Here is a 224,074-nt window from a genome sequence, read left to right as displayed (position 1 = left end):
ATCCTGCTCCAGGAATGACTGGGCTTGGTCAAAGGTGCCGCCCTGCCCTATTGCTTCAACGACCAAAAAGCAGACATCTAATCGGCCCCTCCTGGCGCCCAGCTTCGTCCGTTCATCCACACACCTGAACTAAGCGCAAAAAGCTTGCTCGACAGCAGGAAGCCACCTCTCAGATTGCGGCGATCGCGCACGCGCGTGCGGAGCGGAACATGAAAAGCCTTATAATGGTTTAGTTCACGCAAGGGAGTTCGGCTGTCAGCGCGTCTCCATGGAGGCGTGATGAACCAGCGGGACGATTGGCATCTGACGGAGGCGATCGACTACGAGCATGGGCGAGCAGACCCGTTCGCCGCTGCGGTGCGGGCAACGCGTATGCCGATGGTCATCACCGACCCTTCGGAGCCCGACAATCCCATCGTGTTCTGCAACGAAGCCTTTCAAAAGCTTACGGGCTACAAACGCAATGAAATTATAGGTCGCAACTGCCGCTTTCTGCAGGGACCGGAGACGAACTGTGCCGAGGTCGCCAAGGTTCGAACCGCGATTGAGGCCCATACCGATATCGCCGTTGACCTGCTGAACTATCGCAAGGATGGCTCGACCTTCTGGAACGCCCTCTACCTCAGTCCTGTGCGCAACGATGCGGGGGATGTGGTGTTCTTCTTTGCGTCACAGCTCGACGTTACCGAACGGGTGCAGGCGCAATCCATGATTGCCGAGCAGAAATTAGCCATGGAGCGCGAGGTCGAAGCGCGAACGGCTGACCTGAAGGCGGCGCTGGAAGCCAAGACATTGCTGCTTCACGAGGTGGACCATCGGGTCAAAAATAACCTCACGATGATTGGTTCGTTACTCCGCCTCCAAGCGCGCGGCATTGCCGATCCCGTGATCACCGCGAAGCTCGAGACCATGCTCGAACGCGTGGATGCCTTGGCGACGGTTCATCGTCGCCTATACCAATCCGATGATATTACCAGGTTCGACGTCGGCGCTTTCGCTGAGAACCTTGTCGCCGACGTCGTCGGCGCAAGTGGCCGCACGGACATTCTCATCAAAACTGACATCACGCCGATTGAAGTTCCGTCGAGCAAGGCCGCGGCACTGGGCCTGATCCTCAATGAAATAACGACCAATGCGATTAAACATGCCTTCACCGATGGCAGAGCGGGCATGATCACTATCCGCGCCGGTATAGACAAGAGTGATGCGGTCATTGAAATCAGCGACGACGGCCATGGTTTGCCAATGCAACAAGCAAAGCCAGACGGGATGGGCAAGACGCTGATCACCCGCCTGGCTCGACAGGTGAATGCGGATGTCCGCTGGTCGGATACCGCACCTGGCGCGCGCGTGACCGTATCCTTTCCGGTAAACGAACAATGACGAACCGTCCCCATGCCCCGCTCAGCGTTCTGATTGTCGAGGACGAGGCATTGCTTGCCATGGATATCGAGGCGATGGTGGAAGATGCCGGGCATCAGGTGATCGGCGAGGTGGCGTCGCTTGGTGAGGTGCAGGACTTGCCTGGATCACTGCGCCCCGATCTGGCCTTCGTCGATATTCAGCTTGCCAAAGGCTCCAGCGGATTGGACGTTTGCGCGATCATTCGGAAACGCTGGGTGGACGCAATCGTCGTGTTCGTCACGGCGAACCCGCTCAAGATTCCTGCGGACTTCGCCGGAGGACATGGCGTGATCCCGAAGCCGTTTTCCCGCACCGGGCTTATCTCCGCAATGCGATACATCGAGGAAGGGGTATGCGATCCCCCGCCCCTGTCGCCACAGCCCGCCAGCTTTATCGCCGCGCCGGCCTTCGCTGCGCTATGGTCGTGACGAAGACGCATGGCATAGAAGAGCGTCTGCCATCCCCACGGGCGACGCGCGCGCAGCCATGGCATATGCTATGCAAGATTCCTCGATCAGCGCCTTACCGCTAGTCCGTTCCTATTTTGGATCGCAAGCCGCTTCCTTTCGCGCCAAGCAAACCGTTCGATGCCCCACTTGCGGTGCGCCGGGCATTGAAAGCGTTCGCGCGCCGGGTAGATGGCAGTGATCCGTTCGTTGCGGCGTTCGATCATTGCATTACACCAATGGTCGTCAGTGACCCCACCTTACCTGACAACCCGCTGGTCTACGTCAACCAGGCGTTCGAGCAGCTGACCGGCTTTTCGGCGGCAGAGGTGGTGGGCCGGAACTGCCGTTTCATGCAGGGCCCGCTGACTGACCTAACCGACGTGGATAGCTTGCGTCTTGCGATTGCCCGCCGCGAACGCATCGACATCGATTTGCTCAATCACCGTCGTGACGGTACGCCATTCTGGAACCGGCTGATGGTCGCCCCGGTATTCGATACCGGCGGCATCCTGCGCTATTTCGTTGCGTCGCAGCTCGACGTCACGCTGGAAAGACACCAGTTGCAGCAACTGGAACGCGACCGCGATAACCTGAGTGCCGAAGTCGTCCGACGTGAAGTGGCGCTTGCGGAACGAGAAGCGCGGCTAGCACTCGCCTTGGACGCCGGCGGTCTCGGCACCTGGACGATCGACTTACCGGAGTGGCGGCTCAGCTATTCGACAAGTTGCCTTGCTAACTTCGGGCGGCCCGCCAGCGACGTCCTGTCGATCAACGACGTGCTGGCCTGTGTGCACCCGGACGACCGCGACCTGATGAAGTCATCGCTGAACGCCGCAATTGAACAAGACATTCGATACGATATTGAATACCGCATTCTGACGCCCGAGGGCGAGCAGCGCTGGATCCATTCGCAAGGATCACTGCAGCGGCGGGCCGATGGATCGCCGCTGGCGATATCGGGCTTCTCCAGCAATATCTCGGCACGCAAGTTCGCGGAGGAACAGCGCAGCGTCCTGGCACAGGAGTTGACCCACCGGGTGAAGAACACGCTGGCGACGGTTAGCGCGGTGGTCGGTCAAACACTTCGCGATGCTGAGTCTCTCGAAGGGGCACGCGATGCAGTGTCTGGCAGAATAGCGAGTTTGGCGTCAGCCCACGAGTTGCTGCTAAAGGACGAGATCGAAGGGGCCGTGATCGGTGATATCGTGGGTCGCGTGTTGAGCCCGTTCATGGATCGCGGTGGCAAACGCTTTTCGGCTGACGGTCCTACGATCCGGCTGACGCCCGAGGTGACACTGGCGCTTTCCATGGCACTGCATGAACTGGCGACCAATGCGATCAAATATGGCGCCTTGTCGGTGCCCGATGGCCACGTCGAGATACGTTGGGCAATCAATGGTAGCGCGGCGGAACGTCGGTTCGGCTTCACTTGGGTTGAGGTGGACGGTCCGCCGGTCATACAACCTACCCGAGTAGGATTCGGTACGCGGATGATCGAACGGGTGCTTTCACGGCATGTGAAGGGCAAAGCTGAGATTAGATATCTGTCGGAAGGGGTACGCTTTGAAATTGAAGCTCCGATTTAATCTATCCCCGCTTGCGCAGAATAATGGTAGCCAACGGACACATCGGTTGATCCCACTGGTTGAATAGTAAATTATCCGGGATCACCATCATGTGCCATGTGCTCGTCATCGAGGACGATTTCCTCATCGCCGACCACATCATCCAGTTGATCGGAACGGCGGGCGCGACGTCTTTCGCGCAAGCGGGTTCGCAGAATGAGGCGATCGCCAAGGCACGTTTGCGTCCCCCCGCCTTCATCATGTCAGACGTCATTCTGACCGCCGGCACCGGCCCGGACGCCGTGCGCATGATCATCGCCGAACATGGCGTGACACCGGTCATCTTCGTGACGGGAACGCCGGCAGCGTGTCACCCTTGCCCCGCGCCGATGGTGATCCTGGAGAAGCCGATCAACGAACGTATCCTGAAGGACACGTTCCGTCGCCTCGCACCACATTGAGCTTCACCCGCTACCGACGGTTACCGCATCATCGAGTGCCTCGGTCATGCTCGTCATCCCAGGCACTTCCGCAAGCTGTCGTAGATCGCTGAACCCGCCGCGCTCTTCCCGATAGCGCACGATCTCGAACCCATGACCCTTGAGAGCGGGCACGGCGTTCAGCTCGTCGGCACTGGCGGTATTGATGTCGACACGGCGTTGGTCAGTCACAGGTTTGCCTGCTCCTCAAGAGGAAGGTCCGCATCGGGGCCATAGTAGAGCGTGGCGCATTCCTCGGCCAGGCAACCGCCCTCGATCACGATGTCGTCGCGATAGGCGTCGGCGATGAACGACACTGTGTCGACGTGCTTCGCCTCGAAGTACATCGGATGCACGTCGCCGCGGCCAGCGCCGTAAACCACCCGGCCGACCTTGGACCAGATCGATGCCATCGTGCACATGCCGCATGGCTGCAACGTCGAGTAGAGCGTGGCGCCGCGAAGCTCGAGTTGGCCGATCCCTTCGCAGGCCCGCCGGATCGCCATCATTTCAGCATGCGCGGTCGCATCAGGCAGTTCGTGCGTCTGATTCCGTTCGGCCGCTACCACCTTGCCATCGAGTACGATCACGCACCCGAGCGGAGAAGTAGAAGGATCCGACCCCTTCGACCGCGCGACTGCGATCGCCTTGCGCATCCATGCCTCGTCCTCTTCGCTCGCCATCGATCTCTCCGCTACGCCAGCCCAACGCGGGATACGGGCGGAAAGACGCGTGCAGATCGTGAAGATCGACGCGCGACAAGGTCGACGCCCGACGCTTCTTTGTTCCGGCCAACCGGCGCGCAATCACAGCAATGCAGATCGATCATAAATATTAAGCGGTTGTAATCGCGGACCATGAACAAGCCGCCTGAATGGACGTTCATCCGGTATAACCCAAGATAAGGCTTGCCGGTATGCTCGACACGATCTCCGTCGTCGCTGAACCATCGTGTTCGCCCGCCGCCTTGGGCCATGTGCTGCCGCGATATGGCGGAGTCGCCGCGCTCGTCGATCCTGGCCGCCCCTGGGGTCACGAGCATGATCGGTCATCGCGCGATCGGCTGCTCGAACGGATCGCCGCCTATCTCGACACGGACCATCTTCCCGCCAGCGAGGGCGACGCATCGGCATATGGGGTGCTGCTTGTGCCGGGCGACACGCTCGACCAGTCGCAGAGCCGCTACACCACAGAGGGTGTCGAGATATTGGGTGGCGTCGTCCCAGCCATGTTCATCGGCACCAAGGCGATCACGCATCCACTGGTCGACGACGAGGCGGATCGCCCCGCCGCCTGGTCGAGCGTCATGGCCGACATGATGGGCGACGCCGCGCTGACCGGTTTCACCGCGTTCAGCTTCCGTGACGCCGCACGGGCCGGCCGCCTGCTTCTCGCCGACGGCCCCGTCAGGCTGAAGGACGTCTGCGGCAAGGCGGGCCTCGGCCAGACGGTCGTGAATGACGTAACGTCGCTCGATGAAATGCTGATGCAGGAAGATGCCGCGGCATTGGCGCAGTGCGGAATCGTCCTGGAAGCCAATTTGACCGATGTGATCACCTACAGCGTCGGATTGGTGCAGCTGGGCGAGGACAGCATCAGTTATTGGGGCAGCCAGACCCTCACCGTCGATCATCAGGGTCGCGAGGTCTATGGCGGCTCCGACCTGTGCGCAGTCCGCGGCAGCTTCGACGCGCTTGCCGCGCTTGACCTGCCCGCCTCGGTTGTCCGCGCGATCGAATGCGCCGCCACGTTCGATCGTTCCGCGCACCTCGCTTATCCTGACATCCGACTGACGCGGCGCAATTACGACGTCATCGAGGGCACCGATCACGCAGGACTACGCCGTATCGGGGTCCTGGAACAATCCTGGCGCGTCGGCGGCGCGAGCGGTGCGGAGATCGCGGCGTTCGAGGCACTGCGGGACGAACCCGATACGACGTCGGTTCGATGCTCGACCGTCGAGGTCTATGACCTCGTCACTCCACCGGTGGGTGCGATCCTATATTATCAGGGCGACGACCCCGCCGTCGGCCCGATGACCAAATATGCGGTGAGGCTGGCGTGAGCGATCCGGCCAAGATAGATGAAGGCAAGGTATCGTTGCAGGTCGGCGGTCAAACGGTCGCGGGAACGCTGCTGAGCCCGGAGGCTCCGGTACCGGGTTTCCTGTTCATCCACGGCTGGGGTGGCGATCAGGCAGAAGACCTGGGCCATGCCGAAGAACTGGCGCGGCTCGGATGCATTTGCTTCACCTTCGACCTGCGCGGTCATGCCGAAAGCGGCGCAGACAAGGAGCGGATCACGCGGCAGGACAGCCTCGACGACGTGCTCGCCGCCTACGACTATCTGGCCGCCCAACCGCTGATCGATGGTGCTTCGATCGGCGTCGTCGGCACCAGCTACGGCGGTTATCTGGCGATGCTCTTAACGGCACTGCGTCCCGTGCGGTGGCTCGCGATGCGCGTTCCCGCGCTGTATCCCGACGAACATTGGGACACGCCGAAGGCAAAGCTCGATAAGCAGATCGTCCGGACGTATCGGCAGCAGCCGCATGGCGCGGGCGGTGACCGCGCGCTGACCGCCTGCGCCGAGTTCCGCGGTGACGTGCTCATCGTGGAGTCGGAAAGGGACGAACAAATCCCGCGTGAGGCGCTGCTGTCGATGCAGGCGGCGTTTCGGCAGGCGAACTCGCTCAGCCATCGGATCATACAGGGCGCGACGCACGCCATGCGCGATGTCCAGCATCAGCGGGTCTATTCCACGCTGCTGACCGGATGGATCGGAGAGATGGTCCGTGCGAGCCGGCTGACCTACCGTTGATCCATCGAAGCCGCGGCCTGCCAGGGATGGCGCACGCAAGCGTCCCTTCGTCCGCCGGACGACCGCCGCATCCGCAAGGCCTCATGCCAGTCCTGCCCACTTTCCTCGGAGAACGATATTGAACGAGCGCAATTGCGATGTGGCGATCATCGGGGCGGGCACTGCCGGACTGAAAGCCTATAAGGCCGCAGTCGCACGTGGCGGTGATGTGGTGATCGTGGAGCGTGGCGCCGGCGGCTCGACCTGTACCCGGGTCGGCTGCATGCCGTCCAAGTTGCTGCTCGCGGCGGGCCGGGTCGCGCATCAGGCCCGGAATGCTGCCGAATTCGGCATCATCACCGGCCCCGTCGTCGTGGACGCCGGAAAGCTATGGGAACGCGTCCGCCGCCAGCGCGATCGGTTCGTCGCCTCCGTGCTGGAGGAATATCACGCCATCCCCGCAGACTGCGTGGTTCACGGCAGCGCGCGGTTCGACGGCCCCGAAGCGATCGTCGCGGGCGAGATACGCATCACCGCTGCCAAGGGCATCATCGTCGCTACCGGCGGACATCCGATCATACCCGAGCCGCTCGGCCCCGTGGGCCACCTCGTCCACACGCACGAGACCATCTTCGAGCTGGACGGCTTGCCAAAGGCGATGGCGGTCCTAGGAGCTGGCCCGCTTGGGCTGGAACTCGCGCAGGCCTTCGCCCGCCTTGGCGTCGACATGACCGTCATCGATGACAGCGACTTGATCGGCGGACTGCACGATCCCACGACGAACAAAGCGGCGATCGAGGCCCTGTCGAAGGACATGACGCTTGTGCTTGGCGTCGAAGCTTCGGCGACGCTCGATGAGGATGGCAGGGCTCATCTCGGCTGGCCGGGGGGCTCGGTGACCGTAGATTGCATCCTTGCCGCAACCGGCCGCCCGCCCGCGCTGGAAGGCCTGGATCTCGAAAGCACCGGCCTGACGCTCGACGATCATGGCACGCCGCTGTTCGACCAAGCCACCAGACGATGCGGCGACAGCAATATCTTCCTTGCAGGAGATGCCACCGCTTGGCGCCCGGTCCTGCACGAAGCGGCACGAGGCGGACGCGTCGCGGGCGAGGTGGCCATGGGCGGCGGGGCGGCCAAGCCGCTTCCCGCCTTCGCCGTCGCCTTTACCGAGCCAAATCTGGTGGAGGTTGGCGCGCCTTTCGACGCACTCCCGGAGGACGCACAGCTTGGCGAAGCCGCAGTTGCCGACAACGGCAGGGCCGCAGCCGATGGCGACCACTTCGGAATCGTTCGCCTTTATGCCGATGTCGACGGCATGCTGCTCGGCGCATCGATCGTCTCGCCCGACGGCGAACACCTTGGCCATCTGGTCGCCTTGGCGATCGAACAGGGGATGGATGTGACAGCGTTCGAAGATCAGGCTTGGTATCATCCCACCTTGGAGGAACTCCTGCAAACTGCCGCACGGGACATGCTTCGGTCAAAAAGATGAGTTGACCTAGATGCGGTTATTCCAGCCCCCCTGCCCGCTTCCCCACTTCAGACATGCGTTCATGACGTCCTCGGGGCGGCATGAGTTGGCTTGAGGATCGGGATGCTGCAGATGATTTGAAGCGAGTTCTCCTCTTTTGGGACAAAGGGTGCCATATAATATTGAAGGCCCCGATCAGTATGGACAGACCGGGGCTTTTCATTGTCAGGCGACGCCAGCACCACCAGTGACGCCATACACCTCGCCACTAATGTAGCTGCCTTCCTGGCTCGCCAGCAGCACATAGACAGGCGCGATCTCGACAGGCTGACCCGGGCGGCCATACTGGCTTTCCGAACCGAACTTCATCACCGCTTCAGGCGGCTGACCACCAGATGCCTGGAGCGGCGTCCAGAACGGGCCAGGAGCCACGACATTGGCGCGGATGCCCTTCTCCAGGAGCTGCTTGGCGAGCGCCTTGGTGTAGGCGACGATCCCAGCCTTGGTCGTGGCGTAGTCGAGCAGGATCGTTGACGGCTCATAGGCCTGCACCGAGGCGGTGGTGATGACCGAGCCGCCTGCCGGCAGGTGCGGCACGGCCGCCTGTGCGATCCAGTGCATCGCGTAGAGGTTTGTCTTCATGGTCTTGTCGAAATCCTCCGACGTGACCTTCGAGATGTCCTCACGGTTCTGCTGCCGTCCGGCGTTGATGACGAGGATGTCGAGCCCGCCAAGCTTTTCGACAGCCTGCGCTACGAGTGTCTTGCACCACTCCTCGTCGGTGATGTCACCGGGCAGGTCGACGGCGGTGCGCCCCTCTGCCTCGATCAGCTGGATGACCTCGTCCGCGTCGTTCTTCTCGGACTCGAGATACGACAGGGCAACGTCGGCGCCCTCACGTGCGAACGCGATAGCAGCCGCACGACCGATGCCGCTGTCCGCGCCTGTGATGAGCGCCCTGCGCCCGGCAAGCTTGCCTGAACCCTTATAGCTCGTTTCGCCATGGTCGGGCACGGGATCCATCTTCGACGCTTCGCCGGGGACGGGCTGCGGCTGTCGCGGGAAAGGCGGCTGCGGGTACTGCGAGCGAGGATCCTGCATAGTCAGACGGTCGGTCATGCTTATCTCCATTGCGATAGAATCAGAGTCAGTTGCAGGCCGCTGCCTCGTCCAGGACGGACAGCGCCATGATGTGCGCTAGGTGGCTGAGACCCTGAGGAAGGTTGCCGAGGAACGCGCCACTCGCCGGATCGATCATCTCGGCAAGGATGCCGTGTCCGTGAGACAATGCTTTGTTCAACCTATCGAACCGCTGGCGCGCTTCAGGCCGTTGACCAAGTTCCGCCCGGGCCTCTACCATCCAGAAGGAACAGGCGAGGAAGCACCCTTCTTCCTTTTCCATGCCGGTATAGCGGTAGTGAAAAGCACCGCTACCGAGCTCAAGATCGATCGCATCCAACGTCGCCAGCAGGCGATCATGACCATCAAAGCCGAAGCGGACAGCAAGCGCCAGCGAGGCATCGAGCTTGTCGGTACCCGGGTACATGACGAAGGCCTGCTTCTTCTCCGACCAGCATTCGCCTTCGATCCAGTCCTTAATGCGGTCGCGTTCGCGCGACCAGCGTTCCCGGCACGTGGTCGGCAGCTGACCTTGGTCCGCCAATTCCACGGCGCGGGCCAGAGCCTGCCAGCAGCTGACTTTGGACATCGTGTAATGCTGCGCCTCCTCCAGTTCCCACATGCCTGCATCGGGCAGACGCCAACGATCAGCACATTCGTCGGCAAGGTGCGAAAGCAGTTCCGCACTCGCGGGGTCGAGTATGTTGCCGCAGCCAACGAAGCAGGCGGCCGTTTCGAAGATGTCGCCGTAGACGCCGTGCTGACTTTGGTCGGTAGCCTGATTGCCGGTACGGACTGGGGTTGATCCGCGATACCCTGGCATGGCCCATTCGGACACGCCGGGCACGACCTTGCCATCAAGCGTATAAACCACGCGTGTGCCGACGCTGCGAAGCTGATCAAGCAGCCAGCTGAACGCAGCCTTCGCCTCGGCTTCAAGGCCTGCCGTCAGGAACGCCTTGATCGTGTAGCCGGCATCCCTGATCCAGGCGTAGCGATAGTCATAATTCTTGGCACCGCCGATACCTTCCGGAATCGACGTTGTGGCTGCGGCCGCGATGGCGCCAGACGGCGAGTAGAGTAGCAGCTTCAGCGCCAGTGCACTGCGTAGAAATGCCTCGCGGTCTTCACCGGAGTAGGAGACATGCTCGCTCCAGTCTCGCCATTCTTGGTCCGATATGTCGATGCGTGCATCGATCTGCTCAATCGTTGGGGCCACCAGCGGCTCGTCACGTCCAGCCACGACCGCGACGGTCTGACGTTCGCCAGCAGCCACCGTTACTTCGCCCGTGATGCCTTCGTCGGCCCAGTCACAATGTACCGTGTCGCTGTGAACGAAGAGACCAAGGACGCGCTCGACATGGAAAACCGTATGGCCACCGATCTTCGAGTGGTACGGACTGACCATATCGCCTCGCCGACCGGGCTTCATAGTCAGGTTAAAGCGGACGGTTCCGTCCAGCCCATCGACCCGCCGCGCCAGCTCGGCCCATGGCAGACGCCCCGCCGTGCCACTGTTGAGAGACTCCGTCAGTTTGGCTCGCCCACTCGGCGTCGTAAAGATCGTCTCAAGTACGTTACTACCTGGGCGATACTGGCGCTCGACGGTGAAGGGGCGATCGGGCTGTAGCGTAAAGCACCCACCATTCTCGCCATCGAGTAATCGGTCGAACAATGGAGGCGAGTCCATGTTCGGCACGCACCACCAGTCGATCGATCCATCGGCACCGGAAAGTGCGACGGATCGGCCATCCCCAAGCGCGCCATATTGCTCAAGCGGCAGATAGCCGTCCTTGCGAACGCCGAGTTCGATACGCTCATGATGCTGCGGCAGCAGCCGCGCTAGCACCCCGGTCAACGAAGAAGACGCGGCAGCGCGCGTGACGCACCAACGCCCATTAAAGCCCCCGCACCCAGCAGACCACCCACTACGCCTACCTTCAGCATATCGCGCTGACGGCTCGTAAAGAACTCGCGGCGGCTGCCCTTCGCCCGGTTGGTACTATTTCCGTCGATCTGCGCCGGTCCCAGAACCGCCTCGTCAAGATTGCCAGCGCGATCGGGCATCGGATCGCCCTGCTGCTTGTCGAGCATTCCAGCTGCCTCACGATCGGAGAAGCCTGGTGCGACCGACTGCCCGAGCGCCATCATCAGTGTCGAACGCCCAACCCAGAACTCACGTTGAGGATCGTGCGCTGCGGTCCAAATCGCTTCGGCGCAAAGGCGCGGGTCGAAGAGTGGATCGGGAATGATTTGCTCACGGCCAGTGTGAGTGCGTGCCCAGCTCGTCTGCGGCGTATTAACACCGGGCAGATACACAACGCTGAGCGTAATCTTTGATTTGTCCGAGATCAGCTCCGAGCGCAGCGAGTCCGTAAAGCCGCCCACCGCAGCCTTCGCGCCACAATACGCGGCCTGCAAGGGGGCGGCCCGGATCGCAAGCCCGGACGACACCTGGATGATCGTACCCTGATCCCGCGCACGCATGTGACGCAGCGCGGCGAGCGTTCCGTAGACCTGCGACAGGTAGGTTGTGCCGGTGACGCGGGCATATTCGTCTGACGTTATGTCGTGCGCGCGAGCAACCACCGTCGACATGGCGTTGTTGACCCATGCGTCGATCGCGCCAAATTCGGCGACCACCTTATAGGCGGCCTCGTCGACGGCTTTCGCATCGGCAACGTCGACTGAGATCGCCAGCACTTTACCGCCATGCTGCTCAAGCATCGTCTTGGCTTCGCCGAGACGTGCCAGATCCCTTGCGATGATCGCCACCTGCCATCCGCTACGCGCGAAACGATCTGCAGTCGCGAGGCCGATGCCGGCGCTCGCGCCTGTTACCACAACCGTCTTCATAAGGTTTGTCTCATTCTTAATTAGAAGCTTGCTTGATCGCTAAACGCGTAATTGGCAAACTGGTCGCACCTTTTGCTTTGCTATCCAGTCAAAAAATGCGCTGACGTCGTTATTTTCGATCAATTGACCGAAAATGGCGCGTAACCGTCAAGTAATGGGACCGATGTGATTAGCGACTAGGTTAAGCTGCGAGTCAATAGGAACTCGGACGGTTGCCGCGACCCTCGTTCGGCCATTCCTGCGCTTCCTCGTTGCTCACACTCTGGATATCTGCTCGTCTCTAATCTCCCTTGTATGGGACGTGGCGCACACGGAGATTACGTGTGCGCCACCCGCTAAGGCTTATGCGTTGGGACGCACCAGCTCGGTTGCCGCAAGATGTTCCGCCAAGAACCAGACTTGCGGCTCGCCGGTGCGAATGATGTTGCTGACCAGCAGATCGTTCGTGCCGTCGTCGCCGGACTCGTCCGCGGCTTCCGCGCCTTCATGTGCCTGACGCAGGATGATTTCGTGCGCTTCAAGTAGACGCGCGAGCTGTGACGGAACATCTTCGCGTCCCTTGGGAGGGCGAGGAATGCGGGTCATCTCGGCCACGTCAGGCGCCATGGCGATGCTGATGCCGCCCAACGCCATGATCCGCTCCGCAATCATGTCGACCAGATCGGACTGCTCCTCGAAATGCTTATCAAGCAGTAGATGCAGTTGGTAGAAGGTCGCGCCGGACATTTGCCAATGGTGCTTCTTGTACAAGTCGCGCAGGGTGATCGTATCGACCAGAATCTGGTTCAGGATCTCCACGCTCTGGGCACGCGCATTATCTTCAAGCGCGATCGGCAGGTCTTTCAACGTACCGTACGGCTGGATTTCACGATAATCAACGGCGTAACGCGGCTGCGCTTCGTCCGTGGACGCGTTACTCGCTTTGGACGGCTTTTTGGCCATGAGGTTCAGCTCCGATATTGCATGAGGATCGTGCGTCCCCACAACAAGGGACCGGCCCGAAGGGTCCCGATGAGGGGAGCTGTGATCCTTTAAGGCTGGTCGCCGGAGGGCGGGGCCGGCGAGCGCATTGGAACGGTTTCCACCGTTCTTTCGGCAAAGGGTGCATGCCTTCGGAACTGACCTTCCTTTGCAACGTCGGGCATGCAGTTGACTTTGCGAGGCCTGATGACCGGACCAACGTTGGTGTTTCTTCACGCACTTGGCGCAAGCGCGAAAGAGTGGAAACCTGTTCTCCACTATCTACCAGGGCGTGATTGCGTCGCGCTCGACCTGCCAGGCTTTGGGGCGGCCGCACCATGCGGCTATCTGAACGTTGCTGCGGTGGCGGATTGGCTAGCGGACGAGATACGGTCTCGCGCCCTGTCTTCGTGCGTGCTCGTCGGCCATAGCATGGGAGGCAAGATCGCAACGCTTGTCGCTGCACGAGCCGCGCGGGGGGAGATCGGATTGTCCGCAATCCTCGGCGTCGTTCTGGTTGCCGCATCGCCCCCCTCGCCCGAACCTATGGACGAGAATCGTCGCGCCGAGATGATCGGCTGGTTCGCCAAAGAGCAGGCGTCACACGCCGAAGCCGCAACGTTCGTCGACGCCAACACCGCGGCACGATTGCCGCCCCCCTTGCGCGACGCGGCGATCGACGACGTACGGCGTTCGAGCCGCGAGGCGTGGCTCGGATGGCTGGAGCGCGGAAGTCGGGAGGATTGGAGCGCCGAGGCGGGTATTATCTCAATACCTGCCCTGATCCTCGCCGGCGCGGACGATGGCGATCTGGGTGAGGATGCCCAGCGTCGGCTTAACCTGCCGCATTACGTGACGGCCGATGTTCAGGTCGTGCAGGGGGCGGCACATCTTATCCCCTACGAACAGCCGCAGGCGCTCGCCGCATTGATCGAAGGCCATGTCGCGAACGTCACCCAAGCCGAATTGCCCGCCGATTTCGCGACGCTGCTCGGTTCCGATCGCGTCAGCCGCAGGACCCGCGCTGCCCTGCTGGACCGCCTGCGTCCTCCTGCCCCCGCTGCGATCTGGACGGCGGAAAACCGCACCACGGCAACGGCTCTGGTCGCGCAGATCCTACCCGATGCTGACGGCGCGGCCATTCTGGCGGATCGCATCCTGAGCGGCATCGCGGACGGAACCGGGGATGGCTGGCGCTTCGCGATACTGCCGCCCGACCGTGAAGCATGGCAGCGCGGGTTTGCGACGATGGCGGCCTATGGTTTCGCCTCCCTCGACCTCGGCGCGCAGACCCGCTTGCTCGAACGTGTGGCCGCCGGCGAGGTCGGCAACCGTGAGGATGAGGCACAGCTCTCTCCCGAACAGATGGCGTTGTGGTTCGAGGACGTGCGCGCCGAAACGGTGCGCATCTGGATGTCGCTGCCGGCGACGATGGCAGCGATCGGCTATGACGGCTTCGCGGTCGGTGGCGATGGTCGCCGCAAGCAGGGATACACGCGCACCGGCGCCGACGACTTGGAAGCCTGGCAACTGACGGTGGAGCGCGCCTCGTGACGTCGAAATATTACGGCGCGCATGAGGTCGTCGATGCCGTGGTGATCGGCACGGGCGCAGGTGGCGCACCGCTTATCTCCCGGCTTGCGCAGGCAGGCCTGTCGGTGGTGGCGCTGGAGGCGGGCCGACCGTTCCGCCCCGACGACCACGTCGCCGATGAGGTCGCCGCCGACATCTACTGGATGGAGGAGCGGCTGAGCGGCGGGGCGACCCCGACGGCGTTCGGCTCAAACAATTCGGGAATGGGCGTCGGCGGGTCGACCCTACACTGGGGCGCTTTCTGCCCCCGCCCCGATCCGCGCGACCTGCAACTGAAGACGATGACCGGCGAGGGTGCCGACTGGCCCATCGATCACGCCGAATTGATTCGCTACATCGCGGAGGTGGAGCAGTGTACCGGCGTATCCGGACCGGACGACTACCCATGGGACGCAACCCGTCGCTATGCCTATCCGCCGGTCGCGCGCAACGCCGCGGCTGACGCAATGGCCCGCGGCTGTGCGGCGGTCGGCATGACCGCCACCGATGCGCCTGCCGCCTTGGTTTCACGCGATCGGGACCAGCCGCACTGGGGGCAGCGTCAAGCCTGCGTCAACTGCGGCACCTGCCACCAGGGCTGTCGGACCGCGGCGAAGACCAGCATGGATACGACCTACCTGCCGCTTGCCGTCGCGCATGGGACCGAGATCCGCGCCGGGGCGCGCGTGGTGTCGTTCGAGTTCGACGGCAGCGGACGGATCAGCGCAGTCGTGTATCGACAGGACGGCGAGGAGCACCGCCAGCGTTGTTCGACGGTCTTCCTGTGCGCCGGCGGGGTCGAGACACCGCGGCTGTTGCTCAATCTCGGCATCGCCAATTCAAGCGGTCAGGTCGGCCGCAACTTCATGGCGCACGTCGCGACACAGATCTGGGGCCGGTTCGACGCCGACATGCGGATGAACCGCGGCTATCCTTCATCGCTGATCAGCGAGGACATGATGCGGCCCGGCGATGCGGGCTGCGCGGGCGGCTATCTCATCCAGAGCCTCGGCGTGCTGCCCGTCAACCTCGCCACCGGCCTTGCGCGTGGGGCCGGCATGTGGGGCGAGCGGCTTCAGGCCCTTCTTCGCGGGTACAATCAGATGGCGGGGATCGGGATCAACGGCGAGTGCCTGCCCCATGCCGACAACCGTCTGATGCTCGCCGACGAGGTCGACGCCTACGGCCACCGCAAGGCGCGGATCGACTTCAGCTATCACGCCAACGAGCAAGCGATCGACCGTCATGCGCGGCGCACGCTTACCCGGATCTGGGAGGCGGCCGGTGCGAGGGACATCGTCGCGGTCGACCGCTCCGCCCATACGATCGGCACATGTCGCATGGGGACGGATAGCGACGCCGCTGTGGTCGACCCCCACGGTCGCAGCTTCGATGTGCCAAATCTGCTGATCTGCGACAATTCCGTCTTTCCCAGCGCGCTGGCCGCCAATCCCGCACTGACCATCATGGCGTTGTCGCTGCGTACCGCCGACCGTTTTCTCGCATCCAAGCGTTGAGGAGTTCATCATGGATTTGGGTATCAAGAACCGCATCGCGCTTATCAGTGGCGCGGATTCCGGCATGGGACGGGAAACGGCACGCCTGCTGCTCGAGGCGGGGGTCCGCGTTGCGATCACCGATCGGCCCGATGGTACGCTGGACGAGGCGATCGCGGACCTTGACTCACTCGGCGAGGTCATCGCCGTCACGGGCGACGTGACCAATGCCGACGACGTGCGGTCGATCTGGGCGCAGGTGCGCGACAGGCTCGGCAACCCGGACATCTACGTCAACGCCGCAGGCGTGACGGGAGCGACGGGCGACTTCCTCGATGTCGACGATGCAGGCTGGCAGGATACGCTCGACATCAATTTGATGGGCGCGGTTCGGATGTGCCGGGAAGCCATTCCGGCAATGCGCGAGAATGGCTGGGGCCGGATCGTCTTGTTCGCCTCCGAAGATGCGGTCCAGCCCTACATCGACGAATTGGCCTATTGCGCATCCAAGGCAGGTATTCTCGCCCTCGCGAAGGGGCTGTCCAAGGCCTATGGCGGCGACAACGTACTGGTCAACACCGTTTCGCCCGCGTTCATCGCGACACCAATGACGGACACGATGATGCGCAAACGGGCGGAGGAACGCGGCGAGAGCTTCGATGAGGCGATCGCGAGTTTTCTCGAAGAGGAGCGGCCGGGCATGGTACTTAAGCGACGTGGGCGGGCCGAAGAGGTGGCCGCAGCGGTCGCTTTCCTGTGCTCCGAGCAGGCGAGTTTCATCAATGGCGCCGGCATCAGAGTCGATTCCGGTTCGGTCTCTACCATCGCCGGATAACGGTTAGCCGCGGTATCGTTCATACCGCGGCATTCATCGGCCGCTGTCGCAGTTGCCCGATCAGATAGCGGAGGCACTACCCGACGGTAGCGTCTGGCGTAGGCTTTTTGGCATTCGCGGACGTCGTGCTGTTTCACAACCGCACGGTGGTGACCCAACGCTGACAGCCAACGGCTCGCCACCTCGACCCACTTAACGACATTCGGAGGCGCTTTGCTTACTGCCACAAGCGGACGTTCGTTCACGTGGCTAGCTGACCGATGCACGATGCCGCTGAGAACCCGCCGACCGTCCACCCGAGGCCTGCCGTCGCTTTTGGGAAGACCGGACGCAGCCGCTCCATCTGCTCGTCGCTTAACTAAAACAGGTCGCTTATCTCGGTCTCGCCGAGCCTGAGTCAGATCACCACGCTCACATCAATGGCTGCTGACCCTGATAAATCGATCCCGGAATAGAATTGGATGACACGATCCACGATTAGTCGACCCGATCGACGTACAGCTTATATTCGCGCGCGTCGAAAGACGCCTGCTTAACCTCGATCGGTGCCTGACGCTGATCAATCAAGGCCCTGAGTTGAGCCACAAATTGCGGCTTCGCTGCAGCGCCAAGTATAATGGATGTGAGCGTTGAAGGCTCAAAGGAGACCAGGCCAGCGCCGACGCGAAAGTATCGCCACTCGTTCTCATATTGCCAGAATCTTGCCTTACACAGCAGAACGCGTTCGATCAGATCGCTGCGATCGGCCATCATTGGCCTGAATACAGGACGCGCTTCATCGTATCTAACCTTGGCCGCGGTTAGGAACGGTTTGACATCCGTCGCGAACTCGAGGCACACCCCGGTATGGTTCTCAGCGTAATGGCTCCACATCAGGATATCCGTCGGATCGGTGGTCAGTGCGATAATACCGAACTGGGAGATCGACTCGCGGAAGGTCGCTTCCGGACTCTCTTCCATTAGGCTGATGAAACCGTCACGCTCGATTTGCTTTGCAAGCGCGTGCTGGTTTTCTTCGGATATGGTTTGTCCAGTACGGGCGATCCGTAAGGCCATCCAGGCTCGCGCTTCGTCGTACGTGCCGGTCAGATCGATGTGTGGGTAGCAGTCGAACGGATCGTTGAACGTCGTCGGATCTGCTGCCCACATCTGATTAAGCAGCAGAATGTCTACCATCCGGCCTATGTCGGGCGTTCGGTACTTGTAAAGCCGAGAGGGGATTTGGGTGGCCATCTTTTACCTATAACACCGCCTCCTGCCAGAGGCAGGACCCAATTGCAGACATTCGGCGCGACATTGACGCGTCCTGATTTCTGCCATTCGTTCACTTTGGGAAAGGTGCCTCTTCCTCCGCAAAATTGAATGACCGAACGTCCGCCTTTTGTGGAGAGCTGAACAACCGCTTAGGGGAACGCCGGTGGCGGTAGCCGACATAGCGCGGCACCGTTTGTCTTGAAAACGATCGAATAACGGGAATGGCGGGGTCGGGAGCGCTTGAGACAGTCGGCAATGATTATGGTGTCTTTTCGAGCGGCATCCGACGATCCCATGCCGTGCGCTGATGTTCCTGCGCGGCTAAAGTTGGAACATTACTGGCCTTGCGAATTGCATCGGACAGTAGGCCGCGTTGATACGGCTCCTGTGTAAAATCTGTAGCTGGCCGGGTAAACTGCGTGCCGTATATTTGCGGGCGACCGCTGTACTGAAGATAGCGATCGAGGGTTGCCGCTCCAATCCACGTCGCGTCTGGGCGTCCGCGTGCAATAGCGATCATCGCCAGCGCGTGTGCCCTCATAAAGTCATCGGGCTTATCACCATGCTGAAAAACAAACGCTGCATGATAAAAGTCATCGCCACTCGACAATGACCCGCTATCTAGCAGTGCTTGCGTCTGTTCTCTCCGGGCACGATCGAAAAGGGAGACAACTTTCCAGTTGATGTGCGCCGGATCGAGGCGGTCGGCTTGATCAGCATCGAAAATGGCCGTCATAGCGGGGCTGGTCGATCGGACCATGTCAGGGACATACCCTCGATCAACCTGCCACGGACCTAACCCGGTCCGGGACGCCATCCGCGTCAATTTATATCGTGTCGAATTGAACGCTGCCCACTGCATGCTGGCGTGACCCGCCTCACTTACATGAATGATGATATGATCCGGCGCTCCCCCACGCCAAGGATTATCGAAGACAAGCTCGACGCCATCTTCGATGTTATGCGCCTCGCGAGAGCGTCGAACGGTAGTGTCAGCTTTGATATCGTTGAAGTACTCGCCATTAGTGTCGTACGCGCTTGGCTGCGTCCACGATCCGGCCCAACCATCGTGGCTCCGCGACACTTCGAAAAGCATTAGCGTAGAGCCTTGCGCCCGGAGCGCCCATATACCGGCAACCTCCGCTGCACATGCGGGTGTGACAGCGCCGATCAACATAGAAACGGCAATACAGAACCAGACGATCATTCTCATAGTGTAAATCTCGGGCGAGATATCATGGCCGTCAATATCAATGCATCGCTGCTATCTCGCTCGGTAAGACTGCTAATCACCGCTCTCGGCATCCTTCCATAAGCTGGTTCGGCCGGAAACGCCCGAGAGCGACTGAACGGCATTGCCGATTAGGAACGGTCTGCGAGACGGCCGGGCGTTCCCACGGGGATCGGGAAAAGAGAATGTGTCGGCCTTCTCGTAACCGCGAAACAACAGGTTTTGGGACAGCAGACTGATCGGGTCAGCGCACCTTGCAGACAGATGAGCCGATCGCTTCGTTTGCTGCCACTCGAACCGCCGACACCGGATCAGGAACCTTCGACAGTTCTGGTGCCTCAACCCTAAGGTGTTCGACACCGCTACCCCATTGTTGACGCCACCATTTGCTACCGGCGCGTGAGTCTACCCGAGGAAGCATGCTGCGGGCATAGCGAAGCAGGTCGTCGGGCGAGATCAAGGCTCGACCATCGGCAATTGCGTGCGACAAGTGCTTCGCCAGATCGACGTTCGCGACCTTCGGCATGTCTGCTGTACGACGGCTCAGATCAGCCATGAGGTCGCGCTTGGCGGCGTCCCACTCCTCCGCCGTAAAACCCGACGTAGCGAGGTCACATGTGACCTGTCGCAAACTCGTCACCGCCAGTTCCCAGCGGCCATCCGAGAAATTGTCCCAGAGCATGATCTGGCGCTGACCATGCTCACCATTGTCGATGAACATGCCCACTTTTCCGTGCGGGCTGTTTGCCTGAAGCGCGGAGAGGCGCAGGTTGATCGCGCGTGTAACCAGAAGGTCCATGAGATCATCGCGCGCCTGGTGGTTTTGTGATGATGGCGGGGTCAGCGCTGGCATCACGACCGTCATCAACGCCGTTCGACGCCCCTGCGGCAGCGTGGAGAAACTGATCGGCCGAATGCGACTGCGATCGAATAACGGAACGGGTACGGGGCGTGTTGCTGGATCCGCAGGCTGCCAGTCTCCGAAACGCTTTTCGATGATTGCCCTCATGACGTCGGGTTTCACGTTGCCGACGATGACGATCATCATGTTTTTGGGACGGTAGAGACGTTGATAAAGGGCGCGGATGGTGTCGACGCTCGCGACCGGCACATCGTCCGAGTTCTGCGCGTCGATCACGTCGTTCGGCGAGCCGGGTGCGATGGCGGCGATGTAGCTGGCGTAGATGTCGTTCCCGGCCTTTTTATCGGCCATTTCCCGCATGACTTCGCCGCGCGAGGCGTCGACTGCATCCGCGCGAAGGGTCATCCCCGTGGCGGCATCCCTGAACAGGGTCAGCAACACATCGATGTCATTTGGAGCCGTTGTCTTGGTCGAGAGATAGTAATTGGTCTCGCGCCATGACGTGGAGCCTGCATTCGGTGCCGGCAACGTCAGCTGGATGCCGATGCGCTTCAAATGATCCAAGTCGTCCGGGGCGGCGACCGTCGGACTATGAAACGCGATATGTTCGATCAGATGCGCCAGTCCTCGTTCGCCGGGCCGACGTTCGACGATGAAGCCGCCCTCGTTGCGCATAAGCAGCGCGACGCCAGGCTCCCGGCCTTGCCGTGGCAAGATCGCAAACCTCACGCCATTCGCAAGACGTCCGATCGAGGGAGTTCCCCAATCGGAAGCCGGTACGTCCTTGGGTTCTGCGCTGCCCCTACCAAGAGGGGATGCCCTATCTTGGGTGAGTCCGGGGGAAGAGAATGCGAGCACAGGAGCGAGGATCGAAAGTAGCACCGATTTGCCGTTGTTTCGCATGTACGCCTCTCGACTTGGCTGACCGTCTGCTTGGTGCCACCACCAGCACGCAGGATCATGAGTGTGCGTTCTTTGAGGCAGAATGGTGACTGGTACTTCGCGCACGCGACGCTGATCGACTTTCCCGTTTGGGAAGGTTTAGAGGGACAGCATCGGCGAGCTCGGGCTCCAGATGCCTCCCGATCCAGCCGTTTTCCCAAAACCTTTTCCCGATTGTATTTTCCCGAAACGGCCCGTCGGAGATGGAAAAACGGGACCGCCGCAAGAAGTTGAAACGGCTTGCTCCGGGATGCCGCGCCGATATGCTAACAGGGCAAACGACGGATCGGTCTTGCTCGTCAGTTTGAGACGGCGACGACCCACAAGTCGCCGTCCAGGCGGCTGACTGCGCTGCCCGGAAGCAGACGCTTGTTCAGCGGTGCAATTGCATCGATGGTTCAATGCCTCTCCTCCCCACCGCCATCGTTGACGCCGCCCAAGCGAGAGGAATCGCCGTGACGATATTCAACAAGGACATGATTCAGCTGACCACCAAGAACGAGCTTGGCAAAAGGAAGTGTACCGCGACGCCAAGGTCCAAATCGTTCTGATGAGTATCCCCGCCGGCGAGGAGATCGGCATGGAGACTCATTCTGCCGACCAGACTACCTTCATCGTCGAGGGCGAAGCGCAGGTGACGATCGACGGCAGCCATACCAAGGCCGGTCCCAACCACCTCGTGGTTGTTCCTAAGGGCGCTGAGCACAACATCGTCAACAAGGGCTCGTCGGCGCTCAAGCTTTACTCGGTTTACGCCCCACCCGCAGAGCCAGAAGGCGCCGCGTTCCGGACCAAAGAGGAGGCCGAGGAGGCGGAGAAAGGTCTGCTGAGCAAGCTAGCGGAAAAGGCCAAGGACGCCGTGTCAGGCTGATCGCGAGAACGTCGGCGTGCCGCTGTCGCCGCGCAGCCAAACCTCAGCGCGGCAGCGATATCTCACCGCCGACACCAATGCCGCGCAGCGGCTTCGTGCTGTGGGCGTGAGCAGACATCAAATTAAGCTGAGTTAGCCGTTAGCCCGAATGAATGCGCTGGGCCTGTAAGTTGATCCGCAGGCCACCAGCATTGAACTATCGCTGAGTTACGCCCTATTCTTGCACCATCGTACCGGCCAGTACTTGCGCTTTCGCAGCCGCGTGCCGCGGCCAAAGCTGTGCGGATGGCCTTGCCCGAAACTCTACCTCTTGGCTGACGTACCAAGGTGGGATTCCCGACCCGATCCGTCATGGCATGCCCGTTGCTCGCCACTGCCGGCATGGTCATGGTCGAACAACGCTCTGCCCGGTTGCTCGTCACTCCCGCCGGCAGGGCGACCATTATCAGTCGCTAGCCGTTCTCGTCGGAAACACCGGGCCGCGCACCGTCATTTTGTCGGCCGGGTAAGGCTGCTGGAGCGCCACCACGTCGTCGTAGCTGCCGCGGAGCCATCGATCCCAATCCGCCTCGTGCAGGATGGCGATCATCGCCTTCGGATGGATCGGCGTGACAAGCTCGTTCGGGTTACAGGTGACCATCGTGAACCCCGCCCCCTTCACAGTCTGCTGCCAGAACCCCGCGACAGCGAATACCGGCTGATCCGGCACGTCGAACCACATCTCGCCTTTGATGGGCGGGCCATCACCAACCTTGTGCTTGTCGGGCGTCCACTCGCAGAACTCGGTCAGCGGCACGAGGCACCGATTGTGCGGTTCGGCAGCCAGTCGCCGCCACTGGGGCAGGCTCAGGTTGCGGACGTTGGTCATCGGCCAGGCCGCGCCACCGCCGAGCACGTCCCACAGCATGAGGTCGACAGCACGCCGACCGTTCTCATCCCGAACGATGAACGCCTTGCTCTTCGGGAACAGCTCGACCGGGTCCTTGTTTGGCCGGACCACGTCCTGAGCCCAGCTGGCGCCGAAGCGCTCGAACAGCGTCTCTGGTTCACTCGACAGGCGGGCACGGTTACACATCAGGCATCGATCTCGTCATCCTCATCTGCGGAGGATGTCAGTCCCCGTGCGGCCAAAGCGTCCTTCAGCTGACGTTGGATAGTCGAGCCATTCAGATGACCATGGACACCGTCGTGCCCTTCGGCAGTGAGTTGCGTGCGAATGTCCGCGACGGAATGGCACGCGCCGGACCGAGCGAGTTGGAATGCCCGCTCGATCGTGCCGATCTCGTTGTCCTTGCTCATGCCCGGCCTACCTTGTCGATCTCGGTCAACAGCCTTGTGCGCTCGGCGTTTGCTTGCGCCTCCGCCTGCCGCTCTGCCTCGGCACGGTCGGCATATCCGTCTGCCAAGTCCTCATGCGCGGTACGCGCCATGCAGGCGGCGTCTTCGGCGGCGGCTCGCTCATCCGCTTCTCGCTGGCGCAGATATTCAATGTTATCCGATTCTTGAGTCGGTTCGCCGTTCGTCATGGGGAGCTTATGCGGAGGCCCGGCGAAAACGTCGAGCGCCGACTACTCGCACCCGACCCCATCGCCATCCCGATCGAGCTTGCGAGAATAGCCAGGCTGCCCCGATCGCACCGGCGCAGCGCCGGCGGCCCGCGCCGCAGCGCAATTGGCATAGTAGGAGGCACCACCGCCCCCTCCGGCGTAGGCATAGCTCGCGCCCGACCGGATGCGACGGGCTTTTGTCGAACCATAGTTTCGGCTGTAGCCGCCTCCGCGGCCCCGGCGGGCGTCAGCTTCTTCAGCGATTGCCACCGTGACGAAAATCGCCGCGGTCGCGGCCACCATCAAGTTCAGCACAACCGCCCCCTGCGATCATCGATTCGTTTGGTGAGTATTCCTGACCTGCCTGTCAGAGTCGACCGGCCAAACAGCGTCTGGTGCTACCTGTTGCGGGCTGGGCTTTTGCGCGCATCGCGCATGTTGCGCATTTCGGCGCCGATCACCGTCAGGTTGGCAGCAATAAAACCGGACATAGCGACGTAGAATGCCATCGTGCTTCTCCCTTCGCCAACATGGCTGCTTGCGATGGGTGTATCGTTGGTCGAGGAGAGGTTGACGCCGTGTGAGCAACGGGCCGCCGATCTGTGATCCTGCGGCGATCTGTGCATTCCCTGAGGTCATTATCGACGCTGCTGCGGTAATCGAGGGCGCGTAGACCAAGGGTGGGCAGAGTTCAGCTCGATGCCTTCACCGTCGGCACCTCGGCAATGCTGGTCGTCCATGCCGGCGAGCGGTTCTCCGAGCGCAGCTTCCATTCGCGCCTGAATCCCTGCGATGCCGTCACAGCGGTCCACTTACCGAACCTGCCGTTGATCTCGTCCAGGGCGCTCATCAACCGATCGCGCTTGCCCGTGTCGTCCTCGAACAACGTTCGTGGTCGCATGTCCGCGGCGACAAGGTCGTCGAGCATAATGCCCGCCTTCGTGTACGCGTAACCGTCTCGCCACGCCCGTTCAGCGCCACGACGGGCGGCGGCGATCAGCTCAAGGCTGTCATTCGTCATCGGGTGCAGGGTCACCGTGCGCGATCCTGCGTATTGCGGCCGGTCGGGCTTGTGACGGTTGGTGTGGAAGAAGGCGGTTAGCCTGGCGGCGACGAGGCCATGCTCCCGCAACTTCTCGCCAGCGCGCAGGGCATATTGGCTGAGCGCGCCCATCAGCCCGTCGAACGTGGTCACCGGTGTCCCGAAGGACCGCGTCACGGCCATGCCCTTGCGCTGGGGCGCGACCATCTCGACGGCGGCCGACGGGACACCGCGCAGCTCGGCGACAAGACGTTCGAGCACAACTGTGCCAACCGCGCGCGCCTGCTTCATCGGCATGTCGCGGAGTGTCCCGGCAGTGGTGATGCCGAGGTCCGTCAGCTTGCGGGCCGTGGCACCGCCAACGCCCCAGACATCCCCGACCGGGAAGGCATGCATCACCTCATGCCGGACGCCGTCGTCGCGGAGATCAGCCACCCCGTTGAAGCCGGGGCTCGTCTTGGCAGCCGCGTTGGCCAATTTCGCCAGCGTCTTGGTGTTCGCTATGCCCACACACGTCGGAATCGTCGTCCATCGGCGAACCTGATCCCGCATCTCGTGGGCATGTGCGACAAGATCGCGATCCTCGAAGCCGGCGAGGTCGAGGAAGGTCTCGTCGATCGAATAGATCTCGAAGTCGCGGGCGAACGCCTCGCAGGCGGCGATCACCCGACGCTGCATGTCGCCATAGAGCGTGTAGTTCGACGACAGGACCCGGATATGGTGCGCCTTCACCTTGTCGCGCAGATGATGGATCGGATCACCCATCTTGATGCCCAGCGCCTTCGCCTCGGCCGATCGAGCTATGGCGCAGCCGTCGTTATTGGAAAGAACGATCACCGGCACACCGACAAGGCTGGCGTCGAACGCCCGCTCGCAGGAGACATAGTAGTTGTTGCAGTCGATCAGCGCGATCGGCGTAGTCATGCCATCTTGCGGGCGACACCCACCACGACGCCCCAGATCTCGACATGCTCATCGACCAGGATGTGCGAATAGCCCTCTGCCTCAGGAATCAGCCAGTGCCGACCGTCCATGTGGCGCAGGCGCTTCAGCGTGCGGTCGCCATGCACCAGCGCCACGACGATGGCACCAGATCGCGGCGTCTTCGCGCGGTTCACGACGATGAGGTCACCGTCGTTAATCCCGGCGCCCGCCATCGACTGACCATCCACCCGCATGATGTAGCTGGCGGCAGGATGTTCCACCAACCAGGCGCCGAGGTCGATCGGCTCTTCCATGTCGTCCTGGGCAGGCGACGGAAAGCCGGCAGGCGTGCGGCACAGGAAGAACGGCACCTCGCGCGGCACCAGTTCGTACGGAATTTCGTGCAGCCGCAACGTGTTCATCTCGATTCCCTCGGTCGCGCGCATTGTAACGCTCCCAAGAACGAAAGAGGAACACGGAATCTGACGCGGTTCGTCGCATGATCGAATTTGTAGCTGTGAATGCGCTGCCGCTCTCGCTGAAGCTAAAGGGCCTTTACCGGAACCGTGGTACACGTGCCCCCGCCATTGGGATGGCGGTGCAGCGGATAGATAACCGTCGCTTAACCACCTAGACGGTATCAGAATGGACCTGTCGGAAAGTTGGTCATGCCGCGTCGTATTCGCTCTTTGTTACAATCGCTGAGCAACGAAGTGACGGCTCATGCGACCAAAGCGGAAACGATTGCCGGACAGACAAACCTACTGGCGCTGAATGCGACGATCGAGGCGGCGCGCGCCGGCGATGCCGGCAGGGGCTTTTCTGTCGTGGCGCAGGAAGTAAAAAATCTTGCTGGGCTGGCGAAGACATCTGCTTCAAGTTTCCGTGATGAAGTGCTCGCTTACCTTCAACATGGAACCATCATTGCAGACGAGCTTGCCCGCGACATCGAAGGTGGCCGGCTCGCCGATCTCGCACAATCTATTGCTGATACCCTCGCCCGCACCTTATACGACCGCTCAATCGACATAAGGATGCTAGCCACAGACTATTGCGTGTCCGAGGCCTTGATGCTCAATCACGCGTCGGAACGAGCCGAGGCAAGAGCTTTGAGCCGATTGCGCGCGCTCCTGCAGTGTTCCCCATATTTCCTGAACGCCTTTGTCGTGGATGCCGAAGGTGACGTCGCGGTGTGCGCGCATGACAATGCTGCCGTCCGAGCCGTGAACTTCAAGGGCTATGTGCAGTATCAGCGGGTCATGGCTGCGCCACCGCAGGTCGACTGGATGACCGATGAAGTCTGGAAAAACCCCTGGTCGAACGACAGAAAGGTGCTGGTATATGTAGCGCCGGTCCGCATGGACGGAGCTACAATCGGGGCGTGTTATCTGGAGTACGACTTTGAGGGCCAAGTCGCCGGCATGATGAAAGTCGTGAACCGCGCGGCGGGCAACGCGGTCGCTTCAATTATCGACTCGATAGGTCGGGTGGTCGCGACGACTGGCAAATATCAATACCACGAGCGCTATCCACACAGGATCGACGGGACCGTGGCGTCCGAATCCATGGATGGCCTGAACATCGCACACGCTGCAATAAAGGCAGAGTACGGCATCAGCGGACTCGATCTGCAATGTGTCATTGAAGAGCACGTCGCTACGGAACAAGAGATAGCTCAGACGTTGCTCGGGAGAGCCCGCGCCAGTTGACGACGAGAGGTATTGGGACTGCAGCACCCCGCACGATGGTCAAAGAAACGGGCGGGGTGCCGGCCACCGGAATGGTGGCAGTCAGCGTTTGCCAATATTGCGCATCAGCCTCCAATTCTAAAATCCTATCGAACGCATCGAGGGGATCGATCAATACGAGCTCACCCGTTTCGGACATGACGTGATCGTCATTTGACGTGGTGCAGACGGAAACGCAGCATTGATCAGCCCGATCTCCGGGCGGGAGGATGTCGATGCGCAAACTTCTATTCGCCGCGGCCAGCGTGGGCCTGCTGGCGACCGCCACACCGTCGATTGCCGCACCGTGCAAGGACGCGAAAGGCAAGTTCATCAAATGCCCGCCCAAGGCGCCGATGAAAGCGACGCGGTGCAAGGCCGCCAATGGGAAGTTCGCCAAGTGCGGCACGCCCGGCGCCAAGCCGATCTGAATCCCAAGATACGGATGGTCCACGGTTCGCGCGGATCAGCCGTTCGCAGGAGATGAGCTGGACCTAGCTCTTGGCGGTGAGTGGCACCGAAGCACGAGCTGGGGGCCGCGACGCGCTCTGTTCGCCACGGTCGACCTGTGCAGCCTGCCGCGTGTCGTATAGCCGACGTAGGATCATTGCGAGATCGCGCTCAGTCAGCTGCGACGCCGGATCGATCACTGCGCCTTCAGGCAGCGGTTCGACGAACGCCGCTAACCGATTGCAGGCCGCACCAAGGTCGGGATCGAAGGTGTCATCGAAGGCAGCCATCGATTGAATTTATGCCTTATGCTAACGTTTGCAAGATCATAGATCGTTGGCATGCAGGAACTTACCCTTGCCGTCGTTGGGATCGACTTCCCGAACGCGGACGGCAGCAATCGCCGATCCGAAGCGATGATGACGCTGCCCGGCGAGCCGATCGAGTTGATCCCTGAGCCGAAAAACAAGCACGATAGCAACGCTATCGCGGTGATGAGCCCGCGTGGCGTGCAACTTGGCTACATCAAGGCCGAGAGGGCGCCGTACATCGGCGGGCGTATGTCCCGCGGTGAGGATGTCGAGGCGATCTTTCAGGCGCTCGATGGCGGGTCGGCATTCATCCGGGTTCGGTTTGGGGGTGGCGCGCCGACGTTGCCGCCGCCGTTGGACAAGCCGCCTTCACCCCCCGCGGCCACCACGGCCACAGCGGCGATCGGAGCCGTACGACCCGCATGCATTCTGTCCGGACGAGGACGGCCCGGAATGGGGGGCGTGATGATGCCGTCAGGCGTGAAGGGCGGGCGCCACGTTCACTCGGCGAGATCATTCTGTCGTCGCATTGCCAGTCTGCGCGGATGAACAAGAGGCGGTTGGCGAAGAGTCACCTCCTGGAATTGTCCAGTTTATGGGCTTACGCGCCCCCTTCCCGCTCGGGGTGAAGACCCAAATGCGGTCATTCGCGGCTTGTTCCCCGCCGCCCAACTTCGGTCGCTCGTTCAGGAGGGCAAAACATGCTCCACTCAGCGATGCCGGGCGGATCGGCCGATCTCTTTGCCTACTGGAGACCGACAACGCTGATCGCGCGGTGCAGCCAATCCGCGGCGTTGGGTGCCGCCCGTTCATCTGGATACACCTGTCGCATGCCTCCATCGAGGCAAAGTTCAGTACCGAAGATAAAGCTGCCTTCGTCGCTGAGGCGGAAGACGGCAGCGGCAGCAACCTCGTAGGCGCGTGCCATGCGCCCGAGCGGAATGGGCTCGATGAACATCTGCCGCATCTCCTCAGATACCGCAGCCGTCATGTCGGTATAGGTCGGTCCCGGCGCGACGACATTGACGCGGATGTCGCGGCGCGAGCTCGGCCGCCCGGCTGCGCGCATACCCGATCAACAATCTCGATACGATCGATCGTATGACTACTCGCTACGCCTGCCGCTGGTTTAATAATCTCGTCTGACATCACGGCCCCGCTTGAACAGCCGCCATCAACCGGTTGATCGCTCCGCCTACAAGGCGACCTTCGGACCACACGTACGCTCAGCTAAACTTAACGCAGCTTAAAGCCGACACTCTACGGCGCGATCCCAACTTCTTCACGCATAGGTGGCGACACGATGGCTCGGACTCTGAAGAGATGCGCGTCAACGTTTTCAAGCCTCGACGGCAGACTTGGCCGCCATTTGACCGCAAAGGCACTTGAAGTCATGCGTCTTCACTAGCTCGAAATCGTGGTCCCATACCTCGCCGGAGTGTTGTAGCTAGCGAGCTCGTGGTCTGCATCGACTTCGGCCTGCCGATCTCGCGATCGAGCTTCGTCCTCCGCAATTTCAATCGTAAGATTGAGAAGACTCTCAATGCCCGCGATGAACGCGAAGAACCGCAGGATCAGGAAGACGATCAGAAACGTCACGAGTGCGAGGTAGGCGGAGCTTAGATAAAACGCGATCCGCGGACCGTGTTGAATAGGCGGCACCGGAAATCTCCAGCCGGCGATCTTCCCCGCAATGAGCACTACACATGCCGAAAGGGCGTAGAAAAGCAATCCCCCGAACATCCTAATCTGTCGCCGGATGGCGCCCCCCAGGTCCTTTATCTTCTTGATCGAGAAGCTGCCCCCGCGGAGGGCCGTAGCGGCGAGCACCATCGCCGGGACAAAGGCCGCCATGAGGAAACCGAGGACCGTCACGATCTCAGAAACCGACGAACTGTAGAAGTCGGCGGGCATGGATGCGGCCGCGACTACGCCCACGCCTAGGGCGGTCCACGTCTCCCAGCCTGCTAGGGCCTTGCTCATTCGATCAGCCCGGCGTTTCGGTAGGACCGCGCCGCCTCCGAAAGGGCTCTCCACGCGGCCTTTCGGTCCAGTATGTTACCTCTACGCTCGACATCGACCTGTCCGCTCAGATGCTCGTAGACTCCCCGGTTGCGGCGCACGCCATCGCCGATGAGCACCAGGTCGTCCTCAGGCACGTTTCGCAGAAGCGAGATCGCATCATCCCCGGTGATCCTGAGCGTTGACCTGCCGGCCTTCAGCGAAACGGTTAAGTTCATCTCGAGTGAGCTGCCATTGTCGCGCAGGAGCCGCTCAAGCACCGCCGTATCGAAATGCGCGGCCTTGAGAATGCTCAGCACGTCTGTGGCCGGTTCACTATCAAGCGAGCCAGAGAAGCTAGCCGCGCTCCTGCCTAGATCGAGCTCGTCAGCTCTAACTGGGCCTGGCTTGAGCCGGATCATCCTCACGTTCGGCATTTGATCGAGCTCGTCGGTCAGAAAGACCCTAGGGATGAGCTGAATGCGGGCGTTGCTCTGGGAAAGCCCAGTCTGCGTGACGATCAGCCATCGGAGGTATCGCTCCATAATCGAGTTGGACAAATCCTGTTCGATGACGATGACGTGGTCGGCCCTGAGCAAGAAGAAGCTCATCCCCCGCAACACCTCGGCATCATTGGGCTTGACCAATTCCCTCACCTCAAGCTCGTCGCGCGACGCTGAACTTTGCATCAAGAGGGGTATGTTCGTCTCCGGGTCGAAGCGCACGAGCTCGCCGTAAACATCGCCGTTCGCGGCTCTAAACCGTCCATTCAGGATGACGCTTCCGAAGTCCGGATCAGTGTACGTTCGTAACTGGACATCAGCGTCCAGCTGAACGCCGTCTACCTCATGGCTCAGTGCCGCAGAGACGGCCTCCGCGAGCGAAGCAACAATGCAGGGAGCCGAGCCTCGATGGTAGTGGCGATAATGAACCCGTACTCGCTTCGAAGGCATTTCGATCGTCTCCCCCCGCTACAATGAGCGCAGCAGGGGCGCGTCGTCTAGCCGCTTGGTTCAGATGGTATCCCACAGAACCGTGGAGCGATCGGCATTGACGGGTAAACAGCTGTCACCCAACGTTCGGCGTCGCTGACCGGACCGCGAGCAAGATCAGTTCAGCTCGAGCGCGGCATCTGGTTGCCGCACGCTCGAAACTTGGGCCTGATGTCACGTGGCCGATTGCTGCATCGTCGCGGGTGCAGACTAACTGGAGGGACCGCGAACGTGGTTGGACGTATCAGCTGAACTTTAACGACCTAGGCAGGGTCACCTCATCAATCGCCACGGCGAAAAGAAGCCCAGGAACTGGTCACGCCATCGATTTGGCCCCGTGTTTGGTCATGTCGAGCGGTTCCGAGGAACAGTGAGCGGATAGACAAATGGTACCGCCGTCCGCCAGGATGTCGCCTATGAGCGAAGCGAACGAACAATCCTTGATGGGCACGGTGTTCCGAGTCGACGGCACTTGGTACATTCGCCTCCTCGGTGAGGGCGGTACGCTCCTGCCGTTGCAAGCCGATAGCGAGGTGCAAGCCCAGCTCCGAGTCGGTTCTTTGATTACGATTACCGACGGCTATGTGTCGCGCGACCAAAGCGGTCGCGCGCAGGCTTGCTTTGCGAAGGCGGCCACCATCACCGGCGAAGGCGAAACGCCCAATTCGCCCGACGATCGCGATGATGCGCCGTCATGGGTCAGGGAGGTCAGCGAGGAGCTCAAGAAGGACAACCCCGACTGGCGCCTGATCGAGGCAGCCAGCCGTGCCGCGGTCGATAACGATCCCGACGCTATTCGCTTCTCAGTCGATGCGGCGCATATCCAGCGGCTGGGCGAGCAACTTGTCAGCAAGCAGGAGACAGCGCTCTCCGAGCTCATTAAGAACGCCTATGATGCCGACGCCACTGAAGTGACGCTGAGCTTCACGCGCCATGCGCAGATTGGTGGCACGCTCAGAATCGCAGACAACGGCACTGGAATGACCGAGGCAATCATTCGCTCGTCCTGGATGCGCATCTCGACCAACCTCAAAGAGGACGAACCCCGCTCGCCTGTCTTCGGACGGACCCGCGCCGGTCGCAAGGGTATCGGGCGGTTCTCGGTGCAAAGGCTCGGGCAGCGTCTGGATTTCACATCCAAGCCTGCCGGCCAGCCGGTTGGCTACCGGGTCCGCTTCAATTGGGACGAGGCGTTTCGACCGGGCGTGTCCCTGTCCGATGTCTTCAGCCGCATTGAGCGCTTTGACAAGGATCCGGACGATCAAGGCACGACGCTCGAGATCGTCGACCTGCGTGACGCTTGGTCCCAAGCCGCGATTGAGCGGGTCTGGAAGGCAGTCGTGCTGCTGCAAACCCCTTTCCCGCTAGCCACAATCGCCCGTGCCGCGCCCGATCAGCTCGAGCATGCGATCTCCGATCCAGGATTTCACGTCGTCATTAACGACGTGACACAGGCGATGCAGACTGAATTGTTCTCGATCGAGCGCTCGTTTCTCGACAAGGCGACGGCAACGATCGAAGCGGGGGTCGATGCGAATGGCGTCGGGTTTGTCCGCGTCAGATCGGCGAAGCTGGATATCGATGAGCGTGAGGAGAGCTTAACGCACTACTTAGCAACGGGCGCGTTCAGCCTCGAAAGTCGCTACTTCATCTTTGAAACCTCACTGTTAGGTGGAATGTCGCAGGCGGCCGCTGCCGGAATGGGACGTGAGTTCGGCGGTGTCCGCATCTACCGTAATGGCTTTCGTGTGCAGCCCTACGGCGAGGCGAGCGACGACTGGCTGAGGCTTGCGTACGACACGAGCCGGCGCAACCTGCTTGTTCCCGCCAACAACCTCAACTTCTTCGGCCACGTCGCACTTTCCTCGGACGCGAACCCGCTGCTGGAAGAGACGAGTAGTCGCGAAGGCCTGATCGAGAACGAGGCGTTCGAGGAACTGCGCCACTTCACCCGTTGGGCGCTGGAATGGGCGGCATTGCGGGTGGCGGCAAATCGGCAGCGTAAACAGCGCGCGGGTGAGAAGGGTTTTACCTCCACACGGGTGCGTCCCTCAGTCTTGGTTGAGCAAATGCTCCGCCGGCACGGCGCGACCGATGACAGCACCGGCTTGGCTAATGAAGAGACGCGCGGCGAGGATCTGCACCAGTTGGCGCAGGCAGTGCGCGACTATGAGGCCGACGTGGAAGCTAAGATCGCTGCGTCGCTCGAATATGAGGAGATGCTCCGTATTCTTGCCTCGCTAGGCCTCTCGATCAGCGTGTTCGGTCATGAGGTGAAGGGCGCGGAGAGTGCGATCCAGGCTGATCTCCTGCTTCTCGACGATTTCATCAGTGAGTTGCCCGGCGATCGGCTCAAGCGCGATCTCCAGGCACAACATGCCGATCTGCAGCGAACTGCCGGTCGCCTGTTCGACATCGGTGGCTATATCGGCGCGCTGATGTCGCGTACCGAAAGTCGCGAGCTACGCGATCTGTCGGTGAAAGGCGCGATCGATCGGTTCACCCGTCAGTTCGCCAGCTACATGGCCAAGCAACGCGTTACCTTTGATGTCGATGTGCAACCGGTGGAGATGCGCACGGCGCCGATGCACGCGGCCGAACTCGACTCCGTGCTCCTCAACTTCCTGACCAATTCGATCAAGTCGATGAAGCGCGCCCGGGTCGACGAGCGCCGTGTTCGCATCGAGGCCCGTCGCCAGGGGCGGCATGTTGCGGTGGCTTTCGAGGACAATGGCACCGGCATTCCCGATGAGCTGCACGAGCGGATCTTCGACCCCTTCTTCACCACGACGATGGGCGAGGATGACGGCGTCGCCGGACCCGGCACGGGGCTCGGCCTCAAGATCGTGTCCGACATCGCGGAAAGCTACGGCGGCGATGTGTCAGTCGGTCTCGCAAGCGATGGATATACCTGCAGAATAGAGTTCAGCGTGAAGGCAGCCGAATGAACGACACCGCAATGGCTGAGAAGGGCATCTTCATCGATGATGAGGACAAGCAGTTCGCCATTCACCTTAGTACCCGCGGCGTCCTGGAGTTTGAGTACCATGCAGTGGTGCCAATCACCGATCAGGCGCTCGCGATCAGACAGTCGATGCCGACCGTCGTCGCGCTGGACTTTCGTCTTGATGAAGTGACCCCCAATATCGCTGCGGGTCACACGTTCAAGGGCAGTAGCCTCGCGCAGCTGCTGCGCGACGAAGCGTTAGCCGATCCGGCGCAGGATTTCGGAATAGTACTCGTCAGCAACGACTACAAGCTTGAGGCCTATTATGCGCCGGACCGGACCGCGCACGATCTTTTCGATCTCGTCTTCGCCAAGGAGACGGTGACCGCGGATCGACCGCGCATCCGCCAGGAGCTCTGCGCGCTTAGCAACGGCTACCTGCTCCTCCGCGGCCTCGCGAAGGCCTACGACCCCGTCATGCTGCTCAACGCATCCGAGGCGGAGCATGACCGCGTTAGGGTCCAGGATATCATGACCGTGCTTGGCAGTGCATCGGCACCACACATCGCGGCCAAGTTCGTGTTACATGCGATCATCAAGCGTCCCGGGCTTTTGGTCGACGATCATGACGCGGCCGCGCTACTTGGGCTTGATCGCACAAGTTTCGATGCCCTCGTTCCGATGCTGCTGGAGGCCGGGCTAGGCTATACCGGCGTGTTCGGCGATGGGTGGCGACGGTGGTGGGCGAGCCGCATCGAGGATTGGGGCGAAGGCATGTTGGGTAGCCCGCTGCTGGACCTGACGGCGAAGCAGCGCGCCGAGGCTTTGTCTGCCGGCGTCAATCCGACGCTTGCTCCCGCGCGCTCGCCTTGGAACGACTCACCGGACGAATTTGTGAGCTTCGCTTGCTGCTGCTGCCGACGTCCCACCGAGTTGCGCCATTCGCTGGCGATTTTCGAAGCGCGGGCACCTCGCTTTGCCACGCGGCGGCGCGTCTGCTGGGATTGTATTCAGACCGACCGATACCTGAACGATGGTCATCCTTGGCAGATCGACGAGAGTGACGTGTCGCTCGTGCCGGGTATCATTATGCGTGACCGGAAAGCCTGAACCCGCCATGGCCTATCTGAAGGCGGAAGAAGCGGGCCATGCGCTTCGGGTGATCGCCGAGAAGCTTCTTGAAGCGAACATCCTGACCGCCGAGGGTGCGGCAGCTCTTAGGGACGAGTCGTTTCGGCTGACCAAGCTCAAGAAAGGGACGAGCTGGACGACGCGGATTGCTCGCGAACGCGCGATCATCTTCGAGCGGGTCCAGGACAAGGATGGCGCAGACGTCACCATCACGCTGTCCGCTGAGTGCATCAGTGTCGACCAGGCGATTGCCAGCACTCCGCCGTTTGCCAGCCTCGACGTCGCGATCTTCATCACGGACGCTGAGGGCGCACCGGTATGCCGGTGGCATCTCGATCGCGCCAACACGGGTCAGCAAGGCCCGCTGTTTCACCTGCAGATGGGCGGGCATCTACCCGGTTACCGCGACCGCGAGCTGCCGATCGCCGAGCCGCGCTGGTGTCACCCTCCGCTCGAACTCGGGCTCCTGTGCGAAGTCATCTCGGCAAACTTCTTTGCGGCCAAATGGACGCGGTCAGTACGGGAGGATCCGGCCTGGTGCAGCGCCATCCGCAGCCTGCAGAAGCTCTGCTTCACCGACTATGCTGCCCGGCTCTCGCAATCACTCGGAGTTAGTGATTCGACAGCGCTGACCCGGATGTGGAACGGCCGTTGGGCGTGATCCGGCGGTCGGGGCGTCGACGCGCCCGCATCGCTTCCAGCGTTGCGCCGAGCAGGTCTCGCTGATCGCGCGTGAGGACGACGCCGGACCAGCGCCACAGCGCGACATCTGCGATGGCGCGCACGCCCTCGTTATCGCCTTCGCGTGAGCGAGCGTCCGCCTGACAGTAGACCCGTTCGAGATCAGTCGGATCGACATTGTCGGGCATCATCAGACGAATTCGGTCAGCGTCTCTGGGTTCGTGCTTGAGAACGCCTGAGCCGTAGCGGCGACCACATAGTTCCGCCGAAATCTGGCTAAAAGTCGTTAGCATCGACAAGGCAGCGAGGCGTTGCTGCCAGATTGGCACATCGTCTTTGAAGAAGACTCTGTGGATCGTGTTGGTACAGTTTATATCGGCGGTGTTCAGGACTAGGCGGGGACCGTCGTGATGCATGACTGGGAAGAAGGCGTGCGGTACTTTGCCGTCACTTATCGCGGACCAGACCGGGCGCTTGCGAAACGTACTGACCGCATTGCGGCGATCGGCAGGATATGTGTCAAGATAGGTCTGCATCGCGACGCTGGTCATTGCTCCGCTCGACTGAATGAGGAATGATCTCCCCCCCGTTCGATCGTGATAGTCCAGATCGTCGATCGTAAGGCTGATGCCCGCCGCAGCGCGAAATTTCGACAAGATGCGGGCGCAATCGTCATCGACGAGATTTGCGCTCGTAATGGCAGCACGATCGAGCACAAAAAAGGCGTTGTCGCCTGTCACCAGGCCAATCTGGACCTTGGCGATCGCGCCAAGGGTATCCGTACAGGGTTGGACGCAAAGGCCGTCGAACAACGTCTGCGCTTCGTCGGTCAGGCTGAGCATGGCGGGTACGACACCGCCGGTTCGACCAACCCAGCTATGGGCGGCCCACTGCGCGATCAGCGTCTCGAGTTCACCCAAGGTACCGGCTTCACCCACTTCTAATCCGTCACCGATGGGTGGCTGTCCGTGACCTTCGGCTAGGAGGATGACGGTCTCCTCGTCCGCCCCCTCGGTCAGGAACAAGCGCTCATGGATAACGAAGGCGACGGAGCGCGCGAACTCGCGTCCGAGGTAGGCACGGATCGGCGCGGCATAATCCGCCTGCAGGAAGGCACCGGGCAGCACCCATGCCATGCGGCCGCCCGGCCGCAACAGGTTGACCGCGTGTGACATGAAATAGGCCCAGAGGCTGGCGCGGCCCTTAACGCCGGCAACACCTTGGGTCCGCTTCCAAAGTTCGCGAACCCGGGCCTTTCCGATCCGGTGGTGGGGGATATAGGGGGGGTTTGCCAGCACCACTGAGAACTGCCGGGGCCAAGCGTCTATGGCATCGCAGTCGAGAAAGTCGCGTTCGACGAAACCGCCTGTGTCGGCTGTGGCCCCGAAGACGTCGGTCAAATACTCAAAAGCGACCGGATCGATGTCGCAGCCGTAAATCTGACGAACAGGATCGGCGCAACCGAGACGGGCAAGCGTGGTGCGTGCAGTTGCCAGGAAACCGCAACCACCGAAGCTCGGCTCCAGCACGGTGTCATCGGGAGCTCGGATGGCCCAATCGCTCAGCATTTGGCTGAGACGCTCGGGCGTGTAATAGGCGCCAAGAATTCGGCGCTCTGCCAGAGCGCGGCTCTCGGCGCGGCCTTGATCCTTCGCGAATCCCGCGACCGGCATCGATCCGCAAGATGCATTCACAGAACGGAAATCGGGCGCTGCATCAATAGTCCCTATCGGATCAGGCGGGTTGAGGAAATCGGAAGACGGTTCTGCCGGATCATGCATGTCCCAGCGCTTGCGCCGGTGGCGTGCGATGAGCGTTGTTGGATAGGCTTGCAATGCTATTGGACGGTATGGTCGACCACGCCGGCCTCGGTGCCTGCAGCGAGCGACCAAGTTCAAACCGCCAAATCGACGTTGTCCTCGCGACACAGGAGACTAGAGGGCCGCCCCGGCAAAGGCCGGCAGAGCCTTGATAGCCGCCACGAACTGCGCACGCGCGCCGCGTTTCTCTTCCTGAACGAGGTCGCGACCCAGCGCATCGCGTGAGCGTGCCAGCATAGGGCGATCTAGTTCGGGCGGCAAGCCTTGGCGTGTCTGCCAAAAATTGCGCAGGTCGTTTAGGTCGTCGGTCGTCAGAGCCGCCAGCATCTCGGCGATAACCGCTCCGATCGCATCGGCCGGCTGACCGGCGCCAGCTCCAGCCCCCGCTTCATCCGGCTTCGGCGGCTGGACCGGCCGGGCCGGAACCGCGCGAGCCGCTGCCATCGAGAGATATGTCGCCACAGCGGCACCGTCCCACGACGTATTTGTATCCGCTTCCTGTCGCAGCAGCGGCGACTGCGATCCACGTGCCGGATGCATGCCGAGCAAATGGATGCTGACGCCGTAGCTTTGCGCAATCTGTACCCCGATGCGTACGTCCTCGTCACCGGAGACGAGCAGCGCATCGGTAATCGAGCGGTTGCGGGCGAGCTCTATCAGGTCGGTGACGATCAGCGAGTCAACGCCCTTCTGCTCGCCGCGGCCATTCAGAACACCCAGCCGGAGCTTCAACCGATCGAGAGTGGCTAGACTGCTGTGTTGTGCGCTCATACCGGTGTGGAGCGGCGCATCGTACCAATAGATGCGCAGCAGTCGCGCACCTTCACTCTTCTCGTGAATTAGCGTCTGCAAGGCGGCGAAGACTGCTGCTTCGTTAAGCCGCAGCACAGAGCGCGATTGTTTGCTACCGGTTAGCGCCACCGAGCCTTGAGCGAACAGATACCCCGCATCAACGAATATCGCGCTGTAGCTCATGATAGCACCCGGCAGATGTAGTAAGGGGCCCCCGCAGGAGCCCCTCGTAGGTTGCAACTCGACTATAGGTAGGGTCAAGCTGCGAAACACCACGTAGGCGGCAGCGCACGGATTGTCAATCCGGACCGCGATCACGGCGCTACGATCGAGGTCGGATCGCAGCGGCCGCCTGTGCACGCCCGTAAGCGGTAGGTGGCGTACCACGCCGTGTGCAGCGCTGATCAGATAAGCAACGGGATCGATGGCTGTAAACTGTCGATATCGTCGTGCAGCGGCAGCAATATGCAACGCCGGAATGCCACCTTGGCTGCTTACCAAGGTTGTTGAATAAGGGCTTACTGGCTCAGCCCCGTCGATCTCCGATGTAACGCGCTCAACCCATGTCACCACCTTCTTCGGCGTGATCTCAGCTGACAGTCGGCGATGCGGGTAGCGCTTTCAATGGTGACATAGTTGTCGTAGTGACAGCGCGGCTGGACCGATCGCGCGACGGTATCGTCCTTTAAGCTAAATGAGCGGCCGAAGTCGCTGACCACCGCCCGAATGCGGCCAGTCCGCTCCCCCACCATCGACTGGCGTTAGCCACCTGCCCTCCGCCTGAACTAAGGTCCGCGGTCTCGCGGCAGTCACCCGAAAGCAGACTGGCCACTTTCCACCACCGACAGGCGTTTGAGGCCCGTGCCCGGCCACATGAACCAATGGCAGCTTTCGCTCGGGGCTTCTCGAAAGCGGCCAGTCCGCAATCCACCATTTTGTTATTTACGCTCATAATATTTATGGGATTTCACTTTATATCTTAGCTGTTGAACCCATCGCCAGCCTCGATAAGGCACTTGTTGACAACGAGGACGTAGGTAAGCGGCGCTCGAAAACTGATCGTGGCCATGACCACCATAAACAGCGGATGCCCGGGGTGAGTGGCTCTACCACGGTAAAAGACTAGGACAATGCAAGTAAGCTTACGGCAGAATGATGTTTTTCACCGGTGAGACAACACTTTCCTCCAGTCCACGACTGGCCGGCGTCGATTGCCCATCCAGGTGGATCTCCCACATGATCAGACCAGACTCGTCGGTTACCGTCACGCTCCATGGGCGGGAACCCCAGAACATCTCGGGCGCATCCTGCATCATCTGCCCGCAAGTCTTGATCGCGGCCTTCCTCGCTTCGGCGTAGGTTGGAAAGTCACTACCTTCGATGTCCGTGTGCCGCGCATCGGTCTGCGTGTGGAAAAAGAAGCGCACTGAATGCTCCGCCGGGTTGAGCTTATTGCTAGGTCGCGCTTCAACCCTGTTCCGACGATTATGATCCAGCTGAAGATGGCGCCTGGATCCTAAGGGTGAGAGTGGCCGCAAGAACCTCACGAGGCGTCATTGCATCGGGCGAGGGTGAACTGCTCCAATCCGCTTTTTACAGAAACGTGATCATCGTCTTCGGGTAGATCGGCGCAACTAGTCGTTTGGGTCGCAGGTGACCATGGCGAAACTCGATCCGTCAGGCATGACGCGCCGGAAGCCTGCGATGGCGAATCCCGGCTGCTGCGGCACCGCGAGCCACATTTCTCCTCTGACGAGTTTGCCCTCACCGCCCTGATATGTGTCCGGTGCCTATTCGCAGAATTTCGTGAGCGACACGAGACGCCGCTGCTCCGGCTCGGCGGCGAACGCGCGCCACGACGGCAGCTCAAGGTTATGGACATTCCCGGGTTGCGCCGGGTGGCAGTCGGCATCACCACCTCAGATTGACAGCACGCCGGCGTTCTCGTCCGTATGATGGACGCCTTGCTCTTCGGAAATCAGCCCGCCTATATCCTTGCCTGGCCGGACCACGGCCGTCGCCCAGCCGCAGAGATAACAACTCCTTGATTGCGGCAATCAAATTATGTCCGCATACGACTGAACATGTCATCTTCGTCAGCGATCAAGGCCGAGATCGGCCTGGCAAAACGCCTTTATGAACATCGGCGCGCGCGCGACAACCATTTTGCATATCTCAAGTTTAACGAGCCCAGCTGGGACATGTTGCTGTTTTTGTTCATCAACCAGTTTCGCCCGGTCACTGTGGGGGAGCTTTGCGATGCCGGCAATGTGCCTCGTACAACGAGTCTTCGGTACGCTGCACAGCTTAGCGAAAACGGACTGATATCCAAAGTGGCATCCGCTGACGACGCGCGCATTCAGTATGTCAGACTGTCAGACAGGGCAGTGACCGCCATGCGGTCCTATCTTAAAGAATCCGTGATGGGCGCCGACCCGGTCAACCGTTCGTGATGCCGGGAGTTCGTCCCATTCCTCTGGCAGGTTCGTTCACTGCGCCGCCAGCAACAATATGCGGCCTCGCTACCGCGAATGACGCCCTGACCTCAAACTGATTCAGTCTTTGCGCCCGTGGCCCGCACCCTCCAAAATGCGGTGCATGAGGAAAACAGGCATCGAGATTCTGGGGCCCCCGCTGTTTGCCGATATGCATGCAGGCACCAAGGTATTGCGACGGCTGCCCCAGGACGTGATCACGTATCTCGATCAGCTCCGTCACGCTCTGCCGGCAGCGTCAGCGGATGAGCTGAAACAGAACGTCCAAGCCCATTTCGCGGTCGAGCCGCTCGTGATCGGCGAGCTTCGCTCGATCAGGATCGAGGCTTTCCGACGTGATTTCCTCAACGATTACGATTGCTGGATGACAGGCCATTTGCATGAGGCGGAGGTTCCTTACAGCGGGAACGCCCTCTTTTGGCGACTACAATCCATTACGCCCAATGCATTCGACTATCGGGGCAAGATTGGTGCCGCTTCCGTACGACTGCGCACCTACATTGACTCGGAGGATTACTACGGGTTCCGCGACAATATCGGCAAGGCTCTGCGCTCCGCCCGTGCGATGCTCGCAATGACGTACAAAAGTCAGCTCTTGCTTGCTGAACAAGCGCACGATCTCGTGGAGGAAATCGTGGAGAATGCCCTGCCATCTTAGACGTCATTGACGTATATGCATCAGACGTCTAACTATGGCAGCGATGGATGACGCCACGTTCCTTGCGAGCTACGACCCTGCCGCCTTCCCGCCGCTGGCGGTGGCAGTCGACGTCGTTCCCCTCACTTTCACCGCTGGTGCGCTACACGTTCTGCTGAACAAACGCGCGGAGGCGCCTGCCCGCGGCCGGCTCGCTTTGCCGGGCACGTTCGTACGCGCGGACGAAGACATTGACGCTGCGGCACAACGCGGTTTGCGCGACAAGGCAAAGCTCGATGCTCCCGTGCGCCAGTTCCACGCCTTTGGTGCGGTCGACCGCGATCCGCGCATGCGCATCGTCAGCATCGGCTACATGGCGGTTGTCGATGCCGGCACTATGGCCAGCGTGGCTAACGGAGCCGGCCCATGCGAGCTGTTGCCCGTCACTGGCGGCATCGTGCGCAGCGCGAGCGGCCGCCGCACCGCGTTGCCGTTCGACCATGATGTCATCCTGGCCCGCGCGCTCGCGGACCTGCATCGCGATCTCGACCGGGATGACTGGGCGTTCGGGCTGCTGCCGGAAACCTTCTCGCTGCGCGAGTTGCAGGCATTGCATGAGGCCATTCGCGGCCAGGCGCTGAACAAGCCGGCGTTCCGCAAGCGGCTCACCGAGAGCGGCCGACTGGAGGCGACCGGTGAGATGGAGAGCGGCAAGGGTTTCCGCCCTGCCGAACTATACCGGGCAAGGAGGACACAGGATGCCGCTTGACAGGCAGGCCAGCCGCCACGGCGCAGGTGTTCGTACGAGCGTGACGCACCCCTTGCAGATCGCTGCGGTGTCCGCAGGCGCGGGTCTGGGCCGCGTCGGCATTACCTTCTGCCCTGGCAAGTGCCAGCCGCACAGTCTGACCGGCGCATGGGCTCGCGATCTTGGTCTTGATGTCGCGGCTATCGCCGATTGGGGCGCAGCCAGTGTCGTGACGCTGGTCGAGGATCACGAGCTCGTTGCGCTTGGCGTTGCGCATCTTGGTGCGGCAATACGGGCCGCGCATATGGAATGGCACCACCTTGCCATCCGCGATGTGTCCGTGCCGACCGCTGCGTTTGAGACGGCGTGGCAAACTGTCGGCCCTGCCCTGCGCGACCAGCTCAGGGCAGGCTTTGACGTGCTGGTCCATTGCAAGGGTGGCCTTGGCCGCGCCGGCATGGTTGCGGCGCTTCTGCTCGTCGAATGTGGCTGGCAGCCGCCAGAGGCCCTGGCAGCGGTCCGTGCGGCACGCCCCGGTGCGGTGGAGACATCGGCACAGGAGACCTATGTACGTGCGCGTGCCGCCATCTCGGGGCCTCCGCCGCAACGCTCACCTGCTGCCATCCGCGACCGCTGCCGCGGCGCGCTGCTCGGCCTGGCGGTCGGTGACGCGATCGGCACCACGCTGGAATTCGGCCGCCGCGACGGGGCCAAACGGATGACGGACATGGTCGGCGGCGGCCCGTTCGGTCTCCAGCCCGGTGAGTGGACCGACGACACCGCGATGGCGCTGGCGCTGGCCGATGCCCTCGCCACCGATGGTGCGCTCGATGCGCACGACCTGATGGGTCGCTTTGTCGCCTGGTGGCAGGATGGCACGTACAGCTGCACCGGCCGATGCTTCGATATCGGCATCACCACCCGTGAGGCGCTCGGCCGATTCATGCGCAGCGGGGAGCCGTACGCCGGCAGTACCGACCCGATGAGCGCCGGCAATGGTTCGCTGATGCGGCTGGCGCCGGTGGCGATCCGCCACTGGCAGAACCGCGGCCAGCTTGCCGACACGGCTGCACGCCAAAGCCGCACCACCCACGCCGCACCCGAAGCGGTGGCGGCCTGCATGGTGTACGCCGACATGCTCGCCGACGCCGTATCCGGCATGCCGCAACATGATGTCCTTGCCAACGCACGCCGCAGCGATGCCCCCGCCATCGATGCGATCGTACAAGGCAGCTGGCGTGGCAAACGTCGCCGCACGATCCACTCGTCAGGATATGTCGCGCACTCGCTCGAAGCTGCATTGTGGTGTGTTGGACGGACGAGCAGCTTTGCCGGTGCTGTCCTGCTCGCCGCCAACCTCGGCGATGATGCCGACACCACGGCGGCGATCACCGGGCAGCTGGCGGGCGCACTTCACGGCGTCAGCGGAATCCCGGAAATCTGGCTGGAACGGCTTGCCTGGCGCGACCGGCTGACCGCGGCAGCCGATGCGCTGGTCGAGACTGGGGAGGCAGTGTGACGTTCGCTACAAAGCGCGCAGGCGCTACCACAACGGGCAACATCGGCAGCGCCACAATCGTGAGCAGTGCAACACGTTGGCAAGAGCTGTTTGGCTGTCCTGCCCCGCAGCGGCTGCCCAGCCTTGTCGAACAGGCGATCGCCTGGCGCGAGCAGGTGCTGCTGCACGGCGATGTGTCGGGTGCAGTCACGCATGACCTGCAACTTGCGGTGGAGCACGCGCTGCAACGGCGCGGTATTGTAGGCGTTCTAAATACAGCAACGCCTGCTGACGATCCGGTCGCCCTTGCTGGCCTACGCGTGGGCGCAGGCGGCAGCGCTGCAAACGCCGACGGCGCAACTTTGAGCGTTGGATCGGGAGCACCCTCGCAGCCCGTCCGCGCTTGGTCCAGCAGCCGCACCCGCACTTTGCCCCCGGCAGCATCTCAGCTTCTGCCCGGTAGCCAGCTTATCAAGGCCTATGGCGGGCGTAACCACATCGTCGCGGTTGAGGCCGAAGGCTTTCGCTATGAAGGCGAAACGTTCAGTTCGCTGTCGGCCATCGCCAAGCATATCACCGGCACCCACTGGAACGGCCTGCTCTTCTTTGGCCTCAGAAAGCGGCGCAGCTATCCGCCAAAGCCCCGCCGGCATGGCTGAGCGCGCCCGGGTCCGCTGCGCGGTCTATACCCGCAAGTCGAGCGAGGAGGGTCTCGAACAATCGTTCAACTCGCTGCATGCGCAGCGCGAGGCATGCGAGGCCTACATCGCCAGCCAGAAGCATGAGGGCTGGCAGCTCATCCCCACAGCTTATGACGATGGCGGCTTTTCCGGCGGCAGCATGGAGCGCCCTGGCCTCAAGGCATTGCTCGCCGATGTCGAAGCCGGACTTGTAGATACCGTCGTCGTCTACAAGGTCGACCGGCTCACCCGCGCGCTGTCTGACTTTGCCCGCATGGTCGACCGCTTTGACGCGCGCTCCGTATCGTTCGTCAGCGTCACCCAGGCCTTCAACACCACCACCAGCATGGGCCGCCTTACCCTCAACGTCCTGCTGAGCTTTGCCCAGTTCGAACGCGAGGTGACCGGTGAGCGCATCCGTGACAAGATCGCTGCATCCAAGGCCAAGGGCATGTGGATGGGCGGCGCCGTGCCGCTGGGCTATGATGTCGTCGAGCGCATGCTCGTCATCAACGAGGCCGAGGCGGCTGAGGTACGCAAGCTCTTCCAGCTCTACCTCAAGCATCGCAGCGTCGATGATCTGGCGGCGGCTGCCGACAAGGCACAGATCCGGTCCAAACGGCGCATCGCCGCCAATGGCAACACGACAGGTGGCACCAGACTGGGTCGCGGCTCGCTCTACTCCATTCTTGCCAACCCGATCTACGCCGGCGAGATCGGCCACAAGGGCAAGCGCTATCCCGGCCAGCACACGCGTATCGTGCCTGCCGAATTATACGAGTCCGTGCAGCGCCTTCTTGAAACCAACCGGCGCAAGACGCGCGGCACGATGTCGGCGGGCGCCGGACTGATCCTCTCCGGCCTCGTCCAGGATGCCGATGGGCAGCGAATGACCGCGACCCATACCGGCAAGGCCAACCGGCGCTACTGCTATTATGCTTCGGCGGCGACGCGTGTACCGGCGGGTGATCTCGACAGCCTTGTCCTGACCGCGCTTGAACAGACGCTGGCCTCCCCTGCCCGGCTTGCAACAGCGCTCCCAGGCTTTGATCTCGTCTCTCCGGCCATCATTGCCGCCGGTGCCGCGCTGGCCCGGGAACTTGCCACTGGCGACAGCGAGACACGGCACGTTATTGTCCGGGATCTCATCAGCCAGGTCGCGGTCAACGATACCGGCGTCACCACCACATTGGCACTTACAGGCCTTGGCCTTCCTGGCGAGACCGGCACGATTGTCACCCCGGCAAGCCTCGGCCGAGCCAAGGCACGGCTGACCCTCGTCGTCCCCGGTCATGCCGCCGCCAATCCGGATGCCAGCCTCATCGCTGTCGTCGCGCAGGCACGCAGCTGGGTGGCGGACCTCACCAGCGGTCGGCATACGTCCATCCAGAGCATCGCCGATGCGTGCGGGGTGACCTCCGCTTATGTTCGTCAGTTGATCGGTGCCGGCTTCCTCGCGCCCGACCTTGTCACCCGCATTGTCGAAGGCCGCCAGCCAGTGTGGCTGACGCTTGCCCGGCTCACCGCCATGCTGCCGCTACCCACCGACTGGGCCGCGCAGCGCTGCCTGTTTGCTGCGCCAAACTGACGCTTTCGCGTCGTTTTTGCTTGCGTCTCACCTGACGTCGGACGATCAACACTCTGCTCCCGAGATACGCGGGAGCGGGGCTTAGTAACCTCTCCAAGGAGTCAGCCGGTCGCCATTAGGGGGCCGGGTGGCATGCGCGCATGTCCAGCCGGCAACGGTAAAGGCGCATGCGCCTGTTGGACTCCTGCAGGTTACTAACATCCGGCTTCGGCCGTCGCCCCGAGAGGAACATAGGGGCGGCTATCGGCGAAGCTGCACGAGGCGCCCCGCAACAGGGGAGTCTCACATGACGATATCAAGGAAGGTCGCAGCGCTTGCGCTGCCGCTGGTAGCAAGCGCCTGCAACCCGGCAACGTCGGTCGATGGCATGCAAAAGCGCGAGCCGGTGCTCGTTGCCGACAGTCTGCGCGATAGCAACGCGATCATCGCGTGTGTGTCGGCCGCCTGGCTGAAGCTTGGCGGCGCCACCCCCAAGTCCGTACCGCGCGAGAATGGCGCCATGCTCGTTCTGGGCGACAGCTTTCCCATGCTGCTGGTCGACGCGACACCCATCGCCACCGGCACCCACGTCATCATGCACCAGTTCAAGACCATGTGGGCCGGCAGTGACCGCAACCGGGTCGAGGAGGTGCGCGCATGTCTGTGAACTCCGACATGCGGCGTGGCCGACGCCTGCCGCGCGCGCGCCAATACTTCAATCCGCGTCGGTTCGCCGCCGTCTACGAGAACCCGATGACTGGCTGGCGCGAGGGCGTACCGCATCTCGCCTGGCTTTGGCTGCTCCTGTTTGGCGGCTTCTACTTGGCCGCACGCATGGTCTGGCGACCGCTCATCTTCATGATGGTCGTCATTGTGATCACCATGCTGATCTGGTGGCCGCTGATGATCATCGTGATGCTTGGCTTATGGATCCTCGCCGCAACCCAGGCACAGACCATCTTCCGCGAGCATTACATGCGTAAAGGCTGGGACGAGATCGACCCTTGGGAGCAGGATGACGAAATTGGTCTGCCCGTAATGTAAAAAGTTGCTGGCGTTGCGCTCGGTCGCAGGCCGGCGCGGCGCGACCCCGCCGCCGAGACGCTCGCGCTGATGAGCCGCCATTGCCAGGTGAAAGCCCTCGCGTACCCTTACGGTACGGGATACGGGTACGAACGATGACAAGATGATCATCGTGAGGTCCCCTCCCGGTTGCAGAGACCATTGCTGGCGTACGAGACATGACAAGCCAGTCTGATCGACGACATTTGGCGCATGGAATGCGCGCCCTAAATTCCGAAGGCAAAATCCACAGGGGGCGCTACCGCGCCGATTGCTTTCTTCTGCTATCCAGGTAGCGCCTCGCGTCCAATCGTAGCGTATTGTGGTACTTTTCAATCGCCCGCTTCTGCCGCGCGATGTGTTCGTGCAAGACCGCTTGTTGTTCATCCATCCGCACCCGCAACAGGGGTTGGTCAATTACCGATCCCTGGAAGGTGAATCGAACCAGCTGCGCTTCCTCATCGATCTGGCCAAAGCACGGTGGCAGCGGCTCGCCTGTCTCTGAGTGAACCCGAAACAATCGGGTGTCGCCAAAGAAGGGTATTTCGATAATCGTCCGAGACCTTGCCGAATCGGCCGCCTCTTCGACGAACTCGTCTACCTTACTCAGTACAAGTGCAGACATTCGCGCATCGCGTTCTATCATCTCCGCAAGATGCTCACGAAGCGGCTCCAGCAAAGTGGCAGGAGTGCTATTCACAATGTTATCGGCAACTGCTATGAAATGATAAGTAAGAAGGTCTATGAGACGCCCCGTGAATATTAGATCAATTAGACCTTTGGATGTCGACCGTGCCGACACCGTCTTTTTGACCGGGCCAGATACGTGATGAGTCACGACGTGTTCAAAGCGACTATCTGCACGAAGGGCGTACGGGCCCAACCGCTCGCTGTGTTCATCGAGTTGGGCAACAAGGCGATCATATGTCGCATTGTGCATCCCCTTCGGTCGTCCACCGCTTATCCTGGCTTCAAGCCGTTCAACCTTCTCGGTAAGCCTCACGTTGTCGCGGATCAGACTGCTGCGATTTACAAGCCCGTGGCACCTTGTGCATTTCCACATATGCTCCCTGGCGATGAGGTGCTTCACCGGCCTTCGGCATTCCGGACAAAGGCCATAGGCCTCACGGCGCAGCAGGCCCGCCTGCTTCAGGACAAGCCCGATTCCGATCTCGCCAGCATACGCTTCAACAGCGCCTGAAGCACGGTGTTCGAACGAAACGCGCATTACATTATCGAAGCGCGAGACGACCTGCCCGCTACCGATCACGCTCCCGGTAGCATCACGCCAGACAAGCGTGCCGTGGCCTGCGTCAAACGCCTGATAGAGCGCGGCCACGGGAAGCCGGCAATAAGCCTCGCAATACCGCAACTGGCCGCCTCCCGAAGCTGATCAGCTCCTTTTTTGCGTTCCGACAGTTTAATACCGTATGCGGTACAAATCACCTGTGAAATTGCGCAAAGCGCTGCGGAGAGACGCAACGGCCATTCCCCGCGATGCTGACGGTGAAGCAAGGCGTCTATAGACGCGGCAACAGGGGCCTAAGGGCCTGTATTTCCAGGGAAATTTTTCCGGAAGTAATGCCACCGATAGGACGAATTGGCGGAGCGGGAGGGATTCGAACCCTCGATACGCTTTTGGCGTATACTCACTTTCCAGGCGAGCGCCTTCGACCACTCGGCCACCGCTCCGCATGTCCTGGAAGTGGGGCGCCTAGCCTGTCCGCGGGCGCGCCGCAAGTGATTGCGCATGGCGGGCGGATCGGCCAGCCTTGCGGCGATATGCTGAAGCTGATTCTCCTCGCCGCCGCGCCGTTGGCGCAGACTGCCCCCGCGCTCGTGCAGAGCGACCCGATCGAGGCCGACTGGCGGGCGATCCCCGACGACGAACTGATGATCGTCACCCTCGCGACCGGTCGCCAGGTGGCGATCCGGCTCGCCGCGGCGATGGCGCCGCAGCATGTCGGCAATATCCGCACGCTCGCGCGCAGTCGCTGGTGGGACGATGCCAGCGTGTATCGGGTGCAGGAGAATTGGGTTGCCCAATGGGGCGACGCGACCGAGAAGAAGCCGCTGCCCGCCGGCGTCACCGATCGGCCGGCGGCGGAGTTCGAGATCGCCGCATTCCGGCCGGCGGTGCGGATGGGCAAGGCGGACAGCTATTCGACCGCGTCGGGGATCACCGCCGATGGCTGGCCGGTGGCGACGAACGGCACGCAGGCATGGCTGACGCATTGCTACGGCATGGTCGGCGTCGCGCGGGATGCCTTGCCGAGCACCGGGTCGGGTGCGGAGCTGTTCACGCCGATCGGCCAGTCGGCAAGGCGGCTGGACCGGAACTATACCGTCGTCGGCCGGATCGTGGAGGGGATGTCCTATCTGTCCGCCCTGCCCCGCAGCGAGGCAGCGATGGGCGTCTATGCGACGCCCGGCGAGCGGACCGGGATCGTATCGGTGCGGCTGGCGAGCGACCTGCCCGCGAGCGAACGGCCGCACTTCCAGTATCGCGCCGCGGACAACCCGCGCTTCGCCGCCGCGGTCACCAAACGCGAGCGTCCGGAGGCACCGACGATCGGCCTGGGCGGCGCCGCGGTGTGCGACGTGCTGCCCGCGGTCAGGCGGGCGCCGTAAGCGTCAGCGTGCCGCGACCCAGGTCGCGACCTCGCCCGCGACGCGATTGGCGGCTTGGCTGAGCGCCGTCCCGGCATTGGCGGCGTCGATCGCAGACACCGGCACGCGCGATTCGAAGCGGCGCTTTTCCACCGTCTCGCCCCCGGCGCGGGTCAGCGCGGCATCATAGGTCACCACCGCTTCCCGGCTGGTCGCGTCGAGGCCGAAGCGGCGCAATTCGCCCGAGAGCGTCGCACTGGGATCGCTGATCGACTGGACGGTCGAGAGCACCACCATGTTGCTGCGCGCCGACACCGTGTCCGACAGCAGCCTTGCGAACAGCCGGGCGGGCGGTTCGGTCCATTGCGCGTTCTCGACATAGGCGATCGTCGTCGGCGTCGCCTGCACCGGCACGCGCGCGCCGGCGATCGAGGTCGGCGTCGACGGCACCTGAATGGTGATGGAGCGTGCCTTGGCGGAATTCTGCTCGGCGCCGACCGCGGGGCCCGATGCCGTCTCCAGCGTCAGCAACGAGGGCGGCGGCTTGGCGCCGAAGCTGATGCAGGCGGCGAGCGGCAGGGCCGCGGCGACGATGAGGAGCCTGGTCTTCATGATCTCACTTGCCCTTGTAGTCGGGGAGCTTCTGCTGGCCGATCAGCGAGCTGGCACCGCCCTGATCGACCTTGTCGGCGATCGACGACAGCGCGGTCGCGGTGACGCGCAGGTCGCGGACCAGCCGGTTCGCCTCCGGGATGGTCTGCTTCGAGAAGGTCTGCAGGCCCGGCCGCGCATCCTGGATCGCCGCATTGAGCGTCTCGGTGCTCTGCTGCGCCGAGGTGATCGTCTTGTTGAGGCTCTGCAGCGTCGGCTTGACGTCCTCGGCGAGCACGCCGTTGGTCGTGTCGGCGAGCTTGCCGATCGACTGCGCCGCATCGCCCGCTTGCTGGATCGCGATGCGGGTCTGCGCCAGCGTCGCGGCGATTTCCGGCCCGCGATCGGCAAGCGCGTCGGTCAGGCGGTTGGTGTTGTCGAGAATGCCTGCGATCGAAGCCTGATTGCGATCGGTCAGCAATCCGGTCAGCCGCTCGGTGAGCGTCGACAGGCGTTCGAGCAACTGGGGTGCGCTGTTCAGGATCGCACCGATGCCGCCCTGTTTGGTGGCGATGACCGGCACACCATAGGGGCATTGCGTTGCATCGGGCTGTTCGGGACAGACGATCGGCGGCGCACCCTTGCGCGCGCCGTCGAGCGCGACGGTGCTGGTGCCGGTGAAGCTGCCGAGGATGGTAGCGGTCGTCCCCTGCAGGATCGGCGTTTCGTCGTTGACGGTGACGCGAACGCGGACGAACTGGGGATCGGGCTTCCACAGGGCGATAGTCTTCACCTGCCCGGTCGGGACGCCGGAGTAGGTGACCGTCGACCCCTTGGCGAGGCCGTCGACCGACTGTTTGAAGAAGATGTCATATTCGCGCTCGGTCGCGCCGCCGAGGCGGGCGATCCAGACGGTGAAGATCGCCAGCACGGCGAGCAGGATCAGCACGACGGCGCCGACGATCACATGGTTGGAACGGGTTTCCATCAGTCGCTACTCGCCTTTTCGGCCGGTTCGGTCGTCGCCGCGGCCGGACTTGCCGCGATCTGCTGTGTCTTCACTTCGGTCGGATGCGCGGCTGCATGCGCGTCCTTGGTGGCGACGGCGGCGCGGCCACGCGGACCCCGGAAATATTCCTGGATCCACGGATGATCGAGCGCCAGAAGCTCGTCGATCGTCCCCACCGCGATCACCTTCTTGTCCGCCAGCACCGCCACGCGGTCACAGATGGCGTAGAGCGTATCGAGATCATGGGTGATGAGGAAGACGGTGAGCCCCAGCGTCTTCTGCAGCGACTTCGTCAGGTCGTCGAATGCCGCGGCACCGATCGGGTCGAGCCCGGCGGTCGGTTCGTCGAGGAAGAGCAGTTCGGGATCGAGCGCCAGCGCCCGGGCCAGGCCGGCGCGCTTCTTCATGCCGCCCGACAGCTCGGCGGGAAACTTGGGGCCGGCATCGGGCGCGAGGCCGGTCATCACGACCTTGTATGCCGCGATCTCCGCCATCAGCGCCGGGTTCATGTCGCCGTAGAATTCGCGCAACGGCACCTCGACGTTCTCGGCGACGGTCAGCGTCGAGAACAGGGCGCCGCCCTGGAACAGCACGCCCCAGCGCTTGCGGATGTCGGTCGCCTCGGTTTCCTCGCGTCCGATCGTCGGCTCGCCGAAGACGGTGATCTCTCCCGCGACCGGGGTCTGGAGGCCGATGATCGAGCGCATCAGCACCGATTTGCCGGTGCCCGAGCCGCCGACCACGCCGAGGATCTCGCCCCGCCGCACGTCGAGGTCGAGATTGTCGTGGATGACCGCCTCGCCGAAGGCGTTCTTCAGGCCGCGGACCTGGATGATATGTTCGTCGGCGTCGTGAGCGGTGGCGGAAGCGGGCATCAGTTCCACCCCACCCAGGTAAAGAAGACGGCGAAGAAGGCGTCCAGCACGATCACGAGGAAGATCGCCTGCACCACCGCCGAGGTGGTGCGCAGGCCGACCTGCTCCGCGTCCGATTCGACCAGCATGCCCTGGAAGCAGCCGGCGATCGCGATGATCGCGCCAAACACCGGCGCCTTGATGAGGCCGATGTACAGATCGGTGATCGGCACGACCTCGCGGATGCGCTGGATGAAGGTGACCGGCGGGATATCGAGCGAGATCCAGCACAACAGGCCGCCGCCGATGATCGCGATCAGCGACGCATAGAAGCCGAGCAGGGGCATCAGCAGCACCGCAGCGATCGTCCGCGGCAACACCAGCGCCTCCATCGGCGACACGCCGATCGTGCGCATCGCGTCGATCTCCTCGGTCAGCTTCATCGTGCCGAGCTGCGCGGCGAAGGCGGAGCCGGACCGGCCGGCGACCATGATCGCGGTCATCAGCACGCCGAGTTCGCGCAGGGTGAGGCGACCGATGAGGTTAATCGTGAACACCTCCGCGCCGAACTGGCGGAGCTGCACCGCGCCCTGCTGGGCGATGACGATGCCGATCAGGAAGCTCATCAGCCCGACGATGGCGAGCGCCTGGACGCCGACCACCTCGAACCGGTGGACGGTCGCGTTGAAGCGGAAGCGGCTGGGATGGCGGACGATATTGACGAAGGCGATCGTCGTCGCGCCCATGAAGCCGAGCAGGCCGTACAGCGTGCGCAGGCTGATGACGACCGCATCGCCGATCTCGCCGAGCAGGCGGCTGAACGCGTTCGACGAACGATCGGGCAAGGCGACCGGCTGGTCGGCGGCAACGACCGAGTCGAGCAAGTAGCGCCCGTCCTCGTCCAGCCCGTCGATCGGTGCGTCATGCCGGCTGGCCAGCCGGTGGACGACCCAGGCGCCGACGGTGTCGATCCGGCCGACGCCGCTGAGGTCGATTCGCTCGACCGGGCCGGGCAGCGAATCGAGACGGTCCGGCAGCTTGCCGAGTGTCCGCAACAGCAGGTCACCGGAAAAGCGAAGGGTTCCGCCGCTGTCCTGCTCGAATTCGGCTGTGGCGCTCATCAGGGTCGCTTCTGCGGCAAGTCGGCGGAGACGGCAAGGCGTTTAACATACGCGACGGTCCGATTCTCCGCCGTCCGTCGCATCATAACAGGACGTCCACCGTATGGATGACGAGGCCGACGAGCCCGCCGACCAGCGTGCCGTTGATGCGGATATACTGCAGGTCGCGGCCGACGGCATTCTCCAGCCGCGAGGTGATGGTGCGCGCATCCCAACCGCGGACCGTCTCCGACACCAGCCGGACGATGCCGTCGCCATAGTCCGCCGCCACGCCGACGATCGCGCGGCGGACGAAGCGGTTGATCGTCCGTGCGAGGCGCGGGTCCTGCGTCAGCGTGCCGCCGAGCTGGCGCAGCATATCGCCCAATTGCCCGGCCATCGCGCCTTCGGGATCGCGCGCGATCGTGAGCAGTGCGGCGCGCGCCGATTCCCACAGGCCATCAAGCCAGCGCTGCATCGCCGGATTCGCGATCAGTTCGACCTTCATCGCCTCGACCCGCGCGCGGGTGGCGGAATCGAATTGCAGGTCCCAGGCGAGGCGATCGAGCCCCTCCTCCGCCTTCAGCCGCAGCGGGTGCTGCGGATCGTCGGCCATGTCGGCGATCAGCTTGTCGAGTCCGGCGATCAGCTTGTCCGCCACCGTCTCGTCGAGCCCGGTCCAGCGCAGGATCGACCCCGCGCGGTCGTGGACCATCTGGCGGATCAGATGTTCGTTGGCGGACAGCGCCTTGGCGCCCCAGCGGATCGCGCCGTCGAGCAGCGGTGCGTGGCGCTGCTCGGCGAGCGCGGCCTGCATCACCCGGCCGAGGATCGGCGAGACGTCCGTCTCGCGCAGCCGCGCGGCGATGCCCGCCTTGACCATGCCGCCGAGCCGCTGCGGATCGAGGCCGTCGAGCACCTGCGCGACCAGCTTCGAGGCGCCCTGACGGAAGCGCCCCCCTGCCCCCTCGGCCGGATCGGTCAGCCAGCGCGCGATCGCGCTGGCGACGTCGACGCGGCGCATGCGGCGGCTGATGACGGCGGGCTGGAGGAAGTTGGTACGCAGGAATTGCGCAAGCGTGTCGCCGATCCGGTCCTTGTTGCGCGGCACGATCGCGGTGTGCGGGATCGGCAGGCCAAGCGGATGGCGGAACAGCGCGGTCACCGCGAACCAGTCGGCGAGGCCGCCGACCATCGCCGCCTCGCTGAACGCCTGGACGAAGCCGACCCAGGGATAGAATGGCGCAAAATGGCGGCTGGCGAGAAACACCGCCGCCATCGCGAGCAACAGGCCGCCGGCGATCAGCCGCATCCGCACGAGGGCGGGCGGGGCCGCCTCGGTGGCGTTGCTGCGGGGAATGGGGGTCATCGGTGAAACAATCCCCGAACGGCGGGAATGTTCAAGTGGGGATCGGTGAGAGAACGCCTCACGTCGCGATCGTCATTCCGGCGCAGGCGGGAATCCAGAGACGCGCGCGTTGCGCCTATGGATACCCGCCTGCGGGGAGGACAATATTGGAGGGACCGGAATATCCCCGACACCCCGTCATTCCGCCGGCTGTTCGCCCTCGTGGCCGAGGCGGCCGGCGGGGACCGGGCCGATCGTCGGGGTGTGCGGGCCGGCGATGCCGACCACGGTGCTGCCGTCGTCCCCGGGGCGATAGGTGAGCAGGCGCCGGCCGAGCCGCGGCCCGACGTAGCGTTCGATCCCGACCGCGAGGCTGAACGCCGCGGGGACGATCACCAGCGTCAGCAGCGTCGACAGGATCAGGCCGCCGATCACGACAATGCCCATCGGCGCGCGCCACGACCCGTCGCCGCCGAGCGACAGCGCAGTCGGGATCATGCCGGCGACCATAGCGACGGTGGTCATCACGATCGGCTGCGCACGCTTGTGACCGGCATCGATGATCGCGGTGAGCGAATCGACGCCCTTGTTCATTTCCTCCAGCGCGAAGTCGATCAGCAGGATCGAATTCTTCGCGACGATACCGAGTAGCATCAGCAGGCCGATGAATACCGGCAACGACAGCGGATTGCCCGTCGCCCACAGCGCGATCAACCCGCCCAGCGGCGCGAGCAGCAGCGAGGCCATGTTGACGAACGGCGGCAGCGCGCGGCGGTAGAGCAGCACCAGCACCGCGAAGACGAGGAACGTGCCGGAGACGACCGCGACGACGAAATTGGTCAGCATCTCCTGCTGCCATTTCGCCTGCCCCAGCGTCAGCCGGTTCACGCCGAGCGGCAGGTTCTTCATGATCGGCAGATTGTCGATCTGCTTCTGCGCGATGCCGGAGACGATGCCGGGCGCCAGATCGGCGCCGACCGCGATGCGGCGCTGCTGATTGACGCGGTCGATCTGCGTCGGGCCGGAACCGAGGCTGATGTCGGCGATCAGCGACAGCGGCACCGAACCGCCGGACTGCGTCGCGACCGGCAGGTTCTGGATCGTCGACAATTCGGTCCGCGCGCCCTGGTCGAGCGCGACGCGGATCGGCACCTGACGGTCGGAGAGCGAGAAGCGCGCCGAATTCTGGTCGATGTCGCCCAGCGTCGCGATGCGGATCGCGCTGGACAGCGCCTGCGTCGTCACGCCGAGGTTGGCGGCGAGGTCGAAGCGCGGACGGATGACGATCTCGGGCCGCTGGAGGTTGCCCGAGATGCGCGGCTGGCTGAGCGTCGGCAGCGTCGCCATCTGGTCGACCAGCGTGCTCGCGGTCTTCTGCAACAGGTCGGGATCGTCGCCGCCGAGCACGATCGTCATGTCGCGACCCGACGAACCCCAGCCGAACTGCGACCGGAAGCCGACGCGGGCATCGGCGATCCGGGCAAGTTCGGGCGCGAGGTTGCGTTCGAACTCGGTGCTGGTGACCTTGCGGTCGTCGCGCAGCGTCGCGGTGACGCGACCGGTGTTGACGCCCTGCCCGCCGCCGGTGCGGGCATAGACCGACGACACCTCGGGTTGGCGACGCAGCAGGTCGGCGACGCGGGTGACGACCGCATCGGTCTGGGCCAGCGTGGTGCCGGGGACCATCTCGATCGTCGCGGTCGAATCGTCGTTGTTCTGCGGCGGCTGGAACTGCATCGGCACCGCGCCGAACATCAGGATGGTGGCGACGAAGGTCAGAACGCCAAGGCCCATGATCCAGACGCGGTGATCCCGCCAGCGGCTGGTGACGCGGTGATAACCGCCGCGCGCCGCGCTCGCCTTCTGCTTCGCGCTGTCCAGCGTCCAGCGCAGCACCGCCATATAGGCGTCCATCGCGCGGCCCTCGCCGTGGCTGGCGTGGCCGAAGCTCTTGAGGAAATAGGCCGCGATCATCGGCGTGATGAGCCGCGCTACGGCGAGGCTCATCAGCACCGACACGACGACGGTGAGACCGAAGTTCTGGAAATACTGGCCCGAGATGCCGGGCATCAGGCTGACCGGCATGAACACCGCGACGATCGACATGGTGGTGGCGAGCACGGCGAGGCCGATCTCATCCGCCGCGTCGATCGAGGCCTGATAGGCGGATTTGCCCATCCGCATGTGCCGGACGATATTCTCGATCTCGACGATCGCGTCGTCGACCAGCACGCCGGCGACGAGGCTGAGGCCGAGCAACGTCATCTGGTTGAGGTTGAAGCCGAGCAGTTCCATGAACCAGAAGGTCGGGATCGCGGACAGCGGGATCGCCAGCGCCGAGATCAGCGTCGCGCGCCAGTCGCGCAGGAACAGCAGCACGACGAGCACCGCGAGCACCGCACCCTCGATCATCGCGTGGATCGCCGATTCATACTGCGCCTCGGTGTATTTGACGCTGTTCGAGCGGAGCACGAAATGGACGCCCGGATTGCGCTTCTCCAGCGCCTCCAGCTTCTTGACCGCGTCGTTGAAGACGCTGACGTCGGAAGCGCCCTTGGCGCGCTGAAAGTCGAAGCTGATCGCCTGACGGCCGTCGACCGCGGCGCGGCTGCGCTGTTCGGCGTAGAGGTCGCGGACCGTGGCGATGTCGCCGAGCCGGACCGTGCGGCCGCCGCCGACGTTGATAAGCGTCTGGGCCAGCTGGTTGGCGTTCCGGGCGTTGCCGAGCACGCGCACCGACTGCTCGGAGCCGGCGATCTCGGCACGGCCACCCGCCGCATTGAGATTGATCTGGCGCAGCTGCTGGTTGACCTGACTCGCGGTCAGCCCTTGGCTTTGCAGCTTGAGCGGATCGAGGATGACGCGGATCTCGCGGCTGACGCCGCCGTTGCGGTTGACCGCGGCCATGCCGGAAACCGACAGCAATTCCTTGGCGACGGTATTGTCGATGTACCAGCTGAGCTGTTCGACGGTCATGTCGCTGGCGATCGCCGAATAGCTGGCGAGATCCTGATCGGTCGTGTCGGCGCGGAATATCTGCGGTTCGAGGATGCCTTCGGGCAGGTCGCTGCGGATCTGCGCGATCTTGTCGCGGGTGTCGTTGACGGCGCGGTCGATCGGCGTGCCGATGGCGAGCTGGACGACGGTGGTCGACGAGCCCTCGGTGACGGTCGAGGTGATCTCGTCGATGCCCTGCAGCGAGCGGACCGCGGATTCGACGCGGTTGGTGACCTGATTCTCCAGCTCGGTCGGCGCGGCGCCGGGCTGGCTGATGACGACGATGACGACCGGGAAATCGATGTCCGGATCGTTGTTGACGTCCATCCGCATGAAGCTGACTATGCCCGCCAGCGTCAGCGCGAAGAACAGGACGAGCGGCGGAACCGGGTTGCGGATCGCCCAGGCGGAGATGTTGCGAAAGCTCATGTCAGCTCGCCTTCTGTGCGATCGGCTTCACCTTCTGCCCCGGCGCGAGGAACCCGCCCGCCGAGCGGACGACGCGTTCGGTGCCGTCGAGGCCGGACAGCACGGTGACGCCTGCATCGGAAACCTGGCCGATCCGGATGTTGCGGCGCGCGACCTTGTCGTCCTTGTCGATGATATAGACGAAGCTGCCCTTTTCGTCGCTTTGCAACGCGCTGTCGGGGAGCAGCGGCGCGACCGCGGCACCGCCGACGATCGTCGCCGAGGCGAAGCCGCCGGGCCGCAGCGCGGGATCGTAGCGGAGCGCGACGCGGGCAATGCCCTGGCGCGTTTGCGGATCGATGATCGGCGACACCTGCCACACCTCGCCCGTGAAGGTGCGGTCGCTGCCGACCGGCGTCACCTGCGCGCGCGCGCCGGTGTGCAGCGAAGCGAGATCGGCCTCGGACAGCTGCGCGCGCATCTCGATCTGGCCGCCCTGCGCCATGCGGAACAGCACGCCCGAGCCCGAGCTGACGATCTGGCCCGGTTCGGCGCCGCGGGTGAGGACGAGGCCGGCGGCAGGCGCGCGGATGTCGAGCCGGCCGGTGCGGGCATTGGCCTCGCGCAGCGACGCGGCGGCGACCTGCACGCGCGCGGCGGCGGCATCGCGGGTCGCGGCCTTGCGCTGCAGGTCTGCCTTGGAGATGAAGCCGCGGTCGACCAGTTGCTGGGCGCGGTCGAGCTCGGCCTGCGCGATCGTCTGGTCGGAACGGGCGACGTTGACCTGTGCGGCGAGCGACTGCGCGGTCTGCGTCTGCACCGACCGGTCGACGGTGGCGAGCACCTGTCCCGCGTTCACCCACTGGCCGGGTTCGACCAGCACGCGGGTGATCATCCCGCCCTCGCCCGCGACGCCGACCGGCATCTCGCGCCGCGCCGCCAGCGTGCCGGTCGCCGACAGCGTGCGGTCGACGGTCTTGCGGCCGGGGACGACGACGGTGACGCTGGGCATCTGTTCGGTCTTGGCACCGGCGGCGGGATCGGCCTTCTTGCGGCCGAACATCGCCCAGGCGGCGACCGCCAGCAACGCGACGACGACCAGCGCGATGACGATCGTGCGGCCGCGGCCCGACGGCGCGGGTTCGCCCGGCAATGCCAGCCGTTCCTCGTGCCCGATCGAACCCTGATAGTCGTTCATGCCTGTCCCATCCCCGTCCGGCCACCCGCGGCCATCGCATATCGCAGCTGTGTTATCTGAATATATCACTGCGCTCAAGCCCCCGCTGGCGCAGCGGCTGCCGCCATGCCCGAAACCGGTATCGTCCGCAACGATTCCGGCCGTTCAGCAACGGTTGACCCGGGCGCTGTCATGACACGCGGATCGCAACGACGCGACGGGAGAATCTCGAGTGAAGTATCTGACAGCATTGGCAGCGGTAATGATTCCCGCCGGCGCCCTGGCGCAGGCGGTGCCGACCACGGTCGAGCCGCTGGTGCCGGCGCAGGGGACGGTGCTGGACGTCAGTGCCGAAGGGCGGACGACGCGCGTGCCGGACGTGGCGACGATCCGCGCCGGGGTGGTGTCGCAGGCGCCGACCGCCGCCGCCGCGCTTGCCGACAATGCACAGCGGATGACGCGGGTGATCGCGGCACTGAAGCGCGCCGGCGTCACCGCGCGCGACCTCGCCACGTCCAACGTCGGGCTGAGCCCGCAATATCGCTACACCGAGGGGCAGGCGCCGGCGATCACCGGCTATCAGGCGACCAACACGGTCAGCATCCGCTTCCGCGAGGTCGCGAAGGCCGGCGGCGTGCTCGACGCGCTGGTGACGCAGGGCGCGAACCAGATCGACGGCCCCAACCTGTCGATCGACAAGCCCGAGGCGGCGCTGGACGAGGCGCGCACCGATGCGGTGACGAAGGCGCGGGCGCGCGCCGACCTCTTTGCCGCGGCGGCAGGGCTGAAGGTGGCGCGGGTGATCTCGATCGCCGAAACCGGGCAGGACGCCGGTTCGCCGGGGCCGCAGCCGATGTTCATGGCGCGCGCGATGGCCTCGGATGCCAAGACCGAGATCGCACCGGGCGAGAAGGACGTGACCGTCACCCTCTCGGTCCGGTTCCTCCTGCAATAACGACGCACACGAAAAAGACCGCCCGGTTGCCCGGGCGGCCTTTCTGCGTTCGCGTGACGAAGCGAAAGCGCGTGCTTAGCGGACGCTGCCGCGACGCACGAGGTTGACGATCGCCAGCAGGATCACCGCACCGAGCAGCGATACCAGGAACGACGTCACGTTGAGCGGCGCGTTGTTGATCGAGCCGCCCGAGATCACCAGGCCACCGATGAACGCGCCAACGATGCCGACGACGATGTTCAGGAAGATGCCCTGCTGCGCATCGGTGCGCATGATGATGCTAGCCAGCCAGCCGATGACACCGCCGATGATAAGCCAAAGAATGATACCCATAAATCCCTCCGTTTACGCCCGGCGTGGGCTCTGGCGGAAAGACTCACGAGGCGGGATAAATGTTCCGCACGCGTTTCGTTTTGCGACGTACCGTGTTCGCGCCCCTCAATATTTCTGCTGGCGCTCGTAGAGCGACTTGTAATGCTGGATACGGGTAACCCGCAGCCCGGGCATGCCCGACCGGTCGATCGCGCGCTGCCAGCCGGCGAATTCCTCGACCGTCAGGCCGTAGCGCGCGCAGACCTCGTCCACCGTCAGCAGTCCGCCGTTGACCGCCGCCACGACCTCCGCCTTGCGGCGCACCACCCAGCGCGTCGTCGACGGCGGCGGCAGCGAATCCAGGGTCAGCGATTCGCCCAGGGGACCGATGACTTTGGCTGGGCGGATTTTCTGGTTCTCGATCATGTTACAACCTCGATCGGGGCGGGGGCCCCCTCTCAAAACGCGATACTGTTGCCTTAGTGGGCGGTCTTGAAGATCGCCTGAAACGCCACGGTAAACGACCTGTTCACTCTTGTGGCGCCGGGACTGGCGGGGGTGGATCGCCGGTCCGCCGGCCATCCACGCGCCAGTGCGCCAGCGATGCCGCCGTCGGGCCGTTGAAGGCACCGTCGAGCGGTTGCAGCAAGCGGGACGGATGGCCGATCCGGCCGAACCGTGCCTGGGCGACGGCGGTCGGAGACGCCGTCTGCCGTGCTGCGATCCCGACCATGAGCACCGCCAGGTCGCCCGGAAGCTGGGTGACTTCCGTATTCCTGTCGAAGCCGGGGAAGCTGAGATCCAACGCTGATACACTCGTGTTACTCGTTCGGGAGTAGCGGCTTACGGGACAGGCGATGAAGGCGGGGTAAAGCCCGTGAAAAGATTATGTGAACCTTCCTTACTTTGCGGTTCCCGGCGGGAGGGGGTATGGGGCCGCTATGGACGATACGGACTTCCAGCTGCCCGGCGATCCCGCCGCGAGGCGGATCGTGGTGGCGATGTCGGGCGGCGTCGACAGTTCGGTGGTGGCCGCGCTGGCGGCGCGGACCGGGGCCGAGACGATCGGCGTGACGCTGCAATTGTACGATCATGGCGAGGCGACCGGCCGCGCGGGCAGCTGCTGCGCAGGGCGCGACATCCGCGACGCGCGCGCGGTCTGCGACCGGCTAGGGATCGCGCATTACGTGTTCGATCACGAGACGCGGTTCCGGGAGATGGTGGTCGACACCTTCGCCGACGAATATCTCGCCGGACGCACGCCGATCCCCTGCGTCCAGTGCAACACCGGGCCGAAGTTCACCGACCTGCTCAGCCTGGCCCGCGACCTCGGCGCCGATTGTCTCGCGACCGGCCATTACGTGCAGCGGGTGATCGGACCGGCGGGCGCGGAACTGCATCGCGGTGCCGATCCGGCGCGCGACCAAAGTTATTTCCTGTTCGCGACGACGCAGGCGCAGGTGGACTATCTCCGCTTCCCGCTCGGCGGCCTGCCCAAGGCGCGGGTACGCGAGATCGCCGCGGAGATGGGCCTCGCCGTCGCGGGCAAGCCCGACAGCCAGGACATCTGCTTCGTCCCCGATGGCGATTATGCCGGGCTGGTGCGCAAGCTGCGCCCGGAGGCGGACACCGCGGGCGATATCGTCGACCTGTCCGGCGCCAAGCTCGGCACGCATCGCGGGATCATCCACTTCACCGTCGGCCAGCGCCGCGGGCTGGAGATCGGCGGCACGCCCGAGCCGTTGTACGTGGTGCGTGTCGACGCGGCGGCGCGGCAGGTCGTGGTCGGCCCGCGCGCGGCGCTGGCGGTGGGTACGGCGCGGATCACCGGGCTCAACTGGATCGGCGGCGACCATACCGGGCCGATCACCGCCAAGGTGCGCTCGATGGCGAAGCCAGTGCCGGCGCGACTGGACGGCGACCGCCTGCTGTTCGACGCGCCCGAATATGGCGTCGCGCCCGGCCAGGCGGCGGTGCTCTACGCCGGCAGCCGCGTGCTCGGCGGCGGCTGGATCGCGGAGACGGAGGCGGCGGCAATCGCCGAGGCGGCATGACCGTCTCGATCGAGGCACTGCGGCTGGAGATGGAAGCCGCCGCCGCGGCACTCGATTTCGAAACCGCTGGACGGCTGCGCGACCGCATCAGCCTGTTGCGCAGCGGCGGCGCGGACGTCGATCCGTCGGGGCTGGAACGACAGCGGCCGGGCGCGATGGGTCTGGGCACCAGCCAGTCGCGCGTGGTCCCGCCGGAGGGCTGGGTGAAACCGGCGAAGCCCGATCCAATGACCAAACGCCGCGGGCGTTAGGCGGCGGGCGGAATGCCCCGCGCCCAACCTTCATTCATCATTCCCGCGCAGGCGGGGGGCCAGACACGTTAGCCTCTGCGATCTCACCGCGACCATCACCGCTATGGATCCCCGCCCGCGCCGGGATGACGGCGGCGGGGCGAGGCGAGCGTCACCCCCCTTATGGCAGCAGGAACGTCCCCTCGATCACGGTCACGCACGCGCCGCCCAGAATGACGCGGTCGCCCTCCAGCGCGCAGGTCAGCAGGCCGCCGCGCTTGCTCGCCTGGAAGGCGGTGAAGCGGTCGGTGCCGAGCTTCTCCGCCCAATAGGGCACCATCACCGCATGCGCCGATCCGGTGACCGGGTCTTCGGGAATGTCGAAATAGGCGGTGAAGACGCGGCTGACGATATCGGTCTGCGCGCCCCGCGCCGCGACGATCGCCACGATCGGTCCTTCGGCGGCAAGCGCGCGGTCGTCCGGACGGGCGGCGCGTACCGCAGCCTCGTCGGCAACGACGACCAACACATAGCCCTTGTCGTGCCACAGCGTTTCGACCGGCTCGACCCCCAGCGCAGCGACGATCGCGTCGAGCGGCCTCGGCGACGGCCCCCAGGCGGGCAGCGCCATGCGATAGCGGTCGCCCTCGCGCGTCACCTCGAGCACGCCAGCCTGCCGCGTGCGGAAGCGCACCGTCGTGCGATCCTCGTCTGACGACAGCACGAAATGGCCACTCGCCAGCGTCGCATGGCCGCACAGCGCGACCTCGGCGGCGGGGGTGAACCAGCGCAGCTCGAAATCCGCGTCATCGGTGTCGGACGGCACGATGAAGGCGGTTTCGCTGAGGTTGTTCTCGGAGGCGATGTTCTGCAGCACCGCATCGTCGAGCCACCCCGACAGCGGCATCACCGCCGCCGGATTGCCGCCAAAGGCGCTTTCCGCGAACGCGTCGATCTGGGCGAAGGGAATTCTCACGACATCGTTCCTTACAATCGTTCCTTACAGGCGCTTTCCGAACCAATGGGGGGTGACGTCCGCCTCGACCAGCGGATTGTCGGTGTCGACATGCCCCTCGGGATCGAGGTGGATCAGAACCTCGACCTTGGGGAAGGTCTGGCGCAGGTTGCGCTCCACCCCCTCGACGATGTCGTGCGCCGCGCCGACCGTCAGGTTGCGATCGACCTCCATGTGGAATTGCGCGAAATCGTGGCTGCCCGAGCGGCGCGTGCGGAAATCGTGGATGCCCTTGAGGCCGGGCTGACGCGCGGCGACGTCGAGGAAGGCGGCCCGCTGGTCCTCCGGCCATTCCTTGTCCATCAGCTGGTCGATCGCGTTGGACGAGGCCTGGAACGCACCCCATGCCAGCCACAGCGCGATGACGATGCCGAGGATCGGGTCCGCCTTGTGCCAGCCGAGATACTGGTCGAGCACGAGCGCGACGATGACCGAACCGTTGAGGAGGACGTCGGACTGGTAATGTACGTTGTCCGCCATGATCGCGACCGATCCGGTCTGGCGGATGATCTGGCGCTGGTACCAGAGCAGCACGACGGTCGCGGCGATCGCGACGATCGACACGGTGATGCCGAATTCCGCATCCGCGGTCGGGCCGTTCTCGCCCAGTGCGGTGATCGCGCGCCACGCGATCGCGCCCGCCGACGCGGTGATGAGCGCGACCTGGAACAGCGCCGCCAGCGCCTCCGCCTTGCCGTGGCCGAAGCGGTGGTCGTGGTCGGCGGGCGTCGCGGCAAGGCGGACGCCGTACAGGGTGACGAGGCTGGCGAGCAGGTCGAGCGCGGTATCGGCGAGGCTGCCGAGCATCGCGACCGATCCGGTCTGCCACGCGGCGAACCCCTTCAGCGCGAGCAGGAAGCACGCCATCGCCACGCTGGCGAGCGCGGCGCGCGTCGCCAGCGGCAGGAAACGGCGCTGTTCGTCGCGGGTCATGGGAACAGCAGTCCCTCGCTCCAATCGTCGCCCGAGCGGGTGAAGACGCGGCGTTCGTGCAGGCGATGCGCGCGGTCCTGCCAGAATTCGATGACCCGCGGCGTGACGCGATAACCACCCCAATGCGGCGGGCGCGGCACGTCGCCATCGGCGAACCGGTCGGTCACTTCGGCGAAGCGCGCCTCGAACGTCGCGCGGTCTGCAAGCGGGCGCGACTGGTCGGATGCCCAGGCGCCCAGCTGCGAATCGCGTCCGCGGCTGGCGAAATAGGCGTCGGATTCGGCGTCGGTGGCGAGGCTGACCGGCCCCTCGATCCGGATCTGCCGGCGCAGCGATTTCCAGTGGAACAGCAGCGCCGCCTTCGGCACCGCGGCGAGGTCCGCCGCCTTGCGCCCCTCGCGATTGGTGTAGAAGACGAACCCGTCCCGACCATGGCCCTTCAGCAGCACCATGCGCACCGACGGCTGTCCCGCCGCATCGACGGTGGCGAGCGCCATGGCGTTGGGATCGTTCGGTTCGCTGTCACGCGCCTCGGCATACCAGCGGTCGAACAGTGCGAAGGGATCGTCGGCCATCCGCGCCCTTTAGCGCATGTTCGCGATCGGGGGAACGCACACCCGCGTCGACGCACCGGAACGAGTCTTTCCCCCATGAATTGAATCGCTTCCGCAACGGAAAGAACCACGCCCCATGCCCGCACGTGCCTATTGGCAAGGACAGATCCGGCTCGCCCTCGTGTCGATCCCGGTCGAAATCTATGCCGCGACCAAGAGCGGGGCGTCGGTGGCGTTCAAGCAGATCCACGAACCGACCGGCAAGCCGATCCATTACGAAAAGATCGTCACCGGCGTCGGCCCGGTCGATACCGACGAGATCATGAAGGGCTATGAGGTGTCGAAGGGCGAATTCGTGCTGCTCGAGCAGGACGAGATCGACGCGGTGAAGCTGGAATCGAAGAAGACGCTGGAGCTGACCCATTTCGTCGACGCGCATGAGATCGACGTGCTCTATTACGAAAAGCCCTATTTTGTCGTGCCGGCAGACGATCTGGCCGAAGAGGCGTTCATCGTGCTGCGCGAGGCGCTGCGCCGAACCAAGAAGGTCGGGCTGGGGCAATTGGCGATGCGGGGGCGCGAATATGTCGTCAGCCTGAAGCCGTGCGGGCGCGGCATGGTGCTGGAAACCCTGCGCTATGCCGACGAGGTCAACAAGGCCCAGGGCTATTTCCGGGAGATCCCCGACCAGAAGCCCGACGCTGACCTGCTCGACCTTGCCGAGGCGCTGATAGACAAGAAGACCGCGACCTTCGATCCGGACGAATTCCACGATCGCTACGTCGATGCGCTGAAAGACCTCGTCGAGCGCAAGCGCAAGGCGAAGGGCCGCAAGATCGTCGAGGACAAGGACGAGGGCGCTGCTAAATCCGGCGGCAACGTCGTCGACCTGATGGCGGCGCTGAAGAAGTCGATGGAGAAATCCGGCGCGGCGACGGAGAAGAAGCCGCCGGCGAAGAAGGCCGCGCCGAAAAAGGCACCGGCGAAAAAGCGTGCTTGATCCCCTTCCCGCTCCCCTCCCTTCCAAGGAGGGGAGGACATGACCGATCCGCTCGAACGCTATAACGCCAAGCGGGACTTCACGAGGACCGCGGAACCCGCCGGCACGCTGGAGCCCGGTCACGGCAACAGCTTCATGGTGCAGAAGCATGACGCGACGCGCCTGCACTGGGACCTGCGACTGGAGGTGGACGGCGTTCTGAAAAGCTGGGCGGTGACGCGCGGGCCGAGCCTCGACCCCGACCAGAAGCGCCTCGCGGTCCGCACCGAGGACCATCCCCTGTCCTATGCGACGTTCGAGGGGACGATCCCCGCCAGCGAATATGGCGGCGGCACCGTGATGCTGTGGGACCGCGGAACATGGTCGCCGATCGCAGGCAAATCGGCGAAGGACCTCGACAAGGGGCACCTGCACTTCACGCTGGATGGCGAGCGGATGAAGGGCGAATGGCTGCTCATCCGCCTGAAACCGCGCGCGAAGGAAAAGCGCGAGAACTGGCTGCTGCGCAAGATCGACGATGCCTTCACGGGCGGGACGGACGTGCTGGTCGAGGAGGCGCTGACCAGCGTATCCACCGGCCGGACGATGGCGGAGATCGCCGACGGGAAACCCGTGAAATCCTCCTCGCCACGGCGACGGGGACCGGCACGGCCGGTGGAGGGGGCGGGCCGCAAACCTACCGCCGCCAAGAACCGGGCTTCCCGTACCGCCAAAACGCTGCCCGCGTTTCGCGAACCGCAGCTCTGCACGCTGGTCGACAGCGTGCCCGCCGGCACCGGCTGGCTGCACGAGGTGAAGTATGACGGCTATCGCGCCATGATCGCGATCGGTGGCGGACGGGCGAAGGTCTATACCCGCAGCGGCCTCGACTGGACCGACAAATTCGCCGCGATCGCCGAGGCCGCCGCCGCTTTGCCGGTGACGTCGGCGCTGATTGATGGCGAGATCGTCGCCTTCCAGGACGGACGGCCCGATTTCTCGACGCTGAAGACCGCGATCGCCGATGGCGGCGCGATGACGCTATTTGCGTTCGACCTGCTCGAACAAGACGGCGAGGACCTGACCGGCCTTTCCACTGTCGAGCGCAAGGAGCGGCTACGCGCCATCGTCGCCAACGGCGAGCGCCTGCAGTTCGCCGAGCACGTCCTCGGCGCCGGCGAGGAATTGTTCGCGACCATGTGCCGCGAGGGGTTGGAGGGCGTCGTGTCCAAGCGCGCCGATGCGCCCTATGTCGGCGCCCGCAACCGGGCGTGGCTGAAGGCCAAATGCATCCAGCGGCAGGAATTCGTCATCGTCGGCTGGACGCCGTCGGACAAGAAGCGGGGCTTCAAATCGCTGCTGCTCGGGCTGCGCGAAGGCGACGGCTTCCGCTACGCCGGCAAGGTCGGCACCGGCTTCAACCAACAGCTGATGGACGATCTGTCGGCACAGATGGCGAAGCTATCGGTCGCGAAACCGTCGGTCGACGCGGCGAGCCTGAAAACCCACAAGGTCGCGTTGCGCGGCGCCCGCTGGATCAGGCCCGACCTCGTCGCCGAGATCGCCTTTGCCGAGGTGACGCCCGACCGGGTGCTGCGCCATGCGAGCTTCCTCGGCCTGCGCGCCGACAAGACGGCGGATCAGGTCGTGGCCGAGATCGCCGAGCCCGCCCCCGCCGCGCCGCAGGTCCATGTGACGGTCAGCAGCCGCGACCGGCTGGTGTTCCCGGACAGCGACGTCACCAAGGGCGAGCTTGCCGATTATTATGCGCAGCTGGCGCCGATCCTGCTGCCCTGGGCGGGGCGGCGGCCGATCAGCCTCGTGCGCTGCCCGCAGGGGCGTGCGAAGGCGTGCTTCTTCCAGAGGCATGACGCGGGCAGCTTCGGCGACCACGTCCACCATGTCGACGTGCGCGAGAAGGACGGGTCGGTCGAACCCTATCTCTACGTCGACGACGCCGACGGCCTCGTCGCCTGCGTCCAGATGGGGACAATCGAGTTCCACGGTTGGGGATCCACGATCGACGCGCTGGAACGGCCCGACCGGCTGGTCATCGATCTCGACCCCGACGAGGCGCTCGACTTCGCCGACACGAAGCGCGCGGCGGAGCATGTCAGCGCGCAGCTCGGCGAACTGGGGCTGGTGAGCTTTCCGCTGCTGTCTGGCGGCAAGGGCGTGCACGTCGTCGTGCCGCTTACCCCGCAGGCGGAATGGCCGGCGGTGAAGGATTTCGCCGACCGGTTCGCGCGGGCGCTCGCCGGGGCGGAACCCGACCGGTTCGTCGCGGTGATGACCAAGGCGAAGCGCAAGGGCCGGATCTTCATCGATTACCTCCGCAACCAGCGCGGCAGCACCGCGATCATGCCCTATTCGGCCCGCGCGCGGGCCGGCGCACCGGTGGCGGCGCCGGTGTCGTGGACGGAGCTGCGCGACATCGACACCGCCGCGCGCTGGGGCGTCCGCGATGCCGCGGAACTGCTGGACCGCGCGACCTCGCGTGCGCTCGCCGGCTGGGGCGTGGCGGACCAGGTGCTGCCGGACCTCTGACCCGGCGGGACGACGCCCCACCGTTCGCGTCACATATCTGTGTTTTATGTTGCCTCGCAGCAGGCAACCCGACACGGTGCGCGCGGACTTCATGGGGTGAACCGCTCAAGCGATGGCGACGCAGGCTGCGCCCTTATTCGACGCGAACACGCATGCCGCGCGCTGGATCGCGGATTATTGCGCGCGGACCACCGCAGGCGACGTGCTGTGCGGCAGCGACGATCCCGCCTGGGCGGCGATGTTCGAGGAACTGGCGACGGTCGCCTCCGACGACCTCGATCACGTCCGCGAACGCGTCCGTCGCCACGCCGCCGACATCGGCATGGGCTTTCGCATCATCGGCGAGGCGGACGAGCGGCCTTGGCCGGTCAGCCCCGTCCCGCTGCTGATCGACGCGCAGGAATGGGCGCAGATCAGCCGCGGCGTCGTCCAGCGCGCCGAGCTGATGGAAAGCGTGATCGCCGACCTCTACGGCCCCGGCCGGCTGGTCGAGCGCGGGCTGATCCCCGCCGCATTGGTCACCGGCAGCCCCTATTTCCTGCGGCCGATAATCGGGCTGGAGCCGCCCGGCGGCAAGCATCTGCACTTCATCGCGATCGACCTCGGCCGCGGGCCGACCGGCGAATGGCGCGTGCTCGCCGATCACCTGCGCGCGCCCGCCGGCGCCGGCTATGCGCTGGAGAACCGGCTGGCGGTCAGCCGCACCCTCGGCGGGCTGCAGGCGCGGATCAACGTCCAGCGCCACGCCCCCTTCTTCGCCGCCTTCCGCGCCGGGATCGCCGCGATGTGCCGCCGCACCGACCCGCGCATCGGCCTGCTGACGCCGGGACGGTTCAACCCCAGCTATCCCGAACAGGCGCATCTGGCGCGCTACCTCGGCCTGCTGCTGGTCGAGGGCGCCGACCTCGCCGCGCTGGAAAACCAGCTCTACGTCCGCACCATCGGCGGGCTGAAGCGCGTCGATGCGCTGTGGCGGCGCGTCGATCCGCGCATGCTCGACCCGCTGGCGTTCGATTCGCATTCGCAGATCGGCGTGCCGGGGCTGATCGATGCCTATGCCGCGGGCAACGTCGTGCTGTCGAACGCGCCGGGTGCGGGCGTGCTGGAGGCGCCGGCGTTCGGTGCCTTCCTGCCGCAGCTGGCGACGCGGCTGCTCGGCGAAAGCCTGCACCTGCCCAATATCGCGACCTGGTGGTGCGGCCAGCCGTCGGAGCTCGCGCATGTCGAGGAGGACCTCGACCGCATGCTGATCGGATCGGCGTTCGGCCCGGTCCCGCTCGGCCTGCCCGGCGGGCGGACGGTGCATGGCGGAGAACTCGACGCCGGCCAGCGTGCCGCGCTGCGCGCCGACATGATGCGCCGGCCGCAGGATTATGTCGGGCAGGAGATCGTGCGCCTGTCGACGATGCCGGTGGTGATCGAGGATGCCCTCGTCCCCCGCCCCTTCACGCTGCGCGTCTTCGCGGCACGCGATGCGAGCGGCGGCTGGACCGTGCTGCCCGGCGGCTTCGCGCGGATCGGCGAGGATACCGATCCGCGCGCGAGCGTGCTCGGCGAGGGCACCTGGTCGGCCGACGTCTGCATCCACGGCGCCGACACGGTCGAGCCGGTGTCGCTGCTGCCCGCCCCCGATTCGCACCACGTCCGCCGCAATCCCGGCACCTTGCCGAGCCGCGTCGCCGACAATTTCTACTGGCTCGGCCGCTATCTGGAGCGCGGCGAGGCGCTGCTCGCGGCGATCCGCGTCATGCTTGGCAATTCGATCGACGCGGACGGCGGCGCGGCGCTGTCGGCGGCGACGGTGGGGAAGCTGGTCGGCCTGATCGCCGGCGGCGGATCGGCGGCGCATCCGCTGTCGCTCAAGCGCGGCGACCTCACCGCCTTCGCGCGGCAGGCGATGGAGGACGAGGCGTGGCATTCGGTCGCCACGATCAACCGGCTGGCGCGCGGCATCGGCGAGGGTTCGCGCGACCGGCTGTCGGCGGACATGGTGCGGCTGCTCGAGGCGCCCTTCCCCACTCATCGCGGCATGCTCGACCGCGCCGGTTCGCTGCAGCGCCGCTATGTCGCGATCGCCGGCCTGTCGGCGGAGCATATGGGGCGGACCGCGGCGTGGCGGTTCCACGACCTAGGCCGCCGGATCGAACGCGCGATGGCGATGACGCGGGCGCTGCGCCTGTTCGGCATGCCGGGCGCGACCGCGGACGACCTGTCGACGCTGCTCGACCTCGCCGACAGCCAGATCAGCTATCGCCAGCGCTATCTGACGGGGATCGCGCGCGTGCCGGTGGTCGACCTCGTCGCGCTCGATCCGGGCAATCCGCGCAGCCTCGCCTATCAGGCGGAGCGAATCGGCGAGCGGCTGCGCGACCTGCCGGTGCTGAGCGACGACGGCATGCCCGAACCGCAGCAGGCCCACGGCCGCGCGCTGGTGGCGGCGCTGTCGATGACCACCGCGGCGACGCTCGACCCCGATACGCTCGGCGACCTCGAACGGCGGCTGGCGCAATTGTCGGAAGCCGTCGCGCGGCGATACTTCCTGCAGGGCGCCGAACCGCTGCGCGCCGGGGGGCTGACGTTAGCGTGATCGGCGAGATGCTCTACGATATCCGGCACATCACCCGGTTCGACTATGGCGGCAACGTCAAGTTCGCACGCTGCAACCTGCGGCTGAAGCCGATCGACTGGCCCGGGCAGGTGCTGGAGGATTATGCGCTGACCGTCGAACCGGTCGGCCGCACCAGCGCTGGCCGGGCCGAGGCAGGGCTCGCCAACGTCACCCGGCTGGTGATCGACACGCCGGTGCGCAGCCTGACGATCGAGAGCCGCTCGCGGATGCGCGTCGACCGGCTGGTGCCGGTGCCGGACGCCAGCGACCCGACGCTCGGCGAGGTCGCGGCGATGGCGCGCGCCAGCCGCGACCTGTCGGCGGCGAGTCCCGCCAATTACCTGTTCCCCTCGCCGCTGATCCCGCTGGATCACGGCATCGCCGCCTATTGCGCCGCCGACCTCGATCCGCAGCGCGGCGCGCTGGAGGCGGGAATCGCGCTGGCCCGCCGCATCCAGGACGATTTCACCTTCGACGCCACCGCCACCCTGGTCGACACGCCGCCGCACGAGGCGTTCCTGAAGCGCAAGGGCGTATGCCAGGACTTCGCGCAGATCATGATTACCGGCCTGCGCGCCGCCGGCCTGCCCGCCGCCTATGCGAGCGGCTATATCCGTACCATCCCGCCCGAGGGGCAGCCACGGCTTGTCGGTGCGGATGCGACGCACGCCTGGGTGCTGCTCTGGTGCGGGCCGGTGAAGGGCTGGGTCGGACTCGATCCGACCAACGGCATCTGGATGGCGGGCGACCATATCGTGATGGCGGTCGGCCGCGACTATGCGGAGATCGCCCCGGTCGACGGCGTCGTGCTGGGATCGCAGGCGCAGAACATGGCGGTAAGCGTCGATGTGGCGCCGCTGGTCGACGCATAAAGCAGCCGCCCTGCGCCTGCCCTCCCTCGACGGGAAGGGTGAGGACGAACGCTTATTTCGTCACGGCATTCCCGTTGCCGACCTCCTCGTCCGTATCGCCGTCACCCGGGCCGGAATATGCGACATGGCTCTGTCCGCCATGGCCCAGAAAGCCGCCGCCGACATCGTCCTGCTTGCCCTTGCCCGTGTGAGGATTGGGATAGGCGCCGCCGCTGCTTTCGCCGCCACCCTGCTTGGCCGGCGCGTCGCCGACGCCGTCCTTCGCGCCGTCGTGGTCCGTACTCATCGCCTGCATCGGTTGCTTGTCGGTCATGATCGCATCTCCTCGTGCCGGTCCAAACGATCCACGGCATGATTGCGTTGCGCGCCGCCCTCCCCCACATAGGCGCCTAATACACCAATGGGGAACCAATGGCCGATCCATATCAGACCTTGGGCGTTGCCCGCGGCGCGTCCGAGGCGGACATCAAGAAAGCGTATCGCAAGCTGGCCAAAGAGCTGCATCCCGATCGCAACAAGGACAATCCCAAGGCGTCGGAGCGCTTCAGCCAGGTCACCAACGCCTATGACCTGCTGACCGACAAGGACAAGCGCGCGCGCTTCGACCGCGGCGAGATCGACGGCGACGGCAACCCCGCCTCGCCGTTCGGCCATGGCGGCGGCGCCCGGCCGGGCAGCGGCGGTCGCGCCGGCGGGCCGGGCGGCGGGTTCAGCAGCGCCGGCTATGAATTCGGCGGTGGCGAAGCCGACATGAGCGACATCTTCGAAGGGCTGTTCGGCGGCCAAAGCCGCGGCGGCGGCTTCGCCAGCGGCTTCGGCCGGCGGGCGCAACCGAAGGGCGGCAATGTCACCTATCGCCTGCAGGTGCCGTTCGTCGATGCGGCGACCTTGAGCCCGCAGCGCGTGACGCTCGGCGACGGCAAGACGATCGACCTCAAGCTGCCCGCCGGGGTCGAGACCGGCACGCAGATGAAGCTCACCGGCAAGGGCGAACAGGGACCGGGCGGCGCGGGCGACGCGATCGTCTCGATCGAGGTGCAGGGCCACCGCTTCTTCACCCGCGACGGCGACGACGTGCGGCTCGATCTGCCGATCACGCTGGGCGAGGCGGTGGCGGGCGGCGCGGTGCGCGTGCCGACCGTCGACAAGGCGGTGATGCTGACCATCCCCAAGGGGACGACCTCGGGCAAGACGCTGCGCCTCAAGGGCAAGGGCTTTCACAAGAAGGACGGCAGCCGCGGCGACCAGCTGGTGACGCTGGTGATCGACGTGCCGGCCGACGATGCCGCGCTGCAACGGTTCGTGGTGGAGTGGAGCGACACGCGGAACCCACGGGCGGCGATGGGCGTCTGACCGCCTACGTGACCGATACGACAGCCCTTACGCCCGAAGACCGTGCCCACCAGCGCCACGGTGCCCGCCATCAGCTCGCCAAGCTCAAGCCGGGACCGGCCGCGCTGGAGGTGACGAAGCGCGCCGCGCTTGGCGTGTTCAACGACGGCTTCATTCATGCCGGCAACCTCGCCTATCTGGCGCTGATGACGGTGTTCCCGTTCTTCATCACCGCCGCGGCGGTGCTGTCGCTGCTGGGACAGAGCGAGGAGACGCAGCGCGCCGTCGCCTCGTTCCTCCACGTCCTGCCGCCCAACGTTGCCGATATTCTGCGCAAGCCGATCGCTGACGTGCTGGTCGCGCGGACGGGATCGCTGCTGTGGCTGGGCGGCCTCGTCGGCCTGTGGACGGTCGGCAGCTTCGTCGAGACGATCCGCGACATCTTCCACCGCGCCTATGGCGTGAAGGCGAGCGTGCCGTTCTGGCGCTCGCGGCTGTCGTCATCGGGCGTCATCATCCTGTCGGTCGTCATCGCGCTGATGAGCTTCCTCGTACAGGGTATCCTGACCGCGGCCGAACAGTTCATCTACCGGCTGGTGCCGTTCGCGGAAGGGATTGCGGGCTGGGTCGGGCTGTCGCGGATCATCCCGGGACTGGTGATGTTCGGCGCGCTCTACCTGCTGTTCTATTCGGTGACGCCTTCCAAATATCGCTACACCGATTGTCCGAAATGGCCGGGTGCGCTGTTCACCGCCGGCTGGTGGATCAGCATGACGGCACTGCTGCCCAAGGTGCTGGCGCAGCTCGGCGGCTACGACCTGACCTACGGCAGTCTGGCAGGTGTGGTGGTGATGCTCCTGTTCTTCTATCTGATCGGGCTGGGACTGGTGTTCGGCGCCCATCTCAACGCGGCACTGGCGGAACCGCCGGAACCGGCGCTACAGGGGAACACGACCAAGATGGAGGCGAAGACGGCGTGACGGGTTTGATGGCGGGCAAGCGCGGGCTTATCATGGGTCTGGCGAACGACAAGTCGCTGGCCTGGGGCATCGCCAAGCAATTGTCCGAACATGGCGCGGAGCTGGCGTTTTCCTATCAGGGCGCGGCGATGGAGAAGCGGGTGCGCCCGCTCGCCGAGCAATTGGGCGTGGCGCGGCTGTTCGATTGCGACGTATCCGACATGGCGGCGCTGGATGCGACCTTCGACGCGCTGGCGGCGGAATGGCCGCGAATCGACTTCGTCGTCCATGCGATCGGCTTTTCCGACAAGTCGCAGCTACGCGGGCGCTATTACGATACGACGCTCGACAATTTCCTGATGACGATGAACATCTCCGCCTATTCGCTGGTCGCGGTGGCGCAGCGTGCGCGACGGCTGATGCCGGAGGGCGGGTCGATCCTGACGCTGACCTATTATGGCGCGGAAAAGGTCATTCCGCATTACAACGTCATGGGAGTCGCCAAGGCGGCGCTGGAGACCAGCGTGAAGTATCTCGCGGTCGATCTCGGCCCCGACAACATCCGCATCAACGCCATCTCCGCCGGCCCGATCCAGACGCTGGCGGCGCGCGGCATCGGCGATTTCAACTATATCCTGAAGTGGAACGAGCTGAACGCGCCGCTGCGCCGCACGGTGACGATCGAGGACGTCGGCGGCGCGGGCCTCTACATGCTCAGCGACCTGTCCAGCGGCGTGACCGGCGAGATTCACCATGTCGACGCCGGATACAATGTCATCGGCATGAAGGCAGAAGACGCCCCGGACATCGCGCTGGCGTGACCGTTGCCGTTCGGCCGGCGCGCGGCGACGACGTCGCGGCCATCGACACGCTGCTGAGGGACTGTTTTCCGGCGCCCGACGAAGCCGTGCTGGTGCGCGATCTGTGCGTGGATGGCGATATGATCCTCGTCCTCGTCGCCGAGGATGAAAGGGACGGGACGCTCGCCGGACTGGTCGCGTTCAGCCGGATGGACGTGACGATCGGCGACAAGGCGGTACCGTCCGCCGCGCTGGCACCGATCGCCGTGGATCGTGCCTGGCGGCGTCAGGGCGTGGCCGAGGCGCTGATCGGGGCCGGTGTCGAACATCTGGAAGCGGCCGGTGTGGTATTGTGCTTCGCGCTCGGGGAGACGGACTTCTACGGCAAATTCGGGTTCGCCGTAGACCTCGCCCATGGGTTCGACTCGCCTTATGCCGGCGACTATTTCATGGCCCTGCCACTGCAGGGTGGCTTGATCCCCTGCGGCGTCCGCGGCAACGCGACGCACGCGGCGGCATTCGCCAGGCTGGGATCCCCATCGTGAGCATCAATTCCTTCGGTCATCTGTTCCGCTTCACCACCTGGGGCGAGAGCCATGGACCGGCGATCGGCGCCGTCGTCGACGGTTGTCCGCCCGGACTCGCGCTGACCGAAGCGGACATCCAGCCATGGCTCGACAAGCGCCGCCCCGGCACGTCGCGCTTCACGACGCAGCGGCGCGAGCCGGATCAGGTCCGCATCCTGTCCGGCGTGTTCGAGGGGCGGACGACGGGGACGCCGATCAGCCTGATGATCGAGAATGTCGACCAGCGATCGAAGGATTATTCCGAAGTCGCGCTCGCCTATCGTCCGGGTCATGCCGATTACGCCTATGACGCCAAATACGGCTTTCGCGACTATCGCGGTGGCGGGCGGTCGTCGGCGCGCGAGACGGCGTCGCGGGTCGCCGCCGGGGCGGTGGCGCGGCGGGTGATCCCGCAGGTGCGCATCCGTGGCTGGGTCGAGGCGATCGGCGGCGACGCCATCGATTATGCTTCATTCGACGATGCGGCGATCGACGACAATCCGTTCTTCTGCCCGGATCGCGCCGCGGCGGCGCGGTGGGAGGTGCTGGTCGACACCGCGCGCAAGGCCGGATCGTCGCTCGGCGCGGTCGTGGCGTGCGAGGCGGTCGGCGTGCCCGCCGGCTGGGGGGCGCCGCTCTACGCCAAGCTGGATGCCGAACTGGCGCATGCCTGTATGGGGATCAACGCGGTGAAGGGCGTCGAGATCGGCGACGGCTTCGCGGCCGCGGCGCTGACCGGCGAAGGCAATGCCGACGCGATGCGCCCCGGTGCCGACGGCCCCGATTTCCTCGCCAATCACGCGGGCGGGATCACCGGCGGCATCGCCACCGGCCAGCCGATCCGGGTACGCGTCGCGTTCAAGCCGACCAGTTCGATCCTGATCCCGGTCGAGACGATCGACCGCAGCGGCAACGCTGCCGACATCGCCACGAAAGGTCGCCACGACCCCTGCGTCGGCATCCGCGGCGTGCCCGTCGTGGAGGCGATGGTGGCGCTCGTTTTGGCCGATCAGGCGTTGCTGCATCGGGGCCAGACGGGGCGCTGATAGTTAATAATGGGAACCCTCTCCTGCCCTACCCGTTGGGGGCGAGCAAGAATTTGCAGGAGAGAACAATGCGTAAGGTCATTCCAATCATGGCGGCTGCCATGCTGATCCCGGCCGCAGCCTATGCCCAGACCACGACCGGAGGCACCGCCGGTTCGACGATGGGTACGACCTCCGGCACGATGGGCGGCCAGACGACTACGACGTCGCCGACCGATTCGACGATGTCGACGACGACCACCACCCAGAGCAAGTCGTCGAAGCGCGGACGCAATGCGCGCGCCGGCACCAGCGGCAGCACGACGGGCGTCGATAGTTCGACCACGACGACGACGGCCCCGGGATCGACCACCGATACGATGGGCGGCACGACCGGCACCGGCACCGGCACGACCACCGGGACGATGGGTGGCACCGGAACCACCGGCACGATGGGCGGCACGTCGACGACGGGCACCATGGGTGGAACGACGACCGGCACCACCACCGGTGGCACCACGCCGCCGCAATAAGCCTTCACCGATGTGAGGCTCGAACAGCCGGGTGGTTCAGGCCACCCGGCTTTTTCGTGTCCGGATCAATCCGCGAAGGGGTCGCGGACCAGGATCGTGTCCTCGCGCTCCGGGCTGGTCGATACCAGCGCGACCGGGCAACGGATCAGCTCCTCGACGCGGCGGATGTACTTGATCGTCTGCGCCGGCAGGTCCGCCCAGCTACGCGCGCCGGCCGTCGATTCCTGCCAGCCCTCCATCGTTTCGTAGACCGGCTCGACCGCGGCCTGGTCGGCGGCATGCGAGGGGAAGTAATCGAGTTCCTGACCGTGCAGTCGATAGCCGGTGCAGATCTTCACCGTCTCGAACCCGTCGAGCACGTCGATCTTGGTGAGCGCGATGCCGGTGATCCCGCCGACCGCCGCTGACTGACGCAGCAACACTGTGTCGATCCAGCCGCAGCGGCGCTTGCGCCCGGTGACGGTGCCGAATTCATGGCCGCGCACGCCGAGGCGCTCGCCGGTCTCGTCCTCCAGCTCGGTGGGGAACGGACCCGACCCGACGCGGGTCGTATAGGCCTTGGCGATGCCGAGCACGAAACCGACCGCCGCCGGTCCCAGTCCCGAACCGCCCGCCGCGGTGCCGGCGATCGTGTTGGACGAGGTGACGAACGGATAGGTGCCGTGATCGACGTCGAGCAGCACGCCCTGTGCGCCTTCGAACAGGATGCGCTTGCCCGCCGCCCGCGCCTCGTTGAGGTCGCGCCACACCGGCTTGGCGAAGGACAGGACGAAATCGGCGATCTCGCGCAGTTCGGCGATCAGCGCCGCGCGGTCGATCGCGGGCGAACCGAAGCCGGCGCGCAGCGCGTCGTGATGCGCGAGCAGCCGGTCGAGCTGCGGCCCCAGGTCGTCGAGATGCGCGAGGTCGCAGACGCGGATCGCACGGCGGCCGACCTTGTCCTCATAGGCCGGGCCGATGCCGCGCCGGGTCGTGCCGATCTTGCCCGCGCCGCTCGCATCCTCGCGCAGCGCGTCGAGGTCGCGGTGCAGCGGCAGGATCAGCGCGCAATTGTCGGCGATACGCAGCGTCTCGGGCGTCGCCGACACACCTTGGGCCGCCAGCCGCTCGATCTCCGCCTTCAGCGCCCAGGGGTCCAGCACGACACCGTTGCCGATGACGCTCGGGGTGCCGCGAACGATGCCCGACGGGAGCAGCGACAGTTTGTAGACGTTCTCGCCGACGACGAGGGTGTGGCCGGCGTTATGTCCGCCCTGGAAGCGGACGACCATGTCGGCGCGCTCGGCGAGCCAGTCGACGATCTTGCCCTTGCCCTCGTCGCCCCATTGCGCGCCGATCACTGCTACATTGGCCATGGATACGGAACTCCCCCTGCCACAGCGAACCCGCGCGCCCTTCGACAGGACTCGGCGCGACGGGTGGTTCCGAAATGTCGGGGCGGCGGTTACCCGGCGCCGCGAGCGGGGTCAACCGCATGCACGAGCACGGCATCGGCGGGATGCGGCGAATCATGCTCGACATATTCGACCAGCGCACCGTCGCGTTGCCGGACCAGCATGTTGCGCCCGGTCGGTACGTGCCGGATACCGTCGAGGATGGTGGCGCCGGTCGTCGGCAGATAGGCGGCGAAGGCGGCGATATCGTCGACCATGAAGGTCATCGCGGTCGCCCGGAACGGCGCCAGCGCCGCGTCGGACCCACCGATGAACAGGATCTGCCCGACCTGCACGAGGCGCAACTCCATCTCCGGATAATCGAACCGCAGCCGCGCCGGTTCGCCGAACAGGGCCTCATATTCCACGACCGCGGCGTCGATCGCCTCGAGCGGCAGCAACCGTCGGATCAGCACGTTACGGATTCGCACTTCGACCTCCCTTTGCCATATGGATCAGTCGGCGAGCAGCGCCCTTGCCTCACCCGCCGCCCACAGATGCGTGCACAATTGCGCTTCGGGCGTGTCGCCCGGTTCCAGCGCGGCGACGGTCACCCAGCCGTCGACGCGCATCCTCGCGCCGTCCGCGGCGGGGGTACCGAAAGGCAGGAACAGGCGGCGGCGATCGACCGGGCCGGTGGTGGCGACGATCGCATCGGCGTAGAGGGAAAAGCCTGTCGCGACCTCTTCCGCGCCATCGCCATGGACGATGCGATAGGTGCCGCCGCGGCCGACCTCACGCGCGACGCCGGCGGCAAAGAGCGAAAAGCCGAGCCATGTCTGATATTCGAAACCGTGCCGCTCGGTCGGATCCAGCGTCAGCCTGACGCTGTCGGGGATCGCCGCCGTGATCGCCGCCAGTCCGTCGAGCCGCGACGTCAGCACGCCATCCGTGTCGAACGCGCGCAACTGCGCCATCGCGGATGCGAACGGTCCCGCCGCGGCGATCAGCGGCAGATAGTCGGGAGCGATCTCCGCGACGCCGCCCGCATCCTTGGCATCCAGTCGTTCGCGCAGCCGGCCGAGGCGGTCGGCGGCGACCGGCAGCGGCCCGGCGGCGAGCGTATCGACCAGATCGGGCAAGGTGAAATCGATCGAAACACCCGCGACGCCGGCCGCGGTCAGCCCCTCGACCGCCACAGCGACGACCTCGCTGGCGGCGGGCCGCGAGTCAAGACCGATCAGTTCCACGCCGACCTGCCGCCGCTCGCGGCCGGGGGCGAGCGCGGAGGCGCGCAGCGCCAGGACCGAACCGGCATAGGACAGGCGGACGGGGCGCGGGTGGTGGCCCATGCGGGTCGCGGCGATCCGCGCCACCTGCGCGGTCAGATCGGGGCGGATCGCCATCGTCGTCTGGCTGACCGGGTCGACGAAGCGCACCGCGTTGCGCAGTCCGCCCGCCTTCAGCCGCGCGCCCAACCCTTCGGCGAATTCGGCGAGCGGCGGATCGACGCGTTCGTACCCGTGGCCGCGTGCCGCCTCCAGCACGCGCGCCTCGATGGCGGCGGCGGCATCGGCGAAGGGAGGCAGGCGATCGTGGAAGCCCTCGGGCAGCAGGCCGAATTTGGTCATGTCGCGCGGATAGCGACAGCGGCGGGGGAGCGCCATAGCCGCGATGCGGTTGCGCTAGCCGACGGGTGCGGGTGTGGGTGGTACATCGGGGGTCGGCGCGGGAGCCGGCGTGGCGGGGGCGACGGGCAGTTCGACGGTGGGTGCCGATCCCCGGCCACGCAACCGGATGGCACCGCTGGGCGCCTCGGTCATGCCGCCCGAATTCGCCTTGCCGCGGCCGTGCAGGCGGTCGATCTCCGCCTGCCGCCGTTGCAGATAGAAATCGCGGGCATTGCCGTACCGGTCGCCGGGGGCGGTATCGATCGCCTTGTAGGTTTCGTCGAACTCCGCGCGATGATCGAGCGCGCCGAGCGCACCGGCGGGGATCGCGAACTTGGGATCGGTCACCCCCTGCCCCAATGCGATCGGCATGACCAAACGGTCGATCGCACCGCCGAACAGGTCCCGAACCGTCGTCGGACCCACCAGCGGCAGGTACAGGAACGCGCCGTTGGGGACGCCGTAGAAGCCTAACGTGTTGGCGAACCCGTTGCTGCGGCGAGGAAGCCTGAATGGTTTGCGACGGGCGATGTCGAACAGGCCGATCGCGCCGATCGTCGTGTTGACCACGAACCGCCCGACCGTCTCTGCCGCCTTGCCGATCTTGTGCTGGAGCACATAATTCACGAACACCACCGGTTCGCGCAAATTGTAGAGGAAGTTGTGGATGCCGTCGCGGATCGGCCCCGGCACCTTCTTCTTGTACGCCATCGAGAGGGGACCGATCAGCGCGCGATCCACCGCCTGCGTCGCGTCGAACGCGGTCGCATTGATCCCGGCAAGCGGATCGGGCGCCTCCCAGTCACCGCGTGCGGTCACGACGATGTCCGCGCCCGGCGACGTGGCGTCAGCGGCGGCGAAGACCGGGAATGTGGCGAACGGGACATGAACCAGCGGCAATACCGGAACGACCGGTGTTCCGTCTGCGGCAGGTGGCGGCGGCAGGTCTTGCGACGGCCGATCCGGCATCCGGTCCACCGGCGCGGGCGCCGCGACGACCGATGGCTGCCCGACCGGCGCGATGTCGGGCAACGTCGGTGCCATCAGCGGACCCGACCCGAGCAGCAGGACCGCGATCACCGACAACGCCAATCTACCAATCCCCCGGCCCCGGCGCATATCGGCCGGGCCGTTGGATACTATGGATACGGCACAAGCGCCAGACTGGCGGCGTGCGTCAGGGATCGCCGCGATAAAACCCGGATGGCGCTATCGAACGGTCGCGGTGAACGCGGAGCGGCAACGCCTGCCGGAGGATGAGCGCGTCGCGGCCACCCTCCGGCGGCATCGTCAGAACGTCAGGCCCATCGCGGTCTTCACGCCACCCAACGCCTTCACCTTGGCCAGCAGGTCGCTGTCCACCGGCTCGTCGACCGACAGCAGCAGCACCGCTTCGCCACCCGCCTGACGGCGGCCGAGGTGGAAGGTGCCGATGTTGACGCCCGCCTCGCCCAGCGCCGTGCCGAGGCGCCCGATGAAGCCCGGCGCGTCCTCGTTGACGACGTACAGCATCGGCCCGACCAGATCGGCCTCGACCTTGATACCGAACAGCTCGACCAGACGCGGCGCCTGATCGCCGAACAGCGTGCCCGCCACCGAGCGTTCGCCGTCCGCGGTCTTCACCGAGACGCGTAGCAGCGTATGATAGTCGCCCTCGCGCTCGGTGCGCACCTCGCGCACCTCGACGCCGCGGTCGCGCGCCAGCAGCGGCGCGTTGACCATGTTGACCGTCGCGGTCTGCGTACCGAGGAAGCCGGCCAGCACCGCGCTGGTGATCGGCTTGGCGTTGAGCTCCGCCGCCGCGCCCTCGGTGTGGACCGAGATGCGCGTGATCGCGCCGGTGGTGAGCTGGCCGACGAGGCTGCCGAGCTTCTCGGCGAGCGCCATGTAGGGCTTGAGCTTTGGCGCTTCCTCGGCGGACAGGCTCGGCATGTTGAGCGCGTTGGTGACGCCGCCCGAGACGAGGAAATCGGCCATCTGCTCGGCGACCTGGATCGCGACATTGACCTGCGCCTCGGTGGTCGACGCGCCGAGGTGCGGGGTGGAGACGAAATTCGGCGTGCCGAACAGCGGCGACGCCTTGGCCGGCTCTTCCACGAACACGTCGAGCGCCGCGCCGCCGATATGACCGCTGTCGAGCCCTGCCTTCAACGCCGCCTCGTCGATCAGCCCGCCACGCGCGCAGTTGATGATGCGCACGCCCTTCTTCGTCTTCGCCAGCGCCTCGGCCGACAGGATGTTGCGCGTCTGGTCGGTCAACGGCGTGTGCAGCGTGATGAAGTCGGCGCGGGCGAGCAGCTCGTCGAGCGTCACCTTCTCGACGCCCATCTCGACCGCACGCTCGGGGGTCAGGAAGGGATCGAAGGCGACGACCTTCATCTTGAGGCCGCGGGCGCGATCGGCGACGATCGAGCCGATGTTGCCGGCGCCGATCAAGCCCAGCGTCTTGGCGGTCAGCTCGACGCCCATGAAGCGGTTCTTCTCCCACTTGCCGGCCTGCGTCGAAGCGTCCGCCTCGGGCAGCTGGCGCGCGAGCGCGAACATCAGCGCGATGGCGTGTTCGGCGGTGGTGATCGAATTGCCGAACGGCGTGTTCATCACCACGACGCCCTTGGCGGACGCCGCGGGGATATCGACGTTGTCGACGCCGATGCCGGCGCGGCCGACGACCTTCAGGTTGGTGGCGTGTTCGAGGATCGCCTTGGTGACCTTGGTCGAGCTGCGGATGGCGAGGCCATCATAGTCGCCGATGATCGCGATCAGTTCTTCGGGCGTCTTGCCGGTGATCTCGTCGACCTCGACGCCGCGCTCGCGAAAGATCTGCGCGGCCTTGGGATCCATTTTGTCGCTGATGAGGACTTTAGGCATGATATTTCCTAGAAACAACGGTCGTCGTCCCCGCGAAGGCGGGGATCCATAGCCGCTGACGATGCGGCTCTTTCGACGACCTGCGTGTATGAATCCCCGCCTGCACGGGGATGACGGTTTGGAGTTAAGCCACGGCCTTGGCGGTCGCGTAGGCCCAGTCGAGCCACGGCCCGAGCGCCTCGATATCGGCGGTATCGACCGTCGCGCCGCACCAGATGCGCAGGCCGGCCGGTGCGTCGCGATAGCCGGCGACGTCATAGGCGGCGCCTTCCTTCTCGAGCAGGCCGGCCATCGTCTTGATGAACGCTTCGTCCGCGCCCTCGACGGTCAGGCAGACGCTGGTCTTCGACCGCGACGCCGGGTCCGTCGCGAGATGGCCGAGCCAGTCGCGCGTCGCGACGATCCGGTCGAGCGCGGCCGCATTCGCGTCCGAACGCGCGATCAGGCCACCGGCGCCCAATGACTTGGCCCATTCGAGGCTCGCAATCGCGTCCTCGACCGCCAGCATCGACGGCGTGTTGATCGTCTCGCCCTTGAACACGCCTTCGGTCAGCTTGCCCTTCGACACCAGACGGAAGACCTTGGGCAGCGGCCAGGCCGGGGTGTAGTTCTCCAGCCGCTCGACCGCGCGCGGGCCAAGGATCAGGACACCGTGGCCGCCCTCGCCGCCCAGCACCTTCTGCCAGCTGAACGTTGCGACATCGATCTTGGACCAGTCGATGTCATAAGCGAAGACACCCGACGTCGCGTCGGCGAAGCTCAGCCCCTCGCGCTCGGCCGGGATGAAGTCGGCATCGGGCACGCGGACGCCGCTGGTCGTGCCGTTCCAGGTGAACAGCACGTCGGTCGCCCAGTCGATCTGCGTCAGATCGGGCAACGCGCCGTAATCGGCGCGGATGACGGTGGGATCGATCTTGAGCTGCTTGACCGCATCCGTCACCCAGCCCTCGCCAAAGCTTTCCCAGGCCAGCGTCGTGACGGGGCGTGCGCCGAGCATCGTCCACATCGCCATTTCGAACGCGCCGGTATCGGAGCCGGGAACGATGCCGATGCGATGCGTGTCGGGCAGGTTCAGCAGCTCGCGCATCAGGTCGATGCAATATGCGAGGCGGGTCTTGCCGATCTTGGAGCGGTGCGAGCGACCGAGCGATTCGGTGGCGAGCTTCGACGCGTCCCAGCCCGGCGGCTTGGCGCAGGGGCCGGAGCTGAAGAAGGGGCGTGCCGGGGTGGTGGCAGGCTTGGTCGCGCCCAACGCGGGTGCGGTCACGGTATCCGTCAATGTATCTCTCCTCACAGAGAGCACGCGCCGCGTTGGGGCGGCGTGGCCCGTCGACGGCCCTAGAGACGGTTGGAGGCGCTGGCAAGACAGGTTCGTCCGGGACGGACTTGTTTCTGGCGGGCGGTGGCGCATGATCGCCGACGTGTTCCGCTTGCCCCGCTTCTGCCCCCGCTCCTCCGCCAGTGTCGCGATGCTCATGCTCGCCGCCTGCGGCCGTCCCGACCGCCAGCCCGACCGTCCGGGCGCGTCGCGCCCGACGATCGCGACGCCGTCGCTGCGCGAGACGGCGCAATGCCTCGCCGATCTGCGGCAAATGAACGTCGCCTATCGCGTGCTGCCCGACCGGGATTTCGGCAACGGCTGCGGCCTGTCGGGGGCGGTGCAACTGGTCGAGATCGGCGTGCCCGTCACCGGCATCACCGCGATGCGCTGCGGCGAGGCGCGCGCATTCTCGGCCTGGGTGCGCAATGCGCTGGCGCCCGCCGCGTGGCAGATGCTCGGCAGCGAACTCGCCAGCGTGCAGGGCATGGGCAGCTATGCCTGCCGCAACGTCGTCGGCACCGCGCGCGGCGGCGGGCGGCGATCGGGCCATGCCATCGCCAATGCGGTCGATTTCGGCGGGGTGACGCTGAAGGACGGGCGGCGCGTCAGCGTGCTGCGCGACTGGACCTCGCCCGATCCGCAGGTGCAGCGGTTCCTGACCACGATCCACGATTCCGCCTGTCGCCGCTTCGGCACCGTCCTGTCGCCCGCCTACAATGCCGCGCACCGCGACCACCTCCACCTCGAGGACGATCGTGCCGGCGTCTGCCGATAGGATTTCGGGCGTTGAGCACTCCCCGGCTTTGCTCTAACGCCCTCGGATGACCGATACACGCGTACCCGAACGGGTTTTCCCGAACGCCAGCCAGGATGCGGCCAGCGCCAGCCAGGCGATCTCGACGCCGCAGACCGAGCATCCCGCCTACAAGCTCGCCTTCCAGGACATGGACTTCCTGCTGCGTGAGGATCTGCGGCCCGTCCGCTTCCAGCTTGAGCTGCTGAAGCCCGAATTGCTGCTGGAAGAGGCGAAGATCGCCTCCACCTTCGTGATGTACGGCTCCGCCCGGATCCCCGAACCCGCCAAGGCGCAGGCGATGCTCGAAATGGCGAGCGACGACGACAGCCGCCGGATCGCCGAGCGGCTGGTGGCGAAGAGCCGCTATTACGACGTCGCGCGCGAACTGGCGCAGATCGCCAGCCGCGTGCCGCGCGACCAGCACGGCAAGCGCCAGTTCGTGGTCTGCTCGGGCGGCGGCCCGTCGATCATGGAAGCGGCGAACCGCGGCGCGACCGACGTCGGCGCCGAATCGATCGGCCTCAACATCGTCCTGCCGCACGAGCAGGCGCCGAACCCCTATGTCACGCCGTCGCTGAGCTTCCAGTTCCACTATTTCGCGTTGCGCAAGATGCACTTCCTGCTGCGCGCGCGGGCGCTGGCGGCCTTCCCGGGCGGGTTCGGGACGTTCGATGAACTGTTCGAACTGCTGACGCTGATCCAGACCGGCAAGATCAAGCCGATCCCGGTGCTGCTGTTCGGCCGCGAATTCTGGGAAAAGGTGGTGAATTTCCAGGCTTTGGTCGACGAAGGCGTGGTCAGCGCGCGCGACCTCGGCATCTTCACCTATGTCGAAACCGCCGAAGAGGCATGGGACGTCGTGCGCAACTTCTACGAAGAACAGGCGAAGAAGGCGGGGTGAGGCATCCGGCCGGACGACCATCCTTCCGGCCCACCCTCACCCGTCGCCGCTGCGCGACTCCTCCCCTCTCCCGGCGGGAGAGGGGACAAGACGGCAAAGCCGTCGCGGGGTGAGGTCATAGAATACCCCGTTGCCCCCGGGCCGTAACGAAACGCTTACTTGCCGGCCTTGGCGCCCTCTACCGCCGCCGCGGGGTCGACCGACGGCGCGCCCGAGGCGGGGGTACCGGTGTTGCCGAGGTTGTTCGCGGCATCGGCGTTGGTGACCGAATCCTTGCCTTCCGGCGCCTTGTCCGTCGCCGGGGCGGCAGCGCCTGCGGCAGGGGCGGCGGGCAGCGGCAGGTTCGAACCCTGCGCGTTCAGATAGACGATGATGTTGGCGCGGTCCTGCGGATTGCCGAGGCCGGCGAAGGTCATCTTCGTACCGGGCGCGAACTTGCGCGGGCTGGTCAGCCACGCGTTCATCTTGTCGAAGTCCCAGTTGCCGCCGACGCCCTTCAGCGCGTCGGAGAAGGCGAAGCCGCCCTTGCCCTGGCCGATGCCCTCGCCCAGCGTGCCGTACAGATTGGGGCCAATGCCGTTGGCGCCGCCCTGCGTCACCGTGTGGCAGGCGGCGCACTTCTTGAACACTTCCGCGCCCTTGGCGGCGTCCGCGGTCGGCAGCAGCGTGGCGATCGGCACTTCGGCGGCACCACCGCCGGCACCCTCTTCCTCGACGCCCTCGATCGCATAGCCCATCTTCTCGGGCCGCTCGCTGTGGAAGGCCATGCCGCCGACGATCGACAGTCCGAGCGCGAGCCCGCAGGCTGCCAGCGTCCACCCGGCGATCGTATTGGTGCGGTTATCCATCTGCCTAACGCTGCCCCTGTTCTCTTCTTGCGCTGCGAACCCATAGGAAACGGCGTCTGTCTCCGCAAGCGCGCGCTTGCTGGTACGGCGCGGGCGCTCTACCGCCGCGGGCGCCATGGAAACCTACGCCGCCCCCGCCCGTCCGATCGTCGCCGCGATGACCGCCGCCGCCGCCGCCGAACCGGAGCGCGCGGTCGCATTCCAGGGCGCGCCGGGCGCGAACAGCCATGTCGCGGCCCTGGAATGCTTCCCCGACGGCCTGCCGCTGCCCTGTTTCGCGTTCGAGGATGCGATCGATGCGGTGCGCGACGGCCGGGCCGATTGCGCGGTGATCCCGATCGAGAATTCGTTGCACGGCCGCGTCGCCGACATCCATTTCCTGCTCCCGGAATCGGGACTGGTCATCACCGGCGAACATTTCCTGTCGATCCGCCACGCGCTGATGGGGACCGGCAGCCGCGACGCGGTGCGTGAGGCGATGAGCCATCCGCAGGCGATCGGTCAGTGCCGCCACTGGCTGAAGGCGCATGATATCCGCCAGATCTCCTACCCCGACACCGCCGGCGCCGCCGCCTATGTCGCCGAACTGGGCGATCCCGCGGTCGCCGCGCTCGCGCCGCCCGGCGCGGCGGCGATCTATGGTCTCAACCTGCTCGGCGTCGACATCGCCGATGCCGACCACAACACCACGCGCTTCGTCGTACTGGCCCGTGGCGGCAAGCCGCCGGTCGGCGCCGGTCCGTGGATGACGACGCTGATCTTCGAGGTGAAGAACATTCCCGCCGCACTCTACAAGGCGATGGGCGGGTTCGCGACCAACGGCGTCAACATGACCAAGCTGGAAAGCTATCAGCGCGGCGGCCAGTTCGTGGCGACCGAATTCTTCGCGGATATCGAGGGCAAGCCCGGCGACGCGGCCGTCGATCGCGCGCTGGAAGAGCTCGGCTTCCATTCGAAATGGGTGCGCGTGCTGGGCACGTACCGGCGCGCGCGCGACCGGGGATGAGCCCTGGGGCCGATCGACATTCAGATGTTTGCAGGCCTTCAGGGCTGAATGGCGATCGGCCCTAGCCCTTCCTGCTGAAGTCGATCCGTATCCGCACCCAGGCGCCGATCTGCGCCTTGCCGTTGACGCGTGGCGGGCGGACCTTGAACTGCCACGCCGCCTCCCGGATGCTGCGCGCCAGCCCCGACCCGGCCCGCGAATCGCCCAGCTGCACGCAATCCTCGACCCGGTAATTGGGTGCGGTGCGGCAGGCGATTTCCGCCCACGACCCCAACGGCACGTTGGCGGGCAGATAGGGCGACAGCTGCGACTGCGCCGGCTCGACATACCATTCGGCGGCATAGAGCCGCTGCCCGCCCGGTCCGGTGCCGGCCGAGGCGCTGGTTTCGCCCGCATCGCCGTCGCCCTGCCCGTCCGCCGCCGCGACCTGCTGCCCGGCGCTGCCGCCCGACTTGCGCGAGGGCATCTTGCCCACGTCGGAGGCGGCGAATTCGTTGCGGCTGAGCACCAGATAGCCGGGGAAGGTCGTGGTCACCGGCGGCGGCACCGGCGTGTCTTCGGCCGGCGGCTTGGGCGCGGCGGGGGGTTCGGGCGCGGTACGGCGGCTCGCCTGCGCGGCGCGGGCGGGGGCCTTGGCGCTCTTCGTCGCGGTCGAATTGTTGTCGCCGACCGGCAGCATGTTGACGGTCAGCGACCGGCCCGGCTCCGCCGGCGGATCGAGCACCGGCGCGAGCCGCCACAGCAGGAAGGCGATCACGATATGCGCGGCGACGGTCAGCGCCAGCGACACTGCCCGGCGACGGTCCGACGAAGGCTGATAGGACCGCATGGAACGCCGCGCCTAGCGTGCGGCGCGAGCCGCCGCAACCGGTTGGCGTCGCCTTGCCATGCGGATGCCACCTTCCCGCGCCAATCCGGCACGATGGCACCCGACGACCACTCCCGCCCCCCCATGACCCGGATCGCGATCTACGATCTCGATCGCACCATCACCCATGCGCCGACTTGGACACCGTTCCTGCTCCATGCGGTGACGCGTCATGCGCCATGGCGGCTGGCGCTGCTGCCGGTTGTGCTGGGTGCAGCCGGGCTGAGGGTGCTCGGCCTCATCCACCGCGACCGGCTGAAACAGGTGATGCACCGCGCCGCGCTCGGCACGCTGTCGCCCGAACAGGCGGCGCGGATCGCCGCAGGCTGGCTGGCCAGTTTCGGCCCCGCACAAATCCGCCACGGCGCGCGAGCGCAGATCGCCGCGGACCGGGCCGAGGGCTATCGCATCGTCATCGCCACCGCAGCCTATCGCTTCTATGCCGAGGCGGTGGCGCGGGAGGTGGGCGCGGACGCGCTGATCGCGACGGCGACTGCGACCGACGCCGACGGCCGCCTGCTGCCCCGGATCGAAGGCGGCAATTGCTACGGCCCCGCCAAGCGCACGATGATCGAACGCTGGCTGGCGGATCAGGGCATCGCCCGCGACCAAGCGACCGTCCGCTTCTATTCCGACCATGTCACCGACGTGCCGAGCTTCGAATGGGCGGACGAACGGATCGCGGTCAATCCGCATGCCGCGCTGCGCCGCGTCGCCACGGCGCGCGGCTGGCGTCAGGTCGACTGGGACGCCTGATCCGGCCCGTCGCCGAGCAGCGCGCGGACAAGATCGAGGTCGTCGGGCTTGTCGACGTCCACCGCCGCCAGCCCGTTGCGCGCCGCCACCGCCGCCGCCCGCACGCCGACGGTCGCGCCCAGCCGCGCGAGCGCCGCGTTCAGCGTCAGCCGCCCGAAGGCGTAGCGCAGCAACGTCCCCGCCCCCAGCCGGCGGACGATCCGCCACGGCCGTTTGCGGTCGCGCTCCACCGACATCCACAGGCCGATCGCCGCTTCCGCCGCCGGCGTCCGGCACAGGAACAGATTGCAGCCCGACCAGCCGCCGTCGGCGAAGCGCAGATAGGTACGCCGGGTCGGCGGCGAGTCGCGCTCGATCGCATCGCGCCGGGCGAGCAGGGCCGCGACGTCGCTGTCCGCCGGCGCATCGGCAAGGAAATCGCGCACCCATTCGGGCCGGAGCAGCGCATGGTCCGCGGTGGTGACCAGCAGCGGCGCACCCAGCGTCCGCAATCCGTGCAGCGTGCTGAGGCTCGGCCCCGCCGCGGCATTGAGCGGTTCGGCGCCGAGCCGCAGTGCCTCGGCACGGACCGCGGGCGCGTTGGCGGATACCGCGATCCGCTCCGCCCCGGCTGCGCGTAGCGCCACCACGACACGCTCCAGCATCGTTGCCCCGCCGATGCGGATCAACGCCTTGTCGGACACGCCGGCATAATCCGCGACCGGATCGACGCCACCGCGCGATCCGGCGAGCACCAGCGCATGGAAACTCATGACGCGCGCCGGTGCCAGACCCGCCACATCACGCCGGGCGCGGCGAGGATCGGGTGTCGCTCTCGCCATGGGGTCAGCGGCAGGTCGATGCCGGTGTGGCGTTGCAACTTCCACAGGCCGTAACGCGCGGCGCCGTCGAAGGTGAAGGCGGCCTTCACCAGTCGCGCGACGTTGAGCCACTTGCCGAGGCGCTGCCGCAGCCACCATGCCGCCAGCGTCGCGCGGGCATCGCGAACCGGCACCGTCGGCGCATAGACGTCGCCGCGGCGTTCGTGGCCGATCCCGGCGCCGTGCCATGCCAGCGGCAGCAGCGTATCGAACCGGCCGGGATCGAAGGCGAGGATCTGCCGCTCCCGACCCGGCGCCTCGACGCGCAGCTCGGCGGAATAGGTCTGGCGGAACAGCGCCAGCCAGTAATCGGCCGGGGTGCCGCGCTGCGGCCCGAGCACCGCTGCGAACCGTGCCGCGGTGGCGGCAGCATAGGCGACCGCACGGACGACGCGCGCGCCGGTTTCCGGATCGGCGCTCCACACCAGCGCGGCCGGTTGCGCGAAGCGCGTCCACACCGTCGTATCGATCGTGCGCCCCTCGGCCGCGCGGCAGAAGGTGTCGAGCGGCATCGTCGCGACCTTGGCGCGAATCGTTCGCCCGCCGATCGCGATCTCATGGAAGCTGACGTCCGGCCACAGTGTCCGCGTCGCCAGCGCGCCCGGCCCCCACCCGCGCGGACGCGGGGTCAGCACATAGAAGTCGAGCACGCCGTCGAGGTCGCCAGTGCGCAGCACCGATCCGTAGAACAGCACCGCCAGCCCGCCGAGGCGGCGGACGACCTCGCGCGCGGCGGCGGCGATCGGCGGCGACACCTGCGTGTCCAGTTCGTCCGCGACGAACGACAGCAACGTCGTGGCCATCGCGCCGCTCAAGCGGCGGCGAAGCGGATCGGTTCTCCCGCCCGGATCGTCAGGTCGCCGCCCGTATAATGTTCGCCATCGAGGATGAAGCCTTCGTCGGACTGGACGCGGATGCTGCGCGGATCGGTGCGCGCGAAGCCGGCGGCGACCGCGGGGCTGCCGTCGGTCCCCGACAGGATCGGCTTGAGCATGCGGAACAGATGGCGGGGCGGCGCATCGACGGTCAGCATCTTGAGGCCGGCGCGTTCGCGCCCGAACGGCTTCAACCCGACCGGCATCCGTTCGAGGGTCGAGGCGAGCATCAGGTACAATTGCCGCGTCACCGGCCGGTCGCCATCGGCCTGCAACCGCATCGTCGTGCCGCGGCGCCAGGCATTGCCGGCACCGCCGAACAGGGTCTGCGCGATGCTCCAGCCGAGCGACAGCGCCACCGCGACGCCGTTGAACGCGCCGGCGCGATGCGTGCTCTGCGCCAGTTCGGTGGCGCGGACGAAACCGCCCATGCCGAGCAGAAATCCGCGCGCGTCCGGCACCGTCGCATCGTCGCGCAGCACCTCGACCGGCGCGCGCTCGACGAATCGTCCCGCCTGCGCCGCGGCGATCGCGTCGCGCACCGTCCAGCCTTCGGGAATGCCAAGGTCGAGCGCCAGGGCATTGGTCTTGCCCGACGGGATGATCGCCATCGGCGGCATCGCATCGAACACCCGGGCCGCCGCGGTCATCACGTCGCGCAGCGTGCCGTCGCCACCGTTCACCACCAACAAGCCAATGCCCCGCGCCGCATAGTCACGCAGCGTCTCCTCGAGCGCGTCGAACGTATCGGGTGCGGTGTAGAGCACGTCCGGCCAGTGATCGAGCCGCATGCCGTGCTTCAGGTTGCGATGGCTGCGCCCGTTGGCAACGACGCCGACGAGCAACGGCCCCCGGGCCGGTACGACCGGTGCCAACCCGCGCGCGATCCGCGCCTCGCCAAGCACGTCGACCGCCGCACTACACCGCCGGAATACGACCTGCCCGGCCGCGTCGATCAGAGCCTCGCCGGCGGAGGGGCGCCTGTTGAATACCGTGGCCAAATTACACCCTCCGTCACGAGCCCTTCACCGAACTGTCACAGGGGCAAATATGGGCAGGATTGCGGCCCTAACAAGAAAATTGATGCACGTTAGTCTGATTCAGGCGATTTCGCCCGACTTATCGCCGGTCGCATCCGCCACGGCGGGTTCAGACTGGAGCAGCGACTGGATCGCCAGCCCCAGCAGCAGCGCGACGATCACCGCATTGACCAGCACCGCGATCGACACGCCGATCACCTCCAGCGACGGGCTGAGCCAGAAACTGACCGCGAACAGCGCACCGATCCCGACCAGCCGCGCGATGAAGGTGGCGCCGATTCGGTTGGCGGCGAGCAGCAGCGGCTCGAAGCCGACGGTGACCAGATCGATGCACCCCGCCGCCGCCAGCCACAGCAGGATCGGATAGGCGCGACCGAATTCCTTGCCGCCCATCAGCGTCAGCACCGGGTGACCGAAGACGACGACGATCAGGAACGCGAAGGCGGCGACCACCGTCGCCATCAGGAACGAGCGCAGGATCATCTGCCGCACCCGGGCGAGGCCACCCGCCGCGACCGCGCGGACGATTTCGGGAAAGGCGGCGCGCGCGAGCAGCTGCGATACCTTGGTCAGCGCCTGCGCCAGTTGCAGCGCCAGCCGGAACGCACCAGCCGAGGCGGTGCCGACCGTGCCGCCGACGAGCAGCAACGGTATCTGCTTGCTCGACAGGCCGAGCGACGAACTGGCGTTGGTGGCGAGCGAAAAGCGGACGATGCCGGGATGGTCGATCACCACGTCGCGCACGCCGATCCCGGGCGCGAACAGCAATTTAAGGTCGCCGCTGCGCGCCAGTGCCGCCCAATAGGCCGCGGCGGTCAGCACCTCCGCCAGCCCCCAGGCGATGAGGAAGCCGGTGACGCTCGGCAGGAACAGCGCCGCCAGCACCGCGCCGACCAGCCGTGTCGCCGGGGTCACGCTGTCCGCCGCCGCCGCGACGGAAAAACGGTCGCGCAAGCGCAGGATGCCGAGCGGGGTCGAGCGGATCGACAGCAGTTGCGCGATCGTAAAGATCATGGTCGCGCGTGCATGGACCGGGCGGACGCCCAGCGCCTCGCCCCAGGTGTGGATGATGACCGCCGCCAGGATCACGCCGATCACGGCGCTGCCGACGTCGAGCAGGCCGCACGCGCGGAACAGCCGTGCCAGCCGCGTCTCGTCGCCGGGCTTCAGATGCTGGTGGCCGTAGCGGACGATGATCTGCCACGTCTGGAACCCGACGACCGTCGCCAGCGCCTGGCTGGCGCCGGTGATAAGCGCGAACCGGCCGAAGCCGGCGACGCCCAGCGTGCGCGTGACGATCGCGAGATAGACGAGGCTGAGCACCGCGAGCACGCCGCGGCTCGCCAGCATCCAGCCGAGATTGCGGGCGATCGCGCGCATGGGTCCGCCCTGCGGCCCACCCTTGAACATCGCACTGGTCATCGCGTCATGCCAGCCAGCTGACGATCCTCTTGCCACGGGCAGCGACGGCCATCGCCTGAAACAGCCGCACCAGATGTACCACCAGCGACGCCATCGTCCAGACCGCGACCCCAACGATGCCCCAATCGGGACGGGTCACCAGCAGACCGGCGAACAGGATCACCATGTTCGGATTGCGGCGCGCGGTGACCAGCCGGAACCGGCTGTCGAACCGCTCCCAGACATGGATGTGCATGCCGAACCGGGCGATGAACGCCCCCTCGATCAGCCGCTGCGCGACATAGCCGAACAACATCGCCGCGATCACCGCAACGAAGGTGGCATCGCTCAACGGATGGCCATAAGCGGTGCATCCCACCGCCCAGGCCCACCACCAGAACGGCGGATGGATCAGGTCGACGCCATGGTCCCAGGCATTGCCGAGGGCCGACGAGGTGATCGTGCAGCGCGCCAGCTTTCCATCGACCGTATCGAGCACCATGAACACCAGCCCGATCGCCAGTCCGCTCCAGAACCAGCCGTACCAGAAAGCGACCGTGGCGATGATGCACAGCACCGAACCGATCGCGGTCACCTGATTGGGTGAAATGCCCGCCCGCGCGCACAGGCGTGTGATCCACAACGCCCATTCCGGCCACAGATATTTGGTGAGCAGATCGGTGACGCCCTTGTAAGCGCCGGTATAGCTCGCGCGCTCGATCGCGGGGACGCTGGCGGGAACCAGTCGCTCGGCGAACGGCTTCTCGCGCTTGCGCAGCGCCTCGTTGAAGATACCCTCCTCCGCCTCCGCGGCGATCATGGTCAGCGTGCCGGGGTCGAGCGGGCGGTCCGCCTCCATCGCCGCAGCGACGCGGGTGCGATCCGCGGCGGTCACGACATGCGCCAGCACCGGCACGCCCTCGCGCGTCAACACCGTTCCCGGCCGCGCGAGCAGGTGCGGCAGCCACGCCGGATCGAAGGCGAAGGCGAGGTTGGCGAGCAGCGCGCCCGCCGCGTCGGCATCCCCCGCCAGCGGCAGCTTGCGCGCCACCGCCATCCGCCGCAGCCGCTCGGCGGCGCTCATCCCCCAGATCGGCGTCGGATTGCTGCCGACTGGAATCACCACGGGTTGCGGCGGGGGCGATTGTGGCGAGGAGGGTGTTGCGGCCATGTCCGGCCCGATAGCGGTCCGCACGCCCTTGGGATAGTCGCCAGCCGTCAGGCGGTGGCGAGGATGCGCGCAACCGCCGCGGCGGCACGACGCGGCGCGGCCCCGTCGGTATCGCCCAGCGAGTCGGCGGCGAAGGTCCGCTGCGCCGGCAGGAAGGCGGCATGGTCCGCCCCAGCGCGGTCGAGCGCGGCCGGCAACATGGCGAGATCGGTCACCACCTCGCCTGCGGTCCACATGTCGTAGCTCGGATCGCCCGCCCAGACGACGCCGCGCGGGTCGAGGAACACGCACGGCCGCGGCCGCATCAGGAATTCGACGACCTGGCTCGACGTATCGCCCAGATAGATATCGGCAGCCGCGGTGTAGCTGCCGTCGACCATCGCGAAGCTGTCGAGGTCGACATGCACGTCGCCACGCCCGGCCAGCGTCGCCGCAAAGGCGCGCACGTCCGGCGCCTTCTCGACCAGCCGCTGGTGCGGCGCGAAGACCAGGTTGTAGCGCCCGCCCGCGAGGATGGCGCCGATCGCCGCCTCGCCCCAGTCCCACCACGACGAACGGTGCCGTTGCCAGTGCGGCGCATAGAGGATTGTCGGCCGGTCGTGCACGAACGCCAGCGACGCATGCGTGCGCTGGCCAAACCCCGCCTTGATATAGCCGGTCACCGCAATCCCGGCGGGATCGACGCCGTGCGCCGCCAGCGCCTGCCGCTCGCGCTCCGCCGCGACGATGGTCAGCGCCGCCGCCTTGCGCCGGCGATCGTCGCGATTCATCATCGATCCGGCGCCGTGCAGGATGTTCACGAAGCGCGCCCGCGTCGGCAGCAACGCGGGAATCCACAGGCTGGTCTGTTCCGCCGACACCACCACCCGCGTGGCCAGCAGCCGCGGTGCGAGCCGGGCGAGCAGCGGCAGCTTCGCGGGCAGCGGCGGGTTCCGCCCCACCTCCCATGCGCCGAGATCGCGAAAGCCCGGCGCGCGACGGATACGCACGCGCGTTCCCTCGCCGAGCCAACCGCGAATCAGCGCCTCATGCATCGACGTCGCCACCCAGGCATCGACCTGCAACGCCGGCTCGGCCGCAACCAATGCCTCCATCACCGGGAACAGGTGCGGGATCAGCAGCGTCTCGCCCAGAAACAGGAACGCGACGTCGGTCTTCATCCGCCGTGCCGGTCCGCCCAGGCGGCGATATCCTCGGGCTGGTCGATCTCCTGCCACGCCCCCTCGCCCGCAACGATCGCGCGCACCGGCGCATAAGCGGCGAGGTCGGCGATGATCGCATGGTGGAAGGCGTCGAGCCCGCCCGGCTGTGCGATCACGCTTTCCAGCGCGCGGGCATAGGCATCGCCGCCGTTCGACACGATCACCCCCAGCGACCGGTGCGTCGCCACGTCGAGCGGCAGGTCCTTGGCGACGGCGCACACCTGCCGGTTGGCGACGGTCACCAGCATGTCGTCGGGCGCCGCGGCGCGCAGCGGCTCGACGAGCAGGCCCACACCCTCGCCCGGCGCGCGCACCGCGGCGGAAATCAGGTCGGCCGCGAACACGGTGTCGCCGTTCATCAGACAGAAGGGCGCATCCAGCAGGTCGCGCGCCATCCACACGCTGCCGATGCTGCTCGCCACCGACCAGAAGGGGTTGAACAGCAGCCGGACCGGCAACGGCGGCTTCGCCCGCGCCAGATGCGCGCCGATCTGGCGATAGCGATAGCCGCCGACGATCACCGCCTGTTCGATACCCGCCGCGTGCAATGCGTCGAGCTGATGATCGAGGATGCTGCGCCCGCCGACCTCGACGAGGCATTTGGGGATTTCGCGGGTCAGCGGCAGCAACCGCGAACCGATGCCCGCGCTGAGGATGACAGCTTGCATGCGCGCGCCCTAGAGCAAAGCGCGCGGCGGCGAAACCGGGCCGGTCAGCGGCGCATATTGGCGACCGCCAGCCCGCCGGCGACGAGCGCCGCATCCTCGACGAAGCCGGTGGCGGTCTGCCCGAAGCGGCGCATCGCCCGCTTGCGCAACGCCAGCCCGGCATAGGAGCTGGCGATCGCCGCCGCCACGGCCAGCGCCGCACCCATCCGCCGCTGCCCCGGCTTCGCCAGCGCCGCCCCGGCGAAGGCCGAGGTCAGCGACCGTGCGGTCAGGCCGGCGATGACCGTACGATCGGGCGCGGTCTTCATCTTGTCGCCCGCCATCTCCGCTGCGGCGAGCGTCACCGCGCCCGCCTGCACGACGGGATGCGACAACAGCGCAGCGCCGGGCATGTCGGCACCGATACGCCCCTTCGCCGCCTCGCCCGCGACGATCGAGAGCGGGGTCATCGCGCGCTGGCCGGCAATCAGGCCGATGAGGATCGAACGAATCATGGGGAATGTCCTGACGGTGAAAGGAATCTCCCCCACAACCCGGCCACCCCTACGAAGTTGCATCGCGGTCAGCGCACCAGGCCCGGCGGGGTCGCGCCGGCGAAATGCGCGTCGAGATTGGCGACCAGCAGCGCCGCCATCGCCGCGCGCGCCGCGACGGTCGCCGATCCCTGATGCGGCGACAGGACGACGGTGTCACGATGCAGCCCCGCAGGCACGTCCGGTTCGTCGGCGAAGACATCGAGGCCGGCGCCGGCGATGCCGCCGGTCGCCAGCGCCTCGATCAGGGCGACCTGATCGACCAGCGATCCGCGCGCGACGTTGACCAGCACGCCTTCCGGACCCAGCGCCGTCAGCACCGCAGCGTCGACCGCGCCCTCGTTCTCGCTTCCCGCCGCCGCGGCGAGAAACAGCACGTCGCTCGCCGCCGCCAGCGCCTCCAGCCCGGCGACGAACCGCCACGGCGCGTTGGCCTTGGCCGTCCGCGCGCTGTAGGAGAGTTCGCCCGCGAACGGCGCCGCCCGCGCCGCGATCGCCCGACCGATCGCGCCGAGGCCATAGATGCCGATCCGCCGCCCCGTCGCCCGGCGCGCGAGCGGCACCGACCAGCCGCCGCCGCGCACCGCGCGATCGTTGGCGGCGATCCGCCGCTCCACCGCCAGCCACAGTCCGATCGCGAGATCGGCGACATCCTCGGTCAGCACGTCGCGGGTGATCGCCAGCGCGACACCCCGCGCCGCCAGCGCCTGCCTGTCAATGCCGTCATGCCCGACGCCGTGCACAGCGACGATCTCCAACCGCGGCAAACGGTCGAGCAGCGCCGTATCGACCGTCATCGACCCGCCGCCGACCAGCGCGCGCACCGCGTCGAGCGGCGCGCTTTCCATACCGACGTGCAATGCGTAGTGTTCGCGCAGGCCCGGGACGAGCGTTTCGGGAAGGGGCGACGAGGACAGGATAGGGATCATGCCGCGCTCAACGTGCGGCAAAGGATTTCGGTCGCGCCGACGCCTATGCCAGCAGCGCCCGCGCCTGGTCGCAGTCGCGCTCCATCTGTCGGGTCAGCGCGTCGAGGCTGTCGAACTTCGCCTCGGGCCGCAGATAGTCGATCAGCGCGACCTCGATCGGCTGGCCGTACAGGTCGCCGGCGAAGTCGAAGAAATAGGGTTCGAGCAGCTCCTTGGGCGGGTCGAAGGTCGGGCGGATGCCCAGATTCGCCGCGCCTTTCAGCACGCGGCCGTCCGCCAGCCGGCCGGTCACCGCATAGATGCCGTAGGCGGGGCGCAGATATTTGCCCATGTCGATGTTGGCGGTGGGATAGCCGATCGTCCGGCCGAGCTTGTCGCCGTGCTGGACCACGCCCTCGACCGCGAACGGCCGCGTCAGCAGCCGGGCGGCGGCACCGGGATCGCCATGCCGCAGCGCGTCGCGGATGCGCGTCGAGGACACCGGCTCGCCATCCAGCGTCACCGGCCCGACCGTCTCCGCGACGAAGCCATGCGCCGCACCGCGTTCGGCGAGCAGCCGCACGTCGCCGCGCTTGGCAGTGCCGAAGGTGAAATCCTCCCCCGTCACCACGCCCGCCACCTGCAGATCGGCGTGCAGGCGCTCGGCGATGAACCGCTCCGCCGACAGCCGCGCGAGCGCACCGTCGAAGTGGAACACGACCATCGCATCCACCCCCGCCGCGGCGAACAGCCGCTGCCGCTGGTCTAGCGTCGTCAGCCGGAACGGCGGCGCATCGGGTCGGAAATGGCGCACCGGATGCGGATCGAAGGTCGCGACCAGTGCCGGCCGGCCCTCGGCGCGCGCACGCGCCACCGCGCGCCCGACCACCGCCTGGTGCCCGAGGTGAAAGCCATCGAAATTGCCGAGCGCGACGATCCCGCCGGCCAGATGCGGCGGCACCGCCGAGCCGCCGTCCAGCCGCTCCATCCGCGGCGCCTTAGGGCTGGGTCGCGCCCGGAGCAACAGCGGGTGCGAGTCCGGCGTGCAACAGGCGCAGGACGTTGCCGCCCATCACCCGCGCGATCTCGTCCGCGGTGAAGCCGCGATCGAGCAGTGCCTGGGTCACGCCCGCCAGCTGGCTGGCGTCGAACCCGGTCGTCACCGCGCCATCGAAGTCCGACCCGAGGCCGACATGCGCGATGCCGACCAGATCGCGGACATGCGCGATCGCGCGCGCGACCGCCGCCGGGCTGGTCGAGCAAACCGCCGCCTCCCAATAGCCGATGCCGACGACGCCGCCGGTCCGGGCGATGCCGCGGATCTCGTCGTCGGTCAGGTTGCGGTTGACCCGGCAGGTCGCCTGCACGCCGCCATGGCTCGACACCACCGGCCGCCGCGCGACGCGCAGGATATCGGCGACCGCGGCATGGCTCGCATGCGCGACGTCGACCACCATGCCCCTCGCCTCCATCCGCGCGATCACCTGCCGCCCCAGCGGCGTCAGTCCGCGCTTGGCGAGGCCATGCATCGATCCGGCGACCTCATTGTCGAAGAAATGCGCCATCCCCGCCATCCGGAACCCGGCGTCGTACAGCCGGTCGAGATTGCGGATATCGCCCTCCAGATCCTGCAACCCCTCGATCGACAGCATCGCCCCCACCGGCGGCCCGGTCAGGCAGGCATCGCCGAAACAGCGCGTCCAGTCCGCCCGCGCGCGCAGCAGCTGGTCGAGATCCGCCGGACTGCGCACCGCCCGCAGCCGGCCGTTCGACCCGGCGATCGCGCGGGTCAGCTTGCGCGCATGCCACAGCGAGCGTTCGAGCAAGGAGTTCCATGTCCGCGGCGGCTGCCGCTGCGCGATCGTCAGCAGCGTAATATTGTCGCTGTCCGCACCGTTGGCGTCGTAATTCTGGTGTTTCGGCGTCTTGGTGACCGAGGAGAAGACCTGGAGCGCGACATTGCCCGCCTCCAGCCGCGGCAGGTCGACCTGCCCCCGCGCGCCGGAATCGAGCAGGTTGCGCTGCCACAACAGCGTATCGGCATGCATGTCGGCGACGAACAGCCGGCGGTGCAGGTCGCGCGCCTGCGGCGTAATGCGGACCGGCACCGGCTCGACCCGGTTCATCGAGCGTTCGACGATCACCGGCGCGAGCCCGAAGAAGCCGAGCAGCGCCAGCACGACGATCACCCCGCCCGCGACCAGCCACCTGCCCATCAGCGCCCTCCCCAGTCACGGAGTCGAACGCCCCGCCGGGCCGGTTATGCGGGAATGTGGCAGAAGAGGATACCCATTCCTCCCCGGCAGGGCGGGCCTGCAATGGATCGACACAGTTCGGGCGGGCGCCGGCTGCGTCCGCCTCCCCGGATGTGTTCGACAGTCCGAAACCGACCCCTTCCCCGGCCCTCGCGGGGGAAGCGAGGAAGATGGGTCAGACGTTCAGACGCCGGGGTGAGGGACGGTTTCGCGCACCAGCGTCACGAAACTGTACGCCGGCCGCTCGCCCTCGGCGGCGTGATCCTCGCGCGCCACCTCATGCCAGCCGTCGAATCCCGGCATGCGCACGTCGCCGACCGCGTCGCAATGCACCTCGGTCAGCTCCACCCGGTCCGCCCGGTCGCGGAACAAGGCGAACACCTCCGCGCCGCCGATCACCGCCACGTCGTCGCCCGCGCTCGCCAGCGCCTGCTCGACATCATGCACCACCTCCGCGCCGGCGGCCGACCAGCCGGAATCGCGCGTCAGCACGATGTGCCGCCGCCCCGGCAGCGGCGCGGGGAAACTCTCGAACGTCTTGCGCCCCATCACCATGGCGCGGCCCATCGTCTGCGCCTTGAAGCGCTTGAGGTCGGCCGGCAACCGCCACGGCAACCCGCCGTCGCGGCCGATCACGCCATTGTCGGCGCGTGCGAGGTGAAAGCTGATCACACCGCCACCGGTGCCTTGATATGCGGCTGCGCCACATAATCGTGCAGCACGAAATCCTCATAGGCATAGCCATCGATCGCCGGCGGCGTCCGCACGATCTCCAGCCGCGGCAACGGTCCGGGCGTGCGGGCCAGTTGCAGCCGCGCCTGATCGAGATGGTTGGTGTACAAATGGCAGTCGCCACCCGTCCAGACGAACTCACCGACCTCCAGCCCGCATTGCTGCGCCAGCATATGCGTCAGCAGCGCATAACTCGCGATGTTGAACGGCACGCCGAGGAAGATATCCGCCGACCGCTGGTAGAGTTGCAGCGACAGCCGGCCGTTCGCGACATGCGTCTGGAACAGGCAATGGCACGGCGCCAGCGCCATCGCGTGCAGGTCGCCGGGGTTCCACGCCGACACGATCTGCCGGCGCGAGGCGGGCTGTGTGCGGATCTGGTCGATCAGCTCCCTGATCTGGTCGATGTGGCGCCCGTCCGGCGTCTCCCAGTCGCGCCATTGCTTGCCGTAGACCGGCCCGAGATCGCCCGCATCGTCGGCCCATTCGTCCCAGATGCTCACCCTTTGGTCCTGCAACCAGCGGACGTTGGTGTCGCCGCGGAGGAACCACAGAAGCTCGATGATGATCGAACGCAGGTGCAGTTTCTTGGTGGTGAGCACCGGAAAGCCCTGCGCGAGGTCGAAGCGCATCTGCGCGCCGAAGACGGAAAGGGTGCCGGTGCCGGTCCGGTCCATCTGCGCCGCGCCGCTGGTCAGCACGCGGTCCATGAGGTCGAGATATTGGCGCATACGCAGCGGCCTACCGCGCGGCGGGCGAGTCGCCAAGCGTCGCACCGAAACGGATGCGCTCGCAGGTGCGCCCGCGGCGACCCGCGGCAAGGCTGCGACATGGCCGACGCCCCCGCCTTGCCCCTGATCGCCGACGCGCACGCCGCCGCCGGGCAGCTCGCGGACCTGCGCGACTCGCCCTTGGAGCGTGCGGTCGTGCTCTATCTCGATCCGGAATGGAGGTTGTTGGGCCGCGCCGACTTCACCGGCACCACGACGCAGGTCGCCCCGTCGTTCCGCGCGATCTTCGCTGAAGCGCTCCGCCTCGACGCCGCCGCGCTGGTGCTTGTACATAACCATCCCGGCGGCGACAACACCGCGAGCGCGGCCGACCTCGCCTTCACCCGCGCGCTGGTCCGCACCGCGGCGGCGCTCGACATCGTCGTGGCGGACCATCTGATCGTCACCGGCGACACCGTCACCAGCCTGCGCGAAGCCGGGGCGATGTAGCCGGCCTCGCCGGTTCGGTGCGACGTGACAGCAAGATTGTGCGCGCAGAGGCGCGGAGGACGCGGAGACGTCTCGTGTGGGGCAGGGAAATCCTGTCATCTCCCCAGATCATGGGGAGGACCGCCGACGCGGCAAAAAACACCTCCGCGTCCTTCGCGCCTCCTCGCGCGCACACGCGTTCCTTGGGAACACGCATCGATCGGGGTCGAAAACCGGCCCTAGCCGCGCAGGACGCAGGCCTTCATCGCTTCCGGCGCCGGCCGCGGGCCGACGGCGCGGAAGGTAGCGACGTAACCGCCAGCAGACGGCATCTCGGTCATCGACACCTGGCGATAGCCGACCGCCTCGAACTCGCAGCGCAGCAGCGCCGGCGGCGTGCCGTGGTTCCTGGTCTGGCGGTTGGCGTCGACCACCACGACCAGCCCGTCGGGCTTCAGCGCCGGCCGCAACCGCCACAGGAATTCATAGGGCTGCGCGATCTCGTGATACATGTGGACCATCAGCACCCGGTCGAAACTCGCCACGGGCAGCTTGGGATCGGCCGGCGCGCCGAGCCGGACCGAGACGTTCTCCAGATCCTCGCGCGCAACGCGCTCGGCCAGTGCATCGCGCACCCCGGCGACGATATCCTCCGCCAGCACCCGGCCGTTCTCGCCGACGCGCTGCGCCAGCCGGATCGTGTAATAGCCCTCGCCCGCGCCGATGTCGGCGACGGTCATGCCGGGTGCGATCCCGGCCCGATCCATCACCTCCGCCGCTTCGTTCAGCCGGTCGCGCGCTTCCTCGTTCGACCAGCGCGCCGAGACGATATGCGCCACCGGCCGGTCGGCGGCGGGGAAGAGCACCGGCTGTTCGTCACGCTTGATGAGCGGCTTGGACCCGTCGCACGCGATCAGCACGAGGCACAGCCCGCACGCGGCCGCGCCGGTCAGGGTCCGCCGCCCGGGGGTCAATCGACGTCCTCCACCTCGACCTTTTCGCCGGTCACGCGCTGCGACAACGCCGCCGCCATGAACGGATCGAGTTCGCCGTCGAGCACGTCGCCAGGGGCGGTCGAGGTCGTGCCGGTGCGCAGGTCCTTCACCAGCTGATACGGCTGGAGCACGTAGGAGCGGATCTGATGCCCCCAGCCGATGTCGGTCTTGGTCGCATTCTCGGCATTCGCCGCCTGTTCGCGGATCTGCAATTCGCGCTCGTACAGGCGCGCGCGCAGCTGATTGTACGCCTCCGCCTTGTTCTTGTGCTGCGAGCGCTGGTTCTGGCACTGCACGACGATGCCGGTCGGAATGTGCGTGATACGCACCGCCGAATCGGTGGTGTTGATGTGCTGCCCGCCCGCGCCCGACGCGCGATAGGTGTCGATGCGCAGGTCGCTCTCGTTATATTCGACCTGGATGTCGTCATCGATGACCGGATAGACCCAGACGCTCGAAAAGCTCGTGTGCCGCCGTGCCGCGCTGTCGTACGGGCTGATCCGCACCAGCCGGTGCACGCCGCTCTCGGTCTTGGCATAGCCATAGGCGTTCTCGCCCTTGACCAGCAACGTCGCCGACTTGATCCCCGCCTGTTCGCCGGCGTGATAGTCGATCAGCTCGACCTTCATGCCGCGGCGTTCGGCCCAGCGCGTGTACATGCGTTGCAGCATGCCCGCCCAGTCCTGGCTCTCGGTGCCGCCGGCGCCCGAGTTGATCTCGATGTAGGTGTCGTTGGCATCGGCCTCGCCGGCCAGCAGCGCCTGGATCTTGTCGTGGTCGGCGCGCTTCGCCAGCGCGGCGAGCGCCTCGACGCCCTCCAGCTCCATCGCGGTGTCGCCCTCCGCCTCGGCCATCTCGATCAACTCGACGGTGTCGTCCATCTCGGACTGGATCGCGCGCGTCGCGGTGACCGCCTCATCCAGCCGGCGGCGTTCGCGCATCACCTCCTGCGCGGCCTTGGGGTCGTTCCACAGGGCCTGGTCCTCGACGCGCGCGTTCAGCTCGTCGAGACGGCGGAGCGCGCGATCCCAGTCGAGGAACCGGCGAAGCAGCGCCAGTGCGTCCTTGATGCTATCGACGTGGGATTGCGCTTCGGCGCGCATGAAAACTCTCCGGTAAGATCGGGTTGGGCGGGAAAGCGCCTATATAGGAAGCGGCGCTAGTAGATTCCGCCTTCCTTTTGCAAGAAATCGCTGTCGCGCGGGGTCTCCGCCCGCTTGGCCGCGACGGTCGCGGTCGCGGCGGGGGCCGGTCCGCGGCGGATTGCGCGGCGCGGCTCGCTCTGCGGCTTGAACGCCTCCCAGATCACGCCCGCCTTGGGATCGGTGTCGGTCGGGAAGGTGCCGTAGACCGGCCGGCCGCTGCCGCGGTCGATCCGCACCATGCGGATGCCCGCCGGCGCGCGGAACGGCAGCTTCTCCAGCCCGTCATAGGCCTTGACCGCAAACGCCTTGAAGATCGGCGCGGCGAAGGTGCCGCCCTGCGCATAGCCGCCGAGGTTGGTCGGCGTGTCGTAGCCGACGTAGAGCCCGCCGACGAACTGCGGCGTACCGCCGACGAACCAGACGTCGGTCGGGCCGGTGGTGGTGCCGGTCTTGCCGAACATCGGCCGGTCGAGATCGCGCAGCACCACCGCCGTGCCGCGCTGGATCACGCCTTCGGTGATGTGCACCATCTGGTAGGCGGTCATCGCGTCGATCACCTGCCGGGTGCGGTCGCCCGGCCGCGGCATCGACTTGCCGTTCCAGTCCTTCGCATTGCAGCCGTCGCAGGCGCGCCAGTTCTCGGGCAGGATCACCTTGCCGTGACGGTCCTGGACGAAGTCGATCAGCGTCGGATTGTGCGCGCGGCCGTTGTTGGCGAGCGTCGCATAGGCGTTGACCATGCGCGTCACCGTGGTGACGCCGGCGCCCAGCGCATTGGCGAGATAGGGCTGGTAATCGCCCACCCCCATCCGCTTCATCGTGTCGACGACCTTGGGCATGCCGGTGGTCGCGGCGGCGCGGACCGTCATCAGGTTGCGCGACTGTTCGATGCCCCAGCGCATCGTGTGCGGCCCCGCCGCGCGCATGTTGCCGAAGTTGCGGAAGCATTTCTGCCCCAGCCGCGCGCCCTGATCGACGCAGAACGGCCCGTCGACGATGATCGATGCCGGGGTCATGCCGTTTTCGAGCGCGGCGGAATAGACGATCGGCTTGATCGTCGATCCGGGCTGGCGCAGCGCCTGCGTCGCGCGGTTGAACGCGGCGAGACGGCTGTCGAAGCCGCCCTGCATCGCCAGCACGCGCCCCGTCGCCGGCTCTTCCACGACGAAGCCGCCGGAAATCTTGGGCACCGATCGCAGCGCATAGGCATCGCCTTCGGGTGCCACCGCGAGGATGTCGCCCGCCTTGATCGCGGCGAAGCTGGTACCACCCTTGCCCCGCACCGGCATCTGCGCTGCCCGGCGCGGCAGCGTGCCGGTCTTGCCGTCGGCGAAGCCGATGCTCCATGCATCGCCGTCGCGTGCGATCGCGATGCCCGCGCGCCAATCGCGATAATCGAGCCCGATGTTGGTGTTGAGCAGCGGCTGCAACCATGCGCCGTCCTCTCCCAGATCGACGTGGCGCAGCGACCCCGACCAGCCGCGCCCGCGATCGTAGCGGAGCAGGCCGTCGCGCAGCGCCTCGGCGGCGAGGTCCTGCAACCGCGTGTCGAGCGAGGTGCGCACCCACAGGCCGCCCTGATAGACGCCATAGGGTCCGTCGCGCGCCGTCTCACCGAACTTGTCGATCAGCTGGCGGCGCACCTCCTCGACGAAATAGCCGCCGACCCGTTCGAACTTCGGCGTCCGGCGCAGGATCGTGCCGAGCGGTTCGCCGACCGCCGCATCGTGCTGCCCGCGGGTGATGAAGCCGTTGCGCAGCATCTCGCCGAGCACATAGTTGCGCCGCTCCATCGCGCGTTCGGGATGGCGGACGGGATCGTAGTTCGACGGCCCCTTGGGCAGGATCGCCAGATAGGCGAGCTGCGGAAGATCGAGTTCGTCGAGCTCCTTGTCGAAATAGGCGTGGCTCGCCGCCTCGACACCGAATGCGTTGCGGCCGAGTGCGATCTGGTTGAGGTAGAGCTCGAGGATCTGCGGCTTGGTCAGCGTATCCTCGATCTTATACGCGAGGATCGCCTCCTTCAGCTTGCGCGTCGGCGAATATTCGTTGTTGATGAGCAGGTTCTTGACCACCTGCTGGGTGATCGTCGATCCGCCCTTGGCGCGGCGGCCGGTGCCAAACTTCTGCGCATAGTCGATCACCGCACCGGCGAGGCCGGGATAATCGACGCCGTGATGCTCGAAGAACGTCTTGTCCTCCGCCGCCAGGAAGGCGCGGACCAGCATCGGCGGATATTCCGCATAGCTCAGCTCGACGCGGCGTTCGCGGGCATAGGACTGGATCGGCGTGCCGTCGATGCCGCGCACGTTGGTCGGCAGCGGCGGTTCGTAGGTGCGCAGCTGGTCGACCGACGGCAGACCGCGCAGGATCGTCACCCACAGCACGCCATAGCCGATCAGCGCCAGCCCGGCGAGGATCGCCAGCCCCTTCACCCACCAGCGCGCCCACGACCGGCGCGCAAACCCGCGCAGCCCGCCATGGTCGTGGAACCTCGTGAATCGGGTGGTGCGGGGTGCTTCGGACGCCATGATACTGGCGCCGGCGTGTAGCAGGTTCGGGGCGGGTTGCCACCCTCGCCCCACCCCCGCCCCACAGCTCGCCACTCACCTGCCGTTCAGCCGCCCGCGCTACATCCCGTCGCATGCCAGCCCGCATCCACCGTTTAGCCGTGACCTGCCCCACGGCCATGCCTATGGTGCCGCCCGTGCCACCCCTGACCGGTTCCTCGACATGAAGCGCCTTGCCGTCGCCGCCATCGCCACCTTGCTCGCCGCGCAGCCGGCGCAGGCGCAGTCGATCCTGCGCGATGCGGAGACGGAGGCGATGTTCGCCGACATGTCGGTGCCGCTGGTCAAGGCGGCCGGGCTCAGCCCCCGCGACGTCAAGGTCGTCCTCATCAACGACGATTCGATCAACGCCTTCGTCGCCGGCGGGCAGACCGTCTACGTCCATTCCGGCCTGTTGCAGGCGGCGACCAACGCCAATCAGGTGCAGGGCGTCATCGCACACGAACTCGGCCATATCGCGGACGGCCACGTCGTGCTGGCCGATGCGGGCATCAAGCCGGCGATGAACATCACCCTGCTGTCGATGGTCCTCGGCCTCGCCGCGATCGCCGCGGGTGCCGGCGAGGCGGGCGCGGGCCTCATGGCGCTCGGCCAGTCCGCCGGCATGGGCAAGTATCTGTCGTTCAGCCGCACGCAGGAATCCGCCGCCGATGCCGCCGGCGCGCGCTACCTGACCACCGCCGGAATCACCGGCAAGGGCATGCTCAGCTTCTTCAAGACGTTGCAGCAGCAGGAATATCGCTACGGCGTCGAGAATATCGACCCGTTCATGCAGACGCACCCGCTGTCGGGGGACCGCATCGCGCATCTGACCGCGGACCTGCAGGCCTCGCCGGCGTGGAACAAGCCGTCCGACCCGGCGCTGGAGGAGCGGTTCCGCCGGGTGAAGGCGAAGCTGGAGGGCTATGTGATGACGCCCGACCGCACGCTGAAGGATTTCCCGGAAACCGACACCAGCATCTACGGCCATTATGCCCGCGCCTATGCCTTCCACAAGGCGGGCTATCCCGACAAGGCCGATGCCGAATCGCTTGCGCTCATCAAGGCCGATCCGAACGATCCCTATTTCCAGGAGGTCCGCGGCCAGATCCTGCTCGAGGCCGGCCGCCCGACCGAGGCGGTTGCCCCGTTGCGCGCCGCGACCGAGGGGACGCGCAACAATGCGCTGATCGCCACCACCTTCGGCCACGCGCTGATCGCGACGGAGAACAAGGCCAACTACCCCGAGGCGATCCGCGTACTGCGTGTCGCCACCGGTCGGGACGACGAAAACCCCTTCGCCTGGTATCAGCTCGGCACCGCCTATGAACTGACCGGGGACACCGCCCGCGCCGCGCTCGCCACCGCCGAGCGTGCCAGCATGAACGGCGACCACCGTACCGCCGCGCAGAGCGCGCGCTATGCGCTCGCCAATATCCCCGCCAACACGTCCGACTGGATCCGCGCGCAGGACATCGCGATGGCCGCGCAGAACGACATGGACGACAACCCGAAGAAGTATAAGAAACGGTGACACGCTATACCCTGCCGCTGATCGCGGTGCTCGGCGCGGTGATCGGCGCCGGCGCCGTCTGGAGCTACGACCGTTTCGCCGCACCCGGCGGTGCGGATCGCATGCGGATCGAGCGCGTCGTTCACGATTACGTGCTCGCGCATCCCGAGATCATCCCGCAGGCGATGCAGAGGCTGCAGGACCAGCAATCGGGACAGGCGGTCGCCGCGAATCGCGACGCGATCACCGCGCCGTTCGGCAGCGCCTGGGCCGGCAATCCCAAGGGCGACGTCACCCTGGTCGAATATTTCGATTACAATTGCGGCTATTGCCGCGCGGCGCTGCCGCTGATCGCCGATCTCATCAAGCGCGATCCCAACCTGCGCGTCGTCTATCGCGACCTGCCGATCCTGTCGGATGAAAGCCGCATCGCCGCCCGCGCCAGTCTCGCCGCCGCGCAGCAGGGCAAGTTCCAGGGCTTCCACGACGCGCTCTACGCGGGCGGGCCGGTCAGCGACGCCTCGATCAAGGGCGCCGCGGCAAAAGTTGGCGTGTCGCTCGCCGCGATCGACGTGGCTGCGGTGGATGCCGAGATCGCCAAGAACATGCAGACCGCGGCGAAGCTCGGCATGAACGGCACGCCGAGCTGGGTGGTCGGCGACCGGATCCTGTCCGGCGCGCTACCGATCGAGGAGATCGAGAAAGCGATCGCCGCGGCGCGGGGGGCATAGGAGACTATCCCGTTGTTCCGTCGGGGCGAGGCGATGGCGACGGACCACCCGGGCCCTCCCCCCCTGCCCCTACCCCTAGTCTTCCCCCACCCCACCCCCTATCTCCCGCGCCACAGGGGGACCCCAATGCCGGAACCGATCCTCGCCATCGCTGGCGTGTCCAAGACGTACAAGGGCGGCTTCACCGCGCTCCATCAGGTCGACCTGACGATCAACAAGGGTGAAATCTTCGCGCTGCTCGGCCCGAACGGGGCGGGCAAGACCACCCTCATCAGCATTATCTGCGGTATCGTCACGCCCTCGACCGGAACGATCACCGTCGCCGGCCACGATGCGCTGACCGACTACAAAGCGGCGCGCCGGATGATCGGCCTCGTCCCGCAGGAACTGTCGGTCGACATGTTCGAGACGGTGCTCGCCACCGTCACCTTCTCGCGACGGCTGTTCGGCCGGTCGGGGCACAGCGCCTATATCGAACAGGTGCTGCGCGACCTGTCGCTATGGGACAAGCGCGACGCCAAGATCATGGAGCTATCCGGCGGGATGAAGCGCCGCGTACTGATCGCCAAGGCGCTGGCGCACGAACCCGACATCCTGTTCCTCGACGAGCCCACCGCGGGCGTCGACGTCGCGCTGCGCCGCGACATGTGGAAGCTGGTCCACGGGCTGCGCGAGCGCGGCGTCACGATCATCCTGACCACGCATTATATCGAGGAGGCCGAGGAGATGGCCGACCGCGTCGGCGTCATCAACCAGGGCCGGCTGCTGCTGGTCGAGGAGAAGGCCGCGCTGATGAAGAAGCTCGGCAAGCGCGAGCTCGATCTCACGCTGGTCGAGCCGCTCGACGGCGTGCCGCCCGGGCTCGAACGCTGGCAGCTGAGCCTCGTCAACGAGGGGCGCACATTGCGCTACGTCTTCGATGCGACCGAGGAACATACCGGCATCCCGTCGCTGCTGCGCGAACTGGCGGACCGTCACATTGCCTTCAAGGACCTCGAAACCTCGAAATCGAGCCTCGAGGACATCTTCGTCGATCTCGTGGAGACCCGGGCATGAACCTCCACGGTATCTGGGCGATCTATCGCTTCGAAATGGCCCGCGCGCTGCGGACGCTGTGGCAGAGCCTCGTTGCGCCAGTGCTCACCACCAGCCTGTATTTCATCGTCTTCGGTGGCGCGATCGGCAGCCGGATGCAAAGCGTCGACGGCGTCGGCTATGGCAGCTTCATCGTACCGGGGCTCATCATGCTGTCGCTGCTGACGCAGAGCGTCGGCAACGCCTCGATCGGCATCTACTTTCCCAAATTCACCGGCACTATCTTCGAACTGCTCTCCGCCCCCGTCTCGGCGATGGAGATGGTGCTGGGCTATGTCGGCGCCGCCGCGACCAAGTCGGTGATACTCGGCGTCATCATCCTGCTGACCTCGTCCTTCTTCGTGCCGATCAAGGTGCTGCATCCGGGCGCGATGGTCGCCTTCCTGTTGCTGACCGCGGTGGCGTTCAGTTTGTTCGGCTTCATCCTCGGCATCTGGGCGAAGAGCTTCGAACAGCTCAACTTCGTGCCGATGCTGCTCATCACGCCGCTGACCTTCCTCGGCGGGAGCTTCTATTCGATCGACATGCTGCCGCCGGCGTGGCGGACGGTGAGCCTGTTCAACCCGGTCGTCTACCTCGTCAGCGGGTTCCGCTGGAGCTTCTTCGGCAAGGGCGACGTCGATATCGCGGTGAGCCTCGGCGTGACGCTGGGCTTCCTCGTCGCGTGCCTCGCGGTCATCGCCTCGATCTTCAAGAGCGGCTGGCGGCTCAAGAACTGAGCCGTCGCCGCAGCCGGGCGCTGAGCGCCGGGCGCAGGACGAGCGCGTTGACGTCCACCAGCGCATGCACCGCGACCGGCAGCCAGAGCGCGCCGCTGCCCATGTAGAGCGCGGTCAGCAGCGCGCCGCCGATCGTGTTGGTGGCGACGCCGGCCCAGCCCTGATAGCGGTGCATGGCGGCGAAGCAGAGCATACCGACGATCACGCCCGCGGTGCCCGATCCGGTCGCGAGCGCGACGATCAGCGGCAGCCACAGGCGGTAGAACAGCTCCTCCGCCACCCCCGCGGACAGCGCGAGCACGGCGGCGGGCCACAAATCCGCATCGCTTGTCGGCATGATCGACCGCACGTCGCCCGCGGTCCATGGCGCCCGGCCCCGCCGCGCCCGCCACCAGGTCAGCACCAGCCCGAGCAAGCTGCCCCCTGCGAGCCCGGCCACAACCAAAGGGATGCCGATCGATCCCGGCGGGATGTCGAGATACCAGGCGAGCGGCACGAATTCCGGCGGCAGCTGCGCGATGCTAGACAGGCGTCGAAGCGCCAGCAGGCCGAGCAGCGCCGGCGCGGCATAGCCGAGCCATAGCCCCGACGCCCAGCGCAGATGCCGGGCGCGCAGGTCGATTCGCATCCAGGCGAACAGCTGACCACGGCGGAGCAGGACCGCCTGATAGGCAAGGGTCAGGACGAGGAGGAACGCGACGGGCATATCGATGCGATTGTCACCACCCCTACTTCGTAGCCCTGATTCGCCCCCTCTCATCGTCATCCCAACGAACGTCGCGACCCAAGCCCCGGGGGCAGCCGAGGTTTGGCGCCACCCCGCGACCTTCAACCATGGGCTCCGGCTTTCGTCAGGATGATGATCGTCGGGATGGGCCGAGAACCGCTGAGGCGCGATGCCGACCCGCCACCGATCAATCCGTCCGGTGTTCGCCCTTGACCCAGCGCACGGTGCCGGTCGAGGCGCGCATCACGACGCTCTCGGTGGTCATCTTGCCTTTGCGGCGCTTGACACCCTCCAGCAGCGACCCGTCGGTGACGCCGGTCGCGGCGAAGATGCAGTCGCCCTTGGCCAGTTCCTCGAGGTCATATTGCTTGTCGAGGTCCTCGATCCCCCATTTGCGCGCACGGCCGCGCTCGTCGTCGTTGCGGAACAGCAACCGGCCCTTGAACTGGCCGCCGACGCAGCGCAGTGCCGCGCAGGCGAGCACACCCTCGGGCGCCCCGCCCGATCCCATGTAGACGTCGATCGTCGTGTCGGGATCGGCGGTCGCGATCACACCGGCGACGTCGCCGTCACCGATCAGCATCACGCCGCAGCCGAGCGCGCGCAGCTCGGCGATCAGCGCCTCGTGGCGCGGACGGTCGAGCACGCAGGCGATGATCTCGCTCGGCTTGACGCCCTTCGCCGCGGCGATCGCCTGCACGTTCTCGGTCGGGGTCTTGTCGAGGTCGATGATCCCGGCAGGCAGGTTGGGCCCAACCGCGATCTTGTCCATGTAGACGTCGGGCGCGTTGAGCAGCCCGCCCTTTTCGGCGATCGCCAGCACCGCGAGGCTGTTCGGCCCTGCCTTGGCGCAGATCGTCGTGCCTTCCAGCGGGTCGAGCGCGATATCGATCGCCGGGCCGTTGCCGGTGCCGACCTTCTCGCCGATGAACAGCATCGGCGCCTCGTCGCGCTCGCCCTCGCCGATCACCACGGTGCCATCCATGTCGAGTTCGTTCAGCGCCTCGCGCATCGCCTCGACCGCGGCGGCGTCGGCGGCCTTCTCGTCGCCTCGCCCGGTCAGCGTCGAAGCGGCGATCGCGGCCGCTTCGGTGACGCGCACCATCTCGAGGACGAGGACGCGATCGAGGACCTTACTCGCGTTGAGGCTGGCGTCGGGCATGATATTCCCTCTGTTTAACGTGTATAACAGATCGATAGGCCGACGCGGCCCGCTTGTCGAGCGACGAACCGCGCTGCCGTAACGGCTTACAGCGTGATCGCCGCCTTCAACCCGAGCACGCCGACGTCGTCCGCCTGCCGTATCCCGCCGGGATGATGGATATATTGCAGGTTCGGCCGCAGTTCGAGCCAGTCGGCGGGATGGATGCTGTAATAGACCTCCGCCGCATATTCGGCGTGGCGCACCGCCGTGCCCGGCACCAGCCGGTCGGCCCGTGCGGCGCGGCCGTTGACGTTGGTCCGCGCGATGCCGACGCCGAGAACGTCGCCCGGCACCGCCGGCACCAGCCCCTTGTAGAACAACCCCAGCGACACCTGATTGTCGGTGACCGAGGTGGCGCGGTCCGCCTGGGTGACGTTGAAGAACATCGACAGGCCGGTAAGCGACTTGCCGTCTTTCGACGTGCCGGTCAGCTGCTGCTGCATCGTCGCATAGACGCCGTAGCGGCTCGAGCGCCGCAGTGGCGACAGCCCCGTCACGACGCTGGCGTTACGATTCGCATCGAACAGCACGTCGTCGCCGTTCGCGGTGCCGATCCAGCCGCCGACCTTGTACGATCCGACGTTGCCGCCCCGCTCGCCGGCATTGCCGCCGCGCGTCCAGCCGATCTCGACCGGGACCAGCATCCCCGTCGCGCCCTTGAACCGCGCGATGAAGAAGTCGTTGTCGAGGTTGCGCGGATTGATCTCGTAGACGCCGCCCTGCACGTACAGGTCCTGCGGGAGCGCGACGCGGATGCGGGCGCCCCATTGGCCGATCGGCCAGTTCTGCCAGTAATCGCCGACCAGATTGCCCGGTTGCGCGCCGCAGAAGCTGAGATTCATGAAATGGCAGGAGAAGACCGCAAAATCCTCGCCCGGATTGGTCCGGCCGAGCTTGATCTCGACCGCCTCGCCGATCCGCTGTTCGTACCAGAGCTGCGTCACCCGCCCGGTCTGGCCACGACCATAGACCTCCTGCACCTGCTGCAGCGAATCAATGCCGGCATCGGTGGTGAGGTTGCGTCCGCGCCGCCACGTCACCGTCGCCTGGAAGGCGCCACCGGTCAGCCCGACGAGCTTGTCGAGATCAAGCAGCACGCCGGCGTCGAACTGCCCCGTCTCACGGAACAGCTTCCGGTCGCCGCCGGCAAAGTTATAACCGCTTTCCGATGCATAGCGCGCGGTGACGCCGATGCCGCGCTGGCCGAGCCGGGTGCGGATGTCTTGCCAGTCGCCGATCAGGCCGGGCGGCGGTGTGCTCTGCGTGTCGCCGATCAGTGCCGAGGGCGAGGTGTCGCGGGTGCGGCTGATCGGCGTGCGTGGCCGGCGCTGCGTGTCGCCCTGGCTGCTGTCGGGCGCCGCCTCCGCGGTGTCGGGGGCAGGCGGCGAGGCGCCGACGTCGATCTGTTGCGCCTGCACAGGGCCGGCCAGCAGCGTGGCGGCGACAAGGCCAAGTACGAACCTGGGCAGCGTCATGGCAGGTGCGGCCCTCAGTCGCGGAGCAGATCGTTGATGCTGGTCTTGCTGCGCGTCTGCGCGTCGACGCGCTTGACGATCACCGCGCAATAGAGCGCGGGCTTGCCGTCGCCGCCGCCCATTGAACCCGGCACGACCACCGCATAGGGCGGCACCTCGCCCTTGAAGACCTCGCCCGTGGCGCGATCGACGATCTTCGTCGACGCGCCCAGATAGACGCCCATCGACAGCACCGCGCCCTCACCGACGCGCACGCCCTCCGCCACTTCGGCACGCGCGCCGATGAAGGCGCCGTCGCCGATGATGACCGGATCGGCCTGCAACGGCTCGAGCACGCCACCGATGCCCGCGCCGCCCGACAGGTGGACGTTCCGCCCGATCTGCGCGCACGATCCGACCGTCGCCCAGGTGTCGACCATCGTGCCTTCACCGACATAGGCGCCGATGTTGACGAAGCTCGGCATCAGGATCGCGCCCTTGCCGATGAAGGCGCCGCGGCGCACCACGCTGCCCGGCACCGCGCGGAAGCCGGCGCTGCGGAATTCCGCCTCGCTCCAATCCGAGAATTTCAGCGGCACCTTGTCGAAATGGCCGGTCGGCATGACGACATTGTCGTTGAGACGGAAGCTGAGCAGCACCGCCTTCTTGAGCCACTGGTTGACCCGCCAGCCGCCCGCGCCGTCCGGCTCGGCGACGCGTGCCGTTCCCGCGTCGAGTGACGCCAGCGCCGTCTCGACCGCGTCGCGGACCGCCCCGGTGGTGCCGAAGCCGAGGTTCGCGCGATCCTCCCACGCGGTGTCGATGACGGTGGCCAGGTCCTGGCTCATGATGCCTCCATGATATGCTGCAGCCACGGCGCGAGGTCGTGGACGATATAGTCGATATGGTCGCGACGCGGCTCCGGACCCTGTTCGGAGCCGTTGTCGACCCAGACGGTGGTCATGCCGATCGCCTTGGCGGGCGCGAGGTTGCGCGCCATATCCTCGAAGAAGATCGCGCGCGCCGGCTCGATCCCGAACGCCGCGCACAGGCCGGCATAGGCCGACGGATGCGGCTTGGGGACGAGGTCCATCGCATGGATGTCGTGCACCGCCTCGAAGCTTTCGCCGAGGCCGAGGCGGTCGAGCACCTTGAGCGCATAGGGCTTGTCGCCGTTGGTGAAGACGAGCTTGCGGCCCGGCAGCTGCGCGATCGCGGCGGCGAGCGGAGCGTCCTGTTCCAGCACGTCCATCTCGACGTCGTGGACGTCGGCGAGGAATTCGTGCGGGTCGACGCCATGGTCCGCCATCAGCCCGGTCAGCGTCGTGCCGTGGCGGTGAAAATACTCTTTCTGCAGCGTCCTCGCCGCGTCGCGCGGCAAATTGAGGCGGCGCGCGACATAGGCGGTCATGCGATCGTCGATCCGCGCGAACAGGTTCGCCCGCGCCGGATACAGCGTGTTGTCAAGATCGAAAATCCAGGTGTCGATCGGGGCGAGCGCGGCAAGCATAACGGGGGCGTCTAGGCGGCGACGGCGGGCGGCACAAGCAAGGACGCGAAACACCATGGCGACCGACCCCATTCCGGGGTTAATATCGCGTCAACTAAACTATCGTGGGGCAATAGGGGGAATGGTCGGTCGATCGTGGCTGCTGGCGGGGGCCGCAGCCGTCGCAACGCTGTCGCTGGGCGGGTGCGGCGGCGCGGGCGGCGGCATCGCCAGCGCACCGCCGCCGGTGGCGGCGATCGTCACCCCGACGCCGACCCCCGTTGCGCTGCCGGCGGTCGCGCCGGCCCCGACGCCGACACCGCCGCCCGCGACGATCAACTACGACACCGCCGAATATCGCGCGACCGTGGGGGCGGTGTCGATGAATGCGCTGTCCGCCTATGCGAAGGGCGCGACCGGCGCCGGCGTCGCGCTGGCGGTGATCGACAGCGGTATCGATCTGGAAAGCCAGGAATTCACCGGTCGCATCGCGGCGACCTCCCGCGACGTCGCCGGCAATGACGGAATCGACGACGAGGGCGGCCATGGCACCGCGGTCGCCTTCGCCGCCGCCGGGCGCCGCAACGACTCGGGCAGCCACGGCGTCGCGTTCGACGCGACGCTGGTCGTGGTCCGCGCCGACCGTCCGGGAACCTGTGCCACCGAGGGACAGAGCGGCGCCGATTCAGGGTGCAAGTTCGGCACCGATGCGATCGCCAAGGGCGTCGATGCGGCGCGCAATGCCGGCGCACGCGTCATTAACATGTCCCTCGGCGGGACGAGCATGCCGCAGACCCTGGTCGAGGCGATCGGCCGCGCGACCGCGCAGGGAATCGTCATCGTCATCGCCGCGGGCAACGACGGCAGCGACAATCCCGACCCGTTCACCGCGGTCGCCGGCAACGCCGCCGCGCGCAATCTGGTGATCGTCGCCGGGTCGGTCGGCGCCGGCGACGTGCTGTCCACCTTCAGCGACAAGGCGGGCAGCGGCGCGGCGCATTATCTCGCCGCGGTCGGCGAGCGCGTGCGTGCCCCCAACCAGAGCGACACGCCCTATCTGTGGTCCGGCACCTCGTTCGCCGCGCCGCAGATCTCGGGCGCGATCGCGTTGCTGGCGCAGGCCTTTCCCAACCTCAGCGGTGCGCAGATCGTCGACCTGCTGTTCCGCACCGCGCGCGACGCCGGCGCGACGGGCGTCGACGGCGTCTATGGCCATGGCGTGCTCGACCTTACCCGCGCTTTCCAGCCGGTCGGCACCGCGATGGTCGCGGGATCGACGCTCGCGGTGTCGCTCGGCGGCAGCAACGCGACGCTGTCTGCCGCGATGGGCGACGCCTCGGTGGGGACGCTGGGGACGGTGATCCTCGACAGCTACGACCGCGCCTTCGCGATCGATCTCGCGCGGACGATCAACCGCGCCGGGCCGCAGCGGACGCTCGCGGGCGTGCTCGGCGCGCGGCAGCGCCAGCTGGCGGTCGCGGCGGGGGATACCAGCGTGTCGCTGACGCTGGCGGCACGCCCGAACGGCGATGTCGCGGTCCAGCGCAGCACGCTCGTCGCCGGACAGGCCGTCGCCGCCCGGGCGATCGCGGGCGCGGTGACCCAGCGGATCGGCGCCAACACCAGCTTCGGCTTCGCCTTTTCGCAGGGCACCGGCACGCTCTCCGCGCAGCTGGTCGGCCAGGCCCAGCCCGCCTTTCTCGTCGCCGGCCAGAGCGGCCCCGGCTTTGACAGCGTCGCCCGGTCCGCCGGTGCGCTCCGCCAGCAGGTCGGCGGCTTCGGCCTTACCGCCGCCATCGAGAGCGGCGACGTGCTGGCGCGCCGCGACGCGCCGCTCGCCGGGATGAACGGCTATCGCCGCTCGGGCTACGACCGCGCTAGCCTGACCGCCGACCGGGGCTGGGGCGGAATCGCGACCGCGCTGACGGTCAGCACGCTGCGCGAACGCGACACGCTGCTCGGCGCGCGCTTCGACCGCGGGCTCGGCGCGGCGCGTGCGACCAGCTGGTTCGTCGACATGGATGCGCGCTGGCGTCTCGGCGCGGGCTGGGCGGTCGGCGGTTCGTGGCGGCGCGGCTGGACCGACGCCGGCCTGCGCGGCGGCCTTATCGGCAGCGGCCGGCTGATCACCACCGCCTTCGCCGCCGACGTGGGCAAGGACCATCTGTTCGGCCGCGACAGCATCGGCCTGCGCATCGCGCAGCCGCTGCGGGTGGCGCGCGGCGGGCTCGATTACCGCCTGCCGACCAACTGGGATTATGCGACGCTGGCGGTCACCGACTGGACGACGCAGCGGCTGAACCTCGCCCCCCGTGGCCGCGAGATCGACGTGGAGGCGCGCTATCGCGTGCTGATCGGCAACGGCGACCTGCAGACCAACCTGTTCTGGCGGCGCGATCCGGGCAACATCGCCGCGCTGTCCGCGGACGTCGGCGGCGCGGTGCGCTACGCGATCGGCTTCTGATTGCACGACGGGTCGCGCGTTCCCATCTTCCGACCATGACCCAATATTCCCTGCTCGATCTGGTCCCCGTCGTCGAAGGCGGCACCGTCTCGCAAGCGCTCGCCAACGCCGCCGATCTGGCGCGCCACGCCGAGGCGCTGGGCTATCGCCGGTATTGGGTCGCCGAACATCACGGCATGCGCGGCATCGCCAGCGCCGCGACCGCGGTGGTCATCGCGCATGTCGCCGCCGCGACCAGCCGCATCCGCGTCGGCGCGGGCGGGATCATGCTGCCCAATCATGCGCCGCTGGTGATCGCGGAGCAGTTCGGCACGCTCGACGCACTGTTCCCGGGGCGGATCGACCTCGGCCTCGGCCGTGCGCCGGGGTCCGACCAGCGCGTCGCCCGCGCGATGCGACGCACGTTGGAGAGCGACGCCAACGCCTTCCCGCAGGACGTCATGGAGTTGCAGAGCTATTTCGCCGACGACGGCCGCACCGGCATCGCCGCGACACCCGGCGCGGGTGCGGACGTGCCGCTGTGGATCCTCGGATCGAGCACCTTCGGCGCGCAGCTCGCCGCCGCGCTCGGCCTCCCCTATGCCTTCGCGTCGCATTTCGCGCCCGATGCGCTCGATGCCGCGCTCGCCATCTACCGTCGCGACTTCCGCCCCTCCGCCCAGCTGTCGAAGCCGCATGCGATGGCGGGGTTCAACGTCTTCGCCGCCGACACCGACGAGGAAGCGGAATTGCTCGCCAGCTCGCAGCAGCAGTCGTTCGTCGCGCTGCGCACCGGCAACCCGCGCCAGCTGCCGCCGCCCGTCGCCGGCTATCGCGCCGGGCTCGGCGCGCAGGGGGCGGCGATCCTCGATCATGTGCTGCAATGCTCGGCGGTCGGCTCGCCCGCGACGGTCGCGCGGCAGACCGCGGCCTTCATCGAACGCACCGGCGTCGACGAGGTGATGGTGGCGAGCGCGATCTACGACCATGACGCGCGCAAGCGCAGCCTTGCGATCACTGCCGAAGTGATGAGCGGCCTGACCGTCGCCGCCTAGCGCCCTAGACGGTGACGTCGCTGCGCTGCCGCCCGTCGGTGCCGAAGATGCGCAGATAGCGTTCGATCTCTGCCGGGTCCCCGGTCGCCTTGGCGGGATTATCCGACAGCTTTACCGCCGGGCGGCCGTTGGCGCGCGTCACCTTGGCGACCAGCGAGATCGGCTCCAGCCCCGCCGCACCATCGGGGTCGCAGCCGCGGAAATCGTTGGTGAGGTTCGTTCCCCAGCCGAAGCTCATCCGCACCCTGCCCTGAAAGTGACGATAGACGCGCTCGATCGAATCGACGTCCATCCCGTCGGAGAAGATCAGCAGCTTGTCGCACGGGTCCTGCCCCTTCGCCCGCCACCAGGCGATGATCTGCTCGCCCGCCTCGATCGGCGGGGCGCTGTCGGGCCGAAAGCCGGTCCAGCCCGCGACCCAGTCGGGCGCATCGCGCAGGAACGCGGCGGTGCCGAATGCATCGGGCAGCACGACGAGCAGATTGCCGCCATAATGCGCCTGCCATTCCTCCAGCACGCGATAGGGCGCCGCGGCGATGCCGGCATCGTCCCGCGCCAGCGCCGCCAGCACCATCGGCAGTTCGTGCGCGTTGGTGCCGATCGCCTCCAGGTCGTTGTCCATCGCCAGGAGCACGTTGGACGACCCGATGAAGCGACTGCCCAGCCCCTCCTTCAGCGCCTCGACGCACCAGCGCTGCCACAGGAAGCCGTGCCGCCGCCGCGTGCCGAAGTCGGAGATGACGAGGTCGGGTAGTGCGCGCAGCCGCTCCACCTTGTCCCACAGTTTCGCCTTGGCCCTCGCGTACAGCACGTCGAGCGCGAACCGGCCCTTGTCGCGTAGGCCGGCGCGGGCACGCAGCTCGTTGACGATCGCCAGTGCCGGGATCTCCCACATCGTCGTGTGCGTCCACGGCCCCGCGAAGGTCAGCTCGAACTGCCCGTCGACGCGACGCAGCTCATAGGGCGGCAGCCGAAAATCGGCGAGCCAGCGGATGAAATCGGGGGTGAATATTTGCTCCTGACCATAGAAACTGTTGCCCGCTAGCCAGATCAGTTCCTTCTTGGCGAAGCGCAGGTCGCGGGCGTGGTCGAGCTGCGCGCGCAACTCGCCTTCGTCGATGACGTCGGCGAGCCGCACCGACGTGCTGCGGTTGATGAGCCGGAACGTCGCCTCCACGTCGCCGTGCAGGTGGCGGATCATCTGCAGCATCAGCAATTTGTAGAAATCGGTGTCGAGCAGGCTGCGCACGATCGGGTCGAGCCGCCAGTGATGGTCCCAGGTGCGCGTGGCGATATCGGTGACGGCCATCGCGCTGCGCTACAACCAAGCGCCGGGCTTTCCAACCGTCCGCCGCGGCCCTAGTCGTGGTCCGAGACATCGGGGAAGAGCGGGATGGCGATCAAAAGCGAACGGCGCGAACCATCCCATACCCTGATCGCCCGCGACCTCGGCATCGCCATCGTCACCGGCCAGCACCCCCCCGGCAGCGTCATCCCCGGCGAGATCGACATCGCCACCCGCCGCGGCGTGTCGCGCAGCGTCGTGCGCGAGGCCTTGCGCATGCTGTCCGCCAAGGGGCTGGTCGAAAGCCGCCCCAAGTCCGGCACCCGGGTACGCGAGCGCGCGCAGTGGAACCTGCTCGATCCCGACCTGCTCGCCTGGATGTTCGAGGGCGAGCCGCCCGCCAGCTTCGTGCGTGCGCTGTTCCAGCTGCGCATGATCGTCGAGCCCGCCGCCGCCGAGATGGCGGCATTGTCGCGCCGACCGGACCAGCTGGTGCGCATGGCCGCCGCGCTGGACGGCATGGCGACGCACGGCCTCGACACCCACGAGGGGCAGGCCGCCGATCAGGCGTTCCACAACACGATCCTCGAGGCGACCGACAACGAGCTGCTGGTCAGCCTGTCGGGTAGCATCGGCGCCGCGGTGCGCTGGACGACGATCTTCAAGTTCCGCGGCAGCCGCCGCCCGCGCGATTCGATGCCGCAGCATCGCCGGCTGTTCGACGCGATCGCCGCCGCGGATGCGGCGACGGCGCGGGACGCGACGATCGTGCTATTGCAACAGGCGCACGAGGATACGGAGCGGTCGCTGCGGGGGTGAGGCGAGATGCGGACCTGAAGTGGCAGGCGCCGCGCCACCCCGCCACCGTCATCCCCGCGAAGGCGGGGATCCATATACGCCGACGCTGCGAATTCTCATGAGCCGCGCGCGTCGTCATCCCCGCCTGCGCGGGGATGACGACGTTGGTGGGGGCAGTGACGGGGGCATTGATGGAGCATCGGCCGAGCGTTATCCCGGCCGCCTGTCATCGCCTCCCGATCAATGATTGTCGCGCGGCAGGCCCATCGTCTGGGCGATGCGCTGGTATTTCTCCGCCCCTTCCAGAATCGCGCCGGTGTTCATCTGGCCGACGACGGCGCGCTGGATCTCCTGCCACGGCGTCTGCGAGGCGGGGTAGGCGAAGCCGCCCGCCGCCTCCAGCGCAAGGCGGCGCTCCATCAGTTCGGCGTCGTCGATCAGCACGTTGGCAGTGCCGGTGTTGAGGTCGATCCGCACCCGGTCGCCGGTCCGGAGCAGCGCCAGCCCGCCCATCGCGGCGGCTTCGGGCGAGGCGTTGAGGATCGACGGCGATCCGCTGGTCCCCGATTGCCGGCCGTCGCCGATGCACGGCAGCGCATGGACGCCTTCGGTGATGAGATAGGCGGGCGGGCGCATGTTAACGACCTCCGCCGCGCCCGGATAGCCGATCGGGCCGGCACCGCGCATGAACAGCAAGGTTTCAGGCGTGATCCCGGTCGCGGGATCGTCGATGCGGCGGTGGTAATCCTCCGGCCCGTCGAACACGACCGCCGGCCCCTCGAACGCGTCGAGGTCGCCAGGCGTCGAGAGATAGCGGTCGCGGAATTCGGGCGAGATCACGCTGGTCTTCATCACCGCGGCGTCGAACAGATTGCCCGACAGCACGATGAAGCCCGCATCCTCGACCAGCGGCTGGTCGAACGGGCGGATGACCTTCTCGTCCTCTATGGCGACGCCGCGGCAATTCTCGCCCATCGTCCGGCCGTTGACGGTCAGCGCATCCTCGTGGATCAGCCCCTGCCCAATCAGCTGGTTGACCACCGCCGGCACGCCGCCCGCGCGATAATAATCCTCGCCCAGATATTCGCCGGCGGGTTGCAGATTGACCAGCAGCGGCACCCTGTGCCCCTCCGTCTCCCAGTCCTTCAGCGGCAGGTCGACGCCGACATGGCGCGCGATCGCCGACAGATGGATCGGCGCGTTGGTCGATCCGCCGATCGCCGAATTGACCCGGATCGCATTGTGGAACGCGGGCTTGGTCAGGATGTCGGACGGCTTCAGGTCCTCCGCCACCATCTGCACGATCCGCTTGCCGGTCAGGTAGGATACCTCCTGCCGGTCGCGATAGGGCGCGGGGATCGCGGCCGAACCGGGCAGCGACATGCCCAATGCCTCGCACAGCGAATTCATCGTCGTTGCGGTGCCCATGGTATTGCAATAGCCGGTCGACGGCGCCGACGACGCGACCAGCCGGATGAATTCGGCATCGTCGATCTCGCCCGCGGCGAGCAATTGCCGTGCCTTCCACACGATCGTGCCGCTGCCGGTGCGCTCGCCCTTGTGCCAGCCGTTGAGCATCGGCCCGACCGACAGCGCGATCGCCGGGATGTTCACCGTCGCCGCCGCCATCAGGCAGGCGGGCGTGGTCTTGTCGCAGCCGATCGTCAGCACGACGCCGTCGAGCGGATAGCCGTACAGGGCCTCGACCAGCCCCAGATAGGCGAGGTTGCGATCGAGCCCCGCGGTCGGCCGCTTGCCCGTTTCCTGAATCGGATGGACGGGGAATTCCAGCACGATGCCGCCCGCCTCACGCACGCCCTCGCGCACCCGCTCGGCCAGCACCAGATGGTGGCGGTTGCAGGGGCTGAGATCGCTGCCGGTCTGGGCGATGCCGATGATCGGCCGGCCCGATTGCAGCTCGTCGAGGCTCAGGCCAAAGTTGAGATAGCGCTCCAGATACAGCGCGGTCATGTCGATATTGGCCGGGTTGTCGAACCAGGCCCTGGAGCGGAGGGGCGTGCGCGCGTGCGTCATATTATCTGGCCACCGAAAGTTTGTAGATCATCACGTGCCGGTACGGCTTGCCGGGATCGACCCGGGGCGACGTAAAGGCGGGTTTGTTGGGCGAATCCGGGAATTTCTGCGGCTCCAGCGCGATGCCGTCGCCCATCCGGTAGACGTGGGCATTCTTGCCGACATACGTCCCGTCGAGGAAATTGCCGGTGTAGAATTGCACGCCCGGCTCGGTGCTCGACACCTCGAGCACGCGGCCCGATACCGGGTCCTCCAGCCGCGCGGCGAGCTGCGGCGTCGCGGTCGGGCCCTTGTCGAGCGCGAAATTATGGTCGTAGCCGCGCCCGACCACGATCTGCGCATCGCGGCCGTCGCGCAGCCCCTCGGCGATGACGCGGCCGCTCCGGAAATCGAACACCGTACCCGCCACCGGGCGCAGCGCGCCGGTCGGGATCAGATTGGCGTCGACCGGGGTGATCGCCTGCGCCGGGATCGTCAGCCGATGCCCCATCGCGCCCGCCGGCGTACCCTCGCCGGCGAGGTTGAAGATCGCGTGGTTGGTCATGTTGACCACCGTCGGTTTGTCGGTCGCCGCGGCGAAGGTGACGGTCAGCGCGCCGTCGTCGGCCAGCGCATAGGTGACGGTGACGTCGAGCTTGCCGGGATAGCCCTGGTCGCCGTCGGCGCTGGTCAGCGCCAACGTGACGCTGCCGTCCTTCAACGCGACGATCCGCCACAGCTGCTTGTCGAAGCCCTTGGCGCCGCCGTGCAGCGAATTCACCTTGTCGTTAAGCGACAGGCGGTACGTCCTGCCGTCGAGCGCGAACGTCCCGCCGCCGATCCGGTTGGCATAGCGCCCGACCGTCACGCCGAAGAAATTGGGATGTTCGGCATAATCCTTCGCATCGTCATAGCCGAGCAGCACATCGGCGACCCTGCCGTTACGATCCGGCCCGCTCAGCCGCTGCAAGGTCGCGCCATAGCTCAGGATGCGCGCCGCGACGCCGTTGGGCGCGGTCAGCGTCACCGCCTCCACCGCGGTGCCGTCGGCGAGCGTGCCCGCCGCCTCGCGCTTGGCGGTCGCGGCATCGGCCGGCACGGCGGCGGCCATCGTCATCACCCCGGCCAGTGCCATGGCCAACGCCTTATGAACCCTCACGCGCATCTCTCCTCCGGCCTCCTGAGGCAGCATCCCGGATTGACCCGGCGTATCGCGTCTTTATAGTCAGACAAATAACCGGGGCGCAAGGCGGCCCTGCATCGCCACGAGCGGAAGAGGATGGAAGAATGGCAGGACCGATCGGCACCAGCGGTGTCACCGCGAGCGGCGGGGGCGGATCGTACGCCAAGGCGCTGAGCCTGCTCGCCAGCCTGTTCTTCATGTGGGGCTTCATCACCGTCATCAACGGCGTGCTGCTGCCGCACCTGCGATCGGTGTTCGAACTCGATTATACCCAGACGACGCTGATCGAATCGGTGTGGTTCATCGCCTATTTCTTCGCATCGATCCCGTCCGCCAAGCTGATCGAGCGCGTCGGCTACCAGCGCGCGATCGTGATCGGGCTGCTTGTCATGGCCGCGGGCGCGCTCGGCATGACGCTCGCCGCCAGCCTGCCCTCCTATGGCGTGACCCTCGTGATGCTGTTCATCATCGCGAGCGGCATCACCCTGTTGCAGGTCGCCGCCAACCCCTATGTCACCGTCATCGGCCCGCCCGAGACGGGATCGTCGCGGCTCAACCTGGTGCAGGCGTTCAATTCGCTCGGCACGACGCTGGCGCCGCTGTTCGCCGGCTATCTGATCCTCGGCCGCAGCCAGAGCGGCACCGCGGAGGCCGGCGCGACGCTCAGCCAGGCGCAGCGCTATGCCGATGCGCAATCGGTGATCCTGCCCTATGTCCTCGTCGCGATCGTGCTGGTCGTGCTCGCGGTCGTCATCGCCCGCTTCCCGCTGCCCGCGCTCGGCGCGGCGACGCAGCGCGCGGCCAAGGCGGATCGTCACCAGCATTCGCTGTGGAAGCACCGCAATCTGACCCTCGGCATTCCGACGATGATCGCCTATCTGCTCGCCGAGATCGGCGTCGCCAACCTCTTCGTCAATTTCGTCTCGCAGCCCGATATCGCCGCGATCACCCACGAACAGGCATCGCGCTATCTGGCGCTGCTGTGGGGCGGCATGATGGTCGGCCGCTTCGCCGGCAGCGTCATCATGCAGAAGATCGCGCCGGAACGCGTCCTCGGCGTCTTCGCCTTCGGTGCGCTGGTCGTCGTCGCCATCGCCACCTTCACCACCGGTCCGCTGGCGATGTGGTCGCTGATCGCGGTCGGCCTGTTCCATTCGATCATGTTCCCGACGATCTTCACGCTCGCGATCCGGGGCCTCGGCCCGCTGACCGAGGAAGGGTCGGGACTGATGATCATGGCGATCGCCGGCGGGGCGCTGGTCGTCGTGCAGGGCTGGCTCGCCGATCGCTACGGCCTGCAGAACTCCTTCTTCCTCACCATGGCGTGCGAGATCGTCGTCCTCGCTTATGCCGTGTGGGGGTCGAAGCCGACCGCCGACCTCGGCACGCCGCAGTCGGAGTAAGCGGATGCGCGCGATCATCGCGGTCGACTGGGGCACGACCAACCGCCGCGCCTGGCGGATCGAGGCGGACGGCAGCGTCTCGGACCATGTCCGCGACGACCGCGGCGTGCTGGCGATGGCGGCGGATGATTACGCGCCCGCGCTCGCCGCGCTGCGCGACCGGCTCGGCGACCTGCCGGTGATCGCCGCCGGCATGATCGGCTCGACGCGGGGGTGGCGCGAGGCGGCGTACGTCCCCGCCCCCGCCGACCTCGCCGCGCTCGCGTCCGCCGCGCTGCATATCCCTGAAGCCGACGTCACGATTGTCCCCGGCGTCTCATGGGTCGAGGGTCCCCGCGCCGACGTGATGCGCGGCGAGGAGGTGCAGGTGCTGGGCGCGATCGCCGCCGGCCTCGCCCCCGCCGAGGCGCTGTTCTGCCAGCCCGGCACGCACAACAAATGGATCGCCACCCGGGCCGCCTGGATCGTCGACGTCACCACGGTGATGACCGGCGAACTGTTCGCGCTGCTCAAGGCGCATGGCATCCTTGCCGGCATGCTCGACGGCCCGGTCGGCGACGGCCCGGCGTTCCGTGCGGGTCTGACCCGCGGGGCGGGCGCCTGCGACCTCGGCGCGGCGCTGTTCGAGGTTCGCGCCGCGGTGCTGCTCGATCGCCGCCCGCCGGAGGACGCCGCCGCTTATGCCAGCGGCGTGCTGATCGGTTCCGACGTCGGCGCGCGCGACGTGGCGGGCAACACCGTCCACCTTCTGGCGGAGGGCACGCTCGCCGCGCTCTACACCGTGGCGATCGAGGCGCTCGGCGGGCGGGTGGAGCCGGTCGATGCCACCGCCGCCTTCATCGCCGGCATCCACCATCTGCGTTCCCATCTGGCACGGTGGTGATGCCGCTCCGCCTCCCGCGCCTTGGGAGAGGCATGTTCCCCGGCGAAGGCCGGGGCCCCGTTACGACGAACGTCGTGGCCACGGCCGCCCCCCACGTCGCGGCGATATCCCGACCGGGCCGCGGCCTTCGCGGAACCGCCCGTGTTCACCCGCAAGGCAGGCATGCCTGGATGGCTTCGAGGTTCGCCGCGATGTGCGTTCCGGCGGAACCACCCGGCTCGCTGCGCCCCATGATCTCCACATACTTTCCTGGAGCCTGACCGATGACCGACCCTGCGACCCGCTTCGCCGAGGCCTTTGCCGCCTGCCCGCTCGTGGCGGTGCTGCGCGGCCTCACCCCCGCCGAGGCGGAGGGGGTGGGCGACGCGCTGGTCGAGGCCGGCTTCACCCTGCTCGAAGTGCCGCTCAACTCGCCCGATCCACTCGCCAGCATCGCCGCGATGGCGAAACGCCATGCCGGGCGCGCGATCGTCGGGGCCGGCACCGTGCTCACCGCCGAGGACGTCGCCGCGGTCGCCGATGCGGGCGGCGCGCTGATCGTCTCGCCCAACACCGACCCCGCCGTCATCCGCGCCTCGGTCGCGCGCGGGCTGATTTCGCTGCCCGGCTATTACACCCCGAGCGAGGGCTTCGCCGCGCTTGCCGCGGGCGCGCACGGGCTGAAGCTGTTTCCGGCCGAGGGCGCCGCCCCCGCCTTCCTTAAGGCGCAGCGCGCCGTGCTGCCCAAGGCGACGAAGGTGCTCGCCGTCGGCGGCATCACGCCCGAGACGATGCCCGCATGGCATGCCGCCGGCGCGGACGGCTTCGGCCTCGGTTCCAACCTCTATCGCGCCGGCAAGTCCGCCGCCGATGTCGCGCGCGATGCCGCGACGTTCGTATCCGCAGCAAAGGCCCTCGCATGACATACGCCCGCCTGATCCAGCAGCGCCTGCCCGACGGCACCCGCCGCGTGATCCTCGCCGAAGACGCCGCGCACGTCCTCACCGGCGTCGCCTCGACCCGCGCGCTGGCGACCACCGCGATCGCCGAAGGTACGACGCTGCTCGACGCCGCCCGCGCCCGCCGCTCGGACGAGACGGTGGATCTGGCCGCGGCGCTGGCGGCCGGCGAACTGCTCCCCGCGATCGACCATGACGACACCGCCCGGCTGATGCTCGCGGGCACCGGCCTCACCCACCTCGGCTCGGCGGCAGGGCGCGACGCGATGCACAAGGCCGCGGCCGAGGGCAAGCAAACCGATTCGATGCGCCTCTTCCTCGAAGGCATGGAGGGCGGCCGCCCCGCCGCCGGCGAAACCGGCGCGCAGCCCGAATGGTTCTACAAGGGCGACGGCCAGTCGCTGGTCGCCCCGCAGGCGCCGCTGACCTCGCCATCCTTCGCGCAGGACGGCGGCGAGGAACCCGAGCTCGCGGGCATCTACCTGATCGGCGACGACGGCACCCCCTTCCGCCTCGGCATCGCGCTCGCCAACGAATTCAGCGACCATGTCACCGAGCGCCACAATTACCTGTGGCTGGCGCATTCGAAGCTGCGCCAGGCCGCGCTCGGCCCTGAACTGCTGCTCGGCGCACCGCCCGCGGACATCCGCGGCACCAGCCGGATCGAGCGCAACGGCGACACGCTGTGGGAAAAGCCGTTCCTGACCGGCGAGGCGAACATGTCGCACAGCCTCGCCAACCTCGAACACCATCATTTCAAATACGCCCCCTTCCGCCGGCCGGGTGACGTCCACGTGCATTTCTTCGGCACCGCTACACTGTCCTGCGCCGACGACATCCGGACGCAGAACGGCGACGTTTTCGTGATCGAGGCCGCGCCCTTCACGCTACCGCTGCGCAACCCGCTCGCCACCGCGCCCGCCGCGCCGGTCACGGTCACGCCGCTGTGAGCGCCCCGATCCGGCTGGCCCTGGTCGGCATGGGCAAGATCGCGCACGATCAGCACGTCCCCGCGATCGCGGGCAATGCGGACATCGTGCTCGCCGCCACCGTCAGCCGCACCGGCGAGGGCGTCGCGGGCGTGCCGCATTTTCGCGAACTCGCCGATCTGATCGCCAGCGGGATCGCGATCGACGCGGTGGCGCTCTGCACCCCGCCGCAGGTCCGCCGCACCATCGCCGCGCAGGCCATCGCGGCAGGCTGGCACGTCTTCCTCGAAAAGCCGCCTGGCGCGACACTGGCGGAGGTCGCGCAATTGCAGGCTGCTGCGGCGGCGGCGCAGGTCAGCCTGTTCGCCAGCTGGCATTCGCGCCACGCCCCCGGCGTCGAACCCGCCCGCGCCTTCCTCGCCGGGGCGGACATCCGCAAGGTGACGGTGACATGGCGCGAGGACATCCGCGTCTGGCATCCGGGGCAGGCGTGGATATTGGAGGCGGGCGGTTTCGGCGTGTTCGATCCCGGCATCAACGCGCTGTCGATCGTCACCCGCATCCTGCCGCGCCCGTTCTTCATCGCTGATGCCGAACTCGATTTCCCGTCGAACTGCGACGCGCCGATCGCGGCGCGGATCCGCTTCGCCGACGACCAGGGGCTGCCGATCTCGGCGGATTTCGACTTCCGGCAGGAAGGCCCGCAAAGCTGGGACATCGCCGTCGACACCGATCGCGGCACGCTCATGCTGCACGACGGCGGCGCGCGTCTTGTGTTGCCGGACGGCACCGGCCCGGCGCAGACCGATGCGCTCCATGGCGAATATGCCGGGCTGTACGCGCGCTTCGTCGAGATCGTGCGCACGGGCGAAAGCGACGTCGATATCGCGCCGTTGCGGCATGTGGCCGATGCGTTCCTGCGCGGGCGGCGGATCGTCGTTGAACCGTTCGTGGAGTAAATTTTGCGCCAAGGCGTGAAGGCGAAGAAGAAGGGGGTTCGCGCGGAGACGCGGAGACGCGGAGACGCGGAGGTGTTGCGCTTGGCGCACAGCGCCCTTTCCAGCAATCAGCCTCGAAGACAGGCCGCTGACGCGGTGCCCTCCTCTATCTTCTTCTCCGCGTCTCCGCGTCTCCGCGCGAACAAACTTCTCTTCTCTTCGGGCCTTCGCGTGAATCACCCCCGATGCGCAGCAGCCTCGCCGACGGCCGCATAGATGGCGTCCAGATCCTCATCCCCGATGCAATAGGGCGGCATCACGTAGACGACGTTCCCCAACGGCCGCAGCAACAGGTCGCGTTCCCGGAAGAATGCGAGCAGCCGCGGTCCCAACGCCGACAGATAGTCCGCCCCCTCGGCGCCGAGGTCGACCGCGGCGATCGTCCCCAGCGTCCGCACGTTGCGCACGCCCGACAGCGCCGACACCCGCGCCGCCTGCCGCGCCGTCAGGTCGGCGACCCGCGCCAGCACCGGTTCCTCTTCCCAGATCGCGATGTTCGCCGCCGCCGCCGCGCAGGCGATCGGATTGGCGGTGTAGCTCGACGAATGGAAAAACATCCGCGACCGGTCCGTGCTGAGATGCGCCTGATAGATCGCCTCGCACGCCATCGTCACCGCGAGCGGCACTGCGCCCCCGGTCAACCCCTTGGACAGGCACAGGATGTCGGGCACGACGCCGGCCTGCTCGCAGGCGAGCAGCGTGCCGGTCCGCCCCCAGCCGGTCATCACCTCGTCGGCGATGAACAGCACGCCATAGCGCGCGCAGATCGCCCGCATCGCGGCGAGCACCGAGGCCGGATAGACCAGCATCCCGCCCGCGCCGCAGACCAGCGGCTCGACGATCAGCGCCGCCGGCGCCGCCCGGCACGCCGCCTCCAGTGCATCCAGCGTCGCCTGTTCCGCGCCCGCGACCGGAAACGGGATCGTCGCGACGTCGAACAGCAACGGCTCATAGGCCCGGTTGAACGCGCCGCGCGCGCCGACCGACATCGTCCCGATCGTGTCGCCGTGATAGCCGTGCTCGAGCACCAGGATCCGATGTCGCGGCTCGCCGCGGTTGAGCCAGAAGCCGAGCGCCATCTTCAGCGCGACCTCGACCGCGGTCGATCCCGAATCGGAGAAGAACACCCGGGTCAGCGCCTCTGGCATCAGCCGCAGCAGTCCGGCCGCCACCGCCTCGGCCGGCTCGTGCGTCCAGCCGGCGAAGATGATCTGGTCCATCCGCGCCGCCTGATCGGCGATCGCGGCCATGATCCGGGGCTCGCGATGCCCGTGCGTCGTCACCCACCAGCTGGAGATCGCATCGACGATCCGCCGCCCGTCGCCGGTGTACAGCGCCGCACCCTCAGCACGCACGACCATGGGGATCGGCTCGCCCAGCCCGTGCTGCGTGAACGGATGCCATACCGCGCTCATGCGAAATCCCCGATCCGGAACCCGGCGGCGAAGGCGCGCGCCAATCCGTCGGCGTCGAGGGGATCGATCCGCGGCAGGCGTCCCAGCCGCCGCACGCCGCCCAGCCGCGCGATCGTCGCCTCGCTGTCCTCCACCGCCTCCCCGTTGAACGCGACGCCGAGGATCGGCACGCTGCGCGCGCGCAACGCCTCGATGCTGAGCAGGCTGTGGTTGATCGTCCCCAATCCGGTCCGCGCCACCAGCACCACCGGCGCGCCCCAGCGCGCGAACATGTCGGCATAGAGCAGGTCGCCCGAGAGCGGCACCAGCACGCCGCCCGCACCCTCGACCACCAATGGCCCCGCGACCACCGGCAGCGCCAGCCGGGCCGGGTCGATCGTCACCCCGTCGATCGCGGCGGCGCGATGCGGCGAACAGGGCGTCGCCAGCCGATAGGCCTCGGGCAGCACATCGCGCACGCCCAGCGCCCGCACGCCCGCGCCGTCGCCGCCCTCGTCCAGCCCCGCCTGCACCGGCTTCCAATAGGAGGCGCCCAGCGCCACCGTCAGCGCCGCAGCGAACACCGTCTTGCCGACGTCGGTGTCGGTCCCCGTCACCACGATCGCCCGGCTCATCGCAGCACCTCCCCCAGCCCGGCGATCGCCGCCTCGTCCAGATTGCAGGTGATCGACACCCGCAGCCGCGCCGTCCCCGCCGCCACCGTAGGCGGCCGGATCGCGCGCACGTCGTAACCCGCCGCCTGGCATCGGTCCGCCAGCGCGACCACCGCGCCATCCGCACCGACGATCACCGGGAACAGCTGCGATCCGGTCGAGAATCCCAGCGCCCGCTCCGCCGCCGCGACCAGCGCCCACAGCCGCGTTTGCCGCCCGGGCTCGTCGACCAGACAGCGCAGCGCCTCGCGCACCGCCGCCGCTATCAACGGCGACGGCGCGGTCGAGAAGACGAAGCCGCGCGCGCGGTTGACGAGCATGTCGCGCAGCACGCGGGGCACGCACAGCAACCCGCCCTCCGCGCCCAGCGCCTTGCCGCAGGTGTGCAGCGTGACGACGTTCTCGGCGCCGTGCAGCGCCTCCGCCAGCCCGCGGCCGGCGCCGCCGAAGACGCCGGTGGCATGCGCCTCGTCGATCAACAACATCGCCTGATGCCGGTCCGCGACCGCGACGAGATCGGCCAGCGGTGCCCGGTCGCCGTCCATGCCGTACAGGCTCTCGACCGCGATCCATGGCGTGCCCCTGCCGCCCTCCGCCCGCCAGCGCCGGATCGCCTGCTCGAACGCCGCGGCGTCGTTGTGCGGCACCGACACCCGCGGCGCCCGGCCCAGCCGCATCCCGTCATGCGCGCTCGCATGCACCAGCGCGTCATGCACGACGATGTCGCCCGGTTGCGGCAGCGTCGCGAACGCCGCCACGTTCGCCGCATAGCCATTGGCGAAGAACAATGCCGCCTCGCTGCCGAAATGCGCCGCCGCCTCCGCCTCCAGCGACTCATGCTCGGGATCGTTGCCGCGCAGCAGCCGCGATCCACCCGAACCGATGCCGACGCCGCGGTCCAGCGCCGCCGCCACCGCGGCGCGCAGCCGCGGCGACGCGGCCAGCCCCAGATAATCGTTGGACGCGAAATCGGCGCCGGTGCGCGGGCGCAACGTCCGCAGCCGGTCGGCCGCATCGAGCCGGGCGAGGTCCTCGCGATAGAAGTGCAGCATCACCGCCCCTTTAGCGTCTCCATACCGCCACGCCAGCGCCGGCGCCACATCCGGGCTGGCGTTCGGCGCGCGCGATCCGGTACGGGCCTGATGCCATGACCACCGACGAAGGACCCCGCCGATGCTCGCACGGATGATCGCCGCGCTGCTCGCCATCGCCGCACCCGCCGCCACGACGGCGCAGCGCACCCCCGCGACCGTCCAGTTGCCGCGCACGATCCTGTTCATCGGCAACAGCTTCACGCAGGGCGCGCATTCCGCGGTGCGCAACTGGCATGCCGATCGCGTCACCGACCTCACCGGGGCGGGCTATGGCGGGGTACCGGCATTGTTCAAGGAATTCACCGTCGAGGCGGGGCTCAATTATGCCGTCAGCCTCGAAACGCAGGGCGGCCAGAGCCTCGCCTTCCACTACGAGCAGCGCCGCCAGCTGTTCGACCGGGCGTGGGACGTCGTCGTCCTGCAGGAATATAGCACGCTCGATCGCGACCGGCCCGGCGACGCCACCCGCTATATCCGCAGCGTCGGCCAGCTCGGCACGCTGCTGCGCGTCCGCAACCATGCGGTCAGGGTCGAGCTGATGGCGACCTGGTCGCGCGCCGATCAGGTCTACCAGCCCGGCGGCCCGTGGTTCGGCAAGCCGGTCGCGGCGATGGCCGACGAATTGCGCGTCGCGGCGGACCGCGCGCGGCGGACCAATCGGTCGGTGTCGGGCGTGATCCCGGTTGGCCAGGCATGGAACCGCGCCTTCGCCGCCGGCGTCGCCGATCCCAATCCCTATGACGGCATCGCCTTCGGTCAGGCGAACCTGTGGTCCTACGACCATTATCACGCCAGCACCGCCGGCTATTATCTGGAGGCGCTGGTCGTCTTCGGCCACGTCACCGGCGTCGATCCGCGCACGCTGGGCCGGGGCGAGCGCGCCGCGGAGGAGCTCGGCCTGTCGCCGGAGCTGGCGGTCGCGCTACAGGCGATCGCGCGCGAGCAGCTGGCGGCGCGATAGGCCCCGCGCCGCCGTCTGACGGAAATCAGACCCGCATCGGCATCAGCACGTACAGCGCCGGCGCCTTGTCGTTCTCGCGGATCAGCGTCGGGGCGGCGGCATCGTTCAGATGCACCTCGACCACGTCGCCGTCGATCTGCCCCAGGATATCGAGCAGATAGCGGCTGTTGAAGCCGATCTCGAACGGCATCGCCGCATAGTCGCCGGGGACCTCCTCGGCCGCGGTGCCGTTCTCCGGGCTGGTCACCGACAGCGTGATCTTGTCGCGATCCAGCGCCATCTTCACCGCGCGCGTCTTTTCGGTCGCGATCGTGGAGACGCGGTCGACGCCCTCCTCGAAGCTGCGCGGGTCGAGCTTGAGGATCTTGTCGTTGCCGGTCGGGATGACGCGCGAATAATCGGGGAAGGTGCCGTCGATCAGCTTCGACGTCAGCACCGCCTGCCCCAGGTCGAACCGGATCTTGGTCCCCGACAGCGACACGCCGACCGAACCGTCGACCTCGTCGAGCAGCTTGCGCAATTCGCCGACGCATTTGCGCGGCACGATCACGTCGGGCATCCCCGCCGCACCCTCCGGCCGCGGCAGCGTGACGCGCGCCAGCCGGTGGCCGTCGGTCGCCGCCGCCTTCAGCGTCGGTTCGCTCGCCTCGTCCTGCACGTGCAGGAAGATGCCGTTGAGATAGTAGCGCGTCTCTTCGGTCGAGATCGCGAAGCGCGTCTTGTCGATGATCTGCTTGAGCGTCTCCGCCGGAATCTCGAACTGCGTCGGCAGTTCGCCCTCGGCGATCACCGGGAAATCGTCGCGCGGCAGCGTGCCGAGGCTGAAGCGTGCGCGCCCCGCGACGATCGACATGCGACCCTCCGCGGCGTGCAGCTGCACCTGGCTGCCTTCGGGCAGCTTGCGCGCGATGTCGAACAGGGTGTGCGCCGACACCGTCGTCGACCCCGGCTGGTCCACCGCCGCCAGGATCGATTCGTTGATCTGCAGGTCCAAGTCGGTCGCCATCAGCCGCAGCTGCCCTTCGGCGGTCGCCTCCAGCAGCACGTTCGACAGGATCGGAATGGTGTTGCGCCGCTCCACCACGGACTGGACATGGCTCAGCCCCTTGAGGAGCGTTGCGCGTTCGATCGTCGCCTTCATGAATCGTACCCCCGTCCCCCGAGTCCGGGGCGTGTCCCGCCTGTCCTACCCATTTAAAAGGGGTCGGAGCAAGCACTCCGACCCCTCGGGCGATTCCGGTTAACAGCGGGTTAGCATGGCGTGCGCCGAAGCGCGGCGTCGCGACTGCGCCGGGCCGGCACCGCCTCTCCCGTCAGAAGCGCATGCCGACGCCCGCGACCAGCTGGTGCCGGTCGGCGTCGATGTCGAAGCTGTCGGCCTTGCCGTAATGCGAATAGCGATATTCGCCCTTCACATAGGTCTTCGCGCCGATCTGATGCTCCAGCCCCGCGCCGAGCCGCAGGCCGTCGAGATCGACATGGTCGCTGGTCCGCGTGTTGCCGAGGTCGTAGCGCGCATCGACGCGGGCATTGGTGTAGCCGGCCTTGGCATAGGCCATCGTCGACGGGTTGAGCACGAAGCCGACGCGTCCGCCGACATAGATGTCGCGCCCGGCATCGACGCGCAAGCGATCGCCCGCGACGACCAGATTGTCGGTGCGCGTATCGGTAGTTGAGCCGGTCAGCTCGCCTTCGCCGCCGACGATCAAATTGTTGAGCTGCACGTCATAGCCGACCGCGCCGCCATAGACGATGCCGTCGCTCGAGCTCGAATCCTGATCGTGGCCATCCTTCAGCGCATCATAGCCGGCGACGCCCTCGATGCGCAGGCCGGTGAACGGCGCGCCGGTGGTCTGGGCCAGGGCGGGGGTGGCGAACGCGGTCGTGGCGAGCGCGGCGAGAATGAGTGTACGCATGAGCTACTCCATATGCTGCCCCAGGAACGCGGGGGCGGACGGCTCCAATGGCCCAAGCCCCGGGGCGTTGCATGAACCTCAGCTAAACACGGAAAACCGTTGCTTTTGCGCCACAGCGACCCGACACCGGCGGGCATGACCCAGCCCATCCCCCCCGTCCGCAAGGGCCGTGACTTCATCGCCCGCCACGGCGAGACCGTCTTCAACGCCGCGGGCCGGCTGCAGGGCGACCATCCGCACACGCCGCTGACCCGCGCCGGCTTCGCGCAGGCGGGGGAGATCGGCCGGGCCTTGCGCGACCTGCTCGGGGTCAAACCCGCGCTGACCCTCTGGGCCTCCCCCACCGGCCGCGCGCTGCAGACGCTCGCGGTGATCGCCGAGCATCTCGAGCTCGACTGGCACGCCGCGCAGACCGACGCACGGCTGGTCGAGATCGGCATGGGCAGCTGGGGCGGGCGCTATTATGTCGACGTCGTCGACGAGGTCGGGCCGGTGGTGACGCCCGAGGGGCTGCTCCGCCCCGCCGCCGATGGCGAGGATTACCGCCAGATCGCGGCGCGTGTCGGCGGCTGGCTGGCGGATACCGACGGGGATGCGGGCGACCGGCTGGTCATCAGCCACGGCATTTCCAGCCGCGTGCTGCGCGGCATGATGACCGGCGCGGGCGTGCATCCCGAATGGGGCGCGCCGATCGCCGCCGGCCTGCCGCAGGGATCGCTGGTGCGGATCGCCGGCGGGGTCGAATCGGTCGCGCACCTCGGCACGGGGCACGCCCCCGCGTGATCGTGCTGCTCGCCGCCCTGCTGGCCGCGGCGCCCGCGCCGGGGCGCGAGACGATCGGCGTCTACCGGAGCTGGGGCGCCTTTCGCGACGCGGCACCGGCCCGCTGCTACGCGATCGCCCGCCCGGTCGCCGCGGGCGGGCGCAGCGGCGGCTGGGCGAGCGTCGCCAGCTGGCCGGGCCGCGGCCTGCGGTCCTCGCTCCACGTCCGCCTGTCGCGCGAGCGGGACCGCTCCGCCCCCGTCACGCTGACCGTCGGCGAGCGCCGCTTCGAACTCGCCGCCAACGGCCTCGACGCCTGGGCCGCCGACGCCCCCAGCGACCGCGCGATCGCCGCCGCCCTGCGTTCCGGCCGCAGCATGAGCGTCGAGGCGGTCGGCGCCGGCGGCCGCCCCTTCGCCGACGTCTACCTGCTCGCCGGCGCCGCGACCGCGATCGATGCGGCGGCGCTGGGCTGTGTGCGCTAGGGGCTCGCATACCGACGGGATGGAAAGCCGGCCCGTTTTCGGCTATATACCACCAATGCTCGACAGCGTTGCCCCACCCATGCCCATTCCAGGCCACATCGACCCTGTGCCGGTTCCCCGCGCCAAGACCTTTCGCGAGGACGGCCGGATCGACCTGATCGGCCTCGGCAAGGACGAACTGCGCGCGGCCCTGCTCGACGCCGGCATGGAGCTGCGCCAGGCGAAGCTGCGCGCCAAGCAGATCTGGCACTGGCTCTACAATCGCGGCGCGACCGAATTCTCGGCGATGAGTGATATCTCCAAGACCATGCATCCGTGGCTGGAGGAACGCTTCGTCATCGGCCGGCCCGAGGTGATCGAGGCGCAGGTGTCGACCGACGGCACGCGCAAATGGCTGCTGCGCTCGCCCGACGGGCAGGATTACGAAGCGGTGTTCATCCCCGACGCGGATCGCGGCACGCTCTGCGTCTCGAGCCAAGTCGGCTGCACGCTCAACTGCCGCTTCTGCCACACCGGCACGATGCGCCTCGTCCGCAACCTCACCGCGGGCGAGATCGTCGGCCAGGTCATGCTCGCCCGCGACGCGCTCGGCGAATGGCCGAGCCAGCCCGAGGGGCGCATGCTCACCAACATCGTGATGATGGGCATGGGTGAACCGCTCTACAATTTCGATGCGGTCCGCGACGCGTTGAAGCTGGTGATGGACGGCGACGGCCTCGCGCTGTCGAAGCGCCGCATCACGCTGTCGACCAGCGGCGTCGTGCCGATGATGGCGCGCGCCGGCGAGGAGATCGGCGTCAACCTCGCCGTCTCGCTGCACGCGGTGACCAAGGAGGTGCGCGACGAGATCGTGCCGCTCAACAAGAAATACGGCATCGAGGAACTGCTGCAGGCCTGCGCCGATTACCCGGGCGCCAACAACGCGCGCCGCATCACGTTCGAATATGTGATGCTGAAGGACAAGAACGATTCGGACGAAGAGGCGCACGAACTCGTCCGCCTGCTGCGCAAATACAAGCTGCCCGCCAAGGTCAATCTGATCCCGTTCAACCCCTGGCCGGGTGCGCCCTACGACACTTCGACGCCGGAGCGCGTGCGCCGGTTCAGCGACATCATCTTCGAGGGCGGGATTTCCGCGCCCGTTCGCGCGCCGCGCGGGCGCGACATCGATGCCGCCTGCGGCCAGCTGAAGACCGCCGCGGAAAAGAAGAGCCGCGCGCAGATGGACCGCGAGGCGGACGAGAAGATGGCCGCGCTTGGCTGATCCCGCTGCGCTCGCGCTGGCGGCGGGTGCGGGGATGCTGGGCGGGGCGATGAACGCGCTCGCGGGCGGCGGGTCGTTCGCGACCATGCCCACGCTGATCGCGCTTGGCCTGCCCTCCACCGTCGCCAACGCCACCAGCAACGTCGCGGTCCAGCCCGGCGCGGTCGCCAGCGCCTGGGCCTATCGCGCCGGCCTGGCGCCGATCGGCGGCGTCGGCGTGCGGACGCTGGCGGGCATCACCTTCATGGGCGGCCTCGCCGGCAGCCTGCTGCTCGCCTGGACGCCGGCGAGCGCGTTCGACGTGATCGTCCCCTGGCTGCTCCTCGCCGCGACGATCGCCATCGCGCTCGGCCGCCATGCCTCGGACTGGCTGAGCGCGCGCTTCGCCGCCGGCCCGCGCAGCCTCGTCGCGGGGCAGGCGCTGCTCGGCATCTATGGCGGCTATTTCGGCGGCGGCGTCGGCATGATGCTAACCGCGATGTGGGGATTGCTGACCGGCGCGACCCCCGCCGCGCTCGCCGCGCCGCGCACGCTGATGCTCGCCGTCGCCAACACCGCGGCGACGATCGTGTTCGTCGCGAGCGGCATGGTCGCCTGGACGCTGTGCGTGCCGATGATGATCGGATCGATCGCGGGCGGCTATCTCGGCGCGCTGGTCGGCCGCCGCCTGTCGCCGGGCATCATCCGCGGCTGGACACTGCTGGTGACGATCGTCACCACCGCGGTGTTTTTCTGGCGGGCCTACGCCTAGCCCGGTCGGCGCATCCGGAACAGCGTATCCGGCGTCACCTCGAAATAATCGGCCGGGCCGCCGCCGCGCAGGATCGGGCGGGCCCGCGCGGTCTGGTAGATTCCGTCCTCCAGCATCGCGGTATCGATGTGGATGCCGACCGCCTCGCCGATCACCAGATACTGGTCGAGCTGCGCGCCATGCCGGTCGGTCAGCCGGATCAGCTGCGTCAGCCGGCATTCGAAGCTGACCGGGCTCGCCGCCACCCGCTGCGGCGCGACCAGCCGCGACGGTTCGGTCGCCAGACCCGCCAGCCCGAATTCGTCGACGTCGGCCGCCACGCTCGCCGAGGTCGCGTTCATCGCCTCCGCCAGATCGCGCGTCGCCAGGCTCCAGACGAATTCGCCGGTCGCGTCGATATTGGCGACGCTGTCCTTCCACCCCATGCTCGAAAAGCCGATCAGCGGCGGCGTGTAGTTCAGCAGGTTGAAGAAGCTGTAGGGCGCGATGTTGCGCACGCCGTCCGCCGACAGGGTGCTGATCCAGCCGATCGGGCGCGGCGCCACCATCGCGTTGAGGGGGTCGTGCGGAAGGCCGTGGCCGTCGCGCGGTTCGTAGAAATGCCATTCGGTCATGCGCACATAACTGCTACAAAGTCGGGATGGACCCAATAGCGCCCGGTACGTCGATCTTTCGCCATGCGCTGGCGACGCGGATCTGGCACTGGATCAACGCCGTCGCGATCTTCGTGCTGATCGGCAGCGGCCTCGGCATCTCGAACGCGCATCCGCGGCTCTATTGGGGGCGCTATGGCGCGAACTTCGACCATGCCTGGGCGCAATTGCCGCGCTTCCCGGCGTGGATCACGATTCCAGCAAACTACAATCTCGCCATCTCGCGACGCTGGCACCTGCTGTTCGCGCTGGTGCTCGCCTTCGGCCTGCTCGGCTTCCTGATCGCCAGCCTCGCCAACGGGCATGTCCGGCGCAAGCTCGCGCTGACCCGCGCCGACGTCAGCGCCGCGCATCTGGCGCGCGACGTGCGCGCGCACCTCGACTTCCGCTTCCACGATGCCGACGATCCCGGCGCGTACAACAGCCTGCAGAAATGGAGCTACATCCTGACGATCTTCGTCATGCTGCCGCTGATGATCCTGACCGGGCTCGCGCTGTCGCCGGGCATGAACGCGGCCTGGCCTTGGCTGCTCGACCTGTTCGGCGGCCGGCAGTCGGCGCGCTCGATCCACTTCGTCACCTGTGCCGCGATCGGCGGCTTCGTCGTCGTCCATCTGACGCTCGTCATCCTTGCCGGCGCGGGCAACGAACTGCGATCGATGATAACCGGCCGGTGGAAGGTGCCGAAATCGTGATCATCGCCCGCCGCACCCTCATCACCGGCAGCGCCGGGCTGCTGCTCGCCGGCTGCGAGCGGGTCGCCGCCATCCCGCAAGCGCGCAAGATCCTGTTCGCGGGCGAAGACATGCACCGCGGCCTGCAACGCGCGCTGATGGACCGGGGTGCGCTCGCCCCCGAATTCACGCCCGAACAGATGTCGCCGATCTTCCGCGCCAACGGCACGCGCGATCCCGGCACCCCCGCCTATGCCGCGATGGTCGCCAACGGATTCGCCGATTACCGCCTGCGCGTCGGCGGCCTCGTCGACCGGCCGCTGTCGCTGAGCCTCGCGCAGCTTGCAGCGATGCCAGCGCGCCGGCAGATCACCCGTCACGATTGCGTCGAGGGGTGGAGCGCGATCGGCGCCTGGCAGGGCCCGCTGCTCGGCACCGTGCTGAAGGCGGCGGGGATGCGCAGCACCGCGCGCTACGTCGTCTTCACCTGCGCCGACCTCTACAACGGCCAGCCCTATTACGAATCGATCGACACGATCGACGCGTTCCACCCGCAGACGATCCTCGCGCTGAAGATGAACGGCGCGCGCCTGACCGTGCCGCACGGCGCCCCCGTCCGCCTCCGCGTCGAGCGACAACTGGGGTACAAACACGCCAAGTACGTCACCGGCATCGACGCGGTCGAAACCCTCGCCGGCATCGGCAAGGGCAAGGGCGGCTATTGGGAGGACAATGTCGATTACGATTGGTATGCCGGCATCTAGGACAGTAGAGCGGCCACATGGCGCTGATCGACATCTTCCTCAGCCGCGCCGTGAAGCGTGGCCAACTCACCCTCCATCGTCCCGGCAAACCGCCCGCCACCTTCGGCACGCCCGATCCCGACAATGGCCACGTCACCATCCGCTTCGCCGATAATGGCGTGGCGGGCCGCATCGTCCGCAACCCCGCGCTGGCGGCGGGCGAGATGTACATGGACGGACGGCTGACCGTCGACGGCGACGACATCATGGGCCTCGTCCGCCTGCTCAAGCGCAACAGCGCGTGGGAGCGCGGACAGAATGCGCTGAAGCCCTCCACCTTCGTCCAGGGCCTGGGCGCGGTGAAGCACCGGCTCGACCGCATCAACATGGAGCGCCGGTCGAAGCGCAACGTCGCGCACCATTACGACCTGTCGGCGCGGCTCTACGACCTGTTCCTCGACGCCGACAAACAATATAGCTGCGCCTATTACACCAGCCCCGACAATCCGCTGGAACAGGCGCAAACCGACAAGCTGGCGCATATCGCCGCCAAGCTGGCGCTGCATCCCGGCATGCGCGTGCTCGACATCGGCTGCGGCTGGGGCGGCATGGCGTTGTACCTCAACCGGCATTTCGGCGTCGAGGTACTCGGCGTCACCCTGTCCGAGGAACAGCTCAAGATCGCGCGCGAACGCGCCGCCGCGGCCGGCGTGGACGACATGGTCCGGTTCGAACTGATCGACTATCGCCGCGTCGAGGGCCGGTTCGACCGCATCGTCTCGGTCGGCATGTTCGAACATGTCGGCCCGCCGCAATACCGCACCTTCTTCCGCAAATGCCGCGACCTGCTGACGCCCGACGGCGTGATGCTGCTCCATACGATCGGCCGGCTGGGGCCGCCCAGCGTCACCGACGACTGGACGACGAAATACATCTTCCCGGGCGGCTACAATCCCGCTTTGTCGGAGGTGATGCAGGCGTTCGAGGGGTTGAAGCTGTTCCTCACCGACGTCGAGGTGCTGCGACTGCATTACGCCTATACGCTGCACGAATGGTACGCCCGCACCCTTGCGGCGCGCGATGCGATCGTCGCGCTGTACGACGAGCGCTTCTACCGGATGTGGACCTTCTACCTCGCCGGCGCGGCCAATGCGTTCGAGAATGGCGGGCTGGTCAATTACCAGATCCAGTTCAGCCGCAGCCGCACCGAACTGCCGATCACCCGCGACTATATGTTCGAGGGCGAGCGCGCGTTGCGGGACGGCCGGACCTCCTAACGGCGTGGCCGCTCGTCCCGCCGCGGGACGGGCGCGAAACCGCGGCGGACGATGCGCCGCGCATCGGCTATAGCCGCGCCATGCGGGTGCCGATGCGAACGATCCGGACGATGACGCGCGTGTGGGCGGCGCTGGTGACGCTCGGCCTCGCGCTGGCGATCGCGCTCGCAGCGCAGGGCGCATGGCGCGCGATCGCCGCGCATCGCGACGACGGCATCCCGCCGCTGCCCGCCCCCGCCGGCTATGAGGCGGAGGATCACTTCCCCGGCGCGGCGCTGCTCTACGCCGCCGTCGCCGTGGGACGGGACGACGCCACTGCCGCCCCGGCGCAGGGGGTGACCGGCACCATCGCCCTGCCCGCGCTGCCCGTCTCCGCCGCCGCGGCCACCGCCGCGATGCGCGCCGATGCCGGCGTCGCCGCGCCCTTCTCCGTCAAGGCGTCCGCCGCCGTCGACCGCGCCCGCGCGCTCGAATGCCTGACCGCGGCGATCTATTACGAAGCCGCGTCGGAGCCCGACGCCGGCCAGTCCGCGGTCGCGCAGGTGATCCTCAATCGCGTCCGCCACCCCGCCTTTCCCGCGACGGTCTGCGGCGTCGTCTATCAGGGGTCGGAGCGGGCCGGTTGCCAGTTCAGCTTCGCCTGCGACGGCGCGATGGCGCGGATCCCCGCCCGCGCCGGCTGGGCGCGCGCCGCACGCACCGCGGCGATGGCGCTCGCGGGCTACGTCTACGCGCCGGTCGGGCTCGCGACGCATTACCATACCTATGCGGTGACGCCGGCGTGGAATCGCGGCCTGGTGATGACCGACGTCGTCGGCGCCCACCTGTTCCACCGGTGGAAGGGCTATTGGGGCACCCGCACCGCCTTCCGCCAACCCTATCGCGGCGGCGAGCCCGTTCCCGGCCCGCACACCCCGCCGATCGCGCCGCCGGTAGCGGCGTCGCCGACGCTGATCGCCACGGTCGCGCCGCTGCCGGTCGCCCCCGCCGGCACCCCCGCCCCGCCGCAGCCGCCGGTACCGGACACGCTGCCGCCCGCCTCCGTCGTGCTCGACAAATGGAAGGATTCGGGCAAGCCGCTCTTCTGAACGCAGCGCCTATTTCGCCGCCTTCACATATTTGTCGAACCACGCGATCGCCCGCTGGCGCACGTCCGCCGATTGCTCCGCGCCGGTGACGCAATGGCCGGCGTCGGGATAGATTACGAGGCTGACCGGCACGCCCCGATCCTTCAGCGCATGCCACCATTCGATCGACTGGGTCGGCGGCACCTCGATGTCGCGTTCGCCGACATAGATGAAGGTCGGCGTCTGTGCCGTCTTCGCCCGGTAGATCGCCGACACCGCCTCATAGGCCTTCATGTCGTCGTACATCGAGCGCCCGAAGAACGGCAGCATCCACTGGTCGATGCCGTTGGTGCCGTAATAGCTGACCCAGTTCGACAGGCCGGCACCGGCGACGATCCCCTTGAACCGGTTCGTCTGCGTGTTCGCCCACATCGCCATGAACCCGCCATAGCTGCATCCGCCGAGCCCGAGCCGCGCGTCGTCGACCGGCGCGACCCGCTCGACGGCGTCGATCCCGGCGAGGATGTCGCGCAGGTCGCCGCCGCCGAAATCGCGCCGGTTGGCGGCGGTGAACGCCTCACCCTGCCCGTAGCTGCCACGTGGGTTGGGCAGGAACACGTAATAGCCGGCCTTGACCAGCGCCGCGTTGAGCGAGGTCGGGTACAGATAGGCGGGCGAGGAGGCCGACGACGGCCCGCCGTGGACGATGGTGATCATCGGCGCCTTGCCCGCGGGCGCGACGCGCGGCGCAAGCAGCCAGCCCTGCACGTCATAGCCCTCGTTCGTCCAGCTGATGCTGCGCACGGTGGCGAGCGCCGGGGCGGCATCGTTGTCGTGGGTGATCTGGCGCACCGCGTCGATCGGCCCGGCGTAGATCGCCGGCGCATGGTCGTAATCCTGCACCACCGCCGCCGCGATCCGGCCGTCGGCGGAAAAGACCGCGCGCCCGTCGCCCGCGCTGGCGCTCGCCGGTTTCGCGAAGCCGGGCGCGACCGGACGCCCCGGCGTCAGCGTGCCAAACTGCACCTGATCGCCCGCCAGCGTCACCGTCCGCAATCCACCCGTGGTCCAGTCGATCGTGGTGACCGTCGATTTCGCCCCCGCGGTGACGTTGCGCGGCGTCCCACCCGCCAGCGCCACGGTAAAGACGTCGCCGCCGATCGCTCCGAAATCGCTCATCAACCCGCCGACATAGGCGACGCTGCGCCCGTCCGGCGACACGCGCGGCTGGTTGATCTGCGTCGCCGGTCGCGCGATCGCGCGCACCGCGCCGGTCCGCGCGTCGATCGCATCGAGCGTTGCCACCCACCAATTGTTGTCGCCATTGCCGAGCGCCGTCGTCGCGACGAAGCCGCGCCCGTCCGGCGTCCAGTCATATTCGTAGACGTAGCGACCGGCCGGCGACAGCGGCGTCACCACGGTCGCGGGCCGCGCAATGTCGAACACCGCGAGCCGCTGCTCGTCGTTCCTCTCGCCGATCTCGCCGACCATGCGCACGCCCGCCTGCGTCGCGCCCGATTCCTTCGCCGCGCCCAGCGTCACCAGCAGCGCGATCCGCGTACCGTCGGGCGACACGCGCGGCGTTTGCGCGATTCCCGCGATGGTCGCGATCGTCCGGGTCGTACGCGCATCGGCATAAGCGAGGCGGACGTTGCCAGCCGCGCCGTCGCGGATCAGGAACGCCAGATCGCCATTGGGAGCGAAGGTCAGGCCCGAATAGGTGCAGGTGCCGCATGGGTCGATCGTACGCAGCACGTGGCCGTCGGCGACGCTGCGCACGGTGACCACGCCATGGCCGGCACCGCTCTCGATCGTTGCGATCCGATCGCCCGCGGGCGCGATCGCCAGCGCGCCATATTGGCGGATGGTCTGCGCCGCCGCGGGGGCGACGGAGCTGAGCAACAGGGCGGCGGCAAGGGTCAGGCGCATCGGAGCTCCGGCGGAAAGGACGGTCGCAGCGATGCTTAACGACGATCCGACCCGCCGCAAGAAAAACGGCGCATCCGCACAAATCGCCACGAATCGCAGCGACTTGCGCGGATACCCGGCGTGCCTAGCGGCAGCGCACATTGTTGCGGTCGACCGACCGGCCGACGGCCGCACCCGCCGCACCGCCTAGAAGCGTGCCGAGCAGGCCCGAGCCACCCGGCGCGATGATGTTGCCGAGCACGCCGCCCGCGACGCCGCCGACGATCAGTCCGGTGGTGCCGTCGTTGCGCCGGCAATAATATTGGCCGTTCTCGCCGCGATAGACGCGGTCGCGCGTCGACAGGCGGCGTTCGCGATAGCGCGGGCCGTCGACGTAATAACGGTCGGCGTAATAGCCGTTATAGGCGGGATCGACGCGGTTGTAGTCATAGGAGGAATAGCCGCGATACCGGCTGTCGGTGCCATAGGTCGAGCAGCCGGCCAGGGTGGCCGCAGCGGCCATGGCCGCGATCAGGGGTGCGCGCATCGGACTCTCCTAACATCCATCAATGCCGCGTGAATGTCCGGCGCGGCCATTTGGTTGCGTGCGCCCCCGTGCGATATCAGGCGGCGCCCGCCCCGTCGCCGAAGCCGCTGCCCCGATCCGCCACCAGCGTCGGCGCCGGCCCCGTCGCAGGCCGCAGCGACTCCTTCTCGGCCTCGCTCGGCACCGCCGTCGGATCGGGCCGGAACGCCTCGACCGCGCGGGTGTCGTTGCCGGGGTGGCTGTCGCCCATCAGGTCGGTCGGCACATGCTCCGCCGCCGGATTGCCGGGCCGCTCGACGAACCCCTTCTCGCGTTCCGCCATGCCGGTCGGCGTCGCTGTCCCGTCGTTCCGATCGTTGGACGCGGGATGGCGCGATCCGGGCTTCGGCCCGAAGGCCGCCGTCGCTGCGGTCCACGCCACCGCGCCGGCTGCGAAGGCACCGAGGCCGAAACCGATATTCTTGTAATTCATGATCTTATGTCCCGGTTGCTGCGCAGGACTGGTCCAACGGTGCGGCGCCGGACCGGGTTCCGCCCGCGTCCCGCCCGGTATCGCCGTGCCGGGTCAGCGCACCGGACAGGCGCCGCCGGGCGCCTCGTCACGCAGACGGAACGGCCGCGACCCGACGACGACGCCCGCCGCGCGGCAGCGGCGCAACTGGAAGCGCACCTTCTTCGCCCCGAAATCGAGCGACACGCGACGGAAATTGCCCATCAGGTCGGTGCCGAGCATCATCGCCGGCGTCTCCGCCAGCCCGAACAGCGCGAACGGCGGCAGGTCGGCGAACGCCACCGGCACATGCGACATCACGATCCCGCCGATCCGCAGCTCCGGCACGATCCCCATCGGCACGACCATCGTCTCGCCGGTCACGCTGACCAGCGTCGCGGGCGTCATCACCGGCGGCTTGCGACGGCGGAACAGCGCGTCGCGCAGCGCGAGATTGCCGATCGTCAGCTGCGATCCGGTGTCGACCACGGCGCGGATGCGCACCCCGCCGGCGCGCGCCTGCGTCAGGATCAACTGCCCGCCCCGCTGGCGCGCGGTGACGACGATCTCGTCGGCGCTGGCCTTCACCGGCCGCCGCGTATCCTCGATCGTGATCGCCTGCCGCTCGAAATCGAGCATCAGCCGCCGGCCGCGCAAGGCGTCGATGCCGAGCAGCCCGCGCGCGCCCAGATGGCGTTCCGACAGCATCGGCGCGGCGACATCCTCCACCACGCTGCCGCCGACCGTCAGCCGCGCGATCAGCGCGGTTTCGCGCCGGCTCGCGCCCGCCATGCCGTGCAGCGTCACCGCCCGTCCCGGCGGCAGGCGCAATGCCAGCGCCAGCCGCTCGCCGATCACCGTCCGATCGGCACCGCTGTCGACCACGAACCGGAACGGCCCGCGACCGTCGATCGCCACGTCCACCGCCATGCGGGTTTCGACCTGTTCGCCGGCGACGCTGTCGCCCGCGATCTCCAGCGTGTCGTCGATCGTCGCCTCGCCCGGCGTGATCGCAGGGACAGGCGGGCGCTCGACACGCTGCGCCGCCGACGCCGCCGACAGCAGCAGGAAAGCAAGGCAGGAAAGGCGCGACGCGGCCATGGCGGACGATAGCATGTTCGCCGCCCGGCGTCAGGCAAGTCGTTCGCCGCCTTCGGGAAATGCGGTCACCATCCTGCCGGCGCGCCCTTCCGGAACGGTTGCAACGTCCTCCGCATAGCCATATACTGACACCATTGTCAGTAAGGAATCGTGCGATGGCGAAGCTTCCTCCGTTCCCCGGCACCAGCGGCAAGCGCGCGTGGCGCACCGCCTTCGATGCGTTGCGCAAGCTGCTCGCCAACGGCGACGACACGACGCAGGTGTTCCGCATCATGCGCTCGCTCAACGTCGGCGACACCGCCAACGGCTATGCGCGGCTGATCGCGACGAGCGACGGCGGGCGGATCGCCTATCAACGGACCGAATTGGCGCCGCGTTTCTCCGATCGCGACTGGGTCGCCGGATTCGCGCCCGGCACCGTCGGCGCGGCCTATCGCGACTTCCTCGACACCACCGGCTATTCGGCGGACGGGCTGGTCGAGGTCAGCCGCCTCGATCCATCCGAAACCGATGTCTACCACCCTTATGCCTGGATGGGCCGGCGCACCCGGGACGTGCACGACATCTGGCACGTCCTCACCGGCTACAAGGCGGACGAGACGATGGGCGAGGCCTGTCTCGTCGCCTTTTCCTATGCGCAGACGCGGGGCCTCGGCTGGGCGTTCATCGCCGGCGGCGCGGCGCTAAAATCGCTGCGCGCGACCGGCGGCACGCTGTTCGCCCGGGCGGTGCGCGAAGGCTATCGCAACGGCAAGCGTGCCGCCTGGCTGCTCGGCGAGGATTACGAGGCGCTGATGCACGAACCGATCGATGCCGCCCGCGCCCGGCTGCGGATCGCCGATCCGGTCGCCTACCGGCAGGCGCAGGCGGTATTGGGCGCGCGACTCGCCTCTTATGCCTCGGCGCAAAAGGAAGCCGCGCAGGCAAAGGCCGCCCTCGCCTAACCGCCCGACTTCCTGCTAGGCGCGACTGCAATGCTGTCGCGCCTTCGCCTCACCGATTTCCGCAACCACGCGGGTCTGGTGCTGGCACCCGGCCCCGGCTTCGTCGTGCTGACCGGTGAGAATGGCGCCGGCAAGACCAACGTGCTCGAGGCCGTCTCGCTGCTCGCCCCCGGCCGCGGCCTGCGTCGCGCCGCATTGTCGGACATGCAGCGTCAGGACGGTCCCGGCGGCTTCGGCATCGCCGCCACGCTCGCCGCCGCGGCTGGCGACGTCGAGATCGCCACCGGCACGATCGCGCCTGTTCCCGAACGCCGGCAGGTCCGCGTCCAGGGCGCCGCCGCCACCGCCAACACGCTCGCCGAATGGCTGACCGTTCTGTGGCTGACGCCGGCGATGGACCGCCTGTTCGTCGAGCCCGCGGGCGAACGCCGCCGGTTCCTCGACCGCCTCACCCTCGCGCTCGAACCCGGCCACGCGCATCACGCTGCCCGCTACGAAGCGGCGATGCGCGCGCGCAACCGGCTGCTCGCCGCGGATGAGCCAGCCGACCCCGACTGGCTGACCGCGCTTGAAACCCAGATGGCCGATCACGGCGGCGCGATCGAAGCCGCGCGGCGCAGCGCGGTCACGCTGCTCGGCGCGCGCCTGGCGGATGCGCCGGAGGGGCCCTTCGCCCGCGCCGCGCTGACGCTGGAGGGCTGGAGCGGCGACAGCGATCGCCTGCTCGCCGAGCTGCGCCAGAACCGCGCGCGCGACGGTGCGGCGGGGCGCGCGCTCGCCGGGCCGCACCGCGCCGACCTCGCCGTCACCCACCTCGGCAAGGGGCAGGCGGCGGCGCTCGCCTCGACCGGGGAGCAGAAGGCGCTGCTGCTCGGCATCGTCCTCGCGCATGCCGAACTGGTCGCGCAGCGCACCGGCCACGCCCCCGTGCTGCTGCTCGACGAGGTCGCCGCGCATCTCGATCCGGTCCGGCGCGCGGCGCTGTTCGCGCGGCTGTCGGGCCATGGCCAGGTGTGGATGACCGGGACCGAGCCGGCGCTGTTCGCCGACATCGGCGGGGACGCGACGCGGGTCGCGCTCGGCTGAACCTCGGCTGTCGACGCGGGTCACAAGCGGTTCAAGCCGACCGCGCCATGCCACCGCGATCGGGCGGGGTATGGAGAGTAGAATGATGAAATCCTTGGTCATTGCCGCAACGGCCCTCACCGCGATCGCGACGCCGGCGCTCGCGCAGGACCGCTGGGACTGGAGCGGCGGCCGCCCCGGCGACCGCGCCTATCGACTGGTCGGCGCCGGCGTTCCCGGCCTCTATCCCGAATTGCGCGCCACCCCGCGGGGTCGCGCCTTCGTGATGCGCAACTTCGACCGCAACCGCGACGGCCGCATCTCGCCGCGCGAGGCCGCGGACGCCAATGGCGTGTTCGCGCAGATCGCCGGCGGCCGCCGCGACGGCTTCGACTGGGACGCGCGCGACCGCACCGTCGTGGTCGAGACGCGCACCATCGTGCCGGGCCAGTGGGATCGCCGCGCGATGCACGATTACGGCTTCCGCCAGACCCCGCGCGGCGCGACGCTGACCCTGTCGGAGGACGTGCTGTTCGCCACCGACAGCGACGTGCTCCGGCCCGGCGCGATCGACCGGCTGCGGCCGCTCGCGGGCTATCTCCGTTCCAACGGCGGCGTACGGGTGTCGATCGACGGCTTCACCGACTCGCGCGGCAGCGACGCGCACAACCAGGACCTGTCCGAACGCCGCGCCGCCAGCGTCCGCGCGGCGTTCGACGCGATGGGCGTCACCCGCGCGCGCTTCAGCGTGGCGGGCCATGGCGAGGCGAATCCGGTCGCGACCAACGCCACCGCGGCGGGCATGCGCCAGAACCGCCGGGTCGAGGTGACGTTGCTCGGCCGCCGCGCGACCGAATTCGCGCGCTATTGAACCGCTTCCCCTCCCCTGCCGCGGCGGGGGAGGGTTTCTGGCGCCGGCGCCCATTTCGCTTCCGTTCCGGCCACCTGCTGCCTATATAATCGTCATGGCAGAACCCCAGAATACGAACGATTACGGCGCCTCGTCGATCAAGGTGCTGAAGGGCCTCGACGCCGTGCGCAAGCGTCCGGGCATGTATATCGGCGATACCGACGACGGATCGGGCCTCCACCACATGGTGTTCGAGGTCAGCGACAATGCGATCGACGAGGCGCTCGCCGGCCATTGCGACCGGATCGACATCCAGCTGAACGCCGACGGATCGGTCAGCGTCACCGACAACGGCCGCGGCATCCCGACCGGCATCCACCCCGAAGAGGGCGTGTCCGCGGCAGAGGTCATCATGACCCAGCTCCACGCCGGCGGTAAGTTCGAAAACACCAGCGACGACAATGCCTACAAGGTGTCGGGCGGCCTGCACGGCGTCGGCGTCTCGGTGGTCAACGCCCTGTCCGAATTCCTCGACCTGACGATCTGGCGCGACGGCGAGGAGCATTACATGCGCTTCGCCTTCGGCGATGCGGTCGCACCCCTGAAAATCGTCGGCCCGGCAGAACCCGGCCAGAAAGGGACGCGCGTCACCTTCCTGCCCTCGCCCGCCACGTTCAAGATCACCGAATTCGATTTCGACAAGCTCGAGCATCGCTATCGCGAGCTGGCGTTCCTCAATTCCGGCGTCCGCCTGTTCCTCACCGACGCGCGCCACGACGAACCCAAGACGGTGGAACTCTATTACGAGGGCGGCATCGCCGCGTTCGTGAAGTGGCTCGATCGCGCCAAGACGCCGCTGTTCCCGGAGCCGATCGCGATCAACGGCACCCGCGACGACGTGACGATGGACGTCGCGCTCGAATGGAACGACAGCTATTACGAGAACGTCCTCGCCTTCACCAACAACATCCCCCAGCGCGACGGCGGCACACACATGGCGGCGTTCCGCGCCGCGCTGACCCGCACGCTCAACAATTACGCTGAAAAGTCGGGGCTCCTGAAGAAGGAGAAGGTGACGCTGACCGGCGACGACATGCGCGAGGGGCTGACCGCGATCGTCTCGGTCAAGCTGCCCGACCCCAAGTTCAGCAGCCAGACCAAGGACAAGCTCGTCTCGTCCGAGGTGCGCCAGCCGCTGGAATCGCTGATGGCGGACAAGCTCGCCGAATGGCTCGAGGAAAATCCCGCGCACGGCAAGTCGATCGTCGGCAAGGTGATCGACGCTGCCGCCGCGCGCGAGGCCGCGAAGAAGGCGCGCGAGCTGACCCGGCGCAAGGGCGTGATGGACATCGCCTCCCTGCCCGGCAAGCTGGCGGATTGCCAGGAGAAGGATCCGGCCAAGTCCGAGCTGTTCCTGGTCGAGGGCGATTCGGCCGGCGGCTCGGCGAAACAGGGCCGCGACCGCCATTTCCAGGCGATCCTGCCGCTGCGCGGCAAGATCCTCAACACCGAGCGCGCGCGCTTCGACCGGATGATCTCCAGCCGCGAGATTGGCACGCTGATCCAGGCGATGGGCACCGGCATCGGCCGCGACGACTTCAACGCCGACAAGCTGCGCTACCACAAGATCGTCATCATGACCGACGCCGACGTCGACGGCGCGCATATCCGCACGCTGCTGCTGACCTTCTTCTATCGCCAGATGCCCGAGCTGATCGAGCGCGGCCACCTCTTCATCGCACAGCCGCCGTTGTACAAGGCGACCAAGGGCCGGTCGGAGGTGTATCTGAAGGACGATAGCGCGCTCGACGAATATCTGGTCGATGCCGGCGTGTCGTCGATGGTGTTCGAGGCGCCGAGCGGCCATCGGTCGGGGGCGGACCTGAAGAGCCTGCTCGACCATGCCCGGCGCATGCGCACGCTGATGCGCTACGTGCCGCGGCGCTACGACCCGGTCATCATCGAGGTGCTGGCGCTGGGCGGCGCGCTCGACCCGACGTTCACGCGCGAACAGCGCGCGGCGACCGTGGCCGAGGTGACGCGGCGGCTCGAATCGGGCGACGAGGAGGCCCGCTGGACCGCCCGCCTGACCGAGGACGGCGGCATCCACTTCGAACGGCTGTGGCGCGGCGTCACCGATCACCACATCGTCGAATCGACCTTCCTCGCCAGTGCCGAGGCGCGCAAGCTCCACACGCTGGCGAACGAACAGGCCGAGAGCTTCGTCGCCGCGGGCAAGCTGGTGCCACTGAAGGGCGCCGCCGCCGCGGCCGAAGAGGCCGAGCCGACGCCGGAGGGGGAAGGCCAGATCGGCAGCGTCACCACCACCGTCGCGCGCGGCGAAAGCCTCGTCGCCCGGCCATCGCAGCTGCTCGACGCGATCCTCGCCTCCGGCCGGAAGGGGCTGGCGATCCAGCGCTACAAGGGGCTGGGCGAGATGAACGCCGAGCAATTGTGGGAAACGACGCTCGACCCGTCGAACCGCACGATGCTGCGCGTCACCAGCGACGACGTGTCGGCGGCCGACATGATCTTCACCCAGCTGATGGGCGAAGTCGTCGAACCGCGGCGCGAGTTCATCCAGGACAATGCGCTGAACGTCGCCAATCTGGACGTGTAAGACCCCGTCATTGCCAGCACAGCGAAGCGATCCGGAGCGGCACGTGCGCCGCTCCGGATCGCCGCGTCGCTTCGCGCCCCGCGACGACGCAGGTCGATCGGTCGCAACCGACGACGTTTCTAGACGAACCTGTTCCGGTGCGTCGCCACCAGCGCGGTCAGCCAGTCGCGGAACGTCCGCACCTTCTTCGCCTCGCGCATGTCCTGATGCGTCACCAGCCAGAACGAGCGGCGGATCGTGCGCTCCGGCAGCACGCGGCACAGGCTGTCGTCGGCATCGCCGATGAAGCGCGGCAACACCCCCAGCCCCGCACCCGCCGCGACCAGCCGATATTGCGCGTTGATGCTCGAACTGCGCAGGCGCGGTTCCAGCTCGGCCTGAACCTCCGACAGATAGCGCAATTCGGGGGCGTAGAGCAGGTCGGGGACATAGCCGATCAGATCGTGCTCGCGCACCTGCTCGACCGTATCGGGCAAGGGCCGCCGGGCCGCATAGGCCCGCGCGGCATACAGGCCCAGCGTATAGTCGGTCAGTTTGCCGCTGATGACCGCCCCGGTCTGCGGTCGCGCGAGCATCACCGCGACATCCGCCTCGCGTCGCGACGGGTTGAGGAAGCCGCTAGTCGCGACCAGATCGACCGCCAGTTCGGGGTGCCGGCGGGCGAAGGCGGGCAGATGGTGCGCGACGAACCAAGTGCCGAACCCTTCCGACACGCTGACGCGCAAGACGCCAGTCAGATGATCGGGATCGTCGTCGGGCGCGGCGATCCGCGCCGCCGCCTGCTGCATCGCCTCGACCGCGACCAGCAACGCCGCACCCGCGGCGGTCGGCACCTGCCCCTCGCGCGTCTGTTCGAACAGGGTCTGGCCGAGCGTCGCCTCCAGCCGGCGCAGGTGCCGGGCGAGCGTGGTCGGGTCGACGCCGGTCGCCACCGCGGCGCGCGCGATCTGGCCGGCGCGGGCGATCGCTAGGAAATCCTGAAGGTCGTCCCATCGCGGCTGCATTTATGCAGGTGTGTGTCGCACTATCCGGCGTTGCGCACAAGGACGCGACGGGCGATCCTGCCGGCAATAACGGAGAGGTTCATTGCGCAACATCGATCATCTCATCGTCGGCCATGCCGGCGGTGCAGCCGACGCCGGCGGCCGCCATGGCGACGTCTTCGATCCCAATAGCGGCGAAGTGCAGGCGCGCGTGCCGCTGGGTACGCAGGCGGATCTCGATCGCGCCATCGCCGCCGCACAGGCCGCGCAGCCCGGCTGGGCCGCGACCAACCCGCAGCGCCGCGCCCGCGTCATGTTCCGCTTCAAGGAGCTGGTCGAGGCGAACATGGACGCCCTCGCCCGCCTGCTGTCGTCCGAACACGGCAAGGTGATCGCGGACAGCAAGGGCGACATCCAGCGCGGGCTGGAGGTGATCGAATTCTGCTGCGGCATCCCGCACGTGCTGAAGGGCGAATATACGCAGGGCGCCGGCCCGGGCATCGACGTCTATTCGATGCGCCAGCCGCTCGGCATCGGCGCAGGCATCACGCCGTTCAACTTCCCGGCGATGATCCCGATGTGGATGTTCGGCGTCGCCATCGCCACCGGCAACGCCTTCATCCTCAAGCCGTCCGAGCGCGATCCGTCGGTGCCGGTGCGCCTCGCCGAACTGATGCTGGAAGCGGGTGCGCCCGAGGGCATCCTGCAGGTCGTTCATGGCGACAAGGTGATGGTCGATGCGATCCTCGATCACCCGGCGATCAGCGCGGTCAGCTTCGTCGGCTCGTCCGACATCGCGCATTACGTCTATCGGCGCGGCGTCGAGGCGGGCAAGCGCGTGCAGGCGATGGGCGGCGCCAAGAACCACGGCATCGTCATGCCCGACGCCGATCTCGACCAGGTCGTCGCCGATCTGTCGGGCGCGGCCTTCGGTTCGGCGGGCGAACGCTGCATGGCGCTGCCGGTGGTGGTGCCGGTCGGCGACCGGACCGCGGATGCGCTGCGTGAAAAGCTGATCCCCGCGATCGCCGCGCTGCGCGTCGGCGTCTCGACCGACGATTCGGCGCATTACGGCCCGGTCGTCAACGCCGCGCACAAGAGCCGTGTCGAGAACTGGATCCAGACCGGCGTCGACGAAGGCGCCGAACTGGTCGTCGATGGCCGCGGCTTCACGCTGCAGGGGCATGAGAAGGGCTTCTTCGTCGGCCCGACGTTGTTCGATCGCGTCACGCCTGACATGTCGGCGTACAGGGAGGAGATCTTCGGCCCCGTCCTCCAGATCGTCCGGGCGCAGACGTTCGAGGATGCCGTCCGCCTGCCGAGCGAGCATCAATACGGCAATGGCGTCGCGATCTTCACGCGCAACGGCCATGCCGCGCGCGAATTCGCCGCGCGGGTCAACGTCGGCATGGTCGGCATCAACGTGCCGATCCCGGTGCCGGTCGCCTATCACAGCTTCGGCGGGTGGAAGCGCAGCGCGTTCGGCGACACCAACCAGCACGGCATGGAGGGCGTCAAGTTCTGGACCAAGGTCAAGACGGTAACGCAGCGCTGGCCCGACGGCACAGTGGAACTGCCGCGCGGTGCGGAAGACGGCGGACCCGCACGCGTGCAGGATGCGTTCGTCATTCCCACCATGGGGTAATATCGATGCGCCTGACGATCCTCTCCGCCGCATTGTGTCTCGCCGCCTGTTCGGGCGGCGAGACCGCCAACAACGAATCGAGCGGCGGCAGTGCGGCGGTCGAGCCGACGCCGACCAACCTGATCGACGATCCCCAGAACACGCTCGTGCCGCTCGATCCGCCGGGCAATGGCGCGGCGATCTCGCCGGTGCCGTTGCCGACCGCCAGTCCGTCGCCGATTGCGGCGATGCCGGCGGACTTTCAGGGCCGCTGGGGCATGGTCGCCAACGACTGCGATCCGAAGCGCGACGACAACAAGGGCCTGCTGACGATCGCGGGCAACCGCCTCTCCTTCTATGAATCGCGCGGCGGCGCGACGGCGATCCGCCAGCTGCAACCGACGCAGGTGGCGTTCGACCTGCCGATGAGCGGCGAGGGCATGACCTGGTCGGAACCGACCACGCTTACCCTGCTCGACGGCGGCAAGACGCTGGTACGCGAAGTGACCGGCGCGCCGGACCGTGCCGGCTCGTTCCGCTACAGCCGCTGCCCCGCCTGAGGATAATATGGACAACCAGTTCGACCTGACCGACGACCAGCGCGAGATCCAGGACCTCGCGCGCCGTTTCACCGCCGACCGGATCAGCCCGCATGCGGCCGAGTGGGACGAGAAGCACATCTTCCCGCGCGACACGATCAAGGCGGCGGCCGAGCTCGGCTTCGCCGCGATCTACGTGTCCGAGGAATCGGGCGGCATCGCGCTCGGGCGGCTGGAAGCGGCGCTCATCATGGAGGCGATGGCCTATGGCTGCCCCTCGACCAGCGCGTTCATCTCTATCCACAATATGGCCTCGTGGATGATCGACCGGTTCGGGTCGCCGGCGGTCAAGGACAAATACCTCCCCGATCTGGTCACCATGGACCGCCTCGCGAGCTATTGCCTGACCGAACCGGGCTCGGGGTCCGACGCCGCGGCGCTCAAGACGCGGGCGGTCAGGGACGGCAACGACTGGCTGGTGACGGGGTCGAAGCAGTTCATCTCGGGCGCCGGCGAGAACGAAGTCTATGTGACGATGGTCCGCACCGGCGAGGACGGCCCCAAGGGCATTTCCGCGTTGGTGATCGAAAAGGACATGCCCGGCGTGTCGTTCGGCGCCAACGAGCGCAAGCTCGGCTGGCATTCGCAGCCGACGCGGCAGGTCATGTTCGACAATGTCCGCGTGCCGGCCGAGAATCTGGTCGGGGCGGAGGGCGAGGGTTTTCGCATCGCGATGATGGGCCTCGACGGCGGACGGCTCAATATCGGCGCGTGCAGTCTCGGCGGCGCGCAGCGCTGCCTCGACGAGGCGATCGGCTATACGAAGGATCGCAGGCAATTCGGCAAGGCGATCGCCGATTTCCAGAACACGCAGTTCACGCTTGCGGATATGGCCACCGAACTGGAGGCGGCGCGTGCGCTGCTCTACATGGCCGCGGCGAAGGTGACCGCCAACGCCCCCGACAAGACGCGGTTCGCGGCGATGGCCAAGCGCCTCGCCACCGACACCGGCAGCAGCGTCGTCGATCGCGCGCTGCAATTGCACGGCGGCTACGGCTATCTGATGGACTATCCGATCGAACGCTTCTGGCGCGACCTGCGCGTCCATTCGATCCTGGAGGGGACCAATCAGGTCATGCGCATGATCGTCGGCCGCGAACTGACGCGGCAATAATCCCATGACCCCCGTCGTCGTTGCGAGCGCCGCTCGCGACGACGCACTGACAGGAGAGTATCGATGGCACGCGTCGCCTTCATCGGCCTCGGCAACATGGGCGGCGGGATGGCCGCCAACCTCGCGAAAAAGGGCCATGACGTCCGCGCGTTCGATCTCAGCGCCGATGCGCTCGCCAAGGCGAAGGCGGCGGGATGCCTGCCCGTCGCGAGTGCCGCCGAGGCGGTCGAGGGTGCCGAGGCGATCGTCACCATGCTGCCCGCGGGCGCGCATGTGGAGGGCGTCTACGCCGACGCGGTCTTCGGCCGGGCGCAGCCGTCCGCGATCCTGATCGACTGTTCGACGATCGACGTCGCCACCGCGCGCCGCGTCGCCGACACCGCCACCGCCCGCGGCCTCGCCGCGGTCGACGCGCCGGTATCGGGCGGGATCGGCGCGGCGAATGCCGGCACGCTCACCTTCATGGTCGGCGGTGCGGCCGATGCCTTCGCCCGCGCGCAGCCCTTCCTCGCCGACATGGGCAAGGCGGTGATCCATGCCGGTGCCAGCGGCGCGGGCCAGGCCGCCAAGATGGCGAACAACATGCTGCTCGGCGCGACGATGATCGCGACCTGCGAGGCGTTCCGGCTTGCCGAACGGCTCGGGCTCGACCTCCAGACCTTCTACGACATCTCTTCGGTCAGTTCGGGGCAGAGCTGGTCGATGACGACCTACTGCCCCGTTCCCGGCGTCGGACCCGATACGCCCGCCGACCACGATTATCAGGGCGGGTTCGCCGCGGCACTGATGCTCAAGGATCTGCGACTGGCGATGCAGGCGGCGGAAGAGGCCGGGGCGGCGACGCCGCTGGGACGGCACGCGACCGACCTGTACGAGGCGTTCGTCGCGGACGGCCGGGGCGGCACGGATTTCTCCGGTATCATCCGCACGCTATAGCCGGGGGTCCGCCGTCAGTTCGCCGCGGGCAGGCGCAGCCGCACCAGCAGCCCGCCGAGATCCTCGCTCTCCTCGAGGCTGACGGTGCCGCCATAGATCTCCGCGACGTCGCGGACGATCGCCAGCCCCAGTCCGGTGCCGGGCTTGCCGGTGTCGAGGCGCACGCCACGATCGAAGATGCGGATGCGGTCCTCCTCCGGGATGCCCATGCCGTCGTCCTCGATCATCAGTTCGACGAAGCCGGCCTGCGCGGCGACGGTGACGAACACGCTGCCGCCGCCATATTTCGCGGCATTCTCGATCAGATTGCCGAGCATCTCGTCGAGGTCCTGCCGCTCGACATGGACCTGCAGGTCCTTGGGGCCGGCGACGTCGATCCGGACGTGGCGATAGAGGCGGGCGACGGCGCGCTCGACCGATTCGAGGCTGGGCCAGACGTCTGCGCGGCTGTGCGCCGATCCGCGCCGGCCGACCGCGCGGGCGCGGGCGAGGTGATGGTCGACCTGCCGCCGCATCGTCCGCGCCTCGCGGATCACGGTATCGGCAAGGTCGTCGGCCTGCGCGGTCGCGGCGTTCATGATGACGGTGAGCGGCGTCTTGAGTGCATGCGCGAGGTTGCCGGCGTGGCGCCGTGCCTCCTCCGCCTGCCGCTCGTTATGCTCGATCAGCGCATTCAGCTCCTCGACCATCGGCGCGACCTCGATCGGCATCGCGGTATCGACGCGGTTCGACTGGCCCGCGCGCATCCGCGCGATCTCCTCGCGCACCCGGCGCAGCGGCCACAGGCCGTAGAAGGTCTGGAGCCATGCGAGGACGATCAGCCCCAGCCCGAGCAGCGCGAAGCTGCGCACCAGCGTCCGTCGCAGCACGGTGATCTGCGCATCCAGCCCGGCGCGGCTCTGCGCGACCTGGAACCGCCAGTGGACGCGGGACCGGGGCAGTTGCGCATCGCGCTCGACGATGCGCAGCCGCTCGTCGGGAAACTGCCGGCTGTCGTAGAAATGGACCGCGCGATCCTCGTGGACCGTGCCGAACGCCAGCCGGCGGTCCCACAGCGAGCGCGACGGAAACGCCTCGGTCACCGGCATCTTCGGCGCGGACACCTGCCAATACAGGCCTGAATAGGGTTCGAGGAAGCGCGGGTCGGCGGCGGCGTCGCGGTTGAACACCACTTCGCCGTCCGGGCCGATCTCCGCCGAGGCAATCAGCGACCGCAGCACATATTGCATCTGGTCGTCGAAATTGCGCTGCACCGCATTGGCCAGCACGCGGTCGAGCGCGAAGCCGCCGCCGAACAGCAGCAGCCCGATCCACGCCGCCGCAATCAGGATCATCCGCCGCGACAGCGACCCCGTCGTCACCGCGCGCAGGCGCGGCGGGGCTTCGGCGAGCGGCGGAACGGACGGCGTCGTCATGACGAAAGGGTCAGGCGTCCGGATCTTCGAGGCTATAGCCGAGGCCGCGGATCGTGGTGATGACGTCCTGGCCCAGCTTCTTGCGGATGCGCGTCACGAACACCTCGATCGTGTTCGAATCGCGGTCGAAATCCTGATCGTAGATATGTTCGATCAGCTCGGTGCGGCTGACCACCTTGCCCTTGTGGTGGAGCAGGTAGCTGAGCAGCTTGTATTCCTGCGCGGTCAGCTTGACCGGCTCGCCCGCGCGCGTGACCTTGCCCGACCGCGTGTCGAGGCGGACGTCGCCCGCGGTCAGTTCAGACGAGGCGTTGCCCGACGCGCGGCGGATCAGCGCGCGAAGGCGGGCGATCAGCTCCTCGGTCTGGAACGGCTTGGCGACGTAATCGTCGGCGCCCGCGTCGAGTCCCGCGACCTTGTCGGACCAGCTGTCGCGCGCAGTCAGCACCAGCACGGGCATCACCTTGCCCTCCTTGCGCCAGCGGTCCAGCACGGTCAGCCCGTCGATCTCCGGCAGGCCGAGGTCGAGCACGATCGCGTCGTAATTCTCGGTGGAGCCGAGGAAATGCCCCTCCTCGCCATCGGTGGCGAGGTCGATCGCATAGCCCGCGCCCTCGAGCGTGTTCTTGAGCTGTGCCCCGAGATTCGGCTCGTCCTCGACGATCAGAACGCGCATGTCATCTCCCCCAAAATATCTGGCAACGTCATTTGCCGGTGCGGCCGATGATCTGGCCTGAGCGGCCATCGACATCGACCCAGACGACGACGCCATCGCGCATGAATTTCAGCGTGTAAACCGACGTGCCGAAATCGAGATCGAAGCCGAGATACTCATAGCCCTTCATCGTCGGGATCACCCGCCCCTCGATCGCGCGCGGCGACAATACCTCGCCCTTGCGGCGGGCGTCATAGGCGCGTTCTTGGTCGCTCCGGCGCTGGTCCGGTTCGCCATGCGCCGCCCCGGCCGAAAACGGGGCCACAGCGGCGAGGAGCAGGAAGGGCAGAACCATCTTCATGACGACTGGCATAGGAGGAAGGCATTGAACACCCTGTGAATGGAGCGGTTGCATCGCGTTCGGCCACATCGCGCATTTTGGCAGGGCAGGAAGCACGCTTGCCGCACGTCCTCCGGCCCCCTACCTGCGCCGTCCATGGCTGCCCCTATTCTCGCTTACGAAGACCTTGGTGTGATCCAGGGCCACGGCTGGCTGTTCCGCCACCTCGACATCCATATCGGCGCACGCGACCGGCTGGCGCTGATCGGGCGTAACGGCGCGGGCAAGACGACCTTGCTCAAGCTGATCGCGGGATCGATCGACTGCGACGAGGGGCGGCGGGTGATCGTGCCGGGAACGCGGGTGGTGCTGCTGGAGCAGGAACCGAGCCTGGCGGGCTGCGCGACGCTGGCCGATTACGTGCTGGGCGGCGACGATGCGCCCGCCGCCCATGAGGCGGATGCGATCGCCGACCAGCTCGGCATCGACCTTACGCGTGAATCCGCCTCCGCGAGCGGCGGCGAGCGACGGCGGGCGGCGATCGTCCGCGCGCTGGCGCAGGACCCCGACGTGCTGCTGCTCGACGAACCGACCAACCACCTCGACATCGCCGCAATCGACTGGCTGGAGGAATGGCTGGGGCGATTCAAGGGCGCGTTCGTCGTCATCAGCCACGACCGCACCTTCCTGACGCGGCTGACGAAGCAGACGCTATGGATGGACCGCGGCTCGATCCGCCGCGCCGAGATCGGCTTCGGCGGGTTCGAGGCGTGGACCGAACAGGTCTATGCCGAGGAGGAGCGCAACGCGCAGCGGCTCGACGCCAAGCTGAAGATCGAGGAGCATTGGCTGCAACGCGGCGTCACCGGCCGCCGTCGCCGCAACCAGGGGCGGCTCGCCAAGCTCAAGGACATGCGCGCCGAACGCGCGGCGATGATGGGGCCGCAGGGTGCGGCGAACCTCGCCACCGCATCGGACGATTCGAAGACCAAGGTGGTGATCGACGTCAAGCACGCCTCGAAGAGCTACGGCGAGCGCGCGATCATCCGCGACCTCAACCTGCGGGTGACGCGCGGCGACCGGATCGGCATCGTCGGCCGCAACGGCGCGGGCAAGACGACGCTGCTCAAGCTGCTGACCGGCGAACTCGCTCCCGACGACGGCGAGGTGAAGCTCGCCAAGACGCTCGACGGCATCGTCATCGACCAGCAGCGCAGCCTGATGGCGCCGACCAAGACGGTGCGCGAGGTGCTGGCCGACGGCGGCGACTGGATCGACGTGCTGGGCGTGCGCAAGCACATCCACGGCTATCTCAAGGAGTTCCTGTTCGATCCGTCGCTGGCGGAGGCGAAGGTCGGGACATTGTCCGGCGGCGAACGCTCGCGGCTGTTGCTGGCGCGCGAATTCGCCCGCGAATCCAACCTGCTGGTGCTCGACGAGCCGACCAACGACCTCGATCTGGAAACGCTCGACCTGTTGCAGGAGGTGATCGCCGATTACGGCGGCACCGTGCTGATCGTCAGCCACGACCGCGACTTCCTCGACCGCACGGTGACGGTGACGCTGGGGCTCGACGGATCGGGGACGGTCGACGTCGTCGCCGGCGGCTATGAGGATTGGGAACGGCAGCGGAAGCGCCCGGCCGAGGCCCGCAAGGCGGCGGCGCCAAAGGCCGCGCCCCCGCCCCCGCCGCAGGCACGCACCAAGCTGAGCTACAAGGACCAGCGCGACTACGATCAGCTGCCCGCGCGGATCGAGGCGATCGATGCGGGGATCGCGCGCGACGAGGCGCTGCTCGCCGACCCCGCGCTCTACGTCCGCGATCCGAAGCGGTTCGCGGCGCTGACGCAGGCGATCGACGCGGCGCGGGCGGAAAAGGATGCGGCGGAGATGCGCTGGCTGGAGCTGGCGGAACAGGTCGAGGGGCTGGGCTAGGGCCGCACGCCCGGGTCAGGCCGGCAGGTCCATCGTCACGACGGTGCCGTCCGGGCCGCTCTCGGTCGCGAGCATGCCGTTCGCCTGCCGCGCGAAGGCGGGGATGAGCCGCGAGCCGAGGCCATGGTCCGGCCCCGCCGGCGCCGCCCCCTGCATGCCGACGCCATCGTCGCTGACGATCAACGTCCAGCCGCCCGGACGCTTGCGGAACCCGACGGTGATCGTGCCGCCGGCGCGGTCGGTGAAGGCGTGTTTCGCCGCGTTGGTGACGAGTTCGTTGACGATCAGCCCGATCGATACCGCGCGATCCCGGGGCACCTCCGCCTCGTCGACCGAACAGGCAAGCGTCACGCCGCCGCGCAGCAGCAGGGCATCCGCCAGCGCCGCGCACAGATCGCCCAGATAGGCGCGCATCTGCACCGCATCGCTCTGCCCCGTGCCACGATACAGGTGGCGATGCGCCCGCGCGATGCTCTCGACCCGGTACAGCGCCGTGCCCAGCGCCTCGGCCGCCTCGCCGCTCAGCCGCCGCCGCTGGATATCGAGGATCGAGGCGACGATCGCGAAATTATTCTTCATCCGATGGTCGATCTCCTGCAACAGCAGGTCGCGGTCGGCGATCTGGCGGTCGCGCTCCGCCGTCGCGCGCCGCACCGAGCGGCGGAACAGTTCGGCGAGCGCGACGGTGATGAGCGCCGCGACGACGATGAAGCCGACCGTCAGCGGCGTCGCGACCCCGTTCGAGCGGAAGCTGCCGCTCGGCGGGATCGTGTAATAATAGCCGTAGGTGATCCCCAGCGTCGCCGTCACCACGCCCGCCTGCCAGCGCGCGAACAACGTCGCGAGCATCATCGCCGGGAAGCACAGGGCGAAGGGCGCGCCCCCACCCGCGGCGACGCCGTCGAGCAAGGCACGGACGAGGACCGCGCTGCTCGAACACAGCACGCCGAAACCGAATTGCGTCACGCCCCGCGGCACCGCGGGGGCGAGGCGATTGGGCAGGTCGAGTTCCCCGAGACGCGGCACGCACGCAATGAGCCGCGCCGACGGAATTATGTCAAGGTCGATGACCCGATCGGGTCAGGTCAGCGCGCGCCCGGCCCGGCCGGCCAGTTCGGTGACATATTGCCACGCGACCCGCCCCGACCGGCTGCCGCGCCGCGTCGCCCAGTTGATCGCATCGGCGGCGTCGAACGGCAGGCCGTAGCGCGCGGCATAGCCCGCGACGATCGCGCAATAGCCGTCCTGGTCGAGCGCATGGAAGCCGAGGCTCAGCCCGAAACGGTCGGCGAGCGCGAGCTGGTCGTCGATGCTGTCGCGCGGATTGATCGCGCCGTCCTGTTCGGCGATGTCGCGCGGCACCAGATGGCGGCGGTTGGCGGTGACGAGCAGACGGACGTTGCCGGGCCGCGCCTCCGCGCCGCCCTCCAGCAGCGAACGCAGCGTGCGCGCCTCCGCCGGGCCGTCGAAGCCGAGATCGTCGAGGAACAAGGCAAAGGCGCGGCGGACGGGTGCCAGCGCGGCGAACAGCTGCGGCAGCGCGTCGAGCGCGGTCACCTCGACCAGCGCGATATCGCCGCCGTCCGCCTGCACCGCGCCGATCGCCGCCTTGACCAGCGCGGACTTGCCGGTGCCGCGCGCGCCCCACAGCAACACGTCCTGCGCGGCGGCCCCGCCGGCAAGACGGCGCAGATTGTCGACCAGCGCCGCCTTCTGCCGGTCGACCTCGACCAGCAGGTCGAGCGGCAGCGGCGCGAACGCCCGCGCCGCGACCAGCGCGCCGGCGCGCCAGACATAGGCGGGATGCCGGGTCGGGTCGTCGCCCGGTGGCGGCGGCGGGGCGAGGCGGTCCAGCGCCGCGGCGATACGCTCGAGGGGATCGGACATGCCCGCGCTCATGACCGGCGCGGCGGGCGGGCGCAAGCCGTCAGCGGCCGATCGCCCGGGCATGGGCGGCGATGACCGGATCGCCCGGTGCCAGCACCATCGCCTTGGCGGCGAGCTGGCGCGCGCCGGGCAGGTCGCCGTCCGCCGCCAGCGCGACCGCATAGGCGTCGCAGACATGCGGATTCATCGGCATCAGCCGATAGGCCGCGCGGCCATAGCGGCGGGCGACCGCGCCGTCGCCGCTCGCCGCATAAGCGGTGGCGAGATCGGCGAGCAGCGCCGCGTCGCGATGGCCGGCGATGCGGCGGACGCTTTCCAGCGTCTCGATCGCCGCGTCCGCATCGCCGCCCAGCAGCTGCCAATGCCCGCGGATGCGCTGGCCGGACAGGCTCTGCGGATTCTGTTGCAGGTAGAGCGACAGCGCCGCCGCCGCCTCGCGCGGACGGTTGGCACGGCTCCATGCATCGACCAGCCGCAGCATCGTCGGTTCGTCGAACGTCAGGTCGGCCGCCCTGGCATAGACCTGCGCCGCCTCGGCGAACCGGCCGGTCATCGCCAGCACGTCGCCCAGCGCCAGCTGCGCGGCGGGCGCGCCGGGGCTCGCGGCGACCAGCGCACGCGCGCGGATCGTCGCCCCCGCCGGATCGCCCGCGGTCGCCTGCGCGCGGATCACGCCGAGCACGTAATTGGGATCGTCCGGCGCGTCCCGCGCCTCGGCCAGCGTCGCCGCGACGCCGTCGTCGCTGGCAAAGGCCGCGGCACCACCGCGCGCGCCGATCGCCGCCCGATCGAGGAAGCGCGCCGCCGCGACCCGGTCGCCGATCACCTCGAACGCGCGCGCGACCAATGTCAGCGTAAAGGCATCGGCATCGTCGCGCAGCGCGATCGGGCGCAACTGGTCGAGCGCGCCCTGCGCATCGCCCGATCGCAGCATCGCCGCGCCGAGCAGGCGGCGCAGCACGACGTTCATCGGCTGGTCGGCGGCCAGCTGTCGCCATGTCCCGATCGCACGCTCATGGCCGCCGCCCGCCTCGTCGAGCGCACCGCCGAGCAGCGCCGCCCCGGGCAAGGCGGCGATCGCGGTGCCGGCGCGCTGGAGCAGATCGCGGGCGAGTTCGCCGCGTCCCGCGCGCGCCGCCAGCACCGCCTGCAGGTAGAAGGCCTGCGGGCTGCCCGGGCGCGCCGCCTGCGCCCGCCGGGTCGCGGCGAGCATGTCGGCGTAGCGGCCGGCATCGCCCAGCGTCGCGGCATATTCGATCAGCGCGGGGTGGTAATAGGCATCGCGCTGCAACGCCGCCTCGAACCAGGGCAGCGCGGCGGTGAGGCCGTAGCGGGTACGGACGATCTCCGCCTGCAGGGTCAGCGGCACCGGGTCGCCGGGCGCGGCCTGCGCGGCGCGGGTGGCGGCATCGGTGGCGGCGGCGATCTCGCCCGCATTCAGCCGGATGCGGCCGAGGTCGGTCCAGGCGGCGGCATCGCGCGGATGCGCGGCGAGCCAGCCCGCCAGCGCCTGCGTCGCGGCGGCGCCATCGCCCTGCGCCGCGATCGCCCGCGCCGCCGCGCGGATCGCCTCGCCGTCGTCGGCGGCCGCCGACGCCGCCGCGTCGCGCGCGCCTTGCAGGTCGCCTTGCAGAAAGCGTGCCTGCGCCCGCAGCCCGGCCAATGCCGCCGCGGGGACGCGCAGGTCGCGCGCGCGGCTGAGCGCGCCATCTGCCGCAATGCCGTCGCCGAGCTGGATATAGCTGCGCGCGAGCAGCAGCATCGCCGGCTGCGACGTCGGCGCCCTCGCCAGCGTCGCCAGCGCATGGTTGCGCGCCGCGCTGTAATTGCCGAGGCGGTAGGCCGTGCGCGCATCGGCCAGCGCCTTCGCCGGATCGACGCGCGGTGGCGGCCGCAGCAGCACGATCGCCGCGACGATCGCCGCGGCCAGCAGCAGGCCGAGCGCGACGCCCGGCCACCGGCCGATCCGCGGCACCGCCAGCCGCCGCCGGCGACGCCGCCGGCCGCGCATCATCGGGTAACGCGCGTCAGCCATGCAGATCGTAGCTCTTGAGCAGGTCGTACAGCGTCGGTCGGCTGACGCCGAGCAGCCGCGACGCGCCGGAGATATTGCCCTCCGCCCGTGCCAGCGCCTGCCGGATCGCCTTGCGGTCGGCGACCTCGCGGGCGCTGCGCAGGTTGAGTGGCGGCGGGTCGGCGGGGGCGTCGCCGGGGAAGTCGAGGTCGGCGGCGGTGACGAGCTTGCCGTCCGCCATGATGACCGCGCGCTTGATCCGATTCTCCAGCTCGCGGACGTTGCCGGGCCAGGGCCAGGCGTCGATCGCGGCCAGCGCGTCGGGGGCGAGGCCGGTGACGGCGATCTTCATCGCCGCGGCATGGCGGCGGACGAAGGCGCGGGCGAGCAGGCCGGCATCGCCGGGGCGCTCGGCGAGGCCGGGGATGCGGACGACGATCTCGGCCAGCCGGTAATAAAGGTCCTTGCGGAACCGTCCCTCGGCGACCATCGCCTCCAGATTCTGGTGGGTGGCGCAGACGATGCGGGTATCGACCGGGATCGCCTTGCGCCCGCCGATCCGCTCGATGACGCGTTCCTGCAGGAACCGCAGCAGCTTGACCTGCAACGGCAGTGGGACGTCGCCGATCTCGTCGAGGAACAGGGTGCCGCCCGCCGCCTGTTCGATCTTGCCCGGCGTGGTCTTCACCGCGCCGGTGAACGCGCCCTTCTCATGCCCGAACAACTCGCTTTCCAGCAACGTCTCGGGGATGGCGGCGCAGTTGATCGCGACGAACGCGCCGCGACGGCGCGGCGAGCTGTCGTGCACGCCGCGGGCGAGCAACTCCTTACCGGTGCCGCTCGCGCCGAGCAGCATGACCGATACGTCGGCCGGCGCGACGCGCTCGATGGTGCGGACCACCCGCGCCATCTCGTCCGATGCGTAGAGGAGGCCGCCGAACCCCGCACCGGCATCGGCCCGTTCAGCGAGGCGGCGGTTCTCCGCCTCCAGCGCGTGGACGTGGAAGGCCCGGGCGACGATCAGGCCGAGCGCGTCGATGTCGATCGGCTTGGCGTAGAAGTCCCATGCGCCCAGCCCGATGGCGTTGCGCGCACTGTCGCGCGCGCCATGGCCGGAGGCGACGATGACCTTGGTATCGGGCTTCAGCGCAAGGATCTCGGCAAGCGTCGCGAACCCCTCGCTGGTGCCGTCGGGATCCGGCGGCAGGCCGAGGTCGAGCGTCACCACCGCCGGCTCATGGCTGCGCAACGCCTCGATCGCCTCGGCACGGGAGGCGGCGACGACGATCTCATAGCCTTCATAGGCCCAGCGCAGCTGCCGCTGGAGCGCGAGGTCGTCCTCGACGATCAGCAGGACGGGCCGGTCGCTCATGCCGCCTGCTCCATTGCGCGGGCCGGGGGCAGGCACAGGCGAAAGCGCGTCCCCTCGCCTTCGCGGCTCGTCACCTCCAGCGCGCCGCCCATCGCCAGCGCCAGTTCGCGCGCCTCATAGGCGCCGATGCCGAAGCCGTCGGGCTTGGACGAGGCAAAGGGGCGGAACAGCTGGTCGCGGATGAAGGCGGCGCTCATCCCGCACCCGTGGTCGACCACGTCGACATGGATCCGCCCCGCCTCGGTGGCGACGATCATCTCGATCGTCGCGCCCGCCGGGCTCGCCTCGATCGCATTCTGGAGCAGGTGGCCGAGCAATTGCTCCAACCGGCCGGGCTGCGCCAGCGCGACGCCCTCGCCCGCGACGGTCACCGGATGCTGCGCGCGGCGCGCCGCGGCGAGACGGAGCGCGAGGGCGCCGACGTCGACCGGCTGCGCCGGTTCCGGCGTGGCGCGGTGATGCTGGGACAGGCGGGCGAGCAGCGCGTTCATGCGGGCGGCGGAATCCTTGAGGGTGGCGATCATGTCGGCGCGGAATTCGGGGTTGTCGGCGTGGCGTTCGGCGTTGCGCGCGACGAGGCTGACGCCGCTGACGAGATTCTTGATGTCGTGCATGATGAAGGCGAAGCGGCGGTTGAATTCGTCGAAGCGCGCGGCATCGGCGAGCGCCGCATGTGCGCGATCCTCGGCGAGGTAGCTCGCCGCCTGACGGCCGGCGACGCGCAACAGGTCGAGGTCCTCCCAGTCGAGCGCGCGGTCGACCGGCGGGCGGGCGAGCAGGATGACGCCGATCAGGCTGGTGCCGTGGATCAGCGGCACCAGCACCCAGGCATCGGGATGATCGCGCAGCCAGCCGGGGATCGCCGCCACCTCCTCCGCCGGCGCCTCGCCGCGGCGGACCTGGTCGAGCTCGACGATGCGCGCGCTGGCCGCGAGATACTCACGCAGCGCCGCGTCGGTCGAACCGCCCTCGCGCCAATGCCATGCGGCACCGATGCCGAGGCCGCTTCCTTCCGGCACCAGCAGCAACCCGGCGGGCGAATCGGTCAGGTCGGCGATCGCGCGGACGATCCGCCGGTCGAGCCGGTCCGCCGCCGCCTCGCCCGCCACGTCGACGGGCGTGCCCAGCGTCGCGGTGAAGCGCTGCCATGCGGCGCGATAGTCGTAGCGGTGGCGGAAGAAATGCTTGGCGACCTGCACCCGCGTCCACGCCCGCAGCCATGGCGTCGACAGCAATGTCGCCAGCGCGGTGGTCGCGCCGAGCACGATCGCGGTCTGGACGATCCGCACCGCGTCGCCGGCGTAACGCTCCGCGACCTGGGTCAGCAGGATGGTGACCGCCGCATAGAGCAGGATGGCGGCCACCGACACCATCCGCAACGCGATGCCGTGCGACATCGCCAAATGGCGCTCCCCGCGCCGCGCACCGAGGGCGATAACCATCGCCATCCCCGCCATAACAAACCCCCGCAACGCCAGCGCGCCCGGCGGCAGCATGCCGAGGCCATAGCCCAGCGTGGTGACGATCAGGTCGCCGCCCCACATGCCGGCGACCGCGACGACGAGCGGCCCGGGCTCGCGACCCGGCGCGACGTCGCCGCCGATGGCGACGTGATGGACGAGGACGAGGCCGACCGCCGCCGCCAGCATCCGTGCCAGCAGCCGTGCGGTGGCGACCGAGGCCAAGGCGTCGGCGCCGAGAGGCCTGGTCTCGATCACCGCGAGCAGCGCCGCCATCACGGTGATCGCCGCGGCCACGACATAGACGGCGAACAGCGGCACGGTGCCGGTCCGCGCGCTGCGTACCAGCATCGCCAGCAGCGCGAGCCAGGCGAGATTGCGCAGCGATTCGGCCAGCCGGGCGACGACGTCGCTGGTGCCGATCCCGGCCACGGCCAGCGCCCACAAGGCGGTGACCGCGCAGGCGACGACCAGGGTTGCGCGCGGCCAGCCGACGGCGGCATGACGCAGCCAGGCGAAGGCCAGCCCGCCGAACGCCAGCGCCGCCAGCGCATGGCCCCACAGGATCAGTGCGGTCATGGGCTCAGCGCGCGCCCGACGGCCACAGCACCACGCGCAATGTCTGGAGCAGGATCAGCAGGTCGAGGAAAGGCGAATAGTTCTTGGCGTAATAGAGATCGTATTCCAGCTTGTGGCGCGCATCCTCGATCGAGGCACCATAGGGATAGTTGATCTGCGCCCAGCCGGTGATGCCCGGCTTCACCATATGGCGTTCGGCGTAGTAAGGCAGCTGCTGTTCGAGCTGTTCGACGAATTGCGGGCGTTCGGGGCGCGGGCCGACGAAGCTCATTTCGCCCTTCAGCACCGCCCAGGTCTGCGGCAGTTCGTCGATTCGAACCTTGCGGATGAACCGCCCGATGCGGGTGACGCGCGGATCGTCCTTGTCCGCCCACACCGCCTTGCCCGCAACTTCGGCATCCTGCCGCATCGAACGCAGCTTCACGATCTCGAACCCCTGATTGTAGAGGCCGACGCGGCGCTGGCGATAAAAGGCAGGGCCCCGCGATTCGAGCTTGATCGCGACGGCGGTGACGAGGATCACCGGCAGCGTCAGGATCAGCAGCAGCAGGCTGGCGCCAACATCGAAGGCGCGCTTGAAGACGCTCGACAGCATCCGCCCCGAAGCGAAGCCGTCCGAAAAGATGAGCCACGACGGATTGACCGAATTGAGGTCGATCCGTCCCGTCTCCCGCTCGAGAAAGCTCGAAATCTCGCTGACCGCCACGCCCGTCGTCTTGACGCGCAACAGGTCCTTCAGCGGTAAGGCGTTGCGCCGTTCCTCCAGCGCCAGAACCACTTCGGTGGCGCCATGGTCGACGACATGCGCGGCGAGATTGGGGATCGCGTCGCGCGGGACGGCACCGGCGACGACGGGGCTCGCCTCCCCCATCGCGACATAGCCGGCGACGACGACATTGGCACCGGGTATGGCGGCGAGCGCACCGATCCGTGCGGCGCGATGGCCGGCGCCGAGCACGATGATCCGCCGCTTGAACGTATCGCCGCCCAGGGTCCTCCCGAGCACCGCGCGCACCACCACCAGCAGGAATGCCGCGATCAGCGTCGCATAGGCGAGGTTCGATCGCCACAAGGCGAGCGGCGGGACGAGGAAGAACAGGATCGACAGGAAGGACACGCCGAGCAGGATCGCCACCGCGAGCCGTGCCGCAGCGAAGCGCAACGACAGGAAGGACGCGACGCCATAGGCACCGACCGCGATCAGCGCGATCTGCAACGCCACGGCGAAGGCGAGCAGTTGCGGCAGGCGGGTGGCGATCGGTTCGACCGTCATGCCGATCTGCCGCGCCCGAATCACCCAGCCCAGCTCCGCCGCCGTCATCAGCAACAGCATGTCCACGAGGCCGAGCAACAGCACGGCATAAGGAACGTAATGCTTGAACAGGCGGATCATGCCCGCGTTCTCCGGCGACGCCTGTAAGCTTTTCCGACAGGCGAAGTCGGCAGTGGCAGAAAAAAGCGAAGAAATCTTGAACAGGACTTCACTTGCATCGTTTCGCTGACGAGACTTTCTGCGCTAGAGAATGTCGTCCAAGGAGTTCAGCCCGCATCATGACGATCGTACCAGTGATCCTCTCCGGGGGGTCCGGCACCCGCCTATGGCCGATGTCCCGGCCGGAAATGCCCAAGCAGCTGCTCGCGCTGACCGCCGAGGAAACCATGCTCCAGCTGACCGCGAAGCGCGCGCATGGCGAGGCCTTCGCCGCGCCGATCGTCGTCGCCAACGCGCGCCATGCCGATCATATCGACGAACAACTCGCCGCCGCCGGTGCGACGCCGCAGGCGGTGATCCTGGAACCGGTCGCGCGCAACACCGCACCGGCGATCGCGCTCGCCGCTTTGGCGGCCGGTCCCGAGGATGCGCTGCTGGTGATGCCGTCCGACCATGTCATCGCCGACATCCCCGCCTTCCATGCGGCGATCGAGGCGGCGATGCCGCTGGTCGCCGATGGCTGGCTGGTGACCTTCGGGATCGCGCCCGATGCGCCCGAAACCGGCTATGGCTGGATCAAGGTCGGCGAACCGCTGTCGAACGGCGTGCATCGCGTCGCGCGTTTCGTCGAAAAGCCGATCCGCGAGCGCGCGGAGGAGATGCTGGCGTCGGGCGACCATGCCTGGAACGGCGGCATCTTCCTGTTCCGCGCCGACATCTTCCTGGGCGAGCTGGCCGCGCATGCCCCGGCGATGCTGACCGCGACGCAGGACGCAATGCGGCTGGCGCGGCGCGAGGGCACGCGCATCCACCCCGACGCCGACGCCTTCGGCGCGTCGCCGTCCGATTCGATCGACTATGCGGTGATGGAGCGCGCCGAGCGGGTCGCCGTCGTCCCGGTCGCGATGGGCTGGAACGACGTCGGCAGCTGGGACGCGCTGCACGCGATCAGCGACCGTGACGACGACGGCAACGCGCATCGCGGCGAAGTGCTGGCGATCGACACGCGCGACTGCCTGATCCGGTCCGACGGCATCCGGATCGCGGCGGTCGGCATCAGCGACCTGATCGTCGTCGCCAGCGGCAACGACGTGCTGATCCTGCCGCGCGGGCGCAGCCAGGAGATCAAGAAACTGATCGAGGCGATGAAAAACTGACGACGGGCGTTCGCCCTAGTCGCGAGCGAACATCTCGGCGTGCGGGACGGTAAGGCCGAGCGACGGCAGCACCGTGTCGGTCGGCAAGAACGGCGTGTCGGTCCAGTCGTCGCCATGGCGCCGGCTGGTCATCACCATCTCCGCCTCCGGATCGACGAAGACGATCGTATCGACACTGGCGATCGTCCGATATTCGTCCTTCTTCACGCGCAGGTCGAGCCCGGGTCGAGGGTGACAGGATCTCGAAGATGGCCCGCGGGGCGTTCAATCGGACGTCCCTGCCGGTGTCGATCGGCGTGCCGCAATCGATGGTGACGTCGGGATAGCGGACCGACAGGTCGTGCGGCTTTATCGACATGTCCGATCCATACGGCCGACAGCCGGTGCCGCGGAGGCGCCCCACCAGAAAACCGATGATGTTGGCCTGCACCCGGGCATGATCGCGCGATCCTCCCGCCATCATGCGGATATGGCCGTTGTCGAGTTCAGCCTTCAGATCGGGACCGAAGTCGATCTGGTAGAATTCGTCCGCCGTCAGCAGGCGGGGCGTGGAATAGGCGAACAGGCTGGCCATGGGCGCAATATATACTCCGGACCGGCGGCAAGACAAAGGGCCGGGGGATCGCTCCCCCGGCCCTTCGTTTTCTGGAACGGACAGCGGCGCAACCGCTGTCCGGACGTCAGACCGGCTGACCGTTCTGATCCCGTCTTCGGGGCAGACATCGCCTGCCCCGATGCTGGATCAGAAGTCCATGCCGCCCATGCCGCCCATGCCGCCGCCGCCGGGCATGGCAGGTGCCTTGTCCTCGGGCAGTTCGGACACGGTCGCTTCCGTGGTGATCAGCAGGCCGGCTACCGAAGCGGCGTTCTGCAGCGCGGTGCGGACGACCTTGGTCGGGTCGATCACGCCGGCGGTCACCAGGTTCTCGTACGTGTCGGTCGAGGCGTTGAAGCCGAACGACGTGTCCGACTGGTCGAGCAGCTTGCCCGACACGACGGCGCCGTCATGCCCTGCGTTCTGCGCGATCTGGCGGACCAGTGCGGTCAGCGACTTGCGGACGATGTCCACGCCGCGGGTCTGGTCGTCGTTGACGCCGGTGACGCCTTCCAGCGCCTTGGTCGCGTACAGCAAAGCCGTACCGCCGCCGGGGACGATGCCTTCTTCGACGGCTGCGCGGGTCGCGTGCAGCGCGTCGTCGACGCGGTCCTTGCGCTCCTTGACCTCGACCTCGGTCGAACCACCGACCTTGATGACCGCAACGCCGCCGGCGAGCTTGGCGAGACGCTCCTGGAGCTTCTCGCGATCGTAATCGCTGGTGGTGTTCTCGATCTGTGCACGGATCGCCTCGGTGCGGCCCTTGATCGCATCGGCTTCACCCGCACCGTCGATGATGGTGGTGTTGTCCTTGTCGATCGTGACGCGCTTGGCGGTGCCGAGCATGCCGACGGTGACGCTCTCGAGCTTGATGCCGAGGTCTTCCGAGATCATCTCGCCCTTGGTCAGGATCGCGATGTCTTCCAGCATCGCCTTACGACGATCGCCGAAGCCCGGTGCCTTGACCGCTGCGACCTTCAGGCCACCGCGCAGCTTGTTGACGACGAGCGTGGCCAGAGCCTCGCCCTCGATGTCCTCGGCGATGATGAGCAGCGGGCGACCCGACTGGACGACGGCTTCCAGAATCGGGAGCATCGCCTGCAGGTTGCTGAGCTTCTTCTCGTGGATCAGGATGTACGGATCGTTCAGTTCGACCGTCATCTTTTCCGGATTGGTGATGAAGTAGGGCGAGAGGTAGCCGCGGTCGAACTGCATGCCCTCGACGACGTCGAGCTCGAAATCGAGACCCTTCGCTTCCTCGACGGTGATGACGCCTTCCTTGCCGACCTTCTCCATCGCTTCCGCGATCTTCTCGCCGACTTCACGGTCGCCATTGGCCGAGATGATGCCGACCTGTGCGACTTCCGCCGAACCCGAGACGGGCTTCGAGCGCGCCTTGATGTCCTCGACGACCTTCAGGACGGCGATGTCGATGCCGCGCTTGAGGTCCATCGGGTTCATGCCGGCCGCGACCGACTTCATGCCCTCGCGGACAATCGCCTGCGCCAGGACGGTCGCGGTGGTCGTGCCGTCGCCGGCGATGTCGTTGGTCTTCGAGGCCACTTCGCGCACCATCTGCGCGCCCATGTTCTCGAACTTGTCCTTCAGCTCGATCTCCTTGGCGACGGTGACGCCGTCCTTGGTGATGCGCGGTGCGCCGAAGCTCTTGTCGATCACGACGTTACGGCCCTTGGGGCCCAACGTCACCTTCACCGCATCGGCGAGGATGTCGACGCCGCGGAGGATGCGCTCACGCGCGTCGCGGCCGAATTTTACGTCCTTGGCTGCCATGGTGGCTACCCTTTCAGAAAGTGATTGGAAGTATCAGGAAGACGAACCGCTCAGCCGACGATGCCGAGGATGTCGCTTTCCTTCATGATGAGCAGGTCCTCGCCATCGACCTTGACCTCGGTGCCCGACCACTTGCCGAACAGGATCTTGTCGCCGGCCTTGACGTCGAGCGGGGTGATCGTGCCGTTCTCGGCGCGGGTGCCGGTGCCGACGGCGACGACTTCGCCCTCCTGCGGCTTTTCCTTGGCGGTGTCGGGGATGATGATCCCGCCAGCCGTCTTTTCCTCGGCCTCGACGCGCTTCACGAGGACGCGGTCATGCAACGGACGAAAAGTCATTGCGAAGTCCCTCTTTTAATCAGTGTGACAGATTTCTGGCACTCACGTTATGCGAGTGCCAACGCCGCGGATATGTGGCGGGCCGGCGGGATCGTCAAGGCCGTCGCGGAACCAAAAATCACCGGATGCGTGCATGGGCGACGGACCGTGAGCGAAACGCGATGCGAGGCGCCCGCCTGATCCTGTCTTACCGTCCTAATACGGACCGTTGCGCCCTGCCCCTCGCTGCTCTAGCGCTTGGGGCGGATTGAAGGAGCATGACGTGAAGCTGGTTCGGGGCGCATGGAAGCTGCTGGTGGCGATCAAGGACGGGCTGGTCCTGGTCGCGATGCTGTTGTTCTTCGGGCTGCTGTTCGCGGCGCTCAACGCGCGGCCGGGGACGAAGGCGATCCCGACCGGCGCCCTCGTGCTCGACCTCAAGGGGTCGATCGTCGAACAGCCCGAGGAGCAGGCCCCGTTCGCCGCTTTGTCGGGCCAGTCGATGCCGCGCCAGTATCGCGCCCGCGACGTGCTGCGCGCGATCGAAGAGGCACGCACCGACGACCGGGTGAAGGCGCTGGTGCTCGACCTCGACAGCTTCGGCGGCGGCTATCCCGCGACGCTGAACGAGATCGCAGAGGCGATCCGCCGCTTCCGCGACACGAAGAAGCCGGTGCTCGCCTATGCCACTGCCTATACCGACGCCGGCTATCGGCTGGCCGCCAACGCCAGCGAGATCTGGGTCAATCCGCTGGGCGGAACGTTGTTCACCGGTCCGGGCGGCAGCCAGCTCTATTATAAGGGCCTGATCGACAAGTTGGGCGTCACCACGCACGTCTATCGCGTCGGCAAGTTCAAGAGCTTCGTCGAACCCTATACCCGAGCCGACCAGAGTCCCGAAGCGCGCGAGGCGAGCCAGCAACTGCTCGGGTCGCTGTTCGGCCAGTGGCAGGAGGCGATCTCCAAAGCACGGCCTAAGGCGCAGGTCGCGCAGTTCCTCTCCAGCCCGGATCGGCTGATCGTCGCCGCGAACGGCGACATCGCCAGGGCCAATCTGGCGGCAGGGATCGTCGACAAGCTCGGCGACCGCACCGCCTTCGGCCGGCGGGTCGCCGCGCTGGTCGGCAGCGACGCACGCAAGCCGGTCGGCAATTTCACCCGGATCAGCTATGATTCGTGGATCGGTGCGCATCCGCTGTCGCGCTCGGGCGACGCTATCGGCGTGGTGACGATCGCGGGCGACATCGTCGACGGCGAAGGCGGCCCCGGCAGCGCGCATGGCGACACGATCGCGCGGTTGATCCTCGACGGGCTCGCCAAGAAGGACCTGAAGGCGCTGGTCGTGCGTGTCGATTCGCCGGGCGGATCGGTGCTCGCATCGGAGCGAATCCGGCTCGCTATCCTCGAGGCGAAGAAGAAGGGGCTGCCGATCGTCGTGTCGATGGGCGGGCTCGCCGCGTCGGGCGGCTATTGGGTGTCGACGCCGGGCGACGTGATCTTCGCCGAGCCGGCGACGATCACCGGCTCTATCGGCATCTTCGGCATCATCCCGACCTTCGAGAAGACGCTCGCCAAGATCGGCGTCACCACCGATGGCGTGAAGGCGACGCCGCTGTCGGGCCAGCCTGACGTCTTCGCCGGTACGACGCCGCAACTCGATACGATCCTGCAGGCGGGCATCGAGAACGGCTATCGCCAGTTCCTCGGCCGCGTCGCGCAGTCGCGCGGGATGACGCCGCAGCGCGTCGACGAAATCGCGCAGGGGCGCGTGTGGGACGGCGGCACCGCGCGGCAGCTGAAGCTGGTCGACCGCTTCGGCGGCGTCCAGGACGCGATCGCCGAGGCGGCGAAGCGCGCGAAGCTCGACCCCGCCAAGGTCCATGCGGAATATCTCGAAAAGGAACCCGGCTTCGCGGCGCAGCTGGCGGCGAGCTTCGCCGACAAGGACGACGACGACGTGGCGGAGGGTGCGACCGGCGGCGACGTGTTCGCGCGGATCGCGGCGGAGCGGCGCGGGCTGCTGGCGCAGGCGCTGGGCGACGTGAAGCGGCTGGCGACGGCCGGATCGGTGCAGGCACGCTGCCTCGAATGCGGCGGGCTGGGGCCGAGCGATACCGCGGGCGCCGACGCCCGCCTGCTCGACTTGATCCTCGCGCGGATCGGCCTGTAGATGATCGCGCTACGCGCCGCGACGCCCGAGGATGCCGCGGCGATCGCGGCGATCTATGCCCCGCACGTGCTCGCCGGCACCGTGTCGTTCGAGACGGAAGCACCCGATTCGCGCGCGATACGGACCCGCATGGCCGCCTCGGCCGGACTGTACCCGTGGATGGTCGCGACCAACGGTGATGCTACCGGCGGCGTGCTCGGCTATGCCTATGCGACGCGTTTCTCGGAGCGCGACGCGTATCGCTGGGTGGTGGAGACGAGCATCTACGTCGCCGACGTCGCGCAGCGACAGGGCGTCGGGCGGTTGTTGTACGAGGCGCTGATCGACACGCTGCGTGCACAGGGCTTCGCGCAGGCGATCGGCCGGATCGCGCTACCCAACAGCACCTCGATCAGCCTGCACGAATCGGTCGGTTTCCGCCGCGCCGGCGTGTTCCGGGCGGTCGGCTACAAGCACGGCCAGTGGATCGACGTCGGCTATTGGCAGTGCGAACTGGCGGAGCCGGAAACACCGCCCGCCGAACCGAAGCGCTTCGCGGATGTGGGGGTGGTGCGGGGGTGACAGGAACGGCAATTGCGATGCAAAAGCCGGAAGGTTAGCACCACCGTCGAGGTGTAAAACTGATGGGCAGTTTACGCCTAAACCCGGACGTTCAGGCTGGCGATCCGTTCTCCCGATAACGGCCATTCGTTAAGCGCGATCTATTCCGTTTCTCCGTCTCCGACAGTCGATTTCGGCAAAAGCAAACGGGAACGGGTTATGGGAAAGCAGGTGCCCCGGAAGGCTCCTAGTACGATCGCCTTGGTGACTATCCCGCTATGGGTTGCCAATCGAGAAAGCGGGTAAGCCCGCGAGACCTTGCCTAAAGGCATCTGGCGAGGCAGCATTGTCTCATGGCTTACAGTCACCGAGCACCGACAAATTGGGGTGGGATCGTAGCTACTGTGCTTGCGGTTCCGGTCGGGCTCATTTGGATGTTCTTTGAGATCGTCGGTGGCGCGATGGGCTGTGAGGGCAACACCGGTCCTTGTGGGCCGCGGCTACTTCCATTGCTGGGCGGCATTGCGGTGATCGTGCTGGTGGCCTTCGTCTTCGGGCGAGTGCTCAATCGCTTGATCGCACGATGGCGGAGAGCCGCGGACTGACGCTGACGTTGCAGTCAGCTTTCCCAATTCACCATCCTTTTTCGGGAAAGGCGGCAGCCGCCCAATGTCTTCTATCGCGGCATGCCTCGCCGAAAGCGGACCGTCCGCAGTCCACCAACTTTTCAGCGTTCGCGATGTAACATTCACAGCATTCGGATCATGGCGGAAGCGCCCAAAATCACGCTGGTCCACCATGCATATCCCCGCCTCAAAAGCGTCGGCTCACCCCCGCACCCGATACGCCGGCAACGCCAGATGATAACGGATCGCCATCGCGCGCAATCCGAACCCCGCCGCCGCCGCAATCACCGCCGCGGGCGCGCCCGCCAGCCCCATCAGCCCGAGCGCCACGTACAGCGCCGAGGACAGCGCCGCCGCCGTCACGTACAGTTCCGGCCGCATCAGGATCGACGGTTCGCCCGCCAGCACGTCGCGGATGATGCCGCCGACGCAGGCGGTGACGACGCCCATCAGCGCGGCGGGCAGCGGCGGCACGCCATAGCCGATCGCCTTGGCCGCGCCGTAGACCGCATAGGCGGCGAGGCCGATCGCGTCGAACCAGGCGAGCGCGCTGTCCTTCCACCAGCGTTCCGGCGTCGTCCAGATCACCGCCGCCATCGCGAGGCAGACGGTCGCGGCGCGCGGATCGTGCACCCAGAATACCGGCGCACCAATCAGGAGGTCGCGCACCGTACCCCCGCCGACGCCGGTGATGAGCGCGAAGAAGGCCAGCGTAACCGCGGTCTGCCCGCGCTTCGCCGCCGCCAGCGCACCGGACGCCGCGAACACCGCGAGGCCGGCGACGTCGAACCACGGCGCGAAGGCGGGCAGCAGTTCATTGGTGGCAGGAAGCGGCGGCAGCATCCGGCGCGCCTAGAGGATTAGCGCGGCGAATAGAACCGCCGGATCAGAAGCGACGACCGACCACCAGATTGATCATCGGATTGACCGGATTGCCGCCGATCCGCTCGGCGCGGGTGCGGCGCGCCATGTCGTTGGCGTCGGTGTACGCCCTGCCCTTCATCGCGCCGACCTCCAGCCCGATGCTGGTGCCGTCCGCGGCGCTGCCGGTATAGCCCATGGTCAGCGCCGGGGTACGCTTCAGCCCGATCTTGCCGCCCGGCGCGTTGAGCGGACGCGGCGCGACCATCAGGCCGCGGTTGGTCGCCTGCTCGCCGGCGCGCGTGTCGTACAGGCGCGTCCCGGCCGACAGGTGGAAACCGCTGTCGCCGACCGGATAGAATTCGATCATCGAGCTCGCGATCCGCTGCTGCAACCGGTCGCGCGCGCCCGCGCCGGTGGCACCGACGGCGACGCGCAGGCGCAGATTGCCGCCGAGCCGCGCGCTGTTCTGGACGGTGGTACCGGGTGCGAGCCGCTGAAGCAGCGGCGCCCGCGCACGCGGCTGCGGCGTCGCGGCGGACGGCATGTTGGGCACCACCTGCGCCGCCGCGGGCGGCGCCACGCCGCCGCCGGCCATCGCCACGCAGACCCACAACCCGGTACGACGCATGCGCTCTCTCCACGCCCATCGCGGCACAACGTGCCACGGTCCTCCCCAGGACCGGCCGCGATGCTAGCATCCATTCATCCGGCGTACAGGTATCAAATGTCCGGGATGGCCGTATCGCGACGGGACGATCGCTTTCGCCGTCGGGCCGAGGCGCGCGCGCTCGCGACTGGTCAAGCGGCGGTCCAGGCGGTAAGGCGCGCGCTTTCCCTATTCAGACGCGAGTATCCCATGGGTTTCCGCTGCGGCATCGTGGGCCTGCCCAACGTCGGCAAGTCCACCCTCTTCAACGCATTGACCGAAACGGCGGCGGCGCAGGCGGCCAATTATCCGTTTTGCACGATCGAGCCCAACGTCGGCAACGTCGCGGTCCCCGATCCGCGCCTCTACAAGCTCGCCGAGATCGCCGGATCGGCCAAAATCATCGAAACCCAGCTCGCCTTCGTCGATATCGCCGGGCTGGTCCGCGGCGCGTCGAAGGGCGAAGGGCTCGGCAACCAGTTCCTCGGCAACATCCGCGAGGTGGACGCGATCGTCCACGTCCTCCGCTGCTTCACCGATGGCGACGTGACACATGTCGAGGGCAAGGTCGATCCGATCGCCGATGCCGAGACGGTCGAGACCGAGCTGATGCTCTCCGACCTCGAAAGCCTAGAAAAGCGCGTGCCCAACCTCGTCAAGAAGGGCCAGCAGGGCGATAAGGAGGCCAAGATCGGCGCAGCCGTGCTGGGACAGGCGCTCGAGCTGCTGCGCGAGGGCAAGCCGGCGCGGCTGACCCAGCCGCGTGATGCCGAGGAAGCGCGCGTCTTCGCCTCAGCGCAACTCATCACCGCCAAGCCGGTGCTCTATGTCTGCAACGTCGACGAGGGCGATGCGGCGAACGGCAATGCGCTGTCGGCGCGCGTCTTCGACAAGGCGAAGGCGGAGGGCGCCGAGGCGGTCGTCGTCTCCGCCGCGATCGAGGCGGAGATCGCGACGATGGCGCCCGAGGATCGCGGCGAATTCCTCGCCGAGCTGGGGCTGGAGGAAACCGGCCTCGCCCGCGTCATCACCGCCGGCTACAAATTGCTGCAGCTGCTGACCTTCTTCACCGTCGGTCCGAAGGAAGCGCGCGCCTGGACCGTCCATGCCGGGGCCAAGGCGCCCAATGCGGCGGGTGAGATTCACACCGATTTCGAACGCGGCTTCATCCGCGCCGAAACCATCGCCTTCGACGATTACGTCGCCTGCAAGGGCGAAGCCGGCGCGCGCGAGACGGGCAAGCTGCGCCAGGAGGGCAAGGAATATGTCGTCCACGACGGCGACGTGATGCTGTTCCGCTTCAACGTATGACGGGTTCGGCGGCTATCCCCGCCTGACATCGCCTTCCTCCCCTCCTCGCAAGGGAGGGGAGCCATGACGACCGACCGGCCCCCGGGGTAACGGAAACTCCGACCCCACCGCCGCCTTGTGGCGCCCCCCTCGTCCCGCGTAAGGCCGTCGTGCCCTCCACGTTCGGGATGATCGCCTCGTGAGACTGATTCCCCTCGCTTTCTCGGCCCTGTCGCTGGCCGCATGCGCGCTGCCCTATACGCCGCCGGCGCTGTCGCCGGTGACGCAGCTGGCCCCGCCCGCGTCGGGCGCCGCGCTGCCGCCGGCACCGATGCCGCGGACGACGGGGGCACCGGTGACGATCCTCGTCTCGATCGACGGCTTCCGGCCCGACTATCTCGACCGCGGGGTGACCCCCAACCTGTCGGCCCTCGCGGCGGGCGGCGTCACCGCGGCGATGCGGCCGTCCTTCCCCTCGGTCACCTTCCCCAATCACTGGACGCTGGTGACCGGCAAGGTCCCCGACCACCACGGCATCGTCGGCAACCGGATGGAGGACCCGGCGCGCCCCGGCGAGGTCTTCACGATGGCAAGCGACGATCCCTTCTGGTGGAACGCCGCCGAGCCGATCTGGGTGACCGCCGAGAAAGCGGGCGTGCGCACCGCGACGATGTTCTGGCCCGGCGCCAACGTCGGCTGGGGCGGCACGATCATCCCCGACAGCCATGGCGCGATCGCCAACGCGACCCGGCCGGAGGACTGGCAGCAGTTCAACCAGGCGGTGACCGGCGCGCAGCGGGTCGATGCAGTGATCGACTGGATGCGTCGCCCGGCGGCGATGCGCCCGCGCTTCGTGACGCTCTATTTCGATACGGTCGACAGCGCCGGCCACGCCAACGGCCCGCAGGCGCCGGCGACGACCCAGGCGGTCGCCGATGTCGACGTGCAGATCGGCCGGCTGGTGCAGGGCCTGCGCGATCTGCGCCAGCCGGCCAATCTGGTCATCGTCGCCGATCACGGCATGGCCGCGACCGACGGCGCGCGCACGATCCCGCTCGACCGGGTCGCCGATCCGGCCGATTATCGCCTGCTCGAAAGCGGCCCCTATGCGACCCTGTTCCCCGTCGCCGGTCGCGCCGCGGCGCTGGAGGCGGCATTGCTCAAGCCGCACGCGCACATGACCTGCTGGCGCAAGGAGGCGGTGCCGGCGCGCTTCCGCTACGGCACCAATCCGCGCATCCCGCCCTATGTCTGCCTCGCCGAACCGGGCTGGCTGATCCTCAAGACCGCGACCGCCGACGCCTTCCACGGCGGCGCGCACGGCTACGATAATCGCGCGCCCGACATGGCCGCGCTGTTCCTCGCCAACGGCCCCGCCTTCGTCGGCGGCCGACGGCTGGCGGGCTTCGACAATACCGCCATCAACCCGCTATTGCGCGACCTGCTCGGCCTGCCCGCCCCTGCGGGACTGGACGGCGACGATGCACCGTTTAGGCAGGTGCTGAAACGATAGGAGAGTCGGCGATGCAATATTTCGAGGACATCGAAGTCGGGACGAAGGCAAGCTTCGGCGACTATGCGGTCACCCGCGAGGAGGTGATCGCCTTTGCCGAGAAATACGACCCGCAGCCGTTCCATCTCTCCGACGAAGCCGCCGCGCAGACGCATTTCGGCCGGCTGTCGGCAAGCGGCTGGCATACCTGCGCGATGACGATGGCGATGCTGGTCGCGCATCTGAAGGCGAACGCGCAGGCGGGGCTGGGATCGCCGGGGATCGACGAACTGCGCTGGCTGACGCCGGTCTATCCGGGCGATCGGCTGCGCTGCGAAAGCGAGGTCCTCGAAAAGCGCCGCTCCGCCAGCCGGCCCGAAATGGGCATCTTCAAGAGCCGCATGGCGGTTTTCAACCAGAACGACGTGATGGTGATGACCTTCGTGTCGAACGGTCTGGTCAAAACCCGGGACCGTTAGGCCGGTCCGATTGCCTCCCCACGCGGATGGTGTGTGGAGGCGTGAAGGGCAGGAAGAAGGAGGTTCACGCGGAGACGCGGAAACGCGGAGGGGTTGCGTGCGGGGTGACGGCACTCCCAAGCACCGCCGACTCACCCCCTGAATGAGGTTCGAAAGGCTGCGCCGCCCGGGACACCTCCGCGTCTCCGCGCCTCCGCGCGAACCCCCTCACTTGCTTCGTCGTCCCCTCGCACCTCCGCGCAAGAACCCAGGCCTCCCGCCGCCACCGTGGATCAGCGGCGACCGCGGTCGCCGTTGCCGCGCGGACCGCCGCCGCGGTTGCCACCCCAGCTCCGGTTGCCACCAGCACCACGATTGCCGCCCCATGTGCGCTGCCCGCCACCAGGTACCGCTTGCGGCGTCACCGTCCGCGGGGTGCCGCCGGGCTGACCGGAGAAGTTCTGGCGATTGCCGCGCCAGTTGCCGCGATCGCCGCGGTTGCCGTCGCCACGAATGCCATCACCGCGAATGCCGTCCCCGCGATAACCCTGCCCGCGGTCGCCGCGCCACTGGCCATCGCCACGATTGCCGCGCCACTGGTTGTTGTTGCGATCAAACCCGTTCCAGTCGTTGCGGAAGTTGCGGTCGCCACGCCAGCCGTTGCGGCGTCCTTCCCAATAGCGGCGCTGGCCGTCGTTCCAGCGGTAGGGGCGGCGATACTGGTCGTAGACGTAGATGCCGGTGCCCGGATAATAATAATCGCCGTACCAGCCGAAATAGCTCGACCCCGCCCCATAACCGTAGCCGCCGCCATAGTACGGATCGGCATAGCCATAGCCGTCGCCATAATAGCCGCCATTGCCGTAGCCGACCGCGACGCCGCTATAGCCATAGCCGTCGGTACAGGCCGCCGTGCCGAGCCCGGCGCCGAGGATGACGCCCAACAGGGCGATACGCTTGAGGAACATGAGATGCTCTCCCGTCATCGAGGGGCGCGAGCATTGAGGCCAATACGCGCCGATCGTCGTTCAACGAGGGCGGATCGTCGCAAGTTCCGGCTGAACGGTTAATGACCACCGAAGCGGATCAGCGCATCGACGCGGACTCCGTCCGCCCGCAGCGCGTCCGCCCCGCCGAGGTCGGGCAGGTCGATGACGCACTGGAACTGCTCGATCGCCGCCCCCGCCTTGCGGAGCAGGCGGATCGCCGCACGCGCGGTGCCGCCGGTCGCGATCAGGTCGTCGACCAGCAGCACGCGCTGCCCGGGGACGAGCGCATCGGCGTGCATGGCGATGCGGTCCTGACCGTATTCGAGCGCATAATCCTCCGCGATCGTCGCGCCCGGCAGCTTGCCGTCCTTGCGGATCAGCAGCACGCCCGCCTGCAACGGTACTGCCAGAGCGGCGGCGAACAGGAACCCGCGCGCCTCGATCCCCGCGACGAGATCGATCGGGCCGACGGTGGCCTTCACCATCCGCGCGACCGTCGCGGCGAAGCCGGCGGGGTCGAGCAGCAGGGTCGTGATGTCGCGGAACTGGATGCCGGGCCGGGGAAAGTCCGGGATGGTGCGGACCAGCGCCTTGAGGTCGTCGTTCATGGCGGTTGCTGTGATGCCGCGGATGGCCGCGGTCAACCGTACGCTCCCCTCCGCACGGCCGCATGAGCGGCACTATCGCCCATAGAAAAACGGCGGCCGGAGCATCCTCCGACCGCCGTTCCGTTCATGTCGTCCGCGCCCGCAGGCGCAGCGATCAATGCTTCACGTCGCGCCAGACGTTCTGATAGGCGCCCCATGCGAGGAAGCAGAAGATCAGCAGGAAGATCGCGACCGCGACACCGGCAGCGTGGCGGGTGTTGAGGTTGGGTTCGGCGGTCCAGGTCAGGAACGCCGACACGTCGCGTGCCATCTGGTCCTTGGTCGCCTTCGTCCCGTCCGAATAGGTCACCTGCCCGTCCGAGGTGATCGGCGGCGGCATCGCGATGTTGAGGTTGGCGAAATACGGGTTGTAGTGGAGCCCCTCGGGCGTCTTCGAGCCCGGAAATTCCTTGATGAGCGCCGCCGGCTGCGCACGATAGCCGGTCAGCAGCGCGTGGATGTAGTTGGAGCCGTCGTGGCGCGCCTTCGCCATCAGCGACAGGTCGGGCGGCAGCGCGTTGTTGTTGGCGGCACGCGCGGCGACCTCGTTCGCGAAGGGCGACGGGAAGTGGTCGCTCGGCACGTTCTTCCGCGTCGCGGCCTCGCCGGTTTCCGGGTTGATGCCCGGCTGCTCGATCACCCACTGGTTGGCGATCGCCTTCACCTCGGCCTCCGAATAGCCGATCTTGGTGAGGTCGCGGAACGCCACGTACTTCAGGCTGTGGCAGGCCGAGCAGACCTCCTTGTAGACCTGAAGACCGCGCTGCAGCTGCTGGTTGTCATACTTGCCGAAGAAGCCGTTCGACGACAGCCCGATATCCTCGGGATGCAGATGAAAGACGTGCTCGGCGCTTTCGGCGGCGGGTTCCTGGATCGCGGTCTTGATCGTGCCGAACAGCGCGAGCGCCAGCACGAAGATGAAGGCTGCGCCGACCAGGGATGATATGATGCGAGGCATGATGGTCTGAGGTCCCCAGTCGGTTCAGGCTTGCGCGGCGCTGTGCGTGACGCTGGTGCCGCCCTGCTTCGCCAGCACCGCTTCGGTGATCGAGTTCGGCAGCGGGCGCGGACGCTCCGAGCGGGCGACCCACGGCAGGATGATGAGGAAGTGCGCGAAATAATAGGCCGATGCGATCTGACCCATGATGACGTTGCGCGCATTCGCCTCCGCCCCGCCGACATAGCCCAGCACCAGCACGTCGATCAGCAGGATGCCGAGGAAGATGCGGTACTTGGGGCGATAGTTCGCCGAACGCACCGGCGACGTGTCGAGCCACGGCAGGAAGAACAGCAGCAGGATCGAGCCGAACATCGCCAGCACGCCCCACAGCTTCGCATCGAGGATGAAGTTCGCGGTGAAGCTCTTGAGAATCGCGTAGAAGGGCAGGAAATACCATTCCGGCACGATGTGCGCGGGCGTCGAGAGCGGGTTCGCCTCGATGTAATTGTCCGGGTGGCCGAGCAGGTTCGGGCTGAAGAAGATCAGCAGCGCGAAGATCAGCAGGAACACGCCGACGCCGACGCCGTCCTTGGCGGTGTAATAGGGGTGGAACGGGACGGTGTCCTGTTCGCCCTTCACCTCGACCCCGGTCGGGTTGTTCGACCCCGGAATGTGCAGCGCCCAGATGTGCAGGATGATGACGCCCGCGATCACGAACGGCAGCAGGTAATGCAGCGAGAAGAAGCGGTTGAGCGCGGCGTTGTCCGGTGCGAAGCCGCCGAGCAGCCAGACGCGGATCGTCTCGCCCACCAGGGGTATCGCCGAGAAGAAGCCGGTGATGACCTGCGCGCCCCAGAAGCTCATCTGCCCCCAGGGGAGCACATAGCCCATGAACGCGGTGGCCATCATCAGCAGGAAGATGACGACGCCCAGCAGCCACACCATCTCGCGCGGCGCCTTGTACGAGCCGTAATAGAGGCCGCGGCCGATGTGGATGTAGACGACGAGCAGGAACATCGACGCGCCGTTGGCGTGCGCATAACGCAGGAACCAGCCGGCGTTGACGTCGCGCATGATGCTCTCGACCGAACCGAAGGCGACGCCCGCATTGGCGGCGTAATGCATCGCCAGCACGACGCCGGTGATGATCTGGATCGCGAGCGCGGCGCCGGCGAGGACGCCGAAGTTCCAGAAATAGTTGAGGTTGCGCGGCACGGGATAGCCCGCGCCGACCGCGTTATAGACGAGGCGCGGCAGTGGCAGCTTCTCGTCGAGCCACCGCATCAGCGGTTGTTTCGGCTCGTAGTGCTTGGCCCAGGGAAAGCTCATCTGCTGCTACCTCAACCCACCGTCACGACGGTGTCGGAATTGAACGTGTAATCCGGAACGACCAGGTTCTTGGGCGCCGGACCCTGGCGGATGCGCGCCGCGGTGTCGTAGGCCGAGCCGTGGCACGGGCAGAAATAGCCGCCGAACGGACCCTTGTTCTCGCCCTCGCCCGCGCCCAGCGGCACGCAGCCGAGATGGGTGCAGACGCCCAGTGTGATGAGCCAGTTCTCCTTGCCCGGCTTGGTCCGGTCGGCGAGCGTCTGGGGATCGCGCAGCGAGGCGACGTCGACCGCGTTCGCCTCGGTGATTTCCGCGGGCGTCAGGTTGCGTACGAACAGCGGCTGCTTGCGGAACTGCGACTTGATCGCCTGTCCCGGCTGAATCTTGGAGAGATCGACCTCGGTCGTCGACTGCGCGAGCACGTCGGCCGACGGGTTCATCTGGTTGACGAGCGGCAGCACGATCGCGAGCACGCCGACACCGGCAAAGGACACGGCGGCGATATTGATGAAATCGCGGCGGCGGGGATCGTGGACTTCCTCGTGGAACGGCTCCGGCGATTCACCGGGAGGAACCATGCTGTCAGTCGCCATTCGTCTCTGCCCTAACCTTTTTTATCGCGGAGGAACGCCTCACCGCCGTGAGGAGTCGGGATTTCAGCGCCCACCGAGCCCTACCATCCCCACGGCGGGCTGCTGGCCTGATAGACGGCACGCCATCGCTTTGCCAACAGCATTTTACCGCAGGCCGCCACGGCGCTAGGACGCGGGCCATGACGACCGCCCTCCGCATCGCGCTCTATCAACCCGATATCGCCGGCAATGTCGGTGCCGTGATGCGCACCTGCGCCTGCCTCGGCATCGCGCTGGACCTGATCGAGCCGATGGGGTTCCAGTGGGACGACAAGCGCGTCGCCCGGGCGGCGATGGACTATATCGACCATGTCGCGCTGACCCGCCACACCGACTGGGACGCCTTCGCCGGGCAGGCGACGGGCCGGCTGGTCCTGCTGACCACGCGCGGGGCGACGCCGCTACACGATTTCGCCTTCTGCGCCGACGACGTCCTGCTGTTCGGCCGCGAGAGCGCGGGCGTACCGGATGCGGTCCATGCGCGCGCCGATGCGCGGGTGGTGATCCCGATGGCGCCGCCGCTGCGCTCGCTCAACCTGTCGGTATCCGCCGCGATCGTGGCGGCGGAGGCGTTGCGGCAAACGGGCGGCTGGCCCGGATCGTCACGCGACCGCGCTTAGAAACAAGGGGGTTCGCGCGGAGACGCGGAGACGCGGAGGGGGTGCGCTCTGGGAAACGGCATCCGCGAGCGCCGCCGACTTACCCATGGATGAGGTTCGAAAGGCTGCGCCGCCCACGACCCTCCGCGTCTCCGCGTCTCCGCGCGACCCCCCTTCTTCTTTCTCCCAGCACCCTCGCGTGACCACCAAAATCTCAAACACCCCGGATCGCCGCCAGCACGTGGCGCAGCAACCCGGCTTCGTCGTGGCGGATGTTATGCCCCCCGGGCATGCCGACGATCCGCGCCCCCGGCACCCGCAGCAGGGGGCACAGGCTGTCCTCCTCCTCGACGCCGTAGATGCAGGTGAGCGGCGCCCAGGTCAGCGTGTCCGCGGTGGCGACGCCGACGCTGTCGGGCGTGCCGCGATAGGCCCAGCCGGTCGGGTCGGCACGGAACCAGACCGAATCGCCGGGCAGGACGAGGATGATCGCCGCGACCTTCGGCCGCAGCTCGGGGGGCAGACGCGCAAGGCCGGTCTGGACGATATCGGCGCCATAGGACTGGCCCATCACCACGACCCGCGGCTTGCCGGTTCGCGCCAGCGCGGTACGGATCACGTCCGCCATGAACGCATCCACCTCCGCCCGCGTCCGCCGCTGGCGGAAGACGGCGGGCGAGGCGATGCCGACGACCGGCAGATGATGTTCGGTCAGCCCGCGCGAGGTCGAGGCGCCGAGCAGGAAACGCAGCCCCATGTCGCCCGAGACGTTGACCACCGCGACGTCCGCGGCCGGCGGCACCGCCGGATAGACATGGACCGGATCGGTATCGAAATAGCCCGCCGCCGCGACGAACGCGCAGACGAAGGCGGAACTGACCGCGGCGACGCGCAGGCCCCGGAACAGGCGGCGGGACAGGGATGCGCGCGATCGACTCATCGCGGCGGCTTGCCAGCCCCCCGCGCGATTGGCCAGCGCTCGACTTCCCCGCGCCGGACTGGCTAAAGCACCGCCATGCTGACCCTCGACGCCGAACAGACCGCCGCCCGCACCTGGTTCGAATCGCTGCGCACCCGCATCTGCGCCGCGTTCGAGGCGATCGAGCGCGAGGCGGGGTCGGATGCCGCCTTCGACTATCTCGCTTGGGACCGCACCGATCCGGCGGGCGCCCCGGGCGGTGGCGGCGTGCGCGGGGTGATGAAGGGCAAGGTGTTCGAAAAGGTCGGGGTCAACGTCTCGACCGTCGGCGGCCTGCTCGACGGCGAATTCGGCAAGACCATCCATGGCGCCGGCGACGACCCGCGCTTCTTCGCCACCGGCATCAGCCTCGTCGCGCACATGGCCAATCCGCACGTCCCCGCGGTGCATATGAACACCCGCTTCCTCGTCACCACGAAGCGCTGGTTCGGCGGCGGTGCCGACCTCAACCCGCCGCTGCCGGTGGCGGAGGATACCGCGGACTTTCACGCTACGCTGCAGGCGGCATGCGACGCGCACGATCCGGCCTATCATCCGCGCTTCAAAACATGGGCGGACGAGTATTTCTACATCCCGCACCGCAAGGTCCATCGCGGCGTCGGCGGCATCTTCTACGACCATCTGGAGGGCGATTTCGACGCCAATTTCGCCTTCACCCGCGCGGTGGGAGAGGCGTTCCTCGACGTCTATCCGCGGATCGTGCGGCGGCGGATGCACGACGCCTTCGACGCGGCGGACGTGGCGGCGATGCGCAACTGGCGCGGGCGCTATGCCGAATTCAATCTCGTCTACGACCGCGGTACGCTGTTCGGGCTGAAGACCGGCGGCAATATCGATGCGATCCTGATGAGCCTGCCGCCGCTGGCGACGTGGGAATGACGCGGTGGCGCTGATCCCGGTCGATCCGGGCGAGCTGGCGACGATCGTCACCACGCTGGAGATGACGCGGCGCCCGCCGCTGCGCCCCATGCCAGCCTCGCCGTTGCGGCTGGTGCGCTGGGAACGGCCCGATCCGGCGAAATACCGGGCGCTGTTCCGACGGGTCGGCGGACCGTGGCTCTGGTATTCGCGGCTGGCGATGGACGATGCCGCGCTGACCGCGATCGTCCACGATCCGGGGGTGCAGGTCCATGCCGTACTCGACCGGGCGGGGATCGAGATCGGCCTGCTCGAACTCGACCTGCGCCATGCCGGCGCCTGCGAACTCTCCTATGTCGGGCTGGTGCCGGAACTGGCGGGCAAGGGCCATGGCCGCTGGCTGATGGCGGAGGCGATGGCGCGCGCCTGGGTGCCGGGCGTCACCCGCGTCTGGGTCCACACCTGCACGCTCGACCATCCGTCGGCGCTCGGTTTCTACCGTGCGCAGGGATTCGTCGCGGTGCGGCGGACGATCGAGACCTTTCCCGATCCGCGCGCGCTGGGGCTGCTCCCCGTCGAGGCGGGCGCGCACGTGCCCTATCTGGTGGGGGCGGACAGCCGGCGGTAGCCCGTGATCGCGATCAGCGCGCCGGCCAATTGGGTGAGCGTCGCGACGCCCGCCGCCATCGCCTCGACCAGCGCGACGCCGAACGGATTGCCGCCACCCTCGCCGCCCAGCCAGCGCGACAGCAGCATGAACGGCTGGCCCGCGAGGATCGCGGCGAGATAGACGGTGACGATCGCGCCGAGCAGCGACAGCTGGGCCGGCCGCGTCATCCGCCACGACCGGCCGACCGCCTGCATCGCGCCGAGCTGCGGCTGCGCGAACAGCAACGGCCCGGCCAGCATGAACCGGCTCATCAGCCACAGGCCCGGCAGCAGCAGGATGTACATGCCCGCACCCGCCGGGATCGACACGACGACCATCGCGAGGATGAAGCGCGGGAAGCGCCGCGCCGCCTGCTGCACCGCCGCCGCGACGGTGGGCCGCCCGGCGTCGAGAAACAGGCAATAGACCACAGCCAGCCCGAAATAGGTGATCACATAGGCGGCGACCGACCCCAGCCCGTAATCCCCCACCCAACTGTCCAGCGCGGTCATCCACGCCTGCGCCCGCGCCTGCGTGTCGACGATCTTGGCATCGGGCAGCGGCAACGGCCCGACGAGCAGCAGCAGCGCATAGGTCGGTACGAAGACGAAGATGCCGGCGACGCGCAGCAGCAGGTCGGCGTCGCGGCGGAACAGCGCCCAGGCATCGCTGAGCAAGGCGGCGAGCGTGACCTTCACGCCGGAACCGCCCCCTGCGCCGCGCGCTCGCGCACCAGCCGTTCGCGCGCGACCAGCGCAACGTACAATTGCGCCGAGAAGACGATGGCGATCAGCGTCAGCGCGGTCGACACCGCCTGCGCGATCACCGCCGCGACGAAGGTGACGGTGGCGCGCGCATCGGCGCCGAGGATGATGCGGAAGACGAGGCCACCGACCGACTGCGCCGCGCTGGTCGCGATCATCAGCACGATCAGGAACAGCAGGACCACGCCGACCAGCCGCCACGTATGCCGCCGGGTCAGTCGCCAGCTCCGCGCGATTGCGCCGAGGCCGAGCCGCTCGTGCAGCACCACCGCATAGAGCGGCAGCAGGCGCGCGCCGGCGAACAGCATGACGATCAGGACGACGATCACATAGAGCGAGGCGAACAGCGCCGGCCCCGGCGCCACCGTCCCCTGTTTCGCACCCTGCGACAGTGCGGCGAAGTCGAAACCCGCCATCGCCAGCAGCGCGACCGCGGGCAGCAGCGCGACCAGCATGATCGCGACCAGCGCCAGCGCGAGCAGCAGCGCCGGCAGCAACCGGCCGTTGGCGCCGCGCCGCGCGGTCGCGCGATCGGTGGCGGGGTCGCTAGCGGCGGCGATGACGTACAGCTGGCCCCACAGCGCCGCGACCGACGTCGCCAGCGCCAGCAGCGCGCCGATCGCCGCGGTCGCCGTCCCCGGCGTCGCATAGGCGGCATACGCGGCGGAGATCGTCCCCGGCACGAACAGGGTCAGCACCGCGATGCCGGCGAGCATGCCGCCGCGCCCGTTCAGCACCTCCATGGTGCGATCCCACACATTGCCCATCTTGACCATCTGGCACCCCGATTGCCGTACGTGCGCCCGGTTAGCCCAAGCACCGCGGCTTGGCCATCCATGAGCATGGGCCATAAGCGGGGGCCATCGGTGGCGCCCGCCTTGCAACCCCGCCCCGGCTCGCTCACATGGCGGCGATGACGGACGTGGACGGGATCGAATGGCGGGTATCGCCGGGGCTGACGCCCTATGACGCGGCGCTGGCGACGATGGAGGCACGCGCCGCGGCGGTGCTGGCGGGCGAGGCGCGCGAGCTGATCTGGCTGCTCGAACATCCGCCGATCTACACCGCGGGCACCAGCGCCTCCGACGCCGACCTGATCGACCCGCGCTTTCCGGTCGTCGCCACCGGACGCGGGGGCAAGCACACCTATCACGGGCCGGGGCAGCGCATCGTCTACATGGTGCTCGACCTGAACACCCGCGGCCGCGACGTCCGCTGCTTCGTCCACGCCGTCGAGGGCTGGGCGATCGCCGCGCTGGCGGAATATGGCGTTGCAGCATTCCGGGCGGAGGGCCGGGTCGGCATCTGGACCCGCGACGGCGGCCCGGAAGCGAAGATCGGCGCGATCGGCGTGCGCGTGCGACGCTGGATCACCCTGCACGGCATGGCGGTGAACGTCGCGCCGGACCTCAACCATTTCAACGGCATAGTTCCGTGCGGATTGGCCGAATATCCGGTCACGAGCCTCGCCGCGCTCGGCCGAAATCCCGCGCTCGCAACCTTTGACGATGCGCTTGCGTTGACTGCTCCGGCCTTCCTCTCGTCGCTTTCCTGCACTGCCGAAGGGCCGGGATTGGAAAACGAGGCTTGAGGGCGGGACGTTATGCGATTAATGTCCACTGTGATTTGGGTATTAAAGGGCCAGCAAGCCGTCCAAATCTCTATCTAGGGAGCTTCCAATGCGTGCACTCATCTCCAAGGTCCTGACCGGCTCGCTGATCGCCGGCGCCGCCCTCGCCGTGTCGGCTTGTGGTCCGAAGACCGAAACGGCCACCGACAACACGATGGTCACCGACATGAACGCCACTGACGACATGGGCACCATGAGCGACAACATGACTGCCGTCGACGGCAGCATGAACGGCGGCATGATGGCCAACGACACGATGATGTCGAACGACACCATGATGTCGAACGACACGATGACCACCAACGCGATGTAATAGCCCCTCCGGGTTATTACGGTGGTGAAACGGCCGTCCGGGCAACCGGGCGGCCTTTTCTTTTGGTTCCAACGTCTTGGCGCGGTTCGTCGCTTTTTATCGGGTCATGGTGAATCGGGGATTGGGTCGGCCCTCAAAACCATCTAGAATCGCCCGATAAATGCCCGTTCGGGAGGAAGTTGGAAATGACCCTGTTGCGTACCGCGCTGGCGCTTGGCGGCGCGGCGATCGGCCTGATGGCGGTGGCGACGCCTGCCTCGGCCCAGTTCTTCCTGCGCTCGCACGATTTCCGTGGCGAGGCGGTGAAGGGGCATGAGGACGGGCTCGGCCAGCCCCTGCCCGGCGCCAGCGAGACCGAGCTGCGCGCGGCGATGGCGTGGAGCATGCGCGCCGCGCTCAACGTCGCGGCGTTGCAATGTCAGTTCGAACCGACGCTGCTCACCGTCAACAACTACAATGCGGTGCTGAAGGACCATGAGGCGGAGCTGAAGGGCTCATTCGACACGCTGACCAAATATTTCAAGCGCACCGGCAAGACACCCAAGGAGGGCCAGTCGGCGCTCGACCAATTCGGCACGCGCACCTATTCGGGCTATGCCACCGTCGCCGCGCAGTTCGGCTTCTGCCAGACCGCGAGCGAGATCGGCCGCGATGCGACCTTCGTGCCCCGCGGCAGCTTCGGCGACCTCGCCATGGCGCGCATCCGCGAGCTGCGCAACAGCCTGACGCCCTACGGCGAGCAACATTTCCAGCGCTATCTCGGCCGCGACTATGCCTCCAAGCCGCGCTTCGATCCGATCTGCTGGAACAAGAAGGGCGAATGGGTGGTCAAGAAATGCGGCGTGTTCGCCTGGCCGCCGGCCAGCGTGACCGCGGTCGCGACGACCGTGAAGCCCGCAGGCACCGAAACCGCGCTGCGCTGACGCTTTGCTCCTCCCCGGCACGGGGAGGAGGCACCGCGCATGCGGTGACGGAGGGGCTTCCACATGCGAACCGCTCATGGAAGCCCCCTCCCCGCGACGTCCCCGTACCGGGGCGCATCTCTTGCTACCGCAGCCCCAGATATTTGTGCGTCTGGAGCGACAGCCGCCAGTGCGGCCGCGCCATTACCACCGCGATCGCCGCCTCGACGTTCGCCGCCCCCCGCGCATCGTCCATCGGCTGGAGCAGGCGATGGGCGAAGTCCCAGCGCTCGACCTCGTCGATATCGGTGCCGGCCTGCGGCCAGACCAGCTTCAGTTCGTCGCCCGATCGCTGCACGACGACGCTGCCCGCCTTGGGGCTGACGCAGATCCAGTCGATGCCGGGATGCGCGGGCAGCGTGCCATTGGTTTCGACCGCGATGCGGAACCCCGCGGCATGCAGCGCATCGACCAGCGCATCGTCGATCTGCAGCATCGGTTCGCCCCCGGTCAGCACGACGAACCGCTCGTTCGCCCCCGCGCCCCAGAAGTCCGCGACCGCCGCGACCAGCGCCGCGGCATCGGCGAACTTGCCGCCGCCCAGCCCGTCGGTACCGACGAAATCGGTGTCGCAGAAGCGGCAGACCGCCGTGCTGCGGTCCTGTTCGCGTCCGCTCCACAGGTTGCAGCCGGCGAAGCGAACGAACACCGCGCGCCGTCCGGCGTTCACGCCCTCGCCCTGCAGGGTGAGGAACATCTCCTTGATCGCGTAGCTCATCGGATCACGGCTGGACGGCGTAGACCGTCGGGTCCGGAATACCGGCCTCCTGGAAGCCCTTGGATCGCAACCGGCAGCTGTCGCAGGTGCCGCAATGCAGGCTGCCCGGCGCCGGATCGTAGCACGACCAGCTGATCCCCATGTCGACGCCCAGCCGCGTGCCCTCGCGGACGATATCCGCCTTGGTCATATGCTGCAGCGGCGCATGGATCTTGAACGGCTCGCCCTCGACCCCGGCCTTGGTGGCGATCTCCGCCAGCCCCTCGAAGGCGCTGATGAATTCGGGGCGGCAGTCGGGATAGCCCGAATAATCGAGCGCGTTGACGCCGATGAACAGGTCGCGTGCGCCCGCCGCCTCGGCCCAGCCGAGCGCGAGGCTGAGGAAGATGGTGTTGCGCGCGGGCACGTAGGTGACGGGAATGCCGCCGCCGTCCTCGGTGCCGACGCCGTCCTTCGGCACCGCGATATCGTCGGTCAGCGCCGATCCGCCGAACGCCGACAGGTCGAGCGGCAGGACGATATGGCGCTCGGCGCCCAGCGTGTTGGCGACCCGCCGGGCCGCGGCGAGTTCGACGCGATGGCGCTGGTTATAGTCGACCGACAGGGCAAGCAGGCGATAGCCCGCCTCGCGCGCGCTGGCGGCGGAGATCATCGAATCGAGCCCGCCGGAGACGAGCACGACGGCCAGGGGTTTGGTGGTCATGATCCGCGCGGCGCTAGACCCATGGCGGCCAAAAGAAAAGGGCCGCGGATGAGGCGGCCCTTTGAAGGGGAAGAGCGAACCCGCTCTTTAAGGGAGAAAAGCGTACGCCATCCGAAAATGTGCACACGCCTTATCTAAGGGGGTATCGGTTAAAATCATCCTAAGGCGGTTCGTTCCCGGCCATCGCGCCCGATGCGACGAACCGAGGCGGATCAGGCCGAATCGTTTCAGGCGACCGGATCGGCCTCCGCCGGCACCGGAAACTTGGTCGCGCAGAACGCGCAGTCGACCTGGATGAAACCGCTGTCGTCCGCCATCTCGCGCCGTTCCTCGATCGAGAATTTGGACAGGACGCTGGCGATATAGTCGCCGGTGCAGCGGCAGCCGCGCGACAGCGGGGTGGAGGCGAGGACGCGCACGTCCTCCTCCTCGTTGAACAGCCGCCAGACCAGGGTTTCGAGCGGCAGCGCCGGATCGGCGAGCTCGTCGGTCCCGGTGGTGCTGCCGAGCGCCTCGACATGCTCCCATTCGGGGTGGTCGAGCCGGGTGTGCAGCCGCTCGCGCCCGACCTCGCCCTCAGGCAAATGCTGGAGGAACAGGCCGCCGGCGATCGTCCGCCCCTCCCCGTCGCGGGCGATGCCGACGCGCACGAGGCTGGGGATCTGCTCCGACTGGATGAAATAGCTCTGCGCCGCCTGCGACAGCGTCTCGCCGTCGAGCGGAACGATGCCCTGATAGCGTTCGCCCGTGGTCGCGAGGTCAAAGGTGATCGCGAGATAGCCCTGTCCGAACAGCGCGAACAGCGTCGGCTGTTCGGGCGCCGCGGCGAGCTTGTCGGCGTCGTAATCGATATAACCGCGCACCTCGCCGCCGCGATAGTCGCAGACCAGCAGCTGGACGACGCCATTCTCGGTCCGCGTCTGCATCGTCAGCTGGCCGGTCGGGTCCTTCAGCGTCGAGCCGATCAGCGCGGCGAGCGTCAGCGCCTCGGCAAGCAAGGCCTCGATCGCGGGCGGATAGGCATGCGCGGCCAGCACCCGGTCGAGCGCCGGGCCGAGCCGCACCACACGGCCGCGCACCGAGCGGGAGGGGATCGCGAAGCCGAGCGCGCGATCGAGGTCGGTTGTCTGTTGCATCGCCGGGAGATGGGATGCGGGTGGGTGGCGGTCAAGTTGGGCGGACTACACCGACCCCCCAGCCCCGACCCCCGGTACTCCCTCATTCTCGTCATCCCCGCCTGGGCGGAGATGACGATTGAATGGGATACGAGACAGCGAAAGGATCAGCCTACCCGATCTGCCCGAACACCCAGCGCAGCACCGCCTTCTGCGCATGCAGGCGATTCTCCGCCTCCGCCCAGATCAGCGATTGCGGACCGTCGATCACCGTATCGACCACCTCCTCGCCGCGGTGTGCGGGCAGGCAGTGGAGGAAGCGCGCATCGGGCTTCGCCTGCGCCATCAGCGCTTCGTCGACCTGATAGGGCATCATCGCGGCGAGCTTGGTCTCGGCATGCGCCTGCCCCATCGAGATCCACGTGTCGGTGACGATCACGTCGGCGCCCGCGACCGCTTCCTGTGGCGAGGCAACGACGCGGGCGCGCCCCTGCCCCAGCGCGATGTCGCGCTCGGGCGGCGCGAAGCCCTGGGGACAGGCGGCGATAACGTCGAACTGCATCAGCCCGGCCGCCTCCATCAGCGAGGCGAGCACGTTGTTGCCGTCGCCCAGCCACGCGACCTTGAGCCCGGGCAGCGCCTTGCCGTCCTCCAGGATCGTCTGCAGGTCGGCCATGATCTGGCACGGGTGCGAGAAATCGGTCAGGCCGTTGATGACCGGCACGCTGGCGTAGCGCGCCATGTCCTCGACCTTGGCGTGATCGTCGGTGCGGATCATGATCGCATCGACATAGGCCGACAGCACGCGCGCGGTGTCGGCGACGCTCTCGCCGCGACCCAATTGCATCGACCCTGCATCCATGACGATCGAGGTGCCGCCCAATTGCCGGATCGCCATGTCGAAGCTGACGCGGGTGCGCGTCGAATTCTTTTCGAAGATCATCGCCAGCACATGGCCGGCGAGCGGCGCGTCGGCATCGGCGCGGCCCTTGGGAAAGCCCTTGCGCGCCGCCTTGCGGTCGATCGCATCGGCCAGCATCGCGGCGACGCCATCGGCGCCGGCATCGGACAGGTTCAGGAAATGACGCATCGTAATTCCTTCTTTCCCTCTCCCCCCGGGAGAGGGACGGAGCTGCGCAGCAGCGGAAGGGTGAGGCCGACCGGCAGGAATTCCGCCGCCCTCACCCTCCCCCGATGGAAGAGGGACGTAAATTCAACAGTCAGTCGTCGCTCGCCGCCACGAACACCCGCGCCGCCGCACTCAGCTTGTCGACGCATTCGGTGACGTGCGCATCCTCGATCACCAGCGGCGGCAGGATGCGGACGACGTTCTCGCCCGCCGCGACCAGCAGCAGCTGGTGATTGTCGCGGGCATGCGCCACGAACTCGCGCGGCTCGACCCCGGCCTTGAGCTTCAGCCCCAGCATCAGCCCCTTGCCACGCACGCCCTCGAAGACGTGATCGTGGTTCGGTATCATCTGCTCCAGTGCGCCGCGCAGCCGCTCGCCCATCGCCTCGACATTGGCGAGGAAGCCGTCCGCCAGCATCACGTCGAGCACCGCCTGCCCCGCCGCCATCGCCAGCGGATTGCCGCCATAGGTCGATCCGTGTGTGCCGATCACCATGCCCTTGGCGGCATGTTCGGTAGCAAGGCATGCGCCGAGCGGAAAGCCGCTGCCGATGCCCTTGGCGATCGGCATGATGTCGGGCGCGATCCCGTAATGCTCGTACGCCCACATCTTGCCGGTGCGCCCGTAGCCGCATTGCACCTCGTCGAGGATCAGCAGCAGGCCGTGTTCGTCGCACGCCTTGCGCAGGCCGGTGATGAATTCGGGCGTGCCGACCGACACGCCGCCCTCGCCCTGGATCGTCTCGACCATGAAGCCCGCGGTCTCGTCGTCGATCAGCGCCAGCGCCGCGTCGAGATCGTTGAACGGCGCATAGGCAAAGCCGGGCAGCAGCGGTTCGAACCCGTCGCGCATCTTGGGCTGGTTGGTTGCCGAGATCGCCCCCATCGTCCGCCCGTGAAAGGCATTGTTGAAGGTGATGATCTTGTGCCGCTGCGGATTGCCCTCGGCATAATGGAAGCGGCGCGCGGTCTTGATCGCGCATTCGACCGCCTCGGTCCCCGAATTGGTGAAGAACACCGTATCGGCGAAGCTGTTGGCGCAGATCCGCTCGGCCAGCGCCTCGCCCTGCGGCGATCCGTAGAGGTTGCTGACGTGCATCAGCGTCGCCGCCTGCTCGGCGATCGCCTTGACCAGATGCGGATGGCCATGACCCAGCGCGTTGACCGCGATGCCGGCCGCCATGTCGAGATAGCGCGTGCCGTCCTCGGAGATCAGGTGGCAGCCCTCGCCTCGGACCGGACGCACCCCGCACCGTGGATAGACGGGCATGAGCGGCGTAATGGTCACGGGAGGTCTCCTCTTCTCCAAACGAGAAAGGGCGGCCCTTTGCTGGCCGCCCGCCACAGCCATACCGGTTCGGCACCGGGTGGGTCAACACCGGTCGCATCGCGCCGGACACCCGCATCGGCCGCGCCAACAATCGGGAAAAATCGCCAAACCCCGGTACGCCATCGATCGTCAGGACGACGCTATATCGGCAGAAAATGACGGTTTTCCGCGGGATAAGGTGTTTGGCACACCTAATGCAGTGCACCACCTGTGAAGCGGGGACGCTTCAACGACACCACAGGAGGAAGACCATCATGACCCACATGTCCATGCGCCGCTCGATCGCCCTGCTCGCCACCGCCGGCCTGATCGCCACCGGATCGGCCTCGAGCGCCTTCGCCCGCGGCAAGGGCCCCGCCAAGATCACTTTATCCGCAAAGACCGCGCCGGACCCGACCAGCCGCATGTGCATGCCCAAGACGACGCTCGGCAACACCGCGACCCGCGAGATGCCCGACACGATCTGCCAGACGCGCGCCGAATGGGAAACCGCCGGCGTCACCTTCGTCATCAAGTAAGCCCCGACCGACCGGGAGCGCGGGGACGCTCCCGGCAGTCGCCGGATCACGCGTCGATCGCCTCTTCGTCCAGCCGCGCCGCGTTTTCCTGGATGAAGGCAAAGCGATGCGCCGGGTTGTTGCCCATCAGGCGGTCGACCAGATCCTTTACCCCCGCGCGCTCCTCATATTCCTGCGGCAGGGTGATGCGGATCATGCCGCGGGTCTTGGGGTCCATCGTCGTTTCGCGAAGCTGGCCCGGGTTCATCTCGCCCAGCCCCTTGAACCGCGCGACCTCGACCTTCTTGCCCTTGAATGCGGTGCGTTCCAGCTCGGCGCGGTGCGCGTCGTCGCGGGCGTAGAGCGACTTGGCACCCACCGTCAGCCGGTAGAGCGGCGGCTGCGCGAGATAGAGATGCCCGCGCCGGACCAGATCCGGCATCTCCTGGAAGAAAAACGTCATCAGCAGCGTCGCGATATGCGCGCCGTCGACGTCGGCGTCGGTCATGATGACGACGCGTTCGTAGCGCAGCTGGCTGGCGTCGCAATCCTTGCGCGTGCCGCAGCCGAGCGCCTGGATCAGGTCGGCGATCTCCTGATTGGCGACGATCTTGGCGCTGGTCGCGGAAGCGACGTTGAGGATCTTGCCGCGGATCGGCAGGATCGCCTGCGTCTTGCGGTCGCGCGCCTGCTTGGCGCTGCCGCCCGCCGAATCGCCCTCGACGATGAAGAGTTCGGTGCCGTGGTTGCCGTCGTTGGCGCAATCGGTCAGCTTGCCGGGCAGGCGCAGCTTGCGCGCGCTGGTCGCGGTCTTGCGCTTGACCTCGCGTTCCTGCTTGCGGCGCAGGCGCTCGTCCATCCGGTCGAGGACATAACCGAGCAGCGCCTTGCCGCGCTCCATATTGTGGCCGAGCCAATGGTCGAAATGGTCGCGCACAGCCTTTTCGACGAGGCCGGCGGCCTCCGGGCTGGTCAGCCGGTCCTTGGTCTGGCTCTGGAATTGCGGTTCGCGGATGAAGACGCTGAGCATCAGCTCGCTGCCGACCATCACGTCGTCGGCGGTGATGTCCTTCGCCTTCTTCTGGTGAACGAGGTCGCCGAACGCGCGCAGGCCGCGGACCAGCGCCTGCCGCAGCCCCTGTTCGTGGGTGCCGCCGTCGGGCGTGGGGATGGTGTTGCAATACCAGCTGTAGCTGCCGTCGCTCCACAGCGGCCAGGCGACCGCCCATTCGACGCGGCCCTGTTCGCCCGGGAAATCCTGGTTGCCCGCGAAGAAATCCGCGGTGGCGCATTCGCGACCGCCGATCTGTTCGCGCAGATGGTCGGCAAGGCCGCCGGGGAACTGGAACACCGCCTCCGCCGGCGTGTCGCTGCCCTCGACCAGCTCGGGCGCGCAATGCCAGCGGATCTCGACGCCGGCGAACAGATAGGCCTTCGACCGGGCGAGCTGGTAGAGCCGCTTGGATTTGAAGGCGAGCTCGGGACCGAAGATCTCCGTGTCGGGGGTGAAGGCGACCGAGGTGCCGCGGCGGTTGGGCGCGGCACCGACATGTTCGAGCGGCCCCTGCGTCAGCCCGCGACTGAAGCGCTGGCGATACAGCTGCCGGTCGCGGGCGACCTCGACCAGCGTATCCGACGACAATGCGTTGACCACCGACACGCCGACGCCATGCAGGCCGCCGCTGGTCGCATAGGCCTTGCCGGCGAACTTGCCGCCCGAATGGAGCGTCGACAGGATCACCTCGAGCGCGCTCTTGTCGGGGAACTTGGGGTGCGGGTCGACCGGGATGCCGCGGCCGTTGTCGGTGATGGTCAGCCGGTTGCCGGGCTCCAGCGTCACCTCGATCCGTGTCGCATGGCCCGCGACCGCCTCGTCCATCGCATTGTCGAGCACTTCGGCGGCGAGATGGTGGAGCGCGCGCTCGTCGGTGCCGCCGACATACATGCCGGGACGGCGACGGACGGGCTCCAGCCCCTCCAGCACCTCGATCGACGAGGCGTCATAGGCATTGGCGGGCGCCGCGGAGGATGCGAACAGATCTTGGGCCATTGCGCGGAACCATAAGGGAACATCGCGGGGTATACCAGCACCCGCCGGCGCGCCATGTTGCTGGCATATGTCTCGACCGGTGCAATAATGCCACAGTATCAGCATTTTACCCGTATTGATGCATATTATGACGGCGACGCACGTTCCTCGACCGACTGCAACGACCCCTCGGGAGACACCATGCGTACCACATTGCTGCTCGGCACGATCGCCGCCGCCACCTTCGCCACCGCCGCACAGGCGCAGGACATGACGACCGATCCCGCCCCGTTCAGCGGCATCTATGTGGGCGCATCGGGCGGCTATGACGTGCAGCCCAACGATGTCGGCTCGTCGATCCTGTTCGATCGCGGCTCGAACGGCAGCTTCGGCGACACGGTGACGACCGCCGCGGGTGCCAACGCCTTCTCGCCCGGCTTCTGCAACGGCCGCGCGGTCGGTGCGACGCCGCTGCCGGGCAGCTGCCGCAACGACAAGGACGGCTGGTCCTATTATGGCCGCATCGGCATGGACTCGCAGTCGGGCAATATCGTGATCGGCGCGCTGGGCGAGTTCGGCAAGACCGAGATCAACGACAGCGTCAGCGGCTTTTCGACCACGCCGGCGAACTATGTCATGACGCGCGACGTCAAGTGGGAAGCCAGCATCCGCGGCCGCATCGGCTATGCGCCGGGCACGACGCTGTTCTACGGCACCTTCGGTCCCGGCTATGCCAACATCGACCGCAGCTTCACCTCGACCAACACGCAGAACGCCTTCGTCCAGACCGGCAAGCGCAAGCAGTTCGGCATCGTCGGCGGCGGCGGCATCGAGCAGAAGCTCGGCCGCAACTTCTCGATCGGCATGGAATATACCTATCACCAGTATCAGGACGACGACGCCCGCGTGCGCGTGTCGCAGGGTACGGCCGCGGCGAACAACCCGTTCATCCTGCCCGCCGGCGGCGCGACGACCGACTTCCGTCGCTCGGACGACAAGTTCCGCTGGCATTCGCTGCGCGCCACCGCCGCATTCCGGTTCTGAGGCGCAGCGCGGCCTGCGCGACGCGAAGCGTAACGCAGGACTCGCGCCAGCCCGGCCAGCGTAGCGCCAGCTACGTCTGACGACGCGGCTTCGCCGCGGCGGGCCTGAGACAAAGAAGGGCCGGTGTTCCGCAAGGGAACGCCGGCCCTTCTCGTTCCTCACGCCACGGACAGGGATCAAAAGAAAGGCCGCCTCCCTCGCGGGAAGCGGCCCTCTTTCAAAACCCGGTCATGGGCAAAGCCCATGACGTCGGACGCGGCTGTCGGCCGCGCCGGCCGGGCGGCCCTGTGTGCGGGCGCCGAGCGTTGCTCAGCGCACCCGCGGGCCGCCGAACGGCAGCGGCGGCGGCGGGCGGCGGTCGCGACGGGGCAGCTGCGCCTGATAGGCATGGCCGCAATGCGCGACGCAATAGGGGAACCCCGGGTTCACCTTGTCGCCGCAGAAGTGGAAATCGGGCTCGCCCGGATGGCCGAGCGGCCATTTGCAGATGCGGTCGTTGAGGTCGAGCAGGGTCGTCTTGCCGGCGATCTCGGGCGACGGCTTGGCCGGGACCAGCCGGCGCGGCGGCGCGGGGGTGGCGGGCGGCTGCTGCTCGCCCGGCGACTGGCGGACGAAGCCGCCGGGGCCGACCGAACGCAGGATCGGCTGCGGCTCGCGCACCGGCGCGGGGGCCGCGACGACCTCTTCCTCGTCCTCGTCGTCATCCTCGTCGGCGGCGACCACCGGTTCCGGCTCGGGCGCCGGGCGCGGCGGCGCGGGCGGCGGCGGTGGCGCGGCGACGACGGGGGCCGGGGCGGGAGCGGGCTCCGCCTCGACCGGCGCAGGCGCCGGCGCGGCTACGGCGGGTTCGTTCGGCTTCACCGGCGACGGGCGCGACTGCAGGCCCAGGCGGTGCGCCTTGCCGATCACCGCGTTGCGGCTGACGCCACCCAGCGCCTCGGCGATCTGGCTCGCGGTCTGGCCCGCCTCCCACATCGTCTTGAGCGTGTCGATCCGCTCGTCGGTCCAGGACATTCGTGTTTCCTTACTCTCGCGCCGGGTTGCGGGCGACTGCGGCTGCGGTTACCCGCTTGTCCCATGAGCAGCCAGCCCCCAATCGGCGAAATCCAATCGGCGATCCGGTCCGCACCCGGCGTGCCGGTCATCCGGAACGTGAACTGGGGCGGCCTGAAGACCCTCTATGTGAAGGAGGTGCGCCGGTTCTTCAAGGTCCACCTCCAGACCGTATGGGCCCCCGCGATCACGACCTTGCTGTTTCTGATCGTCTTCACCATCGCGACCGGCGCGAAAAGCCCGGTCCATGTCGGCGGAATCACCGTCCCCTTCGCCGATTTCATCGCCCCCGGCCTCATCATCAGCCAGGGGATGATGGGCCCCGCCTTCGCCAACGCCAGCTTCTCGCTGCTCGTCGGCAAGATCCAGGGGACGATCGTCGATTACCTGCAACCGCCGCTGTCGACCGCGGAACTGCTCGCCGCGCTGGTCGGCGGCGCGATGACGCGGGCGTTCATCGTCGGCTTCATCTGCTGGTGCGCGATGGCGCTCTATCCCGGCGTCCACGTCACGCCGGTGCATCCGCTCGCGATCCTGTGGTTCGGCTTCCTCGGCGCGGCCTTCCTCGCCTTCCTCGGCGTGCTGACCTCGATCTGGGCGGAGAAGTTCGATCATGCCGCCGCGGTCACCAATTTCGTGATCGCGCCGCTGTCGCTGCTGTCCGGCACCTTCTACTCGGTCGACCGGCTCGCCCCCGCCTTCCGGGCGTTCAGCCACGCCAATCCGTTCTTCTACATCATCTCGGGGTTCCGCTACGGCTTCCTCGGCACCGCCGATTCGCCGGTCGCCGTGGGCGGTATCGCGATCCTCGGGGTGGATATCGCGCTGGGGGTTGCATGCTACGTGCTGTTGCGAAACGGCTGGAAGCTCAAGAACTGATCGCGGCCCTCGCGCTGGCCCTCGCGCTGGCGGTGCTGGCGCCGGCCACCGCCGTCGCGCAGACGCCGCCGGCGGCGACCGCCGCCGATCCCGCCGTCCGTGCCCGCGCGGAGGCGCTGGTCCCGGTGCTCGCCGGCAAGCCCGGCTATGATGCATTGTTCGCCGCTGCCTTCAAACAGGCGGTGCCCGCGGCCCGCTTCACCCCGCTCACGCAGCAGCTGCGCACCGCGCTCGGCGAACCGCGGCGGATCGAGCGGTTCGAACCGCTCGGCCGCTGGGCGGCGACGATCGTCATCGGCTACGATCGCGGCACGGCGACCGGACGCCTGACGCTCGACCCCGCCGCGCCCCATGCGATCACCGGCCTGCTCATCACCGGCACCGCCCCGCGCGGCGACACCGCCGCCAGGGTGCAGGCCGCGGTCGCCGCACTGCCGGGAACGGCGCAGATCGGCGTCTATGCGCTGGACGGCGCCACCCCGACGCCGGTGTTCGAGACCAGGGGCGACACCGCCGCCCCGCTCGGCTCCGCGTTCAAATTATGGGTGCTGGCGGAGGCGGCGCGGCAGGTCGCGGCGGGCACACTGCGCTGGGATCAGGTGGTGCCGGTCGGCACGCCGTCGCTGCCCTCGGGCCTGTTGCAGGGCTGGCCGGCGGGATCGCCGGTGACCGTGCAGACGCTGGCGACGCTGATGATCTCGATCAGCGACAACACCGCCACCGATACGCTGCTGACGTTGCTCGGCCGCGACCGGGTCGATGCGATGGCGGCGACGTTCGGTGCGCGCGGCCCGGTGCTGACCACGCGCGAGGCATTCGTCATCAAGGGCGATCCCACGCTCGTCGCCGCCTGGGCGAAGGGCGACGCGACGCAGCGGCGCGCGCTGCTGACCGTGCAGGCGGCGCGGATCGCGGGTGCGACGCTCGATCCGATGATGTTCTCCGCCGGCCCGGTCGCGACCGATTCGGTCGAATGGTTCGCCGCCCCGCGCGACATGGCGCGACTGCTGGCGGCGCTCAGGGACGCCGGCCCGGTGGTGCGCGGCATCCTCGCGATCAACCATGGCGTCGATCCGGCCAGCGTCGCGCGATTCGCCTATGTCGGCTTCAAGGGCGGGTCCGAGCCGGGCGTGATCGCGCTGAACCTGCTGGTGCAGGCGAAGACCGGGCGCTGGTATGCGGTCAGCGGCAGCTGGCACCGGCCCGATGCCGCGGTCGACGAGGCGACGTTCCTGCCGCTGGTCACCCGCGCGCTGGCGCTGGTCGCGGAATAGCATCACCCGTCAGGGGCGCCATTCGTCCCTGAGCAGGCCGAAGATCAGCGAATCGCGCACGCCGATATGCGTCTCCCACTCGCCGCGCAGCCGGCCTTCCAGCGTGAAGCCGAGTCGTCGCAGCAGGCGAACCGACCCCGCATTGTCGGGATCGCTGTCGGCGAAGAGGCGCCGCGCGCCATCGGCGAACAGGTGCGCGATCACCGCCGACACCGCCTCGCGGGCGATGCCGCACCCCCAGGTCTCGCGCGCGAACAGATAGCCGATCTCGCCCACGCCTGCCCGCCGCCACCCGACCGAGACGAAGCCGATCGCGCGATCCGCGCCGGTGCGGGTCACCGCCCAGGCGCCTGGCCCGCCCGCGAAACAGGCGCGCAGATCGTCCACCGATGTGAACGGCGCGCACGACCACCAGCGCATCGCCCCGGCATCCGCCATCGTCGCGAACAGCGCGTCCGCATCGTCCGGCACCCGCTGCCGAAGCGTCAGCCGCGCCGTCGCCAGCGTCGCCAGCATCGGCAGAGCAGTCATGCGGTCATGCGGTCATGCGGTCAGCGCATCGACCAGCGCACGCACCTTGGCCTGTCGCCACTGCGGCAGCGGCGCGACCAGCCAATAGCCGAAGCGCGACGGCTGCGCCTCGCCGATCGCCATCACCTTGCCCGCCGCGATCGCGCGCGCGGCGAGCAGTTCCGGCACCGTCGCGCGGCCCAGCCCCGCGACCGCGGCGTCGATCGCCAACCCGGCATCGGCGACCCGCACCAGCGGCGTGCCGTCGCCGGCGGGCGCACCCGGCCAGCCGATCACCGCATCGCCGGCGTGCGGCGCGGCGATCGTCACCATCCCCTCCGATTCGAGCGCCTCGCCCTCATGCTCGCCCGGCCCCTCGCCCCAGCGGATCGCGAGGTCGAGATTGGCCTCGGTGAAATCGATCGCGTCATCGGCGGAGAGTAGCACGAAGCGCAGCTCGCCATCGGCCTGCGCGACCTCGGCGAGGCGCGGCATCAGCCATTTCTCGGTCAGGTCGCGCGGCGCGGCGATGGTCAGCGACTTGGACGATTGCCCCGCCTGCATCGCACGCACCGCCTCCTCGAATTGCAGGAAGCCGTCGCGCAGCGCGCCGAGTCCCGCCTCCGCCTCCGGCGTCAGCTCCAGCCCGCGCGTGGTGCGGCGGAACAGGACGACGCCCAGCGTATCCTCCAGCGCGCGGATCTGCTGGCCGACCGCGGCCGGGGTCACCGCCAGTTCGTCCGCGGCGCGGGTGAAGCTCAGATGCCGCGCCGCCGCGTCGAGGACGCGCAGGCCATTGAGCGGCAGGTGGGTCCGCTTCACGATTCGACCGCCGGAGCGTGCAGCGCGAACCGGGGGATGGCGGCGTCGAACTGCGTGCCGTCATCGCCGATCAGCCGGTAGCTGCCCTGCATCGCGCCCTCCGGCGTCTGCAGCGGGCAGCCCGAGACGTAATCGAAGCTGCCACCCGGCGCGATCAGCGGCTGTTCGCCGACGACGCCCTCGCCCTCCACCGAATGGCGCGCGCCGCGGCCGTCGGTGATGATCCAGTGGCGGGTCAGCAGCTGGACGGTGCGGTCCGATTCGTTCTCGATCCGGATATGATAGGCCCAGAACCAGCGCCCGCGGCGCGGCTCCGACTGTTCGGGCAGATAGCTCACCGCCACGCGCACCGTCACCCCGTCGGTGGTCGCGGCGTGCGGGAAGAATTCTTTCACGACCCGGTCCTCACAGGCCGACCTGCCGCAGCGCCTGGTCGAGATCGTCGATCACGTCCTGCGGGTCCTCGAGGCCGACGTTGAGGCGCAGCATGCCCTCGCTGATCCCCATCTCGATCCGTTTGTCCTCGGCGACCCCGGCGTGCGTGGTCGAGGCGGGATGCGTCATCAGTGAGCGCGAATCGCCGATGTTGTTGCTGATGTCGACCAGCGCCAGCGCGTCGAGCAGGCCGTGCGCCTGCGCGCGATCGGCGACCTCGAAGGCGAAGATCGGGCCGGTCGCGACCATCTGGCTCATCGCGAGGTCGTGCTGCGGGTGGCTGGCGAGGCCGGGGTGGAGGATCTTGGGCACGCGCCCTTCGAGGAAACGGCCGACCTTCAGCGCATTCTCCGACTGGCGCATGATCCGCAGATCGAGCGTCTCCAGCCCCTTCAGCACCACCCAGGCGTTGAACGGCGACAGCGTCGGACCGGTGTTGCGGGTGAAGGGCAACAGCGTGTTGGTGATGAAATCCTCGGTCCCGCACACCGCACCGGCGAGCACCCGGCCCTGCCCGTCCATCATCTTGGTCGCGCTATAGGCGGTGACGTCCGCGCCGAGGTCGAGCGGCCGCTGCAGCGCCGGAGTCGCGAAGGCATTGTCGACGACGCTGGTGATGCCGCGTTCGCGCGCGATGGCGCAGACCGCGCGCAGGTCGACGACGTCCATCGTCGGATTGGCGGGCGTTTCGAAGAAGAAGACCTTCGTCTCCGGCCGCACCGCATCGAGGAATTGCTGCGGATCGCGCGCATCGACGATCGTCGTCGCGATGCCGAACTTGGGCAGCAGCGTGTCGGTCAGCCAGCGGCACGATCCGAACGCCGCGCGCCCGCCGACCAGATGGTCGCCCGCCTGCAACTGGCAGAGCAGCACCGCGGTCATCGCCGCCATGCCGCTCGCCATCGTCCGGCACGCCTCCGCGCCCTCCAGCAGCGCGATCCGCTTCTCCAGCATCTCGACCGTCGGGTTCTGCAGGCGGGAATAGGTCATCCCCTCCTGCTCGCCGGCGAACCGTGCCGCCGCGTCCGACGCCTTGTCGTAGGTATAGCCGGAGGTGAGGAACAGCGCCTCGCTGGTCTCGCCATATTCGCTGCGGGCGGTGCCGCCGCGGACCGCGAGCGTCGCGGGCCGCCATTGCGAGGTGATCGAGGGGTCCTGGCCTGCCTTGCGCTTCATGCCACGCGCTTTGCCGGACGCGGACGGGGGGTGCAAGGGCGCTTGCCATTCCGGCCGATCCGCTCGACACAGTCGGCCGTGCGCGCGTTCCTGTCCCGTCCCCTGCCCGCTGCGGTCTGCCTCGGCCTGCTCGCGCAATTGCTGTTCTGCTGGCGGCTGACGACGCCGCATATCCTCGTGTTCGACGAGGTGCATTACGTCCCCGCCGCGCGGATGCTGCGCGACCTCGCCGGGCCGGTGAACATCGAACATCCTCTGGTCGGCAAGACGTTGATCGCGCTCGGCATGATCCTGTTCGGCGACGGCCCGCTCGGCTGGCGCGCGCTGTCCACGATCGCCGCCAGCGCGGTCGTCATGGGCGTGTTCGCGATCCTGTGGCTGGTGTTCGGCCGGGTGCGCACCGCCAGCGTTGGCGCGGTGGTGACCGCGCTGAACTTCACCGTCTTCGTCCAGGCGCGGATCGCGATGCTCGACGGGTTCATGGCCGCGTTCGTCGTCACCGGTCTCGCCGCCTTGCTATGGGCGATGCGCGCGCAGGGGGCCGCGGTGTGGCGGCGCTGGCTGCTCGGCGCGATGCTGCTCGGCCTTGCGATCGGCACCAAATGGACCGCTTTGCCCTATCTGGGGTTCGCCGGGCTCGCCTATCTGGTCGCGCGCCGTCGGCGGCCCGATCTGTGGCCGGGCCTGCACCCGGTCGTCGCGCTGGCCCTGCTCGGGGCGACGGCGGGCCTCGTCTATCTGGCGACCTTCTGGCCCGCCTTCCTCTATGCCGACCAGCCGCTGACGCTGGCGCGGCTGCTGCCGTTCCAGATCGACATGTATCGCCAGCAGACGCAGGTGCTGCCGCCGCACACCTATCAGTCGCCATGGTGGACGTGGCCGTTCGACTGGCGGCCGATCTGGTATCTGTACGAGCCCGCCGACGGGGCACAGCGTGGTGTGCTGATGCTCGGCAATCCGGCGGTGATGTGGGGCGGGTTGCTCGCGATGCTCGCCTGCCTCGCCGCCTGGGCGCGCGACGGCAATGCGAAGGCGGGCGGCGTCGCGCTGCTGTGGCTGGCGAGCATCGCGATGTGGGCGATCATCCCCAAATCGCTCGGCTTCTTCTATTATTACTATCTGTCGAGCATCTGGCTGGGGATCGGAATCGCGGCGATGTTCGACCATTGGCGCGTGCGGCTGCGCTATTGGGATGAGGGCTTTCTCGCGCTCACCGCGGTGATGTTTGTGCATTTCCATCCCATCCTCAGCGCCGCCGCGCTGCGCGGACCGGCTGCGTTCCGCCACTGGACGTGGATCGATTCGTGGATCTGACGGCGCGGCGGACGTCCTAGTATCTCGTGGCGCAGCGATGCTAGGCATCGCGCCGACACTTCAGCCGGACGGGTTCATGGGCGGACATCATCATCACGGCCACGATCACGGTCATGGGCACGGCCATGCGCATGGCTACGGCCACGGCCACGCGCACGCCCCGGCATCGTTCGACCGCGCGTTCGCGATCGGGATCGGCCTCAACATCGCCTATGTCGTCGCGGAAGCGGGCGCGGGGATGTGGACGGGGTCGGTCGCGCTGCTCGCCGATGCCGGCCACAACCTTTCCGACGTGCTCGGCCTCGCCGTCGCCTGGGGCGGCGCGGCGCTGGCACGCAGCGCGCCGACCAAGCGCTTCACCTACGGGCTGAAGGGATCGACGATCCTCGCCGCGCTGGCCAACGCGCTGTTCCTGCTGGTCGCGCTCGGCGCGATCGTGATGGAGGCGGTGCAGCGGCTCGACGACCCGCCCGTCCTCGCCGGCCTGACCGTCTCGATCGTCGCCGGCATCGGCATCGCGGTCAACGCCGTCACCGCCTGGCTGTTCGCGCGCGGGCGCAAGGGCGACATCAACATTCGCGGCGCCTATCTCCACATGGTGAGCGACGCGGCGGTATCGGCCGGCGTCGTGGTGGCGGGCCTCGCGATCTGGGCGACCGGCATCGGCTGGATCGATCCGCTGGTCAGCCTCGTCATCGCCGCGCTGATCCTGTGGCAGACCTGGGGCCTGCTGCGCGAGACGGTGGAGATGAGCCTCGCCGCGGTACCGCGCGCGATCGATTATGACGCGGTCACCGCCGCGCTGGTCGCGCTGCCGGGTGTCGCGCGGGTCCACGACCTCCACATCTGGCCGATGTCGACCACCGAGCCCGTGCTGACCGCGCATCTGGTCATCCCCGCCGGCCATCCCGGCGATGGCTTCCTCGCCACCGCGCGGGCGATGCTGCACGACCGGTTCGGCATCGGCCATGCGACGCTGCAGGTCGAGACGGGCGGCAACTGCGAAAGCTGCTGACGGCCGAACCGCCATTGGCCGCCGCCACTCGCAAGCCATTGAAGATATGCCGTAATCGCGACGGGCTTTCCTACACGTCCGCGCCTGCGTTACCGTTAGGGCGAAATCGACGCGCTCTTTGCTTACCGTGAATCACCACCATTCCCGAAACGATCGCCCTGGATCGTTTCGCGGCAGGTGTTCATGTTGTCCATGTTGCGCAGCGGTCATGCCGCCGCGCGCCGTTCAATAGGCGCGCGCGACCGCGAATTCGACCGCCTCGATCATCGCGTCCTTCGCCTTGCCGTTGGCGAAGCCGCCGATCGCGTCGATCGCGCGCTGGCCATAGTGGCGGGCGCGGGCGAGCGTGTCGTCGACCGATCGCGTCCGCCGCACCAGCTCGATCGCATGAGCGAAATCCGCGTCGGAGGCGCGCCGGCCCTCGATCGCATCCTTCCAGAACGTCCGCTCCCCGGCGTCGCCGCGCGCATAGGCGAGGATCACCGGCAGCGTCATCTTGCCTTCGCGGAAGTCGTCGCCCGCATCCTTGCCCATCGTCCCCGCGTCGGAGACATAGTCGATCGCATCGTCGACCAGCTGGAACGCGATGCCGAGGTTGCGGCCATAGGCGTCGAGCGCCGCCTCCTCGCCCTCGCTGCGCTCCGCCACCACCGCGGAGATGCGGCAGGCGGCGGCGAACAGCGCCGCGGTCTTGGCGTTGATGATGTCGAGGTAGCGATCCTCGCCCAGGTCGATGCGCCGTGCCGCGGTCAGCTGGTTGACCTCGCCCTCCGCGATCACGGCGGAGGCGTTCGACAGGATCTTGAGCACCTTGAGGCTGCCGTCCTCGACCATCAGTTCGAAGCTGCGGCTGAACAGGAAATCGCCGACCAGCACGCTGGCGGGGTTGCCCCAGATGATGTTGGCGGTGCGCTTGCCGCGGCGCAGGTCGCTGCCGTCGACGACGTCGTCGTGGAGCAATGTCGCGGTGTGGATGAACTCGACCGAGGCGGCCAGCCGGTGGTGGCGCGTGCCGGTATAGCCGATCAGCCGCGCGCTCGCGAGCGTCAGCATCGGCCGCATCCGCTTACCGCCGCCGGCGATCAGATGCCCCGCCAGTTCGGGGATCAGCGGGATCTGCGACTGCATCCGGTCGAGGATCACCGTGTTGACGGCATTCATGTCGCCCGCGACGAGCTGGAGCATCGGCTCCAGCGAAGGTGCGCGGTTGTCGAGGCGGTGGATGGTGGCGGTCATCTCGCCCCGCGCTCTGGCCTCTTGCCCGTGCGAACGCAAGCCTTGCTCGCAGCCGCAACACACCCCATGGGGAAGGGAAATCGGGCGACGAAGGGCCGCGACATGAGCGACGACGTGCTGCAAGGGTATCGCAAGAGCATCGACAATATCGATGCGGCGCTCGTCCACCTGCTCGCCGAGCGGTTCAAGGTGACGCAGGCGGTGGGGCGGCACAAGGCGACGTCGGGCCTGCCCGCCGCCGATCCGGGCCGCGAGGAACGCCAGATCGCGCGGCTGCGCCATATGGCCGAAGAGGCGGAGCTCGACCCCGAATTCAGCGAGAAGTTCCTGCGCTTCATCATCGACGAGGTGATCCGCCACCACGAACGGCTGCGCGGCTGACCGCCGCCCTCCCCCCAACCAGCATGATCGCCGCCCTGCTCCTTGCCGCCGCTGCCGCCGCCGCCCCCGCCCCTCTCGCAGATCCGCATGCGGCGATCCTCGGCACGTGGCACAATCCGAAGAACAGCGTCGCGGTGCGCACCGGCCGCTGCGGCGAAAAGCTGTGCGGCTGGGTGATCCGCGCGACCGACAAGGCGCAGGCCGACGTCGCGACCAGGGGCTATCCGCCGCTGCTCGGCACCGCGCTGCTGCGCGACTATCAGGCGAGCGGCAGGGGGCGCTGGTCGGGGCAGATCTACGTTCCCGACATGGGGCGGGCATTTGGATCGAGGGTGGCGATGGTCAACGCCGACACGCTGAACGTGAAAGGCTGCCTGATCGGCGGCTTTATCTGTAAATCGCAGATCTGGCGGCGCGACTGATGGCCGGGGCGTTCATCGCGGTCGAGGGCGTCGACGGATCGGGCAAGAGCGGCGTCGTCCGCCACCTGATCGCGGCGTTGCAGGCGCAGGGTCATGACGTGCTCGGTACCCGCGAACCCGGCGGCACGCCGCAGGGCGAGGCGCTGCGCAGCCTGCTGCTGTCGGGCGCAGACGACGCCTGGGACCCGCGCGCCGAGCTGTTGCTGATGACCGCCGCGCGCATCCAGCATGTCGCCCGCGTCGTCCTGCCCGCGGTCGCGGCGGGGCGGATCGTCGTGTCGGATCGCTACGCCGGATCGACGCTCGCCTATCAGGGCGCAGGCCGCGGCATGGCCGAGGGGCTGATCCGCGATCTGCACGCGAGCATGGTCGACGACGTCTGGCCCGACCTGACGCTGGTGCTCGACCTCGATCCCGCGATCGGCCTCGCCCGCAGCCGCCGCCGGCTGGCGGTCGACGCGATCGACGAGGGCCGGTTCGAAAGCCTCGCCCTCCCCTTCCACCAGCGCATCCGCGCCTCGTTCCTGGCGCAGGCCGCCGCCGCGCCCGATCGGCACGCGTTGGTCGACGCGAGCGGCACCCAGGATGCGGTGCAGACGGCCGCGCTGGCGGCGGTCGAAACATTCCTTCGCCCGTGATTGCCGGAAACGCGGGAAACTTTTTCCGAAACGGATGGCGTTTCAGGAAAGGGCGACCTGTTCGCTACGGAGCCATGCCGCCCCTGCACCAATCTATTTCAGAGGCAGGAACAGTTCCGCGATCGCTTCATGTTCCGGCACCTCCGGGAAGAAGGTGACGCGCTGGCAGTAGAGCGGGAAGTCCCGCGCTTCCTCGCCGCTGGCCGGTAGCCAATCGCGGTAGAGGTATAGGGCGGCAGGTTCCAGATTGTCGGTGTTGCCGACCACGCGCAGCACCGCACAGCGTCCCCCGGGAATGGTGCCGGCCTCGATCCGCTCACCATGCGCCTCGATCGGGCGATCGGTGCCGGCGCACAGGTCCATGCGGTATTCGGCCGGAGGCGTCGTGCGCGGATCGGAGTGGAAGACGTTGAAGGTCGGGCTGGTCTTTGGCGACAAGCCGCTTGCTTTACGCCAAGCGATGAACCGCTGGATGGTCGCACCGACCGTCGCCGGGTCGCCCCGATGCTCCATGATTGCCACCGGCGTCGGAGCCACGTCGCGGATCGTTACGTCGTCAGGGATGTAGGTGGTCTGCATCAGCTTGCTCCTCGCGTTGTCGAGAGGCCCGAAGGCCGCAAGCCACGGCTCCCAATCGGGCGCTTTCCTGAACGACGACGGCGACTGCCCGAACCGTTGCCGAAAGGCGCGAGCGAAGGCATCCGGGGCATCGTAACCGGCATCCATCGCTATGTCGGTGACGCTCTGTGCGTCCCGATAGGCCAGCTGGTAGGATGCCCGCTTCATGCGGGCGAGCTGGATGTAGCGATGCACGGACAACCCGAAGGTTGCCGTGAACTGCCGGTGGAAATGGTACTTCGAGAAAGCCGCGACCCCGCTCACCGCGTCCAAGTTCAAATCGCAATCCAAGTGCCGGTCGATGTGGTCCAGCACCCGCTGCATTCGGGCATGGTAGTGGGAAAGCGCCGCCTTCATCGTCCTGTCCTCCGTGGCGACGCCAGATAGGCGCTCACGGATAGGACGCGCTCGACCGATCTTGCGGTTCTGGCATAGCCCGGCGGGGGGCTTCCCAAAACGGAACTATCACAGGAATCCCGCCGCGCCGATCACGCTGACGGTCACCTGCGGGTTTCACTTTCCGAAGCCCGTTCCCCGATCGAGATTTCTCCGAAACTGCCGGTCCCTACGGGAAAACGGGCAGCTGCCACCCCTACTTCCCCGTCCACGCCCCCGGCCGCTTCTCGACGAAGGCGGCCATGCCCTCGGTCTGGTCCGCGGTGCCGAACAGGCCGTGGAACAGCCGCCGTTCGAACTGGACGCCCTGCGCCAGCGTGGTCTCGAACGCCGCGTTGACCATCTCCTTGTTCGCCAGCACGGCGAGCGGCGCCATCGCGGCGATCGTCGCGGCGGTCTTCACCGCCTCCTCGACCAGATCCGCCGCCGGGATGACGCGGCTGACGAGGCCGGCGCGCTCCGCCTCGGCGGCGTCCATCATCCGGCCGGTCAGGCACATCTCCATCGCCTTGGCCTTGCCGACCGCGCGGGCGAGCCGCTGCGAACCGCCCATGCCGGGGCTGACCGCCAGCTTGACCTCGGGCTGGCCGAACTTCGCGGTGTCGGCGGCGAGGATGAAGTCGCACATCATCGCCAGCTCGCATCCGCCGCCCAGCGCATAGCCGGCGACCGCCGCGATGATCGGCTTGCGCGTCTGCGTCAGCCGTTCGTAGCCGCTGAAATGGTTGCGGCCGTACATCGCGGCGAAGTCCATCGCCTGCATTTCCTTGATGTCCGCCCCCGCCGCGAATGCCTTGGCGCTGCCGGTCAGCACCGCGCAGCCCTGCCCCTCGTCGGCGTCGAAATCGGCGAGCGCCGCCAGCAGGTCGGCGAGCACCTGCGCGTTGAGCGCGTTGAGCGATTCGGGCCGGTTGAGCGTGATGAGCGTCACCCGCTCGCGCCGTTCGACGAGAATGGTCTGGTATTCGGACATGAAGGCTCTCCTCAGGCGGGCGTCCACGCTTCCGCTTCGGGCAGCGGTGCGAAGATCTGGTCGATGACGTGATCGGTGACGGCGTCGGGCGTGGCGGGCTGCCAGCGCGGTGCATTGTCCTTGTCGACGATCACCGCGCGCACGCCCTCGAGGAAATCGTGGCGCTGCACGACGCGGCTGGCGACGGCATATTCCTGCACCATCTCGTCGGCGAAACTCTGCATCAGATGGCCGTCGTACAGCAGGCGCAGCGACACCTTCATCGCCTGCGGCGACTTGCTGCGCAGCACGGCGAGCTGTTCGGCGGCAAACGCGCCGTCGTCCGCCTCGATCGCCGCGAACACCTCCTCGAGCGTGTCGGACGCGAACAGGCGGTCGATGGCGGCGCGATGCTCCAGCAGCCGCGCCGGCGGCGGCGCGATCGCCAGCCGGTCGAGAATCGTCTCGATCGCATAGGGGTCGGCGACGATCGCGGCCTTCGCCTCGTCCAGCGCGGCGGCGGGCAGGTAATGCGTCGCCAGCCCCAGCGCATGCGTCTCCGCGCCGTCCAGCCGGTGCCCGGTCAGCGCCAGGAACTGCCCGACCCGCCCGGGCAGGCGCGACAGGAACCAGCCGCCGCCGACGTCGGGGAACAGGCCGATGCCGGTTTCGGGCATGGCGAAGCGCGTATTCTCGGTCGCGACGCGCCAGCGGCACGGCAACGCGATGCCGACGCCGCCGCCCATCGTCACCCCGTCCATGAACGCGACCGTCGGCTTGGCATAGGCGAACAGGCGATGGTTGAGCCGGTATTCGGTGTGGAAGAACGCACGCGCCGCCGTACCGTCGCCGGCGCCGCTCTCGCTGAGCATGCGGATGTCGCCACCCGCGCAAAAGCCGCGGCCGTCATTGTGGTCGAGCATCACCGCCGCGACGCCCGCATCGGTGCGCCACGCCTCCAGCGCGGTCAGCATCCCCTCGCACATCGACAGGTTGAGCGCGTGGAGCGCCCTGGGCCGGTTCAGGCGCAGCCGCCCGACGGCGCCTTCGGTCGTGGTCAGCAGGTCATCGCTCATGCGTTTCGCCTTTGACCCGCAGCAGGCCCCGCGTCCATACCGAACCGACGAAAAGCTGCGCCGGATGTTTGACAGCTATCGGGCGAACGCTCATTCCGGCGACCATGTCCTCCATCCCTCCTGCGCCTGCCTCCGCGCCCGCCCCCTGGCCGGCCGATGGCGGCGAATGCGGCGCGCTGATTCGCGCATATGACTGGAATCGCACGCCACTCGGCCCGATCCACGGCTGGTCGCCGGCGCTGCGCACGACGGTCAGCAACATCGTCAATTCGCCCGTGCCAAAGGTGCTGATGTGGGGCCCGGACCACGTCATGATCTATAACGACGGCTATGGCGATATCGCCGGCGCCCGGCATCCGCAGGCGCTGGGCGGGACGGTATCCGCGGTCTGGCCGGAGATCTGGGACTGGAACCGGGCGATTCTGGCGCGGGGATTCGCGGGCGAGGTCGTCAGCTATCGCGACCAGCCGATGGTGCTGAACCGTGGCGGCACCCCGCAGCAACTGTTCCTCGACCTGTTCTACACGCCCGTCCATCTCGACGACGGCAGCGTCGGCGGCGTGATGTGCACCGTGATCGACAATACCGCGCGCATCGGTGCCGAGATCGCGGTCGCCGCCAGTGCCGCCGAACTGCGCGCGATCACCGATGCGCTGCCGGTGCTGATCTCCTACGTCGATGCGGACCAGATCTATCGCTTCGCCAACAGCTATTATCTCGACTGGTTCGGCCTGACGCCGGAACAGGTCACCGGCCGCCCGCTGCGCGACGTGCTGGGCGAGGAGGTCTATGCCGAACGCCTGCCGCTGATCGAGCGCGCGCTGGCGGGCGAGGCGATCCAATCGGAAGGGCGCATGTCGCATCGCGACGGCGGCTTCCGCCGCGCCGACATCCGCTATCTGCCGCGCGCCGATGCCGAAGGCACGATCCTCGGCTTCCACGTCCTCGTCACCGATATCGAGGAGCGCGCGCAGCGCGAGGCGGCGGTGCGCGTCAGCAACGACCGGTTCCGCGCCGCGATGGAGGCGGTGCACGGCGTGCTGTGGACCAACACCGCCGACGGCCGGATGCTGGGCGAGCAGCCGGGCTGGAGCGCGCTGACCGGGCAGGACGAGGCGGCCTATAGCGGCTATGGCTGGGCGGACGCCGTCCACCCCGACGATGCCGATGCGACGGTCGCCGCCTGGAATGCCGCGGTCGCCGCGCGATCGGTCTTCGTCTTCGAACATCGCGTCCGCCGCCACGACGGCGCATGGCGCAACTGCCTGATCCGCGCGCTGCCGATCAAGGATGCGACGGGCGCGATCCTCGAATGGGTCGGCGTCCACACCGACATCACCGAACAGCGCGCCGCCGAACAGACGCTGCGCGACCAGGCCGAGCATCTGCAACGCCAGGTCCGCCACCGCGAGCGCGCCGAGGAACAGCTGCGCCAGCTCAACGAGAATCTCGAGGCGCGCGTGATCGCCGAGATCGGCGAACGCCGCCAGGCGGAGGCGGCGCTGGCGCAGGCGCAGAAGATGGAGACGATCGGCAAACTGACCGGCGGCGTCGCGCACGACTTCAACAACCTCCTCCAGGTCGTCTCCGGCAATCTACAGTTGCTTTCCAAAGACATTGCCGGAAACGACCGCGCCGAACGCCGCGTCGCCAATGCGATGGCGGGCGTGTCGCGCGGCTCGAAGCTCGCCGCGCAGTTGCTCGCCTTCGGCCGGCGGCAGGCGCTGGAGCCGAAGGTCGTCAACGTCACCCGCTTCGTGCAGGGCATGGACGACATGCTGCGCCGCGCGATCGGCGAGGGGATCGAGGTCGAGACGGTCTTCGGCGGCGGCCTGTGGAACTGCTTCATCGATCCGGTGCAGATCGAGAATGCGTTGCTCAACCTCGCGATCAACGCGCGCGATGCGATGAACGGCACCGGCAAGCTGACGATCGAACTGGGCAACACGCACCTCGACGATGCCTATGCGCGCCGCCACGAAGAGGTCGAGGCCGGGCAATATGTCATGCTCGCGGTCAGCGACACCGGCAGCGGCATGGCGCCCGATATCATCGCCAAGGTGTTCGAACCCTTCTTCTCGACCAAGTCGGAGGGCAAGGGTTCGGGCCTCGGCCTGTCGATGGTCTATGGCTTCGTCAAACAATCGGGCGGCCATGTGAAGATCTATTCCGAGGTCGGCGAAGGCACCACGATCAAACTCTACCTGCCGCGCAGCCGCGAGGCGGAGGATGTCGAGGTGATCGTCGACACCGGCGCGATCGAGGGCGGCACCGAGACCGTGCTGGTGGTCGAGGACGACGACGAGGTCCGCGCGACCGTGGTCGAAATGCTCGGCGACCTCGGCTATCGCGTGCTCAAGGCGGTGGATGCGCAAAGCGCGCTCAACGTCATCGAGAGCGGCATCCCGATCGACATGCTGTTCACCGACGTGGTGATGCCCGGCACGCTGAAGAGCCCCGAACTCGCGCGCAAGGCCAAGGAACGCCTGCCCGACCTCGCGGTGCTGTTCACCAGCGGCTATACCGAGAATTCGATCGTTCATGGCGGACGGCTGGATGCCGGCGTCGAGCTGCTGTCCAAGCCCTATACCCGCGAGGCGCTGGCGCGGAAATTTCGCCACGTCCTCGCCAACCAGCGCCAGCGCAATGCCGGCCTCGCCGCGCGGCAGCTGACCAGCGCACCCGTCGCGCTGCGCCCGGCAGCGGGCGCGAAGGGCCAGATCACGGTGCTGCTGGTCGAGGACGACGCGGTGATCCGCGCCACCACCGCCGAGCTGTTGCAGGCGAGCGGCTTCGTCGTGGTCGATGCCGCCAGCGCCGAGGATGCGATGACCGCGCTGCAGACGGTGCCGATCGACGCGCTGGTGACCGACGTCAACCTGCCCGGCGCGTCGGGGCCGGAGTTCGCGGTCAAGGCGCGCGCGCTGCGGCCGGACGTGGGGATCGTCTTCGCCACCGGCGACACCGCGGCGGTGCCGGCGGGGACGGGCGCGGTGCTGCTCGCCAAGCCTTATGGCACGGAGGCGTTGCAGGCCGCGATCGCCGCGGCGCTGCCGGGCGGGGCGGTGGTGAAGGAACGACGGCTCGAACGCGAACGCTGACGCCGCCCCGGCGGGGAGGATTCCGGGCATTGGGCAAGTGGCACACTGCGCGTTCTGCCTGCCCTCACCCTTCCGGCGCTGAGGAGAGCCGGCGTTCAATCGTAGGCGGCGTCCCACATCAGCGCGGCGATCTGATCCTCGGACACGTCCGCGACGCTCGCGACGCCGTCAGCGATCGCGGCGCGGGCCACCACCAGTGCGATCCGCAGCGCCACGTCGCGCAGGGCCTCGATCGGCGGCAGCAGCGTCTCGCCCGCCCCGCCCATGGCGCCGAGCGCACGTGCCGCGGCCATGAACATGCCGTCGGTGACGCGGGTCGCGCCGACCGCGAGCGCGCCGAGGCCGACGCCGGGGAAGATGTAGACGTTGTTCACCTGGGTGACCCCGGCCACGCCGAACGGGCTGCCGGTGCCGACCACCGCCCGGCCGTCGGTCCACGCCAGCACGTCCGCGGGATGCGCCTCCGCGCGCGACACCGGATTGGACAGGGGAAAGATCACCGGCCGCGCGCAGCCCGCGGCCATCGCCCGCACCACCGCCTCGGTGAACGCCCCCGCCTGCCCCGACGCGCCGATCAGCACCGTCGGGCGCACCGCATCCACCGTTTCCAGCAGGCCGATCCCGCCGTCCGCATCGCGCGCCCAGCCGGCGACCTCGGCCCGATTCCGCGCCAGCCGCACCTGCGGCAGGGTCAGCTTCGGCATGTCGGACAGGATCAGCCCGTCGCGATCGACCGCCCAGATCCGCGCCCGCGCCGCCTCGTCGTCGAGCCCCTCGGCGCGCAACGCCTGCACCAGCAGTTCGGCGACGCCGCTGCCCGCCGCACCCGCGCCGAACAGCACGATCCGCTGCGCGGTCAGCGACGCGCCGGTGCGCCGGATCGCCGACAGCAAGGTGCCGACCGCGGTCGCCGCCGTCCCCTGGATATCGTCGTTGAAGCTCAGCAGCCGGTCGCGATAGCGGGCGAGCAGGTCGTGCGCGTTATGGCCGGCGAAATCCTCCCATTGCAGCAGCACGTCGGGCCAGCGTTCGGCCACCGCGGCGACGAACGTCTCGACGAACACGGCATAATCGTCGCCGCGGATGCGGGGATTGCGCCAGCCGACGTAGAGCGGATCGTCGCGCAGGGCGGCATTGTCGGTGCCGACGTCGAGCAGGATCGGCAGCACCTCGGCAGGGTGGATGCCCGCACAGGCCGTGTAGAGCGCGAGCTTGCCGATCGGGATGCCCATGCCCCCCGCCCCCTGATCGCCGAGGCCGAGGATACGCTCGCCGTCGCTGACCACGATCACCTTGACCCGGTCCAGCGCCGGGTCGGCGAGGATGTCGGCGATGCGTTCGCGGTTGGGATAGCTCAGGAACAGGCCGCGCGGCTTGCGCCAGATCTCGCTGAACCGCTCGCACCCCGCCCCCACCGTCGGCGTATAGACCAGCGGCAGCATCCGCGGCAGGTCGGCCTGGACGAGGGCGTGGAACAATATCTCGTTCGAATCCTGCAATTCGCGCAGGAAGGCATAGCGATGGAAGTCGTCCGCCATCCCGTCGAGCACCCGGCGGCGGCGCGCGATCTGGCTCTCCAGCGTGCCGACATGCGGCGGCAGCAGCCCGTGCAGGCCGAGCCGGTCGCGCTCCGCCTCGGTAAAGGCGGTGCCCTTGTTGGTCAGCGGATCGGACAGGAGCGCGCGCGCGGCGGCATGGAAGGCGGGGGGCATATCGGGAACCCTTAGAAGCGGAAGCTGAGCCAGCCGGCGAGGAAGTCGGAACTCCTGAACCCGGCCTTGGTCAGCGACGGGCCGGCGGCGAGATGTTCGTAGCGGCCGGTGAACGACAGGCGCGGCGTGATCGACCAGATCGCCTGCAGTCGCGCGACGTCGCCGATCTTGGCATCGCGGATCAGCTGCGTTCCCGCGAACGGCTGACCGTTGGCGCGATAGACCGCGTCGGTGGTGCTGTCGCGCCACGTCAGCTGGTATTCGGCGGTGACGCGCACGGACCGGAGCGGCGACACGGTGACGTTGGGGGCGACCGCGATCAGGTTCGACGGGGTCAGGAACAGCCCGTAGCTGTAATAAATGTTGTTGCCGAACGGCGCATAGGCGTCGCGCAGCTTGCCGTCGCCATAGCCGCCACCGCCACTGGCATAATCGACGTGGAAGCCGACCCGCGGCGCGGTCTTCACCTTGCCGATCCGCCAGGTCTGGGCGAGGAACACCTGCCAGGCGTCGATGTCCTGATTGATGTAGGTGCCGTATTGGTGGTTGACCGTCCAGTCGATCGTCAGCGGTCCGGCATCGCCCCAGGCGTGGACGCCGGCGAAGTAGCGCGTCGCTGGCCCGATCCGCCCGCCCCAGGCGCCGACCGTGTTGCGCCGCCGCCAGAAGAAGGGATCCACGTACAGCTTCGACCCGCCGAACCAGCTGGTCGGCGCGGCGAAGCCCAGGGTCACGCCCGAGAAGCGGCGCGCCGGATCGCTGACGTCGTCGTCGGTGCCGAGGTCGCCATATTGCGTCGGCTTGAGGTCGAACACGTCCGCGCGCACGCGGCTACCGCGCGCCCAGGCGCGGACGCCGTTCAGCGTGTAGCGGATCGTGTTGTTGTCGCGCTGCGACACCAGCAGGTTCGGGCCGTCGGTGAATTCCTGCCGGCCGTAGCGCACGCCGACGGCGACGCCCTCGATCTCCGCATTCCCCTCGACGAACGCCTGTTGCAGCACCAGATCGTTGCGCAATGTCGCCGCCGGTGCGCCGAGCTCGACGCCGGAGATGCCGCCATGCGCGACCTCGGCAAAGGCGCGGAAATGCGGGCCAACGTGCAGATCGACGCCGCCGACGATGCGGTTGATGTCCTGCCGCTGCGCGCGAACCTCGCGCAGGCCGGGGTTGGTGGTGTGGTTGACCCGCAGCCGGAGTTCGCCCGACAGCGTCAGATAGACGTCGCCGTCCCCGTCGAGCGGCAGGAACTTCAGCCGGTCGAGGAAGTCGTCGCGCTTCGCCGGATCGCG

At 67.4% G+C, this 224,074-nt stretch carries 215 protein-coding genes, 1 tRNA gene and 2 pseudogenes (1 of these 218 cut by a window edge); 97 read left to right on the top strand and 121 right to left on the bottom strand.

The window, feature by feature from the left end:
* Positions 1-279 precede the first annotated feature (279 nt).
* From AC1RTO_RS10460 to AC1RTO_RS10445, 4 genes are all read left to right on the top strand, one after another.
* Positions 280-1,383: a PAS domain-containing protein gene (locus tag AC1RTO_RS10460; protein WP_493160805.1), complete on the top strand. Its 1,104-nt coding sequence runs from the start codon at positions 280-282 to the stop codon at positions 1,381-1,383.
* Entirely contained in the window at positions 1,380-1,832 is a 453-nt protein-coding gene (locus tag AC1RTO_RS10455; protein ID WP_493160804.1) for a response regulator, read from the top strand. The genes AC1RTO_RS10460 and AC1RTO_RS10455 overlap by 4 nt, the downstream gene beginning before the upstream one ends.
* Before the next feature lie 116 nt (positions 1,833-1,948).
* Positions 1,949-3,439, top strand: a complete 1,491-nt coding sequence (locus tag AC1RTO_RS10450) for an HWE histidine kinase domain-containing protein (RefSeq protein WP_493160803.1) — start codon at positions 1,949-1,951, stop codon at positions 3,437-3,439.
* Positions 3,440-3,528: 89 nt separating this feature from the next.
* Positions 3,529-3,879, top strand: coding sequence for a response regulator (locus tag AC1RTO_RS10445; protein ID WP_493160802.1), 351 nt, complete (start codon positions 3,529-3,531; stop codon positions 3,877-3,879).
* Between the two features lie 3 nt (positions 3,880-3,882).
* On the opposite strand, the gene AC1RTO_RS10440 is transcribed toward AC1RTO_RS10445, so the two are convergent.
* Positions 3,883-4,089 carry a helix-hairpin-helix domain-containing protein gene (locus tag AC1RTO_RS10440; protein WP_493160801.1) on the bottom strand — a complete coding sequence of 69 codons (207 nt, stop codon included), beginning with the start codon at positions 4,087-4,089 and terminating at the stop codon, positions 3,883-3,885.
* Entirely contained in the window at positions 4,086-4,580 is a 495-nt protein-coding gene (locus tag AC1RTO_RS10435) for a nucleoside deaminase (protein ID WP_493160800.1), read from the bottom strand. Before AC1RTO_RS10435 ends, AC1RTO_RS10440 begins: the two co-directional genes overlap by 4 nt.
* Before the next feature lie 233 nt (positions 4,581-4,813).
* On the opposite strand from AC1RTO_RS10435, the gene AC1RTO_RS10430 reads away from it, so the two are divergent.
* The 3 genes from AC1RTO_RS10430 (at position 4,814) to AC1RTO_RS10420 (ending at position 8,191) form a co-directional block, all read left to right on the top strand.
* Complete coding sequence (locus AC1RTO_RS10430) at positions 4,814-5,962, top strand: DUF3182 family protein (protein WP_493160799.1); 1,149 nt, start codon at positions 4,814-4,816, stop codon at positions 5,960-5,962.
* The gene (locus AC1RTO_RS10425) at positions 5,959-6,717 is read left to right on the top strand and encodes an alpha/beta hydrolase family protein (protein WP_493160798.1); all 759 of its coding nucleotides are present in this window, start codon (positions 5,959-5,961) and stop codon (positions 6,715-6,717) included. The genes AC1RTO_RS10430 and AC1RTO_RS10425 overlap by 4 nt, the downstream gene beginning before the upstream one ends.
* Before the next feature lie 118 nt (positions 6,718-6,835).
* A complete protein-coding gene (locus AC1RTO_RS10420) occupies positions 6,836-8,191 on the top strand; it encodes a dihydrolipoyl dehydrogenase (protein WP_493160797.1) in 1,356 nt (451 codons plus the stop codon).
* Between the two features lie 204 nt (positions 8,192-8,395).
* On the opposite strand, the gene AC1RTO_RS10415 is transcribed toward AC1RTO_RS10420, so the two are convergent.
* The 4 genes from AC1RTO_RS10415 to AC1RTO_RS10400 all read right to left on the bottom strand — a co-directional run bounded on the left by AC1RTO_RS10415 (position 8,396) and on the right by AC1RTO_RS10400 (position 13,087).
* Positions 8,396-9,289 (bottom strand): SDR family oxidoreductase, encoded by an 894-nt coding sequence (locus AC1RTO_RS10415; RefSeq protein ID WP_493160796.1) that lies wholly within the window; start codon positions 9,287-9,289, stop codon positions 8,396-8,398.
* Positions 9,290-9,317: 28 nt separating this feature from the next.
* Positions 9,318-11,138 carry a glycoside hydrolase family 15 protein gene (locus AC1RTO_RS10410; protein ID WP_493160835.1) on the bottom strand — a complete coding sequence of 607 codons (1,821 nt, stop codon included), beginning with the start codon at positions 11,136-11,138 and terminating at the stop codon, positions 9,318-9,320.
* Positions 11,139-11,143: 5 nt separating this feature from the next.
* Entirely contained in the window at positions 11,144-12,145 is a 1,002-nt protein-coding gene (locus AC1RTO_RS10405; protein WP_493160795.1) for an SDR family oxidoreductase, read from the bottom strand.
* Positions 12,146-12,487: 342 nt separating this feature from the next.
* Entirely contained in the window at positions 12,488-13,087 is a 600-nt protein-coding gene (locus AC1RTO_RS10400) for a Dps family protein (protein ID WP_493160794.1), read from the bottom strand.
* A 225-nt stretch (positions 13,088-13,312) separates the two neighbouring features.
* On the opposite strand from AC1RTO_RS10400, the gene AC1RTO_RS10395 reads away from it, so the two are divergent.
* Genes AC1RTO_RS10395 through AC1RTO_RS10385 form a run of 3 tightly spaced genes read left to right on the top strand, consistent with a single transcriptional unit; the run spans position 13,313 to position 17,008 of the window.
* Positions 13,313-14,659, top strand: coding sequence for an alpha/beta fold hydrolase (locus tag AC1RTO_RS10395; protein WP_493160793.1), 1,347 nt, complete (start codon positions 13,313-13,315; stop codon positions 14,657-14,659).
* Entirely contained in the window at positions 14,656-16,194 is a 1,539-nt protein-coding gene (locus AC1RTO_RS10390; RefSeq protein ID WP_493160792.1) for a GMC family oxidoreductase, read from the top strand. Before AC1RTO_RS10395 ends, AC1RTO_RS10390 begins: the two co-directional genes overlap by 4 nt.
* A gap of 10 nt (positions 16,195-16,204) precedes the next feature.
* Positions 16,205-17,008 (top strand): SDR family NAD(P)-dependent oxidoreductase, encoded by an 804-nt coding sequence (locus AC1RTO_RS10385; RefSeq protein ID WP_493160791.1) that lies wholly within the window; start codon positions 16,205-16,207, stop codon positions 17,006-17,008.
* A gap of 477 nt (positions 17,009-17,485) precedes the next feature.
* Here AC1RTO_RS10385 and AC1RTO_RS10380 read toward each other — a convergent pair whose 3' ends face one another.
* The 3 genes from AC1RTO_RS10380 to AC1RTO_RS10370 form a co-directional block, all read right to left on the bottom strand.
* The gene (locus AC1RTO_RS10380) at positions 17,486-18,241 is read right to left on the bottom strand and encodes a DUF2971 domain-containing protein (RefSeq protein WP_493160790.1); all 756 of its coding nucleotides are present in this window, start codon (positions 18,239-18,241) and stop codon (positions 17,486-17,488) included.
* A 280-nt stretch (positions 18,242-18,521) separates the two neighbouring features.
* A complete protein-coding gene (locus tag AC1RTO_RS10375; RefSeq protein WP_493160789.1) occupies positions 18,522-19,469 on the bottom strand; it encodes a hypothetical protein in 948 nt (315 codons plus the stop codon).
* Positions 19,470-19,737: 268 nt separating this feature from the next.
* Complete coding sequence (locus tag AC1RTO_RS10370) at positions 19,738-21,030, bottom strand: M16 family metallopeptidase (RefSeq protein ID WP_493160788.1); 1,293 nt, start codon at positions 21,028-21,030, stop codon at positions 19,738-19,740.
* A gap of 817 nt (positions 21,031-21,847) precedes the next feature.
* On the opposite strand from AC1RTO_RS10370, the gene AC1RTO_RS10365 reads away from it, so the two are divergent.
* Positions 21,848-22,168, top strand: a complete 321-nt coding sequence (locus AC1RTO_RS10365) for a cupin domain-containing protein (RefSeq protein ID WP_493160787.1) — start codon at positions 21,848-21,850, stop codon at positions 22,166-22,168.
* A 445-nt stretch (positions 22,169-22,613) separates the two neighbouring features.
* On the opposite strand, the gene AC1RTO_RS10360 is transcribed toward AC1RTO_RS10365, so the two are convergent.
* The 6 genes from AC1RTO_RS10360 to AC1RTO_RS10335 form a co-directional block, all read right to left on the bottom strand.
* Positions 22,614-23,243, bottom strand: a complete 630-nt coding sequence (locus AC1RTO_RS10360; RefSeq protein WP_493160786.1) for an SOS response-associated peptidase family protein — start codon at positions 23,241-23,243, stop codon at positions 22,614-22,616.
* Positions 23,243-23,467, bottom strand: a complete 225-nt coding sequence (locus AC1RTO_RS10355) for a hypothetical protein (RefSeq protein ID WP_293873212.1) — start codon at positions 23,465-23,467, stop codon at positions 23,243-23,245. Before AC1RTO_RS10355 ends, AC1RTO_RS10360 begins: the two co-directional genes overlap by 1 nt.
* Positions 23,464-23,694, bottom strand: coding sequence for a hypothetical protein (locus AC1RTO_RS10350; protein ID WP_493160785.1), 231 nt, complete (start codon positions 23,692-23,694; stop codon positions 23,464-23,466). Before AC1RTO_RS10350 ends, AC1RTO_RS10355 begins: the two co-directional genes overlap by 4 nt.
* Positions 23,695-23,736: 42 nt before the next feature.
* Positions 23,737-24,018, bottom strand: coding sequence for an excalibur calcium-binding domain-containing protein (locus tag AC1RTO_RS10345; RefSeq protein ID WP_493160834.1), 282 nt, complete (start codon positions 24,016-24,018; stop codon positions 23,737-23,739).
* 388 nt (positions 24,019-24,406) lie between these two features.
* Entirely contained in the window at positions 24,407-25,681 is a 1,275-nt protein-coding gene (locus AC1RTO_RS10340) for a Y-family DNA polymerase (RefSeq protein ID WP_493160784.1), read from the bottom strand.
* The gene (locus tag AC1RTO_RS10335; protein WP_493160783.1) at positions 25,678-26,127 is read right to left on the bottom strand and encodes a LexA family protein; all 450 of its coding nucleotides are present in this window, start codon (positions 26,125-26,127) and stop codon (positions 25,678-25,680) included. The genes AC1RTO_RS10340 and AC1RTO_RS10335 overlap by 4 nt, the downstream gene beginning before the upstream one ends.
* 222 nt (positions 26,128-26,349) lie before the next feature.
* Between AC1RTO_RS10335 and AC1RTO_RS10330 the strand changes: the two genes are divergently transcribed.
* The gene (locus AC1RTO_RS10330) at positions 26,350-27,390 is read left to right on the top strand and encodes a cache domain-containing protein (protein WP_493160782.1); all 1,041 of its coding nucleotides are present in this window, start codon (positions 26,350-26,352) and stop codon (positions 27,388-27,390) included.
* A 248-nt stretch (positions 27,391-27,638) separates the two neighbouring features.
* The gene (locus AC1RTO_RS10325; protein WP_493160781.1) at positions 27,639-27,839 is read left to right on the top strand and encodes a hypothetical protein; all 201 of its coding nucleotides are present in this window, start codon (positions 27,639-27,641) and stop codon (positions 27,837-27,839) included.
* A gap of 63 nt (positions 27,840-27,902) precedes the next feature.
* On the opposite strand, the gene AC1RTO_RS10320 is transcribed toward AC1RTO_RS10325, so the two are convergent.
* Complete coding sequence (locus tag AC1RTO_RS10320) at positions 27,903-28,148, bottom strand: hypothetical protein (protein WP_493160780.1); 246 nt, start codon at positions 28,146-28,148, stop codon at positions 27,903-27,905.
* A gap of 51 nt (positions 28,149-28,199) precedes the next feature.
* On the opposite strand from AC1RTO_RS10320, the gene AC1RTO_RS10315 reads away from it, so the two are divergent.
* Positions 28,200-28,718 carry an HIRAN domain-containing protein gene (locus AC1RTO_RS10315; RefSeq protein WP_493160779.1) on the top strand — a complete coding sequence of 173 codons (519 nt, stop codon included), beginning with the start codon at positions 28,200-28,202 and terminating at the stop codon, positions 28,716-28,718.
* A gap of 196 nt (positions 28,719-28,914) precedes the next feature.
* On the opposite strand, the gene AC1RTO_RS10310 is transcribed toward AC1RTO_RS10315, so the two are convergent.
* The 3 genes from AC1RTO_RS10310 to AC1RTO_RS10300 all read right to left on the bottom strand — a co-directional run bounded on the left by AC1RTO_RS10310 (position 28,915) and on the right by AC1RTO_RS10300 (position 31,123).
* Positions 28,915-29,238, bottom strand: coding sequence for an SDR family oxidoreductase (locus AC1RTO_RS10310; protein WP_493160778.1), 324 nt, complete (start codon positions 29,236-29,238; stop codon positions 28,915-28,917).
* Between the two features lie 335 nt (positions 29,239-29,573).
* The gene (locus AC1RTO_RS10305) at positions 29,574-30,152 is read right to left on the bottom strand and encodes a hypothetical protein (RefSeq protein ID WP_493160777.1); all 579 of its coding nucleotides are present in this window, start codon (positions 30,150-30,152) and stop codon (positions 29,574-29,576) included.
* Positions 30,149-31,123, bottom strand: a complete 975-nt coding sequence (locus tag AC1RTO_RS10300) for a hypothetical protein (protein ID WP_493160776.1) — start codon at positions 31,121-31,123, stop codon at positions 30,149-30,151. Before AC1RTO_RS10300 ends, AC1RTO_RS10305 begins: the two co-directional genes overlap by 4 nt.
* Before the next feature lie 455 nt (positions 31,124-31,578).
* Between AC1RTO_RS10300 and AC1RTO_RS10295 the strand changes: the two genes are divergently transcribed.
* Genes AC1RTO_RS10295 through AC1RTO_RS10285 form a run of 3 tightly spaced genes read left to right on the top strand, consistent with a single transcriptional unit; the run spans position 31,579 to position 35,901 of the window.
* Complete coding sequence (locus AC1RTO_RS10295) at positions 31,579-34,110, top strand: sensor histidine kinase (RefSeq protein ID WP_493160775.1); 2,532 nt, start codon at positions 31,579-31,581, stop codon at positions 34,108-34,110.
* A complete protein-coding gene (locus AC1RTO_RS10290; RefSeq protein WP_493160774.1) occupies positions 34,107-35,219 on the top strand; it encodes a hypothetical protein in 1,113 nt (370 codons plus the stop codon). The genes AC1RTO_RS10295 and AC1RTO_RS10290 overlap by 4 nt, the downstream gene beginning before the upstream one ends.
* Before the next feature lie 7 nt (positions 35,220-35,226).
* A complete protein-coding gene (locus AC1RTO_RS10285; RefSeq protein WP_493160773.1) occupies positions 35,227-35,901 on the top strand; it encodes a hypothetical protein in 675 nt (224 codons plus the stop codon).
* Here the strand turns inward: AC1RTO_RS10285 and AC1RTO_RS10280 are convergent.
* The 3 genes from AC1RTO_RS10280 to AC1RTO_RS10270 all read right to left on the bottom strand — a co-directional run bounded on the left by AC1RTO_RS10280 (position 35,852) and on the right by AC1RTO_RS10270 (position 39,960).
* A complete protein-coding gene (locus AC1RTO_RS10280) occupies positions 35,852-37,756 on the bottom strand; it encodes an N-6 DNA methylase (protein ID WP_493160772.1) in 1,905 nt (634 codons plus the stop codon). The genes AC1RTO_RS10285 and AC1RTO_RS10280 overlap by 50 nt on opposite strands.
* 99 nt (positions 37,757-37,855) lie before the next feature.
* Complete coding sequence (locus AC1RTO_RS10275) at positions 37,856-38,716, bottom strand: NYN domain-containing protein (protein WP_493160771.1); 861 nt, start codon at positions 38,714-38,716, stop codon at positions 37,856-37,858.
* A gap of 959 nt (positions 38,717-39,675) precedes the next feature.
* Entirely contained in the window at positions 39,676-39,960 is a 285-nt protein-coding gene (locus AC1RTO_RS10270) for a DUF6894 family protein (RefSeq protein WP_493160770.1), read from the bottom strand.
* Positions 39,961-40,617: 657 nt separating this feature from the next.
* Here AC1RTO_RS10270 and AC1RTO_RS10265 point away from each other — a divergent pair.
* From AC1RTO_RS10265 to AC1RTO_RS10230, 8 genes are all read left to right on the top strand, one after another.
* Positions 40,618-40,986, top strand: a complete 369-nt coding sequence (locus AC1RTO_RS10265; RefSeq protein ID WP_493160769.1) for a winged helix DNA-binding protein — start codon at positions 40,618-40,620, stop codon at positions 40,984-40,986.
* A 145-nt stretch (positions 40,987-41,131) separates the two neighbouring features.
* Positions 41,132-41,686, top strand: coding sequence for a hypothetical protein (locus AC1RTO_RS10260; protein ID WP_493160768.1), 555 nt, complete (start codon positions 41,132-41,134; stop codon positions 41,684-41,686).
* A gap of 43 nt (positions 41,687-41,729) precedes the next feature.
* Positions 41,730-42,434: an NUDIX hydrolase gene (locus tag AC1RTO_RS10255; protein WP_493160767.1), complete on the top strand. Its 705-nt coding sequence runs from the start codon at positions 41,730-41,732 to the stop codon at positions 42,432-42,434.
* The gene (locus AC1RTO_RS10250; protein WP_493160766.1) at positions 42,424-43,932 is read left to right on the top strand and encodes an ADP-ribosylglycohydrolase family protein; all 1,509 of its coding nucleotides are present in this window, start codon (positions 42,424-42,426) and stop codon (positions 43,930-43,932) included. The genes AC1RTO_RS10255 and AC1RTO_RS10250 overlap by 11 nt, the downstream gene beginning before the upstream one ends.
* The gene (locus AC1RTO_RS10245; protein WP_493160765.1) at positions 43,929-44,570 is read left to right on the top strand and encodes a DUF2924 domain-containing protein; all 642 of its coding nucleotides are present in this window, start codon (positions 43,929-43,931) and stop codon (positions 44,568-44,570) included. The genes AC1RTO_RS10250 and AC1RTO_RS10245 overlap by 4 nt, the downstream gene beginning before the upstream one ends.
* Complete coding sequence (locus AC1RTO_RS10240; protein ID WP_493160764.1) at positions 44,563-46,179, top strand: recombinase family protein; 1,617 nt, start codon at positions 44,563-44,565, stop codon at positions 46,177-46,179. The genes AC1RTO_RS10245 and AC1RTO_RS10240 overlap by 8 nt, the downstream gene beginning before the upstream one ends.
* A 286-nt stretch (positions 46,180-46,465) precedes the next feature.
* A complete protein-coding gene (locus AC1RTO_RS10235) occupies positions 46,466-46,825 on the top strand; it encodes a hypothetical protein (protein WP_493160763.1) in 360 nt (119 codons plus the stop codon).
* Positions 46,816-47,202 carry a hypothetical protein gene (locus AC1RTO_RS10230; RefSeq protein WP_493160762.1) on the top strand — a complete coding sequence of 129 codons (387 nt, stop codon included), beginning with the start codon at positions 46,816-46,818 and terminating at the stop codon, positions 47,200-47,202. The genes AC1RTO_RS10235 and AC1RTO_RS10230 overlap by 10 nt, the downstream gene beginning before the upstream one ends.
* 277 nt (positions 47,203-47,479) lie before the next feature.
* Here the strand turns inward: AC1RTO_RS10230 and AC1RTO_RS10225 are convergent, their stop codons facing one another.
* On the bottom strand, positions 47,480-48,559 hold the full coding sequence (locus AC1RTO_RS10225; RefSeq protein ID WP_493160761.1) for a hypothetical protein: 1,080 nt from the start codon (positions 48,557-48,559) through the stop codon (positions 47,480-47,482).
* Positions 48,560-48,821: 262 nt separating this feature from the next.
* Positions 48,822-48,912: transfer RNA gene (locus AC1RTO_RS10220), tRNA-Ser, on the bottom strand.
* Positions 48,913-49,002: 90 nt separating this feature from the next.
* Here AC1RTO_RS10220 and AC1RTO_RS10215 point away from each other — a divergent pair.
* Entirely contained in the window at positions 49,003-49,851 is an 849-nt protein-coding gene (locus AC1RTO_RS10215) for a peptidylprolyl isomerase (RefSeq protein WP_493160760.1), read from the top strand.
* Between the two features lie 3 nt (positions 49,852-49,854).
* Here the strand turns inward: AC1RTO_RS10215 and AC1RTO_RS10210 are convergent, their stop codons facing one another.
* From AC1RTO_RS10210 to AC1RTO_RS10180, 7 genes are all read right to left on the bottom strand, one after another.
* The gene (locus AC1RTO_RS10210) at positions 49,855-50,442 is read right to left on the bottom strand and encodes an ABC-type transport auxiliary lipoprotein family protein (RefSeq protein ID WP_493160759.1); all 588 of its coding nucleotides are present in this window, start codon (positions 50,440-50,442) and stop codon (positions 49,855-49,857) included.
* 4 nt (positions 50,443-50,446) lie between these two features.
* Positions 50,447-51,409: an MlaD family protein gene (locus tag AC1RTO_RS10205; protein ID WP_493160758.1), complete on the bottom strand. Its 963-nt coding sequence runs from the start codon at positions 51,407-51,409 to the stop codon at positions 50,447-50,449.
* On the bottom strand, positions 51,409-52,305 hold the full coding sequence (locus AC1RTO_RS10200) for an ABC transporter ATP-binding protein (protein ID WP_493160757.1): 897 nt from the start codon (positions 52,303-52,305) through the stop codon (positions 51,409-51,411). The genes AC1RTO_RS10205 and AC1RTO_RS10200 overlap by 1 nt, the downstream gene beginning before the upstream one ends.
* Entirely contained in the window at positions 52,305-53,405 is a 1,101-nt protein-coding gene (locus AC1RTO_RS10195; RefSeq protein WP_493160756.1) for an ABC transporter permease, read from the bottom strand. Before AC1RTO_RS10195 ends, AC1RTO_RS10200 begins: the two co-directional genes overlap by 1 nt.
* An 82-nt stretch (positions 53,406-53,487) precedes the next feature.
* Positions 53,488-54,753: a DUF445 domain-containing protein gene (locus tag AC1RTO_RS10190; RefSeq protein WP_493160755.1), complete on the bottom strand. Its 1,266-nt coding sequence runs from the start codon at positions 54,751-54,753 to the stop codon at positions 53,488-53,490.
* Between the two features lie 177 nt (positions 54,754-54,930).
* Positions 54,931-58,158, bottom strand: a complete 3,228-nt coding sequence (locus AC1RTO_RS10185) for an efflux RND transporter permease subunit (protein WP_493160754.1) — start codon at positions 58,156-58,158, stop codon at positions 54,931-54,933.
* 1 nt (position 58,159) lies between these two features.
* The gene (locus AC1RTO_RS10180; RefSeq protein WP_493160753.1) at positions 58,160-59,335 is read right to left on the bottom strand and encodes an efflux RND transporter periplasmic adaptor subunit; all 1,176 of its coding nucleotides are present in this window, start codon (positions 59,333-59,335) and stop codon (positions 58,160-58,162) included.
* A 211-nt stretch (positions 59,336-59,546) separates the two neighbouring features.
* Between AC1RTO_RS10180 and AC1RTO_RS10175 the strand changes: the two genes are divergently transcribed.
* On the top strand, positions 59,547-60,269 hold the full coding sequence (locus AC1RTO_RS10175; protein ID WP_493160752.1) for an SIMPL domain-containing protein: 723 nt from the start codon (positions 59,547-59,549) through the stop codon (positions 60,267-60,269).
* 75 nt (positions 60,270-60,344) lie between these two features.
* Here AC1RTO_RS10175 and AC1RTO_RS10170 read toward each other — a convergent pair whose 3' ends face one another.
* The 3 genes from AC1RTO_RS10170 to AC1RTO_RS10160 all read right to left on the bottom strand — a co-directional run bounded on the left by AC1RTO_RS10170 (position 60,345) and on the right by AC1RTO_RS10160 (position 61,386).
* Positions 60,345-60,602 carry a GlsB/YeaQ/YmgE family stress response membrane protein gene (locus AC1RTO_RS10170; RefSeq protein WP_163957784.1) on the bottom strand — a complete coding sequence of 86 codons (258 nt, stop codon included), beginning with the start codon at positions 60,600-60,602 and terminating at the stop codon, positions 60,345-60,347.
* A gap of 105 nt (positions 60,603-60,707) precedes the next feature.
* Complete coding sequence (sciP, locus tag AC1RTO_RS10165; RefSeq protein WP_140872437.1) at positions 60,708-61,007, bottom strand: CtrA inhibitor SciP; 300 nt, start codon at positions 61,005-61,007, stop codon at positions 60,708-60,710.
* A 103-nt stretch (positions 61,008-61,110) separates the two neighbouring features.
* A complete protein-coding gene (locus AC1RTO_RS10160) occupies positions 61,111-61,386 on the bottom strand; it encodes a hypothetical protein (RefSeq protein ID WP_493160751.1) in 276 nt (91 codons plus the stop codon).
* Positions 61,387-61,522: 136 nt separating this feature from the next.
* Between AC1RTO_RS10160 and mnmA the strand changes: the two genes are divergently transcribed.
* Together mnmA and AC1RTO_RS10150 are read left to right on the top strand one after the other, a co-directional pair.
* The gene (mnmA, locus tag AC1RTO_RS10155; RefSeq protein ID WP_493160750.1) at positions 61,523-62,635 is read left to right on the top strand and encodes a tRNA 2-thiouridine(34) synthase MnmA; all 1,113 of its coding nucleotides are present in this window, start codon (positions 61,523-61,525) and stop codon (positions 62,633-62,635) included.
* Positions 62,632-62,886 carry a UvrB/UvrC motif-containing protein gene (locus AC1RTO_RS10150; protein ID WP_493160749.1) on the top strand — a complete coding sequence of 85 codons (255 nt, stop codon included), beginning with the start codon at positions 62,632-62,634 and terminating at the stop codon, positions 62,884-62,886. Before mnmA ends, AC1RTO_RS10150 begins: the two co-directional genes overlap by 4 nt.
* A gap of 160 nt (positions 62,887-63,046) precedes the next feature.
* Here the strand turns inward: AC1RTO_RS10150 and AC1RTO_RS10145 are convergent, their stop codons facing one another.
* Genes AC1RTO_RS10145 through pdxH form a run of 3 tightly spaced genes read right to left on the bottom strand, consistent with a single transcriptional unit; the run spans position 63,047 to position 65,388 of the window.
* The gene (locus tag AC1RTO_RS10145; RefSeq protein ID WP_493160748.1) at positions 63,047-63,841 is read right to left on the bottom strand and encodes a PhzF family phenazine biosynthesis protein; all 795 of its coding nucleotides are present in this window, start codon (positions 63,839-63,841) and stop codon (positions 63,047-63,049) included.
* A 24-nt stretch (positions 63,842-63,865) separates the two neighbouring features.
* A complete protein-coding gene (locus AC1RTO_RS10140; RefSeq protein WP_493160747.1) occupies positions 63,866-64,813 on the bottom strand; it encodes a cation diffusion facilitator family transporter in 948 nt (315 codons plus the stop codon).
* Positions 64,810-65,388 carry a pyridoxamine 5'-phosphate oxidase gene (pdxH, locus tag AC1RTO_RS10135; RefSeq protein ID WP_493160746.1) on the bottom strand — a complete coding sequence of 193 codons (579 nt, stop codon included), beginning with the start codon at positions 65,386-65,388 and terminating at the stop codon, positions 64,810-64,812. Before pdxH ends, AC1RTO_RS10140 begins: the two co-directional genes overlap by 4 nt.
* Before the next feature lie 115 nt (positions 65,389-65,503).
* On the opposite strand from pdxH, the gene ku reads away from it, so the two are divergent.
* From ku to AC1RTO_RS10115, 4 genes are all read left to right on the top strand, one after another.
* Positions 65,504-66,367 carry a non-homologous end joining protein Ku gene (ku, locus tag AC1RTO_RS10130; RefSeq protein WP_493160745.1) on the top strand — a complete coding sequence of 288 codons (864 nt, stop codon included), beginning with the start codon at positions 65,504-65,506 and terminating at the stop codon, positions 66,365-66,367.
* Positions 66,368-66,406: 39 nt separating this feature from the next.
* Positions 66,407-68,893, top strand: coding sequence for a DNA ligase D (ligD, locus tag AC1RTO_RS10125; protein WP_493160744.1), 2,487 nt, complete (start codon positions 66,407-66,409; stop codon positions 68,891-68,893).
* A gap of 112 nt (positions 68,894-69,005) precedes the next feature.
* On the top strand, positions 69,006-71,480 hold the full coding sequence (locus tag AC1RTO_RS10120; protein ID WP_493160743.1) for a circularly permuted type 2 ATP-grasp protein: 2,475 nt from the start codon (positions 69,006-69,008) through the stop codon (positions 71,478-71,480).
* 8 nt (positions 71,481-71,488) lie between these two features.
* Positions 71,489-72,373, top strand: coding sequence for a transglutaminase family protein (locus AC1RTO_RS10115; RefSeq protein WP_294138433.1), 885 nt, complete (start codon positions 71,489-71,491; stop codon positions 72,371-72,373).
* 52 nt (positions 72,374-72,425) lie between these two features.
* Here the strand turns inward: AC1RTO_RS10115 and AC1RTO_RS10110 are convergent, their stop codons facing one another.
* Positions 72,426-72,686 (bottom strand): hypothetical protein, encoded by a 261-nt coding sequence (locus AC1RTO_RS10110; protein WP_493160742.1) that lies wholly within the window; start codon positions 72,684-72,686, stop codon positions 72,426-72,428.
* Positions 72,687-72,784: 98 nt separating this feature from the next.
* On the opposite strand from AC1RTO_RS10110, the gene AC1RTO_RS10105 reads away from it, so the two are divergent.
* From AC1RTO_RS10105 to AC1RTO_RS10080, 6 genes are all read left to right on the top strand, one after another.
* A complete protein-coding gene (locus tag AC1RTO_RS10105; protein ID WP_493160741.1) occupies positions 72,785-73,726 on the top strand; it encodes a DnaJ C-terminal domain-containing protein in 942 nt (313 codons plus the stop codon).
* Positions 73,727-73,734: 8 nt separating this feature from the next.
* Complete coding sequence (locus AC1RTO_RS10100) at positions 73,735-74,685, top strand: YihY/virulence factor BrkB family protein (RefSeq protein WP_493160740.1); 951 nt, start codon at positions 73,735-73,737, stop codon at positions 74,683-74,685.
* Entirely contained in the window at positions 74,682-75,485 is an 804-nt protein-coding gene (gene fabI / locus AC1RTO_RS10095) for an enoyl-ACP reductase FabI (protein WP_493160739.1), read from the top strand. The genes AC1RTO_RS10100 and fabI overlap by 4 nt, the downstream gene beginning before the upstream one ends.
* A complete protein-coding gene (locus AC1RTO_RS10090) occupies positions 75,482-76,009 on the top strand; it encodes a GNAT family N-acetyltransferase (RefSeq protein ID WP_493160738.1) in 528 nt (175 codons plus the stop codon). Before fabI ends, AC1RTO_RS10090 begins: the two co-directional genes overlap by 4 nt.
* Positions 76,006-77,076 carry a chorismate synthase gene (gene aroC, locus AC1RTO_RS10085; RefSeq protein ID WP_493160737.1) on the top strand — a complete coding sequence of 357 codons (1,071 nt, stop codon included), beginning with the start codon at positions 76,006-76,008 and terminating at the stop codon, positions 77,074-77,076. Before AC1RTO_RS10090 ends, aroC begins: the two co-directional genes overlap by 4 nt.
* Positions 77,077-77,144: 68 nt before the next feature.
* Positions 77,145-77,588 carry a hypothetical protein gene (locus AC1RTO_RS10080; protein WP_493160736.1) on the top strand — a complete coding sequence of 148 codons (444 nt, stop codon included), beginning with the start codon at positions 77,145-77,147 and terminating at the stop codon, positions 77,586-77,588.
* Between the two features lie 65 nt (positions 77,589-77,653).
* On the opposite strand, the gene AC1RTO_RS10075 is transcribed toward AC1RTO_RS10080, so the two are convergent.
* From AC1RTO_RS10075 to AC1RTO_RS10050, 6 genes are all read right to left on the bottom strand, one after another.
* Positions 77,654-78,943 carry an adenylosuccinate synthase gene (locus AC1RTO_RS10075; protein WP_493160735.1) on the bottom strand — a complete coding sequence of 430 codons (1,290 nt, stop codon included), beginning with the start codon at positions 78,941-78,943 and terminating at the stop codon, positions 77,654-77,656.
* Between the two features lie 89 nt (positions 78,944-79,032).
* Complete coding sequence (locus tag AC1RTO_RS10070) at positions 79,033-79,452, bottom strand: VOC family protein (protein ID WP_493160734.1); 420 nt, start codon at positions 79,450-79,452, stop codon at positions 79,033-79,035.
* A gap of 24 nt (positions 79,453-79,476) precedes the next feature.
* Positions 79,477-80,592, bottom strand: coding sequence for an ATP phosphoribosyltransferase regulatory subunit (locus AC1RTO_RS10065; RefSeq protein WP_493160733.1), 1,116 nt, complete (start codon positions 80,590-80,592; stop codon positions 79,477-79,479).
* Between the two features lie 54 nt (positions 80,593-80,646).
* Positions 80,647-81,711 carry an MlaA family lipoprotein gene (locus AC1RTO_RS10060; protein WP_493160732.1) on the bottom strand — a complete coding sequence of 355 codons (1,065 nt, stop codon included), beginning with the start codon at positions 81,709-81,711 and terminating at the stop codon, positions 80,647-80,649.
* 210 nt (positions 81,712-81,921) lie between these two features.
* Positions 81,922-83,499, bottom strand: coding sequence for a phosphoglycerate dehydrogenase (gene serA / locus AC1RTO_RS10055; RefSeq protein ID WP_493160731.1), 1,578 nt, complete (start codon positions 83,497-83,499; stop codon positions 81,922-81,924).
* A gap of 124 nt (positions 83,500-83,623) precedes the next feature.
* The gene (locus AC1RTO_RS10050) at positions 83,624-84,778 is read right to left on the bottom strand and encodes a phosphoserine transaminase (RefSeq protein ID WP_493160730.1); all 1,155 of its coding nucleotides are present in this window, start codon (positions 84,776-84,778) and stop codon (positions 83,624-83,626) included.
* A 130-nt stretch (positions 84,779-84,908) separates the two neighbouring features.
* Between AC1RTO_RS10050 and AC1RTO_RS10045 the strand changes: the two genes are divergently transcribed.
* Both AC1RTO_RS10045 and AC1RTO_RS10040 read left to right on the top strand, forming a co-directional pair.
* Positions 84,909-85,595 carry an extensin family protein gene (locus tag AC1RTO_RS10045; protein ID WP_493160729.1) on the top strand — a complete coding sequence of 229 codons (687 nt, stop codon included), beginning with the start codon at positions 84,909-84,911 and terminating at the stop codon, positions 85,593-85,595.
* A gap of 46 nt (positions 85,596-85,641) precedes the next feature.
* The gene (locus AC1RTO_RS10040) at positions 85,642-86,517 is read left to right on the top strand and encodes an LOG family protein (RefSeq protein WP_493160728.1); all 876 of its coding nucleotides are present in this window, start codon (positions 85,642-85,644) and stop codon (positions 86,515-86,517) included.
* 155 nt (positions 86,518-86,672) lie between these two features.
* Here the strand turns inward: AC1RTO_RS10040 and AC1RTO_RS10035 are convergent, their stop codons facing one another.
* Entirely contained in the window at positions 86,673-87,365 is a 693-nt protein-coding gene (locus AC1RTO_RS10035; protein WP_293876171.1) for a c-type cytochrome, read from the bottom strand.
* A 115-nt stretch (positions 87,366-87,480) separates the two neighbouring features.
* Here AC1RTO_RS10035 and AC1RTO_RS10030 point away from each other — a divergent pair, with 115 nt between their 5' ends.
* Complete coding sequence (locus tag AC1RTO_RS10030; RefSeq protein WP_493160727.1) at positions 87,481-88,371, top strand: prephenate dehydratase; 891 nt, start codon at positions 87,481-87,483, stop codon at positions 88,369-88,371.
* Positions 88,372-88,432: 61 nt separating this feature from the next.
* Here AC1RTO_RS10030 and AC1RTO_RS10025 read toward each other — a convergent pair whose 3' ends face one another.
* On the bottom strand, positions 88,433-89,200 hold the full coding sequence (locus AC1RTO_RS10025; protein WP_493160726.1) for a hypothetical protein: 768 nt from the start codon (positions 89,198-89,200) through the stop codon (positions 88,433-88,435).
* A 123-nt stretch (positions 89,201-89,323) separates the two neighbouring features.
* Here AC1RTO_RS10025 and AC1RTO_RS10020 point away from each other — a divergent pair, with 123 nt between their 5' ends.
* Positions 89,324-89,995 (top strand): HAD family hydrolase, encoded by a 672-nt coding sequence (locus tag AC1RTO_RS10020; protein ID WP_493160725.1) that lies wholly within the window; start codon positions 89,324-89,326, stop codon positions 89,993-89,995.
* Here AC1RTO_RS10020 and AC1RTO_RS10015 read toward each other — a convergent pair.
* The 13 genes from AC1RTO_RS10015 to AC1RTO_RS09955 all read right to left on the bottom strand — a co-directional run bounded on the left by AC1RTO_RS10015 (position 89,974) and on the right by AC1RTO_RS09955 (position 102,371).
* Positions 89,974-90,747, bottom strand: a complete 774-nt coding sequence (locus tag AC1RTO_RS10015; RefSeq protein WP_493160724.1) for a nucleotidyltransferase family protein — start codon at positions 90,745-90,747, stop codon at positions 89,974-89,976. The two genes, AC1RTO_RS10020 and AC1RTO_RS10015, sit on opposite strands and share 22 nt — an antisense overlap.
* Positions 90,744-91,658 (bottom strand): hypothetical protein, encoded by a 915-nt coding sequence (locus AC1RTO_RS10010; RefSeq protein ID WP_493160723.1) that lies wholly within the window; start codon positions 91,656-91,658, stop codon positions 90,744-90,746. The genes AC1RTO_RS10015 and AC1RTO_RS10010 overlap by 4 nt, the downstream gene beginning before the upstream one ends.
* 8 nt (positions 91,659-91,666) lie before the next feature.
* On the bottom strand, positions 91,667-92,731 hold the full coding sequence (locus tag AC1RTO_RS10005) for a diacylglycerol/lipid kinase family protein (RefSeq protein ID WP_493160722.1): 1,065 nt from the start codon (positions 92,729-92,731) through the stop codon (positions 91,667-91,669).
* 99 nt (positions 92,732-92,830) lie between these two features.
* Positions 92,831-94,150 (bottom strand): lipopolysaccharide biosynthesis protein, encoded by a 1,320-nt coding sequence (locus AC1RTO_RS10000; RefSeq protein WP_493160721.1) that lies wholly within the window; start codon positions 94,148-94,150, stop codon positions 92,831-92,833.
* Between the two features lie 46 nt (positions 94,151-94,196).
* Complete coding sequence (locus tag AC1RTO_RS09995; RefSeq protein WP_493160720.1) at positions 94,197-95,342, bottom strand: CDP-alcohol phosphatidyltransferase family protein; 1,146 nt, start codon at positions 95,340-95,342, stop codon at positions 94,197-94,199.
* A gap of 47 nt (positions 95,343-95,389) precedes the next feature.
* Positions 95,390-96,502, bottom strand: a complete 1,113-nt coding sequence (locus AC1RTO_RS09990; RefSeq protein WP_493160719.1) for a CDP-glycerol glycerophosphotransferase family protein — start codon at positions 96,500-96,502, stop codon at positions 95,390-95,392.
* Complete coding sequence (locus tag AC1RTO_RS09985) at positions 96,499-97,212, bottom strand: phosphocholine cytidylyltransferase family protein (RefSeq protein WP_493160718.1); 714 nt, start codon at positions 97,210-97,212, stop codon at positions 96,499-96,501. The genes AC1RTO_RS09990 and AC1RTO_RS09985 overlap by 4 nt, the downstream gene beginning before the upstream one ends.
* Before the next feature lie 44 nt (positions 97,213-97,256).
* Positions 97,257-97,706, bottom strand: a complete 450-nt coding sequence (locus AC1RTO_RS09980; RefSeq protein ID WP_493160717.1) for a DUF4126 domain-containing protein — start codon at positions 97,704-97,706, stop codon at positions 97,257-97,259.
* A gap of 68 nt (positions 97,707-97,774) precedes the next feature.
* Positions 97,775-98,674: an NAD(P)-dependent oxidoreductase gene (locus AC1RTO_RS09975; protein WP_493160716.1), complete on the bottom strand. Its 900-nt coding sequence runs from the start codon at positions 98,672-98,674 to the stop codon at positions 97,775-97,777.
* A 43-nt stretch (positions 98,675-98,717) separates the two neighbouring features.
* Positions 98,718-99,641 (bottom strand): bifunctional riboflavin kinase/FAD synthetase, encoded by a 924-nt coding sequence (locus AC1RTO_RS09970; RefSeq protein WP_493160715.1) that lies wholly within the window; start codon positions 99,639-99,641, stop codon positions 98,718-98,720.
* Positions 99,642-99,651: 10 nt separating this feature from the next.
* Positions 99,652-100,869, bottom strand: coding sequence for a dipeptidase (locus tag AC1RTO_RS09965; RefSeq protein ID WP_493160714.1), 1,218 nt, complete (start codon positions 100,867-100,869; stop codon positions 99,652-99,654).
* A 222-nt stretch (positions 100,870-101,091) separates the two neighbouring features.
* Complete coding sequence (locus AC1RTO_RS09960) at positions 101,092-101,580, bottom strand: dihydrofolate reductase (protein WP_493160713.1); 489 nt, start codon at positions 101,578-101,580, stop codon at positions 101,092-101,094.
* A complete protein-coding gene (locus tag AC1RTO_RS09955) occupies positions 101,577-102,371 on the bottom strand; it encodes a thymidylate synthase (RefSeq protein WP_493160712.1) in 795 nt (264 codons plus the stop codon). Before AC1RTO_RS09955 ends, AC1RTO_RS09960 begins: the two co-directional genes overlap by 4 nt.
* Before the next feature lie 99 nt (positions 102,372-102,470).
* On the opposite strand from AC1RTO_RS09955, the gene AC1RTO_RS09950 reads away from it, so the two are divergent.
* The gene (locus tag AC1RTO_RS09950) at positions 102,471-102,860 is read left to right on the top strand and encodes a JAB domain-containing protein (protein ID WP_493160711.1); all 390 of its coding nucleotides are present in this window, start codon (positions 102,471-102,473) and stop codon (positions 102,858-102,860) included.
* Positions 102,861-103,078: 218 nt separating this feature from the next.
* Here the strand turns inward: AC1RTO_RS09950 and AC1RTO_RS09945 are convergent, their stop codons facing one another.
* From AC1RTO_RS09945 to AC1RTO_RS09935, 3 genes are read right to left on the bottom strand one after another with little or no spacing between them, the layout of a single operon-like run.
* Positions 103,079-103,813, bottom strand: a complete 735-nt coding sequence (locus AC1RTO_RS09945; RefSeq protein WP_493160710.1) for a class I SAM-dependent methyltransferase — start codon at positions 103,811-103,813, stop codon at positions 103,079-103,081.
* On the bottom strand, positions 103,810-104,937 hold the full coding sequence (gene prfB, locus AC1RTO_RS09940; RefSeq protein WP_293876189.1) for a peptide chain release factor 2: 1,128 nt from the start codon (positions 104,935-104,937) through the stop codon (positions 103,810-103,812). The genes AC1RTO_RS09945 and prfB overlap by 4 nt, the downstream gene beginning before the upstream one ends.
* A 56-nt stretch (positions 104,938-104,993) precedes the next feature.
* Positions 104,994-107,510 (bottom strand): penicillin-binding protein 1A, encoded by a 2,517-nt coding sequence (locus AC1RTO_RS09935; RefSeq protein WP_493160709.1) that lies wholly within the window; start codon positions 107,508-107,510, stop codon positions 104,994-104,996.
* A 202-nt stretch (positions 107,511-107,712) separates the two neighbouring features.
* Here AC1RTO_RS09935 and AC1RTO_RS09930 point away from each other — a divergent pair, with 202 nt between their 5' ends.
* From AC1RTO_RS09930 to AC1RTO_RS09915, 4 genes are all read left to right on the top strand, one after another.
* On the top strand, positions 107,713-109,062 hold the full coding sequence (locus AC1RTO_RS09930; RefSeq protein WP_493160708.1) for a M48 family metalloprotease: 1,350 nt from the start codon (positions 107,713-107,715) through the stop codon (positions 109,060-109,062).
* On the top strand, positions 109,059-109,772 hold the full coding sequence (locus tag AC1RTO_RS09925; RefSeq protein WP_493160707.1) for a DsbA family protein: 714 nt from the start codon (positions 109,059-109,061) through the stop codon (positions 109,770-109,772). The genes AC1RTO_RS09930 and AC1RTO_RS09925 overlap by 4 nt, the downstream gene beginning before the upstream one ends.
* Before the next feature lie 126 nt (positions 109,773-109,898).
* A complete protein-coding gene (locus AC1RTO_RS09920) occupies positions 109,899-110,828 on the top strand; it encodes an ABC transporter ATP-binding protein (RefSeq protein ID WP_493160706.1) in 930 nt (309 codons plus the stop codon).
* Positions 110,825-111,586 carry an ABC transporter permease gene (locus tag AC1RTO_RS09915; protein ID WP_493160705.1) on the top strand — a complete coding sequence of 254 codons (762 nt, stop codon included), beginning with the start codon at positions 110,825-110,827 and terminating at the stop codon, positions 111,584-111,586. The genes AC1RTO_RS09920 and AC1RTO_RS09915 overlap by 4 nt, the downstream gene beginning before the upstream one ends.
* Here the strand turns inward: AC1RTO_RS09915 and AC1RTO_RS09910 are convergent.
* From AC1RTO_RS09910 to AC1RTO_RS09890, 5 genes are all read right to left on the bottom strand, one after another.
* Positions 111,576-112,292: a CPBP family intramembrane glutamic endopeptidase gene (locus tag AC1RTO_RS09910; RefSeq protein ID WP_493160704.1), complete on the bottom strand. Its 717-nt coding sequence runs from the start codon at positions 112,290-112,292 to the stop codon at positions 111,576-111,578. The two genes, AC1RTO_RS09915 and AC1RTO_RS09910, sit on opposite strands and share 11 nt — an antisense overlap.
* 208 nt (positions 112,293-112,500) lie before the next feature.
* Entirely contained in the window at positions 112,501-113,475 is a 975-nt protein-coding gene (gene glpX / locus AC1RTO_RS09905; RefSeq protein ID WP_493160703.1) for a class II fructose-bisphosphatase, read from the bottom strand.
* A gap of 86 nt (positions 113,476-113,561) precedes the next feature.
* Positions 113,562-114,992 (bottom strand): carbohydrate porin, encoded by a 1,431-nt coding sequence (locus AC1RTO_RS09900; RefSeq protein WP_493160702.1) that lies wholly within the window; start codon positions 114,990-114,992, stop codon positions 113,562-113,564.
* Between the two features lie 14 nt (positions 114,993-115,006).
* Positions 115,007-115,819 (bottom strand): 2,3,4,5-tetrahydropyridine-2,6-dicarboxylate N-succinyltransferase, encoded by an 813-nt coding sequence (gene dapD / locus AC1RTO_RS09895; protein ID WP_493160701.1) that lies wholly within the window; start codon positions 115,817-115,819, stop codon positions 115,007-115,009.
* On the bottom strand, positions 115,816-116,481 hold the full coding sequence (locus AC1RTO_RS09890; RefSeq protein WP_493160700.1) for a pyrimidine 5'-nucleotidase: 666 nt from the start codon (positions 116,479-116,481) through the stop codon (positions 115,816-115,818). The genes dapD and AC1RTO_RS09890 overlap by 4 nt, the downstream gene beginning before the upstream one ends.
* A 121-nt stretch (positions 116,482-116,602) precedes the next feature.
* Between AC1RTO_RS09890 and AC1RTO_RS09885 the strand changes: the two genes are divergently transcribed.
* Positions 116,603-118,924, top strand: coding sequence for a S8 family peptidase (locus AC1RTO_RS09885; RefSeq protein ID WP_493160699.1), 2,322 nt, complete (start codon positions 116,603-116,605; stop codon positions 118,922-118,924).
* A 35-nt stretch (positions 118,925-118,959) separates the two neighbouring features.
* Entirely contained in the window at positions 118,960-119,958 is a 999-nt protein-coding gene (locus tag AC1RTO_RS09880; protein WP_493160698.1) for an LLM class flavin-dependent oxidoreductase, read from the top strand.
* A gap of 4 nt (positions 119,959-119,962) precedes the next feature.
* Here the strand turns inward: AC1RTO_RS09880 and pncB are convergent, their stop codons facing one another.
* Positions 119,963-121,267, bottom strand: coding sequence for a nicotinate phosphoribosyltransferase (pncB, locus tag AC1RTO_RS09875; RefSeq protein WP_493160697.1), 1,305 nt, complete (start codon positions 121,265-121,267; stop codon positions 119,963-119,965).
* A gap of 84 nt (positions 121,268-121,351) precedes the next feature.
* Between pncB and AC1RTO_RS09870 the strand changes: the two genes are divergently transcribed.
* Positions 121,352-122,062 (top strand): FadR/GntR family transcriptional regulator, encoded by a 711-nt coding sequence (locus tag AC1RTO_RS09870; protein WP_493160696.1) that lies wholly within the window; start codon positions 121,352-121,354, stop codon positions 122,060-122,062.
* Positions 122,063-122,281: 219 nt separating this feature from the next.
* On the opposite strand, the gene AC1RTO_RS09865 is transcribed toward AC1RTO_RS09870, so the two are convergent.
* Entirely contained in the window at positions 122,282-124,075 is a 1,794-nt protein-coding gene (locus AC1RTO_RS09865) for an IlvD/Edd family dehydratase (protein WP_493160695.1), read from the bottom strand.
* A gap of 1 nt (position 124,076) precedes the next feature.
* Positions 124,077-125,189, bottom strand: coding sequence for an aldose epimerase family protein (locus tag AC1RTO_RS09860; RefSeq protein WP_493160694.1), 1,113 nt, complete (start codon positions 125,187-125,189; stop codon positions 124,077-124,079).
* A 152-nt stretch (positions 125,190-125,341) separates the two neighbouring features.
* Here AC1RTO_RS09860 and AC1RTO_RS09855 point away from each other — a divergent pair, with 152 nt between their 5' ends.
* The 5 genes from AC1RTO_RS09855 (at position 125,342) to AC1RTO_RS09835 (ending at position 130,349) form a co-directional block, all read left to right on the top strand.
* Positions 125,342-126,640 (top strand): sugar MFS transporter, encoded by a 1,299-nt coding sequence (locus AC1RTO_RS09855; RefSeq protein WP_493160693.1) that lies wholly within the window; start codon positions 125,342-125,344, stop codon positions 126,638-126,640.
* A gap of 4 nt (positions 126,641-126,644) precedes the next feature.
* Positions 126,645-127,523, top strand: coding sequence for a 2-dehydro-3-deoxygalactonokinase (locus AC1RTO_RS09850; protein ID WP_493160692.1), 879 nt, complete (start codon positions 126,645-126,647; stop codon positions 127,521-127,523).
* Between the two features lie 263 nt (positions 127,524-127,786).
* Positions 127,787-128,425 (top strand): 2-dehydro-3-deoxy-6-phosphogalactonate aldolase, encoded by a 639-nt coding sequence (locus tag AC1RTO_RS09845; RefSeq protein ID WP_493160691.1) that lies wholly within the window; start codon positions 127,787-127,789, stop codon positions 128,423-128,425.
* Entirely contained in the window at positions 128,422-129,411 is a 990-nt protein-coding gene (gene araD1 / locus AC1RTO_RS09840) for an AraD1 family protein (protein ID WP_493160690.1), read from the top strand. Before AC1RTO_RS09845 ends, araD1 begins: the two co-directional genes overlap by 4 nt.
* Positions 129,408-130,349 (top strand): Gfo/Idh/MocA family protein, encoded by a 942-nt coding sequence (locus AC1RTO_RS09835; protein ID WP_493160689.1) that lies wholly within the window; start codon positions 129,408-129,410, stop codon positions 130,347-130,349. Before araD1 ends, AC1RTO_RS09835 begins: the two co-directional genes overlap by 4 nt.
* 215 nt (positions 130,350-130,564) lie before the next feature.
* Here AC1RTO_RS09835 and AC1RTO_RS09830 read toward each other — a convergent pair whose 3' ends face one another.
* From AC1RTO_RS09830 to AC1RTO_RS09820, 3 genes are read right to left on the bottom strand one after another with little or no spacing between them, the layout of a single operon-like run.
* Positions 130,565-131,803, bottom strand: a complete 1,239-nt coding sequence (locus AC1RTO_RS09830; RefSeq protein ID WP_493160688.1) for an adenosylmethionine--8-amino-7-oxononanoate transaminase — start codon at positions 131,801-131,803, stop codon at positions 130,565-130,567.
* Positions 131,800-132,417, bottom strand: coding sequence for a dethiobiotin synthase (bioD, locus tag AC1RTO_RS09825; RefSeq protein WP_493160687.1), 618 nt, complete (start codon positions 132,415-132,417; stop codon positions 131,800-131,802). The genes AC1RTO_RS09830 and bioD overlap by 4 nt, the downstream gene beginning before the upstream one ends.
* Complete coding sequence (locus tag AC1RTO_RS09820; protein ID WP_493160686.1) at positions 132,414-133,508, bottom strand: 8-amino-7-oxononanoate synthase; 1,095 nt, start codon at positions 133,506-133,508, stop codon at positions 132,414-132,416. Before AC1RTO_RS09820 ends, bioD begins: the two co-directional genes overlap by 4 nt.
* Positions 133,509-133,629: 121 nt before the next feature.
* On the opposite strand from AC1RTO_RS09820, the gene AC1RTO_RS09815 reads away from it, so the two are divergent.
* Positions 133,630-134,511: an SGNH/GDSL hydrolase family protein gene (locus tag AC1RTO_RS09815; RefSeq protein WP_493160685.1), complete on the top strand. Its 882-nt coding sequence runs from the start codon at positions 133,630-133,632 to the stop codon at positions 134,509-134,511.
* A gap of 25 nt (positions 134,512-134,536) precedes the next feature.
* Here AC1RTO_RS09815 and dnaN read toward each other — a convergent pair whose 3' ends face one another.
* Both dnaN and AC1RTO_RS09805 read right to left on the bottom strand, forming a co-directional pair.
* Positions 134,537-135,652 (bottom strand): DNA polymerase III subunit beta, encoded by a 1,116-nt coding sequence (gene dnaN / locus AC1RTO_RS09810; RefSeq protein WP_493160684.1) that lies wholly within the window; start codon positions 135,650-135,652, stop codon positions 134,537-134,539.
* Positions 135,653-135,824: 172 nt separating this feature from the next.
* Positions 135,825-136,427, bottom strand: a complete 603-nt coding sequence (locus AC1RTO_RS09805) for an outer membrane protein (RefSeq protein ID WP_493160683.1) — start codon at positions 136,425-136,427, stop codon at positions 135,825-135,827.
* 135 nt (positions 136,428-136,562) lie between these two features.
* Here AC1RTO_RS09805 and AC1RTO_RS09800 point away from each other — a divergent pair, with 135 nt between their 5' ends.
* The 4 genes from AC1RTO_RS09800 to AC1RTO_RS09785 all read left to right on the top strand — a co-directional run bounded on the left by AC1RTO_RS09800 (position 136,563) and on the right by AC1RTO_RS09785 (position 139,689).
* Entirely contained in the window at positions 136,563-137,210 is a 648-nt protein-coding gene (locus AC1RTO_RS09800) for a histidine phosphatase family protein (protein WP_493160682.1), read from the top strand.
* On the top strand, positions 137,207-137,674 hold the full coding sequence (locus AC1RTO_RS09795) for a hypothetical protein (protein WP_493160681.1): 468 nt from the start codon (positions 137,207-137,209) through the stop codon (positions 137,672-137,674). Before AC1RTO_RS09800 ends, AC1RTO_RS09795 begins: the two co-directional genes overlap by 4 nt.
* A 79-nt stretch (positions 137,675-137,753) precedes the next feature.
* Entirely contained in the window at positions 137,754-138,938 is a 1,185-nt protein-coding gene (rlmN, locus tag AC1RTO_RS09790; RefSeq protein ID WP_493160680.1) for a dual-specificity RNA methyltransferase RlmN, read from the top strand.
* Entirely contained in the window at positions 138,931-139,689 is a 759-nt protein-coding gene (locus AC1RTO_RS09785; RefSeq protein WP_493160679.1) for a sulfite exporter TauE/SafE family protein, read from the top strand. The genes rlmN and AC1RTO_RS09785 overlap by 8 nt, the downstream gene beginning before the upstream one ends.
* Here the strand turns inward: AC1RTO_RS09785 and AC1RTO_RS09780 are convergent.
* Entirely contained in the window at positions 139,686-140,303 is a 618-nt protein-coding gene (locus AC1RTO_RS09780) for a flavin reductase family protein (protein ID WP_493160678.1), read from the bottom strand. The two genes, AC1RTO_RS09785 and AC1RTO_RS09780, sit on opposite strands and share 4 nt — an antisense overlap.
* 26 nt (positions 140,304-140,329) lie before the next feature.
* Here AC1RTO_RS09780 and AC1RTO_RS09775 point away from each other — a divergent pair, with 26 nt between their 5' ends.
* From AC1RTO_RS09775 to AC1RTO_RS09760, 4 genes are all read left to right on the top strand, one after another.
* The gene (locus AC1RTO_RS09775; protein WP_493160677.1) at positions 140,330-141,037 is read left to right on the top strand and encodes a cytochrome b/b6 domain-containing protein; all 708 of its coding nucleotides are present in this window, start codon (positions 140,330-140,332) and stop codon (positions 141,035-141,037) included.
* Positions 141,034-141,780 carry a molybdopterin-dependent oxidoreductase gene (locus tag AC1RTO_RS09770; RefSeq protein ID WP_493160676.1) on the top strand — a complete coding sequence of 249 codons (747 nt, stop codon included), beginning with the start codon at positions 141,034-141,036 and terminating at the stop codon, positions 141,778-141,780. Before AC1RTO_RS09775 ends, AC1RTO_RS09770 begins: the two co-directional genes overlap by 4 nt.
* A gap of 17 nt (positions 141,781-141,797) precedes the next feature.
* The gene (locus tag AC1RTO_RS09765) at positions 141,798-143,036 is read left to right on the top strand and encodes a class I SAM-dependent methyltransferase (protein ID WP_493160675.1); all 1,239 of its coding nucleotides are present in this window, start codon (positions 141,798-141,800) and stop codon (positions 143,034-143,036) included.
* 80 nt (positions 143,037-143,116) lie between these two features.
* Positions 143,117-144,124 (top strand): cell wall hydrolase, encoded by a 1,008-nt coding sequence (locus tag AC1RTO_RS09760; RefSeq protein ID WP_493160674.1) that lies wholly within the window; start codon positions 143,117-143,119, stop codon positions 144,122-144,124.
* A gap of 9 nt (positions 144,125-144,133) precedes the next feature.
* Here the strand turns inward: AC1RTO_RS09760 and AC1RTO_RS09755 are convergent, their stop codons facing one another.
* The 4 genes from AC1RTO_RS09755 to AC1RTO_RS09740 form a co-directional block, all read right to left on the bottom strand.
* Positions 144,134-146,032 carry a S9 family peptidase gene (locus AC1RTO_RS09755; protein ID WP_493160673.1) on the bottom strand — a complete coding sequence of 633 codons (1,899 nt, stop codon included), beginning with the start codon at positions 146,030-146,032 and terminating at the stop codon, positions 144,134-144,136.
* A gap of 124 nt (positions 146,033-146,156) precedes the next feature.
* Positions 146,157-146,558 carry a glycine zipper 2TM domain-containing protein gene (locus AC1RTO_RS09750; RefSeq protein WP_493160672.1) on the bottom strand — a complete coding sequence of 134 codons (402 nt, stop codon included), beginning with the start codon at positions 146,556-146,558 and terminating at the stop codon, positions 146,157-146,159.
* 76 nt (positions 146,559-146,634) lie between these two features.
* Entirely contained in the window at positions 146,635-147,030 is a 396-nt protein-coding gene (locus AC1RTO_RS09745) for a hypothetical protein (protein ID WP_493160671.1), read from the bottom strand.
* A 93-nt stretch (positions 147,031-147,123) separates the two neighbouring features.
* Positions 147,124-148,149 (bottom strand): retroviral-like aspartic protease family protein, encoded by a 1,026-nt coding sequence (locus tag AC1RTO_RS09740; protein WP_493160670.1) that lies wholly within the window; start codon positions 148,147-148,149, stop codon positions 147,124-147,126.
* Between the two features lie 155 nt (positions 148,150-148,304).
* Here AC1RTO_RS09740 and AC1RTO_RS09735 point away from each other — a divergent pair, with 155 nt between their 5' ends.
* The 4 genes from AC1RTO_RS09735 to gyrB all read left to right on the top strand — a co-directional run bounded on the left by AC1RTO_RS09735 (position 148,305) and on the right by gyrB (position 153,628).
* Positions 148,305-149,093: a Coq4 family protein gene (locus AC1RTO_RS09735; protein ID WP_493160669.1), complete on the top strand. Its 789-nt coding sequence runs from the start codon at positions 148,305-148,307 to the stop codon at positions 149,091-149,093.
* 30 nt (positions 149,094-149,123) lie between these two features.
* Positions 149,124-150,179 carry a DNA replication/repair protein RecF gene (recF, locus tag AC1RTO_RS09730; protein WP_493160668.1) on the top strand — a complete coding sequence of 352 codons (1,056 nt, stop codon included), beginning with the start codon at positions 149,124-149,126 and terminating at the stop codon, positions 150,177-150,179.
* A gap of 82 nt (positions 150,180-150,261) precedes the next feature.
* Positions 150,262-151,029, top strand: coding sequence for an OmpA family protein (locus AC1RTO_RS09725; protein WP_493160667.1), 768 nt, complete (start codon positions 150,262-150,264; stop codon positions 151,027-151,029).
* A gap of 94 nt (positions 151,030-151,123) precedes the next feature.
* The gene (gyrB, locus tag AC1RTO_RS09720) at positions 151,124-153,628 is read left to right on the top strand and encodes a DNA topoisomerase (ATP-hydrolyzing) subunit B (protein ID WP_493160666.1); all 2,505 of its coding nucleotides are present in this window, start codon (positions 151,124-151,126) and stop codon (positions 153,626-153,628) included.
* Positions 153,629-153,747: 119 nt separating this feature from the next.
* Here the strand turns inward: gyrB and AC1RTO_RS09715 are convergent, their stop codons facing one another.
* Positions 153,748-154,632: a LysR family transcriptional regulator gene (locus tag AC1RTO_RS09715; RefSeq protein ID WP_493160665.1), complete on the bottom strand. Its 885-nt coding sequence runs from the start codon at positions 154,630-154,632 to the stop codon at positions 153,748-153,750.
* Between the two features lie 82 nt (positions 154,633-154,714).
* Here AC1RTO_RS09715 and AC1RTO_RS09710 point away from each other — a divergent pair, with 82 nt between their 5' ends.
* The 4 genes and pseudogenes from AC1RTO_RS09710 to mmsB all read left to right on the top strand — a co-directional run.
* The gene (locus AC1RTO_RS09710) at positions 154,715-156,256 is read left to right on the top strand and encodes a CoA-acylating methylmalonate-semialdehyde dehydrogenase (RefSeq protein ID WP_493160664.1); all 1,542 of its coding nucleotides are present in this window, start codon (positions 154,715-154,717) and stop codon (positions 156,254-156,256) included.
* 5 nt (positions 156,257-156,261) lie between these two features.
* Positions 156,262-156,795 carry a hypothetical protein gene (locus AC1RTO_RS09705; protein WP_493160663.1) on the top strand — a complete coding sequence of 178 codons (534 nt, stop codon included), beginning with the start codon at positions 156,262-156,264 and terminating at the stop codon, positions 156,793-156,795.
* A 7-nt stretch (positions 156,796-156,802) separates the two neighbouring features.
* On the top strand, positions 156,803-157,948 hold the full coding sequence (locus tag AC1RTO_RS09700; protein ID WP_493160662.1) for an acyl-CoA dehydrogenase family protein: 1,146 nt from the start codon (positions 156,803-156,805) through the stop codon (positions 157,946-157,948).
* Between the two features lie 45 nt (positions 157,949-157,993).
* A pseudogene (gene mmsB, locus AC1RTO_RS09695) lies at positions 157,994-158,884 on the top strand (3-hydroxyisobutyrate dehydrogenase); the annotation flags it as partial.
* A 14-nt stretch (positions 158,885-158,898) separates the two neighbouring features.
* Here mmsB and AC1RTO_RS09690 read toward each other — a convergent pair.
* Genes AC1RTO_RS09690 through AC1RTO_RS09680 form a run of 3 tightly spaced genes read right to left on the bottom strand, consistent with a single transcriptional unit; the run spans position 158,899 to position 161,315 of the window.
* Positions 158,899-160,299, bottom strand: a complete 1,401-nt coding sequence (locus AC1RTO_RS09690) for a sensor histidine kinase (protein WP_493160661.1) — start codon at positions 160,297-160,299, stop codon at positions 158,899-158,901.
* A 10-nt stretch (positions 160,300-160,309) separates the two neighbouring features.
* Entirely contained in the window at positions 160,310-160,975 is a 666-nt protein-coding gene (locus tag AC1RTO_RS09685; RefSeq protein WP_293876238.1) for a response regulator transcription factor, read from the bottom strand.
* A 28-nt stretch (positions 160,976-161,003) separates the two neighbouring features.
* On the bottom strand, positions 161,004-161,315 hold the full coding sequence (locus tag AC1RTO_RS09680) for a hypothetical protein (protein WP_493160660.1): 312 nt from the start codon (positions 161,313-161,315) through the stop codon (positions 161,004-161,006).
* 135 nt (positions 161,316-161,450) lie between these two features.
* Here AC1RTO_RS09680 and AC1RTO_RS09675 point away from each other — a divergent pair, with 135 nt between their 5' ends.
* Complete coding sequence (locus tag AC1RTO_RS09675) at positions 161,451-163,229, top strand: ABC-F family ATP-binding cassette domain-containing protein (RefSeq protein ID WP_493160659.1); 1,779 nt, start codon at positions 161,451-161,453, stop codon at positions 163,227-163,229.
* A gap of 15 nt (positions 163,230-163,244) precedes the next feature.
* On the opposite strand, the gene AC1RTO_RS09670 is transcribed toward AC1RTO_RS09675, so the two are convergent.
* Genes AC1RTO_RS09670 through AC1RTO_RS09645 form a run of 6 tightly spaced genes read right to left on the bottom strand, consistent with a single transcriptional unit; the run spans position 163,245 to position 171,934 of the window.
* Positions 163,245-164,255 (bottom strand): sensor histidine kinase, encoded by a 1,011-nt coding sequence (locus tag AC1RTO_RS09670; RefSeq protein WP_493160658.1) that lies wholly within the window; start codon positions 164,253-164,255, stop codon positions 163,245-163,247.
* Positions 164,256-164,309: 54 nt separating this feature from the next.
* A complete protein-coding gene (locus AC1RTO_RS09665) occupies positions 164,310-165,116 on the bottom strand; it encodes an ATP-binding protein (protein ID WP_493160657.1) in 807 nt (268 codons plus the stop codon).
* 40 nt (positions 165,117-165,156) lie between these two features.
* Positions 165,157-167,151, bottom strand: coding sequence for a tetratricopeptide repeat protein (locus AC1RTO_RS09660; RefSeq protein ID WP_493160656.1), 1,995 nt, complete (start codon positions 167,149-167,151; stop codon positions 165,157-165,159).
* The gene (gene prsR / locus AC1RTO_RS09655) at positions 167,144-168,502 is read right to left on the bottom strand and encodes a PEP-CTERM-box response regulator transcription factor (RefSeq protein ID WP_493160655.1); all 1,359 of its coding nucleotides are present in this window, start codon (positions 168,500-168,502) and stop codon (positions 167,144-167,146) included. Before prsR ends, AC1RTO_RS09660 begins: the two co-directional genes overlap by 8 nt.
* Positions 168,499-170,541, bottom strand: a complete 2,043-nt coding sequence (prsK, locus tag AC1RTO_RS09650) for an XrtA/PEP-CTERM system histidine kinase PrsK (protein WP_493160654.1) — start codon at positions 170,539-170,541, stop codon at positions 168,499-168,501. Before prsK ends, prsR begins: the two co-directional genes overlap by 4 nt.
* Before the next feature lie 4 nt (positions 170,542-170,545).
* Positions 170,546-171,934, bottom strand: a complete 1,389-nt coding sequence (locus AC1RTO_RS09645; RefSeq protein ID WP_493160653.1) for a TIGR03013 family XrtA/PEP-CTERM system glycosyltransferase — start codon at positions 171,932-171,934, stop codon at positions 170,546-170,548.
* 158 nt (positions 171,935-172,092) lie between these two features.
* Here AC1RTO_RS09645 and AC1RTO_RS09640 point away from each other — a divergent pair, with 158 nt between their 5' ends.
* Complete coding sequence (locus tag AC1RTO_RS09640; RefSeq protein ID WP_493160652.1) at positions 172,093-173,130, top strand: mannose-1-phosphate guanylyltransferase/mannose-6-phosphate isomerase; 1,038 nt, start codon at positions 172,093-172,095, stop codon at positions 173,128-173,130.
* 15 nt (positions 173,131-173,145) lie between these two features.
* On the opposite strand, the gene AC1RTO_RS09635 is transcribed toward AC1RTO_RS09640, so the two are convergent.
* From AC1RTO_RS09635 to groES, 4 genes and pseudogenes are all read right to left on the bottom strand, one after another.
* The gene (locus tag AC1RTO_RS09635; RefSeq protein ID WP_493160840.1) at positions 173,146-173,337 is read right to left on the bottom strand and encodes a hypothetical protein; all 192 of its coding nucleotides are present in this window, start codon (positions 173,335-173,337) and stop codon (positions 173,146-173,148) included.
* A 67-nt stretch (positions 173,338-173,404) separates the two neighbouring features.
* Positions 173,405-173,704, bottom strand: a pseudogene (locus AC1RTO_RS09630) (Uma2 family endonuclease); the annotation flags it as partial.
* A 168-nt stretch (positions 173,705-173,872) separates the two neighbouring features.
* Positions 173,873-175,516, bottom strand: coding sequence for a chaperonin GroEL (groL, locus tag AC1RTO_RS09625; protein WP_493160651.1), 1,644 nt, complete (start codon positions 175,514-175,516; stop codon positions 173,873-173,875).
* Positions 175,517-175,566: 50 nt separating this feature from the next.
* A complete protein-coding gene (gene groES, locus AC1RTO_RS09620) occupies positions 175,567-175,854 on the bottom strand; it encodes a co-chaperone GroES (RefSeq protein WP_038661992.1) in 288 nt (95 codons plus the stop codon).
* Positions 175,855-176,116: 262 nt separating this feature from the next.
* On the opposite strand from groES, the gene sppA reads away from it, so the two are divergent.
* From sppA to AC1RTO_RS09605, 3 genes are all read left to right on the top strand, one after another.
* Complete coding sequence (gene sppA / locus AC1RTO_RS09615; protein ID WP_493160650.1) at positions 176,117-178,003, top strand: signal peptide peptidase SppA; 1,887 nt, start codon at positions 176,117-176,119, stop codon at positions 178,001-178,003.
* Entirely contained in the window at positions 178,004-178,564 is a 561-nt protein-coding gene (locus AC1RTO_RS09610) for a GNAT family N-acetyltransferase (protein WP_493160649.1), read from the top strand.
* A 413-nt stretch (positions 178,565-178,977) separates the two neighbouring features.
* Positions 178,978-179,148 carry a hypothetical protein gene (locus AC1RTO_RS09605; RefSeq protein ID WP_493160648.1) on the top strand — a complete coding sequence of 57 codons (171 nt, stop codon included), beginning with the start codon at positions 178,978-178,980 and terminating at the stop codon, positions 179,146-179,148.
* 222 nt (positions 179,149-179,370) lie between these two features.
* Here the strand turns inward: AC1RTO_RS09605 and AC1RTO_RS09600 are convergent, their stop codons facing one another.
* Entirely contained in the window at positions 179,371-180,012 is a 642-nt protein-coding gene (locus tag AC1RTO_RS09600; RefSeq protein WP_493160647.1) for a trimeric intracellular cation channel family protein, read from the bottom strand.
* A gap of 43 nt (positions 180,013-180,055) precedes the next feature.
* Positions 180,056-180,661 carry a hypothetical protein gene (locus AC1RTO_RS09595; RefSeq protein ID WP_493160646.1) on the bottom strand — a complete coding sequence of 202 codons (606 nt, stop codon included), beginning with the start codon at positions 180,659-180,661 and terminating at the stop codon, positions 180,056-180,058.
* 228 nt (positions 180,662-180,889) lie between these two features.
* Between AC1RTO_RS09595 and ychF the strand changes: the two genes are divergently transcribed.
* From ychF to AC1RTO_RS09580, 3 genes are all read left to right on the top strand, one after another.
* Positions 180,890-181,990, top strand: a complete 1,101-nt coding sequence (ychF, locus tag AC1RTO_RS09590) for a redox-regulated ATPase YchF (protein WP_493160645.1) — start codon at positions 180,890-180,892, stop codon at positions 181,988-181,990.
* Between the two features lie 178 nt (positions 181,991-182,168).
* Positions 182,169-183,482, top strand: coding sequence for an alkaline phosphatase family protein (locus tag AC1RTO_RS09585; protein ID WP_493160644.1), 1,314 nt, complete (start codon positions 182,169-182,171; stop codon positions 183,480-183,482).
* An 11-nt stretch (positions 183,483-183,493) separates the two neighbouring features.
* Positions 183,494-183,940 (top strand): MaoC family dehydratase, encoded by a 447-nt coding sequence (locus AC1RTO_RS09580; RefSeq protein WP_493160643.1) that lies wholly within the window; start codon positions 183,494-183,496, stop codon positions 183,938-183,940.
* 272 nt (positions 183,941-184,212) lie between these two features.
* Here AC1RTO_RS09580 and AC1RTO_RS09575 read toward each other — a convergent pair whose 3' ends face one another.
* From AC1RTO_RS09575 to petA, 5 genes are all read right to left on the bottom strand, one after another.
* Positions 184,213-184,887 carry a hypothetical protein gene (locus tag AC1RTO_RS09575; RefSeq protein WP_493160642.1) on the bottom strand — a complete coding sequence of 225 codons (675 nt, stop codon included), beginning with the start codon at positions 184,885-184,887 and terminating at the stop codon, positions 184,213-184,215.
* A gap of 98 nt (positions 184,888-184,985) precedes the next feature.
* Complete coding sequence (locus AC1RTO_RS09570; RefSeq protein ID WP_493160641.1) at positions 184,986-185,516, bottom strand: adenine phosphoribosyltransferase; 531 nt, start codon at positions 185,514-185,516, stop codon at positions 184,986-184,988.
* Between the two features lie 154 nt (positions 185,517-185,670).
* The gene (locus tag AC1RTO_RS09565) at positions 185,671-186,513 is read right to left on the bottom strand and encodes a cytochrome c1 (protein WP_493160640.1); all 843 of its coding nucleotides are present in this window, start codon (positions 186,511-186,513) and stop codon (positions 185,671-185,673) included.
* A gap of 24 nt (positions 186,514-186,537) precedes the next feature.
* On the bottom strand, positions 186,538-187,824 hold the full coding sequence (locus AC1RTO_RS09560; RefSeq protein ID WP_293876261.1) for a cytochrome b: 1,287 nt from the start codon (positions 187,822-187,824) through the stop codon (positions 186,538-186,540).
* Positions 187,825-187,835: 11 nt separating this feature from the next.
* Positions 187,836-188,417: a ubiquinol-cytochrome c reductase iron-sulfur subunit gene (gene petA / locus AC1RTO_RS09555; protein WP_493160639.1), complete on the bottom strand. Its 582-nt coding sequence runs from the start codon at positions 188,415-188,417 to the stop codon at positions 187,836-187,838.
* A gap of 179 nt (positions 188,418-188,596) precedes the next feature.
* Between petA and AC1RTO_RS09550 the strand changes: the two genes are divergently transcribed.
* Positions 188,597-189,076 (top strand): tRNA (cytidine(34)-2'-O)-methyltransferase, encoded by a 480-nt coding sequence (locus AC1RTO_RS09550; protein ID WP_493160638.1) that lies wholly within the window; start codon positions 188,597-188,599, stop codon positions 189,074-189,076.
* A gap of 193 nt (positions 189,077-189,269) precedes the next feature.
* Here AC1RTO_RS09550 and AC1RTO_RS09545 read toward each other — a convergent pair whose 3' ends face one another.
* Complete coding sequence (locus AC1RTO_RS09545; protein ID WP_493160637.1) at positions 189,270-189,995, bottom strand: AcvB/VirJ family lysyl-phosphatidylglycerol hydrolase; 726 nt, start codon at positions 189,993-189,995, stop codon at positions 189,270-189,272.
* Between the two features lie 75 nt (positions 189,996-190,070).
* On the opposite strand from AC1RTO_RS09545, the gene hemF reads away from it, so the two are divergent.
* On the top strand, positions 190,071-190,913 hold the full coding sequence (gene hemF, locus AC1RTO_RS09540; RefSeq protein ID WP_493160636.1) for an oxygen-dependent coproporphyrinogen oxidase: 843 nt from the start codon (positions 190,071-190,073) through the stop codon (positions 190,911-190,913).
* A gap of 4 nt (positions 190,914-190,917) precedes the next feature.
* Positions 190,918-191,520, top strand: a complete 603-nt coding sequence (locus tag AC1RTO_RS09535) for a GNAT family N-acetyltransferase (RefSeq protein WP_493160635.1) — start codon at positions 190,918-190,920, stop codon at positions 191,518-191,520.
* Here AC1RTO_RS09535 and AC1RTO_RS09530 read toward each other — a convergent pair.
* Together AC1RTO_RS09530 and AC1RTO_RS09525 are read right to left on the bottom strand one after the other, a co-directional pair.
* Complete coding sequence (locus tag AC1RTO_RS09530; RefSeq protein WP_493160634.1) at positions 191,490-192,239, bottom strand: hypothetical protein; 750 nt, start codon at positions 192,237-192,239, stop codon at positions 191,490-191,492. The two genes, AC1RTO_RS09535 and AC1RTO_RS09530, sit on opposite strands and share 31 nt — an antisense overlap.
* Complete coding sequence (locus tag AC1RTO_RS09525; protein ID WP_493160633.1) at positions 192,236-193,072, bottom strand: DUF7847 domain-containing protein; 837 nt, start codon at positions 193,070-193,072, stop codon at positions 192,236-192,238. Before AC1RTO_RS09525 ends, AC1RTO_RS09530 begins: the two co-directional genes overlap by 4 nt.
* A 146-nt stretch (positions 193,073-193,218) precedes the next feature.
* Between AC1RTO_RS09525 and lipB the strand changes: the two genes are divergently transcribed.
* The 3 genes from lipB to AC1RTO_RS09510 all read left to right on the top strand — a co-directional run bounded on the left by lipB (position 193,219) and on the right by AC1RTO_RS09510 (position 195,171).
* On the top strand, positions 193,219-193,896 hold the full coding sequence (gene lipB / locus AC1RTO_RS09520; RefSeq protein ID WP_493160632.1) for a lipoyl(octanoyl) transferase LipB: 678 nt from the start codon (positions 193,219-193,221) through the stop codon (positions 193,894-193,896).
* Positions 193,897-193,984: 88 nt separating this feature from the next.
* Positions 193,985-194,248, top strand: a complete 264-nt coding sequence (locus tag AC1RTO_RS09515; RefSeq protein ID WP_493160631.1) for a hypothetical protein — start codon at positions 193,985-193,987, stop codon at positions 194,246-194,248.
* 185 nt (positions 194,249-194,433) lie between these two features.
* Positions 194,434-195,171 carry a hypothetical protein gene (locus AC1RTO_RS09510; protein WP_493160630.1) on the top strand — a complete coding sequence of 246 codons (738 nt, stop codon included), beginning with the start codon at positions 194,434-194,436 and terminating at the stop codon, positions 195,169-195,171.
* 124 nt (positions 195,172-195,295) lie between these two features.
* Here AC1RTO_RS09510 and queE read toward each other — a convergent pair whose 3' ends face one another.
* The 5 genes from queE to AC1RTO_RS09485 form a co-directional block, all read right to left on the bottom strand.
* Entirely contained in the window at positions 195,296-195,928 is a 633-nt protein-coding gene (gene queE / locus AC1RTO_RS09505) for a 7-carboxy-7-deazaguanine synthase (protein WP_493160629.1), read from the bottom strand.
* A 4-nt stretch (positions 195,929-195,932) separates the two neighbouring features.
* Positions 195,933-196,631: a 7-cyano-7-deazaguanine synthase QueC gene (gene queC / locus AC1RTO_RS09500; RefSeq protein ID WP_493160628.1), complete on the bottom strand. Its 699-nt coding sequence runs from the start codon at positions 196,629-196,631 to the stop codon at positions 195,933-195,935.
* 227 nt (positions 196,632-196,858) lie between these two features.
* Positions 196,859-197,767 carry an Hsp33 family molecular chaperone HslO gene (locus tag AC1RTO_RS09495; protein WP_493160627.1) on the bottom strand — a complete coding sequence of 303 codons (909 nt, stop codon included), beginning with the start codon at positions 197,765-197,767 and terminating at the stop codon, positions 196,859-196,861.
* Positions 197,768-197,918: 151 nt separating this feature from the next.
* Positions 197,919-198,836 (bottom strand): ornithine carbamoyltransferase, encoded by a 918-nt coding sequence (argF, locus tag AC1RTO_RS09490; protein WP_493160626.1) that lies wholly within the window; start codon positions 198,834-198,836, stop codon positions 197,919-197,921.
* Positions 198,837-198,966: 130 nt separating this feature from the next.
* Complete coding sequence (locus AC1RTO_RS09485; RefSeq protein ID WP_493160625.1) at positions 198,967-200,163, bottom strand: aspartate aminotransferase family protein; 1,197 nt, start codon at positions 200,161-200,163, stop codon at positions 198,967-198,969.
* Between the two features lie 296 nt (positions 200,164-200,459).
* Between AC1RTO_RS09485 and AC1RTO_RS09480 the strand changes: the two genes are divergently transcribed.
* Positions 200,460-200,723 (top strand): hypothetical protein, encoded by a 264-nt coding sequence (locus AC1RTO_RS09480; protein ID WP_493160624.1) that lies wholly within the window; start codon positions 200,460-200,462, stop codon positions 200,721-200,723.
* A 46-nt stretch (positions 200,724-200,769) separates the two neighbouring features.
* On the opposite strand, the gene parE is transcribed toward AC1RTO_RS09480, so the two are convergent.
* Positions 200,770-202,752 carry a DNA topoisomerase IV subunit B gene (gene parE / locus AC1RTO_RS09475; protein WP_493160623.1) on the bottom strand — a complete coding sequence of 661 codons (1,983 nt, stop codon included), beginning with the start codon at positions 202,750-202,752 and terminating at the stop codon, positions 200,770-200,772.
* Positions 202,753-202,932: 180 nt separating this feature from the next.
* Here parE and AC1RTO_RS09470 point away from each other — a divergent pair, with 180 nt between their 5' ends.
* Complete coding sequence (locus AC1RTO_RS09470; protein ID WP_493160622.1) at positions 202,933-203,775, top strand: outer membrane protein; 843 nt, start codon at positions 202,933-202,935, stop codon at positions 203,773-203,775.
* A 309-nt stretch (positions 203,776-204,084) separates the two neighbouring features.
* Here AC1RTO_RS09470 and AC1RTO_RS09465 read toward each other — a convergent pair whose 3' ends face one another.
* Positions 204,085-204,789, bottom strand: coding sequence for a GcrA family cell cycle regulator (locus tag AC1RTO_RS09465; protein ID WP_493160621.1), 705 nt, complete (start codon positions 204,787-204,789; stop codon positions 204,085-204,087).
* A 63-nt stretch (positions 204,790-204,852) separates the two neighbouring features.
* Between AC1RTO_RS09465 and AC1RTO_RS09460 the strand changes: the two genes are divergently transcribed.
* Entirely contained in the window at positions 204,853-205,707 is an 855-nt protein-coding gene (locus AC1RTO_RS09460) for an ABC transporter permease (RefSeq protein ID WP_493160620.1), read from the top strand.
* Positions 205,665-206,981 (top strand): serine hydrolase, encoded by a 1,317-nt coding sequence (locus tag AC1RTO_RS09455; RefSeq protein ID WP_493160619.1) that lies wholly within the window; start codon positions 205,665-205,667, stop codon positions 206,979-206,981. Before AC1RTO_RS09460 ends, AC1RTO_RS09455 begins: the two co-directional genes overlap by 43 nt.
* Before the next feature lie 9 nt (positions 206,982-206,990).
* Here AC1RTO_RS09455 and AC1RTO_RS09450 read toward each other — a convergent pair whose 3' ends face one another.
* Genes AC1RTO_RS09450 through AC1RTO_RS09435 form a run of 4 tightly spaced genes read right to left on the bottom strand, consistent with a single transcriptional unit; the run spans position 206,991 to position 209,924 of the window.
* The gene (locus AC1RTO_RS09450; protein ID WP_493160618.1) at positions 206,991-207,512 is read right to left on the bottom strand and encodes a GNAT family N-acetyltransferase; all 522 of its coding nucleotides are present in this window, start codon (positions 207,510-207,512) and stop codon (positions 206,991-206,993) included.
* A 12-nt stretch (positions 207,513-207,524) separates the two neighbouring features.
* Complete coding sequence (locus AC1RTO_RS09445) at positions 207,525-208,313, bottom strand: LysR family transcriptional regulator (protein ID WP_493160617.1); 789 nt, start codon at positions 208,311-208,313, stop codon at positions 207,525-207,527.
* Entirely contained in the window at positions 208,310-208,708 is a 399-nt protein-coding gene (gene apaG / locus AC1RTO_RS09440; RefSeq protein WP_493160616.1) for a Co2+/Mg2+ efflux protein ApaG, read from the bottom strand. The genes AC1RTO_RS09445 and apaG overlap by 4 nt, the downstream gene beginning before the upstream one ends.
* A 10-nt stretch (positions 208,709-208,718) precedes the next feature.
* Positions 208,719-209,924, bottom strand: a complete 1,206-nt coding sequence (locus AC1RTO_RS09435; protein ID WP_493160615.1) for a trans-sulfuration enzyme family protein — start codon at positions 209,922-209,924, stop codon at positions 208,719-208,721.
* Between the two features lie 78 nt (positions 209,925-210,002).
* On the opposite strand from AC1RTO_RS09435, the gene AC1RTO_RS09430 reads away from it, so the two are divergent.
* Together AC1RTO_RS09430 and AC1RTO_RS09425 are read left to right on the top strand one after the other, a co-directional pair.
* Positions 210,003-211,238 carry a phospholipid carrier-dependent glycosyltransferase gene (locus AC1RTO_RS09430; protein WP_493160614.1) on the top strand — a complete coding sequence of 412 codons (1,236 nt, stop codon included), beginning with the start codon at positions 210,003-210,005 and terminating at the stop codon, positions 211,236-211,238.
* Positions 211,239-211,314: 76 nt separating this feature from the next.
* Positions 211,315-212,253, top strand: a complete 939-nt coding sequence (locus AC1RTO_RS09425) for a cation diffusion facilitator family transporter (RefSeq protein WP_493160613.1) — start codon at positions 211,315-211,317, stop codon at positions 212,251-212,253.
* A 225-nt stretch (positions 212,254-212,478) separates the two neighbouring features.
* On the opposite strand, the gene AC1RTO_RS09420 is transcribed toward AC1RTO_RS09425, so the two are convergent.
* Positions 212,479-213,489, bottom strand: a complete 1,011-nt coding sequence (locus AC1RTO_RS09420; protein WP_493160612.1) for a polyprenyl synthetase family protein — start codon at positions 213,487-213,489, stop codon at positions 212,479-212,481.
* A gap of 102 nt (positions 213,490-213,591) precedes the next feature.
* Between AC1RTO_RS09420 and AC1RTO_RS09415 the strand changes: the two genes are divergently transcribed.
* Genes AC1RTO_RS09415 through tmk form a run of 3 tightly spaced genes read left to right on the top strand, consistent with a single transcriptional unit; the run spans position 213,592 to position 214,930 of the window.
* The gene (locus AC1RTO_RS09415; RefSeq protein ID WP_293876289.1) at positions 213,592-213,870 is read left to right on the top strand and encodes a chorismate mutase; all 279 of its coding nucleotides are present in this window, start codon (positions 213,592-213,594) and stop codon (positions 213,868-213,870) included.
* 23 nt (positions 213,871-213,893) lie between these two features.
* Positions 213,894-214,292, top strand: a complete 399-nt coding sequence (locus tag AC1RTO_RS09410) for a DUF2147 domain-containing protein (protein ID WP_493160611.1) — start codon at positions 213,894-213,896, stop codon at positions 214,290-214,292.
* The gene (gene tmk / locus AC1RTO_RS09405) at positions 214,292-214,930 is read left to right on the top strand and encodes a dTMP kinase (protein WP_493160610.1); all 639 of its coding nucleotides are present in this window, start codon (positions 214,292-214,294) and stop codon (positions 214,928-214,930) included. The genes AC1RTO_RS09410 and tmk overlap by 1 nt, the downstream gene beginning before the upstream one ends.
* Positions 214,931-215,023: 93 nt before the next feature.
* On the opposite strand, the gene AC1RTO_RS09400 is transcribed toward tmk, so the two are convergent.
* From AC1RTO_RS09400 to AC1RTO_RS09390, 3 genes are all read right to left on the bottom strand, one after another.
* Entirely contained in the window at positions 215,024-215,905 is an 882-nt protein-coding gene (locus AC1RTO_RS09400; protein ID WP_493160609.1) for an AraC family transcriptional regulator, read from the bottom strand.
* Between the two features lie 235 nt (positions 215,906-216,140).
* Positions 216,141-216,917, bottom strand: a complete 777-nt coding sequence (locus AC1RTO_RS09395; RefSeq protein WP_493160608.1) for an enoyl-CoA hydratase — start codon at positions 216,915-216,917, stop codon at positions 216,141-216,143.
* An 11-nt stretch (positions 216,918-216,928) separates the two neighbouring features.
* The gene (locus AC1RTO_RS09390; RefSeq protein ID WP_493160607.1) at positions 216,929-217,972 is read right to left on the bottom strand and encodes an enoyl-CoA hydratase/isomerase family protein; all 1,044 of its coding nucleotides are present in this window, start codon (positions 217,970-217,972) and stop codon (positions 216,929-216,931) included.
* A 104-nt stretch (positions 217,973-218,076) separates the two neighbouring features.
* Between AC1RTO_RS09390 and AC1RTO_RS09385 the strand changes: the two genes are divergently transcribed.
* Entirely contained in the window at positions 218,077-221,073 is a 2,997-nt protein-coding gene (locus AC1RTO_RS09385) for a hybrid sensor histidine kinase/response regulator (protein ID WP_493160606.1), read from the top strand.
* Positions 221,074-221,168: 95 nt separating this feature from the next.
* Here the strand turns inward: AC1RTO_RS09385 and AC1RTO_RS09380 are convergent, their stop codons facing one another.
* Positions 221,169-222,785, bottom strand: coding sequence for an NAD-dependent malic enzyme (locus AC1RTO_RS09380; RefSeq protein WP_493160605.1), 1,617 nt, complete (start codon positions 222,783-222,785; stop codon positions 221,169-221,171).
* Positions 222,786-222,796: 11 nt separating this feature from the next.
* Positions 222,797-224,074, bottom strand: partial view of an alginate export family protein gene (locus tag AC1RTO_RS09375; protein ID WP_493160833.1) — the 3' portion only. Its footprint extends 210 nt past the window's final position; 1,278 of the gene's 1,488 nt are visible here — the last part of the coding sequence; the start codon falls outside the window, past its right edge; its stop codon occupies positions 222,797-222,799.

It is taken from the genome of Sphingomonas sp. GW821-FHT10F09, from assembly GCF_058809195.1.
Note: the sequence above shows the minus strand (reverse complement) of the source record. Positions and strands in the feature narration are given on the sequence as shown.

Bases quoted from the DNA above. Each gene is read 5' to 3' on its own strand.
- ligD (WP_493160744.1), top strand. From the start codon at position 66,407: ATGACCGATCCGCTCGAACGCTATAACGCCAAGCGGGACTTCACGAGG.
- AC1RTO_RS09700 (WP_493160662.1), top strand. From the start codon at position 156,803: ATGGACAACCAGTTCGACCTGACCGACGACCAGCGCGAGATCCAGGAC.
- AC1RTO_RS09920 (WP_493160706.1), top strand. From the start codon at position 109,899: ATGCCGGAACCGATCCTCGCCATCGCTGGCGTGTCCAAGACGTACAAG.
- AC1RTO_RS10285 (WP_493160773.1), top strand. From the start codon at position 35,227: ATGGCCTATCTGAAGGCGGAAGAAGCGGGCCATGCGCTTCGGGTGATC.
- AC1RTO_RS10065 (WP_493160733.1), bottom strand. From the start codon at position 80,592: ATGACCAAATTCGGCCTGCTGCCCGAGGGCTTCCACGATCGCCTGCCT.
- AC1RTO_RS10370 (WP_493160788.1), bottom strand. From the start codon at position 21,030: ATGCGCAACGAGGGCGGCTTCATCGTCGAACGTCGGCCCGGCGAACGA.
- AC1RTO_RS09665 (WP_493160657.1), bottom strand. From the start codon at position 165,116: ATGTCCGATCCCCTCGAGCGTATCGCCGCGGCGCTGGACCGCCTCGCC.
- glpX (WP_493160703.1), bottom strand. From the start codon at position 113,475: ATGCCCGACGCCAGCCTCAACGCGAGTAAGGTCCTCGATCGCGTCCTC.
- AC1RTO_RS09580 (WP_493160643.1), top strand. From the start codon at position 183,494: ATGCAATATTTCGAGGACATCGAAGTCGGGACGAAGGCAAGCTTCGGC.
- AC1RTO_RS10295 (WP_493160775.1), top strand. From the start codon at position 31,579: ATGAGCGAAGCGAACGAACAATCCTTGATGGGCACGGTGTTCCGAGTC.
- AC1RTO_RS09595 (WP_493160646.1), bottom strand. From the start codon at position 180,661: ATGCGTCGTACCGGGTTGTGGGTCTGCGTGGCGATGGCCGGCGGCGGC.
- AC1RTO_RS09510 (WP_493160630.1), top strand. From the start codon at position 194,434: ATGACCCTGTTGCGTACCGCGCTGGCGCTTGGCGGCGCGGCGATCGGC.
- AC1RTO_RS10330 (WP_493160782.1), top strand. From the start codon at position 26,350: ATGCCGCGTCGTATTCGCTCTTTGTTACAATCGCTGAGCAACGAAGTG.
- lipB (WP_493160632.1), top strand. From the start codon at position 193,219: ATGACGGACGTGGACGGGATCGAATGGCGGGTATCGCCGGGGCTGACG.
- AC1RTO_RS10170 (WP_163957784.1), bottom strand. From the start codon at position 60,602: ATGGGTATCATTCTTTGGCTTATCATCGGCGGTGTCATCGGCTGGCTG.
- AC1RTO_RS10265 (WP_493160769.1), top strand. From the start codon at position 40,618: ATGTCATCTTCGTCAGCGATCAAGGCCGAGATCGGCCTGGCAAAACGC.
- AC1RTO_RS09740 (WP_493160670.1), bottom strand. From the start codon at position 148,149: ATGGCCGCGTCGCGCCTTTCCTGCCTTGCTTTCCTGCTGCTGTCGGCG.
- AC1RTO_RS09815 (WP_493160685.1), top strand. From the start codon at position 133,630: ATGCTCGCACGGATGATCGCCGCGCTGCTCGCCATCGCCGCACCCGCC.
- AC1RTO_RS10415 (WP_493160796.1), bottom strand. From the start codon at position 9,289: ATGACCGACCGTCTGACTATGCAGGATCCTCGCTCGCAGTACCCGCAG.
- AC1RTO_RS10045 (WP_493160729.1), top strand. From the start codon at position 84,909: ATGATCGCCGACGTGTTCCGCTTGCCCCGCTTCTGCCCCCGCTCCTCC.
- AC1RTO_RS10025 (WP_493160726.1), bottom strand. From the start codon at position 89,200: ATGCGGTCCTATCAGCCTTCGTCGGACCGTCGCCGGGCAGTGTCGCTG.
- bioD (WP_493160687.1), bottom strand. From the start codon at position 132,417: ATGAGCCGGGCGATCGTGGTGACGGGGACCGACACCGACGTCGGCAAG.
- AC1RTO_RS10315 (WP_493160779.1), top strand. From the start codon at position 28,200: ATGCAGGAACTTACCCTTGCCGTCGTTGGGATCGACTTCCCGAACGCG.
- AC1RTO_RS10455 (WP_493160804.1), top strand. From the start codon at position 1,380: ATGACGAACCGTCCCCATGCCCCGCTCAGCGTTCTGATTGTCGAGGAC.
- AC1RTO_RS10185 (WP_493160754.1), bottom strand. From the start codon at position 58,158: ATGAGCTTTCGCAACATCTCCGCCTGGGCGATCCGCAACCCGGTTCCG.
- AC1RTO_RS09885 (WP_493160699.1), top strand. From the start codon at position 116,603: ATGGTCGGTCGATCGTGGCTGCTGGCGGGGGCCGCAGCCGTCGCAACG.
- AC1RTO_RS09680 (WP_493160660.1), bottom strand. From the start codon at position 161,315: ATGAAGATGGTTCTGCCCTTCCTGCTCCTCGCCGCTGTGGCCCCGTTT.
- AC1RTO_RS09915 (WP_493160705.1), top strand. From the start codon at position 110,825: ATGAACCTCCACGGTATCTGGGCGATCTATCGCTTCGAAATGGCCCGC.
- AC1RTO_RS09800 (WP_493160682.1), top strand. From the start codon at position 136,563: ATGACCCAGCCCATCCCCCCCGTCCGCAAGGGCCGTGACTTCATCGCC.
- AC1RTO_RS09755 (WP_493160673.1), bottom strand. From the start codon at position 146,032: ATGCGCCTGACCCTTGCCGCCGCCCTGTTGCTCAGCTCCGTCGCCCCC.
- AC1RTO_RS09525 (WP_493160633.1), bottom strand. From the start codon at position 193,072: ATGGGCAATGTGTGGGATCGCACCATGGAGGTGCTGAACGGGCGCGGC.
- AC1RTO_RS10345 (WP_493160834.1), bottom strand. From the start codon at position 24,018: ATGGTGGCCGCGACCGCGGCGATTTTCGTCACGGTGGCAATCGCTGAA.
- AC1RTO_RS09550 (WP_493160638.1), top strand. From the start codon at position 188,597: ATGACGACCGCCCTCCGCATCGCGCTCTATCAACCCGATATCGCCGGC.
- AC1RTO_RS10200 (WP_493160757.1), bottom strand. From the start codon at position 52,305: ATGCCCGCTTCCGCCACCGCTCACGACGCCGACGAACATATCATCCAG.
- AC1RTO_RS10120 (WP_493160743.1), top strand. From the start codon at position 69,006: ATGGCGACGCAGGCTGCGCCCTTATTCGACGCGAACACGCATGCCGCG.
- AC1RTO_RS09715 (WP_493160665.1), bottom strand. From the start codon at position 154,632: ATGCAGCCGCGATGGGACGACCTTCAGGATTTCCTAGCGATCGCCCGC.
- AC1RTO_RS09805 (WP_493160683.1), bottom strand. From the start codon at position 136,427: ATGCGTACACTCATTCTCGCCGCGCTCGCCACGACCGCGTTCGCCACC.
- AC1RTO_RS10335 (WP_493160783.1), bottom strand. From the start codon at position 26,127: ATGCGCGCGACCGAGGGAATCGAGATGAACACGTTGCGGCTGCACGAA.
- AC1RTO_RS09420 (WP_493160612.1), bottom strand. From the start codon at position 213,489: ATGACCGCCACCATCCACCGCCTCGACAACCGCGCACCTTCGCTGGAG.
- AC1RTO_RS09560 (WP_293876261.1), bottom strand. From the start codon at position 187,824: ATGAGCTTTCCCTGGGCCAAGCACTACGAGCCGAAACAACCGCTGATG.
- AC1RTO_RS09415 (WP_293876289.1), top strand. From the start codon at position 213,592: ATGAGCGACGACGTGCTGCAAGGGTATCGCAAGAGCATCGACAATATC.
- mnmA (WP_493160750.1), top strand. From the start codon at position 61,523: ATGGACGATACGGACTTCCAGCTGCCCGGCGATCCCGCCGCGAGGCGG.
- AC1RTO_RS09565 (WP_493160640.1), bottom strand. From the start codon at position 186,513: ATGCCTCGCATCATATCATCCCTGGTCGGCGCAGCCTTCATCTTCGTG.
- AC1RTO_RS09975 (WP_493160716.1), bottom strand. From the start codon at position 98,674: ATGATCCCTATCCTGTCCTCGTCGCCCCTTCCCGAAACGCTCGTCCCG.
- AC1RTO_RS10430 (WP_493160799.1), top strand. From the start codon at position 4,814: ATGCTCGACACGATCTCCGTCGTCGCTGAACCATCGTGTTCGCCCGCC.
- AC1RTO_RS10320 (WP_493160780.1), bottom strand. From the start codon at position 28,148: ATGGCTGCCTTCGATGACACCTTCGATCCCGACCTTGGTGCGGCCTGC.
- AC1RTO_RS10110 (WP_493160742.1), bottom strand. From the start codon at position 72,686: ATGACCGACAAGCAACCGATGCAGGCGATGAGTACGGACCACGACGGC.
- AC1RTO_RS10260 (WP_493160768.1), top strand. From the start codon at position 41,132: ATGAGGAAAACAGGCATCGAGATTCTGGGGCCCCCGCTGTTTGCCGAT.
- AC1RTO_RS09865 (WP_493160695.1), bottom strand. From the start codon at position 124,075: ATGACGCACGCGCGCACGCCCCTCCGCTCCAGGGCCTGGTTCGACAAC.
- pdxH (WP_493160746.1), bottom strand. From the start codon at position 65,388: ATGGCCGACGATCCCTTCGCACTGTTCGACCGCTGGTATGCCGAGGCG.
- AC1RTO_RS10300 (WP_493160776.1), bottom strand. From the start codon at position 31,123: ATGCCTTCGAAGCGAGTACGGGTTCATTATCGCCACTACCATCGAGGC.
- AC1RTO_RS09495 (WP_493160627.1), bottom strand. From the start codon at position 197,767: ATGCAACAGACAACCGACCTCGATCGCGCGCTCGGCTTCGCGATCCCC.
- AC1RTO_RS10405 (WP_493160795.1), bottom strand. From the start codon at position 12,145: ATGAAGACGGTTGTGGTAACAGGCGCGAGCGCCGGCATCGGCCTCGCG.
- AC1RTO_RS09990 (WP_493160719.1), bottom strand. From the start codon at position 96,502: ATGAAGACCGACGTCGCGTTCCTGTTTCTGGGCGAGACGCTGCTGATC.
- AC1RTO_RS09830 (WP_493160688.1), bottom strand. From the start codon at position 131,803: ATGAGCGCGGTATGGCATCCGTTCACGCAGCACGGGCTGGGCGAGCCG.
- AC1RTO_RS09385 (WP_493160606.1), top strand. From the start codon at position 218,077: ATGTCCTCCATCCCTCCTGCGCCTGCCTCCGCGCCCGCCCCCTGGCCG.
- AC1RTO_RS10195 (WP_493160756.1), bottom strand. From the start codon at position 53,405: ATGAGCGCCACAGCCGAATTCGAGCAGGACAGCGGCGGAACCCTTCGC.
- parE (WP_493160623.1), bottom strand. From the start codon at position 202,752: ATGGCCCAAGATCTGTTCGCATCCTCCGCGGCGCCCGCCAATGCCTAT.
- AC1RTO_RS10460 (WP_493160805.1), top strand. From the start codon at position 280: ATGAACCAGCGGGACGATTGGCATCTGACGGAGGCGATCGACTACGAG.
- AC1RTO_RS09855 (WP_493160693.1), top strand. From the start codon at position 125,342: ATGGCAGGACCGATCGGCACCAGCGGTGTCACCGCGAGCGGCGGGGGC.
- AC1RTO_RS10355 (WP_293873212.1), bottom strand. From the start codon at position 23,467: ATGAGCAAGGACAACGAGATCGGCACGATCGAGCGGGCATTCCAACTC.
- ychF (WP_493160645.1), top strand. From the start codon at position 180,890: ATGGGTTTCCGCTGCGGCATCGTGGGCCTGCCCAACGTCGGCAAGTCC.
- hemF (WP_493160636.1), top strand. From the start codon at position 190,071: ATGCTGACCCTCGACGCCGAACAGACCGCCGCCCGCACCTGGTTCGAA.
- AC1RTO_RS10080 (WP_493160736.1), top strand. From the start codon at position 77,145: ATGCGTAAGGTCATTCCAATCATGGCGGCTGCCATGCTGATCCCGGCC.
- AC1RTO_RS09725 (WP_493160667.1), top strand. From the start codon at position 150,262: ATGATGAAATCCTTGGTCATTGCCGCAACGGCCCTCACCGCGATCGCG.
- AC1RTO_RS09970 (WP_493160715.1), bottom strand. From the start codon at position 99,641: ATGGAGCGGCTGGACGGCGGCTCGGCGGTGCCGCCGCATCTGGCCGGC.
- prsK (WP_493160654.1), bottom strand. From the start codon at position 170,541: ATGACCGCACTGATCCTGTGGGGCCATGCGCTGGCGGCGCTGGCGTTC.
- AC1RTO_RS10010 (WP_493160723.1), bottom strand. From the start codon at position 91,658: ATGGCCACGACGTTGCTGTCGTTCGTCGCGGACGAACTGGACACGCAG.
- AC1RTO_RS10360 (WP_493160786.1), bottom strand. From the start codon at position 23,243: ATGTGTAACCGTGCCCGCCTGTCGAGTGAACCAGAGACGCTGTTCGAG.
- AC1RTO_RS10035 (WP_293876171.1), bottom strand. From the start codon at position 87,365: ATGGATAACCGCACCAATACGATCGCCGGGTGGACGCTGGCAGCCTGC.
- AC1RTO_RS10275 (WP_493160771.1), bottom strand. From the start codon at position 38,716: ATGAGCTACAGCGCGATATTCGTTGATGCGGGGTATCTGTTCGCTCAA.
- AC1RTO_RS09935 (WP_493160709.1), bottom strand. From the start codon at position 107,510: ATGGCGTCCGAAGCACCCCGCACCACCCGATTCACGAGGTTCCACGAC.
- AC1RTO_RS09980 (WP_493160717.1), bottom strand. From the start codon at position 97,706: ATGATTCGTTCGATCCTCATCGGCCTGATTGCCGGCCAGCGCGCGATG.
- AC1RTO_RS09880 (WP_493160698.1), top strand. From the start codon at position 118,960: ATGACCCAATATTCCCTGCTCGATCTGGTCCCCGTCGTCGAAGGCGGC.
- AC1RTO_RS10000 (WP_493160721.1), bottom strand. From the start codon at position 94,150: ATGCGCGCGATCGCCCGCAATCTCGGCTGGATGCTGGCGAGCCGCGGC.
- AC1RTO_RS09660 (WP_493160656.1), bottom strand. From the start codon at position 167,151: ATGGCTGACGCGCGTTACCCGATGATGCGCGGCCGGCGGCGTCGCCGG.
- AC1RTO_RS09425 (WP_493160613.1), top strand. From the start codon at position 211,315: ATGGGCGGACATCATCATCACGGCCACGATCACGGTCATGGGCACGGC.
- AC1RTO_RS09890 (WP_493160700.1), bottom strand. From the start codon at position 116,481: ATGCTTGCCGCGCTCGCCCCGATCGACACCTGGATTTTCGATCTTGAC.
- AC1RTO_RS10030 (WP_493160727.1), top strand. From the start codon at position 87,481: ATGGAAACCTACGCCGCCCCCGCCCGTCCGATCGTCGCCGCGATGACC.
- AC1RTO_RS10150 (WP_493160749.1), top strand. From the start codon at position 62,632: ATGACCGTCTCGATCGAGGCACTGCGGCTGGAGATGGAAGCCGCCGCC.
- dapD (WP_493160701.1), bottom strand. From the start codon at position 115,819: ATGAGCCAGGACCTGGCCACCGTCATCGACACCGCGTGGGAGGATCGC.
- AC1RTO_RS10075 (WP_493160735.1), bottom strand. From the start codon at position 78,943: ATGGCCAATGTAGCAGTGATCGGCGCGCAATGGGGCGACGAGGGCAAG.
- AC1RTO_RS10375 (WP_493160789.1), bottom strand. From the start codon at position 19,469: ATGATCGTCTGGTTCTGTATTGCCGTTTCTATGTTGATCGGCGCTGTC.
- AC1RTO_RS09570 (WP_493160641.1), bottom strand. From the start codon at position 185,516: ATGAACGACGACCTCAAGGCGCTGGTCCGCACCATCCCGGACTTTCCC.
- AC1RTO_RS10215 (WP_493160760.1), top strand. From the start codon at position 49,003: ATGCTGAAGCTGATTCTCCTCGCCGCCGCGCCGTTGGCGCAGACTGCC.
- AC1RTO_RS09640 (WP_493160652.1), top strand. From the start codon at position 172,093: ATGACGATCGTACCAGTGATCCTCTCCGGGGGGTCCGGCACCCGCCTA.
- AC1RTO_RS10385 (WP_493160791.1), top strand. From the start codon at position 16,205: ATGGATTTGGGTATCAAGAACCGCATCGCGCTTATCAGTGGCGCGGAT.
- AC1RTO_RS09950 (WP_493160711.1), top strand. From the start codon at position 102,471: ATGGCCGACGCCCCCGCCTTGCCCCTGATCGCCGACGCGCACGCCGCC.
- AC1RTO_RS10395 (WP_493160793.1), top strand. From the start codon at position 13,313: ATGACCGGACCAACGTTGGTGTTTCTTCACGCACTTGGCGCAAGCGCG.
- AC1RTO_RS09750 (WP_493160672.1), bottom strand. From the start codon at position 146,558: ATGCGCGCACCCCTGATCGCGGCCATGGCCGCTGCGGCCACCCTGGCC.
- AC1RTO_RS09610 (WP_493160649.1), top strand. From the start codon at position 178,004: ATGATCGCGCTACGCGCCGCGACGCCCGAGGATGCCGCGGCGATCGCG.
- AC1RTO_RS09775 (WP_493160677.1), top strand. From the start codon at position 140,330: ATGGACCCAATAGCGCCCGGTACGTCGATCTTTCGCCATGCGCTGGCG.
- groES (WP_038661992.1), bottom strand. From the start codon at position 175,854: ATGACTTTTCGTCCGTTGCATGACCGCGTCCTCGTGAAGCGCGTCGAG.
- argF (WP_493160626.1), bottom strand. From the start codon at position 198,836: ATGCGTCATTTCCTGAACCTGTCCGATGCCGGCGCCGATGGCGTCGCC.
- AC1RTO_RS09410 (WP_493160611.1), top strand. From the start codon at position 213,894: ATGATCGCCGCCCTGCTCCTTGCCGCCGCTGCCGCCGCCGCCCCCGCC.
- AC1RTO_RS09455 (WP_493160619.1), top strand. From the start codon at position 205,665: ATGCTACGTGCTGTTGCGAAACGGCTGGAAGCTCAAGAACTGATCGCG.
- AC1RTO_RS09465 (WP_493160621.1), bottom strand. From the start codon at position 204,789: ATGTCCTGGACCGACGAGCGGATCGACACGCTCAAGACGATGTGGGAG.
- AC1RTO_RS10230 (WP_493160762.1), top strand. From the start codon at position 46,816: ATGTCTGTGAACTCCGACATGCGGCGTGGCCGACGCCTGCCGCGCGCG.
- AC1RTO_RS09460 (WP_493160620.1), top strand. From the start codon at position 204,853: ATGAGCAGCCAGCCCCCAATCGGCGAAATCCAATCGGCGATCCGGTCC.
- AC1RTO_RS09965 (WP_493160714.1), bottom strand. From the start codon at position 100,869: ATGGGCAGGTGGCTGGTCGCGGGCGGGGTGATCGTCGTGCTGGCGCTG.
- AC1RTO_RS09780 (WP_493160678.1), bottom strand. From the start codon at position 140,303: ATGACCGAATGGCATTTCTACGAACCGCGCGACGGCCACGGCCTTCCG.
- groL (WP_493160651.1), bottom strand. From the start codon at position 175,516: ATGGCAGCCAAGGACGTAAAATTCGGCCGCGACGCGCGTGAGCGCATC.
- prfB (WP_293876189.1), bottom strand. From the start codon at position 104,937: ATGCGCGCCGAAGCGCAATCCCACGTCGATAGCATCAAGGACGCACTG.
- AC1RTO_RS09470 (WP_493160622.1), top strand. From the start codon at position 202,933: ATGCGTACCACATTGCTGCTCGGCACGATCGCCGCCGCCACCTTCGCC.
- sciP (WP_140872437.1), bottom strand. From the start codon at position 61,007: ATGATCGAGAACCAGAAAATCCGCCCAGCCAAAGTCATCGGTCCCCTG.
- AC1RTO_RS09685 (WP_293876238.1), bottom strand. From the start codon at position 160,975: ATGCGCGTTCTGATCGTCGAGGACGAGCCGAATCTCGGGGCACAGCTC.
- rlmN (WP_493160680.1), top strand. From the start codon at position 137,754: ATGCCCATTCCAGGCCACATCGACCCTGTGCCGGTTCCCCGCGCCAAG.
- AC1RTO_RS09395 (WP_493160608.1), bottom strand. From the start codon at position 216,917: ATGTCCGAATACCAGACCATTCTCGTCGAACGGCGCGAGCGGGTGACG.
- AC1RTO_RS09760 (WP_493160674.1), top strand. From the start codon at position 143,117: ATGCGGGTGCCGATGCGAACGATCCGGACGATGACGCGCGTGTGGGCG.
- AC1RTO_RS10015 (WP_493160724.1), bottom strand. From the start codon at position 90,747: ATGAGTTTCCATGCGCTGGTGCTCGCCGGATCGCGCGGTGGCGTCGAT.
- AC1RTO_RS09745 (WP_493160671.1), bottom strand. From the start codon at position 147,030: ATGAATTACAAGAATATCGGTTTCGGCCTCGGTGCCTTCGCAGCCGGC.
- AC1RTO_RS10210 (WP_493160759.1), bottom strand. From the start codon at position 50,442: ATGAAGACCAGGCTCCTCATCGTCGCCGCGGCCCTGCCGCTCGCCGCC.
- AC1RTO_RS09645 (WP_493160653.1), bottom strand. From the start codon at position 171,934: ATGATCCGCCTGTTCAAGCATTACGTTCCTTATGCCGTGCTGTTGCTC.
- AC1RTO_RS09515 (WP_493160631.1), top strand. From the start codon at position 193,985: ATGCGTGCACTCATCTCCAAGGTCCTGACCGGCTCGCTGATCGCCGGC.
- AC1RTO_RS10325 (WP_493160781.1), top strand. From the start codon at position 27,639: ATGTCGATGCGCAAACTTCTATTCGCCGCGGCCAGCGTGGGCCTGCTG.
- dnaN (WP_493160684.1), bottom strand. From the start codon at position 135,652: ATGAAGGCGACGATCGAACGCGCAACGCTCCTCAAGGGGCTGAGCCAT.
- AC1RTO_RS09545 (WP_493160637.1), bottom strand. From the start codon at position 189,995: ATGAGTCGATCGCGCGCATCCCTGTCCCGCCGCCTGTTCCGGGGCCTG.
- AC1RTO_RS09985 (WP_493160718.1), bottom strand. From the start codon at position 97,212: ATGCAAGCTGTCATCCTCAGCGCGGGCATCGGTTCGCGGTTGCTGCCG.
- ku (WP_493160745.1), top strand. From the start codon at position 65,504: ATGCCCGCACGTGCCTATTGGCAAGGACAGATCCGGCTCGCCCTCGTG.
- AC1RTO_RS10255 (WP_493160767.1), top strand. From the start codon at position 41,730: ATGGATGACGCCACGTTCCTTGCGAGCTACGACCCTGCCGCCTTCCCG.
- AC1RTO_RS09675 (WP_493160659.1), top strand. From the start codon at position 161,451: ATGGCTGCCCCTATTCTCGCTTACGAAGACCTTGGTGTGATCCAGGGC.
- AC1RTO_RS09845 (WP_493160691.1), top strand. From the start codon at position 127,787: ATGACCGACCCTGCGACCCGCTTCGCCGAGGCCTTTGCCGCCTGCCCG.
- AC1RTO_RS09575 (WP_493160642.1), bottom strand. From the start codon at position 184,887: ATGTTCCTCAAGCGTATCGCCCTGTTGGGCGTCATCCTCGGCGCCGGG.
- prsR (WP_493160655.1), bottom strand. From the start codon at position 168,502: ATGAGCGACCGGCCCGTCCTGCTGATCGTCGAGGACGACCTCGCGCTC.
- AC1RTO_RS09955 (WP_493160712.1), bottom strand. From the start codon at position 102,371: ATGCGCCAATATCTCGACCTCATGGACCGCGTGCTGACCAGCGGCGCG.
- AC1RTO_RS09910 (WP_493160704.1), bottom strand. From the start codon at position 112,292: ATGCCCGTCGCGTTCCTCCTCGTCCTGACCCTTGCCTATCAGGCGGTC.
- AC1RTO_RS09995 (WP_493160720.1), bottom strand. From the start codon at position 95,342: ATGGCCGCAACACCCTCCTCGCCACAATCGCCCCCGCCGCAACCCGTG.
- AC1RTO_RS10190 (WP_493160755.1), bottom strand. From the start codon at position 54,753: ATGACCCCCATTCCCCGCAGCAACGCCACCGAGGCGGCCCCGCCCGCC.
- AC1RTO_RS09390 (WP_493160607.1), bottom strand. From the start codon at position 217,972: ATGAGCGATGACCTGCTGACCACGACCGAAGGCGCCGTCGGGCGGCTG.
- AC1RTO_RS09870 (WP_493160696.1), top strand. From the start codon at position 121,352: ATGGCGATCAAAAGCGAACGGCGCGAACCATCCCATACCCTGATCGCC.
- AC1RTO_RS10340 (WP_493160784.1), bottom strand. From the start codon at position 25,681: ATGACTACGCCGATCGCGCTGATCGACTGCAACAACTACTATGTCTCC.
- AC1RTO_RS09435 (WP_493160615.1), bottom strand. From the start codon at position 209,924: ATGAAGCGCAAGGCAGGCCAGGACCCCTCGATCACCTCGCAATGGCGG.
- AC1RTO_RS09765 (WP_493160675.1), top strand. From the start codon at position 141,798: ATGGCGCTGATCGACATCTTCCTCAGCCGCGCCGTGAAGCGTGGCCAA.
- AC1RTO_RS09690 (WP_493160661.1), bottom strand. From the start codon at position 160,299: ATGACGACGCCGTCCGTTCCGCCGCTCGCCGAAGCCCCGCCGCGCCTG.
- AC1RTO_RS10290 (WP_493160774.1), top strand. From the start codon at position 34,107: ATGAACGACACCGCAATGGCTGAGAAGGGCATCTTCATCGATGATGAG.
- AC1RTO_RS09450 (WP_493160618.1), bottom strand. From the start codon at position 207,512: ATGACTGCTCTGCCGATGCTGGCGACGCTGGCGACGGCGCGGCTGACG.
- AC1RTO_RS09735 (WP_493160669.1), top strand. From the start codon at position 148,305: ATGGCGAAGCTTCCTCCGTTCCCCGGCACCAGCGGCAAGCGCGCGTGG.
- serA (WP_493160731.1), bottom strand. From the start codon at position 83,499: ATGCCTAAAGTCCTCATCAGCGACAAAATGGATCCCAAGGCCGCGCAG.
- AC1RTO_RS10400 (WP_493160794.1), bottom strand. From the start codon at position 13,087: ATGGCCAAAAAGCCGTCCAAAGCGAGTAACGCGTCCACGGACGAAGCG.
- queC (WP_493160628.1), bottom strand. From the start codon at position 196,631: ATGACCACCAAACCCCTGGCCGTCGTGCTCGTCTCCGGCGGGCTCGAT.
- AC1RTO_RS10180 (WP_493160753.1), bottom strand. From the start codon at position 59,335: ATGAACGACTATCAGGGTTCGATCGGGCACGAGGAACGGCTGGCATTG.
- AC1RTO_RS10350 (WP_493160785.1), bottom strand. From the start codon at position 23,694: ATGACGAACGGCGAACCGACTCAAGAATCGGATAACATTGAATATCTG.
- AC1RTO_RS10380 (WP_493160790.1), bottom strand. From the start codon at position 18,241: ATGGCCACCCAAATCCCCTCTCGGCTTTACAAGTACCGAACGCCCGAC.
- AC1RTO_RS10365 (WP_493160787.1), top strand. From the start codon at position 21,848: ATGAGTATCCCCGCCGGCGAGGAGATCGGCATGGAGACTCATTCTGCC.
- AC1RTO_RS10115 (WP_294138433.1), top strand. From the start codon at position 71,489: ATGCTCTACGATATCCGGCACATCACCCGGTTCGACTATGGCGGCAAC.
- gyrB (WP_493160666.1), top strand. From the start codon at position 151,124: ATGGCAGAACCCCAGAATACGAACGATTACGGCGCCTCGTCGATCAAG.
- AC1RTO_RS09380 (WP_493160605.1), bottom strand. From the start codon at position 222,785: ATGCCCCCCGCCTTCCATGCCGCCGCGCGCGCGCTCCTGTCCGATCCG.
- AC1RTO_RS10235 (WP_493160763.1), top strand. From the start codon at position 46,466: ATGACGATATCAAGGAAGGTCGCAGCGCTTGCGCTGCCGCTGGTAGCA.
- AC1RTO_RS09705 (WP_493160663.1), top strand. From the start codon at position 156,262: ATGCGCCTGACGATCCTCTCCGCCGCATTGTGTCTCGCCGCCTGTTCG.
- AC1RTO_RS10205 (WP_493160758.1), bottom strand. From the start codon at position 51,409: ATGGAAACCCGTTCCAACCATGTGATCGTCGGCGCCGTCGTGCTGATC.
- tmk (WP_493160610.1), top strand. From the start codon at position 214,292: ATGGCCGGGGCGTTCATCGCGGTCGAGGGCGTCGACGGATCGGGCAAG.
- AC1RTO_RS10445 (WP_493160802.1), top strand. From the start codon at position 3,529: ATGTGCCATGTGCTCGTCATCGAGGACGATTTCCTCATCGCCGACCAC.
- AC1RTO_RS09820 (WP_493160686.1), bottom strand. From the start codon at position 133,508: ATGCTGCACTTCTATCGCGAGGACCTCGCCCGGCTCGATGCGGCCGAC.
- AC1RTO_RS10240 (WP_493160764.1), top strand. From the start codon at position 44,563: ATGGCTGAGCGCGCCCGGGTCCGCTGCGCGGTCTATACCCGCAAGTCG.
- AC1RTO_RS09605 (WP_493160648.1), top strand. From the start codon at position 178,978: ATGTTCTTTGAGATCGTCGGTGGCGCGATGGGCTGTGAGGGCAACACC.
- AC1RTO_RS09400 (WP_493160609.1), bottom strand. From the start codon at position 215,905: ATGAAGGCGGCGCTTTCCCACTACCATGCCCGAATGCAGCGGGTGCTG.
- AC1RTO_RS09850 (WP_493160692.1), top strand. From the start codon at position 126,645: ATGCGCGCGATCATCGCGGTCGACTGGGGCACGACCAACCGCCGCGCC.
- AC1RTO_RS10250 (WP_493160766.1), top strand. From the start codon at position 42,424: ATGCCGCTTGACAGGCAGGCCAGCCGCCACGGCGCAGGTGTTCGTACG.
- AC1RTO_RS10305 (WP_493160777.1), bottom strand. From the start codon at position 30,152: ATGAGCAAGGCCCTAGCAGGCTGGGAGACGTGGACCGCCCTAGGCGTG.
- AC1RTO_RS09930 (WP_493160708.1), top strand. From the start codon at position 107,713: ATGAAGCGCCTTGCCGTCGCCGCCATCGCCACCTTGCTCGCCGCGCAG.
- AC1RTO_RS10435 (WP_493160800.1), bottom strand. From the start codon at position 4,580: ATGGCGAGCGAAGAGGACGAGGCATGGATGCGCAAGGCGATCGCAGTC.
- queE (WP_493160629.1), bottom strand. From the start codon at position 195,928: ATGAGCTACGCGATCAAGGAGATGTTCCTCACCCTGCAGGGCGAGGGC.
- pncB (WP_493160697.1), bottom strand. From the start codon at position 121,267: ATGGCCGTCACCGATATCGCCACGCGCACCTGGGACCATCACTGGCGG.
- AC1RTO_RS10140 (WP_493160747.1), bottom strand. From the start codon at position 64,813: ATGACCCGCGACGAACAGCGCCGTTTCCTGCCGCTGGCGACGCGCGCC.
- AC1RTO_RS09600 (WP_493160647.1), bottom strand. From the start codon at position 180,012: ATGCTGCCGCCGCTTCCTGCCACCAATGAACTGCTGCCCGCCTTCGCG.
- AC1RTO_RS09480 (WP_493160624.1), top strand. From the start codon at position 200,460: ATGACCCACATGTCCATGCGCCGCTCGATCGCCCTGCTCGCCACCGCC.
- AC1RTO_RS09900 (WP_493160702.1), bottom strand. From the start codon at position 114,992: ATGACGCTGCCCAGGTTCGTACTTGGCCTTGTCGCCGCCACGCTGCTG.
- araD1 (WP_493160690.1), top strand. From the start codon at position 128,422: ATGACATACGCCCGCCTGATCCAGCAGCGCCTGCCCGACGGCACCCGC.
- AC1RTO_RS10105 (WP_493160741.1), top strand. From the start codon at position 72,785: ATGGCCGATCCATATCAGACCTTGGGCGTTGCCCGCGGCGCGTCCGAG.
- AC1RTO_RS10310 (WP_493160778.1), bottom strand. From the start codon at position 29,238: ATGCGCGCAGCCGGGCGGCCGAGCTCGCGCCGCGACATCCGCGTCAAT.
- AC1RTO_RS10040 (WP_493160728.1), top strand. From the start codon at position 85,642: ATGACCGATACACGCGTACCCGAACGGGTTTTCCCGAACGCCAGCCAG.
- AC1RTO_RS10020 (WP_493160725.1), top strand. From the start codon at position 89,324: ATGACCCGGATCGCGATCTACGATCTCGATCGCACCATCACCCATGCG.
- petA (WP_493160639.1), bottom strand. From the start codon at position 188,417: ATGGCGACTGACAGCATGGTTCCTCCCGGTGAATCGCCGGAGCCGTTC.
- AC1RTO_RS09860 (WP_493160694.1), bottom strand. From the start codon at position 125,189: ATGGCACTGGCCGGGGTGATGACGATGGCCGCCGCCGTGCCGGCCGAT.
- recF (WP_493160668.1), top strand. From the start codon at position 149,124: ATGCTGTCGCGCCTTCGCCTCACCGATTTCCGCAACCACGCGGGTCTG.